199 protein-coding genes and 4 tRNA genes (1 of these 203 only partly in view) are annotated in these 228,815 nt (G+C 68.9%); 99 read left to right on the top strand and 104 right to left on the bottom strand.

Annotated features, from left to right (window positions below; translation table 11 throughout):
- On the bottom strand, positions 1-1,752 hold the 5' portion of the coding sequence (locus VGJ96_00670) for a TonB-dependent receptor (GenBank protein HEY3285613.1). 1,287 nt of this gene lie to the left of the window's left edge; 1,752 of the gene's 3,039 nt are visible here — the first part of the coding sequence; its start codon is at positions 1,750-1,752; its stop codon lies beyond the left edge, outside the window.
- Between the two features lie 253 nt (positions 1,753-2,005).
- Here VGJ96_00670 and VGJ96_00675 point away from each other — a divergent pair, with 253 nt between their 5' ends.
- Positions 2,006-4,030: a (Fe-S)-binding protein gene (locus VGJ96_00675; GenBank protein ID HEY3285614.1), complete on the top strand. Its 2,025-nt coding sequence runs from the start codon at positions 2,006-2,008 to the stop codon at positions 4,028-4,030.
- Positions 4,031-4,108: 78 nt separating this feature from the next.
- On the opposite strand, the gene VGJ96_00680 is transcribed toward VGJ96_00675, so the two are convergent.
- From VGJ96_00680 to gpmI, 11 genes are all read right to left on the bottom strand, one after another.
- Positions 4,109-4,942: a transporter gene (locus VGJ96_00680; GenBank protein ID HEY3285615.1), complete on the bottom strand. Its 834-nt coding sequence runs from the start codon at positions 4,940-4,942 to the stop codon at positions 4,109-4,111.
- A 104-nt stretch (positions 4,943-5,046) separates the two neighbouring features.
- Positions 5,047-5,583 (bottom strand): hypothetical protein, encoded by a 537-nt coding sequence (locus VGJ96_00685; protein HEY3285616.1) that lies wholly within the window; start codon positions 5,581-5,583, stop codon positions 5,047-5,049.
- Entirely contained in the window at positions 5,580-6,254 is a 675-nt protein-coding gene (locus VGJ96_00690; protein HEY3285617.1) for a methyltransferase domain-containing protein, read from the bottom strand. The genes VGJ96_00685 and VGJ96_00690 overlap by 4 nt, the downstream gene beginning before the upstream one ends.
- 34 nt (positions 6,255-6,288) lie before the next feature.
- The gene (gene glp, locus VGJ96_00695; protein HEY3285618.1) at positions 6,289-7,545 is read right to left on the bottom strand and encodes a gephyrin-like molybdotransferase Glp; all 1,257 of its coding nucleotides are present in this window, start codon (positions 7,543-7,545) and stop codon (positions 6,289-6,291) included.
- A gap of 7 nt (positions 7,546-7,552) precedes the next feature.
- Positions 7,553-9,046, bottom strand: a complete 1,494-nt coding sequence (gene dacB, locus VGJ96_00700) for a D-alanyl-D-alanine carboxypeptidase/D-alanyl-D-alanine-endopeptidase (protein HEY3285619.1) — start codon at positions 9,044-9,046, stop codon at positions 7,553-7,555.
- A 3-nt stretch (positions 9,047-9,049) separates the two neighbouring features.
- Entirely contained in the window at positions 9,050-9,580 is a 531-nt protein-coding gene (gene mobB / locus VGJ96_00705; GenBank protein HEY3285620.1) for a molybdopterin-guanine dinucleotide biosynthesis protein B, read from the bottom strand.
- On the bottom strand, positions 9,577-10,179 hold the full coding sequence (locus VGJ96_00710) for a molybdenum cofactor guanylyltransferase (GenBank protein ID HEY3285621.1): 603 nt from the start codon (positions 10,177-10,179) through the stop codon (positions 9,577-9,579). The genes mobB and VGJ96_00710 overlap by 4 nt, the downstream gene beginning before the upstream one ends.
- 13 nt (positions 10,180-10,192) lie before the next feature.
- Positions 10,193-10,909 (bottom strand): formate dehydrogenase accessory sulfurtransferase FdhD, encoded by a 717-nt coding sequence (locus VGJ96_00715; protein HEY3285622.1) that lies wholly within the window; start codon positions 10,907-10,909, stop codon positions 10,193-10,195.
- Positions 10,910-10,925: 16 nt separating this feature from the next.
- Positions 10,926-11,348: a 6-carboxytetrahydropterin synthase gene (locus tag VGJ96_00720; GenBank protein HEY3285623.1), complete on the bottom strand. Its 423-nt coding sequence runs from the start codon at positions 11,346-11,348 to the stop codon at positions 10,926-10,928.
- 4 nt (positions 11,349-11,352) lie between these two features.
- Complete coding sequence (locus VGJ96_00725; protein ID HEY3285624.1) at positions 11,353-12,042, bottom strand: hypothetical protein; 690 nt, start codon at positions 12,040-12,042, stop codon at positions 11,353-11,355.
- A 1-nt stretch (position 12,043) separates the two neighbouring features.
- Entirely contained in the window at positions 12,044-13,591 is a 1,548-nt protein-coding gene (gene gpmI / locus VGJ96_00730) for a 2,3-bisphosphoglycerate-independent phosphoglycerate mutase (protein ID HEY3285625.1), read from the bottom strand.
- A gap of 86 nt (positions 13,592-13,677) precedes the next feature.
- Between gpmI and VGJ96_00735 the strand changes: the two genes are divergently transcribed.
- From VGJ96_00735 to VGJ96_00805, 15 genes are all read left to right on the top strand, one after another.
- Positions 13,678-14,793 carry a hypothetical protein gene (locus tag VGJ96_00735; GenBank protein HEY3285626.1) on the top strand — a complete coding sequence of 372 codons (1,116 nt, stop codon included), beginning with the start codon at positions 13,678-13,680 and terminating at the stop codon, positions 14,791-14,793.
- Positions 14,794-14,843: 50 nt separating this feature from the next.
- Positions 14,844-15,377: a hypothetical protein gene (locus VGJ96_00740; protein HEY3285627.1), complete on the top strand. Its 534-nt coding sequence runs from the start codon at positions 14,844-14,846 to the stop codon at positions 15,375-15,377.
- Positions 15,378-15,379: 2 nt separating this feature from the next.
- Entirely contained in the window at positions 15,380-16,246 is an 867-nt protein-coding gene (locus VGJ96_00745) for a L,D-transpeptidase (protein ID HEY3285628.1), read from the top strand.
- A gap of 269 nt (positions 16,247-16,515) precedes the next feature.
- Complete coding sequence (locus tag VGJ96_00750; GenBank protein HEY3285629.1) at positions 16,516-17,421, top strand: DUF882 domain-containing protein; 906 nt, start codon at positions 16,516-16,518, stop codon at positions 17,419-17,421.
- Positions 17,422-17,423: 2 nt separating this feature from the next.
- The gene (locus tag VGJ96_00755; GenBank protein ID HEY3285630.1) at positions 17,424-18,437 is read left to right on the top strand and encodes a D-Ala-D-Ala carboxypeptidase family metallohydrolase; all 1,014 of its coding nucleotides are present in this window, start codon (positions 17,424-17,426) and stop codon (positions 18,435-18,437) included.
- Positions 18,438-18,569: 132 nt separating this feature from the next.
- Positions 18,570-19,067: a hypothetical protein gene (locus VGJ96_00760; GenBank protein HEY3285631.1), complete on the top strand. Its 498-nt coding sequence runs from the start codon at positions 18,570-18,572 to the stop codon at positions 19,065-19,067.
- A gap of 113 nt (positions 19,068-19,180) precedes the next feature.
- Positions 19,181-20,644, top strand: a complete 1,464-nt coding sequence (gene guaB / locus VGJ96_00765) for an IMP dehydrogenase (GenBank protein HEY3285632.1) — start codon at positions 19,181-19,183, stop codon at positions 20,642-20,644.
- Positions 20,645-20,892: 248 nt separating this feature from the next.
- A complete protein-coding gene (locus VGJ96_00770) occupies positions 20,893-22,359 on the top strand; it encodes an amino acid permease (protein HEY3285633.1) in 1,467 nt (488 codons plus the stop codon).
- A gap of 118 nt (positions 22,360-22,477) precedes the next feature.
- Positions 22,478-23,503: a DHH family phosphoesterase gene (locus VGJ96_00775; protein HEY3285634.1), complete on the top strand. Its 1,026-nt coding sequence runs from the start codon at positions 22,478-22,480 to the stop codon at positions 23,501-23,503.
- 55 nt (positions 23,504-23,558) lie between these two features.
- Positions 23,559-24,023, top strand: a complete 465-nt coding sequence (locus VGJ96_00780) for a type II secretion system protein (protein HEY3285635.1) — start codon at positions 23,559-23,561, stop codon at positions 24,021-24,023.
- Positions 24,020-24,463 carry a hypothetical protein gene (locus VGJ96_00785; GenBank protein ID HEY3285636.1) on the top strand — a complete coding sequence of 148 codons (444 nt, stop codon included), beginning with the start codon at positions 24,020-24,022 and terminating at the stop codon, positions 24,461-24,463. The genes VGJ96_00780 and VGJ96_00785 overlap by 4 nt, the downstream gene beginning before the upstream one ends.
- Positions 24,460-25,299 carry a type II secretion system protein gene (locus VGJ96_00790; GenBank protein ID HEY3285637.1) on the top strand — a complete coding sequence of 280 codons (840 nt, stop codon included), beginning with the start codon at positions 24,460-24,462 and terminating at the stop codon, positions 25,297-25,299. The genes VGJ96_00785 and VGJ96_00790 overlap by 4 nt, the downstream gene beginning before the upstream one ends.
- Positions 25,300-26,463: a hypothetical protein gene (locus tag VGJ96_00795; GenBank protein HEY3285638.1), complete on the top strand. Its 1,164-nt coding sequence runs from the start codon at positions 25,300-25,302 to the stop codon at positions 26,461-26,463. It begins immediately after the preceding gene.
- A gap of 188 nt (positions 26,464-26,651) precedes the next feature.
- Positions 26,652-27,749, top strand: coding sequence for an Mrp/NBP35 family ATP-binding protein (locus tag VGJ96_00800; GenBank protein HEY3285639.1), 1,098 nt, complete (start codon positions 26,652-26,654; stop codon positions 27,747-27,749).
- Between the two features lie 93 nt (positions 27,750-27,842).
- A complete protein-coding gene (locus VGJ96_00805) occupies positions 27,843-28,592 on the top strand; it encodes an SAM-dependent chlorinase/fluorinase (protein HEY3285640.1) in 750 nt (249 codons plus the stop codon).
- 24 nt (positions 28,593-28,616) lie between these two features.
- Here VGJ96_00805 and VGJ96_00810 read toward each other — a convergent pair whose 3' ends face one another.
- From VGJ96_00810 to VGJ96_00820, 3 genes are all read right to left on the bottom strand, one after another.
- Positions 28,617-29,756, bottom strand: a complete 1,140-nt coding sequence (locus tag VGJ96_00810; GenBank protein HEY3285641.1) for a polymer-forming cytoskeletal protein — start codon at positions 29,754-29,756, stop codon at positions 28,617-28,619.
- 2 nt (positions 29,757-29,758) lie between these two features.
- A complete protein-coding gene (locus VGJ96_00815) occupies positions 29,759-30,349 on the bottom strand; it encodes a hypothetical protein (GenBank protein ID HEY3285642.1) in 591 nt (196 codons plus the stop codon).
- A gap of 69 nt (positions 30,350-30,418) precedes the next feature.
- Complete coding sequence (locus tag VGJ96_00820) at positions 30,419-31,021, bottom strand: sigma-70 family RNA polymerase sigma factor (protein ID HEY3285643.1); 603 nt, start codon at positions 31,019-31,021, stop codon at positions 30,419-30,421.
- Between the two features lie 142 nt (positions 31,022-31,163).
- Here VGJ96_00820 and VGJ96_00825 point away from each other — a divergent pair, with 142 nt between their 5' ends.
- The 8 genes from VGJ96_00825 (at position 31,164) to VGJ96_00860 (ending at position 42,426) form a co-directional block, all read left to right on the top strand.
- Positions 31,164-31,949, top strand: a complete 786-nt coding sequence (locus VGJ96_00825; GenBank protein ID HEY3285644.1) for a class I SAM-dependent methyltransferase — start codon at positions 31,164-31,166, stop codon at positions 31,947-31,949.
- A gap of 2 nt (positions 31,950-31,951) precedes the next feature.
- Complete coding sequence (locus VGJ96_00830) at positions 31,952-33,430, top strand: menaquinone biosynthesis decarboxylase (protein ID HEY3285645.1); 1,479 nt, start codon at positions 31,952-31,954, stop codon at positions 33,428-33,430.
- Complete coding sequence (locus VGJ96_00835; GenBank protein ID HEY3285646.1) at positions 33,427-34,329, top strand: UbiA-like polyprenyltransferase; 903 nt, start codon at positions 33,427-33,429, stop codon at positions 34,327-34,329. The genes VGJ96_00830 and VGJ96_00835 overlap by 4 nt, the downstream gene beginning before the upstream one ends.
- Positions 34,326-34,922, top strand: a complete 597-nt coding sequence (locus VGJ96_00840; protein HEY3285647.1) for a flavin prenyltransferase UbiX — start codon at positions 34,326-34,328, stop codon at positions 34,920-34,922. The genes VGJ96_00835 and VGJ96_00840 overlap by 4 nt, the downstream gene beginning before the upstream one ends.
- Before the next feature lie 224 nt (positions 34,923-35,146).
- Positions 35,147-36,322 (top strand): MFS transporter, encoded by a 1,176-nt coding sequence (locus tag VGJ96_00845; GenBank protein HEY3285648.1) that lies wholly within the window; start codon positions 35,147-35,149, stop codon positions 36,320-36,322.
- The gene (locus VGJ96_00850) at positions 36,319-36,792 is read left to right on the top strand and encodes a metallophosphoesterase family protein (GenBank protein ID HEY3285649.1); all 474 of its coding nucleotides are present in this window, start codon (positions 36,319-36,321) and stop codon (positions 36,790-36,792) included. Before VGJ96_00845 ends, VGJ96_00850 begins: the two co-directional genes overlap by 4 nt.
- Positions 36,793-36,955: 163 nt before the next feature.
- Positions 36,956-39,604, top strand: coding sequence for a protein kinase (locus VGJ96_00855; protein ID HEY3285650.1), 2,649 nt, complete (start codon positions 36,956-36,958; stop codon positions 39,602-39,604).
- A 152-nt stretch (positions 39,605-39,756) separates the two neighbouring features.
- The gene (locus VGJ96_00860; protein HEY3285651.1) at positions 39,757-42,426 is read left to right on the top strand and encodes a hypothetical protein; all 2,670 of its coding nucleotides are present in this window, start codon (positions 39,757-39,759) and stop codon (positions 42,424-42,426) included.
- 111 nt (positions 42,427-42,537) lie between these two features.
- Here VGJ96_00860 and VGJ96_00865 read toward each other — a convergent pair whose 3' ends face one another.
- Genes VGJ96_00865 through VGJ96_00880 form a run of 4 tightly spaced genes read right to left on the bottom strand, consistent with a single transcriptional unit; the run spans position 42,538 to position 47,021 of the window.
- Entirely contained in the window at positions 42,538-44,199 is a 1,662-nt protein-coding gene (locus tag VGJ96_00865) for an FAD-dependent oxidoreductase (GenBank protein HEY3285652.1), read from the bottom strand.
- Positions 44,196-44,609, bottom strand: a complete 414-nt coding sequence (locus tag VGJ96_00870) for a cyclic nucleotide-binding domain-containing protein (protein HEY3285653.1) — start codon at positions 44,607-44,609, stop codon at positions 44,196-44,198. The genes VGJ96_00865 and VGJ96_00870 overlap by 4 nt, the downstream gene beginning before the upstream one ends.
- On the bottom strand, positions 44,599-46,017 hold the full coding sequence (locus tag VGJ96_00875; GenBank protein HEY3285654.1) for a hypothetical protein: 1,419 nt from the start codon (positions 46,015-46,017) through the stop codon (positions 44,599-44,601). The genes VGJ96_00870 and VGJ96_00875 overlap by 11 nt, the downstream gene beginning before the upstream one ends.
- Positions 46,014-47,021 (bottom strand): adenylate/guanylate cyclase domain-containing protein, encoded by a 1,008-nt coding sequence (locus VGJ96_00880; GenBank protein ID HEY3285655.1) that lies wholly within the window; start codon positions 47,019-47,021, stop codon positions 46,014-46,016. Before VGJ96_00880 ends, VGJ96_00875 begins: the two co-directional genes overlap by 4 nt.
- Positions 47,022-47,346: 325 nt before the next feature.
- Here VGJ96_00880 and VGJ96_00885 point away from each other — a divergent pair, with 325 nt between their 5' ends.
- On the top strand, positions 47,347-48,798 hold the full coding sequence (locus VGJ96_00885) for a DUF2867 domain-containing protein (GenBank protein ID HEY3285656.1): 1,452 nt from the start codon (positions 47,347-47,349) through the stop codon (positions 48,796-48,798).
- 29 nt (positions 48,799-48,827) lie between these two features.
- On the opposite strand, the gene VGJ96_00890 is transcribed toward VGJ96_00885, so the two are convergent.
- Both VGJ96_00890 and VGJ96_00895 read right to left on the bottom strand, forming a co-directional pair.
- Positions 48,828-49,457: a thiamine pyrophosphate-dependent enzyme gene (locus VGJ96_00890; protein HEY3285657.1), complete on the bottom strand. Its 630-nt coding sequence runs from the start codon at positions 49,455-49,457 to the stop codon at positions 48,828-48,830.
- On the bottom strand, positions 49,454-49,942 hold the full coding sequence (locus tag VGJ96_00895) for a hypothetical protein (protein ID HEY3285658.1): 489 nt from the start codon (positions 49,940-49,942) through the stop codon (positions 49,454-49,456). The genes VGJ96_00890 and VGJ96_00895 overlap by 4 nt, the downstream gene beginning before the upstream one ends.
- A 224-nt stretch (positions 49,943-50,166) precedes the next feature.
- On the opposite strand from VGJ96_00895, the gene VGJ96_00900 reads away from it, so the two are divergent.
- A complete protein-coding gene (locus tag VGJ96_00900; protein HEY3285659.1) occupies positions 50,167-51,006 on the top strand; it encodes a M48 family metallopeptidase in 840 nt (279 codons plus the stop codon).
- A gap of 65 nt (positions 51,007-51,071) precedes the next feature.
- On the opposite strand, the gene VGJ96_00905 is transcribed toward VGJ96_00900, so the two are convergent.
- The 6 genes from VGJ96_00905 to VGJ96_00930 form a co-directional block, all read right to left on the bottom strand.
- Complete coding sequence (locus VGJ96_00905) at positions 51,072-52,166, bottom strand: UvrB/UvrC motif-containing protein (protein ID HEY3285660.1); 1,095 nt, start codon at positions 52,164-52,166, stop codon at positions 51,072-51,074.
- 35 nt (positions 52,167-52,201) lie between these two features.
- Positions 52,202-53,062 carry a bifunctional DNA-formamidopyrimidine glycosylase/DNA-(apurinic or apyrimidinic site) lyase gene (gene mutM / locus VGJ96_00910; GenBank protein ID HEY3285661.1) on the bottom strand — a complete coding sequence of 287 codons (861 nt, stop codon included), beginning with the start codon at positions 53,060-53,062 and terminating at the stop codon, positions 52,202-52,204.
- Positions 53,046-54,332 carry a phosphoribosylamine--glycine ligase gene (gene purD / locus VGJ96_00915; protein HEY3285662.1) on the bottom strand — a complete coding sequence of 429 codons (1,287 nt, stop codon included), beginning with the start codon at positions 54,330-54,332 and terminating at the stop codon, positions 53,046-53,048. The genes mutM and purD overlap by 17 nt, the downstream gene beginning before the upstream one ends.
- Positions 54,329-55,312, bottom strand: a complete 984-nt coding sequence (locus VGJ96_00920) for a M48 family metallopeptidase (protein HEY3285663.1) — start codon at positions 55,310-55,312, stop codon at positions 54,329-54,331. The genes purD and VGJ96_00920 overlap by 4 nt, the downstream gene beginning before the upstream one ends.
- A gap of 69 nt (positions 55,313-55,381) precedes the next feature.
- Positions 55,382-56,551 (bottom strand): PLP-dependent aspartate aminotransferase family protein, encoded by a 1,170-nt coding sequence (locus VGJ96_00925; GenBank protein ID HEY3285664.1) that lies wholly within the window; start codon positions 56,549-56,551, stop codon positions 55,382-55,384.
- 45 nt (positions 56,552-56,596) lie between these two features.
- Positions 56,597-57,787 (bottom strand): AMP-binding protein, encoded by a 1,191-nt coding sequence (locus VGJ96_00930; protein HEY3285665.1) that lies wholly within the window; start codon positions 57,785-57,787, stop codon positions 56,597-56,599.
- A 131-nt stretch (positions 57,788-57,918) separates the two neighbouring features.
- On the opposite strand from VGJ96_00930, the gene glmM reads away from it, so the two are divergent.
- Positions 57,919-59,286, top strand: a complete 1,368-nt coding sequence (gene glmM, locus VGJ96_00935; protein HEY3285666.1) for a phosphoglucosamine mutase — start codon at positions 57,919-57,921, stop codon at positions 59,284-59,286.
- Positions 59,287-59,311: 25 nt separating this feature from the next.
- Entirely contained in the window at positions 59,312-61,138 is a 1,827-nt protein-coding gene (gene glmS / locus VGJ96_00940) for a glutamine--fructose-6-phosphate transaminase (isomerizing) (GenBank protein ID HEY3285667.1), read from the top strand.
- 15 nt (positions 61,139-61,153) lie between these two features.
- Here the strand turns inward: glmS and VGJ96_00945 are convergent, their stop codons facing one another.
- Positions 61,154-61,783: a hypothetical protein gene (locus VGJ96_00945; GenBank protein HEY3285668.1), complete on the bottom strand. Its 630-nt coding sequence runs from the start codon at positions 61,781-61,783 to the stop codon at positions 61,154-61,156.
- Positions 61,784-61,857: 74 nt separating this feature from the next.
- On the opposite strand from VGJ96_00945, the gene dtd reads away from it, so the two are divergent.
- On the top strand, positions 61,858-62,295 hold the full coding sequence (gene dtd / locus VGJ96_00950) for a D-aminoacyl-tRNA deacylase (GenBank protein HEY3285669.1): 438 nt from the start codon (positions 61,858-61,860) through the stop codon (positions 62,293-62,295).
- A 55-nt stretch (positions 62,296-62,350) separates the two neighbouring features.
- Here dtd and VGJ96_00955 read toward each other — a convergent pair whose 3' ends face one another.
- The gene (locus VGJ96_00955) at positions 62,351-63,532 is read right to left on the bottom strand and encodes an aminotransferase class I/II-fold pyridoxal phosphate-dependent enzyme (GenBank protein ID HEY3285670.1); all 1,182 of its coding nucleotides are present in this window, start codon (positions 63,530-63,532) and stop codon (positions 62,351-62,353) included.
- A 34-nt stretch (positions 63,533-63,566) separates the two neighbouring features.
- Here VGJ96_00955 and VGJ96_00960 point away from each other — a divergent pair, with 34 nt between their 5' ends.
- Entirely contained in the window at positions 63,567-64,187 is a 621-nt protein-coding gene (locus VGJ96_00960) for a Maf family protein (GenBank protein HEY3285671.1), read from the top strand.
- On the opposite strand, the gene VGJ96_00965 is transcribed toward VGJ96_00960, so the two are convergent.
- Positions 64,168-64,599, bottom strand: a complete 432-nt coding sequence (locus VGJ96_00965; GenBank protein ID HEY3285672.1) for an Rrf2 family transcriptional regulator — start codon at positions 64,597-64,599, stop codon at positions 64,168-64,170. The two genes, VGJ96_00960 and VGJ96_00965, sit on opposite strands and share 20 nt — an antisense overlap.
- A gap of 253 nt (positions 64,600-64,852) precedes the next feature.
- On the opposite strand from VGJ96_00965, the gene nosZ reads away from it, so the two are divergent.
- The 7 genes from nosZ to VGJ96_01000 all read left to right on the top strand — a co-directional run bounded on the left by nosZ (position 64,853) and on the right by VGJ96_01000 (position 71,319).
- A complete protein-coding gene (nosZ, locus tag VGJ96_00970; protein HEY3285673.1) occupies positions 64,853-66,865 on the top strand; it encodes a Sec-dependent nitrous-oxide reductase in 2,013 nt (670 codons plus the stop codon).
- Positions 66,866-66,947: 82 nt separating this feature from the next.
- On the top strand, positions 66,948-67,547 hold the full coding sequence (locus VGJ96_00975; GenBank protein HEY3285674.1) for a hypothetical protein: 600 nt from the start codon (positions 66,948-66,950) through the stop codon (positions 67,545-67,547).
- Positions 67,548-67,572: 25 nt separating this feature from the next.
- On the top strand, positions 67,573-68,034 hold the full coding sequence (locus VGJ96_00980) for a nitrous oxide reductase accessory protein NosL (GenBank protein HEY3285675.1): 462 nt from the start codon (positions 67,573-67,575) through the stop codon (positions 68,032-68,034).
- Positions 68,034-69,272: a nitrous oxide reductase family maturation protein NosD gene (locus tag VGJ96_00985; GenBank protein ID HEY3285676.1), complete on the top strand. Its 1,239-nt coding sequence runs from the start codon at positions 68,034-68,036 to the stop codon at positions 69,270-69,272. The genes VGJ96_00980 and VGJ96_00985 overlap by 1 nt, the downstream gene beginning before the upstream one ends.
- On the top strand, positions 69,269-70,054 hold the full coding sequence (locus VGJ96_00990) for an ABC transporter ATP-binding protein (GenBank protein HEY3285677.1): 786 nt from the start codon (positions 69,269-69,271) through the stop codon (positions 70,052-70,054). The genes VGJ96_00985 and VGJ96_00990 overlap by 4 nt, the downstream gene beginning before the upstream one ends.
- Positions 70,021-70,839, top strand: a complete 819-nt coding sequence (locus VGJ96_00995) for an ABC transporter permease subunit (protein HEY3285678.1) — start codon at positions 70,021-70,023, stop codon at positions 70,837-70,839. The genes VGJ96_00990 and VGJ96_00995 overlap by 34 nt, the downstream gene beginning before the upstream one ends.
- A 33-nt stretch (positions 70,840-70,872) precedes the next feature.
- Positions 70,873-71,319 carry a c-type cytochrome gene (locus VGJ96_01000; protein ID HEY3285679.1) on the top strand — a complete coding sequence of 149 codons (447 nt, stop codon included), beginning with the start codon at positions 70,873-70,875 and terminating at the stop codon, positions 71,317-71,319.
- Between the two features lie 104 nt (positions 71,320-71,423).
- Here the strand turns inward: VGJ96_01000 and VGJ96_01005 are convergent, their stop codons facing one another.
- From VGJ96_01005 to VGJ96_01020, 4 genes are read right to left on the bottom strand one after another with little or no spacing between them, the layout of a single operon-like run.
- Positions 71,424-72,476, bottom strand: a complete 1,053-nt coding sequence (locus VGJ96_01005) for a glycosyltransferase family 9 protein (protein ID HEY3285680.1) — start codon at positions 72,474-72,476, stop codon at positions 71,424-71,426.
- Positions 72,473-73,246, bottom strand: a complete 774-nt coding sequence (locus tag VGJ96_01010) for a lipopolysaccharide kinase InaA family protein (GenBank protein HEY3285681.1) — start codon at positions 73,244-73,246, stop codon at positions 72,473-72,475. Before VGJ96_01010 ends, VGJ96_01005 begins: the two co-directional genes overlap by 4 nt.
- Positions 73,243-74,817, bottom strand: coding sequence for an adenylate/guanylate cyclase domain-containing protein (locus tag VGJ96_01015; protein ID HEY3285682.1), 1,575 nt, complete (start codon positions 74,815-74,817; stop codon positions 73,243-73,245). The genes VGJ96_01010 and VGJ96_01015 overlap by 4 nt, the downstream gene beginning before the upstream one ends.
- A 32-nt stretch (positions 74,818-74,849) precedes the next feature.
- Entirely contained in the window at positions 74,850-76,376 is a 1,527-nt protein-coding gene (locus tag VGJ96_01020; protein HEY3285683.1) for a chorismate-binding protein, read from the bottom strand.
- A 93-nt stretch (positions 76,377-76,469) separates the two neighbouring features.
- Between VGJ96_01020 and VGJ96_01025 the strand changes: the two genes are divergently transcribed.
- The 3 genes from VGJ96_01025 (at position 76,470) to VGJ96_01035 (ending at position 81,513) form a co-directional block, all read left to right on the top strand.
- Positions 76,470-78,545 carry a hypothetical protein gene (locus VGJ96_01025; GenBank protein HEY3285684.1) on the top strand — a complete coding sequence of 692 codons (2,076 nt, stop codon included), beginning with the start codon at positions 76,470-76,472 and terminating at the stop codon, positions 78,543-78,545.
- 107 nt (positions 78,546-78,652) lie between these two features.
- The gene (locus VGJ96_01030) at positions 78,653-80,968 is read left to right on the top strand and encodes a type II/IV secretion system protein (GenBank protein HEY3285685.1); all 2,316 of its coding nucleotides are present in this window, start codon (positions 78,653-78,655) and stop codon (positions 80,966-80,968) included.
- Entirely contained in the window at positions 80,968-81,513 is a 546-nt protein-coding gene (locus VGJ96_01035; GenBank protein ID HEY3285686.1) for an NUDIX domain-containing protein, read from the top strand. The genes VGJ96_01030 and VGJ96_01035 overlap by 1 nt, the downstream gene beginning before the upstream one ends.
- 125 nt (positions 81,514-81,638) lie before the next feature.
- On the opposite strand, the gene VGJ96_01040 is transcribed toward VGJ96_01035, so the two are convergent.
- The 15 genes from VGJ96_01040 to VGJ96_01110 form a co-directional block, all read right to left on the bottom strand.
- The gene (locus tag VGJ96_01040) at positions 81,639-82,253 is read right to left on the bottom strand and encodes a hypothetical protein (GenBank protein HEY3285687.1); all 615 of its coding nucleotides are present in this window, start codon (positions 82,251-82,253) and stop codon (positions 81,639-81,641) included.
- Between the two features lie 2 nt (positions 82,254-82,255).
- Positions 82,256-82,966 (bottom strand): ribosome biogenesis GTP-binding protein YihA/YsxC, encoded by a 711-nt coding sequence (gene yihA / locus VGJ96_01045; protein HEY3285688.1) that lies wholly within the window; start codon positions 82,964-82,966, stop codon positions 82,256-82,258.
- A 16-nt stretch (positions 82,967-82,982) separates the two neighbouring features.
- The gene (gene lon, locus VGJ96_01050) at positions 82,983-85,412 is read right to left on the bottom strand and encodes an endopeptidase La (GenBank protein ID HEY3285689.1); all 2,430 of its coding nucleotides are present in this window, start codon (positions 85,410-85,412) and stop codon (positions 82,983-82,985) included.
- Positions 85,413-85,591: 179 nt separating this feature from the next.
- On the bottom strand, positions 85,592-86,845 hold the full coding sequence (clpX, locus tag VGJ96_01055) for an ATP-dependent Clp protease ATP-binding subunit ClpX (protein HEY3285690.1): 1,254 nt from the start codon (positions 86,843-86,845) through the stop codon (positions 85,592-85,594).
- A 147-nt stretch (positions 86,846-86,992) separates the two neighbouring features.
- Positions 86,993-87,631: an ATP-dependent Clp endopeptidase proteolytic subunit ClpP gene (clpP, locus tag VGJ96_01060; GenBank protein HEY3285691.1), complete on the bottom strand. Its 639-nt coding sequence runs from the start codon at positions 87,629-87,631 to the stop codon at positions 86,993-86,995.
- 86 nt (positions 87,632-87,717) lie between these two features.
- Complete coding sequence (gene tig, locus VGJ96_01065; GenBank protein ID HEY3285692.1) at positions 87,718-88,962, bottom strand: trigger factor; 1,245 nt, start codon at positions 88,960-88,962, stop codon at positions 87,718-87,720.
- Positions 88,963-89,264: 302 nt separating this feature from the next.
- A tRNA-Leu gene (locus tag VGJ96_01070) sits at positions 89,265-89,346 on the bottom strand.
- 119 nt (positions 89,347-89,465) lie between these two features.
- The gene (locus tag VGJ96_01075) at positions 89,466-91,010 is read right to left on the bottom strand and encodes a Do family serine endopeptidase (protein ID HEY3285693.1); all 1,545 of its coding nucleotides are present in this window, start codon (positions 91,008-91,010) and stop codon (positions 89,466-89,468) included.
- A gap of 170 nt (positions 91,011-91,180) precedes the next feature.
- The gene (dnaK, locus tag VGJ96_01080; protein ID HEY3285694.1) at positions 91,181-93,112 is read right to left on the bottom strand and encodes a molecular chaperone DnaK; all 1,932 of its coding nucleotides are present in this window, start codon (positions 93,110-93,112) and stop codon (positions 91,181-91,183) included.
- 260 nt (positions 93,113-93,372) lie between these two features.
- Entirely contained in the window at positions 93,373-94,170 is a 798-nt protein-coding gene (locus VGJ96_01085; GenBank protein ID HEY3285695.1) for a phosphate ABC transporter ATP-binding protein, read from the bottom strand.
- A gap of 34 nt (positions 94,171-94,204) precedes the next feature.
- A complete protein-coding gene (locus VGJ96_01090; GenBank protein HEY3285696.1) occupies positions 94,205-95,035 on the bottom strand; it encodes an ATP-binding cassette domain-containing protein in 831 nt (276 codons plus the stop codon).
- Positions 95,032-95,901 carry a phosphate ABC transporter permease PstA gene (gene pstA / locus VGJ96_01095; GenBank protein ID HEY3285697.1) on the bottom strand — a complete coding sequence of 290 codons (870 nt, stop codon included), beginning with the start codon at positions 95,899-95,901 and terminating at the stop codon, positions 95,032-95,034. The genes VGJ96_01090 and pstA (VGJ96_01095) overlap by 4 nt, the downstream gene beginning before the upstream one ends.
- Before the next feature lie 3 nt (positions 95,902-95,904).
- Entirely contained in the window at positions 95,905-96,876 is a 972-nt protein-coding gene (gene pstC / locus VGJ96_01100; GenBank protein ID HEY3285698.1) for a phosphate ABC transporter permease subunit PstC, read from the bottom strand.
- Positions 96,866-97,948 (bottom strand): PhoU domain-containing protein, encoded by a 1,083-nt coding sequence (locus VGJ96_01105; protein ID HEY3285699.1) that lies wholly within the window; start codon positions 97,946-97,948, stop codon positions 96,866-96,868. Before VGJ96_01105 ends, pstC (VGJ96_01100) begins: the two co-directional genes overlap by 11 nt.
- Before the next feature lie 48 nt (positions 97,949-97,996).
- Positions 97,997-98,887 (bottom strand): phosphate ABC transporter substrate-binding protein, encoded by an 891-nt coding sequence (locus tag VGJ96_01110; protein HEY3285700.1) that lies wholly within the window; start codon positions 98,885-98,887, stop codon positions 97,997-97,999.
- Positions 98,888-99,278: 391 nt separating this feature from the next.
- Between VGJ96_01110 and VGJ96_01115 the strand changes: the two genes are divergently transcribed.
- Together VGJ96_01115 and ppk1 are read left to right on the top strand one after the other, a co-directional pair.
- Positions 99,279-100,058 (top strand): rhomboid family intramembrane serine protease, encoded by a 780-nt coding sequence (locus VGJ96_01115; protein HEY3285701.1) that lies wholly within the window; start codon positions 99,279-99,281, stop codon positions 100,056-100,058.
- A 72-nt stretch (positions 100,059-100,130) separates the two neighbouring features.
- Entirely contained in the window at positions 100,131-102,254 is a 2,124-nt protein-coding gene (ppk1, locus tag VGJ96_01120; GenBank protein ID HEY3285702.1) for a polyphosphate kinase 1, read from the top strand.
- On the opposite strand, the gene VGJ96_01125 is transcribed toward ppk1, so the two are convergent.
- On the bottom strand, positions 102,251-103,459 hold the full coding sequence (locus tag VGJ96_01125) for a glycosyltransferase family 1 protein (GenBank protein HEY3285703.1): 1,209 nt from the start codon (positions 103,457-103,459) through the stop codon (positions 102,251-102,253). The two genes, ppk1 and VGJ96_01125, sit on opposite strands and share 4 nt — an antisense overlap.
- A gap of 176 nt (positions 103,460-103,635) precedes the next feature.
- Between VGJ96_01125 and VGJ96_01130 the strand changes: the two genes are divergently transcribed.
- From VGJ96_01130 to VGJ96_01140, 3 genes are read left to right on the top strand one after another with little or no spacing between them, the layout of a single operon-like run.
- A complete protein-coding gene (locus VGJ96_01130) occupies positions 103,636-104,481 on the top strand; it encodes an alkaline phosphatase family protein (GenBank protein ID HEY3285704.1) in 846 nt (281 codons plus the stop codon).
- Positions 104,481-105,008 carry a phosphatase PAP2 family protein gene (locus tag VGJ96_01135; GenBank protein ID HEY3285705.1) on the top strand — a complete coding sequence of 176 codons (528 nt, stop codon included), beginning with the start codon at positions 104,481-104,483 and terminating at the stop codon, positions 105,006-105,008. The genes VGJ96_01130 and VGJ96_01135 overlap by 1 nt, the downstream gene beginning before the upstream one ends.
- Position 105,009: 1 nt before the next feature.
- Positions 105,010-106,230, top strand: coding sequence for a glycosyltransferase family 1 protein (locus VGJ96_01140; protein HEY3285706.1), 1,221 nt, complete (start codon positions 105,010-105,012; stop codon positions 106,228-106,230).
- Between the two features lie 49 nt (positions 106,231-106,279).
- Here the strand turns inward: VGJ96_01140 and VGJ96_01145 are convergent, their stop codons facing one another.
- The 14 genes from VGJ96_01145 to udk all read right to left on the bottom strand — a co-directional run bounded on the left by VGJ96_01145 (position 106,280) and on the right by udk (position 123,281).
- Positions 106,280-107,902, bottom strand: coding sequence for a Ppx/GppA phosphatase family protein (locus VGJ96_01145; GenBank protein ID HEY3285707.1), 1,623 nt, complete (start codon positions 107,900-107,902; stop codon positions 106,280-106,282).
- A gap of 62 nt (positions 107,903-107,964) precedes the next feature.
- Positions 107,965-108,642 carry a hypothetical protein gene (locus VGJ96_01150; protein ID HEY3285708.1) on the bottom strand — a complete coding sequence of 226 codons (678 nt, stop codon included), beginning with the start codon at positions 108,640-108,642 and terminating at the stop codon, positions 107,965-107,967.
- Positions 108,643-108,725: 83 nt separating this feature from the next.
- Positions 108,726-110,468, bottom strand: a complete 1,743-nt coding sequence (locus VGJ96_01155) for a fibronectin type III domain-containing protein (GenBank protein ID HEY3285709.1) — start codon at positions 110,466-110,468, stop codon at positions 108,726-108,728.
- A gap of 181 nt (positions 110,469-110,649) precedes the next feature.
- Positions 110,650-113,436: a TonB-dependent receptor gene (locus tag VGJ96_01160; protein HEY3285710.1), complete on the bottom strand. Its 2,787-nt coding sequence runs from the start codon at positions 113,434-113,436 to the stop codon at positions 110,650-110,652.
- Between the two features lie 159 nt (positions 113,437-113,595).
- A complete protein-coding gene (phoU, locus tag VGJ96_01165; protein HEY3285711.1) occupies positions 113,596-114,285 on the bottom strand; it encodes a phosphate signaling complex protein PhoU in 690 nt (229 codons plus the stop codon).
- Entirely contained in the window at positions 114,282-115,088 is an 807-nt protein-coding gene (pstB, locus tag VGJ96_01170; protein HEY3285712.1) for a phosphate ABC transporter ATP-binding protein PstB, read from the bottom strand. Before pstB (VGJ96_01170) ends, phoU begins: the two co-directional genes overlap by 4 nt.
- Entirely contained in the window at positions 115,085-115,921 is an 837-nt protein-coding gene (gene pstB / locus VGJ96_01175) for a phosphate ABC transporter ATP-binding protein PstB (GenBank protein ID HEY3285713.1), read from the bottom strand. Before pstB (VGJ96_01175) ends, pstB (VGJ96_01170) begins: the two co-directional genes overlap by 4 nt.
- Positions 115,908-116,774 (bottom strand): phosphate ABC transporter permease PstA, encoded by an 867-nt coding sequence (gene pstA, locus VGJ96_01180; GenBank protein HEY3285714.1) that lies wholly within the window; start codon positions 116,772-116,774, stop codon positions 115,908-115,910. Before pstA (VGJ96_01180) ends, pstB (VGJ96_01175) begins: the two co-directional genes overlap by 14 nt.
- Positions 116,771-117,709, bottom strand: a complete 939-nt coding sequence (gene pstC / locus VGJ96_01185; GenBank protein ID HEY3285715.1) for a phosphate ABC transporter permease subunit PstC — start codon at positions 117,707-117,709, stop codon at positions 116,771-116,773. Before pstC (VGJ96_01185) ends, pstA (VGJ96_01180) begins: the two co-directional genes overlap by 4 nt.
- A 119-nt stretch (positions 117,710-117,828) precedes the next feature.
- Entirely contained in the window at positions 117,829-118,956 is a 1,128-nt protein-coding gene (locus tag VGJ96_01190; protein ID HEY3285716.1) for a hypothetical protein, read from the bottom strand.
- Positions 118,957-119,035: 79 nt separating this feature from the next.
- The gene (pstS, locus tag VGJ96_01195; GenBank protein HEY3285717.1) at positions 119,036-120,067 is read right to left on the bottom strand and encodes a phosphate ABC transporter substrate-binding protein PstS; all 1,032 of its coding nucleotides are present in this window, start codon (positions 120,065-120,067) and stop codon (positions 119,036-119,038) included.
- 177 nt (positions 120,068-120,244) lie between these two features.
- A complete protein-coding gene (locus VGJ96_01200; protein ID HEY3285718.1) occupies positions 120,245-121,957 on the bottom strand; it encodes an ATP-binding protein in 1,713 nt (570 codons plus the stop codon).
- On the bottom strand, positions 121,954-122,661 hold the full coding sequence (locus VGJ96_01205) for a response regulator (protein ID HEY3285719.1): 708 nt from the start codon (positions 122,659-122,661) through the stop codon (positions 121,954-121,956). Before VGJ96_01205 ends, VGJ96_01200 begins: the two co-directional genes overlap by 4 nt.
- Complete coding sequence (gene udk / locus VGJ96_01210) at positions 122,658-123,281, bottom strand: uridine kinase (GenBank protein ID HEY3285720.1); 624 nt, start codon at positions 123,279-123,281, stop codon at positions 122,658-122,660. Before udk ends, VGJ96_01205 begins: the two co-directional genes overlap by 4 nt.
- Positions 123,282-123,467: 186 nt before the next feature.
- Between udk and VGJ96_01215 the strand changes: the two genes are divergently transcribed.
- From VGJ96_01215 to VGJ96_01230, 4 genes are read left to right on the top strand one after another with little or no spacing between them, the layout of a single operon-like run.
- Positions 123,468-126,608: a 5'-nucleotidase C-terminal domain-containing protein gene (locus VGJ96_01215; GenBank protein HEY3285721.1), complete on the top strand. Its 3,141-nt coding sequence runs from the start codon at positions 123,468-123,470 to the stop codon at positions 126,606-126,608.
- The gene (locus VGJ96_01220) at positions 126,605-126,841 is read left to right on the top strand and encodes a hypothetical protein (GenBank protein ID HEY3285722.1); all 237 of its coding nucleotides are present in this window, start codon (positions 126,605-126,607) and stop codon (positions 126,839-126,841) included. The genes VGJ96_01215 and VGJ96_01220 overlap by 4 nt, the downstream gene beginning before the upstream one ends.
- Positions 126,838-127,884: an adenosine deaminase gene (add, locus tag VGJ96_01225; GenBank protein ID HEY3285723.1), complete on the top strand. Its 1,047-nt coding sequence runs from the start codon at positions 126,838-126,840 to the stop codon at positions 127,882-127,884. The genes VGJ96_01220 and add overlap by 4 nt, the downstream gene beginning before the upstream one ends.
- Positions 127,881-128,717 (top strand): purine-nucleoside phosphorylase, encoded by an 837-nt coding sequence (locus VGJ96_01230; GenBank protein ID HEY3285724.1) that lies wholly within the window; start codon positions 127,881-127,883, stop codon positions 128,715-128,717. The genes add and VGJ96_01230 overlap by 4 nt, the downstream gene beginning before the upstream one ends.
- 157 nt (positions 128,718-128,874) lie before the next feature.
- Here VGJ96_01230 and VGJ96_01235 read toward each other — a convergent pair whose 3' ends face one another.
- Positions 128,875-129,684: a M48 family metallopeptidase gene (locus tag VGJ96_01235; protein HEY3285725.1), complete on the bottom strand. Its 810-nt coding sequence runs from the start codon at positions 129,682-129,684 to the stop codon at positions 128,875-128,877.
- 12 nt (positions 129,685-129,696) lie between these two features.
- On the opposite strand from VGJ96_01235, the gene VGJ96_01240 reads away from it, so the two are divergent.
- From VGJ96_01240 to VGJ96_01255, 4 genes are read left to right on the top strand one after another with little or no spacing between them, the layout of a single operon-like run.
- Positions 129,697-130,458, top strand: a complete 762-nt coding sequence (locus tag VGJ96_01240; protein HEY3285726.1) for an RNA methyltransferase — start codon at positions 129,697-129,699, stop codon at positions 130,456-130,458.
- On the top strand, positions 130,455-131,291 hold the full coding sequence (locus VGJ96_01245; GenBank protein HEY3285727.1) for a prepilin peptidase: 837 nt from the start codon (positions 130,455-130,457) through the stop codon (positions 131,289-131,291). Before VGJ96_01240 ends, VGJ96_01245 begins: the two co-directional genes overlap by 4 nt.
- Positions 131,292-131,331: 40 nt before the next feature.
- Positions 131,332-132,603: a hypothetical protein gene (locus tag VGJ96_01250; GenBank protein ID HEY3285728.1), complete on the top strand. Its 1,272-nt coding sequence runs from the start codon at positions 131,332-131,334 to the stop codon at positions 132,601-132,603.
- Between the two features lie 22 nt (positions 132,604-132,625).
- Positions 132,626-133,483: a hypothetical protein gene (locus VGJ96_01255; protein HEY3285729.1), complete on the top strand. Its 858-nt coding sequence runs from the start codon at positions 132,626-132,628 to the stop codon at positions 133,481-133,483.
- Between the two features lie 121 nt (positions 133,484-133,604).
- Here VGJ96_01255 and VGJ96_01260 read toward each other — a convergent pair whose 3' ends face one another.
- The 3 genes from VGJ96_01260 to lon (VGJ96_01270) are packed head-to-tail and all read right to left on the bottom strand — an operon-like array spanning position 133,605 to position 137,941.
- The gene (locus tag VGJ96_01260) at positions 133,605-134,864 is read right to left on the bottom strand and encodes a DUF445 family protein (protein HEY3285730.1); all 1,260 of its coding nucleotides are present in this window, start codon (positions 134,862-134,864) and stop codon (positions 133,605-133,607) included.
- A 13-nt stretch (positions 134,865-134,877) separates the two neighbouring features.
- Entirely contained in the window at positions 134,878-135,432 is a 555-nt protein-coding gene (locus VGJ96_01265; protein ID HEY3285731.1) for an SET domain-containing protein-lysine N-methyltransferase, read from the bottom strand.
- A 34-nt stretch (positions 135,433-135,466) separates the two neighbouring features.
- A complete protein-coding gene (gene lon, locus VGJ96_01270; protein ID HEY3285732.1) occupies positions 135,467-137,941 on the bottom strand; it encodes an endopeptidase La in 2,475 nt (824 codons plus the stop codon).
- Positions 137,942-138,050: 109 nt separating this feature from the next.
- On the opposite strand from lon (VGJ96_01270), the gene ffh reads away from it, so the two are divergent.
- The 18 genes from ffh to VGJ96_01360 all read left to right on the top strand — a co-directional run bounded on the left by ffh (position 138,051) and on the right by VGJ96_01360 (position 158,590).
- Positions 138,051-139,370, top strand: coding sequence for a signal recognition particle protein (gene ffh / locus VGJ96_01275; protein ID HEY3285733.1), 1,320 nt, complete (start codon positions 138,051-138,053; stop codon positions 139,368-139,370).
- Positions 139,371-139,668: 298 nt separating this feature from the next.
- The gene (gene rpsP, locus VGJ96_01280) at positions 139,669-139,989 is read left to right on the top strand and encodes a 30S ribosomal protein S16 (GenBank protein HEY3285734.1); all 321 of its coding nucleotides are present in this window, start codon (positions 139,669-139,671) and stop codon (positions 139,987-139,989) included.
- Positions 139,986-140,531, top strand: a complete 546-nt coding sequence (gene rimM, locus VGJ96_01285; protein HEY3285735.1) for a ribosome maturation factor RimM — start codon at positions 139,986-139,988, stop codon at positions 140,529-140,531. Before rpsP ends, rimM begins: the two co-directional genes overlap by 4 nt.
- On the top strand, positions 140,528-141,196 hold the full coding sequence (trmD, locus tag VGJ96_01290) for a tRNA (guanosine(37)-N1)-methyltransferase TrmD (GenBank protein HEY3285736.1): 669 nt from the start codon (positions 140,528-140,530) through the stop codon (positions 141,194-141,196). The genes rimM and trmD overlap by 4 nt, the downstream gene beginning before the upstream one ends.
- A gap of 246 nt (positions 141,197-141,442) precedes the next feature.
- Entirely contained in the window at positions 141,443-142,618 is a 1,176-nt protein-coding gene (locus VGJ96_01295; protein ID HEY3285737.1) for a S8 family peptidase, read from the top strand.
- Positions 142,619-142,868: 250 nt separating this feature from the next.
- Entirely contained in the window at positions 142,869-143,249 is a 381-nt protein-coding gene (gene rplS, locus VGJ96_01300; GenBank protein ID HEY3285738.1) for a 50S ribosomal protein L19, read from the top strand.
- A 23-nt stretch (positions 143,250-143,272) separates the two neighbouring features.
- Positions 143,273-143,881 carry a ribonuclease HII gene (locus VGJ96_01305; protein HEY3285739.1) on the top strand — a complete coding sequence of 203 codons (609 nt, stop codon included), beginning with the start codon at positions 143,273-143,275 and terminating at the stop codon, positions 143,879-143,881.
- A 465-nt stretch (positions 143,882-144,346) separates the two neighbouring features.
- Positions 144,347-147,100, top strand: a complete 2,754-nt coding sequence (locus VGJ96_01310; protein ID HEY3285740.1) for an Ig-like domain-containing protein — start codon at positions 144,347-144,349, stop codon at positions 147,098-147,100.
- A 301-nt stretch (positions 147,101-147,401) separates the two neighbouring features.
- A complete protein-coding gene (locus VGJ96_01315; GenBank protein HEY3285741.1) occupies positions 147,402-148,565 on the top strand; it encodes a hypothetical protein in 1,164 nt (387 codons plus the stop codon).
- A gap of 17 nt (positions 148,566-148,582) precedes the next feature.
- Complete coding sequence (locus VGJ96_01320; protein HEY3285742.1) at positions 148,583-149,692, top strand: hypothetical protein; 1,110 nt, start codon at positions 148,583-148,585, stop codon at positions 149,690-149,692.
- Positions 149,693-149,771: 79 nt separating this feature from the next.
- The gene (locus VGJ96_01325) at positions 149,772-150,443 is read left to right on the top strand and encodes a hypothetical protein (GenBank protein HEY3285743.1); all 672 of its coding nucleotides are present in this window, start codon (positions 149,772-149,774) and stop codon (positions 150,441-150,443) included.
- A gap of 16 nt (positions 150,444-150,459) precedes the next feature.
- Positions 150,460-155,022 carry a tetratricopeptide repeat protein gene (locus VGJ96_01330; GenBank protein ID HEY3285744.1) on the top strand — a complete coding sequence of 1,521 codons (4,563 nt, stop codon included), beginning with the start codon at positions 150,460-150,462 and terminating at the stop codon, positions 155,020-155,022.
- Between the two features lie 78 nt (positions 155,023-155,100).
- Positions 155,101-155,460: a hypothetical protein gene (locus VGJ96_01335; protein ID HEY3285745.1), complete on the top strand. Its 360-nt coding sequence runs from the start codon at positions 155,101-155,103 to the stop codon at positions 155,458-155,460.
- On the top strand, positions 155,457-156,083 hold the full coding sequence (locus tag VGJ96_01340; GenBank protein HEY3285746.1) for a MotA/TolQ/ExbB proton channel family protein: 627 nt from the start codon (positions 155,457-155,459) through the stop codon (positions 156,081-156,083). Before VGJ96_01335 ends, VGJ96_01340 begins: the two co-directional genes overlap by 4 nt.
- Before the next feature lie 21 nt (positions 156,084-156,104).
- The gene (locus tag VGJ96_01345) at positions 156,105-156,650 is read left to right on the top strand and encodes a biopolymer transporter ExbD (GenBank protein ID HEY3285747.1); all 546 of its coding nucleotides are present in this window, start codon (positions 156,105-156,107) and stop codon (positions 156,648-156,650) included.
- A complete protein-coding gene (locus VGJ96_01350; protein HEY3285748.1) occupies positions 156,647-157,171 on the top strand; it encodes a biopolymer transporter ExbD in 525 nt (174 codons plus the stop codon). Before VGJ96_01345 ends, VGJ96_01350 begins: the two co-directional genes overlap by 4 nt.
- The gene (locus VGJ96_01355; GenBank protein HEY3285749.1) at positions 157,168-158,034 is read left to right on the top strand and encodes an AgmX/PglI C-terminal domain-containing protein; all 867 of its coding nucleotides are present in this window, start codon (positions 157,168-157,170) and stop codon (positions 158,032-158,034) included. Before VGJ96_01350 ends, VGJ96_01355 begins: the two co-directional genes overlap by 4 nt.
- A gap of 43 nt (positions 158,035-158,077) precedes the next feature.
- Complete coding sequence (locus tag VGJ96_01360; GenBank protein ID HEY3285750.1) at positions 158,078-158,590, top strand: hypothetical protein; 513 nt, start codon at positions 158,078-158,080, stop codon at positions 158,588-158,590.
- Here the strand turns inward: VGJ96_01360 and VGJ96_01365 are convergent.
- Positions 158,587-160,056 carry a glycosyltransferase family 39 protein gene (locus VGJ96_01365; protein HEY3285751.1) on the bottom strand — a complete coding sequence of 490 codons (1,470 nt, stop codon included), beginning with the start codon at positions 160,054-160,056 and terminating at the stop codon, positions 158,587-158,589. The two genes, VGJ96_01360 and VGJ96_01365, sit on opposite strands and share 4 nt — an antisense overlap.
- 137 nt (positions 160,057-160,193) lie before the next feature.
- Here VGJ96_01365 and VGJ96_01370 point away from each other — a divergent pair.
- From VGJ96_01370 to VGJ96_01380, 3 genes are all read left to right on the top strand, one after another.
- Positions 160,194-160,266, top strand: a tRNA-Lys gene (locus VGJ96_01370).
- 303 nt (positions 160,267-160,569) lie between these two features.
- Entirely contained in the window at positions 160,570-161,580 is a 1,011-nt protein-coding gene (locus VGJ96_01375; GenBank protein HEY3285752.1) for an ATP-binding protein, read from the top strand.
- The gene (locus VGJ96_01380; protein ID HEY3285753.1) at positions 161,577-162,242 is read left to right on the top strand and encodes a response regulator transcription factor; all 666 of its coding nucleotides are present in this window, start codon (positions 161,577-161,579) and stop codon (positions 162,240-162,242) included. The genes VGJ96_01375 and VGJ96_01380 overlap by 4 nt, the downstream gene beginning before the upstream one ends.
- 150 nt (positions 162,243-162,392) lie before the next feature.
- Here the strand turns inward: VGJ96_01380 and VGJ96_01385 are convergent, their stop codons facing one another.
- Positions 162,393-163,346 carry a universal stress protein gene (locus VGJ96_01385; GenBank protein HEY3285754.1) on the bottom strand — a complete coding sequence of 318 codons (954 nt, stop codon included), beginning with the start codon at positions 163,344-163,346 and terminating at the stop codon, positions 162,393-162,395.
- 206 nt (positions 163,347-163,552) lie between these two features.
- Between VGJ96_01385 and VGJ96_01390 the strand changes: the two genes are divergently transcribed.
- Positions 163,553-165,175 carry a PAS domain-containing sensor histidine kinase gene (locus VGJ96_01390; protein ID HEY3285755.1) on the top strand — a complete coding sequence of 541 codons (1,623 nt, stop codon included), beginning with the start codon at positions 163,553-163,555 and terminating at the stop codon, positions 165,173-165,175.
- A gap of 100 nt (positions 165,176-165,275) precedes the next feature.
- On the opposite strand, the gene VGJ96_01395 is transcribed toward VGJ96_01390, so the two are convergent.
- Positions 165,276-166,271, bottom strand: a complete 996-nt coding sequence (locus VGJ96_01395; GenBank protein ID HEY3285756.1) for a serine hydrolase — start codon at positions 166,269-166,271, stop codon at positions 165,276-165,278.
- A gap of 45 nt (positions 166,272-166,316) precedes the next feature.
- Between VGJ96_01395 and VGJ96_01400 the strand changes: the two genes are divergently transcribed.
- The gene (locus VGJ96_01400) at positions 166,317-168,020 is read left to right on the top strand and encodes a transglycosylase SLT domain-containing protein (GenBank protein ID HEY3285757.1); all 1,704 of its coding nucleotides are present in this window, start codon (positions 166,317-166,319) and stop codon (positions 168,018-168,020) included.
- 9 nt (positions 168,021-168,029) lie between these two features.
- On the opposite strand, the gene moaC is transcribed toward VGJ96_01400, so the two are convergent.
- Both moaC and VGJ96_01410 read right to left on the bottom strand, forming a co-directional pair.
- Positions 168,030-168,524: a cyclic pyranopterin monophosphate synthase MoaC gene (gene moaC / locus VGJ96_01405; protein ID HEY3285758.1), complete on the bottom strand. Its 495-nt coding sequence runs from the start codon at positions 168,522-168,524 to the stop codon at positions 168,030-168,032.
- Positions 168,521-169,579, bottom strand: a complete 1,059-nt coding sequence (locus VGJ96_01410) for a hypothetical protein (GenBank protein ID HEY3285759.1) — start codon at positions 169,577-169,579, stop codon at positions 168,521-168,523. The genes moaC and VGJ96_01410 overlap by 4 nt, the downstream gene beginning before the upstream one ends.
- Before the next feature lie 169 nt (positions 169,580-169,748).
- Here VGJ96_01410 and VGJ96_01415 point away from each other — a divergent pair, with 169 nt between their 5' ends.
- Complete coding sequence (locus tag VGJ96_01415; protein HEY3285760.1) at positions 169,749-170,873, top strand: P1 family peptidase; 1,125 nt, start codon at positions 169,749-169,751, stop codon at positions 170,871-170,873.
- 62 nt (positions 170,874-170,935) lie between these two features.
- Here VGJ96_01415 and VGJ96_01420 read toward each other — a convergent pair whose 3' ends face one another.
- Genes VGJ96_01420 through purE form a run of 3 tightly spaced genes read right to left on the bottom strand, consistent with a single transcriptional unit; the run spans position 170,936 to position 173,009 of the window.
- Complete coding sequence (locus VGJ96_01420; GenBank protein ID HEY3285761.1) at positions 170,936-171,373, bottom strand: pyridoxamine 5'-phosphate oxidase family protein; 438 nt, start codon at positions 171,371-171,373, stop codon at positions 170,936-170,938.
- The gene (gene purK / locus VGJ96_01425; GenBank protein ID HEY3285762.1) at positions 171,370-172,524 is read right to left on the bottom strand and encodes a 5-(carboxyamino)imidazole ribonucleotide synthase; all 1,155 of its coding nucleotides are present in this window, start codon (positions 172,522-172,524) and stop codon (positions 171,370-171,372) included. The genes VGJ96_01420 and purK overlap by 4 nt, the downstream gene beginning before the upstream one ends.
- Positions 172,521-173,009 carry a 5-(carboxyamino)imidazole ribonucleotide mutase gene (gene purE, locus VGJ96_01430; GenBank protein HEY3285763.1) on the bottom strand — a complete coding sequence of 163 codons (489 nt, stop codon included), beginning with the start codon at positions 173,007-173,009 and terminating at the stop codon, positions 172,521-172,523. The genes purK and purE overlap by 4 nt, the downstream gene beginning before the upstream one ends.
- Positions 173,010-173,201: 192 nt before the next feature.
- On the opposite strand from purE, the gene VGJ96_01435 reads away from it, so the two are divergent.
- Positions 173,202-173,804: a DsbA family protein gene (locus VGJ96_01435; GenBank protein ID HEY3285764.1), complete on the top strand. Its 603-nt coding sequence runs from the start codon at positions 173,202-173,204 to the stop codon at positions 173,802-173,804.
- A 61-nt stretch (positions 173,805-173,865) separates the two neighbouring features.
- Here the strand turns inward: VGJ96_01435 and VGJ96_01440 are convergent, their stop codons facing one another.
- From VGJ96_01440 to uvrA, 4 genes are all read right to left on the bottom strand, one after another.
- Positions 173,866-174,924 carry a glycosyltransferase family 4 protein gene (locus VGJ96_01440; protein ID HEY3285765.1) on the bottom strand — a complete coding sequence of 353 codons (1,059 nt, stop codon included), beginning with the start codon at positions 174,922-174,924 and terminating at the stop codon, positions 173,866-173,868.
- Between the two features lie 145 nt (positions 174,925-175,069).
- Entirely contained in the window at positions 175,070-175,612 is a 543-nt protein-coding gene (locus tag VGJ96_01445) for a fasciclin domain-containing protein (GenBank protein HEY3285766.1), read from the bottom strand.
- Between the two features lie 304 nt (positions 175,613-175,916).
- Positions 175,917-175,989 (bottom strand) — tRNA-Asn (locus VGJ96_01450).
- 113 nt (positions 175,990-176,102) lie between these two features.
- Positions 176,103-178,937 carry an excinuclease ABC subunit UvrA gene (gene uvrA / locus VGJ96_01455; GenBank protein ID HEY3285767.1) on the bottom strand — a complete coding sequence of 945 codons (2,835 nt, stop codon included), beginning with the start codon at positions 178,935-178,937 and terminating at the stop codon, positions 176,103-176,105.
- 162 nt (positions 178,938-179,099) lie between these two features.
- On the opposite strand from uvrA, the gene VGJ96_01460 reads away from it, so the two are divergent.
- Genes VGJ96_01460 through VGJ96_01480 form a run of 5 tightly spaced genes read left to right on the top strand, consistent with a single transcriptional unit; the run spans position 179,100 to position 184,280 of the window.
- Positions 179,100-180,998: an ABC transporter ATP-binding protein gene (locus tag VGJ96_01460; GenBank protein HEY3285768.1), complete on the top strand. Its 1,899-nt coding sequence runs from the start codon at positions 179,100-179,102 to the stop codon at positions 180,996-180,998.
- Positions 180,999-181,010: 12 nt separating this feature from the next.
- The gene (locus VGJ96_01465; GenBank protein HEY3285769.1) at positions 181,011-182,450 is read left to right on the top strand and encodes an FHA domain-containing protein; all 1,440 of its coding nucleotides are present in this window, start codon (positions 181,011-181,013) and stop codon (positions 182,448-182,450) included.
- A 39-nt stretch (positions 182,451-182,489) separates the two neighbouring features.
- A complete protein-coding gene (locus VGJ96_01470; GenBank protein HEY3285770.1) occupies positions 182,490-183,209 on the top strand; it encodes a Stp1/IreP family PP2C-type Ser/Thr phosphatase in 720 nt (239 codons plus the stop codon).
- Positions 183,210-183,222: 13 nt separating this feature from the next.
- On the top strand, positions 183,223-183,402 hold the full coding sequence (locus VGJ96_01475; GenBank protein HEY3285771.1) for a hypothetical protein: 180 nt from the start codon (positions 183,223-183,225) through the stop codon (positions 183,400-183,402).
- A complete protein-coding gene (locus VGJ96_01480) occupies positions 183,399-184,280 on the top strand; it encodes a hypothetical protein (protein ID HEY3285772.1) in 882 nt (293 codons plus the stop codon). The genes VGJ96_01475 and VGJ96_01480 overlap by 4 nt, the downstream gene beginning before the upstream one ends.
- Here the strand turns inward: VGJ96_01480 and VGJ96_01485 are convergent.
- Complete coding sequence (locus VGJ96_01485; GenBank protein HEY3285773.1) at positions 184,237-185,457, bottom strand: HD domain-containing protein; 1,221 nt, start codon at positions 185,455-185,457, stop codon at positions 184,237-184,239. The genes VGJ96_01480 and VGJ96_01485 overlap by 44 nt on opposite strands.
- Before the next feature lie 188 nt (positions 185,458-185,645).
- Here VGJ96_01485 and VGJ96_01490 point away from each other — a divergent pair, with 188 nt between their 5' ends.
- Positions 185,646-186,197, top strand: a complete 552-nt coding sequence (locus VGJ96_01490; protein HEY3285774.1) for a hypothetical protein — start codon at positions 185,646-185,648, stop codon at positions 186,195-186,197.
- Here VGJ96_01490 and pckA read toward each other — a convergent pair.
- The 3 genes from pckA to VGJ96_01505 form a co-directional block, all read right to left on the bottom strand.
- Complete coding sequence (gene pckA, locus VGJ96_01495; protein HEY3285775.1) at positions 186,194-187,813, bottom strand: phosphoenolpyruvate carboxykinase (ATP); 1,620 nt, start codon at positions 187,811-187,813, stop codon at positions 186,194-186,196. The genes VGJ96_01490 and pckA overlap by 4 nt on opposite strands.
- A gap of 72 nt (positions 187,814-187,885) precedes the next feature.
- Positions 187,886-190,135, bottom strand: a complete 2,250-nt coding sequence (locus tag VGJ96_01500; protein HEY3285776.1) for an NADP-dependent malic enzyme — start codon at positions 190,133-190,135, stop codon at positions 187,886-187,888.
- A 69-nt stretch (positions 190,136-190,204) separates the two neighbouring features.
- On the bottom strand, positions 190,205-190,858 hold the full coding sequence (locus VGJ96_01505; GenBank protein ID HEY3285777.1) for a hypothetical protein: 654 nt from the start codon (positions 190,856-190,858) through the stop codon (positions 190,205-190,207).
- 142 nt (positions 190,859-191,000) lie between these two features.
- Between VGJ96_01505 and VGJ96_01510 the strand changes: the two genes are divergently transcribed.
- From VGJ96_01510 to VGJ96_01525, 4 genes are all read left to right on the top strand, one after another.
- Entirely contained in the window at positions 191,001-191,357 is a 357-nt protein-coding gene (locus VGJ96_01510; GenBank protein ID HEY3285778.1) for a hypothetical protein, read from the top strand.
- Between the two features lie 89 nt (positions 191,358-191,446).
- A complete protein-coding gene (locus VGJ96_01515) occupies positions 191,447-192,760 on the top strand; it encodes a hypothetical protein (protein ID HEY3285779.1) in 1,314 nt (437 codons plus the stop codon).
- A 17-nt stretch (positions 192,761-192,777) separates the two neighbouring features.
- Entirely contained in the window at positions 192,778-193,710 is a 933-nt protein-coding gene (locus tag VGJ96_01520) for a metal ABC transporter substrate-binding protein (protein HEY3285780.1), read from the top strand.
- Positions 193,707-194,552 (top strand): metal ABC transporter permease, encoded by an 846-nt coding sequence (locus VGJ96_01525; protein HEY3285781.1) that lies wholly within the window; start codon positions 193,707-193,709, stop codon positions 194,550-194,552. Before VGJ96_01520 ends, VGJ96_01525 begins: the two co-directional genes overlap by 4 nt.
- A gap of 81 nt (positions 194,553-194,633) precedes the next feature.
- Here VGJ96_01525 and VGJ96_01530 read toward each other — a convergent pair whose 3' ends face one another.
- From VGJ96_01530 to lepA, 13 genes are all read right to left on the bottom strand, one after another.
- Positions 194,634-195,737 carry a deoxyribonuclease IV gene (locus VGJ96_01530; protein ID HEY3285782.1) on the bottom strand — a complete coding sequence of 368 codons (1,104 nt, stop codon included), beginning with the start codon at positions 195,735-195,737 and terminating at the stop codon, positions 194,634-194,636.
- 79 nt (positions 195,738-195,816) lie between these two features.
- On the bottom strand, positions 195,817-196,023 hold the full coding sequence (locus VGJ96_01535; protein HEY3285783.1) for a hypothetical protein: 207 nt from the start codon (positions 196,021-196,023) through the stop codon (positions 195,817-195,819).
- A complete protein-coding gene (locus tag VGJ96_01540; protein HEY3285784.1) occupies positions 196,020-197,267 on the bottom strand; it encodes a peptidoglycan DD-metalloendopeptidase family protein in 1,248 nt (415 codons plus the stop codon). Before VGJ96_01540 ends, VGJ96_01535 begins: the two co-directional genes overlap by 4 nt.
- 7 nt (positions 197,268-197,274) lie before the next feature.
- The gene (locus tag VGJ96_01545; GenBank protein ID HEY3285785.1) at positions 197,275-198,123 is read right to left on the bottom strand and encodes a permease-like cell division protein FtsX; all 849 of its coding nucleotides are present in this window, start codon (positions 198,121-198,123) and stop codon (positions 197,275-197,277) included.
- Positions 198,120-198,836, bottom strand: coding sequence for a cell division ATP-binding protein FtsE (ftsE, locus tag VGJ96_01550; GenBank protein HEY3285786.1), 717 nt, complete (start codon positions 198,834-198,836; stop codon positions 198,120-198,122). Before ftsE ends, VGJ96_01545 begins: the two co-directional genes overlap by 4 nt.
- A 3-nt stretch (positions 198,837-198,839) precedes the next feature.
- Positions 198,840-200,000 carry an aminotransferase class I/II-fold pyridoxal phosphate-dependent enzyme gene (locus VGJ96_01555; protein HEY3285787.1) on the bottom strand — a complete coding sequence of 387 codons (1,161 nt, stop codon included), beginning with the start codon at positions 199,998-200,000 and terminating at the stop codon, positions 198,840-198,842.
- A gap of 2 nt (positions 200,001-200,002) precedes the next feature.
- Complete coding sequence (locus VGJ96_01560) at positions 200,003-200,308, bottom strand: hypothetical protein (GenBank protein ID HEY3285788.1); 306 nt, start codon at positions 200,306-200,308, stop codon at positions 200,003-200,005.
- Complete coding sequence (locus VGJ96_01565) at positions 200,308-200,877, bottom strand: hypothetical protein (GenBank protein HEY3285789.1); 570 nt, start codon at positions 200,875-200,877, stop codon at positions 200,308-200,310. Before VGJ96_01565 ends, VGJ96_01560 begins: the two co-directional genes overlap by 1 nt.
- Entirely contained in the window at positions 200,874-201,755 is an 882-nt protein-coding gene (locus tag VGJ96_01570; GenBank protein ID HEY3285790.1) for a hypothetical protein, read from the bottom strand. The genes VGJ96_01565 and VGJ96_01570 overlap by 4 nt, the downstream gene beginning before the upstream one ends.
- Positions 201,752-202,732, bottom strand: a complete 981-nt coding sequence (locus tag VGJ96_01575; protein ID HEY3285791.1) for a carbohydrate kinase family protein — start codon at positions 202,730-202,732, stop codon at positions 201,752-201,754. Before VGJ96_01575 ends, VGJ96_01570 begins: the two co-directional genes overlap by 4 nt.
- Entirely contained in the window at positions 202,729-203,721 is a 993-nt protein-coding gene (locus VGJ96_01580) for an ROK family protein (protein ID HEY3285792.1), read from the bottom strand. The genes VGJ96_01575 and VGJ96_01580 overlap by 4 nt, the downstream gene beginning before the upstream one ends.
- Complete coding sequence (gene waaF / locus VGJ96_01585; protein HEY3285793.1) at positions 203,718-204,731, bottom strand: lipopolysaccharide heptosyltransferase II; 1,014 nt, start codon at positions 204,729-204,731, stop codon at positions 203,718-203,720. Before waaF ends, VGJ96_01580 begins: the two co-directional genes overlap by 4 nt.
- On the bottom strand, positions 204,732-206,528 hold the full coding sequence (gene lepA, locus VGJ96_01590) for a translation elongation factor 4 (GenBank protein HEY3285794.1): 1,797 nt from the start codon (positions 206,526-206,528) through the stop codon (positions 204,732-204,734).
- A 322-nt stretch (positions 206,529-206,850) separates the two neighbouring features.
- On the opposite strand from lepA, the gene VGJ96_01595 reads away from it, so the two are divergent.
- The 6 genes from VGJ96_01595 (at position 206,851) to pdxA (ending at position 216,739) form a co-directional block, all read left to right on the top strand.
- On the top strand, positions 206,851-207,768 hold the full coding sequence (locus tag VGJ96_01595; GenBank protein ID HEY3285795.1) for a DUF58 domain-containing protein: 918 nt from the start codon (positions 206,851-206,853) through the stop codon (positions 207,766-207,768).
- Complete coding sequence (locus tag VGJ96_01600; GenBank protein HEY3285796.1) at positions 207,765-209,570, top strand: BatA domain-containing protein; 1,806 nt, start codon at positions 207,765-207,767, stop codon at positions 209,568-209,570. Before VGJ96_01595 ends, VGJ96_01600 begins: the two co-directional genes overlap by 4 nt.
- A gap of 3 nt (positions 209,571-209,573) precedes the next feature.
- On the top strand, positions 209,574-212,966 hold the full coding sequence (gene mfd, locus VGJ96_01605) for a transcription-repair coupling factor (GenBank protein ID HEY3285797.1): 3,393 nt from the start codon (positions 209,574-209,576) through the stop codon (positions 212,964-212,966).
- Between the two features lie 75 nt (positions 212,967-213,041).
- The gene (locus VGJ96_01610; GenBank protein HEY3285798.1) at positions 213,042-214,535 is read left to right on the top strand and encodes a peptidylprolyl isomerase; all 1,494 of its coding nucleotides are present in this window, start codon (positions 213,042-213,044) and stop codon (positions 214,533-214,535) included.
- Complete coding sequence (locus VGJ96_01615) at positions 214,536-215,864, top strand: peptidylprolyl isomerase (protein ID HEY3285799.1); 1,329 nt, start codon at positions 214,536-214,538, stop codon at positions 215,862-215,864.
- Positions 215,861-216,739 (top strand): 4-hydroxythreonine-4-phosphate dehydrogenase PdxA, encoded by an 879-nt coding sequence (gene pdxA, locus VGJ96_01620; protein HEY3285800.1) that lies wholly within the window; start codon positions 215,861-215,863, stop codon positions 216,737-216,739. The genes VGJ96_01615 and pdxA overlap by 4 nt, the downstream gene beginning before the upstream one ends.
- Positions 216,740-216,752: 13 nt before the next feature.
- Here pdxA and VGJ96_01625 read toward each other — a convergent pair whose 3' ends face one another.
- On the bottom strand, positions 216,753-218,042 hold the full coding sequence (locus VGJ96_01625; protein ID HEY3285801.1) for a hemolysin family protein: 1,290 nt from the start codon (positions 218,040-218,042) through the stop codon (positions 216,753-216,755).
- Between the two features lie 51 nt (positions 218,043-218,093).
- Here VGJ96_01625 and VGJ96_01630 point away from each other — a divergent pair, with 51 nt between their 5' ends.
- Together VGJ96_01630 and VGJ96_01635 are read left to right on the top strand one after the other, a co-directional pair.
- Positions 218,094-219,056, top strand: coding sequence for a cation diffusion facilitator family transporter (locus VGJ96_01630; GenBank protein HEY3285802.1), 963 nt, complete (start codon positions 218,094-218,096; stop codon positions 219,054-219,056).
- A gap of 66 nt (positions 219,057-219,122) precedes the next feature.
- Positions 219,123-220,727 (top strand): type IV pilus twitching motility protein PilT, encoded by a 1,605-nt coding sequence (locus VGJ96_01635; protein HEY3285803.1) that lies wholly within the window; start codon positions 219,123-219,125, stop codon positions 220,725-220,727.
- A 20-nt stretch (positions 220,728-220,747) separates the two neighbouring features.
- Here the strand turns inward: VGJ96_01635 and VGJ96_01640 are convergent, their stop codons facing one another.
- Together VGJ96_01640 and VGJ96_01645 are read right to left on the bottom strand one after the other, a co-directional pair.
- Positions 220,748-221,611, bottom strand: a complete 864-nt coding sequence (locus VGJ96_01640) for a hypothetical protein (protein HEY3285804.1) — start codon at positions 221,609-221,611, stop codon at positions 220,748-220,750.
- Between the two features lie 97 nt (positions 221,612-221,708).
- Positions 221,709-222,515, bottom strand: coding sequence for a hypothetical protein (locus VGJ96_01645; GenBank protein ID HEY3285805.1), 807 nt, complete (start codon positions 222,513-222,515; stop codon positions 221,709-221,711).
- Between the two features lie 105 nt (positions 222,516-222,620).
- Here VGJ96_01645 and typA point away from each other — a divergent pair, with 105 nt between their 5' ends.
- The 3 genes from typA to VGJ96_01660 all read left to right on the top strand — a co-directional run bounded on the left by typA (position 222,621) and on the right by VGJ96_01660 (position 225,078).
- Complete coding sequence (typA, locus tag VGJ96_01650) at positions 222,621-224,456, top strand: translational GTPase TypA (protein ID HEY3285806.1); 1,836 nt, start codon at positions 222,621-222,623, stop codon at positions 224,454-224,456.
- Between the two features lie 31 nt (positions 224,457-224,487).
- Positions 224,488-224,862 (top strand): hypothetical protein, encoded by a 375-nt coding sequence (locus VGJ96_01655; protein HEY3285807.1) that lies wholly within the window; start codon positions 224,488-224,490, stop codon positions 224,860-224,862.
- A 142-nt stretch (positions 224,863-225,004) separates the two neighbouring features.
- Positions 225,005-225,078 (top strand) — tRNA-Ile (locus VGJ96_01660).
- 32 nt (positions 225,079-225,110) lie between these two features.
- On the opposite strand, the gene VGJ96_01665 is transcribed toward VGJ96_01660, so the two are convergent.
- The 4 genes from VGJ96_01665 to VGJ96_01680 all read right to left on the bottom strand — a co-directional run.
- Complete coding sequence (locus tag VGJ96_01665; GenBank protein HEY3285808.1) at positions 225,111-226,373, bottom strand: tyrosine-type recombinase/integrase; 1,263 nt, start codon at positions 226,371-226,373, stop codon at positions 225,111-225,113.
- A gap of 421 nt (positions 226,374-226,794) precedes the next feature.
- On the bottom strand, positions 226,795-227,709 hold the full coding sequence (locus tag VGJ96_01670; GenBank protein ID HEY3285809.1) for a helix-turn-helix domain-containing protein: 915 nt from the start codon (positions 227,707-227,709) through the stop codon (positions 226,795-226,797).
- 44 nt (positions 227,710-227,753) lie between these two features.
- Entirely contained in the window at positions 227,754-228,158 is a 405-nt protein-coding gene (locus VGJ96_01675; protein HEY3285810.1) for a single-stranded DNA-binding protein, read from the bottom strand.
- A gap of 129 nt (positions 228,159-228,287) precedes the next feature.
- The coding region (locus tag VGJ96_01680) for a hypothetical protein (GenBank protein ID HEY3285811.1) at positions 228,288-228,815 on the bottom strand (528 nt) is incomplete at its 5' end.

Genomic DNA, 228,815 nt, shown 5'->3' on the forward strand with positions numbered 1-228,815 from the left:
CATGTCGGTCTGCGGGATCTTCTGCGTGCCCGACTGTTCCACCGTGCGCCCGCCCACGCCCGCCTGCTGCAGGTACAGCAGCACCGGACCGGTAATGCTCGCGCCAGCCGGGCACGAACCGGAAGTGCTCGTGATGCCGCCGGTGCACTCCACGTAGCCGTTGCCGAACTTGGCGTAGTTGATGAAACCGTCCACGCTGCTGAAGATGAAGCGGCCGTTCGCGAAGCCGATGAAGGTCTGGTTGGAACTCACGGCGTTGATCTCGCCGCCGGCCTTGAACAGATGCTTGCCTCGCGCCCAGGTGACGTTGTTGAGGAGCTGGATGCGCGTGTCGTAGTACTCCACCGGAATGAAGAAGGGGCGGCCGATGCGGAACGCATTGCCGAAATCCATCGCGATGTCCGGGAAGTCTCGGCCGTTGGGGAGGGTGGGCGCGTCATAGTCGCGCGGGCGGTCCTCCCGGGCGAACTGGAAGCGGAATTCATTCGAGACGTTGTCCGAAATCTGCGTGGAGAGCTGCCCGCTGAAGGCGTTGGAAGACGCGTTCTCGATGGCATTGGCGCTCGCGCCCCACGTATCGACGTCGAACGTGCCGTTCACCTGCTTGGAATTGGTGTAGTTGTACTTCATGGAAAGCAGGTTCCGGGGGTTCACCGTCCAGTCGAGCTTCGCCAGGAACACCTGCGCGTCATTGGTGCGATCGATCGCGCGGAAGTCGTCCTTGAGGGCGCCGCCCCACTGCGTCGCCAGGAAGTTCCGCAATTTGGTGAACTCCGCGCTTGCGGGCCGGTTCTGTTGCTTCGTGTCCGAATACGCCTGCTGGTCGTAGGCGACGAAGTAGAACAGCTTGTCCTTCTTCAGCGGGCCGCCGACGGTAAACCCGAACTGGTGCTGACGAAAGTCGGGATCGAGCGTCACCCCGTTCCCCTTGAGCTGGCCGGACAGCGCCGAGCTCTTGCCGAAATAGTGCGCGGTGCCCTTGAGCTCGTTGGTGCCGCTCTTGGTGACCACGTTCACAAAACCGCCCGCCGAACGGCCGAACTCGGCATTGGCGCCCTGGCTCGTGACCACCATCTCCTGGACCGCGTCGAGGTTGAACGTGAACGCGGGACGCTGGCCGCCGCGTTGCTCACCGAAGAACGGGTTGTTGTAGTCGGCGCCGTCCACGGAGACGTTGTTCGAGATGCCCTTCTGACCGGCCACGGAGAGCACGTCGCCGTCTGGTCCCTGCGCCACGGCGACGCCCGGGGTGAGCAGGGTGAACACCAGGAAGTTGCGCCCGTTGTTCGGGAGTCCCTGCACCACCGCGTCGTTCAGCCGCGCCGAGGATTCGGTCTTGGCGACGTCCACCGGCGTGGCGGTCGCTCCAATCACGACCGCCGCCAGCTCCACGGTCTGGCGTTCGAGCTTGAAGACCTGTTCGGCCACCTGTCCGACGCGCACGGCGACGTTATTGCGCGCCACGGGCGCATGGCCGATGGCCCGCACGGTCACTTCGTACGGCCCGAGCGGCAGCAGGGTGCCAACGTAGACGCCCCTGCTGGATGTCTGGAGCACGCGCGTGAAGTTCGTCTGCTGATGGCGCAGTGTGACGGTGGCGCCGCTGATGGGCGCCCCAGCGGCGTCGCTGACGACGCCGCGGATGATGCCGGTGGTGGCCTGGGCCTGCGCTCCAAGCAGCGACGCCGTGGCAACAAGCACCACGGCGACCGTAGCAGCCAAGCTGGCAACGCGACGGACGTGAAATGCCATGAGTCGGTGACTCCGCATTGAGAGGTGGATTCGAGGACGTCGGCCTCGCCGGGAACGGAAAAGCGGCCGACGCGACGGCCGCGCCTAATTGACGACGTTCCGCGTGGGAATGCAATGCCGCGAAGTACCATCCGCACCGGCGCGACGACCTCGAGGTCGCCTTCGCATGTGCCGCGGTCGCTCGGCAATCCCGAACCGGGCCCTACACGCCGTGCGGCTGTTCCGGGCGTCGAAGCCGCGCTACCTTCTGCATATGACTGCATCGAACGGCCTCTTCGCCCTGATCGTCGCCGTTGCCGCCGGCTTCTTCGCGTACAACGTCCAGCGCCTCGTGGGCTACCTCCGCATCGGGCGGCTGGACGATTCGCGCTGGGATCATATCCCGCAGCGGCTCGCCAATCTGATCACCATCGGCGTCTTCCAGCGCAAGATCTTCCGTGACTGGATTGCCGGGCCGATGCACGCGGCGATTTTCTGGGGATTCTGCGTGCTGACGGTCGGCACCTCCGAGTTCATCGCCCGCGGCATCATGCCGGACTTCACGCTCGCGAAGTTCATGCCGCAGTGGGCGTACCGCTTCTACCAGAACAACCAGGACCTCTGGGGCGTGATCGTCATCGGCGCGGTCGTGTTCGCGCTCTGGCGCCGCCTGACGCACCGTGTGAAGCGGCTGCAGGGCGCCGAGACGCACGCCAACGACCCGCTGCTCATCCTGAGCTGGATTGGCCTGCTGATGGTCACGATGTTCCTGGCCGAGTCGTTCGAGATGGTGGCGTTCCCCCAGCACGCGTCGCCCGTCTACCGGCCCATCTCCTTCGCGCTGGCGAATGTCCTCTCGTTCGTGCCGCAGGACTGGGCCGCGTTCTTCCGCTCCCTCAACTGGTGGGCGCACGGCCTGCTGGTCCTCGGCTTCCTGAACTACCTGCCGTACTCCAAGCACCTGCACGTGGTCGCCTCGCTTCCCAACGTGCTGCTCTCGAACACGAGCGGACCGGGACAGGCCGGGGTCATGAAGTACATGGACCTGGAGGCCGACGTCGAGCAGTTCGGCGCGAAGGACGTCGAGCACCTGTCGTGGAAGAGCCTGATGGACGGTTTCGCCTGCACCGAGTGCGGTCGCTGCACCGCGGTCTGTCCGGCGAACACGACGGGGAAGCTGCTGTCACCGCGAAAGATCATCGTGAATGTCCGGGAACGCTTGGAGCAGAGGGCGCCCGGACTGCTGACGGGAGACGGAAGACGGGAGACGGGAGACGATCGGCCGCTGCTCGACGGGTTCATCACCGAGCAGGAACTGTGGGCGTGCACCACCTGCCGCGCCTGCGTGCAGGAGTGCCCGGTTTCCATCGACCAGCTGTCGGTCATCCTCGAGATGCGCCGCAACCTGGTGCTTGGCGAATCGCGCTTCCCCGAAGAGGTGATGCCGGCCTTCGAGAGCATGGAGCAGCGCGGGTCGCCGTGGGCGTTCGATCCGGGCGATCGCGGGAAGTGGGCCGAGGGGATGAATATCCCGACGATGGCCGAGCTGGCCGATCGCGGCGAGACCGCCGACGTCCTTTATTTCGTCGGATGCATGGGGTCGTTCGACGACCGCGCCAAGAAGACCACCGTGGCTTTCGCAAGGATCATGCAGGCGGCGGGCGTCAACTTTGCCATTCTCGGGCGCGAGGAGAAGTGCAACGGCGACCCGGCGCGACGCATGGGCAACGAGTACCTGTACCAGATGCTCGCCAAGGAGAACGTCGAGACCCTGGCCCGGTATCACGTGCGTACGATCGTCACCGCCTGCCCGCACTGCATGCATCAACTGGGCAACGAGTACCCGCAGTTCGGCGGCAACTACGACGTCATCCATCACTCGACGTTCATCGAGCACCTGATGGCGCAGGGGCGTGTGCCGCTGCGGCCGGACCTCCACGAGGCGGTGAGCACGTTCACGTACCACGATTCGTGCTACCTGGGACGCTACAACAAGATCTATGACGCACCGCGACAGACGCTCAAGCGGGCATTGCCGGTGGTGAATCTCGTGGAGATGCCGCGTTCGGGTGATCGGGGCCTGTGCTGCGGCGCCGGCGGCGGGCGGATGTGGATGGAAGAGAATGAAGGGAAGCGGATCAACGCCGAGCGCGCGGAGGAGGCACTGGCAACGGGCGCGCAGGCCGTGGCGGTGGCGTGCCCCTTCTGCATGACGATGATGCACGACTCCATCTCGTCGCGCGATGAGCACGTGAAGGTCTACGACATCGCCGAAGTCGTGGCTGACCGGCTCGCGTAGGTACGGGTGCACGATGACGCCCCGCCGCTGCCAAGCGTCGGGGCGTTCCTCGCTTCGGCAGCCGACCTGCCCAATCCGCTACTGCGGCCTCGCGTGCGCCGTGAACGGATGCTCGAAACTCAGGTAGAGGAAGAGCTGCCGGGTTCCCCGGCTGGGACCTACGCCAATGGGAAACGCGATCCCCGGCACGACTTGCAGGCCGCTCTTGAAGTCGTACCCCCAGCGAATACCGGGCGACACCAGCGCGGACTCCGTGCTGGTGGTGCCGCCATCGAATTGCGCCGTCGTGCGGCCCCAGGTCGCTTCCAGCATCACGTTGAAGCGCGGCGTCGCCAGCCAGATGAAGCTCTGGCCGAGCGCGACGGCGCGCAGACTGGTGGACGAGTCCCCGGCGCCGGGTGCCTTCGGAAACCAGGTGGCCCCGGCGTTGGTGTGAGAGACGAGTGAGGTGCCAATCGTCTTGCTCATCGGCAGGTTCGCCTGGACTCCGGTGCCCCCGACGCCGAGTCCTCTCTTGTAGTCACCGGTCGGCAGACTCAATGAAAGTCTCGGGGAGATGGCGAGCCCGCGGTCCTCGTCTTGGAGGACCTGTAACCGGTAGTTGATCATCACGTCGCCAAGCCCGGTCGTCACCCCATCGCTCGTCTGCGCGAGCGGGACGCTGTAGCTCAGCTGATGGCGTTGACCCCGGACAGGCCACTCCTGCGTGAACGAGTACGCCCACCCCTTCTGGTCCTTGGTGCGCACGAAACTGGAGATGTGCTGCACGACGCCCGCCTCCTGGTTGTACGCTTCCTCGAGCAAGAAGGAATTGTCGGCGAGCGGTTTCCTGGCGGCGGGTGCGACGTCTTGGGCGGCGAGCGGCGCCGCGCCGAGAGTGGAGAACAACAGGAGCGCGAAAGCCTTTGGCATGGGTGTGATGGGCGATGAAGAACGAATGCAGCAGAGCGAGAATGAAGGCCTGGACCGCGGGTATCGGTGCTTCGCACAATTCGGCGTGATCCGGCGCCGATGAGTCACAGCGAACGCAGAGGCCCCCGCGGGCTCGCGCGGTCCCTCGGCAGCACGGTGAGAAGAATGCGAGTCCCGTCGCTCCGCACCACAACCTTGGCGGCGCAGGTGTCGCACTGTCCGGTGATGGGCGGGGTGCTGGTGAAGCGCTCGATGCGGTAGCTGCACAGCGGGCAGTGGATCGGCGGGAGGTCGCCCGGGTTCAACGTGGTGCGCATGCTGGGCCCAGATAGCCGCTCGTCCGGATCGGCTGCCCGGCTGATGGCGCCGGCCATCGTGCTGAAGAGCAACCGGCGTTCCGTCTCAGTCATGCTCGCGAGCTGGGCCGGCGTCACCAGGCCGCGGGCCTGCAGCTCCCTCACGATTTGCGACGGCGCCCCGGAGTTCGGCGCCGGCGGTCCGGACACGCCGCTGCCGCCGTGCAGGCCCATGTCGGCGCGCAAGCGGCGGCCGATCAGCCAAATGGCGATCACGGCGCCCGCCAACACCACGATGGCGCCACCGACCAGTCGCAGGTCCATCTGCAGCAACGGCTGGTTCACCCGAGCCGCACCTCGTGAATGGTGATCGTGTGCTTCGTCACGCCTTCCTCATGCCGCGCCGCGCGCCGCTGTCGAACGACGGCACCCAACGCCGCGCACTCGGCGAGGCAGGCGTTGAGCGCCACGCGTCCCGGGTCGGCGATGAGTGCCACGCCATTCGGCGCCAGCGCGCCCACCACGGCCCGCGCCACGAGCGGCGCATACGGCCTCTCATAGAGTACGTCGGCGGCCAGCACGAGGTCAAAGGTGCCGACCGACTCGGGGAGTGCGCGCCAGTCCACCAGGCGGGTCGGCAGGTCGCGCCCGCAGTTGCGCAGGGCGTTGCGTCGCGCGAAGAGCAGGGCGTCCTCATAATAGTCCGTGACGGTGATGTCGAACCCCGCCGACACCGCGGCGAGCGACGGGAGTCCGAGTCCGGCGCCATACTCGATCGCCCGCTGACCCGCACCGTCGAGCGCCGCCACCTCGCCGGCGAGCACAATCGCCGATGGCCACAGATCGGCCCAGTAGGGCAGTCGTTCGTCCCGCTCAAAGTCCGCCTCGTTGATCAGGTCCTCGGCGCTGCGCGGCAGGTCGAGCGTCCACGTGCGGCCGGCGATGACGACGTCTCGGGTCTGGAGCACGAACCGATCGTCGAGCGCGGCAAGTTCGCGGGGCAGGGCGACGGTCATCGCGTCGCTGCGGCCATTCGGCGTGCCGGTGACGTCACAGCACGAACGTCTCGGCCATCTGCGCGGCTGGCGTGAGCAGCAACGCGGACAGCGTCTCGCCGGCGGCCACGGATGGTCGGTCCTCGGTGACCACGAGCAGGGCGTTGGCGCGCGCCATCGAGGTCAGGATCCCCGAGCCCTGGGGACCGGTGAGGCGCGCGGTGAGTGCGCCCGTCGGCTGCGTGGTCACGATCGCGCGCAGGAAGTGCGTGAGCTTCGCGCCGATCTTCACGGGCTCCTCGAGGGTCACCGGGACGGGGCGCCGAAACAGCCGCTTGTTCCCGAGCATCCGCTGGATCGCCGGGCGCGCGAAGAGTTCGAACGTCACCATCACGGACACGGGGTTGCCGGGCAGGCCAATCCACGGAATGCCGGCAATCGTGCCGAATCCGATGGGGGCGCCCGGACGCATCCGCACTTTCCAGAACTTGAGGTCGGCCCCGAGCCAGCCCAGGGCGTCGCGCGTGTAGTCGAACTCACCCACCGAGATACCGGCCGAGCTGATGATGAGGTCGGGCTTCGCCGCGACGGCGCGCTGAAAGATGTCACGCATCGACTCCGGCGTGTCGAGCGCATTGCCGAGCGGCACCGGCACGCCCCCCGCCATGGTCACCAGTGCCTGCAGCGTGTAGCTGTTCGACGCGATGATCCGCTCGCCGGCCACGACACGCTCGAACTGGTCGAGGTCCACCAGTTCGTCGCCCGAACCGAGGATCGCCACGCGCGGCGCCCGGTGCACCGGTACTTGTGCCATGCCGAGCGAGGCGAGGACGCCGATTTGCGCGGCCCCCACCGGCTCGCCCGCGCCAAGCACCACGTCGCCTTCGCGGAAATCCTCGCCGCGCGGCCGCACGTTCTTGCCGCAGTCGCGGTCGTGCAGGGCACGCACCACCTCGAGGCCCCCATCGGAGTCTTCGACGCGGAGCACGGAGTCGGCACCCATCGGCAGCGGCGCACCGGTCATGATCCGCGTCGCTTCGCCCGTTCCTATGGCGCGCGTCGGGAACTGCCCGGCAGCCACCGTCTCAACGACGCGGAAACTTCGTGGCGACTCGGCGTTCGCCCCGGCAAGATCTTCGGCGCGCACGGCATACCCATCCATCGCCGAGTTGTTGCACGCCGGGAGCGTGTAGCTCGCCCGGACGTCGGCGGCGAGCACACGGCCGAGCGCGTCGTTGAGCGCGACGAACTCGGCATCGAGCATCTCCACGTCACCGACGACGCGCGCCACGGCCTCCGCGACACTCAGCATACGCCGCCTACCTCGGAGCGCCGGGCGAAGCGAGCCGGACGAGAATGGCGTCCTGCACCCGCTCCACGTCGCGATTGGGCACGGTGAAATTGTTGCACAGGAAACTGAAAACGAGCATGCGGCCGCCGGGCGTCGTCACGTAACCCGAGAGACTGCGGGCCTTGTCCACGGTTCCGGTCTTGGCGTGCACGTTGCCCTGGGCCGGCGTGCCGCGCATCCGTGAGGCGATGGTGCCATCCACGCCGGCAATCGGGAGCGCCTCGTAGAACGCACTGAAGGCTGCGTGCTGCCGCATGGCGTTGAGCACCTTCACGATCGTCTCGGGCGTCACGTAGTCGTGGCGCGAGAGGCCGCTGCCGTCGCGCACCGCGTGACCCGCCGTGTCGGCGCCCCAGGCGGCGAGTTGGCGCTCGACCACGCGTCGTCCGCTGTCGGGAGTGCCGACGCCGCTCTTCTCGAGGCCGAGCGTCCGGAAGAGGATCTCGCCGATCTGGTTCTGCGACGGTTTCTCGAAGAGCGGCATCACGGTGCGGAGCGGCGGCGACGCGAGCGAAAAGAGCGGCGTCAGGCCGACGGTGTCCACGGCCGGTTCGCTGATCACGTTTCCGCGGAGCACGATGCCGCGCTCGGCCAACGACTCGGCGAACGCCTCCAGCCACGCCTGCGCCGGATTGCGGAGAGCGACCGTGACCGTGGCGCTGTCGCGCATCTTCACGAAGCCCGAAAGATTGAGCGCCGGGCGCGCCCCGCGCACATCCGTCTCCCAGCTGATGCGATTCGGCTGCCGCGCCTCGGGATCCATCATGCCGCCGGTCACCACCGACACCCGGCCGACCTTCGGCACCGTGCGCGCCGGCGCCGTTCGCACCGTCGCTGGTCCACCGACCGACTTGGCCGCGTACACGGTGACGTTCGCGATGCCTTCGTTGAAGAACAGTTCGTCCACGCCGGCGGAATAGCCGTAGTCGAGGTCGTCCCACGCCCAGCCGAAGCCGAGCGTGGAGTCCGGGAACGCGTCACCGCCGCGCACGAGCGCGCCGGCGATCTCCCGCACGCCGAGCGACCACAGCGAGTCGGCCGCCGCGCGCATCGGCCGCATGGCGTCGCCGAATGCCGCGTCGCTGAACGTCGGGTCGCCGCGCCCGATCACCACCAGGTCGCCGCGCAGCGAGCCGTTCACGAGCCGGCCGTTGGCCGCGAACTGGGTGCGGAAGCGGAAGTTCGGGCCGAGCTGCGCCAGCGCGGTGGCCCCCGTCAGGATCTTCTGATTCGACGCGGGCATGAAGAGCTTGCCTGCGTTGTGCGAGTAGAGCGTGTCGCCGCGCACCGGGTCCACCACCAGGATGCCCCAGTTCGCGTTGCGGAAGGCCGGCTGCGTGACCATCGAGTCGACGGCGCGCTGGAAGACGGCCCGCTCGCCCGAGGGCGATGGTTGCGACGGCCCGCCCCAGGTGGAGCAGGCAGCGATCAGGAGGATGCCGAGCACGATGACGCGGCGCATGGCTCAGGTCCGGCCAGGGAGGAAAGTGCCCTCAACCCAGTCGGCTAGCGCATCGAGCCAGCCGTCGTGGTCGAGCCGGAAGAGGGGGAAGGGGAGGCCATCGACCGCGTGGTCCGAGACCATCGCCCGCCAGGCGGCCGCGTTGCCGAGCGACGGGTCAAAGAGCGGCGCGTCGTGCGCGGCCCGGCGGAAGACCTCCACCTTGGGCAGGTCTGTCGCCTTGAACCCTTCGCAGAGCACGAGGTCGGCGTCCATCATGTGGCGCTCGACGACCTCCTGCGGCGTCAGCGGCTGCTCCCAGCGCGCGACGAGCGCGAACTTGTCGGGAGAGATCATCGCGACGCGCTCCGCCTGTCCCTCGTGGTAATGGCGGTACGTGTCGGTGTTGACCGGGTCCATGTTGAACGTGTGCGACCCGTGCTTGATGGTCATCACGCGCACGCCGCGCCGGGTGAGCGCATCGGCGAGTCGCACGACGAGGGTGGTCTTGCCGGAGTTCTTCTTCCCGGTGATCGAGAGGAGCGGTGGCGTCATGGGTTGGGCACGGTTGGAAGGTCGTCCGGCGTGTTCACGTTGAAGAAGATGTGCGCCGGTTCGCCCCACTGCGACACCTCGGCGGCGCTCAGCCGGGCGGTGCGCACGTCGTCGTGGAACGAGACCACGCGCCGATCCCCCGCGTCGAGCCGCCGTTCAATGGCGGGCAGGCAGGCCGGGCCGTACCAGGCGCAGAGCGGCTCGACGCCGCGTCCCGACGTCTCGCTCTCCGGGACCACCGCATCGAACCCCTGCTCGCCGCGCGCGCGCAGCGCGCGCAGCAAGCCCTCGCTGGCATACGGCATGTCCCACGCGACCACAAGCACGGCCGCGCCGCGCGCGTGCGCGAGCGACGCGTGGAGCCCGCCCAGCGCGCCTTCGCCACGTCGCACGTCAACCTCCGTGCGCACGCCGGGGAGCCAGAGGCGCGCGTCGGGCGCGTTGGCCACGAGCAGGAGTTCGTCGGTCACGGCCCGCAGCGCGGTGGCGACGCGATCGATCATCCGGACGCCATCCACGAGCTGCAGCCCCTTGGGCAGTCCGCCAAACCGGGTGGCTCCGCCACCCGCGAGAATCACGCCCACGCAGTGCGTGCTCATCGCGCGGGGGCCATCAGTCGTGCACCGACCAGACCTGTGGCTCGCCCGACACGGCGCGACCGACCAGCACCATCCCCGCGGCCTTGGCGATGTCCACCGCCAATGAACTCGGCACGCTGGGCGTCGCCACCACGGACAGCCGGGCGCGCGCCGCCTTGAACGCGAGCTCACCGGAGATGCGCCCCGTCACGAGCAGGATCAGGTCATCCGGGCGCGTGCCGGCCATGAGCAGCGCGCCGAGCACCTTGTCCACCGCATTGTGACGGCCGATGTCCTCGGCATGCGCCAGCAGCGTCTCGCCGTCGGTCAGCGCGGCGGCGTGGATGCCGCCCGTCTCGCTGTACCGCGCCCCCTTCGCGAAGAGCTCCTTGAAGAGCTTGCGGGTGTGCGCGAGGTCGGGAATCGCCGGCGTCGTCGTGCGGCGCGGCACGCTCGAGAGCGAGCCGAGGATGGTCGTGACGGCGCCGCACCCGCTGGCGAGCACGCGGCGCCGCTCCGTTCCCTCCACCGTCTCGTAGCGCTCGCGCGGCACCTGCGCCCAGAATCCGGGTTCGAACGCGCAGGGACGCAGCGAGAGCAGGTCGGCCCGCGTGTCGATGTACCCCTCGCCGAACAGCCAGCCGACCACCAGCTCGGGGAGCTGGTCGGGCGTGCACATCCACGTGACGGCACTCTCGCCGTTCACCTCGAGCCAGACCGGCGTCTCCTCCACCGCGTCGAGTCGCGTCATGGCGCGCGCTCCGTCGTCAGTCCCGCACCCATTCGGCCCACAGCGTCGGACTCTCGGAGAGCCAGACCCGCGTCACCTGGGCGCGTGCGCCGAGGGCTCCCTGCACGCGCTCGGCGATGAACGCGGCGAGATTCTCGCAGCTCGGCACCAGCCGTCCCTCGGCGAATTCCGGCACGTCCAGGTTGATGTTGCGATGATCGAACCGCTCCATCACCTCGCGCGCGAGAATGTCATCGAGGACGGCGAGATCCACGACGAACCCGGTGACCGGATCCACCGCGCCGCCGACGGAGACATCACACGTGTAGGTGTGGCCGTGCCACGGCAGGCGGGAACACTTGCCGAAGACCTCGAAGTTGCGCTCGTCGCTCCACTCCGGCCGCCGGTAGCGATGCGCGGCGGCGAACGTGACGCGGCGCGTCAGCGAGAGAGCCGGCACGGGGTCAGCGGAAGAGATGGTAGGCGAGTCCCAGCGACCAGAGATGGTTGCCCATCCACGGCGCCTTGCCGCCACTGACCAACGGTTTGCCGCCGTCCGACGGCTTCTCCCGGTACTCGGGCGGGTACTGCAGCTGCCAGATGTAGTTCGTGAAGTCGACACGCGGCTCCCAGCGCCCGTCGGTGTGGTACCGCACACCGAGGCCATACGTGAACATGAACCGCGTGCCGAAGCGGTAGCCGCCCACGTCCGGGGTGCCCCGGAAGTCACTGGCGACGCCGACACCGCCCGACACGACCGGGACCATCCGATGCCAGCTCTTCTGGCCCGTGATGTTCAGCGCGATGCCGAGATCGGCGGTGAGGAGCTGGCTGTTCTGGTCCCCGACGTAACGCGACGCCGCCGGGTTGAGCGGACGCAGGATCCGCCGTGAGGTGGGCGCCGAACCGAATCGCGCCACCAGCGCCACCGGTCCGCCGATGCGCAGGTCGTAGCGCACGCCGGCCAGCCATCCCGGCTGCGGACCCACGCCCGCTTCGTCCTTGCCCGTGTCGAAACCGCCGGTGAAGACGGCCAGCGACTGCTTCCACGGCAGGTCACGGTATGGGCTCTTGGCGGGTTCGTACCCCACCTGCGCGACCGCGGGGGCGGCCGCCAGCGTCAGCACAAACAACGCAGCGCGCAGTCGCATCACGTCAGGCTCCCTGGATTCGAAGGTCCTTGCCGGTCATTTCCGGCGGCTGCGGCACGCCCAGCATGCCCAGCACGGTCGGTCCCACATCACACAGCGCGCCGCCCGATCGCAGCGCCAGCTGGGTGTCGTCGTCAACGTATAGCAGCGGCACCGGATTGGTGGTGTGCGCCGTGTGCGGCCCGCCCGTTGCCGGGTCGAACATCATTTCGCAGTTCCCGTGATCTGCCGTGATCAGCAGGCGGGCCCCCGCCTTCGCCGCGCTCTGCACGACGCGCGTGAGCTGCTGGTCCACCACCTCGCAGGCCTTGATCGTCGCCTCGAGATTGCCGCTGTGTCCCACCATGTCGCCGTTGGCGTAGTTGCAGAGCGTGAACGGGTGGCGCTTCTCCTCGATGGCCGCGCAGAGCACGTCGGTGATGCCGGCAGCGCTCATCTCCGGCATCAGGTCGTAGGTCGCCACCTTCTGGCTCGGCACGAGGATGCGCTCCTCGCCCGCGTACGGCACTTCGTTGCCACCGTTGAAGAAATATGTCACGTGCGGGTATTTCTCGGTCTCCGCGGTGCGCAGCGTCGTCAGGCCATGCTCCTGCAGCACCTCCGCCACGATCTTCGCCATCGAGAATGGCTCGAATGCGATGGGAAGGCCGAAGGTCTGGTCGTACTGCGTCATGCACGCCACGTGCACCGGCGGCCGCTTCCCGGTTTCGAAGCCGGAGAACCCCTCGATCGCGATCGCACGGATGATCTGCCGCATGCGGTCGGAGCGGAAGTTCCACATGATCAGCGCATCGCCGTCGCGCATCGGCGCCACGGCGGCGCCGTCGGCGCCGAGCACCACGGCCGGTTCCATGAACTCGTCGGTCACGCCGCGGTCGTAGTTCGCCTGGATGAATGCCAGCGGATCGGTGGTCGACGGCCCCACGCCCTGCACGGCCGCGCGATACCACGGCTCGATGCGATGCCAGCGCTGGTCGCGATCCATGCCGTAGTAGCGGCCGCCGATGCTGGCGATCCGTGCCCGCCCCTCGGTGCGCGCCGCGAGGTCGCGCGTGAAGCCCAGCGCGCTCGTCGGCAGCGTGTCGCGTCCGTCGAGCAGGCAGTGCAGCGCCACGCGCCCCACGCCCTGGCGCGCCGCGAGGTCCACCAGCGCGATGGCATGTTCCTGATGCGCGTGCACGCCGCCGTCGCCCACCAGCCCCATGAGATGGAGCGTGCCGCCGCTGCGCCGCACCTGCGCGCAGGCGGCAAGGAAGGCGCTGTTCTTGAAGAACGTGCCATCCTCGATGGCCGCGGTGATCCGCACGAGATCCTGCATCACCACCCGGCCGGCGCCGAGATTCAGGTGGCCGACCTCACTGTTTCCCATCTGGCCGGTCGGGAGGCCCACCGCGCGGCCCGACGCCTCCAGCAGGGTGCGGGGCGCCTTCGCCCACAGCCGGTCCCAGGTAGGGGTGTGCGCGAGGCGGACGGCGTTCCCTTCGGTGCTCTCCCGGTAGCCCCATCCGTCGAGTACCACGAGAACGACCGGACGGTCTATGCGCGACGTCATCTTGGCTGAGCTCAGAGACGGGTGATATGTTCGGCAGTATGCGTGACCCAGGGAAAACTAGCCGCGGTCACGCCCCCCTACCAGCGATGCGACCTATTCGTTCCCTCCTGATTCTCCTCTGCGCGGCGCCGCTCTCGGCGCAGACCGCGCTCATCTCCGATGCCACCGTGCGTTCCGCGCCCGGCGGCAGCGTCATCGCGCTGCTCAAGGAGGGCGCGACCGTGACGGTCGGCCCCACGCGGAACGGCGCCGTGGCCGTGACGTTCACGGGCTGGATTGACGGCTCGCGCCTGGGTGGCGCGCGCGATTCGTTCCCGGCGCACCTCTCCGGCAACATCGCCATGCGCTTGCGCTCGGCGCCGTCGGTCAAGGGCGTGATCCTCGGCGAGGTGCGCCCCAACGCCGGCCTGTTCACCGAAGGCAAGCAGAAGTCGTGGGTGAACGTGCGGCGCAGCGGCTGGGTGGATGCGAAGGTCCTTCCGGCGGGCGCCGGGGCTAAACGGGACGCGCCCGCCGCGGGGCGAACCACCACACCGCCCGCGGCCAAGGCGCCTCCGCCCGCCAAGGGAACGACCGCGCGGGAGAAGGCGGCAGCAGCTCCCCCGAAGCCGGTGACGAAGGCGACCGCTCCCCCGCGAGCGCCCTCGCAGTCTGCGGCGCCGACCACGGAGGAGGCCCCGGCTATCGAGTTGCTTCCGGAGGGCGCGATGCGCGTGGCGCGCACCGCCATCGCGCGCAACGCGCCGAACGGCGCGGTGGTGGGTCAGATCGGCGGCGGCACCTACGTGGTCCCGCTGGCGCGGTCGCGCGGCTGGGTGCGCGTGCGCGCCGAAGTGTGGGTGCAGGAACGCGATGTGGTGCCGGCCGACTCGTCGTTCGGCTCGTCGCTGAGCGCCGCCGACCTGCGGGCCGATCCCGACGGCACCCGCGGCAAGACCGTGCGCTGGGAAGTGCAGGTGCTGGCTCTCCAGTATGCTGATCCGCTGCGCCGCGACCTCGCCGTCGACGAACCGTACTTCCTGGCGAAGGGCCCCGGCACCGAAGATCAGCTGCTCTACCTGGCCATTCCGCCGTCGCTGCTCGCCGAGGCGCGCTCCACGCAGGCGCTGACCCGACTGCTGATCACGGCGCGCGTACGCACCGGGCGGTCGCAGCCCGTCGGCATTCCCGTCCTCGACATTCTCTCGTTCGCGCGGCAGTGATTCCGGTCGAGACCGGCTGGCGGTCGTTGTGGCGTGAGCACCCGCGGCTTATGCGGCTCCTCTGGTGGACGTTTGCGGCGTCGCTGGCCGCGGCGGCGGTCTTCACGTGGCGGACGTCAGAATACCGGCGCGAGGTGCGTGCGCTGCGCGTGGGGATGAGTGGCATCGAGCAGGTGAAGACCGATCTCGCGCTGTCCTCCGACGCCAAGCGCCTGCAGGTGATGATGGCGCTCGCCGTCCGGCAGGCGCGCACCGCCGGCGATCTCCACATCGCCGTCTCGGTGGACAGCGGCATGCTCCACCTCGAACAGCACGGCGCGGTGCTGCGCAGCGCCGCTGTGGCCGTCGGAGCCGATGGCTGGGAGCGCGCGGCCGGCGACTCCATCCCCATCGCCTCGCCGCGGGGCGTGCGACGCGTGGAAGAGGTGCGCGGTGACTCGCTCGTCGTGCTCTCGGGCGGAGCGACCATCTATCGCGGCGATGCGTCGCGGCCGGCACGCGCCGGCAGCGTGCGCATCGGCGCCGCCGACCTGAAGTCGATCCTGCCCAACCTGAAGGCCGGTTTGCCGGTGTACTTCTACTGATGATGACCGAGCAGCGAGCGTCTCGCGGGTTCTTCGCCAGTGGAGGTCCGGTCGCCTGGTTGAGCGTGGCCGCTGCCATTGCAGCGGTCGTGCTCGCGGTCGCGCAGTTCGAGGAAGCGCGCGCGGCGAAGCGTGAACGCGACCTCACGCAGGCGGTCTACAACGACAACGCCGACATCCTCGCGACGGTGCGCGCACAGGCGGCTTCGGCCGGAGATTCACTCGACCGTGTGCTCGCGGCCTCCCCCGACTCACTCGGCGACCAGCCGTACATCGTGATCAGCATCTCCGAGAACCGGCTCTGGTACAAGCGCGGTCCGACGGTGCTGTTCAGCACGCGCGTCGCGACCGGGACCGGCAAGTACCTCGAGCGCGCCGGCGGGTCGCGGTGGAAGTTCGAGACGCCGCGCGGACGGCTGGTGGTGCTCCGCAAGGACGTGGATCCCGCGTGGGTCCCCCCCGACTGGCATTACATCGAGGCCGCGCGCAAGGCGGGCAAGCGGCTGCGCCGGCTGGAGCGCGGCCAGCAGATTTCCGCCGCCGGTGGCGCGGTGATCACCGTTACGGGCAATGACGTAGTCACGCGCTATCCCGACGGGCACGAAGTCCCCTTCGAGGTCATGGAGGGGAAGGAGATCGTCGTGGGTCGCGACCTGATCATCCCGCCAATGAACACCAACCAGCGCCGGTATGCCGGGGTGCTCGGGGTGAACCGTCTCTACCTCGGAGACGGATACGGCATCCATGGCACGGATGCGCCCGCGAGCATCGGACGCGGGGCGAGTCACGGCTGCGTGCGGGTGCGGAACGAGGACATCGAGACCCTTTTCCGGATCGTGCCGGTGGGGACGCCGGTGTACATCTACTAGCTCGGACAAGACGGAACGGGGAGGGGGTGGAGGCTCAGGGACGGGGTACGAGAGGCGGAACGAGGATGGAAATCACCGCGCCCCGCGCTCGTCCACTCTCGTTCCTGCACTCGTCCCCCCTCGCCAAGCCTCTACCCCCTCCCCGTTCCACAGCAGTTTCGGGAACCCATAGCCGTAGGGTCGGGTAGGGACTATTTTCCGGAGTCCCACGTCCCGCCGCAGGCGCCCCCCGCGCGCCGCGGCGCAGTCGTCTCCCGTCCCGAGCATCAGTGATCAGTCCGCGCCGCCTGCTTCCTGCCTCCCTCGTCGTTGCCTCGCTCCTGGCAACGGCGGGCGTGGCGTCGGGACAGATGGCCGGAGCGACTCCGCCAGCGACGGTAGAGGCGACCGCGGCCGACACGATCTTCGGCCGCAGCGGGCGCCTCCTGGCCCGGTTCTTCGCGCCGCCGCGCTCCATGGAAGTGGAGCCCATTGCCCGGCTGTTCGGCCGTCGCGAGCAGAAGAGCAGTTCGACGCTGGCCGTCACCGATTCCACCAGCGGCCGCAACCTGTCGCTCATCACGCTGCTCCCCTTCACGGAGAAGAAGAACGGCCGCGTGGGCGACTACCACATCGGCCGCTTCCCGCAGGAGAAGGGACGCCTCCGCTCGGCGTCGTACGTGAACCCCGATGGCTTCATCGAGGTCACGGCCGAGAACAAGGACACGCCGGTCTCCGAGCATTTCCGGCTGGGGGACTTCCTCACGCATGACCAGCAAAATGTCTGGCCCAAGTACCTCGTGCTGCGCGAGGATCTGGTGGACAAGCTGGAGCTCGTGCTGGTGGAGCTGCAGCGCCGCGGGGTTGATGCGCAGCACCTGCGCGTCATGAGCGGCTTCCGGTCGCCGCAGTACAACCGCCGCACGCGGGGGACCGCGCAGGACAGCCGGCATCAGTTCGGCGACGCCGCGGACATCCTGGTGGACAACGACGGCGACGGCCGTCTCGACGACCTCAATCACGATGGCCGCGTGAACTCCAAGGACATCCGCATCATGGCCGATGCGGTCGAGTCGGTCGAGCGCCAGTACCCAGAACTGGTCGGCGGACTCGGTGTCTATCGAGCGACGCGAGCGCGGCAGCCCTTCATCCATGTGGACACGCGCGGGGTGCGTGCGCGCTGGGGGCGGTTCTAGCAGTGACCACACCCGGCCAGTCCGCCGACGGCGGATTTCGGGCCGGATGGTGGGCGCTGCTGCTCGGGGCGCTGGCGCTCGTCGGTGCCATTGTCCTGATGCTCCATCCGCCGAACCTCCTGCTCGCCTCGCCGTTCGCTCGCGAGGAACGCGCGCCGTCGGTCTCGGCGTCGCCCGCCGTCTTCGGGCGCAGCGGGCAAGTGCGGGTGCAGCTCGTCCTTCCCAGCGAGCGCTTCGACTTTCCCCTCGAAGTCCGCGGCGATCCCGGCGGCCTCGGGTATAGCTGGGTACGGGCGCAGGACAGCGCCGTCGTCACGCCGTCGCAGCCGCTGTTCGGTGCCACCGTGGTCGCCCCCGGCTTCTCCGGCTTCTACCGGCTCGAGGTCGAGAGTGAGACCGGACACCGCATCGTGGACTCGGTCCTCGTCGCGGTGATGGTGCCGTACTCCGCCAAGATTGGGCAGGCGCTCAACGGCTACCGCATCGGCAACTATCGGTCAGGGATCGACGGCGACGCGCCGCCGCCCCCGCGCGGCTTCGTCGAGGTCACCCCGCAGTCGGTCGACCTCGCCGTGAGCAAGCACATGCGCCTGTCCGACTTCGTCACCCACGACGAGCAGCAGGACCAATGGCCCAAGTACGTGGCGCTCGATCCTCGCGTGCTCGACAAGGTGGAGCTCGTGATTGCCTATGTCGGGGCGTTCCGCGGCGGGCGCGACCAGAAGGTGAATGTCGACGTGCACTCCGGCTTCCGGTCGCCAGTCTACAATCGACGCGTGCCGCGCGCGGCGCGCGACAGCCGCCACCAATACGGCGATGCCGCTGACCTCGCCATCGACGCCGACGGCGATGGACGCGTCACCTGGCGCGATGGCATGTTGGTCTCGCTGCAGGTGGAGCAGGTCGAACGCGATTTCCCGCAGTACGTCGGCGGCCTCGGCCTCTACGGTAACCAGAATGGCGTGCCGTACGTACACATTGATGTGAGGGGGAAACGGGTGCGTTGGAAGCAGTGATGGCAGATGGCAGATGGCGGATGGCAGAAGTAGGAGGCCTCAAGCTGTCAGCCATTCGTCCCCTGCTGCACCGCCCGCCGTATCCGCCCTCCGCCATCTGCCCTCTGCCATCTCTATCCGCCACACCGATCCATGAACCCCTCCCTGCGCGACCGCATCGCTCGAAGACTCGACGCCCTCTCCGATGAGCGCGGCTACCAGATCCTCGACTACGTCGAATTCCTCGAGTCGAAGTACGCCGAGCGACAGGCGCCGCCGCCGAATGTCTTCACGCGCTTCGCCGAGGGGATTGAAGACACCATGCGCGCCGGTCGCGTCTCCACCACGGCCATTGCGCAGACCATGGATCTCATGAACAAGGCGATGGGGGTGCTCAGCGGCGTCACCGCGGCCGGTTCGTCGCTCGCCAATGATCTCGTGACTACGGCCACGCAGATCACCTCAAACCCGTTGCAGAAGCCGCTCGTGTCGCCCATCGCGCCGGGGAATGCAGCGGCGGGGGGGCCCTCGGCCAGCGAGCCCGCCGCGGCGGCCGGCCAGAACGCCGCCGCGTCGCCAGCACCCGCCGCGCCACCCGCCGCGCCACCCGCCGCGCCACCCGCCGCAACAGGGAACCAGCCCAAGCCCTAGACCACCGGGGGCGTGGACGCTACAATTCGCTATGGCAACCATGTTTGTCCCACCAACGGCCCGCACCGGAGCATTCCGGCTGCGGGCCGTCGCGCATTAGCAAGGCCCTCTCTATGACCAGTCCACGCATTCGGGACGATCAGGCCCTCACGTTCGACGACGTCCTGCTCTCGCCCGCCCATTCGCTCGCGCATCCCAAGCACGTCAACACCGCCTCACTCTTCACGCGGGGCATTCCCCTGAACGTGCCGCTCGTCTCGGCGGCCATGGATACCGTCACCGAAAGCGAGATGGCCATCGCGATGGCGCGGGCCGGCGGCATCGGGGTGCTGCACAAGAACATGTCCATCGACCGGCAGGCAGCCGAGGTGGATCGGGTGAAGCGATCGGAAAGCGGAATGATCCTGCATCCGATCACCCTGCAGCCCGACGCCAACCTGCGCGAAGCCGTCGCCCTGATGGCCAAGTTCCGCATCTCGGGCGTTCCGGTCGTGGATGCCAGTGGCACCTTGGTGGGCATCATCACCAACCGCGACTTGCAGTTCGAGCGCGAGCTCGACCGCCCGCTGCGCGAGGCGATGACCAGCGAGCGGCTCATCACGGCTCCGCAGGGGACAACGCTGGACGAAGCCGAGAAGATCATGGGCAAGCACCGCATCGAGAAGCTCCCGGTGGTCGACGCGGCCGGCAAGCTGATCGGGCTGATCACGGTCAAGGACATCCACAAGCGCCGCCAGTATCCGCATTCCAATAAGGACCAGCACGGGCGCCTGCGCGTCGCCGCCGCGATCGGCGCGGCCGGCGACTTCATGGACCGGGCACGGGCGCTGGTGGACGCGGGCGTGGACGTGCTGATCATCGACACGGCACACGGCCATTCGGAAGGGGTGCTGCAGGCCACCGCGCAGGTGCGTCAGGCGCTGCCGCAGGTGCAACTCGTGGCCGGCAACGTGGCCACGCGCCAAGCCACTGCCGCGCTCGTCGAGCGGGGCGTGGACGCGGTGAAGGTGGGCGTCGGCCCGGGCTCGATCTGTACCACCCGCGTGGTGGCTGGCGTTGGCGTCCCCCAGCTGACGGCGATCATGGACGCCGTTGCCGGGGCGGGGGACGTGCCGATCATCGCCGACGGAGGCATCAAGTATTCGGGCGACATCGTCAAGGCGCTCGCCGCCGGCGCGTCGTCGGTCATGATGGGTTCGATGCTGGCGGGAACCGAGGAGAGCCCGGGCGAGTCGTTCCTCCTCGAGGGCCGCCGCTTCAAGATGATCCGCGGCATGGGTTCGCTCTCCGCGATGCAGGACGGGAGCGCCGATCGCTACTTCCAGGACGGCGAACTCGGCGCCAAGAAGCTCGTCCCCGAGGGCATCGAGGGGCGCGTCCCGTACAAGGGACCCGTCGGCGATGTCCTCTTCCAGATGGTCGGCGGTCTGCGCAGCGGCATGGGATACGTGGGCTGCGAGAGCATCGCCGCGCTGCGCACGCGTCCGACGTTCGTTCGCATCACCACCGCTGGCCTGCGCGAGTCGCATCCGCATGACGTGACGATCACTCGGGAAGCTCCGAACTACAGCGTGTGAGCCGGGTGATGGCAGATGGCGGATGGCGGGTGGCAGAGGCGGGGCGACACCCACGGGTGCCGCCCCGCGCATTTTTCGGTTCGATGCCGCTTCGGCCCAGCGTCCAGGTTCCGTCGCGCGTACATTAACGTCCTACATCACGCATTGACGCAGGCCGATGCGTGACCACAGCTTGTTCCGGTTGCATTGTCGATTCCACCGCGGAGCCCAGTGGCATCCGCCGTGCCTTACTACCCACGGAGAACCGCATGGGCCTTCTCGTCAAGAAGCCGATGTCCATCCTGATGCAGGAAGCGAGCAGCGAGGGCGAAGATTCCCTCAAGCGCTCGCTCTCGGCACTCAACCTGACAGCCCTCGGCATCGGGGCGATCATCGGCGCGGGCATCTTCGTGCTGACCGGAACCGCGGCCGCGACGCACGCGGGCCCGGCCATCGTCCTTTCGTTCGTCTTCGCCGGCCTCGGCTGCGCCTTCGCGGGCCTGTGCTACGCCGAGTTCGCCTCGATGATCCCGATCGCCGGCTCCGCGTATACCTACGGGTATGCGACGCTGGGCGAGTTCTTCGCGTGGATCATCGGATGGGACCTGATCCTCGAGTACCTGTTCGCCGCGTCCACCGTGGCGGTGGGCTGGGCGGGCTACTTCTCGCGCATCATGAATGACCTCGGCTTCCCGATTCCGGCGGCGCTGGCCAACGCGCCGTACCGGGTGGAAGGGACGCACACGCTGGTTCGGACGGGCGCGATCATCAACCTGCCCGCGGTGGTGCTCGTGCTGGCGCTGACGGCGCTGCTGGTGGTCGGCATCAAGGAGTCGGCGCGGTTCAACAACTTCATCGTCGCGGTGAAGCTGGGGATCGTGCTGCTCGTGATCGGCTTCGGCTTCATGTTCGTGAACCAGGCCAACTGGCATCCGTTCATTCCGGCCAAGGAAGTCGTTGACGCCGCCACCGGCGCCACCCGCTTCGGCTGGTCCGGCATCTTTGCCGGCGCGGGCGTGATCTTCTTCGCGTATATCGGTTTCGATGCGGTCTCGACGGCCGCGCAGGAAGCCAAGAATCCCCAGCGCGACCTGCCCATCGGCATCATGGCGTCGCTGGTCATCTGCACCATTCTCTACATCCTGATGGCGCTCGTGATGACCGGCCTGACGCCGTTCAAGAACCTGGCGGTGCCGGATCCGGTGTACGTGGCGCTCGACGCCGCGGGGCCGGGGCTCGCCTGGCTCAAGTACCTCACGACCATCGGTGCGGTTGCCGGCCTGGCGTCGGTGGTGCTGGTGATGCTCATGGGCCAGCCGCGCATCTTCTTCGCGATGTCGCGCGACGGCCTGCTCCCGCAGCTGTTCGGCAAGGTGCATCCCAAGTTCCGCACGCCGTACCTCTCGACGATCATCACCGGCATCGTAGCCGCCGCGGTTGCCGGCGCCTTCCCGATCGGCCTGCTCGGCGAGCTCGTTTCGATCGGCACGCTGCTGGCGTTCGTCATCGTGTGCGCCGGCATCCTCGTGCTTCGGTACGTGCAGCCCGAGCTGCATCGTCCGTTCCGCACGCCGCTGGTGCCGTTCGTGCCGGTCGGTGGCGTGCTGGTCTGCGGCTGGCTGATGTGGAACCTCCCCCGCGACACGTGGGCCCGCCTGCTCATCTGGATGGGCCTCGGCCTGGTGATCTACTTCACCTACGGACGCAAGCATTCCAAGCTGCAACAGGCCCAGTAGGCGGCGGGATCGGTTATCTTTGCGGCGGCGCCCGGGACTCCGGGCGCCGCCGCGTCGCATCACGAGATGCCGGCGCCCCTGTCGTTCTCCGTCGTCTTCTGTCGTCCTCCGCCTCACCGTGCTCTCAGATCTCTTCAACGTACCCGCCGGCCGCCGCGCCGACATCGAGCGCCTGATCGCCGAGCTGGTGCCGGGCGAGGTCGTCGCGCTATCGACGCACATCAACGCCGATGGCGACGGCTGCGGCTCCGAGGCAGCGCTGGCCGGGCTGCTCGCGCAGCGCGGGATCACGGCGTATGTGGTGAACCCCACGCCGTGGCCGGCGATGTTCCGCTTCCTGCTGGAGGAGGGCGGCATCGAGGATCGCAGCGCGAAGGGGACCAAGGCAATTGCGGCCGCCGACCGGTTGATCGTGCTCGACATCAGCGACGTGAAGCGGCTGGGCGTCCTCGCGGACGCGGTGCGCGCCCTCGCCCGGCCGCCGCTGGTGATCGATCACCACCTGCCAGGCGATGAGCCGCCGGGGACACTGCACGTCACCGACATCAGCGCCTGCGCGACCGGCGAGATCGTCTACGACGTGGCCTGCGTGATGAACGCCGAGCTCACGCCGCCCATCGCCACGGCCATCTACACGGCCATGCTCACCGACACCGGCGGCTTCCGGTTCGCCAACACCTCGCCCCGCTGCCATGCCGTGGCGGCCGGATTGCTGGCCGCCGGGGTGGATCCCGAGAAGATGTACCAGCGCATCTACGCCTCGGTCCCCCGCGGGCGCCTCTCGCTCATCCGTGACGCGCTCGAGACGCTCGGCGTCGATGAAGGGTACGGATTGTCCTGGGTTGATGTGCACAATGGACTACTGGACCGTCACAATGTGACGGCCGAAGATCTTGACGGGGTGGCGGAGTACCCCCGATCTATAGAGGGTACACGGCTCGCGCTGCTCTTCCGTGACCTTGGCCACGGCAAGGTGAAGGTGTCCTTCCGCAGCGTGGGGGACGTGGACAGCAACGCCCTCGCCCGTCGCTTTGGCGGTGGGGGGCATGCGCGGGCGTCCGGCGCCCTCATCGCCGGGTCGCTCGATGAGGTGAAGGCGCGGGTGCTCGACGAGGCTCGTGCGTTCATCGGCCGTCGCAGCTGACGGCCGAGTCGGAAGGGCGGGCGGCCCGTTTCGCCCCGGGAAGCGGAGGCCACGAATGACTAGACTGACGATGCGTCGTCGCATCGCGCGCGATGGCTTCACGGCCATCGAAATGCTGATCGTGATGGTCATCATCGGCATCATGGCGGCCGCGGTGATGCCGCGCATCAGCCGCATCGTGGCGGAGGAACGCATCCGCAAGCTGCAGGCGGCCATCGCCACCGACTTCGAGCTGGCCTTCGCACTCTCCAGCCGGGAGCGCAAGCCGGTGACGGTCACGTACAACAGCAGCGCGAAGACCCTGGATATCACCGACCGCGGCACGAACACGGTCCTCAAGTCACGCTATCTGGGCCAGAACCAGGCCTTCTCGACCACGGCCGTCACGTTTTCGCCGTCTGGCGGGATCACGATCTTCCCGGCGGGGCTCGCCACGGCGGCGGTGACCGTGACGGTCAGCAATGGCAACTTCACGCGGACCGTCTCCGTGACGCGCGCCGGACAGGTGACCAAATCATGATTCGGCTGAACCTGCGACCCGTCATCGCGGCGCGCGCCGCCGGCGCGGCGCCACGTCGCACGCGTCGTCGCCGCGGCGCCGGCCTCGCGGAGATCCTGCTCGCCATGGTCATCTTCTCGCTCCTCGCCACCTCGTACGCGGCCGTGACGCTGCGCTACGCGACGCGCATGAGGACCATCAGCGCGGGCGCCGCGCGATCCGCCGCGCTGACCGAGTACATCAATCGCCTGATGGCGCTTCCGGTGGACTCGCTCCCCGGGCGCGCCGGCACGTTCACGACCACGACCGGGGCGTTCCCCAACACGCGCACGATCACCGTCAACGTCGTCGGCACCACCTACACCGTGCGGCTCGTTCTCACGCCCACCTTCACCGCCATCAAGCCGGACACCGTGACGCTGACGCGCATCAAGAAGTACGTCGGGAACCCACTCACATGACCAACGCCCGTGCGCCACGCCGCGCCCGCGGCGGCTTTTCGCTGGTGGAGCTCATCATCACGCTCGTCCTGGTCGCCATCATCGGCGCGGCGGCGGGACGGCTGCTGATGAGCCAGACGCGCTTCTATGCCCGGATCGCCAGCCAGAAGGACGCCCGTTCGGTGACGCGCGCGGCCCGCAATATCATCCAGACCGAACTGTCGATGGTCGAGGCGGGCGGCGGCGTGGTGGCGGCCTCCAACGACTCCATCCGGGTGCGCATGCCGATCGCGTGGGGTGTCTTCTGCTCGAGCAGCACGATCATGCGCCTGCCCGTGGACTCCGCCATGCGGGCGATGGCGACGTACGAGGGGTACGCCATCAAGGACACGACCGTCACCGGGACGTACACCTATACCACCGCGAGCAGTGCGCCGACGACGGGCTCGTCCTCCGATTGCACCAACGCGCCGATGAACATCACGGCGCCCCCCAACGGCGTCTACCTGCAGCTCTCGCCGACCGCGACCGCCACCACCGGGTCGCCGGTCTTCCTCTACCAGACCGTGACCTACCGGTTCGGCACGTCCGGCATCGTGCCCGGCAAACGCGGGCTCTTCCGCCGGATCGGCACGGGCACCGCCGAGGAACTGCTGGCCCCGTTCGACACGTCGGCGAAGTTCCGGTACTACCAGCTTTATAGCGACACGGCGCAGACCACGGTGCCGGCGCTGGCCAATATCCGCGGTGTCGAGCTCAAGCTCGACGCGCTGAGTCCCAACCGGGCGAGCGGCCAGGCGAACCCGGAATCGGTGCAGATCAAGACGGCGATCTTCTTCCGCAACAGGGTGGACTAAATGATCGGGCTCCCCAATCCGATGCAGTCCCGCGCGCGCCGTGGCATGGCGCTGCCGATGGTCATCGTGGTCCTGCTGGTCCTCACGGCGAGCTTCGCCGGCGGGGTGGCGCTGGCGCGCGGTGAACGCGCCCTCGACGACGCGGGGAAAGCGTCGGTGCTTGCCCAGACGTACGCCGAGTCGGGGCTGGAGCGCATCGCGTCGGACCGCACGGCGCTTGGTCTCTCGGGTCAGCCCGGGGCGTCCGATTCCACGCGCGTGACCTTTACGGGCGGGTACTACGATCTCATCACGACGCGCATCCGTCCGTCGAGCGGCACCACCATTCCGGCGCTCTACTACCTGCGGTCGCACGCGGTCGTGACGCGCGCAAGCGTGGCCGGAGCGCCGGCGGCGGAGTACACGGTCACAACGATCGCCACCTGGCTGAATGGCAGCATGACCGTGCAGAGCGCGCTGACCGGCTATAACGGCACCGACAAGGCCGGCGCGGCCGGCGCAATCAGTGGCGTGGACCAGTGCGCGGTCGTGGACGGCGGGACGGGCTCGACGCTGCCGGCGGTAGCCGTGCCGACGACGGCGTCCGACGGCGGTCCCGGCTACGACGGTTCGCTCGCTCCGCTGGAAGGTTCGCCGCTGGTGCAGAGCATCGGGGCCAATCCGTTTGCGGCGGCCGCGGCGTCACCCATCGACTGGCCCGCCATCTACAATGGCACGGCGATCATTCCCCAGTTCACCTCCGACTACCAGGGGAACGGCTTTCCGACGCAGGCCTGGTTCGACGCAAACCCGACGGTATTCCCGGTCATCTTCGTCGCGAACGGTCCGCCAAACAGCGGCCACGAGTTCATTCTCAACCACTTCGGGCGCGGCATGCTGATCGTGCAGGACGACATCCTCCTGAACGGCAACACCGCCGGCTGGGATGGCGTCCTCCTCGTGGGTGGCCGCATTCGCACCAACGGCTCCAACCGGGTGGCCGGTGCGACGGTGGCCGGGCTCAATACGCAGTTCGGCGTGACGCCGCAGCCGTCGGACATCAACGACCTCAACGGCACCAAGGCCTTCCTCTACAACTCGTGCACGGTCTCGCGCGCAGTCGCCGGGCTCGGCTCGATGCGCATCTACAAGAACACGTGGGCGAACAACTTCAAGACGTATTAGAGGAGCGGGGCGGAACGGGGAGGGGGTAGAGGCGTAGGGACGAGACTAGAGTGCAGGAACGGGGGGAGCCTAGGCGCTCCCCCTCTCTCGTTGCTGCGTCTTCCGTCTCCCGTCACTCGCCCACCCGCCTACCATCCGCCGCCCCCACTCAGGTATCCTTCAAGGTCCACTCTCCCGACCCAGCACCTATGTCGCAAGCCCTCACCGCGCGTGTCTCCGCCGCGCTGCAGCAGATCGTCAACCCGCGCACCGGCGAAGACCTGGTGTCGAGCGATCAGGTTGCCAACATCGGCGTCACGCTGGACGGCAAGGTCCGGCTTGAGCTGCGGCTCGCCGCCGCCGATGATGCCACGCTGGCCCGCACCGTTCGGCAGGCCGTCGAGCGGGTGGACGGCGTCACCGACGTCCGGGTGGACGTGCGCGACGCCATGCAGGTGGCCGTGACCGAGAACGCGCCGGCGGCTCGCGCCCCCAAGTCGCTCCCGGTGATGAGCCAGCCGGGGGCGCCGTCGCAGCCGTCGGCGCCGCAGCCGGTAGTCTATCCGCACCTGGGCCGCATCGTCGCGGTCTCGTCGGGCAAGGGTGGCGTCGGGAAGTCCACGGTCACCGTGAATCTCGCCGTCGCACTCGCGCAGCAGGGCAAGCGCGTGGGCATTCTCGACGCCGACATCTACGGTCCGAATCTCCCCATCATGCTCGGCGTCAACGCGCCGCCGATGGTGGAGAACGAGCAGATCATCCCGCTCGAGGCGCACGGCGTGAAGGTCATCTCGCTCGGCTTTCTCATCGAACGGGACCAGCCCGCCATCTGGCGCGGTCCCATCGTGATGAAGATCGTCACGCAGTTCCTGCGCGACGTCGCGTGGGGCCAGCTCGACTACCTCTTCGTGGACATGCCGCCGGGCACCGGTGACGCGCAGTTGTCGCTCGTCCAGGCCGCGAAGATCGAGGGCGCCGTCATCGTCACCACGCCGCAGGAAGTGGCGGTGGGTGATGCCCTGCGTGGCGCCAAGATGTTCGAGCGTGTCGGCGTGCCGGTGCTCGGCATCGTCGAGAACATGAGCTGGTTCGAGTCGCCGGAGACGGGCAAGCCGATGGCGATCTTCGGGTCGGGCGGCGGGCAGCGACTCGCCGACGAACTCGGCGTCGCGCTGCTCGGACAGGTGCCGCTGTATCCCCCCGTGGGCGAGGGCGGCGACAGCGGACAACCGATCGTCGTTGCCGATCCGCAGTGCAGCGCGGCGAAGACGCTCAACGCGGTGGCCACAAAGCTCGCCGCGCGCTGACGCGCGCGGTCCCCTCCGCAGCGGGGAGTCCAAAGGCACAGATGTTTGCCCGGCGGCCCTTGTGCAGGGGCCGCTCCGGCGCAATTTGCGCCCATGCCCCTCGTCACTCTCCTGACCGATTTCGGCACGGCGGACGGCTACGTCGCGGAAATGAAGGGCGTCCTGCTGACCGGGGCGCCCGCCGCACAGCTGGTGGATGTCTCGCACGACGTGCCCGCGCAGGATGTGGAGATCGCGCGCCTGACCTTTGCCCGGTACTGGCGGCGATTTCCGGTGGGGACGGTGCACGTGGTCGTCGTCGACCCCGATGTGGGGACGGCGCGCAAGGCGCTGGCGATCGAGAGTGACGGCCGTTTTGCCGTCGGGCCGGACAATGGCGTGCTCTCCCCCGCCATGCTCGTTCCCGGCGCGCGCGCCGTGGCGCTCGAGATTCCAATGGGCGCCGCGCCCACCTTCCACGGACGCGACGTGTTCGCTCCCGCGGCCGTGCGCCTGCTCAACGGCACGCCGCTCGACGAGCTGGGTACGGCGTACAGCGACGCGGCCCTTCGCCGCACGCCCGAGGCGCAGCGCCGTTTCGACGGCGGACAGGATGGACTGGTGCTGGGCGTGGACCGCTTCGGCAACCTCATCACCAACCTCACCGGGCGCGGCGAGGGGACGGTGGAGATTGCGGGCCGGCTGCTGCGCATCGTGCGCACCTACGGCGATGTCGGCGAAGGCGACTTGCTGGCGCTCGTCGGCTCACACGGGCTGATCGAAGTGGCGCTGCGCGGTGGCAACGCCGCGCGCACCCTCGGCATCGGCCGCGGCGAGCCAGTGACGCTGCGCCGCGAAGTCTAGCGTTCGCGGCGCAGCGACCTTCGCCTAGTGCGACGAGCCGGCGGGCGTTGACGGCGTCGCCGTCGGTCGGCGTGCCGCCACGATGCCGCCAATCGGCGTCGGCGTCTGCCAGCCCGCCGGCGAGACCTCGGCGCTGGCCACATGCACCTGCACGTGCCGCACGCCGCCGCGCGCCATCAGCGCCGCGCCGAGTCCGGCGGAGGCCGCCACCCAGGTGACCGCGATCGCGAGAATGCGCGCGAGCATGCCACCCCACGTGCTGTTCACCAGCAGCGCATTGGCGAGCCATGGCAGGAGCAATATCGACGTGCCGATCATCAGCGACCGCACTGCGCGCACGCGCACATTCGGCCCCTGGCCGACCAGCGCGTGCCCCGCGACCGACGCGGCCGCCAGGCCGCCCAGCGTCACGAGCCCGGCCGCGCCGAGAATGAAGGCGACGACGGCAAACGGGATGAGCAGGATGCCAACGAGGGTGAGCGTCAGCGCGAGACAGAGCAGCGCGAGCAGCGGGATCATGCCAATTTGCGCGGCAATGCCGAGGAAGAACGCCATCGTAAAGCGATTCTCGAGGGCCTGGACCACCGCCTCGAGTTGCGCGCCCGAGAAGATGATGACGCCAAGTCCGACGAGCAGGACGATGGCGAACCAGGCGGCGGTGATCTTGAGGGCATGCGCCACGGCGGCTGGGCCGGTCAGCGGCGGCGCACCCGCCGTCGCCGCGCCGAGGGGCGCCACGGCCTTCATGTCGCCGCCGACGTGCCCGCCGTTCACGATGACCTTGCCCTGCAGCGCGAGCGCGGAGCCCGTGATCTCGCCCCCCGAATGCACGACGACGTCGCCACCGATGGTGTAGACGTCGCCCTTCACCACTCCCCGCACATCCACCGTGCCCCGAGCTGCGGCCACGGGGCCGTCCACCGTCGCACCCGCCGGGATGCTCAGGTTCCCCCAGGCGAAGCGGTCGATGGACGGCAGCGTCCGCCCGGCGCTGGTGCGGCGGGCACTATCAAGCGTCTGCGCCACCGAGTCGCGCGCGGCGGGCGACGCGACCATGGCCGGCGCGGCGCCGGGGGCCGGGCTGGTGGCCTGCTGCGCTGCCAAACGAGTGGCGCCACCGATCGCGACAACGGTCGCGACGGCGGCCATTGTGAGGCCGCGCATGGTCAGCTCCCGCGCTGGCGGGAGACGGTGGCGAGGGCGCGGAATCCGAACGCCGCAGCGCCAACCGCCACCACCGAAGCCACGGCCGCGACGGCCAGCGTCACGGAACCGTTGGTTCGCATCGCCGCCGCCGCGCCTTCGCCGAAGACCGTCGCCAGGCCGGTCTGCACACTGCCGACGAGCGCCTCCCTCGCACGGCCGGCCAGAACGGTAGCCGAGCCGAAGGTCAGGTTGGCGCTCAGGGCAATCCAGACGGCGCTGGCGGAGAGCGTCACCGACGCCAGTCCCGCTCCGGCCAGCGCGAGCACGCGCAGCGGCCGCGACTCAGGGACGAAGCGCCGCGCGGTGCCGAGGGCGGCCACGTGCCACGGTTCGACGATCTGCACCTGGCTGAGCACGCGGTCGGTGAAACCGGTCCGCGGCGCAAAGTGCGGGAGGCGCTCCAACGCGTCGGCCACCACCCGCGCCTCATCGAGGCGGGTGCGGCAGTCGGCGCACTCATCGACATGCGCGTGCAACGGGGCGGCGCCGAAGCCGGCGTCGCCGTCGAGCAGCAGGTCGATTTCGTTGGGTAGCAGATGGCGGTGTTGCACTGGTCCTCCTGTCGTGCCTTACGGGGTCAACGCAATGCGGGTTTCAGGGGTGGGGTACCGGGGCGGAACTCACTCCCTGAGGTGCTCCAGGGCCTCCCGGAGCTGGTGCCGGGCGCGGTGGATGTACGTCTTGACGGTCCCCAGCGGGAGGTCGAGGGTGGCCGCGATCTCCTCGTAGGAACGCCCCTCCACGTGGCGCAGCATGATGCACGACCGGTACTCGGGGCGGAGGGAGCCGATGGCCTGTTCGATGGCCGACCCCAGCTCCTTGGCCTCCATCAGGTCCAGGGCTGACTCCGATCGGTCCGCGATGTCGAACGACGTCGCCTCGATGTCGGCCGCCGTGGCGGCATTGGGGGCGCCATCCATCGAGATGGTGTCCAGGTGCCGGCGCCGCAGGTGATCGATGGCGACGTTGTTCGCAATCTTGAACAGCCAGCTCGAGAACTTGAACTCGGGGCGGTATTTGTCGATGTGGTTCAGGACCTTGATGAACGTGTCCTGCGCCAGGTCCTCGGCGGTGGCGCTGTCGCGCACCATGCGGAAAACCAGCGAAAAGACCGGCCGTTCATAGCGGCGCACGAGCTCCCGGAAGGCCGCCTCGCGCCCTCGTTGGGCGAGTCGGGCGACGTCCGCGTCGGGAAGGTTGGGGAGATCGAGAGCCGGAGGCATGCGCAGGGGCGGAAAAGTAGCCGCCGCGCGCGCGAGCGACCAGCGCTCGCGGCCGCTGTTTGAGCGAAACTGAGGCGCTGATGCCTCCGTCGACACGGGTTCTGCGCTTGCTCCGGTGCTCCACCCCGGCGAGTTTTCAAGGGTGAATCAGACGACCGACCTCGAGGCGCGAGAGGCGAGCGCCGCGGCGGCCGGCGCCGCGGGGAAGCGCGCCTATGTCCAGCGGATGTTCTCGGACATCGCGCCCCGATACGACCTGCTCAACCGCGTGCTCAGCCTGGGCATCGATCGCTACTGGCGGCGGTTTGCACTCGCGAGGTTGGGCTGGGAGCGCGATCCGGCCGGCACCTTTCTCGATCTCTGCGCCGGCACGCTCGACGTCGCGTCGGCCTTGAGTGCGCGGACGGGCTTCCGGGGGCGGGTGGTCGGCGCTGATTTTGCGGAACCGATGTTGCGGGCGGGACGTTCGAAGCTGGCGGGGCGACCGATCACCCCGGTGGTGGCCGATGCGTTGGCACTTCCGATGGCCGGCAGCAGTCTCTCCGGGGCGATCGTGGCCTTCGGCATCCGCAACGTTGCCGACCTTGACGCCTGCCTGCGTGAAGTGCGGAGAGCGTTGAAACCCGGGGCGCGGTTCGTCATCCTCGAGTTCTCCACGCCGCGGGTCTCGCTGGTGCGGAGGGTCTATCATGCGTACTTCCACCACGTGCTCCCGAAGATCGGCGGACTGGTGAGCGGGCATCGCACCGCGTACACGTACCTGCCGGATTCGGTGAAGAACTTCCCGGAGACGACGGAACTGGCGGCCCGGATGGAAGCGGCGGGCTATGTGGACGTAAGGTGGCGGACACTAACGTTTGGAATTGCCGCAGTGCATGTCGGGACTAACCCGGCTGATGGCGGATGGCAGAAGGCGGAGGGCAGATAGGCATGGCGATTGACTCAGTAGCCGAATTCATTGAGGCCATCGACGGCATCGGGGAACTGGTGCGCGTGACGGAGCCGGTGTCGGTGCATCTCGAGATGTGCGAGATCGCCGACCGCGCGATGAAGCTCCCCGGCGGCGGGCCGGCCCTGCTCTTCGAGCATCCCGTGCTGCGCGACGGCACGCGTTCCGGCTATCCGGTTGCCATCAACCTGTTCGGTTCGATGAAACGGATGGCGCTCGCCCTCAACGTTGAATCACTCGACGAGCACGGCGCGCGCATCACGCAGCTGCTGGACCTCAAGGTCCCCGAGGGGCTGGTCGGCAAGCTCTCGCTCCTCCCGCGGCTGTTCGAGGTCTCCAAGTTCCCGCCGCGCATGAAGAGCGGCGCCGCGCCGTGCCAGGAGATTGTCTGGCAGGGCGACGAGGTGGATCTCGACAAGATCCCGGTGCTCACGACGTGGCCGGAGGATGGCGGACCGTTTTTCACGATGACCGCCGTCATCAGCAAGGACCCGGCGCGCGGCATCCGCAACGTCGGGATGTACCGCGTGCAGCAGATGGGGAAGCGCGAGGTGGCGATGCACTGGCAGCGCCACAAGACGGGGGCCGCGCACTGGCGCGAGATGGCCGAGCGCGGCGAGAAGATGCCGGTCTGCATCGTCATCGGTGCCGACCCGGCGTCGATGTACAGCGCGAGCGCGCCGCTGCCGCCGGGGATCGACGAGTTCATCTTCGCGGGCTTCCTGCGCCGTGATCCGGTGAAGCTGGTGAAGGCGGTGACGAACGACCTCGAGGTGCCGTGGGATGCGGATCTCGTCCTCGAGGGGTACATCGACCCGGCGGAGGACCTCGTCGTCGAGGGGCCGTTCGGCGATCACACGGGCTACTACTCCGAAGCCGACCTGTACCCCAAGGTGCACGTCACCGCCGTCACCATGCGGCGCGACATGACCTATGTGGCCACCATCGTCGGGCGCCCGCCGATGGAGGACTTCTACCTCGGCCATGCGACCGAGCGGATCTTCCTGCCGCTGATGAAGCTCACGACGCCGGAGATCGTCGACTACCACATGCCGGCCGAGGGCGGCTTCCACAATCTCGTCTTTGTTTCGATCAGGAAGAGTTACCCCGGACAGGCGTACAAGGTGATGAACGCACTGTGGGGGATGGGCCTGATGTCGCTCGCCAAGGTCCTCGTCGTGGTGGATGACTGGGTGAACGTGCGCAACACGCAGGAAGCGTGGTGGGTGGCGCTGAACAACATCGACCCCGAGCGCGACGTCCGTTTCACGCTGGGGCCGGTGGACGTGCTCGACCATTCGAGCCGCGCCTTCACGTTCGGGTCCAAGATGGGACTCGACGCGACGAAGAAGATGCCGGAGGAGGGCTTCACGCGATCATGGCCGAAGGTCATTGAGATGGACGAGGCGACGAAGGCCAGGATGGAGGCCGTCTGGTCTCGGCTGGGGCTTGGCCAGTGACCACGCCGGTGCGCGAAGGGCAGACCTACGGCGGCGCGTCGCGGTTCGTCCGCTACGTGAACTTCGTCAAGCTGCCGCACACCGTCTTCGCGCTCCCCTTCGCGCTGGTCGGGGTGACGCTGGCGAGCTGGCTGGCGCCGGTGACGCTGCCGACGGTTCTCTGGGTGGTGATCGCCTTCACCGCGGCGCGCTTTGCCGCGATGGGCTTCAACCGGATCGCCGACCGCCATTACGACGCGCTCAACCCGCGCACCGCGATGCGTGAACTGCCGATGGGCGCCATGAGCGTGGTGGAGGCGGCGACGAGCGTCGCCGTTGCCTCGCTGGTCTTCCTGTTCGCGGCGTGGCGCATCAACCCGCTCTGCCTGGCGCTCGCGCCGCTCGCGCTCGGTTGGGTGCTCTTCTACAGCTACACCAAGCGATTCACGCGCTGGGCGCACCTCGTGCTCGGGCTGGGACTCGGCATCGCGCCCGCCGGCGGGTATCTCGCCGTGACCGGGGCGTGGAGTGATCCATGGTGGCTGCTCCCCGCGCTGGCCGTGGCGGTGATGAGCTGGGTGGGGGGCTTCGACATCCTGTATGCGTTGCCCGACGCCGAGTTCGATCGCGCACAGGGACTCTATTCGATTCCCTCGACGATGGGGGTCACGACGGCGCTCCGCTTGGCACGTGCCCTGCACGCGCTCACCGTGGTTTCCCTGCTCGTGGCCGGCCTGGGGTCGGGCTCGGGCGCGCTCTATTTTGCCGGGGTCGTGGTGGCGGCGGGGATCCTCGGGTGGGAACATTCCCTGGTATCGTCCGATGACCTCTCGAAGCTCGACGCCGCGTTCTTCAGCGTGAACGGCGTGCTGAGCGTCACCTTCTTCCTCTTCGTGCTCGCCGAGCGGGTGTTCGCATGAGTGCACAACGCCCGATCATCATGGCCGTGACCGGCGCCTCGGGCGCGCCTTATGGCGTGCGGTTGCTGCAGGCGCTGGTGCAGGCCGAGCAGAAGGTGTCGCTGATCATAAGCGTTCACGGCTTGCGGCTGATCCAGACCGAGACGTCACTCGGCTCCATGGAAGGGCTGCGCGCGCATGTCGGCGCCGCGGCCTGGGACCGGTGGGTGACGGTCTACGACGATGGCGACCGCGGCGCCGGGCCGGCGAGCGGTTCGCACCGCGCGCGCGCGATGGTGGTCTGCCCGTGTTCGATGGGAACGCTGGCGGCGATTGCCGCGGGGACGAGCCGGTCGCTGGTGGAACGCGCCGCCGACGTGACGCTCAAGGAACGGCGCCCGCTGGTGCTCGTGACGCGCGAGACGCCGTTGTCGAGCATCCACCTGGAGAACATGTTGCGCGTCACCCAGGCGGGCGCGGTGGTGATGCCGGCGTCGCCGGGCTTCTACAACAAGCCATCCACAATTGATGAACTGGTGGATTTCGTCGTCGCGCGGGTGCTCGATCACTTGGGTGTGGAGAACGGGCTGGCGCCGAGGTGGGGAGAGGGCTGAGTGGTGGTGGCTAGCGATGGCGGATGGCGGATGGCAGATGGCGGATGGCAGATGGCGGATGGCGGATGGCGGACGGGGCCAGCGTGCGCTGGCCCTTTGTGTATTCGGGGGTCATCTTCGTGCGACTCGCGTGCGGACGCCGCTCTCGCCGTAATCGCCAATCGCCATCCTGATTCGCGATCCTGAATCGCAATCCGAATTCCAAGTCCTCAGTCGTCCCTTTCGTGAGCCATCCCTCCCTCTTCGGCATCCTCTACTTCCCGTACGGCCTGATGATCGGCGTGCCGGCGGTGATGCTGGGCTGGCTGGCGACGCGCTCGGGGCTGCCAGTGAGCGCTGCGGCGACGATCGTGGGAACGGCCTTCGCGCCGGCGGCCTTCAAGTTCCTGTGGGCGCCCATCGGCGACCTGACGCTGACGCGCAAGCGGTGGTACGTGATCGCCAACGCCATCTGCGCGGTCGTCTTCTTCGGGATGTGCACCATCCCGATGAGCGCGCGCACGCTCCCGCTGCTCACCGCCCTTGTCTTCACGGGGGCAGTCTCCGCCACCTTCATCGCCTTCTCCCTACAGGGGCTGCTGCTCTTCAACTGCGATCCGTCGCAGTTGGGGCGGGCGGCTGGCTTCTACCAGACCGGAAACATGCTGGGCCAGACGCTGGGCGGCGGCGTGGCGCTCTACCTCGTGCGGCACATGCCTTCGCCGTGGATGGGCGGCATCGCGCTCGCGCTCGTCGTGCTCTGCTGCAACGGGCCGCTGCTCGCGCTTCGCGAACCGCCGCGTGTGGGGACGGGAAGTCTCGGTGCGCGGGTGCGGGAAGTGTGGGGCGAACTGCGCGACATGATCGCAAAGGTGGACGGACGGCTCGCGCTCCTGCTCGCCTTCCTTCCCATCGGCACCGGCAACGCGCAATTCCTCTTCTCCGCCGTCGCGTCCGAGTGGAAGGCGTCGGCCGACTTCGTCTCGCTGGTGCTCGGCATCGTGGCGGGGATCGCCATCACCCTCGGGACGCTCGGGGGCGGCTGGTTCACGGATCGCGTGCCGCACCGCCGCGCCTACTTCTGGGCCTGTGCCGCGCAGGGCTTCCTGGCGCTGTTGCTGCTCTACTCGCCACGCGAACCGTGGGCCTTTGCCGTGCTCACCGCGACGTACACGGCAACCCTCGGCTCGTGCACGGCGGCGCTCACGGGGATGGCGCTTGCGCTCGCGAAGGGCGGCGCGGCCTCCACCAAGGTGAGCCTCTTCATCGCCTTCAACACGCTCGGATCGCTGGGACTCGTGAAAGGCGCCGGTTGGGCGCACGACCAGTGGGGCATGACGGGAATGCTCGGCGTCGAGATCGTCACTGTCGCCGTCGCGCTGATCGTCTTCACCGGCGTCTCACGGCGGGTGCTCGCGTGACCGAGATCGGGCTCATCTCCGACACGCACGGGATGCTGCGCAACGAGGTGCACGAGGCGCTCGCCGGGGTCTCGATGATCCTGCATGCCGGCGACGTGGGCGGCGAGACAATCCTGGGCGAACTCGCGCTGATTGCTCCGGTGCAGGCCGTGTACGGCAACTGCGACGCGCCCTGGGATGCGTCGCTCGCTCCGGAACGGATCGTCGAAGTCGACGGCGTGCGCATTCACGTCTCGCACGGACACGAGGTCGGCCGGCCAAGTGCGGAACGCCTGATCACGAAGTACCCCGGCTTCGATGTGCTGGTCTACGGCCACTCGCACATTCAGAAGGTCGAACGCGTGGGCTCGGTGCTCGTGGTGAATCCAGGGGCGGCGGGCCCACGCCGTTTTGACCTGCACGCGAGCGTGGCGCGCCTGACGATTCACGAAGGCGAGGCTTCCGTGGCGCTGGTGTCGTTGCCGGACTGACGCCCGGCCGTGCTTGACGGTCCCACCGTGCGGTCGCCATGTTCTGAAAACCTCAACAAGGGTCCCGCGCCTGTCGACGAATTGCAGGAACTGCGGCGCCGAGATTGCCGACGGATCCAATTTCTGCAATCACTGCGGCCTCAACCTGACGCAGGAGTACGCGGTGCACGCCACGCTGGCGGTGCCCGTCCCTGCGAACAACGGGGCTGCGCTGGCGCGCGCGTCGGGAGACGCGTTCCAGCGGCTGAGCGTGTCGCTCGGTGAACGCTATGCGGTCGAGCGCGAACTCGGCCGGGGCGGCATGGCGACGGTTTACCTGGCCCGCGACACCAAGCACGATCGCGAGGTCGCCATCAAGGTGCTCCTGCCCGAGCTGTCGGCATCGATCGGCGCCGAGCGGTTCGAGCGCGAGATCCGCATGGCGGCGAAGCTGCAGCATCCGCACATCCTCAGCCTCTACGACTCAGGTGAGGCGGATGGGCTGCTGTTCTACGTGATGCCCTTCGTGCGGGGCGAGTCGCTGCGCGACCGCATCGAGCGCGAGGGGATGCTCCCCATTGACGACGCGATTGGCATCACGCTCGAGGTCGCGGACGCGTTGGGGCATGCGCACGACCTCGGCATCGTGCACCGCGACATCAAGCCCGAGAACATCCTGCTGCAGGGCGGCCACGCCCTCGTGGCCGACTTCGGGATCGCGCGCGCGGTCAGCGAGGCCGGTGCGCAGAAGCTGACGCAGACGGGCATGGCCGTTGGCACGCCCGTGTACATGGCGCCGGAGCAGTCGCTCGGACAGAGCGTCGGCCCGACCGCCGATCTTTACAGTCTTGGCTGCGTGCTGTACGAGATGCTGGCGGGGGAACCGCCATTCACCGGCAAGAACGCCGCGCAGATCATGGCGCGGCACGCCATGGAGGCCGTGCCGAGCATCCGGATCGTGCGGAATACGGTGCCGGAGGAGATCGAGGAGGCGATCTTCCGCGTGCTCGCGAAGGTGCCCGCGGATCGCCCGCAGAACGCCGCGGCGTTCGCGGAGTCGCTCGGCGTGATGCTCGGTGCCACCGCATCCATGCGCGTGCTGACGGGCGCGACAGCGACGCGCCGTGCCATTGGGAGTGTGCCGACGAGCAGCGGGCGCCGCTCGCAGGAATCGCTCTTTGCGCTGGAGACCCGGCCGCCCACGCCGGCGTGGAAGCGACCGCGCGTGCTGGCGACTGCGCTCACGACTGTTGCCGTCGCGGCCGGCGCCTGGTGGTTCGGCCCGTTTCACGGTCCGCGGGTGACCGTGGGCGGACCCGATGCCCGCCGAATCGCCGTGCTGTACTTCCGCGATGTCAGCAAGGACTCGAGTCTCGGCCCACTGGCCGACGGCCTCACCGAAGGGCTCATTCGCACCCTCAATACGTCATCGAGCCTGACGGTCATCTCGCAGAACGGTGTCGAACGGTTTCGCGCGTCCACGGCGTCCGACGACAGCATCGCCCGCGCCTTGCGGGCGGGTTACCTGGTGCGCGGGGAGGTCGAACCGCAGGGCGAGCGCGTCAGCGTCAGCGTCAACCTCCTCGATGCCAGCGGTGCGCCGCTCAGTCGCGCCGCCTTCGCGATGCCGGCCGGGAATCCGCTGGCGATGCGCGACACGCTGACGGTGGTTGTGTCGGACCTGGTTCGGCAACAGATCGGCTCGGACCTGAAGCTCAGGGAACAGCGCGGAAGCACCAACTCCGAAGCGTGGCTGCTGCTCCAGCGCGGCGTGCAGCGGCAGAAGCGGGGTGACGTGCTCCACGCCAGCGGTGACGCGGAGGGGCGCGAACGGGAGTTCGCGGCCGCCGATTCGCTTTATGCGGAGGCGGAGAAAGCTGACCACGGGTGGTCGGAGCCGGCCGCACGGCAGGCGGCGCTCGCCTATCGCCGGTCACGCCTGGCGGGAAACGACGCGGCGGCGATCAGGAAATGGGTCGAGATCGGCATGGGACACGCCAACCGCGCGCTCGGGATCGACGCGAACGACGCGGATGCGTGGGAAGTGCGCGGCAATCTGCGCTACTTCCCACTCGTGATGTCGCTCGAGCCCGACGAGGCGCGGCGTCGCCAGGAGCTCGACTCGGCGCGCGCGGACCTGGAGCGCGCGACCACGATCAACACGAGACAGGCCGGCGCCTACGCCACGCTGTCGCATCTCTACTACCAGATCCCGTCGCTCACCGAGACCGACGTGTATCTCGCGGCGCAGAGCGCATTGAACGCCGATGAGTTTCTGGCGAACGCCAACCTGATCCTGTCACGGCTTTTCTACGCCTCCTACGACCTGGGCCAGTTTGACCGGGCGCAGCAGTGGTGCGACCAGGCGCGGCAGCGGTTCCCGGGTTTTCCGCGCGCCGAGAGCTGCCGGTTGTACATGCTGACCGCACCGGGTGCGACCCCCAACATCGACGAAGCCTGGCGGCTCGCCGACACCTCCGTGGCGCTGTATCCGCCGGCGGCGCGGCCCGCCGAGCGACTGGTGCACGACATGCTCGTGGCGGCCGTGATTGCGAAGGCCAGCCGGCAGCGGCCGGCGCTGGCTGACAGCGCGCGCCACGTTGCCAAGCGCTCCGAAGGAACCGCTGAGCTGCACAAGACGCGCGATCCTGCCTTCTACGGCGCCCGCGTCTACACGATCCTTGGGGACAAGGTCGAAGCGGTTCGCCTGCTCAAGGAGTACTTGGCGGCGAATCCCGGAAAGGATCAGGGCTTTCGCGAGAATGCCGGATGGTGGTTCCGCGAGATCGAAACCGATCCCGGCTTCCGCCGCGCCGTGGGCGCGACACGCTGACGCTTGCGAACTGCGTGGTGACGTAGGGGTTTCGCCGTGTCGGGCTTGATGAAACACCTTACGAAACTTGGTGGAAACACCTGCTAGACCGACTCTTGCACGCGAGGTCTGGAGGCGTGGAATTGAAAGATCTCCTTCGATAGGGTGTCGCCTTGCTACGCCCACGCAGTCTGTTGGTTGCCCTGACCTCAACGCTCGTCGTCGCGGTCGCCTGCACCGACCAGCCAGTTCCCACCGAGGGTAGTCGACTGCTATCGCGACACGCGAGCGCGGCGACCTACACGGAGATCACAGCGCAAATCATGGTGGTGTTCGGCACGACCGAAGTGAAGATGCCGAACACCAACTCCGCGCTGCAGAAGTTCGATCTCATCACCAAGAAGCTGCAGCGCAACACGGCCATCGACTCCGTCGACGCGCGGGTGCACACGTTCGATCTCATCGACTTCATTCGGGTGAAGGCCTACGAACTTGCCGATCAGACGCAAGTGCAGGCATTGATCGATGCCCTCGAGACCTTCGCCGGCATCACGAGTGACAGCTTCCTGGTATATCCGTCGGATCAACCGCAGACCCTCCTGACCGACAACGGCCATGCCGGGCTGCAGTTGCCCGTCAATCCCGTGACGTTTCCGACGCTGTTCACGATCACGCCGCTGGACAGCACGGTGCCTCCGCTCACGACGAAGCTCGACCAGTATCCGGGCTACATCGAAGTCGGCCAGCAGTCAGCTGATCCCGACGGCAATCCGCTCACGGGTCCGGTCACGGTGGCCGTTTGTGCGAAGACCGGCATTCCCGATTCCATTGCGACTCGTCTGCGGCTCGGGCATCAGACGCCCGCCGGCTTCGTGGTGACGCCGAACGCCGACGCCAGTTTCCTGCGCTGCCAGCAGCCCACCGGCGTCACAGGTATGCTCCCCAGCTGGATGCGTACCGTGGCAAGCTTTGTTCTGCCCAGATCGGCGTACGCTGACGTCGTGTTCAGCGGAGGCGTCGGCGGCACGGCCGAGGCGTTCAGTCCGTTCGCTCCCGTGGACCCGCTGCTGGCGCTCTCAGGCGGCGTGGGCGGGACGGCCGAGGCGTTCATTCGGACGTTGGCGCCGTCGGATGTCACGGCGACAAGGCCTTCTGGCAGCGAGGGAATATCGAAGCGCACGCCGCGGGCGAACACGGTGGAATCGGCAGTGCTCGTTTCGGGGTGCGATGCAGCCGTCATCGGATCGGCGCTGACGCCCGAATGCCGCCCGCGCGTGGAGCTTCGTACGGCGCTGGGCACGGTGCTCAAGAATGTCCCGGTTGGCTGGGCGATTGGAGCGGGTGATGGATCGACGGCGGCAGATGATCCCGTGACGCGCGCGTGCGGCACGTTTGGGACAACGGCCGAGACGACCACCAACGACCGCGGCAAGGCTGGTGCCTGCTGGACGCTCGGAATGACGGCGGGATCGAATACGCTGGTCGCCACGCCGCGTCCCGGGGGCGATGCACCAGCTGGGACGACGTTCTCGCCCTCGTCCTGGACGTTCACCGTGACGGCACTGAAGGCCGCGGCGACGGTGACGGTGGATTGCGGCGTCGGTCCGTTCGTCTACACGGGCGCGCCGCTGGCTCCGTGCACCGCCGTAGCCACTGGCATTGGCGGACTCTCGCAGCCGCTCACGCCCGTCTATCTCAACAACACGAATGCGGGAACCGCGGCCGTCGCCGCGACCTTCGCGGGTGATGCCAACCACACTGCCGCCACCGGCACGGCAAGCTTCACGATTGCGCCGGCGTCGTCCGTGGTCACGGTGTCGTGCGGCGGCTCCTACGTCTATACCGGCGCGCCGCTGACGCCTTGCACGGCGACCGCGACGGGTGTCGGCGGTCTCTCCCAGCCGCTCACGCCCGACTACAGCAGCAACACGGCGGTGGGGACGGCCGGCGTCATCGCGACGTTTGCGGGCGATGCCAACCACACCGCGTCCAGCAGCTCGACGACCTTCACCATCACGAAGGCGTCGTCTGCGATAGCCGTTGTTTGCGGCGGTCCGTACACGTACACCGGTGGGCCGCTGACGCCGTGCACGGCGTCGGCGACGGGAGCCGGTAGTTTGGTCGCGCCGCTCACCCCGGTCTATAGCGGCAATACCGACGCGGGAACGGCGACGGTCACTGCGAGCTTTGCGGGCGATGCCAATCACTTCAGCTCTAGTGGCGCGGGCAGCTTCATCATCAGTCCCGCGACACCGGTGCTCACGTGGGCAAGTCCGGCCCCGATTCAGCTTGGCACGCCACTCAGCGGCACGCAGTTGAACGCCTCGGCGAGCTACCCAAACATCAATCCGGTCGCCGGCGCTTTCGCCTACACGCCGCCCGCCGGGACCGTACTGCCGGCCGGCACCAGCACGCTGTCGGTGCTCTTCACGCCGACGAGTGCGAACTTCACGTCGACGTCCGCCATCGTAAGCTTGGCGGTGCGCTTCGTCCAGGTCGGCTGCTTCGCGTCCCCGGTGTACAGCGAGATGCCGATCACGAAGTCGTACCAGAGGAAAGGCTCGATTGTGCCGATCAAGTGCACGCTGACCAATGCCTTCGGAGCCGGCGTGCTGAATGCCAGGGGCGACCTGCGGGTCGACGACATGGGTATGGTCTTCGGTGCCGACGTGACGCCGATCACGGTCTTCTCGGGCGCCAACGTGTTCAAGGTGTCAGGCAGCGGCAATTACGCGTATGGCCTCGACACCTCGCCGTCCGGATTCCTGATCGGCCATTACTACCACGTGACCGCGACGTGGAGCGACGGATCGCGCACACTCGGATGGTTCTACGTCAAGTGATGCGACTGGGTGATCACGCAGCACGACGGGCCCCGGCATCCGCCGGGGCCCGTTGCGTTACGGCGCAAGGTACGCGGACCTTGCGGCAGGCCTGTCAGGTTGCCGTCTCGCTCACTCCGGCTCCAGGAACCCGCAGGGGCACAGGTCGATGCACTTGCCGCACGCCACGCACCGCTCCGCGGACAGCTCGAAGTACTGACCCCGCGCCGGATGATCGAGCCGCTGTAGCCCCGCGTTGTTGCAGTACATGAAGCATTGCTCGCAGCCGAAGCAGAGGCCGCACGAGAGGCAGCGCTCCGCTTCCGCAAGGAACTCCGCCTCCGTGATGGTCTGCGCCAACTCGAGATCGGGTTCGGCGCGCCACGCGTCGGGGCCGCGTCGAGACAGGGGGACTGGCGCGCGGCCGGCATAGAAGTCTGTCCGGACGGCGCGCTCGGCAAGCGGGGGACGAGCATCGGTGGGAGGAAGTGGGAGGCCGCGCAGGCGGGCATGCGCGAGTTCCGCCGCCTGTCGGCCCTGGCGAATCGCCCCTCCTGCCAAGCCGAGGCCACGCGAGTCGCCCCCCGCCCAGACATGGTCGGTCAGCGGATGGTCCGCGTTGGACTCGAGCCACGGCGTCGTCGGCGCGAGCGCCCCGAGTCCATCCCAGTCGGGCTGCTGGGACACGGCCGCGATGACGGAATCCACGGCGATCACTTGCTCGGAACCGGGAATTGCAATCGGTGAGCGGCGTCCCGAACGGTCGGGCTCGCCGAGTGCCATGCGCTGCACGACGAGGGAGCAGATCCGGGAGTTCTCGCGCACGATCTCAACGGGCGCCGTGAGGAACTCGATGCGCACGCCCTCGGCCAGCGCGTCGTCGACCTCGGCGTCGATTGCGGGCATCTCGTGCCGCGTGCGCCGGTAGAGCAGCGTCACGTCAGCGCCGGTGCGGCGGGCGCAGCGTGCCGCATCAATGGCGGTGTTGCCGCCGCCCACCACCGCGACGCGTCGTCCGAGCGCCACGCCGATGCCGCGATTCACTTGCGACAGGTAACCGGTTCCCGTCCACGTGCCGGATCCCTCCTCTCCGGGAATCCCCAGCGTGAGGCCGCGGTTGGCGCCGATGCCGAGGAAAAGCGTGCGATGACGGTCACGCAGCAGGTCCAGCGAGACGTCGCGCCCCACCGCGGTGCCGAGGTGCAGGGTGACCCCGAGATCGAGGATCCGACGCACCTCGGCCGCCAGCACGTCCTCGGGCAGGCGATACTGGGGAATGCCGAACTGCAGCATCCCGCCCGGCACCGATTCGCGCTCGTAAATGCTGACGGCATAACCGCGCCGGGCCATTTGGTATGCAAAGGAGAATCCGGCGGGGCCGGCGCCGATCACGCCGACAGACTCCGGCTGGCTTCCCGCCGCGGCGAGGCGCGGCAATGACAGTCCGCGGGCGAGCGCCCAGTCGCCAAGGAAACGTTCCAGCGCGTTGACGGCGACCGCGTCGTCCTTCTGCGCGCGGGTGCAATGGTCCTGACAGGGATGCGGGCAGACGCGTCCGAGCGTTGCCGGGAACGGATTCACCGCCGTCAGCATGTACCACGCGTTTTCGAGTGCCTCAGGAACGGACAACCCGAGCTTGCGGCGCTGGGCGACGATGCCGATCCACGCGCGCGCGTCGCCACCGCCGACGCAGTCCCCGCCGCAGGGGGCGCGTTTCTCCCTCCGGGAAGGGAAGAGCCGGGCCGCGGCCAGCGAGGTCGCGTCCGGCACCTGGTCCGAGGGCTTCGCTGTCACAGGCGCCGGCGCTCCGGGCCGTCGGTGCGCGGGCCCTGGGGGCCGACGCGCCGCTCCCCGACGCCCAAGGTGAGGTGGCGAATCCGCTGCGACATCATCTTCACGAGGGTGAACGCGAGCGTGGGATCTTCCTGGATGCGCCGCAGGAAGTTCTTCTTGTCGATGGTGAGCACGCGCGCCTCGCCAAGCGCGCGCACGGTGGCCGAGCGCACCTCGCGTTCGAAGATGGCCATCTCCCCGAAGATCGCCCCCTTCTCCATCACCGCGACCCGTTTCGGCGGACGGCCCGGCAGAGTGACCAGCACCTCCAGCCGGCCTTCCTGCAGCGTGAACATGCAGTCCCCGGCTTCACCCTGCGTGACAATGGTCTCGCCGTCGGCGTAGACGCGGCCGAGTGCGTTACTCGCCATGGTTTCTTCCTCTCCGCGAGGCGCCGCCGAACGGCAGGCTGCCCGCAATCACGTTCCATGCCAGCATGACGGGGAACTGCGGCCGCATGGTGCGCTTCAGGATGTCGCGGTACGGCGCGCTCCCCGTGAAGGTGTCCCACAGGACGCTGCTCATCTGGCCGTCGCTGCCCGCTTGCGCCTGCTCCCGTGCCGTCATGCGCACCACGCCCCGCCGCAGCACGCTGGAGTGCTGGATCAGGTGCGTGACGCCGAAGACGACCCTGGCGATCATGTTGTCGACGTCGAGCGCGCGGCACGCCGGCCAGAAGTGCCGGCGAAAATCCTCCGTCGAGACGCCCGAAAAGACGGCGGTCTTGGCGGCGGCCTTGGCGGTCCGGTAGGCCGAGCCGATGCCATCCTTGTACAGGCGCGCGACGCCGCTGTCGCCGATCCAGACGATCCGGTCACCGAACGGACGCGTCGCGGCCTCCACGTTGATGCGCGGATAGCAGTGACACGCCAGCGGCGGGATCGTGCCGCCCGGGAAGCACCGCTGCACTTCCGCCGACCGGAGAAAGTTCTCCACCAGCGTTTCGTCGAGGTCGTCACCGAGCAGGCAGAGCGTCACGAACTCTCCCTTCGGGACGATGGCGGCGAATCCGAGGCGCGGAATGTCAAGCAGGAAGACATGCATCGACGTGCCGAACGTCGCGCGCACGACGTCGGCGCCGAGCCGAAACTCGCAGATGAACGTGCGTTGCGTGGCCGGCGCCGCGAACCGGTGCGCGGCATCGCTGAACAGGTTCATCGCCTGGGAGTTGACGCCGGTCGCCACCACGAGCAGGTCGAAGTCGGTCGCCGATCCGTCGGGGCAGGTCACGCGCGGCCGGCCGTCGATCCACTCGACGGATTGCGCCATCTTCCGAACGACCCTGGCGCCCTGCGACGCCGAGAGGTCCAGCAGGTGGCGGTCGAAACCGGCGACCTCGACGGGTTCGGACTCCCGCGGTCCGTTGCCGCGATAGACTGCCGCGATGCGCTTCTCGTCGCGCGGCGACTGAATGCGCACGTCGCCCACATCGGTGTGCAGGATGTACGAATCGATGCCCTGCTGCACGACCGACGGCGGGAGATTGATGCCTTCCGCGGCGAGCATCTGCACGAGCGATTCGGAGACGATGCCGCCGCAGTGGTTGCAGCCCGCGGGGCCGCGGTGCGTGAAGAAGCGCGGCTCGAAGATGTCCACGCGCAGGTCAAGGCCGAGCGAGTCGGCCATTGCCAGCAGGAAGATGGTGAAGAACGAGCCGGCGGGTCCGCCTCCAATGACGCCAACGCGGGACCCGTCCTGGAGCGCAAGCGATCCGTCGCGGCGAGCGGCCCTGCCGCGGAGCCGGGCGAGTGGCCCAAGGAACGACGACGGGGCGGTCACGGGCCCTCCGGCAGCCGCAGGGCGAAGATCTTGTCGGGGCGATCGAAGCCCTTCGCTTGGTGGACACCCCGGTCGAGAAACTCCAGCGGCGCTCCCGGTGAGGCGCGCTGTGCCTGCTGCACCATCTGGCGCGTGCCAGGACAGGCCAGAATCCTGCCGATCTCGTCATTGGCGAACTTCTCGAGGCGGCATGCCAGCACGACGGGCTCGCCGACCATCGAGAGTCCGACCGGGGTGTCCCCGCCGAAGGAGTCGATGACCACGCCGCCGGAGGCGAGCGCCCAGTCCATCCTCAGCGGAAATCCTCGCAACGTCCAGATCGCGTTGTCCGTGGCCAGCTGCCGCGCGAGCGCGTCCAGCGCGATGGCGGCGTGGCAGGCGGCAACGGCCTGTGCACCGTCGATGCCGCCCTCCCAGAAGGCCAGCACGGCGTCGCCCGGAAACTCCTTCAGCGTGCCGCCGTGCGCCTCGACCATGGCGGTCAGGCGCTGGAAGACCCGGCTGACGCAACGCTGCAACTCCGCCGAGGGCGCTTCGCGCACCATCACCGTGTAGTCGCGAATGTCGCCCACCAGCACGGTCGCCAACGTCAGCTGCGTCTGGACGCTCGTACGCTTGCGCGGCGCGTCGACCGCCACCGGCGGTGCCACGTCGCCCTGCAGCTGGAGCAGCAGGCCGCTGCCGAGATCCAGCATCTGGCCGACCAGCAATTCCGCCTCAACGTTTGGCATCAGACGACGCCCATCCAGCCGAGTGCCGTTGCGGCTCACGTCGCGCACGAAGCAGCGGCCGTCGGCGTGCTGGGTGATGATGCAGTGGCGACTCGACACGTGCGCCGCGCGCACGAGGAGTTGTCCAGGAGTCACGGCACGACCGTCGTCGAGGCGACCGATCTCGAGTTGGTCGAAGAACTCGTACATGCCGTTCGGTTCGGCTCCGCCGACGAAGACGAGCCGCTTGGACGGCGGACCATTCGGGCGTGCCGCCTGGGGTTCGAACCGCACGACGTGCACCGCCGCGAGGGTGTCCTCACCCCGCGATTCCGATAAATGCGCGCCTGCGTCGGGCAGCGTCACACGAAACCCCCAAGATCGCCGGTGCCAGCTGACGGCCGCCGGCGATGGATCTTCGGAGACACAACAACACGAACATACAGCGGCAAGCGGCATCCGCCAGAGGAGAATCGCGCCGCGCGTGTGAGGCATCGAATAGTCACGCTTGCCCGCGCGCGCCCGGGCAGGGCGATCGATGGTTGACCGTTGGCCAACGGCGGCGTAAGGTCTCCGGCGTCGCACAGCACTGCGAACCACTCGCGCGTTTCCTATCACTATGAAGATTCTGGTCACTGGCGCAACTGGCTATGTCGGCGGGCGGCTCGTTCCCCGCCTGCTCGCGCTTGGCCATGACGTCCACTGCTTCGCGCGCGATCCCTCCCACCTCGCCGGACGTGGATGGCAGGGCGTCACCGTGCACCGCGGCGACGCCTTGAGCGCCGGCAGCTTCCTCCCGGTGATGGAGGGGGTAGATGTCGCCTACTACCTCATCCACTCCATGTCGCAGCCGGAGGGCCGGTTCGAGGATCATGACCGCTTCGCCGCCGAGCACTTTGGCATGACGGCGGCGGCGGCCGGCGTTCGGCGGATCATCTATCTGGGGGGGCTCGGCAAGGCCGACGAGCGGCTCTCGCCACATCTGGCCTCACGTCATGAGGTCGGCCACATCCTCCGCTCCTCCGGCGTACCGGTCACGGAATTCCGTGCGGCCGTCATCGTCGGTTCCGGGAGCATCTCGTTCGAGATCATCCGCTACCTGACGGAAGGACTTCCCGCGATGATGACGCCGCGCTGGATGTCCACCCGCTGCCAGCCGATCTCTATCGCCGACGTGCTGGACTACCTGGTGCAGGCCCTCGCCGAGCAGGCATCGGTCGGGCGCATCCTGGAGATCGGTGGTCCGGATGTCCTGACGTACCGCGAGATGATCCTGGGCTATGCCGCGGAACGGGCGCTGAAACGCGTCGTCGTGCCGATTCCACTCCTGACGCCGTGGCTGTCGTCACAGTTCCTGCACTGGCTCACCCCCATTCCGGCGTCGATCTCGCGCGCGCTCATCGATGGCATGCGCAACGAGGTCGTGGTCAACGATCACGCCGCCGAGCAGATGTTCAGCGTGCAGCACGTCCCGTATCGCGAGGCGGTGTGGCGGGCGCTGCGCCGCATTCAGTCCGGCAGCGTCGATACGTACTGGTCCGGGGCGGTGCAGGGGCTCAAGACCGGTACGTCGCTGACGGTCACGGAGGGCATGATCATCGATGACCGGCGGGTCGAGTCGGCGGCGACGCCGGATGCCGTGTTCCGGACCTTCGCCGGCATTGGCGGGGACCGGGGATGGTTCTACGGCGACTGGGGATGGCGGCTGCGCGGGGCGATGGACCGCGCGATCGGCGGCGTCGGGCTGCGGCGCGGCCGCCGCAATCCCAATGAGCTGCGCACTGGCGATGCCCTTGATTTCTGGCGAGTCGAGGAGGTGATCCCCGGCCGCCTAGTGCGATTGCGTGCCGAGATGAAGCTGCCCGGCCGGGCGTGGCTGCAGTTCGAGGTCGCCGAGATGCCCAACGGACGCTCGCTGCTCGTGCAACGGGCCTTCTTCGAGCCTCACGGCTTGGCCGGGCTGCTCTACTGGTATGGGTTGTACGCCATCCACGAGTTCTTCTTCGAAGGCATGTCGCGTGCCATCGCACGGCGGGCGGAAGCTCTGCCGCCCTCCGCGCAGGCCCGATAAGCCGTCGCGCCCGGCGGCACGAGCCAGCTTCAGCGAGGTCGCGGCTTGATGGGTTGCGCCAGGCGCCGCTGCAAGGCATGCGCCCGCGCCGCGGCCGGTCCTGGCGAACGCGGGCCAACGGCCCCCGGCACCGGCTGGACATCGAGCAGGACGAAGTTCGGCCCTTCCGTGGCCAGCACCCGCGTGATCTCGCGTGCCCACTGTTCCGCGTCGGTGAAGTGGAAGATCGAGCGGAAGCCGCACGCCCGCGCCATCCCGACGAAGTCCACGCTGCCCCCGTCGGCGCGGGCCGGGGCGGCGCCGGGCGTCGGCTGGGCGCCGGTCACCTCGTAAATGCCGTTGTCCTGCAGGATGAGCGTCAGGTTGGGCGGAGCGGCGGCGGTGATGGTCACCAGCGCGCCCAGGTGCATCAGCATCGCCCCGTCGCCATTGACGACGATCACGCGACGTTCGGGCTGCGCGAGCGCGACGCCGAGTGCAATCGACGGCGCGGTCCCCATGCTCGAGGGGACGAGCGGCAGGTCGAGCGGACCCGCGCCGAGCACCATCCACTCGCGGGCGGCTCCCATGCTGGTGATGATCACGTCTTCGGCACCGCGACCCCGGTGCAGGGGGAGGAGCGCCTCATGGAGTGTCATGCGCGGATCGTGGGTGGTCATGCCTTGCCCTCCGCGATCAGCGCGACGCCGGGCCGCATGGTGCGGTGGCACTCCTCGTAGTGCTCACGAATCTCCCCCAACTGCGCGGGTGACTTGATGAGCCGGAAGTCGAGGTTCCACGCGTCGAGCACCGGTTCGGTGAAGACCAGGCAGGTGTCGCCCGGCAGCGTGTCCTGGTTGAGGTAGCTGCGATACCCGATGACGGCGAAGATCGGCATTCGCCAATCGTGGAGGATGTTGCGCAGCGAGTCCCCCGACTCGAAGAGCCCCGTGCACTGGATCAGGACGAGCGGGGTGGCGCCGCCCAGGTAGAGGCCGCCGGCCACGGCCCACGCCTCGCCCTCGCGACAGACGCGCACCAGGCGAATCCCCGGTGCGGCCTCGATTTCGGGATGCCATCGGCCGATCGTGCTGTCCGCGACGGTCACCACGTGGGTGATGCCCATCGACGTGAACAGCGAGACGATCTCGACACCAGAAAACATCTTGGCTCCATCGCTAGCGCGGCGATGCCGCGCGGAATTACCGACGTTGCGCTCGCCCGGAATCTCGCTCTTGCGTCGCGGCCGCCGCAACGGTGGCCCAATGCGGCGGCGGGCTCACCCGGAAGCATTAGGCAATTCGGCCGAGTGCATTCTCGCCGGGAACGGCTAACGTGAGAGGAACTTGAGCGTCCGCTCGACGCGTCCTCTGTCACGGAAGCGCTGCCATGTCGTCATTTCCCGTTCTCCCCCCGCGTGCCGTTCGCATCGTAGCGCTCCTCAGCGTCACCGTCGCCAGCATCTCCTGTGCGATATCCCAGCAGCAGGAAGTGCAGCTCGGAGCGTCCTACGCCGCGCAGATCGACACGCAACTGCCGCTGATCCGCGATGCCCGCGTTGTCACGTACATCACGGCGCTCGGCAACCAGCTGGCCGCCGTCACCGACTCGCGCGGACTCACCTGGCACTTTGCGGTGGTGGACAGCAAGGAAGTGAACGCCTTTGCGGTACCGGGCGGTTGGGTCTACGTGAACCGGGGACTCATCGCGCGAGCGCCGACGATGAACCAGCTGGCGGGTGTGCTCGGACACGAGATTGGGCACGTGACGCGCCGTCACAGCGTGCAGCAGATGCAACAAGCGCAAGAGATGAAGGGTGGCTTGATGGCCCTCTGCACCCTCACCAAGGTCTGCGACAGTGGGGCCGGCCAGACCGCCATCAATCTCGGCGGGACCGCGCTGTTCGCGAAATTCAGCCGAGCGGATGAGGCGCAGGCGGATGAAGAGGGGGTGGCGACGCTGGTCAAGGCCGGCATCAACCCCAGCGGCATCCCGGAGATGTTCCGGATCCTGCTGGCTGAGCGCCGGTCCAATCCCTCTGCCGTGGACGCGTTCTTCGCCACGCACCCGCTGGAGGAGTCCCGCATCGTCTCGACCGAGCAGCAGATCGCGAGGTACTCACCCGCCCAGCTGCGAAACCTGCAGGTGGATTCGGACGCGTATCAGCAGATGCGGCGGCGGCTGAACGCATTGCCGCCCTCCCCGACGCCGAAGCCGCCGGCGAAGTAGCGCTCCGACAAGCGACGGCAGGCGGCGCGTGGGTCGCCGCGGCTTGGTGGCGCGGCGGTCCGCTGCTATGCCGTCCGCGAGATCGGTGACGGCGCGAGGGCGGTGGTGCGCTCCAGTTCTTTCGGGAAGCGCGTGAACCAGCTCGTGACCAGCAGCAGTTCGTCAATCTCGTGCGAGGGGACCGTGCCATCGGTGCGTTCGATGGGGGCAAAGATGCTCGTCACCTTGGCGTCGAAGGCGCGACGCTCGTCAGCGGATCGCGGCGCCGGCAGGGTGGCGCGCACCCGCCCGCGACGGATCACGTAGCTGATCTCGTCGCCGGTGAGGGCGGGCGGGGTGTAGACGAACGACAGCGACTCCACCGCAAACCGCAGCCGCGCGAACTGCGCGCGCAGCGACTCGAGCCGCGTGATCTTGTCGCGCAGCGCGGCGGCCCGCTCGAACTCCAGCCGGTCGCTCGCCGCCTCCATCGCGCCGCGCAGCGCCGCCACCGGCACGTCGTTTGCCCCTTCGAGAAAGGCCCGCGCCAGGGCGAAGCGCGCCGCGTACTCATCGCGCCGCACGGCGGCCACACACGGCCCGAGGCACTTCCCGATCTCGTGCCGGATGCATCCCGGCGTGCGGGGGGCGGGGAAGAGGTCGGGTTGGTCCGCGAAGTGCATCGGCGTGTCGAGCGCGCAGTCGCGCAGCCCCAGCGCGTCATTCAGCTCGCGCAGAGCTTCCGTGAGCTGGATGGCGCCGTGGAACGGCCCGAAGAAGATGCCGCCCTCATCGCTCCCCTCGCTGCGCACCACCCGGAACGACTCCGCGGCGCCGCGGGCGACGCGAATGAACGCGAAATGCCGGGCGTCTCGCTTGCCCGCGACATTGTGCCGCGGACGGTAGCGCTTGATGCGCTTCAGTTCCTCGAGCAACGAGGCGAACTCGCTGGGCACGTACTCCCACTGGATTTCCGCCGCCTCGCGCAAGATGCGCGCTCCCTTGTCGGCGGGGTATTCGGCGCGGAAGTAGCTCAGGAGGCGCGTGCGCAGTTTCTTCGACTTGCCCACATAGATGATCTCGCCGTCGGCCGATCGCATCTCGTAGACGCCTGGCAGGTCGCGCGCCTCCCCCTTCACGCGCGCCAGCATCTCGGCGGCGCTGGCCCTGGCGTCGGCCACGGAGGGGAGAAACGGCGCACGCGGCCGGCGCCGGCTCATCGCTGACACCCGCCACACCAGACGGTGGCGCGTCCATCAATGGCGTGGCTCGACTTCAGCGTGGCGCCGCAGCGCGAGCAGGGCTTCCCCGCGCGACCGTAGGCCTGCAGCTGCGCCGCAAACCCGCCGCGCGCACCGAAGGCATCGCGATAGTCGCGGAATGAGGTGCCGCGGGCGGCAACGGCGTCACGGAGGACGCCCGTCAGTTCGCCATGAAGCAGTGCCTTCTCGTGACGCGTCAGCGACGCGGCCCGCCGCGACGGGCGGATCCCCGCACGCCAGAGCGCCTCGTTGGCGTAAATGTTCCCCACACCTGCCAGCCGCGTCTGGTCCATGAGCACCGCTTTGATGGCCCGCTTCGAACCCCGAAGACACTCCGAGAATCGCTCGACGGTGAACGCCGGGTCAAGCGGTTCGGGGCCGAGGGCCTCGCTCCATTCGGCAAACGCTTCGGCCGAGAAAAAGGCAACGGTGCCCAACCGGCGCACGTCGGAGTAGCGCAGCTCTCGTCCATCGCCAAGTCGCAGGCGCACGCAGGCGTATGCATCCGGCGTGCCGGGGGCGTCGATGAGGAGGGCGCCGGTGAACCGCGGCGTGACCACGAGATGAGACTCGTTGTCGAGCGAAAGCACGACACTCTTCGCCCGGCGCCAGGCCCGCACGATGCTTCGGTTGCTAACGGAGCGCGCGAATGGAAGTTCGGCAGCTTCGGCGGGTCGGCCGCGGCCGGCTGCACCCAGGAACGTGAGTCCGCGCAACACGTCGGTGCGCAGGACTTTCACCGCCACGATGTTCGCGCCGGCGATCGCCGCGTCGAGGTCGCGGGCGATCGTCTCGGTCTCAGGAAGCTCCGGCACCGCGGGCAAGCTCGCGCCAGCCGATGTCGCGGCGCAGCTGCCGCCCCGCGAACTGCACGCTCGCGGCGAACTCGGCGCTCTTTTCGCGCGCGGCGGCAAGGGTACGAGCGAGCGCGGTCACGGCGAGCACCCGTCCGCCGGAGGTGACCAGGCGGCCGTCGGCGTCATGCTTCGTCCCCGCATGGAAGACGAGCACATCGGCGGGCACCGCGGGCACCGTAATGACGTCGCCGCTCTTTACCGTTCCCGGATAGCCGGCCGCGGCGACGACCGTGGTGATGGCGGCCTGCGTCTTCCACCGAAGCGGGGCGTGTCCCGCGAGCGACTCGCCACGCCCGATCGCGAGCATGGGCTCCAGCAACGATGAATCGAGCAGCGGAAGGATGGCCTGCGTCTCGGGATCGCCGAAGCGGCAGTTGAACTCCACCACCTTGATCCCCTGCGGCGTGAGCATCAGTCCCGCGTAGAGGAGTCCGGTGAACGGCCGTCCCGCCTCGCGCATCGCCCGCAGCGTGGGCTCGAACACCCGCGTGACGGTTTCGTCAATCAACGATGGAGGAGCGATGGAGACGGGGCAGTACGCCCCCATGCCGCCCGTGTTCGGGCCGGTGTCACCCTCGCCGATGCGCTTGTGGTCCTGCGCCGCGATCATCGGCAGCGCGACAGTACCATCCGTGAGGGCGAAGACCGACAGCTCCTCGCCCGTCATGAACTCCTCGACGAGCACTTCAGCTCCCGCGGCGCCGAATGCATTGTCCACCAGCATGCTGTCGACGGCCGCTTCGGCTTCGGCGATGGTCGGCGCAACAATCACACCCTTTCCTGCGGCGATTCCCGAGGCCTTCACCACGATCGGGGCGCCGAGCCGACGCACCTCGCCCTTTGCGGCCTCGGCGTCCGTGAAGGTGCGCGCCATCGCCGTCGGCACGCCGGCGGCGAGCATCAACTCCTTGGCGAAGCGCTTGCTGGTCTCAATCTCGGCGGCGGCTTTCGTCGGTCCGAAGGCGGGGATGCCGAGCGTGCGCAGGCGGTCCACGAGTCCCAGTTCGAGCGGCGCTTCCGGGCCCACGACCACGAGATCGGCGCGTTCACGCTGCGCAAGGGCGCAGATGCCATCGACGTCAGTGGCCGAGACCGGTTCGCAGCGTCCGAGCACGGCGATACCGGGATTGCCGGGGGCGGCGACCAGCTCGAGGCGCGGCTCGTCCTGCAGGAGCTTCCACGCCAGCGCATGCTCGCGTCCGCCGCCGCCGACAACCAGGACCTTCATCGCGAACCGGTCTTGAAGGCGTCCGTGAACGCGTTCTTGGCCCGGCCGAGAATCTCCGTCGCCTTGGCCGCCGCGGCCTTCGCCTGCTCGCCGTAGTACTCGCCGGCCGCGCGGAAGTCGGCGCCGACCTCCTGCGCCGACGGGCGCGCATCGCTGCGCTTCTCGTACTCGCCAGCCATCACCTTGTCATACCGGCCGGCGTCGATGTAGCGCTGCAGCTCGCCGGCGCGCACGGTGTTGAACGGATGCTCGCGGAAGGCGGTGTTGAGCACTTGCAGCACCTTGTCCCAGGCGTCGCCCTGCGTCTCGTATTCGGCGGCCTGTTCCATGAAGGCGTCGAGGTCGATGGTGTGCCCGTGCGCCGGGCCGCCCGCGACCTTGAGGAAGGTCATCATCACCGTGCGGCGGTCCTGCACGGCGAGCAGCGACGCGCGGTCCGACGACAGCTCGCTCTTCCGGTACCACTCGAGGAAGGCCATCTGGAACGGGAACATCACCGCCACCGCCACGAACGGCAGCGCCCCGAGGCCGAACGTCATGAGAATGGTGGCGACCGTGCGGTACAGCACGTGCCCGCTCATGATGTGCCCCACCTCGTGCGCAATGAGCACTTTCTGCTCGTCGCGCTCGAGGTGCTCGAGCGTCCCCGAGTTGATGACGATGAATGGCCTGTCGAAGCCGAGCGCCGCCGCGTTCACCATCGGCGACTGCGTGACGTACAGCTCGGGACGCTCCTTCCAGTCGAGCGCCTCCAGCACCTCGGTGAGCATCGCGTCCAGCTCGGGGCGCTGCTTCGGGCCGCATCGCACGGCGTTGGCCAGGAAGAGCTGCCGCAGGCCGCGCTCCCCAAAGAAGGCGGCAATCTTGCGCACCACCTGGTCGAAACCGGGAATGGCGCGCAGCGCGTTCAGTGCGGCGCGGTCGGCAGGGTGTTCCCACGTCGTGGGAGCGATGTCGGTCAGGATCACGCGGGTGGCCATGGGTTCTCCTCGATGTGCGGCGGGGATGACTGCCCTACCTACGGGTCCCCGCCGCGCGAAGTTCCGCTGCTACAGCCCCTTGAACGCCTGCTCGAGGTCGGCGATCAGGTCATCGCTGTCCTCGACGCCCGTCGAGAGGCGGATGAGTCCGTCCGTGATCCCCATCTCGTTGCGCCGTTCCGGCGGCACCGAGGCGTGCGTCATCGACGCGGGATGACTGATCAGGCTCTCGACGCCGCCCAGCGACTCGGCGAGCGAGTAGACGTGCGTGCGGCCCAGCACCGTCGCCGCCTTCTCCTTGCTCCCCATCTCGACGCTGATCATCCCGCCAAAGCCGGCCATCTGCTTATTGGCGAGGGCGTGCTGCGGATGCGACGGAAGCCCCGGATAGATCACCCGCTCGGCGCCCCAGCGGTTCGCCAGCCATTCCGACACGCGCTTGCCGTTGGCGTCGTGCGCCTTCATGCGCAGGGCCAGCGTCTTGGTGCCGCGCAGGGTGAGCCAGGCGTCCATCGGTCCCGGCACCGCTCCCGCCGCATTGGCGATGAACTGCAGCCGCTCGGCCAGGCCGTCGTCCACCGTGACGGCGATGCCGCCGACCATGTCCGAGTGGCCGTTCAGGTACTTGGTGCTCGAGTGGTAGACGATGTGCGCGCCGTGCTCGATGGGGCGCTGGAAGGCCGGCGTCGCGAAGGTGTTGTCGACGATGAACAGGATCCCGTGGCGCTTGGCGATCTGGCCAATCGCCGAGAGATCGGAGATCCACATCATCGGGTTCGTCGGCGTCTCCACCAGCACGGCCTTCGTCTTCGGCGTGATGGCGTCCTCGATGCGCTGCGGATCGCGCGTGTCCACGAAGGTGAACGTCATCCCCATCCGCCGCAGGATCTTGTCGAACAGCCGGAAGGTGCCGCCGTAGACGTTCTCGCCGCTGACGATGTGGTCGCCCGCGTCGAACAGCTTCATGATCGAGTCGAGGCAGCCCATCCCGCTCGAGAAGGCGAAGCCATGGCGGGCCCCCTCGAGGGCGGCCACGTTGCGCTCGAGCGCCTCGCGTGTGGGATTCTTGCCGCGGGCATACTCGTAGCCCTTGTTGACGCCGAGCGCTTCCTGTACGTAGGTGGACGTCTGGTAGATCGGCGGCATGATGGCGCCGGTCGTGGGATCAGGGCGCTGCCCCGCGTGAATGCTCCGCGTCGCAAAGCGCGCATTGAGGTCTTCGTCGAACACCCGCGTCATGCCATCTCCAAGGGCGAAGTGGATGCCGGGAAAGATAGCCGCGGGCTAGGTTGCCCGCTCGAAGGCTCCATCAGGACGCTCACGCACCTGCACCGCGGTCGGCAGCCAACCGTCAGCGCGGCGTGCGGCCGTCGCGGGAGCGTTCAAGTGCCAGCTGCACATCGGGTCGCCGCGCAGCCACAACTCACCGGCCTTCCCACTCGGCACAGGCTCGCCGTTCTGCGTATTTCGCACCGAAACCTGCATCCCAGGGAAGGGAACGCCCAAGGTGCCGCGCCGATTCGGGAAGTGCGGGGCATTGAAGCAGGCGAACGGCGCGTCGGGTGTGCCGAACGCGAATCGGAGTTCGATGCCGGTGCGACGGTGCCACTCGTCCTGCAGGGCGATGTCGACTTCGGCGCCGAGGCAGACGCAGACGCGCAGGGTCGGGGCGGCGAGCCCGTGGCCGCGCGTTTCGAGCGCCGCGGCCATCGCCGCGAACATTGCGGACTCGCCGACAAGGATGGTCACGCCGTGGCCTTCAATGGCCTGCAGTGCGGCCTGCGCGTCGAACCGGGGGAGCGTGATGACATGCGCGCCCGCGAGCAGCGGACCGGCGATGGTCAGCGCGAACCCCGCGAAATTGGCGGGCGGTAGCGCGGCGAGCACCACGTCGCCCTTGAGCAGTGAAACCGCATCCACCGCGCCGCGCGCCAGCGCCAACAGATTGCGGTGCGTGAAGACGGCGCCGATGGCCGGACTTGCGGGTGAGTCGCCGTAGCTGATCACGCACTCCTCATCGCGTCCCGCTTCTTCCTCGCCCTCCAGGTCGAGCCCGAAGTGCGAACCGAGGTCCACCACCGTCTCGGTGCCACGCGCGATCACCGTCGCGGCATGCGGCGCGTCGTCGAGCAGCACGACCGCGTGCCGCCCGACGGGCAGGTGCGCCGCCAGCGCGTGCGTGGTGAAGACCGCGCCGACGTCAGCATCCGCGAGCATGGACGCCATCGTCTGCTCGTCAGCGGACGGCGGCAGGAAGACGCAGCCTCGCCCGTCGCTCGCCGCGAGCGCCGTCATCACCGCCGCAGACGGCGGCAGGAGGACGGCGCTGCGGACGCCAGCCATCGCGCGCACCAGCGGCGCCGAACGCTGGAGCAGCGTGAAGCCCGCGGCGACCGCCCCGGTGGCCGGAAGGTCGTCCACGCGGCCGCCGCCGGCGGCGAGGGCGATGGGGAAGAGGCTGAGGGGGTTGGACAAGGAGACAGACGGGAGACGGAGGACGGACGGCAGCTGGTTGGCGCTTCGTGCGGACCGCCCGTCTCGCGCAAATTGAGAGCCGAACCTTCTCCCGTCTACCGTCCCCCGCCTCCCGTCTGCACTTTTCCCTCATGCCTGATCCAAGACTCATGATCTCCGTCTCCGGCATCCGGGGACGCGTGGGCTTCGGCCTGTCACCCGAAGTGGTCGCGCGCTACGCCGCCGCCTTCGGCGCCTGGGCGCTGCAGCAGGGACACGGCCGCACCGTCGTCCTCGGCCGCGACTCGCGCGTGTCGGGGCCGCTCTTCCATCAAGTGGCCCGCGCGACGCTCGAATCGGTGGGCGCGGACGTCATCGACCTCGGCATCACCACCACGCCCACGCTGCAGATGGCGGTCGAGCACCATCACGCGGCGGGCGGGCTCAACATCACGGCGAGCCACAATCCCATCGAATGGAACGCGCTGAAGTTCATCGGGCACGATGGCCTCTTCTTGAATGCCACCGCGAATGCGGCGATGCGCGCCCTCATCGACGACATCCCGTACGCCACCTACGACAAGCTCGGCGTCACGCGCTTTGACGGCGATGCGGTGGCGCGACACCTCGACGCGGTCCTCGCGCTGCCGATGATTGACGTCGCCGCGATCCGCGCGCGGCAGTTCCGCGTGGCGTACGACGCATGCCGTGGCGCGGGCGGGATCATCATTACGCGACTGCTCGACCTGCTCGGTTGCACCGTTGAGGCCATCGAGCTCGAGACCGACGGCCGCTTCCCGCGTCCGCCCGAGCCCGTGGCGGAAAACCTTGGCCCCCTGGGCGCCCTGGTGAAGAAGACCGGCGCCGACATCGGATTTGCCACGGACCCCGACGTGGACCGCCTGTCGCTGGTGGATGAGACCGGCCGCCCCATTGGCGAGGACTACACGCTCGCGCTCGCCTCGCGCGTGGTGCTCAAGCACCGCCGGGGCGTCGTGGTGACGAACCTGTCCACGAGCCTCGTCGTCGATGACCAGGCGATGGAGTTCGGCGCCGTGGTCACGCGCGCGCCGGTGGGTGAGGTGAACGTCGCACTCGCCATGCGCGCGGCTGGTGCCGTGGTTGGCGGTGAAGGCAACGGCGGGGTCATTCTCCCCGAGCTGCATCTCGGCCGCGACGCGCCGCTCGGCGTGGCGCTCATCCTCCAGATGCTCGTCAACGCCGACGAGCCGCTGTCGGCGATCGTCGCGCGCTATCCGCGCTACACGATCATCAAGGACAAGCTCGATCGCCCTGCCGCGCCGCTCGATGCCGTCTATGCCGCGCTCAAGGATGCCTTCCCGGACGCGGCCGCGGATACGCAGGACGGCTTGCGGCTCGGCTGGCCCGGGCGGTGGGTGCACATCAGGCCGTCGGGCACCGAGCCAATTGTGCGCGTCATCGCCGAAGCGAACTCGGCGGCTGAGGCGCGTGTACTGATTGACCGCGCGCGCGAACTGCTCGCGACGCTCGCGAAATAACTTCCAGGCCTGCAGGGAGCCCTCCATGTGCGGCATCATCGGCTACATCGGCGGCAAGGAAGCCGTTCCGTTCCTGCTGGAAGGGTTGAAGCGGATGGAGTACCGCGGCTACGACTCGGCCGGCGTTGCGGTGCTCAACGGCAGCGGTGTGGAGATTCGCCGCGCCGCGGGCAAGATTGCGCGGCTCGAGCAGGCGCTCAGCGCGGCGCCCGTCAACGGTCATTGCGGCGTCGGGCACACGCGCTGGGCGACGCACGGTCCGCCCACCGAGCGCAACGCGCACCCGCACCTGAGCGCGGACGGCACGGTGGCCGTGGTGCACAACGGCATCATCGAGAACGCCAATGCCCTGCGGGCGGCGCTCAAGGAATCGGGCTTCGAATTCCGCAGCGACACCGACACGGAAGTCGTGGCGCACCTCGTGCAGGCGGTCTTCAACGGCTCGCTCGAAGATGCCGTGCTGGCCGCGCTCGCCAAGATCGAGGGGACCTACGGCCTGGCCATCATCAGCAGCCGCGATCCCGGCAAGATCGTCGCGGCGCGCAAGGGCAGCCCGCTGCTCGTTGGCATTGGCAACGGCGAGCACTTCGTCGCCTCCGACGCCTCGGCCATTCTCGCCCACACGCGCCAGGTGGTCTACCTCGACGACGGGGACGTGGCGGTCGTCGAGGCCGGCGGCTACCGCGTGATCGACGCCAACTCCGCGCCGCTCTCGCGCACCGTCAACCGGATTGACTGGGACCTCGGCGCGATCGAGCGCGGCGGGTACCCGCACTTCATGCTCAAGGAGATCTTCGAGCAGCCGCAGACGGTGGAGAACACCATGCGCGGCCGCCTGATCGTCGAGGACGGCACGTCGAAGCTCGGCGGCCTCAACCTGTCGCACGAACAGCTGATGGCCATCGACAATGTCATCATCACCGCCTGCGGCACGTCGTGGCACTCGGCGCTGATCGGCGAGATGATGATCGAGGAGCTGTGCCGCATCCCGGTGGAGGTGGAGTACGCCTCCGAGTTCCGCTACCGGAACCCGATCATCACCGAGAACACGCTCTGCATCGTGATGTCGCAGTCAGGCGAGACGGCCGATACGCTGGCGGCGATGCGCGAGGCCAAACGGCGCGGCGCGCGCACGCTGGGGCTGGTGAACGTCGTCGGCTCGACCATCGCCCGCGAGGACGACGGCGGCATCTACCTGCACGCCGGTCCGGAGATTGGCGTCGCGTCAACGAAGGCGTTCACCAGCCAGGTGGTGGCGCTGGCGCTCTTCACGCTCAAGCTGGCCCGCAAGCGCGGGCTCAGCGTCACGCGCGGAATGGAAATCGCGCGGGCCCTGCACGCCCTCCCCGACCAGATCCGCGAGGTGCTGAGCCGGGCGGAGCAGGTGGAGCACATCGCTGAGGAGTTCAAGCGCGCGCCCAACTTCTTGTACCTCGGCCGCGGCGTGAACTTCCCGGTGGCGCTCGAGGGGGCGCTGAAGCTCAAGGAAATTTCGTACATCCACGCCGAGGGCTATCCCGCGGCGGAGATGAAGCACGGGCCGATTGCGCTCATCGACGAGATGATGCCGGTGGTCTTCGTGGCGCCGCACGACGCGGTGTTCGACAAGGTCGTGTCGAACGTGCAGGAGGTGAAGGCGCGCAAGGGGAACATCATCGCCATCACCTCGCGCGACGAGCCGGCGCTCAAGGGGCTGCTTGATTACGAGTTCCGCATCCCGGAGACGGTGGATCTGCTGATGCCGGTGCTCGCGTCCATCCCGCTGCAACTGCTCGCGTACTACATCGCGGTGAAGCGCGGGTCAAACGTGGACCAGCCGCGAAACCTCGCGAAGAGCGTGACGGTGGAGTAGCTAGTCGTCGTTGCGCTACGCCTGATGGGTCTTGATGCGCGCAATCGCCGCCCGCGCCCCGTCCGCCTCGCGCCCCTCGGGGAATAGCGTAATAAACCGGCGCAGCTCCACGAGCGCCCGCCCTTCGTCGCCGCCCGGGAGGAGGTGGATGTCGATGATCTTCTGCGACGCGTAGCGCACGTGCTCCTCGCGGATGCCGGGCATGCGGCGCACCTGCTCGTAAATCTCCAGCGCGGCCGCCGGTTCGTTGAGTTGGCGCAGCTTCAGGTCGGCGGCGCGTAGCAAGGGCGACGGGTTGCCGGGCCGCGCCGCCGCCACCTGCATCCAGGCGTCAAAAGCCTCGGCGTGCTTCTCCTGCACCTCGAGCGCCTGGATGTGCGAATATTGCGGAGCGTACGTCCCCTCGGCGTCGGGGAAGACGAGCTGTTTGGCGAGCTTCTCCCCGCCGCCAAAGAGCGCGCGCATCACCGCCCGGCCGCCAAAGAAACCGGCCGCGCCCCCGCCGATCGCTGCCAGCCAGACCGGGCCGCCGATCATCCCCGCGATGCGCAGCAGCACGCCAAAGCCGGCGCCGACCACGGCGATGTAGCTGGCCTGGACGTTGCCGCTGTGGATGGCCCGCAGGGAAGGGTTCTCATGCGTCATGGCGCAATCTTATCGTCCGCAAGGAGCGCGAACCAGCCGTGCCGCGCGCCGGGCAAGCCGCTAGTTTACCCGCCATGCGAGTGCTCCTGCAGCGGGTATCGCGCGCCGAGGTGCGCGTGGGTGAACGCATCACCGGTGCCATCGGCCGGGGACTCCTCCTCCTCGTCGGCTTCACACATGCCGACAGCGAGGCGAATGCCGCGTGGATGGCCGAGAAGGTGGCCGGCCTGCGGCTCTTTGGCGACGCCGAGGGGAAGATGAACCTCGGCCTCGACGACGTGAACGGCGCCGTCCTCGTCGTCAGCCAGTTCACGCTCTACGGCGACGCGCAGAAGGGACGCCGCCCGAGTTTCATCGACGCCGCGCGCCCCGATCAGGCCATTCCATTGTACGAGCGCTTCGTCGCGCTGCTGCGCGAGGGCGGCCTGCGGGTGGAGACCGGCGAGTTCGGCGCGATGATGGACGTGGAGCTCGTGAACGACGGACCCGTGACGCTCTGGCTGGAGCGTTAGCCGCGCCGGTACGCCGACGCGGCGCACGGTTGGCCGACGCCCGCGAGCCGCGCCGCTACGCCGAGGCGGCCAGCGCCTGCTCGATATCGCCGATGACGTCGTCGATGTGTTCCAGGCCCGCTGAGATGCGAACGAGGCCGGGCACGATGCCCACGGCCTGACGCTCCTCCTCCGTCAGCTTGGAATGCGTGGTCGACGTCGGATGTGTGACGATGGTGCGCGTATCGCCCAGGTTCGGCGAATGGGAACAGAGCTGCAGCGCATCGATGAACCGCCGACACCGCGCGTAGCCCCCGCTGAGCACCAGCACCACGATGCCGCCGCCCTGCGTCATCTGCCGGCGCGCGAGCGCGTGCCGCGGGTGCGACGGAAGGAACGGGTACCGCACCTCCTCGAGCGCGGCGTGCCCCTCGAAGTGCGTGGCCAGCGCCATGGCATTGGCGCAGTGCCGGTCCATGCGGACGGCGAGCGTCTCGAGGCTCTTGGAGAGCACCCACGCGTTGAATGGCGACAGCGCCGGCCCTGTGTGCCGCGCGAAGTACCGCGCCTCGGCCACCAGCGCGCGGTCGCCGACGATGGCGCCGCCCAGCGTACGCCCCTGGCCGTCAATCCACTTGGTGGCGGAGTGCACCACGAGCGAGGCGCCCATTGCCAGCGGGCGCTGCAGGTAGGGCGTCGCGAAGCAGTTGTCCACGATCAGGGGAATGCCGCGCGACTTGGCAAGGACGCCGAGCATCTCGAGGTCGAGCACATCGAGGCCCGGGTTCGACGGTGACTCCGCGAACAGCAGTCGCGTCTCCGGGCGAATCGCGGCCTGCCATCCCGCATCATCGCTCGCATCCACGTAGGTGAACGTGATGCCCCACCGGGGGAACAGCCGCGTGAGGATCTGGTGCGTCGAACCGAAGAGCGAACGCGCCGCGACCACATGGTCGCCGCTCTTCAGCAGGGCCGCCATCGCCACGTACACCGCCGCCATCCCCGACGCGGTGGCGATGCCGTCCTCGCCCCCTTCGAGCAGGCAGAGCTTGCGCACGAACTCGTCGGTGTTGGGATTCGAGTAGCGGCTGTAGACGGCGCCCTCGATCTCGTCGGCGAAGAGGGCGCGCGCCTGCTCGGCGTCGTCAAAGACGAACGACGAGGTGAGAAAGAGCGGCACCGAGTGTTCGCGGGCGGCCGACTGCGGCGCCTGCGTGCGGATGGCGGCCGTCTCGAAATGCGGGGGCTGGTTGGTCATGGGCGTGGGGAAGGGGCCACTATATTCTAGCGACATGAACTCCGCCCCGGTCGTCATCCTCGCCTCGCAATCGCCCCGCCGCCGCGACCTGCTCGACCTCATCGGCATCGCGCACGAGGTCCGGCCGGCCGACATCGACGAATCCGTGCTGCCGGCCGAGGCGCCCGCGCCGCACGCCGAGCGCCTCGCCCGCGCCAAGGCGCACGCGCTGGCGGAGGCGCACCCGCACGCGGTGGTCATCGCCGCCGACACCATCGTCGTGGTGGACGGCGACATCCTGGGCAAGCCGCGCGACGCCGCGCACGCCGCGCAGATGCTGCGCCGGCTCGCCGGGCGCGAGCACACCGTGTTCACGGCCATCGCCGTGGCGCGCGACGCGCGCACGGAGAGCGCGGTGGAGGACGTGCGCGTGACCTTTCGCGCGCTGACCGACGCGGAGATCCGCGCCTACATCGCCACCCGCGAGCCGATGGACAAGGCCGGGGCGTACGGCATCCAGGGGTACGGCGCGACCATCGTCGAGCGGGTCGACGGCGACTACTTCAGCGTGATGGGGCTCGGGCTGCGGCGGCTCGTCGAGCTGCTCGCCCGCGTCGGCGTGCACTACGCCTTCGCGGACGGCCTCATCGACGGCGCTACGCGATCAGGAGCTTGAGCAGCTTGCGCTGTGCCTTCGTGAAGTCGGCGAGCGTGTAGCGGTCGAGCACGTCGAGAAAGGCCTTGAGCGCCTCATCGAGCGCCGGGGCCATCCCGCACGACGGCGCGATGGGACAGGTGTTCTGCGCCGGATCGAAGCACTCGACGAGCCGGAAGTTCTCCTCGGTCTGCCGCACGACCGCCCCGATATTGATCTTGGCCGGTTCGACGATGAGGCGAACGCCGCCCCCGCGCCCGCGCATCGTCTCCACGTAGCCCAGGTGGGCGAGCCGCTGGACGACCTTCACGAGGTGGTCCTCGGACAGCGCCATGCGCCGCGCGATGGTGCCGACCGTCTCCGTCTCGCCCGGATGCAGGGCGAGATAGGTGAGGCAGCGCAGGGCGTTATCAGTGAACCGGGTCAGGTGCATGCGGTGCGGCCTCGCAACGTGCGGTGGAAAGACGCCGGAAGGATACCGGATTGCCCGCCGTGCTTGGATCGGACTTCTTCCTGACAAACCAGAAGGCGAATCCCGACACGATTTCAGTACCTTGCCTGACTTTTCAAGTGGAATCTAGTATACCACTTTACCACCGCAGCGTAAGATACACCACATTAGGCGGACAGGCTGTCCGCGGCCCCGGCAGCCCTGGTCTCCCCACCTGTTTCGAAGAGGCACCTCCATGGCAACGTTCCCGAAGTTCCGCACTCTCGCCGGCGCTGGCGTGATCGCGTCGGCGGCCCTGCTCGCCTTTGCCTGCGCCAAGCGGCCGTCCAGCGGCGGCCTCATCAGCGCGGACGCCGCCAAGGCGGTGTACGTGGCGCCGGGGCAGTATGACGAGTTCTACGCCTTCATGTCCGGCGGTTTCAACGGGCAGATCGGCGTCTACGGGCTCCCGTCCGGCCGGCGCCTCAAGACGATCCCCGTCTTCTCGCAGTACCCCGAGAACGGCTACGGCTACAGCGAAGAGACCAAGCCGATGCTCAACACGAGCTACGGCTTCGTGCCCTGGGACGACACGCACCACCCGGCGCTGTCGCAGACCAACGGCGAAGACGACGGACGCTGGCTCTTCATCAACGCCAACAACACCCCGCGCATCGCGCGCATCGACCTCACCCGCTTCGAGACCGAGGAGATCCTCGAGATCCCGAATGCCGGCGGCAACCACGGCTCGCCGTACATCACGCAGAACAGCGAGTATGTGATGTCGGCCACGCGCTTCAGCGTGCCGGTGCCGAACAGCGACGTCCCGATCAGCGACTTCAAGAAGCGCTTCAAGGGGCAGATCTCGTTCATCCGCGCCGACCAGCCGGGGAAGATGGCGATCGCGTTCCAGATGATCGTGCCGGGCTTCAACTATGACCTGGCGCGCGCCGGAAAGGGGCCGAGCAACGGCTGGGTCTTCTTCTCGATGTACAACACCGAGCAGGCCAACTCGCTGCTCGAGGTGAACGCCTCGCAGAACGACAAGGACTTCGTCGCCGCCGTCAACTGGAAGGCGATCGAGGGCTGCGCGAAGGCGGGCAAGACGAAGAACGTCGCCGCCAGCTACGTGCACAACTTCACCGACGAGTTCACGCGCGTGGCGAAGTCCGAGACCGTCACTTCGGTGCCGCAGTTCGAGGCCAAGGACTGCCCGGGCGCGATCTACTTCCTCCCGACGCCCAAGTCGCCGCACGGCGCCGACGTGGACCCGACGGGCGAGTACATCGTCGCCGGCGGCAAGCTGGCCTCCGTCATCCCGGTGCACTCGTTCTCCAAGATGATCAAGGCCATCGAGGCCAAGGCCTTCGAAGGCAACATTGATGGCATCCCGGTGCTGAAGTACGACGCGACGCTTGCCGGCGAGGTCAAGAACCCCGGCCTCGGCCCCCTGCACACCGAGTTCGACGGCAAGGGCTACGCGTACACCTCGTTCTTCATCTCGTCGGAAGTCGTGAAGTGGAAGCTCGGCACGTGGGAAGTCGTGGACCGCGTCCCGACGTACTACTCGGTGGGCCACCTGATGATTCCGGGCGGCGGCACGATGAAGCCGAACGCCAAGTACATGGTGGCGATGGACAAGATCACCAAGGACCGCTACCTGCCCACGGGTCCCGAGCTCACGCAGAGCGCGCAGCTCTATGACATCTCGGGCGACAAGATGAAGCTCCTGCTCGACTTCCCCACTGAGGGCGAGCCGCACTACGCCCAGGCCATCGAGGCGAAGAAGATCAAGGACAAGCAGATCAAGTTCTTCAAGCTGGCCGACAGCAAGGCGCCGCACGTCTCGCGCTCGGAGAAGGAGACGGGGATCAGCCGCGAAGGGAAGAAGGTGCACGTGCGCATGACCGCCATCCGCTCGCACTTCTCGCCGGACAACATCGAAGGGGTCCAGGTGGGTGACACGGTGCTGTTCCACGTCACCAACCTCGAGCAGGACTGGGACGTCCCGCATGGCTTCGCCGTGATGGGCGCCACCAACGGCGAGCTGCTCATCATGCCGGGTGAGACCCGCACGCTGCAGTGGACCCCGAAGAAGCCCGGCGTCTACCCGATGTATTGCACCGACTTCTGCTCGGCGCTGCACCAGGAAATGCAGGGGTACGTCCGCGTCTCGCCGGCCGGCAGTTCGGTGGCGCTGAGCGGTGTCACCTCCAGAGGTCCGCAGTCCCTGCCCAAGGCCGAGGCCGGCCCGAAGCAGCAGCAGTAGCAGGATCGGTCCGGGGGCGCGGCGGTCCCGTCGCCCGCCCCCTGGCCGCCCCCGCGTCTCCGTCTCCCCACGCGAGTCCACAGTGCCCAAGTCCGCCCGAATCCTCGTCGCCGTCGCCGCGTTGCTCATGTGCGCCGGCTTCGTCCTGCCGCTCTGGCGCGTCGATCTCGTCGCGCCGCAGTATCCCGAGGGGCTGGGAATGCTCATCCGCGTCAACACGGTTGTGGGCGTGAAGGAGCAGGACCTCAACAGCATCAACAACCTGAACCACTACATCGGGATGAAGCGCATCGAGCCGGATGCGATTCCCGAGCTGAAGTACATGCCGGCGATCCTCGGCGTGCTGGTCGTGTCCGCGCTCGGCGTGGCCGCGCTCGGCAAGCGCGGCGTGCTCTCCGCCTGGACGGCGGCGTTCGGTGCCGTGCTGGCCGCCGGGCTCTACGACTACTGGAAGTGGGGCTACGAGTACGGGCACGACCTCGACGTCGAGACGGCGATCATCAAGATCCCGGACATGACGTACCAGCCGCCGCTCATCGGCTCCAAGCAGTTGCTGAACTTCACGGCCACCTCCTGGCCCGCCTCTGGCGGGTGGCTCCTCGTGATCGCGACGGCGCTTGTCGCGGTCGCCGTCTGGCAATCGTACCGCCGGGCGCCGATTTCCCCCGACCGCGTCGCATAGCGCCGGTCACAGCTCCCAGACTCCCATGCGCCGACTCGTCCCCCCGTGTCGTCCCGCCCTCCTCGCGCTGGCGCTGCTCCTTGGCGCCTGCCGTGGACGCGAACCTGAACCCGTGGTTCTCAACGAGGACCAGTGCGGCTACTGCCGCATGACCATCTCCGACGCGCGTTTTGGCGGCGAAGCGGTGCTTCCCACCGGGCGCGTGCTCAAGTTCGACGCCGCCGAGTGCCTGCTGTCGTGGGCGCGCGCCACGCCCGCCGACCAGCGGGGCGACATCTACATCATCGACCTGCAGCACCCGGGAAGCTTCGTCCCGGTGACCGCCGCGGGCTTCCTGCAGGGTGGCATGCTGCAGGGTCCGATGGGTGGCTCCGTGGTCGGTTTTGCGAGCGCCGCGAAGGCCGAGGAGCAGCGCACGATGCTCGGCGGCCGCGTGACGACGTGGGCCGAGCTGCTCGCCGACACGGCGAGCATGGGGCAGCACTAATGCGTCGTCTGCTGCTCACGGCGTTGCTCACCGTCGGCCTGGTTCGCGTGGCGCACGCGACCGACCTCACCGTCGGCAAGGGCGGACAGTTCGCGACCATCACCGCCGCGCTGGCTGCGGCGCAGCCGGGTGATCGCGTGCTGGTCCGGGCCGGCACGTATCGTGAGCCGACCCTCGTCGTGCGCACGCCGCGCCTGCTCGTCGAAGGGCAGGGATGGCCGGTGCTCGATGGCCAGGGGGCGCGCGAGGTGCTCGTCATCGCGGCCGACGACGTCACGGTGCGCGGCCTCGTGGCGATGAACACCGGGATCTCGAACCTCGAGGACCGGGCGGGGATTCGCGCGCGCAACGTGCGCAACTGCGTCATCGAGGGGAACCGCCTGCGCAAGAACCTGTGGGGGATCTACCTGCAGCGTTCGGTGGACTGCATCGTGCGCGACAACGACCTCGAGGCCGAGGGGACGCGGCAGACGGAAAGCGGCAACGGCATCCACCTGTGGTACTCGCCCGGCGCGCGCGTCGAGCGCAACACGGTACGCGGGCACCGCGACGGCATCTACTTCGAATTTTCCGCGCACGGCATCACGCGCGACAACGTGAGCGAGCACAGCCAGCGCTATGGCCTGCACTTCATGTTCAGCGACTCGTGCGCGTACGAGCGCAACACGTTCCGCGACAACATGTCGGGCGTGGCGGTGATGTACAGCCGCGGCGTGCGCATCGCCGACAACCGGTTCGAGCGGTCGTGGGGGAGCGCCGCCTACGGCCTGCTGCTCAAGGACATCATGGGCGGCGAGATCTCGGGCAACACCTTCGACCGGAACTCCACCGGGCTGTTCGTCGAGGGCTCGTCCCGCCTGATGGTGAAGGGCAACGTGTTCACGCAGAACGGCTGGGCGGCCAAGGTGCTGGCCGACGCCGACGAGAACACGTTCACCGCGAACCGCTTCTCGGGGAACGCGTTCGACGTCACCACCAACTCGCGCAGCGCCAACTCGACCTTCGACGGCAACTGGTGGGACGAGTACGCCGGCTACGACCTCGATCGCGATGGCGTGGGCGACACGGCCTTTCACCCGGTGCGCCTGTTCGCCCTCGTCGTCGAGCAGCATCCGGCGGCGCTCCTGCTCCTGCGCAGCCCCCTGGTTTCGATTCTCGATGCGGCCGAGCGCGTCCTGCCGGTGCTGACGCCGGAGGCGCTCGTCGACCGCCGTCCCCTCATGCGTCCCCCCCAATGATCATCCTCGACACCATTCGCAAGCGTTACGGCACGCTCGACGTCCTGCAGGACGTCTCCATGACCGTGCGGCCCGGCGCCGTGACGGCGCTGGTGGGGCCCAACGGCTCCGGCAAGACGACGCTCATCAAGATCGTGCTCGGCCTCACGCGCGCCGACCACGGCGCGCTGCAGGTGGCTGGCCAGCCGGCCGACGAGGCGGGTTCGTACCGCCGCGCCATCGGCTACATGCCGCAGGCGGCGCACTTCCCCGTCAACCTGCGGGTCGGCGACGTGCTCGATCTCGTGTCGCAGCTGCGACCGGGCGAGGCCACCGACGACGACCTCGCGCGGGCCTACGACATGGACGGGATCCGCGGCAAGTTCGTGGGGACGCTGTCGGGCGGCACCAAGCAGAAGGTGAACGCGGTGATCGCGTTCATGTTCAAGCCGTCGCTGCTCATCCTCGACGAGCCGACGGCGGGGCTCGATCCGCTCTCGGCGAACGTGCTCAAGGAGAAGATCCGCGCGGTGCGCCGCGAGGGGCGCTCGGTGCTCATCACGTCGCACATCATGACTGAGCTCGAGTCGCTGGCCGACGACGTGGCCTTCCTGTGCGACGGACGCCTGCGCTTCTCGGGGTCGGTGGCCGCGCTGCTGGAACGCACCGGCGAGCGGTCGCTGGAGGATGCCATTGCGGGGCTGATGCGCGTGCAGCGCGCCGCGCCGCGGGCGAGCACCGCGTCGGAGGATTCGCGCGGGCTGGCGCCGTGGCTGGCGCCGCAGCCGAAGGGGGCCGTATGAACGTCGTGTCGCTCGTCCTGCACGCCGGACTGCGCGATCTGTCGCGCAACCGCTGGATCGTCGCGTACACGCTCGGCTTCCTCGCGATCGCCGAAGGGCTCTTCTGGTTCGGCGGCACCGGACCGCAGGTTCTGCTCAGCATGCTGAACCTCGTCCTGCTCGTGCTCCCGCTGGTGGCGCTCGTCTTCGGCACCATCCACGTCTACGCGTCACGCGAGTTCGTGGAACTCCTGCTCGCGCAGCCCGTGCCGCGCCGCGAGCTGTTCACCGGACTGTATCTTGGCCTGGCGCTCCCGCTCGCCGGCGCGTTCGTGGTGGGAGCGGGCGTGCCCTTCGCGATTCACGCCTCGGGCGGTGCGTCGATCGGCGGCGTGGTGGCGCTGCTCGGCGCCGGTGTGGGGCTTTCGTTCGCGTTTGCCGCCATCGCCACCTGGATCGCGCTGCACACTGACGACCGGCTGAAGGGCGTCGGGCTTGCCTTGGGCGCCTGGCTGGCCGCGACCGTCATCTACGACGGCCTCGTGCTGGGCGCGGCTGCCGCCTTCGGCAACTATCCGCTCGAGCGTCCGTTGCTCGCGCTGATGCTCGCCAATCCCGTGGACGTCGCGCGCGTGCTGGTGATCACGCAGCTCGACGTCTCCGCCCTGATGGGGTACACCGGGGCGCTGTTCCAGCACACGTTTGGCACTTCTCTCGGCATCGGCGTCGCCGCCGCTGCGCTGCTTGGCTGGTGGCTTGTGCCGCTCGGATTCGCCGGGCGCCGCTTCCTCCGCCGCGATTTCTAACCGCTTTCCCTCAGCCCCTCAGGAGCCGCTGTCATGCGTCACATGGTCCGCAGTTCGTTGGTTGCCCTCACACTCGTTGCCGCGGCCTGCGGTGGCGCCGCCGAATCCTCCGCCGACACGGCCGCCGCCGCCCCGGCGGCCAGCGTTGATCCGGCCACGCTGGACCCCAAATCGATCACGCCGCAGGAACTCGCGCTCGGCGACAGCCTGTTTCACGGGCTGATCGGGGCGACGTCCTGCCAGGCCTGCCACGGCCCCGATGCCAAGGGCGGCACGGTCGCGCCGAACCTCACCGACTCCACCTGGCTGCACAGCGACGGAAGCTTTGGTGCCATCTATCACCAGATCGAGACGGGCGTGCCGCAGCCCAAGCAGTACCTCGGCGTGATGCCGCCGTTCGGCGGCGCGCCGCTTACGCCCGAGAAGCACCGCGCCGTGGCCGCGTACGTGTACAGCTTGAGCCACAAGGTCGGTCAGTAAGCTCCGCTCTCGCGCCGAAAACTCGGCGCGGCACGCGAACAATCGCTGGTAGTTGGCCGGCGTTCGCCGTCAGATCCGGGGGGACACCTGGCGTCGGCGTCCGGTCAGCTACCAGCGTTCGCGTATCCGTCCTTCCAGCGCTGCACGCGTTCGAGGACGTCGGTCACCGTGATGCGCGCCATCCGGTCACGCCGGTTCTCCATCGAGATCGGATAGTCTTCGCCGGGATCGCCGTAGGCGTCGATCATCAGGTCACGGAACTTCCGGTAGGGTCCGACGCGCTTCGGGTTCGAGTAGCCGATGAGCGAGACCACGGGCCGGTCGAGCGCCACGCTGATGTGCAGCGGCCCGGTGTCGGGCGACAGGACGAGCGCCGCCGCGTCAAAGATGCCCACGAGTCCGCGCAGGCCCCCCTGTCCGAGGGCGCTCACGGGCTTGCTGCGCGCCTGCTCGAGGATCACGTGCTCCGCCCGCAGCTCGCGCGGCGAGCGCCCGCCCACCAGCACCGGCTGCAAGCCGAAATCGCCGGCGAGTGCATCGCACACCTGCGCCCAGCGCTCGGGGAGCCAGTCCTTCTGCGCCTTGCTCGTGGCGACCACAATGGGCGCGATGGGCCGGTCGAAGCGCGCCATGAACTCGCGCTGCCACGTGCGCTCGGCGTCGTTGAACGGGCCAAGTCCCCAGGTCACCGGCTCGTGCGGAATGCCCAGCCATTCCGTGAACTCGAAATACTGGTCCTGCACGTGCTGCATGGGCCGCGCATGCACGCGGTCGCTGGTGAAGAGCCAGTTGAAGTCGCGGGCGCGCGCAAAATCGAAGCCCAGCTTGACGGGGGCCTGCGTGAAGGCGGTGATGATGCCCGCCTTGAAGTAGACCTGGAGGTTCAGCACCACGTCGAACTGGCGTGCGCGCAACTGGTGGCGCACTTCCACGAAACCGGCGACGCCCTTGGTGCGATCGAACAGGATGATCTCGTCGACGAGCGGATGTCCACGGACCAGCGCGGCGGGCCCCGGCTGCAGCACCCACGTGATGTGGACGCCAGGATACTGGCGCTTGAGCGCGCTGATGACCGGCAGGACGTGCACCGCATCGCCCACCGCGCTCATCATCACGATGCAGACCCGCTGGAGCGGCGCGGCGATCGGCGGTCTCATGCATCCACCCAGGCGAGCGCGGCGAGCCGCACCAGCGCATCGTCACCGACGCCGAGCGACTGCTCGGCGTCCCACTTGCGGACGGATCGCGCGAGGCGCGCAAAGTTGCTCGCGGCCGCCTGCGCGTCCTCCGTGAACCGCACGCGGTCCACGTCGAGCACATAGGCCGTCACCGCACCGCCGTCGCCGGCGACGTAGATGTTCTTGCAGTTGAGGTCGGGGTGATGCGCCCCGGCCCGGGAGAGGGCGCGCAGCAGCGCGGCCACTGCGTCGATGATGGTCGCTCGCTCGGTCACGGACGAATGCGCCAGCCACGCCGCGGGAAAATCGCGGCCCGGCGGGAGGCGCCGGGTCATCACGTCGCTGCGCGCCAGCAGGCCGGCGACGGGATGCACGACGTACGCGATGACTTCGGGGGTTGGCACGCCCGCCGCGGTCAGGCGCGCGGACGCGACCAACTCGTTCGGGGCGCGTGTCGGGCGCGGAAATAGGTCGCCCGTGAGCGACGCCAGCACGCCGCCGTGCCGGGAGTGACGCACCACGACCGGTGTGCGCAGGTCGGCATCGGTGCCCGCCGGGAGCGTAGCGGCCCAGGCGACGCCGCGCCCGCGCAGGGCCTCGCGCCCCGACTGCGCCTCGGCCCAGCGGTAGAGCGTGCCGTGCGCCACGAGCGCGAAGGCCAGGGCGTCCGCGGCCCACGCGCGCGAGACCAGCTCTATCCCGTCGTGTGCGCTGCGGACGTAGCCCGCGGGGAGCGTATCGCCGCTCACCGCCGGACGCGGAACGCCGGCACCGGCTGGCTCTTGTTCTTGAGCACCAGCGGCTCCAACTCCTCGAGGGCCGGCAGCTTCGTGAGCTCTCTCCGATAATCGTCGGAGATGATGATCTCGCCGCCGGCGGCCTTGGAGCAGAGCCGGCTCGCCGTGTTGACGGTGTCGCCGATGACCGTGTACTCGAGGCGGCGTTCCGATCCGATGTTGCCGGCGAACGCGTCGCCGCAGTTGATGCCGATGCCGATCTTCAGTTCGGGGCGTCCTTCCGCGCGCCAGCGCGCGTTGAGGACGTCCAGCTCCTGCATCATGTCGAGCGCGGCCGCCATCGCCCGGTCGGCATCGTCCGGCTCGGCGATCGGCGCGCCCCACTGCGCCATCACGGCGTCGCCGATGAACTTGTCCAGCGTGCCGCCGTGGCGGAACACGCAGTCCACCATCTCGGTGAAGTACTCCGTGAGGTGCTTGGCCATCACGTCCGGGTTCATCGTCTCGGAGAGTGCCGTGAAGCCGCGGATGTCGCTGAACAGCACGGTGACCCGGCGCTTCTCGCCGCCGAGGCGGATGGCCTCGCCGGCGTTGGCGATGCGCGCCGCCAGCTGCGGCGTGAAGAACCGCTCGAAGTTGCTGCGCGTCAGCGCCTCGCGCCGGATGCGCTCGGCGAAGCTCGCGTTCTCGAGCGCGACCGCCACGATGCCGGCGAACGCGATCAGGAAGTCGAGGTCGTTCTCGCCAAAGCGCTTCGCGAGACTGAAGTTGTCGACGTAGAGCACGCCGAGCACCTGGTCCTCGCTGCTGACGAGCGGGGCGCAGATGGTGCTGCGCACCTGCTGCATGAGGATGGACTGGCCGCCGAAGCGGGTGTCCTCCCCCGCGTTGTCCGACAGCACTGCCACCTTGTCCCCGACCACGATGCTGACGATGGACTGCGGCACCTGGTACGCGACGGTCGCGCTGCGCTTGTCGCGCGCCACCTTCTGCACCATGTGGTCGCCTTCGTGCAGCAGGATCGCGCAGCGGTCCGCCTCGAGGATCTGGAAGACGTAGTCGGCGACCTTGGCGAGGAGGGCGTCGGTGTCGGCGACCTTGGTCAGCCCCTTTGACACTTCGAGCAGGATGGCGAGCTTCTGCCGGTCCTTCTCGGCCGGTTCCGCCGCGGCCATCGCGGCGTGCAGCTTGGCGCTCTCGTCGAGCCCTGCGGAGGGCGCACGCGGCGGCACCTGGCGCACGATCGTGCCGCCCGGGATCTGCGGCGTGGCGGGCGGGGGCGGCGGTGCGGGCGTCTCGGCCACGGCCTCAAGGCGGAAGGTCACCTTGCCGAACGTCACCTGGTCGCCCGCGGTCACGAGGGCCTGGTCGATCTTGACCCCGTTCAGGAACGTGCCGTTGCTCGACCCGACATCGCGCACCGTGACGCCGCCCTCGCCGACCTCGAGATCCGCGTGGTGACGCGACACCGTGGGGTCGATGATGGCGAGGTCGCTCGTGACCGCGCGCCCGCAAATGAGCGTCCCGGTGGGGGCGAGCTCAAAATGGTAGGCGCTCTCGGTGCCGATAAGCCGATACTTCATGGCGGGAATATGGTGCGTTCCGACGGCCGCGCCTAGACGTCAGGCACGCCGGCAGGGTTGGTCCGCACGCGACCGATGGCCGTCAGCATCGCGCGCGCCTTGTTCTCGGTCTCCTCCCACTCCATCACCGGATCCGAATCCGCGACGATGCCGCCCCCCGCCTGCACGTTCGCCTCGCCATTGGCGATGACGCACGTGCGGATGGTGATGGCGAGGTCCATGCGCTGGTCGCCCGCCGCGATGTATCCGACCGCGCCGGCGTACGGACCGCGCCGCTCGGGTTCGAGGTCGTCGATGATCTGCATGGCGCGCACCTTCGGCGCCCCGGTCATCGTGCCGGCGGGGAACGTCGCGCGCAGGACGTCCAGCGCCGACGTCCCCGTCGGGAGCGTGCCTTCCACCTGGCTCACGATGTGCAGCACGTGCGAGTACCGCTCCACCGTCATCAGGTCGGTGACCTGCACGCTGCCGTACTGCGACACGCGCCCGACGTCGTTGCGCCCGAGGTCGACGAGCATCACGTGCTCGGCACGCTCCTTCTCGTCGGCCAGCAGTTCTTCGGCGAGGCGGTCGTCCTCCTCGGGCGTCCCGGCGCGCCGTCGCGTTCCGGCGATGGGGCGGACCACCACTCGGCCGTCGGCCACGCGCACGAGCAGTTCGGGGGAACTGCCGACGAGTTCCACGCCGTCGAGCAGCAGGTGGTACATGTAGGGCGACGGGTTCAGCGCGCGGATGGCGCGATACAGGTCGGTGCCCTCGAAGTCGTGCGGGACGCTGATGCGCCGCGCGAGCAGGGCCTGGAAGACATCGCCGGCCACGATATGTTCCTTGATGCGCGCCACCCCCGCCATGAACGCGTCGCGGCTCATCGACGACCGTCCCACGGCCGGCGTGGCTTGCGGGTCGAGGTCGAGCGCGCGCAGCGACGGGCCGGCGCGCAACTGGGCGATGGTGCGCGCGACATCGGCCATGCCGGCGTCGTACGCCGCGCGGCGTGCCGCGGCATCGGCACCCGCCGCCACCGGCACGCCACAGACCACGCGGGCCTGCGCGCGCAGGTTGTCGATGATGACGACCGTGCGTGGGAACATGACGATCGCATCGGGCGCGTCGATCCCGCGCGGCGGGGCGGCAGGAAGACGCTCGAAGTGGCGCACGATGTCGTACGCGAAGTACCCCACGGCGCCCGCCCAGAAGGCGCCCACTTCGGGGGCCTCGGCCACCGGCATCTGTGCGAGGATGTCGCGCAGGTCGTCCATCGGGTCGGCCGGGGTGCGCGCCCCGTGCCAGCCGCGCTCCGCGGTCCAGTCTTCGACCACGCCGTCGCGCAGGCGCCACGCGGCGTGCGGCTCGCTGCCCATGAAGGTGTAGCGGGCCCACGTCTCGCCCCCCGCCGGGGCCGATTCGAGGAGGAAGGCGAACGGGCCGCGGCGCAGGCGCTGGAAGGCCGCCACGGGCGTGTCGGCGTCGAGCAGCACGTCGCGCCAGACGGGAACCAACCCGCCCGCCGTGGCCCGTGTGTCGAAAGTCTCGAAGCTGTCCGCCGCCGGCTTGCTCACGATGCACTCTCCTCGCTCGTCCCCACTCCCATCCCCCGTCCCCTCGCCTCCATCCCCGTTGCCTCGTTCCGTCGTTCCCCGCGATGTTACATCATGAGCCCCGTCCGCCTGGCCCTCGCGTGGTGCGTCCTTCCGCTGGCGCTCGCCGCCCAGCAGCGGACGGATTCGACGGCGTGGAACACAACGTCGACGATGCAGCTCGTCGATCGGGCGATCGCCCGCCGCACCGCCCAGCTCGCCGACACCGGCCTGGTCGACTACACGGCCCGTGCGCACGGCTATCTCACCTTCCTGGCGCAGGTCGGCGACGGCTTTCCCGATCCGCCCCGCGTCATGAAGACCGACGAATTGATGGTCGAAGTCTATTGGCGCGCGCCGGACCAGAGCAAGCAGCGGATCGTCGGCCGGCGCGACACGCTGCTGCTCCCCACCGACATCGAGTACCATCGCGACCATCTCGCCATCATCCAGAACAACTTCCCGTCGGTCATCCGCCTGGGCGACGGCGATGAGGTGCGCGACGTGCCGCACCCGTTGTCGCCGGCGGGGCGTGCCGCGTACGAGTTCGCGGTATCCGACTCGCTGACCATTCGCACGAACGACCGCGCCTTCGACGTGGTGATGGTGCGCGTCCGTCCGCGCGACGACCGCCTTCCGCGAGCGGTTGGCGCCGTCTACATCGATCGCGCCACGGCCACCGTCGTGCGGATGGCCTTCTCATTCACGCGCGCCGCGCTGCGCGACAAGTACCTCGAGGATGTCTCGGTGGTGCTCGAGAACGGGCTCGTGGATGGGCGTTTCTGGCTGCCGTATCGCCAGGAGATCGAGATTCGCCGCACCGGATCGTGGCTCGACTTTCCCTCGCGCGGCATCATTCGCGGGCGCTGGGATATCTGCTGCGTGCAGACCAATGTCGGGCTCACGGCGGGCGTCACCGCCGGACCCGAGGTGGTGCCCGCCATGACGCCCGAGGCGCTGCGCCGCTATCCGTTCATGGGCGCGATCCTCGATCGGCTCCCCTCTGACGTGACGCTGGCCACCGATGACGACGTGCGCGCCGTGCAGGAGGCGGCGCGCGAACTGGTGCGCGCCGAGGCGCTGGCGCGGGTGCGGTCCACCAACCCGGCCGCGCGGTCCATCAGCGACCTCGTGCGCGTGAACCGCGTCGAGGGCCTCGCCTTCGGCGCGGGGCTGCGACGCGCGCTGGGCGCGGGACTGCTGGCGTCAGCACGGGCCCGCTACGGCACGGCGAACCGGCGCGCCGCCGGGACGCTCGCCCTCGCCTGGCGCCGGGCCAACGGCGTCCACCTGACGCTGCAGGCACGCGACGACCTGGCGGATGCCGGCGACGTGCCGGAGGTGAGCGGCGTCCGCAATTCGATCGCCGCCCAGGAGTTTGGCGCGGACTACACCGATCCCTATCGCCAGCGGGCGGTGGGATTGACGCTGGGGTTTGCCCCCTCCGATGGCTGGCGCTGGTCGGCGTCCGTCGAACGGCGGGAAGAGACGGCCGTCGCCGTGCACGCCACGCCGGCCACCGGCGAGTACGAGCCGACGCTCAAGGCCGACTGGCTGCAGGCCTGGCGGTTCGGCATCGAGTTGCGCCATCCGTCGCTGGCCATCGGCCGGGCCAACTTCGCGGTGTGGACGGCCGTGACAGCAGAGCGTGATCGCTTCGACGCGGGCCTCAGGGTGGGCGAGGCCGGCTGGCTCGGCCGCGGCACGCTGTCGGTGGACGGCTCGATGAAGGCGGGGCGCTGGAGGCTCGTCTCGCGGAGCCTGGCCGCCGGCGTTGCCGGTGGATTTGCGCCACCGCTCCAGCGCCTCGTGCGCCTCGGCGGGCCCGTCACCGGGCCGGGGTACGCGTATCACCAGTTTGCCGGCCGACTGGGGCTCTCACAGCGCATCGAAGGGCAGCGGTCCATCCCCTTCGTCCCCCTGCGGCTCGGCCGCTTCGGGCGGGTGCCGAGCAGCGTGACCTTCGCGCCCTTCGCCACGGCGCTCTGGGTGAACGCGCCCGGTCAGTCCGGACATGGCTGGCATGGCGCGGTCGGCCTCGGAATTCTCTCGATCTTCGACCAGTTGCGTATCGACGTCGCGCGGGGCTTTCAGGGCGGGAAATGGATGTTTGGCGTCGATGTTTCGCCGTTGCTTTGGCCGATCCTGTAGTGTCGATTGGTGGGCACCAGTGGGCATTCCCGACGCGGCGTTCCGCGCGTTACCTTTCCCATCGTGGACACAGGCTTCTGCAACCGTAGAGCAGGGGAGGGTCTCCGTTGACCAACCCCGCCTTTGCCGCGCGCGACGAGTGGCTGCTCGTCACGCTTGAGGGCCTGCTCACGCCCGAGCACATGGAAGAGCTGCGCGGGCTGAAGGAGGAGTCGTACTGGGAGGCGGCGGTCCGGCGGAACTTCGTCTCGGACGATCAGATCCTGCAGGCGCTGTCGGCGCGCTTCCGGATGAAGGTGGCCAACACCCAGCAGGTGTCGCAGCAGGCCAAGGAACTGGTCCCGGAACAATTGGCGCGGAAGTACCGGGTCCTGCCGCTCGCCATCTCGGACACGCACCTCGACATCGCCACGGCCGATCCGCACGACCTCGACTGCGAGCGCACGCTCGCGTTTGCGCTCGGCCGCACCATCCGCATGGCGCTGGCCTCGCCGACCAAGATCGTGGAGCGCATCGAGGAGCTGTACCGCCCGGAGAATGTCGTCGAGAAGATCCTCGAGGGCGTTTCCACCGACTACGACGTCGAGGCGATCAGCGAGGAGTTCGAAGACGCCGAGATGGACATCGGTGGCGCGGAACGCGCCAGCGACCGCCCCGTCATCCGCCTCGTGGACCACATCGTGGCCGAGGGGATCCAGAGCCGCGCGTCGGACATCCACATCGAGCCAGAGGAAGCGGGCGTCGCCGTCCGCTACCGCATCGACGGGGTGCTCCGTCAGGTGATGATCCTCCCGCGCGCCGCCGGCATTCCGCTGGTGAGCCGCATCAAGATCATGGCCTCGCTCGACATCGCCGATCGCCTGCGCCCGCAGGACGGCCGGGCGCGCGTGGCGGTGAACGGCAGCCGGGTCGACCTTCGCGTCTCGACGCTCCCCGCGTCGCAGGGGGAGAAGGTCGTCATCCGCATTCTCGACCAGCGTTCGACTGTGCTGTCGCTCGACTCGCTCGGCCTGAATGCCGACGAGTCAGCGCGCATCAAGGGACTGCTCGACGTGCGCGAGGGCGTGGTGCTCGTCACCGGCCCCACGGGGTCGGGCAAGACGACGACGCTGTACTCGATGCTGCGTCTGGTGCAGTCGCGCGGCGTCAACATCATCACGGTCGAAGACCCGGTCGAGTATCGCCTCGCCGGGATCGTGCAGGTGCAGGTGAACGAGAAGGCCGGGCTCACCTTCGTCGCGGCGCTGCGCTCGATCCTGCGCCAGGATCCCGACGTCATCCTCGTCGGCGAGATCCGCGACCGGGAGACGGCGAACATCGCCGTGCAGGCTTCGCTGACCGGTCACCTGGTGCTGTCGACGCTGCACACGATCGACGCCCCCAGCTCGGTGGCCCGCCTGGTCGACATCGGCATCGAGCCGTACAAGATTGCCGCGGCCATCAAGGGGATCATTGCGCAGCGGCTGATGCGGCGCCTCTGCAACTCGTGCCGCGAATTGCACACCGGTCCCGTTCCCGACCGGCTCAAGCGGTGGTTCCCCGAGGGGATGACCACGCTGTATCGCGGCGTCGGCTGTCCTGACTGTTCGATGACCGGCTATCGCGGCCGGTTCTCGGTGACGGAAGTGCTGGTGACGTCACCCGAGTTCGAGCGCCGCGTGGCGGGGAACGAGCCGCTCGACAAGCTCGTGGAGGCGGCGCGCGAGAACGGGATGCTGTCGCTCTGGGAGAGCGGCATCGCGCACGTGCGCAACGGCGAGACGAGCATCGACGAGCTGCTGCGCGTGCTCGAGGCGCCGACCCCCGAGCAGCTGCGCACGCCGGGCACGCCGGTGCGGGCGGTCACCGACGGTCCGGCCACGGTGAGTGACACGCCGCCCGCCGAGCCGGATACCGCCCGCCCCGCCAGCGGCTCGCTCGACACGCTTGCGGCGCACGTCCTCCCCAAGGGCGCGGGCGTTCGCACGCACCTCCACGCCGTGCCGGCCTCACCGGTCGGCGGTGAGTTCCAGCTCGTGGACGAGATGGCGGGGGAAGGGCGCGCGGGCTCCAAGAAGGTGCTGCTGGTCGAGGACGAAGACGCACTGCGGCGCGTGATGAAGGACCTCCTGGAGCGCGAGGGCTTCACCTGCTTCGAGGCGGCCGATGGCGTGAAGGCGCTCGACGAGATCGATCGCGCCGCTCCCGACATCGTGGTGCTCGACCTCAACCTGCCGCGCCTCGACGGATATGGGGTGCTCAGCCATCTCCGGGCACGGCCGGCGACGGCGGAATTGCCGGTGATCGTCCTGACGGCCAAAGGCGACGAGGACAGCGAGGTGCGCGTCTTCGAATTCGGGGCGAGCGACTACCTCACGAAGCCGTTCCGCCCGCGCGCGCTCTCCGCGCGTCTCCACTCCCTGCTCGCGCGCCGGCGCAGCTGATGGCCCGGCGCCCCGCGCCGTCCAACCGCCCGCCTCGCGCCGGCCGCCGCCCCGCGGTGCGCCGCAACGACGTGCGCGAGACGATCGTGCGGGCCGGCGTGGTGGATGTCTTTGTGGTGCGCGCGGCCGGCCGCGGCTGGCAGCACCTCGCCCTGCGCCGCGCGGCCGGTGTGCGCTGTCCAGGAACCTGGGAGGCGGTGCACGGGCGCATCGAGCGCGGCGAGACGCCGCCACAGGCCGCTCGGCGCGAGGTGCGCGAGGAGACGGGACTCCCGATCGAACGCCTCTACGCCCTGACCGTCAATCCGTTCTTCATGAAATCGACGGGGACCGTGGAGCTGGCGGTTGCTTTCGTTGCGGTGGTCGGCGCCGGAGCGGTGGCGACGGGCGACGAGCACGATGCGCACCAGTGGCTCACTCGCGCCGCCGCCCGCCGTCGCTACCATTGGCCGCGAGAGCGCGAGGCGCTCGATCACATCGCGGTGCTGTTCAAGGGCGGGACGGCGGGGAAGGCGGAGGATGCGCTGTTGATCGACAGGCCCTAGTGGCGAGCGCGAGTGATGGCAGATGGCTGATGGCGGAACGCCGAGACGACACCCATCGGCTCCGCCATCTGCCATCTGCCATCTGCCATCTGCCATCACTGTCCGCGTGAGTCGCATCCGGCCCTTCAGCTTCCTGGCTTCGCGCTCGCCCGGCTCCGGATCAGCGTCCGCTCGCGGTCAACCTTCTTGAACAGCGTCTCCCACGCGGCGCTGCTCTGCGTCTCGAACGTCAGGGTCAGCGGCTGGTTGATGTCGATGGCCGGATCGAAGACGTAGAGCGCGGCCTGCACTTCGCGCTGCCGCAGGCGTTGCTCGCCGAAACCCGACGTGAGCGGCAGGACCTCGACCGGGCGGAAGTCGCGCCCCGCGGAATTGATCACCAGTTCCATCGGGCTGAAGCGCGCCTCGCCCGGTTCGAGATTGTAGAACTGCACATACCAGAGGCTGGCCCCCGGCATCGCCGTGCGGCGCAGCACGGCGTCCATCGCCGCGCGCTTGCTCTCGCGCAGTTCGTGCAGGGCGCGGTACGAATCGGGGGAGAGTGTCCGGATGACGCTCTCGTCGAGCGGCAGGACGCGCACCTGCAGGGCGTTGAACTGCACCTTCACGGCGATGTCGTCCTGCCGCAGCGTGCCGAAGCCGGCGGGAAGGGACGCCGAGTCCACGGCGGCCTGCTGCGCGCGCGCCGTCGGCGCGAGCAGGGCCGCCATTGCCATCCACGCCAGCGGTCTCCAGCGCATGGTCACTCGTCCGAAGGGGAAGTCTCGGGTGAATCGGGTGGCGCCGCGAGCAGCGCGGCCAGCGAGGCCGCGAGATCGTCGCGGCCCTCGCCGGTCACCGCGCTGCACAGGATCACCTGATCCTCTTCTACCCCGCATTGCGCCGCAAGGGCCGTGATGCGCTGGGCGCGCTGCGGCGCGGACAGCTTGTCGATCTTCGTCACGACCACGAGCGCCGGCACGCCAAGCTCGGCCAGGAGGTCGAACATCCGCAGGTCGTCCTCCGTCGGATCGTGCCGGGCGTCGAGCAGTTGCACCACGCCGCGCAGGTTCGGGTTGTCGCGAAGGTATCCGCCGATCAAGTGCACCCACTCGCCCTGCCGCTCCTTCGAGATGCGGGCGTAGCCATAGCCCGGCAGGTCGGCGAGCACGAACTCGCGGTTCACCCCGAAGAAGTTGATCTCGCGCGTGCGCCCCGGCGTCTTGCTCACGCGCGCGAACGCCTTGCGACGCACCAGGCGATTCAGCAGCGACGACTTGCCTACGTTGGAACGCCCGCTGAACGCCACCTCGGGGAGCCCCGCCGGCGGCCGCCACCCACCCACCGAGGCCATGCCGCCCAGGAACTCGAGGTGACGGATGACCAGCGGATCGTTCGTTGACGGCCGACCGCGATCGGCCGCGTCCGGCGCCGTCGCGGACGGTCCGCTCCCGGCCTTCTTCCGTTCCCTCACGTTGGTCGTCCTTGTGCTAATGAGTCACGTGCGGCGCGTCGGCCACCCGCGCGCCCGCGGCCTTGGCGGCGCTGCGGCGCTTGTCGGGTGCCGCCACGGGAATCGCGCGCAGCGCGAAGGCGAGCACTTCGTCCATCGTCTTCACCGCATGGAAGTGCACGCCCTGGCGCACCTCCTCCGGCAGTTCCTCGAGGTCGCGCTGGTTGCCGACCGGAATGATCACGTGTGCCACATGGTGCCGGTGGGCGGCCACCGCCTTCTCCTTGAGCCCCCCGATTGGCAGCACACGGCCGCGCAAGGTGATCTCGCCCGTCATCGCGACATCGCCGCGCAGGGGCGTGCCGGTGAGCGCGCTCACGATCGCCGCGGCCAGCGCGATGCCGGCCGACGGCCCGTCCTTGGGCGTGGCGCCCGCCGGCAGGTGCACGTGCACGTCACGCGTGCGCGCGAAGTCCAGCGGAACACCCAGCACTTCGGCGCGCGACCGGATGTAGCTGAGCGCCGCGCTCGCCGACTCCTTCATCACGTCGCCGAGCGTTCCCGTCAGCATCACGCGGCCGCGTCCCGGGACGACACTCACCTCGACCTCCAGCAGCTCGCCGCCCACCTGCGTGTACGCCAGCCCCTGCGCCACGCCGACGCGATCCTCGTGCGTCACCTCATCGGGATCGTACGGCGCCACGCCCAGGTGCGCCCGCAGGTCGGCGGCCGCGATGGTGTCGCGGGGCGTCGGATCGCCTGGATGCTCCGCCCGGCGGCGCGCCACCTTGCGCGCCAGGCGCGCGATGCGCCGCTCCAGTTCGCGCACGCCCGCCTCGCGCGTGTACTGCCGCAGGATCGCGGGGAGCGCGTCGGTCGCCCACGTCACCGACTCCGGCGCAATGCCGTGCTGCGTGAACTGGCGTGGAATCAGGTGACGCTGCGCGATGGCGATCTTCTCCTGGTCCAGGTAGCCCGGGAGCCGGATGATCTCCATCCGGTCGCGCAGCGGCTCGGGAATCCCGCCCAGCGAGTTGGCGGTGGTGATGAACAGCACCTGCGAAAGGTCGTAGTCGACCTCGAGGAAATGATCATTGAACGCGCGGTTCTGCTCGGGGTCGAGCACTTCCAGCAGCGCGGCCGACGGATCGCCGCGCCAGTCGCTCCCCAGCTTGTCCACCTCGTCGAGGAGGATCACCGGATTCACGCTCTCGGCGCGGCGCATCGCCTGCAGGATGCGCCCCGGGAGCGCGCCGATGTACGTGCGGCGGTGCCCGCGGATCTCGGCTTCGTCCCGCACGCCGCCCAGCGACATCCGCACGAACTTGCGCCCCAGCGCGCGGGCGACGCTGCGGCCGAGCGACGTCTTGCCCACGCCCGGCGGACCGACGAGGCAGAGGATCGGCCCCTCCAGCTTGCCGACCAGCGACAGCACCGCGATGTAGTCGACGATCCGCTCCTTCACCTCGGCGAGCCCGTGGTGGTCCTCGTCGAGGATGGCCCGGGCGCGCACGACGTCGAGCATGTCGTCGGTGCGCTCGCCCCAGGGGAGCGCGGCCAGCCACTCCACGTAGTTGCGCGCCACCGACGCCTCCGGCGACATCGGGGACATCCGGCGCAGGCGCCGCAGCTCGCGGTCGGCCCGCGCGCGCGCCTGTTCCGACAGGGCGCGGGCGTTCAGCTGCGCCTCGAGGTCGGCGAGGTCGTCGCCCTCGTCGTCGCCCAGTTCGCGGTGGATGGCGCGCAGCTGCTCCTGCAGGTAGAACTCGCGCTGGTTCTGGAAGAGCGACCCGCGCACGTCGTCCTCGATCTTGCGCTCGAGCCGCAGCAGCTCGGTCTCGCCGGCCGTCAGCTCGGTGAGCGCGCGGAAGAGGTCCACGAGGCGCGGGGCTTCGAGCAGCGTCTGTCGCGTTTCGTGGCGCACCGCCAGGTGCGCGGCGATGCCGCACCCCTGCCGTTCGAGGCTGCTCGCCGACTGCACGAGCGCCGTCACCTCCGGCGGGAGCCGGCGGTGGTGCGTGACGTACTCCTCGAAGAGGGCGAGCGCCTTGCGCGCCTCGTCCTGCACGCCGTCGCCCGGCACGACTGTGAACGGGTGCGGCCTGGCGATCGCGCGCAGCAGCTTGGCGCCGGCAACGAACTTCTCCACGCGCGCGCGCGCCAGCCCCTCGACCAGCACGCGGGCGGCGCCGTTCGGCAGCTTGGTGTACTGCAGCACGCGCGCCAGGGTCCCCACGCGATACAGGTCGGCCGCCGCCGGGTCCTGCACGCTGCTGTCGCGCTGCGTGAGGAGCAGGACCAGCTGGTCGCCCCCCTCCGCCGCCTCGAGCGCCGCCAGCGACCCCGCCCGCCCCACCAGCAGCGGCATTGCGACGTGGGGAAAGAGCACCACGTCGCGCAGCGGCAGCACGGGCAGGCGGTCGGCCGCTTCGATCGGTTCCGCGTCGCGGAAGAACATCTGGCTCATCTAGGAAAGATAGAGGATGTGGACCCAGGATTGCGACCGAGGATGTCGATTCGGGATCCCGATAAACGATAGGGCGGGGGACTCGCCCCCGCCCTCTGTGGTACTCTGTCGTACTCTGTCGTACTCTGTCGTACTCTGTCGTACTCTGTCGTACTCTGTCCGATTCTGTCGTACTCAGGTCACGCCTCTTTCTTCTGCCTCTTGGCACTCAACTCCAGCAACGGCGGCTGCTTGTTCGTGACCGTGGCTTCCGTCACCGTCACGCCCACCACGTCGTCGCGCCCCGGCAGGTCGAACATCGTGTCGAGCAGCAGCTCCTCCGCGATGGCGCGCAGGCCGCGCGCCCCCGTGCCGCGGTCGAGCGCCTTCTTGGCAATCGCCTTCAGCGCCCCCTCGTCGAACGTCAGCGTCACGTCCTCGAGTTCGAACAGCTTGGCGAACTGCTTGGTGATCGCATTCTTGGGCTCCTTCAGGATGCGCACCAGCGCCGTCTCGTCGAGCGACTCGAGCGGCACGGCCACCGGGAGGCGGCCCACCAGCTCGGGGATCAGCCCGAACCGCAGCAGGTCGTCGGGCTCGACGTACTTGAAGATGTGCGCGACGCTGCCGCCCTGCGCCGCCAGCTGATCCTCGGCGCTGAAGCCGATCTGCCGCTTGCCCAGCCGCGCCTCGATGATCTTCTCCAGCCCGTCAAAGGCGCCGCCGCACACGAACAGGATGTCCTTGGTGTTGATCTGGATGTATTCCTGCTGCGGATGCTTGCGCCCGCCCTGCGGCGGCACGCTCGCCACCGTTCCCTCGAGGATCTTGAGCAGCGCCTGCTGCACGCCCTCGCCCGACACGTCGCGCGTGATGCTCGGGTTCTCGCTCTTGCGCGCGATCTTGTCGAGCTCGTCGATGTACACGATGCCGCGCTCGCACTCGGCGACGTTGAAGTCGCCCGCCTGCAGCAGCCGCACGAGGATGTTCTCCACGTCCTCGCCCACGTACCCCGCCTCGGTCAGCGTCGTCGCGTCGGCGATCGTGAACGGCACGTCGAGGATGCGCGCCAGCGTCTGCGCCAGCAGCGTCTTGCCCACGCCCGTCGGGCCGATGAGCAGGATGTTCGACTTGTCCAGCTCGACGTCGCCGTCGCGCTTGGGGCTGTTGATGCGCTTGTAGTGGTTGTACACGGCCACGGCGAGCGCCTTCTTGGCCGCTTCCTGGCCGATCACGTACTGGTCGAGGACGTCCTTGATCTCCTGCGGCGCCGGCACGCGCGTCACCGCCTCGCCGACCTCCCGCTCTTCATCTTCGGCGAGGATCTCGTTGCACAGCGCGATGCACTCGTTGCAGATGTACACGGACGGCCCGGAAATGAATTTCCGGACCGCGTCCTTGGACTTGCCGCAGAACGAGCAGCGCAGGTGACGATCGTGGGACATCGAGTTCATCGGGCCTCAACCTTTGATGTGCCGCAGGGGTGCCGCCCCTTCGACGCACAGCTTCTCTTCTAGTAACACCCGGTCACGGCCGGGGGCAAGCAATTCGGGCCGGAAACAGTCGTCCTGCACTCCTTACCCTGTTCCCGGCCGTCCCGTTCACTTCGTGGCGGTCACCGACGCCACGGCGGCCACCACCTCGGCCTCGCGATCGCGCGGCGACACGACGTGGTCGATGATGCCGTAGGCCTTGGCTTCCTCGGCCGACATGTAGAAGTCCCGGTCGAAATCGCGCTCGATCTGCTCCACCGGGCGTCCCGTGTGCTTCGACATCAGTTCGTTCATCTGCGCGCGGAGGTAGAGGATCTCCTTCGCCTGGATCTCGATGTCCGCCGCCGTGCCCGACGACCCGCCCGACGGCTGGTGCATCATGATGCGCGCGTGCGGCAGCGCCGAACGCTTGCCCTTGTGGCCGCCGGCGAGCAGGAAGCACCCCATCGACGCCGCCATCCCCATGCAGATGGTGTTCACCGGCGACTTCAGCCACTGCATCGTGTCGTACATCGCCAGCCCGGCGCTCACGCTCCCGCCCGGCGAGTTGATGTACAGGTGGATGTCCCGGCCCGGGTTGTCCGCCTCGAGGAAGAGCAGCTGGGCGATCACCATGTTCGCCACGTCGTCATTGATCGGCGTGCCGAGGAAGATGATGCGGTCCATCAGCAGGCGCGAATACACGTCGTAGCTGCGCTCGCCGCGGCTCGACCGTTCGATCACGTACGGGTTGGGAATGATCGGCATGCGTTCAGGGTCCTCGTCGTGGGAAACCGGCCGCGAAGCGTCGTGGGCAAGCCCGTCCGGCCGGCGGTTCGTCATGTCCTGCGTCCTTACGCCTGTTCGACGGTGTTGCGCTCGAGCAGCCACGCAAACACGCGGTCTTCGGTGATACCCCGCTCGATCTCGCGCAGGCGCCCCGCCTTCTGCAGCTGCGCGTACACCTGGCCGGCGTTCGCGCCGCGCTTCTCCGCCATCTCCTGGATCTTCGCGTCCACGTCGGCCTCGCTCGCCGTCAGGCGCTCACGCTCGGCGATCGTCTCGATCACCAGGTCGCGGCGCACCTGCCGCTCCGCGGTGGCGCGGAACTCGGTGGTGAAACGCTCGGCCTCGGCCTCCGGCACCCCGTACGCCTGCGCGTACGACTGCACCAGCTGCGTGACCCACGATGGCGGCACGTCGAACGGGTTGGCGCCGATGATCTCGTCGAGCAGCAACCCGCGCACGGCGGCATCGGCCTCGCGCACCGCGCTCGCCTCGAGATCGCTGCGCACCACGGCGGTCAGCGCGTCGAGCGACTCGAAATCGCCCATCTCGCGCGCGAACGCGTCGTCGAGCGCCGGCACGTCCTTGCGCTTCACTTCCTTCAGCTCGGCGCGCACCGTCTTCGTCTTGCCGCGTTGCGACTCGTCGGGGAAGTCATCGGGCCAGCGTACCGGGCGCTCCACCGTCCCGCCCGGCGTCAGTTCCATCAGCAGCTCCTCGATGGCCGGGATGGCCTGGCCCGCGCCGAGCACCACCCGGTACTCCTTGCCCTCGGGGAGCGCGCCCGCTTCGTCGGCCATCGAGAGCATCACCACCACCATGTCGCCCTCGGCCGGCTTGTCCTCCACCGGCGTCCACGAGGCGCGCTGGTCGCGCAGCTGCTCGAGCTGCTCCTTCACCTGGTCGTTGGTGACCGTCGCGGCCGGCCGCTTCACCTGGAAGCCCGACACGTGCGCGAGGGCGACGTCCGGCTGCACCTCACAGTGCAGTTCGAAGGACAGCGCCTCGTCCTCGGCGAACTTCACGTCGTGCGCGTGCGGCTGCGTCACGAGCTTGAGCTTCTCCTGCTCGACGACCGCCTGATAGGCGTCGCGCATCACCTGCTCGAGCGCTTCCTGCTGGATGACGTCGGCGAACTTCTTCTCCACCATCGCCGCCGGCGCCTTGCCGATGCGGAAGCCCGGGAGGCGCACCTGCTGCGCCACACGCCGGGCCGCCCGCTTCTTGGCGTCCTTGACGGTCTCGCCCGGGACGGCGACCTGAATGCGGCGCTCGGCGCCCTCGGACTTCGTGTTGGTGATCTGGATATCCATTGCGTACAGCCGACCTTCGGCGAATTGGGCACAGGGAAAAATTCCCCGCCGCCTGCTAAGGCAGCGGGGCTACTATAGAACGGAAATTAGGGCTTGGAGGCCCTAATTGGAATGTCTCTGAGAAAAACAACAGAGAGACAACAGAGAAACAACAGAGAGACAACAGACGCATCGGGTCGGCGGCCATCTCGCTCCGCTCGCGACCCATCGCCGGAAGGCAACCCGTTGCCCCGCAACGACCTGCGTTCTCTGTTGTCTCTGTGTTGTTTGTCTGTTGTTTCTCTGTTCTCTCTCTGTCTCTATGCGAGAGGCGGGACTCGAACCCGCAAGGGTTACCCCACTGGATCCTAAGTCCAGCGCGTCTGCCAGTTTCGCCACTCTCGCGTCCCCAGCAAGGTAGAACACCCAGCCCGTCGCCGTCAAAGGCAGAGGCGCGGAGCCGTCCCGGCCCCGCGCCTCTGTCGTTCTCTCTCGTACTCTGTCGTACTCCATCGTACGCTGTGCTACTCTCCAACCTTGATATTGACGACTCTCGTCCCCGGTCCGGACTGGGTCTGCGCATACACCAGCAGGCTGATGTACTCGCCGTCCTTCAGGCGCGAGAGCACCTTCTGCAGGTCGGCCGCCGTGCGAATCGTCGCCGCCGGTTCCGGACGGATGACCCGCACGATCACGTCGTTCCGCGTCAGCTTGTCGGCCGCCGGACCGCCCGCCTCGACCGACACCACGCGCAGGCCGCGATACTGGTCGGCGATGTCGTTCGCCTTCGCGACTTCGGGGGTGATGGCCTCGACGCTGATGCCCAGCTTGGTGTTCGTCACGCCCTCTGTGCCGGCGGCCGGCTGGTCGTTGCTCGCCACCTGCGTGTTCTCGGTCGGCGCTTCCTGCAGCCGGATCTTCATGCTCTTCCGTTCGCCGTAGCGCACGATGTCCACGCTGATCGTCTCGCCCGGCTGGTGCATCCGCACCAGGCGCTGCAGCGTCGACACGCGGTCCACGTCGTGGCCGTCCACGCGCACGATGATGTCGCCCGGCTCGAGCCCCGCCTTCCGCGCCGGTGAATCGTCGCCGCTGAAGCCGCCCACCTTGGCGCCGGCGATCTGCTTCAGCCCGGCCACGGCGGCGTCTTCCGCGTTCACGTCGTTGATGGTGATGCCCAGGATGGCGCGGCGCACGCGGCCGTGCGACACGATGTCATCCATCACGGTCTTGGCCAGCGTGATCGGGATGGCAAAGCCGTAGCCCGAGTAGAACCCGGTCTGGCTGGCGATCGCCGAGTTGATGCCGATCACTTCGCCACGCGTGTTCATGAGCGGCCCGCCCGAGTTGCCCGGGTTGATGGCCGCGTCGGTCTGGATGAAGTCCGTGATGGCGTACTGGTCGCGGTTGAGTCCCGATAGTTCGTTGCCGCGCCCCTTGGCGCTGATGATGCCGGCGGTGACGGTGAAGTTCAGCCCCAGCGGATTGCCGATGGCCACTACCCACTCGCCGATGCGCAGCTTCTGGTCGTCGCCCAGCCCGACGGTCGGCAGGTTCGCCCCGTCGATCTTCAGCACGGCCACGTCGGTCTGCGGGTCGCGGCCGACGATCTTTGCCTTGAACTCGCGACGGTCGCTCATCAGCACCTTCACGCGGTCCGCGCCTTCGACCACGTGGTTGTTGGTGAGGATGTAGCCGTCCTTGCTGACGATGAAGCCCGACCCCGACGACTCGGACGGGCCCTGGTTGCGCGGGTCGAGCTGGTTGAAGAACTCCTCGAATCCCGGCGGCACGTTGCGTCGCTGCTGCTGCTGGTTAGGGCGCGCGCGTCGCGCGTCGCGCTCGGCCTGGATCGACACGACGGCCGGCGTCACGCGCTCGGCGATCGTGGCGAAGCCCTCGCCCGGGGCGCCCGCCGGCAACGGGGCGGCGATTTCGGTCTTGACCTTGCCGCCACCCTGCGCGAAGAGACCCTGCGTCCAGTCGAGGGAGGAGGCGAAGAAGACACCGCCGATGAAGGCGGAGGCGGCAATGGCCGCGATCTTGGAACGGGAGAAATGGAGGGACATAGTCGTACAGTAACGGTTTAGGGGGACGCTTGCTTAGACAGCTGGGGGGCGGGTTGAGTTCCCTAACGGCAGATGGCGGATGGCAGATGGCGGAGGGCAGAGGTGGGGATGGCGCCGTGGCACCGCCAAGCATCTGCCATCCGCCATCTGCCCTCCGCCATCGCTAACCCCTACGGCTTCTTCTCGTCGACGATCTCGTAATCCGCATCCGCCACGCCGTCATCCTTCTTCTCGGACGCCGGCGCCTCGGCCCCGGGCTGCTGGGCGTCAGGCGACGCCGCCTGCTGCTGCTCGTAGAACGAGCGCCCGGCCGCCTGGAACGCGGCGTTGAGTTCCTCGAGCGCGGCCTTCACCTCGTTGAAGTCCTCGCCGCGGTGCGCCTTGCGGGCGCGCTCCACGGCCTGGTCGAGGCGCGTCTTGAGGTCGGTCGGTACCTTGTCGCCCCATTCCTTGGCGTTCTTCTCGACTTCGTACGTCATCGAGTCGAGCCGGTTGCGCGTATCGATCTCCTCGCGACGCTTCTTGTCGTCGGCCGCGTTCTTCTCCGCGTCCTTCACCATGCGGTCGATCTCGGCGTCCGACAGGCCGCTCGAGGCCTCGATGCGGATCTTCTGCTCCTTGCCGGTCGCCTTGTCGCGCGCCGTCACGTGCAGGATGCCGTTCGCGTCGATGTCGAACGTCACCTCCACCTGCGGCGTGCCGCGCGGAGCCGGCGGGATGCCCGTCAACTGGAACTTGCCGATCGTCTTGTTGTGCAGCGCCAGTTCGCGCTCGCCCTGCAGCACGTGGATCTCCACCGTCGTCTGGTTGTCGTCGGCCGTGGAGAAGATCTCCGACTTCTTGGTCGGGATCGTCGTGTTGCGCGGGATCAGCACGGTGGTCACCCCGCCCAGCGTCTCGATGCCCAGCGACAGCGGCGTCACGTCGAGCAGCAGCACGTCCTTCTGCTCGCCGGTCAGCACCGCGCCCTGGATGGCCGCGCCGACGGCGACGACCTCGTCCGGGTTGACGCCCTTGTTGGGCTCCTTGCCGAAGAAGGTCTTCACGACCTCCTGCACCTTCGGGATGCGCGTCGAGCCGCCGACGAGGAGCACCTCGTCAATCTCGGTCGGCTGCATTCCGGCGTCCTTGAGCGCCTGCTTCATCGGCTCGAGCGTGCGCTGGATGAGGTCATCCACCAGCTGCTCGAACTTGGCGCGGGTCATCTGGTAGTTCAGGTGCTTGGGTCCCGACTGGTCGGCCGTGATGAACGGCAGGTTGATGTCGGTGCTCTGCGTCCCGGACAGCTCGATCTTGGCCTTCTCGGCCGCTTCCTTGAGGCGCTGGAGCGCCATCGGGTCCTTGGAGAGGTCAATCGCCTGGTCTTTCTTGAACTCGGCCACCAGCCACTCGATGATGCGCTGGTCGAAGTCGTCGCCGCCCAGGTGGGTGTCGCCGTTGGTGGACTTCACCTCGAACTGCTTGGAGCCGTCCACCTCGTAGAGCTCGAGCACCGAGATGTCGTAGGTGCCGCCGCCGAGGTCGAAGACGGCGACCTTCTCGTCCTTCTTCCCCTTCTTGTCGAGGCCGTAGGCCAGCGCGGCCGCGGTGGGCTCGTTGATGATGCGCAGCACGTCGAGACCAGCGATCTTGCCGGCATCCTTGGTGGCCTGGCGCTGCGAGTCGTTGAAGTAGGCCGGCACCGTGACGACCGCCTTCGAGACGCCCTGGCCCAGATAGTCCTCGGCGGTCTGCTTCATCTTCTGCAGGATCATCGCCGAGATCTCGGGGGGCGAATACGTCTTGCCCTGCACCTCGACCATCACGACGTCGTTGGCGCCGCGGATGACCTTGTAGGGGACGCGCTTCTGCTCCTCGGTCGCCTCCGACGTCTTGCGTCCCATGAAGCGCTTGATCGAGAAGACGGTGTTGGCCGGGTTGGTGACCGCCTGCCGCTTGGCGATCTGCCCCACGAGACGTTCGCCGTCCTTCGTGAAGCCGACCACCGACGGCGTGGTGCGTCCGCCTTCAGCGTTCGGGATGACGACCGGGTCGCCACCCTCCATCACGGCGACCACGGAGTTCGTGGTCCCCAGGTCGATGCCAATGACCTTGTCTGCCATCTGGTCCTCGTTTCGGTAAGAAGGTCGCACGGCCACCGCGCCGCAGAGGTCCCCAACGACGCGTCAGGGCGGCCGGTTTCGCCGGACTGCCCCAACTATCAGGCAAGGGTGGGGCCACAGAACCACTGCCGATTTGACTGGAATTGCCGTTCGATGCCCGTTACTAATGGCAGGACAACGACTTGCGGTGCGAGGAACCGCAGGAACGGCAGGGCTGCGATGGCTTTGAGCGCGTGGCGGCGTCGAGTGGTTTCGCCGGCTCAGCCGTATCGACCCTCGACGTAATCAGCCGTCTCAGGCCGCTGGGGTGACAGGAAGAGGTCCTCCGTTGCGCGGTGCTCCACCGCACGCCCCATGAGCATGAAGATCGTCTCTTCGCTGGCCCGACGGGCCTGAGCCATGTTGTGGGTCACGATGAGGATGGTGTACTCCCCCCGTAGATCCCACATCAACTCCTCCACAGCCTCGGTGCCGGCGGGATCCAGGGCCGAGCAGGGCTCGTCCATCAGGATCACCTTGGGCTTCACCGGCAAGAGGCGAGCGATGCAGAGTTTCTGCTGCTCCTCCAGCGTAAGCGAGAGGGCGTGATCCCCGAGACGGTCTTTCACCCGGTCCCACAGCAGCACTTCCTCGAGGGCTTTCTGCAAAATGGCATCTTCATCGCTCCGGCTCACCTGCTCCTTCCCGCGGTGAATGCGGTGGCTGAAGAGCACGTTGTCGCGGATGGAGAGGGGGAGGGGGTTGGGGCGCTGGAAGACCATCCCGACTTCCTTGCGGAGGCGGACTACCTCGACCTCCGGAGCAAGCACGTCCTGCCCGAGGACGCGCACGAGTCCGGTGGTTCGCACATATCCCAGCCGTTCGTTGATCCGGTTCACGGTTCGGAGGAACGTCGTCTTCCCGCAGCCGGACGGGCCAATGAGGGAGGTGATGATCCCCAGCTTGATCTGGAGACTCACGTCGATGAGAGCTTGGAAGTCGCCATACCAGAGGTTCAGCGCCTCCGTGGCGATGGCCAGCGAAGGCATCGGCAACGTCGGAACCTCGCCCGACGGCACGGACGTTGATGCCGCGGGAACTGTCGCGCCGGGCTCAGCCAAATTTCCCCTCCACGTATTCCCTGGTGCGACGGTCCTTCACCTCACCCGTGAAGAACTCCTCCGTTTCGCCAACCTCCACCACCTCACCGTTCATGAAGAAGGCCGTGCGATGCGCCAACCGCCTGGCCTGCTGCACCAGGTTGGTGACCATGATGATGGTCATCTCCTCGCGCAGGCCCTTGAGAATCTCCTCGATGCGCATCGTGGTGACCGGATCCACGGCGATCGAGAACTCGTCCAGGAGGAGCAGTTCGGGATCCTGTGAGAGGGCGCGCGCGATGGTGAGGCGCTGCTGCTGGCCGCCGCTCAACAGCGAACCCAGGGCGCCGAGGCGGTCCTTGACTTCGTCCCAAAGGGTCGCGCGCCGCAGGCACCGCTCCACGATCTCATCGAGCTCGCGCTTCAGCTTCACCCCCGCGAGCCGTGGGGCCAGGGCCACGTTGTCGTAGATGCTCAGCGGCAGTCCCACGGGCAGTGGGAACACCACCCCGATCCGGCGTCGCAGCGCATAGACGTTGGTGAAGGTGGTGACGTCCTCTCCGTCGAAGAGCACCTGTCCCTTGACCCACATCCCCGTCACCATCTCGTTCATCCGGTTCAGCGCGCGCAGGAAGCTGCTCTTCCCGCCGTTGCTGGGGCCGATGATCCCGAAGATCTCCTTCTCGCGAACCTGGAGGTTCACGCCCGAGAGCACGGTGGTTCCGGGATATCCCAGCGAGAGGTTCCGCACCTCGAGCTTGATCGGCGCCTCCGGCGACGCGACGCCGCTCGGCGCGTCGGGAGCGATACCCGAGGGGATCTCGCTGCGCCCGGCGTCGGTCACCACTTCTTCTTCCCCCTGAGGTAGACCCGGAATCCCACCGCCGCCGCGTTCATCGTGAGCACCATGGTGATCAGGGAGAGGGCGACGCCATAGGGAAGCTCTTCAGACACGCCGGGCACCTGCGTGGAGATGACGAACAGGTGCAGCGCCATGGCCATGGTTTCGTCGAAGATCCCCCGGGGCAGGAAGGGCGAGTAGAACACGGCGCCGGTGAACATGATGGGCGCCGTCTCGCCGGCCGCGCGCGAGACGGTCAGAATGACGCCCGTCAGAATGCCGGAAAGGGAGTTGGGCAGCACCACGCGGCGAATCGTCTGCCAGCGCGTGGCCCCGAGGCTCCAGCAGGCTTCTCGAAAGGCCCACGGGACCGACTGCAGCGATTCTCTCGTGGCCACGATGACCACGGGCAGGTTCATCACCGCCAGCGTGAGCGACGCCGCCAGAATGCTGGTTCCGAAGCGGAAGAACAGGACGAACGCGCCAAGCCCGAAAAGCGCGTGCACGATCGAGGGAACGCCGGCCAGGTTGATGATGGCCAGGTTGATGGTCCGGGTCAGCCAGTTGTCCGGCGCGTATTCGCTCAGGTAAATCGCCGCCGCGACGCCCAGCGGGACCGTTGCCAGCACCGAACCGCCCACCAGCCAGACGGTTCCCAGGAGGGCCGGAAAGATGCCCCCGGCCGTCATGCCTTGCGTGGGCATCCCCGTCAGGAAGTGCCAGGAGATGGCGGACGAACCCTTGAAGACGAGCACCCCGAGGATCATGGCCACGGGCACCACGAGCACCACGGTCATCAGGAAGAAGACGGCCGTCACGAGCCGCTCGACCTGACGGTTCCGCCGGTTCACGGATGTCGCCTCGAACATGCGCTACCTCCCTCTCCTCACGCCCCGCACGACGAGGTCGGCAGCGAGATTGATGACGAAGGTCACCGCAAAGAGCAGGATGCCCAGGGTGAAGAGCGCCTGGTAGTGATCGGAGCCCTGCGCGGTCTCCCCGAGTTCAGCCGCAATCGTGGCGGTCAGCGCCCGCACCGAATCGAAGATGCTGGTCGGGATGTTGATCGAGTGGCCGCTGGCCATCAGGACCGCCATCGTCTCGCCGAACGCCCGACCGATGCCGAGCAGCACCGCTCCCAGGAGACCGTTCTTCGCGGCCGGCAGCACGACCTTCACGACGATCTGCCAGCGCGTCGCGCCCATCGCCTCGGCCGCCTCGCGATACGTGTCGGGCACGGCCTTGAGGGCATCCTCGGCAATCGTGGTGATGACGGGCGCCGCCATCAGCGCGAGAATGATCCCGGCGTTGAGGATGTTGAGTCCCACGGGAACGTGGAAGATCCGGATGATCAAGCCGTTCATGATGGAGAGCCCGATGAAGCCCCAGACCACCGAGGGGATGGCAGCGAGCAGTTCCACCAGGATCTTCAGGCTCTCCCGGAGCTTGCCCTTGGCGAACTCGCCGATGAAGATGGCGGCGCCAAGCGAGAAGGGGACAGAGACCAGCATTGCCAGGCCGGTCACGGACGCCGTCCCGAGGATGAGGGCGAGGACTCCGTACGTGGGATGGCGCTCCGACGTCGGTCGCCACGCCGGCGACCCAAAGAACTCCTGGACGTTGACGGTGTGAACGATGAACCCCGTCCCCTCCTTCATGATGAACACGAAGATCGCCAGGATGAAGACGATGGCGGAGATCCCGCCGACGAAGACCACGGCCGCCACGCCCTTGTCCTGATACCACGCCCAGTCCCGACGGCGGAGTCCGCCGTGGCGCACGACGCGCCGGCGGGGAGGCGCGAGAACGTCGGTTGCGGCGGGAAGCGCTGCCTCAGGCGGCATCTACGCCCCGGAGGATCAGCATAAGTTCCCGCATGCGGGAGGCGATCTCCCGGTACAGCACGTCGGCGCGCTCCGAGCCTTCGTCACTGAAGGGACACGGGCCCACGTCCCAGTTCAGGAAGATCGTCTTGTAGGGCAGCTCTCCGACCTTCTCTCGCGACTCGCGGTCCAAGCCGATGATGAGGTGGAAGTGCCGCGGCTCTGCCATGAGTTCGGGGAGGCGTTTGGGATGGATACCCTCGAGCGGCAAGCCATGCCCCTCGAGGAACGCGACGGCCTCGGGGCGCATGGCGTCCGCGGGCTCCCACCCGGCGCTGGAGAACGCTCCACAGTCCGGGAACGCCTGCCTGGCGTACGCCTCCGCAAGCAGGCTCTTGCAGTCGTTGGCCCGGTCCACGAAGAGGATCCGGTAGACCTTGGGATTATGGGTCTCGCCGGTGACCGCGAAGAGCGTCTCCTGGGCGACGTTCTCGGCCTGGTCCGACACGCGCAGCAGGACGTAGAGCGCCTTCGCGTAGCCGAAGAGATCCCGGACCGGGACCTTGTGCCGCTCGCCGGTCGCAATCAGGTCCTCCGACGCCTTGTCGTGGGTGGAGTCCATGTTGTACGTGAGGCCCAGCGTCCGCCGTGCCATGTCGGCGTTCTCCTCTCGGAACGCGTGCAGGGCCTCGGCGAGACAGACGCGCGCCTGGTGGGACAGCAGCTCGAAGTCCCGGGCGATGAGGTCGGGGGGCGGCCCCGAGCCGCGGATCGTATGGCGGCTGACCGTCGCGGCGTAGTCTCCGATCCGCTCGAGCGCCACGCCCACGCGCTGCACCGCGGAGATGTACCGGAGATCGTGCCCAACCGGGAGATGCCGGACGATGAACCCGTGACAGAGACGATCGAGGTGGCGCGTGATCCGGTTGATGACGCGGTCCTTGAGGATCACCTGCGTGGCAAGCTCAAGGTCAAAGGTCAGGAGCGCCCTGACCGCGTCACCTACCTGCTCCTGCGCGAGCGTCGCCGCCGCGTCGACCTCGCTACGGATCTCCCGTAGGTCGACGTCCAGCCGCTCCTGATAGTGGCTCACGTTCGCAATCCTCCCGGCGGGCCCTCGGGGCCGTACGAGGGTGGTGGCTCAGCGGGCGCTGGTCGCGGGACAGGCCAGGTCGGCCTTCAATGGGGCGTACCCCGCCTTCATGAGGATGCACTGCCCCTCGTCGCTCAGGATCCAGTCGAGGTACGCCTTGGTGGCGCCCGTTGGCTCGCCTGTCGTGTACATGAAGAGCGGCCGCGAGATGGGGTAGCTCCGATCCTGCGCCGTCTTCTCGGTGGGCGTGACGCACGCCGATCCTTCACCCGCCGACACGCAGGGCATCTTCACGGCGGTGGTGGCGTAGCCGAGCCCGCTGTACCCGATGGCACACGGCGTGTTGGCGACCAGGTCCACGACGTCCTTGGAGCCATGCATGTCGCGAGAGCCGAGCTTGTACTCCTTGTCGCCCAGGACCCGCTCCTTGAAGTAGGAGTAGGTCCCGGAGTTGTTCTGGCGACTCACCCGGACGATCTCGCCCGAGGGACATCCGGGCACCGTCACCTTGAGGTCCGACCATTGGTTGGCAGTGCCGCCCTCGGCATAGATCGACGCCAGGGTTGCGAAGCTGATCGAGGTGATCGGGTTGTTGGCGTGCAGGAACACGGCCAGCGCGTCGTAGCCGACGATGAACTCCTTGGGAGCCTTGCCGCGCGCGTTGCGGACCGCGTCAATCTCGCTCTGCTTGATCTCCCGCGAGGCGTTGGCGATGTCCACGGTCCCGTTGATGAGGGCGCTGAAGCCGGTCCCGGACCCTCCGCCGGAGACGGCGACGGTCACTCCGGGAACCTTCGCGGCGTACGCCTCCGCCCAGGCCTGGGCGACGTTCACCATGGTGTCGGAGCCCTTGTTCTGGATGGCCTGCCGTTCTTCACCGGCCGGGCGCCCGCAGGAAAGGGAGAGAGCCACCGCCGCCATCACGATCGACCGTTTCACGATCACTCCTTCGAAATCGGAAAGAAAACCGTTGGGTTGCTTTGGGGGGCAGCATCAGAATTCTACCGGGCGGGGCACCGACCTTCAAGTTGAAGAACGCTCTGGCGACCGCTTGCGCGACCCGCCGACGTCGCTCACGACCACGTGGCGGTATGGGAGGCACGCCCCAATGGCGCGGGTTCGCTGATCGCCGGGGCCTCCCCATCCGGGACCCCTGCCGTCGTCGGCGGACGCGGAGTTCTTGCGAGCGAGAAGGACTCCTGCGCATGTTGCCGGACGCTTCCGCCGCCTATTGTTGGGGGCAATTCCTGCGCGCGGACACCGCGGTTCCGCCCAGTCGTTCGTCCCGGGTTGTGGACCGGCGATCGTTGCGCACAGACTTCTCGCGAACATGATCCCCATTGGCGACGATAATCACGCGGTTCGCGTTCCCGTGGCGACGATCTTCCTGCTCGTCACGATGCTCGCGTCGTGGGTCCTGGTGCAGGGGGCGGGCCTCGATGCGGAACTGCTGACGACGAGCGTCTGCAACCTCGGGCTCGTTCCCGGCGAGCTGACGCGCCTCGCGCCCCTCGGCGCCGGGGTGCCCATCGCCCCCGGCCTCATGTGCGTCGTCGACAACCAGCCGATCAACCTGCTGACGCCGGTCATCTCGATGTTCCTGCACGGCGGATGGGTACACCTCCTGGGCAATGCGCTGTTTCTCTGGATCTTCGGGAACAATGTCGAGGACGTGACGGGGCGGGTCCGGTTTCTCGTGTTCTACCTGCTTTGCGGACTGATTGCCGCGGCGACGCACATCGCGATCGACCCGCGTTCGCCGATTCCCACCGTCGGGGCCTCCGGGGCCATTTCGGGGGTCATGGGCGCGTATCTGGTGCTCTTCCCCCGGGTGCGGGTGCGGATGCTCTTCATCTTTGTCGTCTTCTTCAAGGTCTTTCGAATTCCGGCGTGGCTCGTGCTGCTCTACTGGTTCGGCCTGCAGTTGCTGAGCGGCTTGCCGCAGCTGCTGACACCCAGCCCCGAACTGAGCGGCGGTGTTGCGGTGTGGGCGCACGTTGGAGGGTTCGGTGCCGGGGTGCTGCTGGCGAAGCTGTTCGAGGATCCGGTGCTGACGCAGCGCCGACGCGCCATCCTCCTGTCCGGCAACGAGTTCGACTCGCTGGCCTGAGTGCGAGGCGGGGCGCGATGGATGCGCCAGATTTTGGCGCCGTGCCCTGTGGCAAGGTAGATTTCTTGTCCAATGGCGTCCAAGAGCCGGCCACACCTTCTGAACCGCGAGCTGTCCTGGCTCGCCTTCAATGCACGGGTGCTGCACGAGGCAGCGGACACGCGCACGCCGCTGCTCGAGCGGCTGAAGTTCCTGTCGATCGTCAGCACCAACCTCGACGAGTTCTACATGGTCCGCGTCGCCGGCGTGCGCCGGCAGGTCGCGGCCGGATTCGGCAAGGTGGGACGTGACGGCGTCTCGCCGGCCGAACTGCTCGACCGCATCGACGAGCGCGTGCGCGAGATGGTGGCGGAACAGACGCGCATCCTCGACGAAGAGGTGCTGCCGGAGCTCGCCGGACACGGCGTGCGGCTGCTGCAGATCTCCGATCTGGACGCGAACGAACGGCTGGCGGTGGACGCCTTCTTCGACGCGCAGGTCTTTCCGGTGCTCACGCCGCTGGCCGTCGACCCGGGGCACCCGTTCCCGTACATCTCCAACCTCTCGCTCTCGCTCGCGGTGGAACTGCGCGAGCCCGAGACGGGGATTGAGCACTTCGCGCGCGTGAAGGTGCCCAAGTCGCTGCCGCGCTGGGTGCCGGTGCGCTCGCTGCAGTACCTCCCGCTCGAGGACCTGATCGGCGCCCACCTGGGCCGGCTTTTCCCGGGGATGGAGATCACCGGGCACCACACGTTCCGCATCACGCGCTTCTCGGACCTGGAGATCGCGCCGACGGAGGAGCCCGAGGACCTGCTGGCGATGATCGAGGAGCAGGTCTTTCAGCGTCGCTTCGGCGAGGTGGTGCGGCTCGAGGTGCAGCGCGGAATGCCCGCGCAGCTGCGGACGCTGCTGCTCAGCGAACTGCGCGAGACCGAAGATCCCGAAATGGCGCCGCTCACCGAGCGCGAGGTCCACGAGCCGGGGCGCCTGCTCGACCTCGGCGACCTGATGGCTTTGGCCATGCTCGACCTGCCCGAGCTGCGCGACCCGCCGTTCGTGCCGGTGACGCCGGTGGAGCTGCGCGACGGACGGTCGATCTTCGACGTGCTGCGCGAACGCGACCTCATGGTGCACCATCCGTTCGACTCGTTCCCGGCGACGGTGGAGCGCTTCCTCGACGAAGCGGCGCGCGACGAGCACGTGCTGGCCATCAAGCTGACCCTCTATCGCACGTCGGGCGACACGGCGGTGGTGCGGGCGCTCACCGAGGCGGCGCAGGCGGGGAAGCAGGTGGCCGTGCTCGTGGAGCTGCAGGCGCGCTTCGACGAATCGAACAACATCACCTGGGCGCGCACCCTCGAGTCCTTCGGCGTGCACGTGGCGTATGGGATCCCGGGGATGAAGACGCACGCCAAGGTGGCGCTCGTCGTGCGGCGCGAGCCGGACGGCATCCGCCGCTACGTGCATATCGGCACCGGCAACTACAACTCGAAGACGGCGCGCACCTACACCGACTACGGCCTGCTCAGCGCGAACGAAGCGCTCGGCGCCGACGTGTCGGAGCTGTTCAACATGCTCACCGGCTTCTCGCGGCAGCGCGAGTATCGCGCCCTGCTCGTCGCCCCGGTGAACCTGCGCGAGCGGCTGCTCGAGCTCATTGCGCGCGAGGCGGACAACGCGCGCGACGGCAAGCCGGCGCGTATCGTCGCCAAGATGAACGCGCTCGTGGACAGTCAGGTGATGGACGCGCTGTGCGAGGCCTCGAACGCCGGCGTGGAGATGGACCTGCTCGTGCGCGGCATCTGCTGCCTGCGCCCGGGCGTGCCGGGCGAGTCGGAGCGGATTCGCATCGTGAGCGTCGTGGGACGCTTTCTCGAGCACTCGCGCCTGTGGCGCTTCGAGAACGGCGGTGACCCGGAGTTCTACCTCGGCTCCGCCGACTGGATGCCGCGCAACCTCGACCGGCGCGTGGAGGCGATGGTGCCGATCCTCGACAAGTCGCTTCACCCGCGACTCGAGGCGGTGCTGAACGTCTTCCTCACCGACAATCGCCAGGCGTGGGACCTGCACAGCGACGGTGCCTGGGTGCAGCGTCGCGCGACGGACGAAGCGGAACGCGCGTCGCACCGGCGATTGCTGCGCGAGTCGTGGGGGATGCCGCGCACGTCAGGGGCTGGGCGTGAGGTGCCCGCGGCGGCTGTCGCCACGCCGGGCTAGCTGACGGCGACCCGGGTGGCGGTCGAGCGGGAATCGTTCGGGCGATCCGGGTTTCCCGTACTGTTGCGGTCCAGCACCTCGCGGTAGCTGTCGGCCAGCCGGGCGAGTTCGGCGTCCCACCCGATCGCCACCGCCCATTCACGCGCGCCGACGCCAAGTCGCGCCCGAAGCGTCGGCTTGTCCGCCAGCTCAATGATGGCCGCGGCGAAGCTCTCCGCGCGTGCGGCGACTGCGATGCCGTTGTCGTACGAACGCAGATGATCCGCCACGCCGCCCGCGGATACCGCCGCCACGGGAAGGCCCGACGCCATCGCTTCGAGGATCACGAGGCCCAGCGTCTCGGTAGTCGAGGCGCAGAGAAAGGCGTCGGCGCTCGCGTACAGCGAGGGAAGCTCCCGTTGGCGGTCGATGAATCCGACAAAGTGGACGCCGGCCGGCGCGGCGCCCCGCATAGCGGCCGACGCCGGACCGTCTCCCGCGATGACCAGGCAGGCACGGTCGCCGAGGGCCTGCCGCGCCAACGCGAAGCCATCGAGCAGCAGCTGCACGTTCTTTTCGGCGGCCAGGCGGCCGACGTGCAGAAACAGCACCGCGTCGCCGACGCCGAGTCGCTCGCGCCAGGTCCTCGAATACCGGTTCGGATGGAACACGCGAGTATCCACCGCACGCCCCCACACCTCCGACTGCGTGAGGCCGTGGCGGCTCAGCCAGTCGGCGGTCACCGATGACGGGGTGTAGATGCGCCTCGCCCGGCGATGAAACCGCACGAGGGAGCGCGTGACGGTCGACCGCAGCCACGGCACGCCGTACGACTCCGTGTACTGGGCGAAGTCGGTATGGAACGACGTGACCAGCGGGATGCCGAGTCGCCGTGCGGTGCGCGCGCCAAGGCGTCCGACGACGAACTCGGTGTCGGCGTGGATCAGGTCCGGTGCGAACGCGCGTGCGAAGCGTTCCACCGCGCCGGCGTTCGGCCAGGCCAGTCGTACCCCGGGATAGGCCGGGAAATCGCAGGCCGGCAGGGCGCACGCGGCCGTCGGCGCCCGCATCTCGCCGAAGACGCTGGACGCGCACGCCGGGTATTCGGGGCGGATCAGCCCGACCTCGATGCCCTGGGCGAGCAGGCCATCGACAGCGAGTGCGGTGACGACGCTCACGCCGTTGACTTGCGGCGGATAGGTGTCGGTGCAGTGAAGAATGCGCATGCACCTGAAAACGGTGCGCGGCGTGTCTCGGCCGCGTGACGGCCCTGTCACGGACGCGCGACGGAAAGCGGTGCGATCGGGCCCCGAGTCGTGACGAAGCTGTAGCCGCAGCGATGCACGTCCATCACCGAAGCGGACGAACGTTCCTGCGTCCTCTCGGCGGAGTCTGTGACCTCATGCGCACGTTCTTCCCTCGCGTCCGTCGCGTCACCGTGGTGGTGCTGGACGGGCTGCGTCCCGATGCGATCGAGAAGTTCTCGCTCTACACGGTTGCGCGCCTGGCCGAGCAGGGCGCCTCGACGCTGCGGGGCCGCTCGGTGACGCCGAGTGTCACCGCGGCGGCGATGGCCACCCTGCTGACCGGCGCATCTCCCGAGCGGCACGGATTGCAATCCGACCGCTTCCAGCTGCCGCGTGCGCGCGGCCTGCTGCATCCGTGGCCGAAGATGCTAAGCGCGCACCAACTCGAGACCACGGTGCTGATGGCGCGCATTCCGTCACTGTTCATGCCGGTGGCGCGCGGCTTCGCCAGTCTGCTTGGCGTTTCCGAAACACGATTTGCCGGCGATCGATGTGGTGACATCGTGTCGGACGCCCTCGGCGTGCTCGAGCGGCAGCGCACGGGCGTCGTAATGCTGCACCTGCCGGACGCCGACCGCGCCGGGCATGCGCACGGCTGGATGAGTCCGGAGTACGCGGACGCCGCCGGGCGCATGGACAATGCCCTGGGGCGGCTGGTGCGGGCGATCGACCTGGATGATCCCGCCGAGTTGGTCATTGCCTGCGCCGATCACGGCGGTGGCGGCGCTCGGCCCACGGCGCACGATAGCGACCATCCCGCTGACACCACGGTGCCGGTGGTGCTCGCGGGAGGTGATGTCTTTCAGGGAGATCTCGGGCCCGATGTCGCCTTCGCCGATCTTCCGGCGACCGTGGTATGGAGCCTCGGGCTGCCGATTCCCGCGACGTACGCGGGACAGCCGCTCTGCCATGCGTTCCAGCGCTCGGAACTGGCGGCGTGATGCGCGGCCCGCTGCTGCTCCGCCTGGAGGCGCGTGACCGGGCACTGTACTCCCGGATGGCGCTTTCAGCGACCGCGCCGCTCTCCAGCACGCGACTCTGGATTGCCGTGACGCACCTCGGCGGTGCGACCAGCGCGATTCTGGCGGTTCTGTTGCCGTTGCTGTTCACCGAGGGTGCGGTCCGACAGGCGGCCGCGCTCGGCGCATGGTCGCTGCTCGTCTCGCATGTCGTGGTGCAGATCGTCAAGCGCAACGCCGGGCGGCCGCGACCCAAGCCGGCGCGGCAGGGACGCTCGCTCGTGGGCGTGCCCGACAAGTTCTCGTTTCCATCGGGCCATGCGTGCGCGGCGATGTCCGTGGCCTTCGCGTACGGCATGTGCATGCCCGCGTTCGCGGTGCCGCTCACGATCCTCGCCGTCATCGTCGGCATGTCGCGGGTTCGTCTAGGCGTGCACTATCCCGGGGATGTCCTCGTCGGCGAGATGATCGCGATCGCCACCGTGCTTGCCTTCTGGACGCTGGGCTAGGGTGCCGAATCGCATGCGGCTGGCGGTCTTCACGGACACCTACGCCCCTCAGGTCAATGGTGTCGCGCGAACGCTCGGGCGCCTGACGGAGAGTTTCCGCGAGCGGGGCGGCGACGCGACGGTGGTCACGGTGGAGGCTGGCGAACACGGGACAGTCCACGCCGGGCACGCCGGAGGCAAGCGAGAGCGCTTGGCTGAGGACGTGTTGCGCTGGCCGGCCATCCCGTTCTGGGCGTATCCCGAACTCCGCATCGCGACGCCCCGCGTGAGCGAGGCCCGTCGCTTGTTGCGCGAGCTGAAACCGGACCTGGTGCACGCCGCCACGCCATTCGGCATCGGACTTGCCGCCCGCGAAGCCGCCCGCGCCGAGGGCATACCGCTCGTGTCGTCGTTCCACACCGACTTTGCGGCGTACTTGCGCCACTACAACCTGCAGGCGCTCTCTGCCGTGGCGTGGCCGTATCTGCGCTGGTTTCACAACGGCGGCGCGCGCACCTTCGTGCCGACGGCGCGTGGGGCCGAGGATCTGCGGCGCCGCGGCTTCGATGGGGTGCGCGTGTGGGGTCGCGGCGTGGACGGCGCGCGATTCTCGCCACGGTACCGTTCGCGTGCCCTGCGATCCGCGCACGGAGTGCGCGATCATGATCTGCTCTTCATCAGCGTCGGTCGCCTTGCCTCGGAGAAGGGCATTGACCGCATCCTCGCGGCCGCGCATTCACTCCTTCCCCTCGGCGGCGGCCGGATACGGCTGGCGCTCGTCGGCGACGGACCGGCGGAGTCGCGATACCGTGCGTCCGCGCCACCCGGCACCATCTTCACCGGCCGACTGCTCGGCGACGCGCTCAGCGAGTTCTATGCCTCGGCCGACGGATTCGTCTTCGCCTCCACCACGGACACGTTCGGCAACGTGCTGCTCGAGGCGATGGCGTCGGGGCTGCCGGTGATCGCGCCTGACTCGGGTCCGACGCTGGACGTGGCGAACGAGGGCAATGCGCTGGTCGTCCCCGTGCGCGATCCGCAGGCGCTCGCCGGGGCGATGCAACGACTGGCCGGCGACGCCGCGCTGCGCATGAAGCTGCGCGTTCGCTCCCTGCAGAGCGCTGCGGAGCGGGATTGGAAGCGAGTCTGGGACGACCTGTTCGCTGAATACGCCGCGGTGCTCGAGGCGCGCCCCCTGGTGTCACCGGCGGCCCCCGCCCGAGCGATCATCACCGCGCTCTGAGCCGGGTGCGCAACGGGCGTCGTCACGCGACGCCCGTCGGTCAGCGCAATCACCCGCCGTCGGTGTCCTCGACGACCGAGCCGTCGGGCGCCACGATCTCCACCGGCGCGCCGGCCATTTCCTCGAGCAGTCCCTTCTTGCGCGCCGCGCCCCACAATTCCAGCCGCACCGACGGCGCCATGGCGCTCGGCTGCGCCGTGATGCGCAGGGCGCGCCGCAGCCAGCGCACCCGCAGTTTCTCGACGGCCGCGGAGTGGCCGCGGTCGAAGCCGTCGGCCACGCGCAGCAGGGCGGCGAGTCGCTGGATGCGCGCGCGCGTCGCGCGGTCGAGCGCGCCGTACTCGACATGCTTTACGCGATCCGGCGCCGAGCCGCGGTGGTAGCGCGCCACGTGCGCCATCACGGTCTGCTCGTCCGGCGTGATGCCCAGGAAATCGGCGTGCTGGATGAGATGGAACGAGTGCTTGTGGTGCTTCTGGTAGTTGATGTGATAGCCCACATCGTGCAGCAGTGCGGCGTCGGCAAGCACCTGCCGGTCGGCGGGCACGCAGCCGAGGCGCGCGCCCAGCGAATCGAAGAGCTGGAGCGCGAGGAGCTGCACCTGCCGCGCGTGGGGCTCCTCGTAGTGGCAGCGTTCGGCGAACTCGCGCACGGAACGCTCGCGCCCCTCGCCGGGGTCGCTGACCACCGGCGCCACCTTGGCGGTCTCCAGCAGCAGCCCCTCGCGGATGCCGTAGGCCGACGTCACGAGGCCGCGCGGCTCGATGCGTTCGCACACCTCCGCCGCGACGGCAAGCCCGGCCAGGATGATGTCGGCGCGCGCCGCGTTGAGTCCCGCCACGGCGAGACGCTCGGTGGGCGTGAGTTCCTGCAGCAATTCGAGGAGGTGCTCGATCTCGTGCCACGACACGCGCGTGCCGTGCACGGAATGGGCGACGCGGATTCCCTGCCGGTTGAGCACCATGCCGGCAAGGTTGGTGAAGGTGCCGCCCGATCCGATCAGTTCGGCGCCGCGCCAGTCGCGCACTGGGAGGACACGCCGGATGTCGTCGCGGATCGCCTTGCGCAGCTTCCTGACCCCCTTTGGGGCCGGACGATCGGTGAGGAACTCCTCCGTCAGGCGCACCGCGCCGAATGGCAGCGAGACATAGCGCTCGACGATCCCCTCGGCGGCCAGCGCGAACTCCACCGACCCGCCGCCGATGTCCATCACGACGGCCCGGCCGCGGCCGAGGTCGAAGTGTGCCAGCGCGCTGCGGAAGGCGAGGCGCGCCTCCTCCTCACCCGCCAGGATGCGCACGCGCAATCCGGCGGTCTCGCGCACCTGGCGCAGAAAGGCGGCGCCGTTGGTGGCGTTGCGAACGGCCGAGGTTGCGACCGCCTCGATGCGCTTGCAGCCCAGTTGTCGCGCCAGCGCCGCCATGCGGGTGAGCGACTCGACGGCCAGTCGCACCGGTTCCTCGCCCAGCGCGCCCGTCTCGTGCAGGCCGGCCTGCAGGCGCGGCGCGGCCTTCATTTCATCGATGACCCTGATCGCGCCGTTCGCCGAGACGTCGGCGACGATCTGGCGGATGGAATTCGAGCCGATGTCGATGGCGGCAATGCGCTGCGTCCCGTCCTCGCGCGCGGCGCGGGACGGCGGGGTGTGGAGGCGCAGCGGGGCAGAGGTCACGGGCGTCGGGGTGCGAGAGGCGGTGCCTCTACACTAACGCGAGTGCGCCACGCCCGAAACCATCAGTACATGTTGGCGTAGCTGACGAACTTGAACCGACCTTGGCGCTCGATGATGGTGCCGAAGAGCTGTCCCTCGCGGAGCGCCTCCTCGCCAGAGGCGAATCGCACCGTGCATTTGGCGTGCAGCCGGTTCGCGCCCTGCACCTCTGGGGGGACGGCGCACGCCAACCGCGCAACGCGGAAAGCGCGCCCCCCATGGCGCTCGAGCAGGCGACGCAGGCCGGTTTCGCTCGGCAGCTGCATCTGCGACCAGACAAGCCCGGGCGCCTGCCGGTACGGCGGCCTGGTGTACGGCGACTCCGGGTAGATCAGGTCGATGAACTCCCGGGGCGATACCGCGAGCCGATGCAGCGCGAGCGTGTCGCGGGTGGCCACCGCCGCTGCGAACAATTCGAGGAGCTGCGCGCGGGAGGTTGCGCCATGCTGCAGTCTGGCGGCCGGCTCACCGCCGACCGCCGCCCGAAAGCGGCGCACTTCCTCCTCAACCGGGAGGATGGAATCGACGATGTAGCCCGGCTGCGCGCGATTGATCGAGTCCTGGCGCGCACGGGCCAGGGAGTCGCGCGCGGCTGCGGCGATCGAGTCGCGCGTGCCAGTCGCGATGGCGCCCGCGCCATCGGACGCCGACGGCGCACAGGCGCCGAGCAACAGGAGGAGCGGCAGGGCCGCGAATCGCATGGGGCGAAAGGTGAGTGTGATGTGCGCCAGCGCGGAACGGCCGACGCCAGAACTGGCGCCGGCCGTTCCGCGACGCGCGCTGGCTAGTTGCGCACGTAGTTGGTCCATCCCTGCCACCACTTCGCGCCCGTCGGCGACGCGGCGCCCAGGTACGTCGTGCCCGTCACCAGCGTCCCGGCCTTCGTGGCCAGCTTGCCGGTGAATGTGGCGAGGCCGCCGGTCGCGATGGCCGAACCGGACGCCGGCGTGAAGTCGAACGCACTGGCGCCCGCGGGCACGGCACCCGTGGCCGGAAGCGCCGTGAAGAGCGAGGCTGCGGTGGTTGCCGAGCTGAGCGTGATGCTGTTCCCGGCGAGATCGAACAGGTTCTGCGTGGCTGACGCCGCCTGGAAGGCGTTCGGCGTCTCCGCGATGTAGACGTTCTTCACCGCGAGATCGGCGGTTGCCAGGTCCGGAATGGCGGTCGAACCCGCACGCGCGTACGTCGCGACGTCGCGGAGCGAGATGCCGGCCGCGGGATAGCGGGCAAGGACGCCGTTCACGTAGTAACCACCGGTGCCGCGGCGGAGCATCATGCCGTAGCCGCCGCCCGCGCCGTGGATGCTCTGCACGCCGGCGCCGATCAGGGTGAAGTTGGCGACGACCGGCGTGGTGAACGGCGCGGTATCGAAGCCAAGGTCGCAGCCCGAACCGTTGCAGCCGTCGTTCTCGATGCCCTGCATGTCCGACGCATAGGAACCGGCGCCGGTGCGGATGGCGATGTTGGTGGACTTGTACGAGATCAGGTACTGCATCGTCCCGCTCCAGCCCTCGGACATGTCGAACTGGTCGTCCTCGCCCTCGTAGGCGACGGCGTTGCGGAAGTCGAAGCCGCCGCCGAAGAACTCGAAGGAGTCGTCGAGGCCGTTGACGGCCTGCACGTACGAAACGCGGGTGCCCGAGCCGACGGCCGCGAACGTGAAGCTGTTGAGCTCATTGTTCAGCGACGGGGCGAAGCCGGCGAACTCGACGCGCACGTACTTCAGCTCGCCGCTGTTGTCGGTGGCGGTGGTGCCGCCCGAGTACAGGACCTGGTAGTTCTTGCCGCCGACCACGGCCTGGCCATCCGTGCCGGAGCCCTCGATTTCCACCGTGCCGCTGCGGTTGATGAGCGCGTTGCCCACGAGGATCAGGCCGCCCCAGTCACCGGCCTGCCGGCTGCCGACCGGACGCGACGACGTGAAGACGATCGGGGCGTCGGCCGTGCCGATCGCCTGGATCTTGGCGCCGCGCAGCACCATGAGCGACGAGCCGAGGATGGTGTAGTCGCCCTTGATCGTGGTGCCGGGCTGAATGGTCAGCGTGGCGCCATTGGCCACGTGAATGAAGCCCTTGAGCGTGTAGGTCGTATCGGCGAACAGCGTGCGGCTGGCGGTGATGTCGGTGGTGATGTCCGCCGCGGCATTGCCGAACGCCAGGGTCGTGACGCTGATCTCGGCCGACGGAATGCTCGTGCTGCCTCCACGCACCGTGATGACGCGATAGCGGTAGGCCGTCGACACCTTGAGGCCGGCGTCCGTGTAGCTCACCGGACCGGCCGACGACGGCGCGGCCACCGTGCCGACCTGCGCGAAGGCGCCCGCGGCGCCCTCGGCGCGCTCAATGTTGTATCCCGTGTCACCAGCCTTGCTGTTGAACGTCAGCTTGACCGCTGACGCGGACAGGGCCGAGGCCGAGGCACCAATGACGGGCGTGATCGTCGGCGCGGTGCTGCTGTCGGTGCCGCAGGCGGTCAGTGCGGCGGAGGCGGCGAAGGCAAACGCCGCGAGGCGGCGGAACTGGAACATGCGGAGGCTCCGTGTGGTCGTGAGAGGCGCGCGTCTCGCGCGCACGGAGTAAGAAGGCGCGCCTCGGTGTCGAAACGGCGAGCGTGCGGTCACGACGGCGTAACGAGCTCGGCACGCTGCCGCAACGAGAACGGGGACCGTTGCCGGTCCCCGCTCGTGCGGCCAGCTCCGGCCCCGCCGCCTACGGCCGCCAGGACAGTCCCGCCTGCACCACGCGACCGACCCGGTACGACTCGCGCGTCACCGTCCCCTGCGTCGTGCGGTACGGCGCATCCAGCAGGTTCTTGGCGTCCAGCCGTGCCGAGAGCGATCCGCTGATCGGAACGCGCAGCGAGAAGTCGAGCACGCGGCGCGCCCGCTCGATGACGTCCGGGAGCGGCGCGTCGCCCGCCGCGTCGATGCGGTCGCCCACGACGTTGAAGAGCACCGTCGCGCTGGCGGACCCGCTCTGGTTCACCCACGTCAGGCCCGAGTTCAGCACGTACGGCGCCTGTCCCACCATCCGCCGCTTGAGGTTGGTGGCGCTGGCCTGCGTGTTCGCCGCGAGCTCGATGCGGCTCTGCATGACCGTGAGGTTCGCAAAGGCCTGCAGTGAGCGCAGGACCTCCGCCATGAAGGCGAGCGACTTCCGGGCCTCGAGCTCGACGCCGAGGTTCTCGGCGCGGCGCGCGTTGGTGTAGAAGACCGTGCGCGTTCCCGAACCGGCGGCGCGGTAGACGCGCTCGATGGGCTGGTCGAACGTCTTGTGGAAGACCGCGACGCTCAGCACCTCGCTCGCGTGCGGATACCACTCCCACCGCGCGTCGAGGTTCACGACGCGGGTGCGCTCGAGCTGGTCGTTGCCCTGCACGTCATCGCCGTTGAGCACGTCGCGGCTCTTGATGGGCGAGAGTTCGCGGTATTCCGGCCGGGCCAGCGTGCGCGATGCGGACAGGCGAAGCTGCTGGTCGCGCGGCAGCGTCAGTGTGAGGGCCAGCGATGGCAGGAGGTCGTTCCACCGCTTGGCGGTGGCGATCGGGGCGCCGAGGGTGGACACCGCCTGCACGTCGAGGTGATCCCACTCTGCGCGCGCGCCGCCGATGACCTTGAGCCGGGCCGTGGCCGCCCACTCGCCCATCAGGTACGCGGCGGCCAGCCGGTCGCGGGCGCCGTACGATCCGCCCTGCGCGAGCGGGGCAATGTCGAAGACGCGTGACGCGGCCGTGGCGAACCGGCCGTCGAAGATCTGCTCCGGACGCAGTTCGCGCAGGGTATTGGAGGCGCCGGGGGCGCTGATGCTGTACGCGCGCGTGTCGGCGTCGCGGTCGGTCTGCCGCGTGAGGCCGCCGATCTTCACGCGATGCTGCGCGCCGGCGGGGCCGAACGTGAACTGATAGTTGGCGCGCGCCTCCCGGTTGGTCTCATCGAGGGCGGAGAAGGTGCGCACGGCGCCGCCGTTGCCCGTGCTCAGCCAGCGGAGCGTCTCGGGTGACGCCGGCGTGTCGCGCTCGATCTGCTGGACGAACTCCGAGCGATCCGGCTCGTCGCGGTTCACGCGGGAGTCGGTCACCGTCCAGTCCAGGATGTGCGCCTCGCCCATCGAGTGCTCGGCGCCCAGCTGGAGCGACCGGACCGCGCGCTCCACGTACTGCATGCGCTGGATGCGCGCGTCGATGCCCTCGTTCTCGAACGATCCGCGCTCGATGCGCGTGGTGTTGTCGGCCGACCGGTTGTAGATGGCGTTGAAGAGCAGGCGCGTGTGCCGGCCGGCCATCGTGCTCAAGTTCGCCAGGCCGCCCCACAGCACGCTCTGCGAGGTCGTCTCGCCGGAAAAGCGGTCGATCTCGTTGGTGCTCCCCTTGACCGTGCCCCGGTCGGCGAGCGCGCGCACCTGGTCGCTCTTGACGTCGAGGCCCTGCGAAAGCGTACCCGACACGAGGTAGCCGAGCCGGTGGCCAAAGAGGACCGGATCGTCGCCGCCGACGGCGAACGAGCCGCTGACGTTCGGCGCCCCGGTGGCCGCCTGGGGCGACCACGCATTGCGGAACTGGCTGACCAGCAGGTTCTTGTCGCCCTGCGACAGGTTCAGCCCCTGGAAGTTGCCGACCTCGCGCAGCAGGGGCGGCAGGGCCCGCTTCGATCCGACCAGGGCGAAGCGCTCGCCACCGACCGACTGGGCGAGGCTGAGCGCCCGGCCCGTGGCGCCGGCCGCATAGCCCGACCCGAACTGCGCGCTGTACGAGCGGGCCGCCGGGAACTCGCGTGTCTTGATGTCGACCTGCGCGCCGGAGAAGTCGCCCGACTGGTCAGGGGTGAACGTCTTGGTCGTCGTGATGGACTGGAGCAGGCCCGCCGGAAAGAGGTCGAGCGGGACGACGCGCTTTTCGGGCTCGGGACTCGGGACGCGCGACCCATTGAGCGAGCTCGTGGTGTAGCGTTCGCCGAGGCCGCGCACGAAGACGTACTTGCCGTCCTGCACCGTCACGCCGCTCACGCGCTGCACCGCCTGCGCGGCATTGCCGTCGGGGCTCTTCTGGATCTGCTCGGCGGTCACGGCGCTGACGACGCCGCTGCTGTTGCGCTGCTGGTCGAGCGCCTCGCTGACCGTGCCGCGCTCGGCGGCGGCCGTGACCACCTGCGCCGTGAGGCGGAACGACGCGGGCTCGAGCGAGATGTTCTGTTCGAGCGACTGTCCGCCCTCGAGCATCAGTCCGGTGACCGTCTTCGGCGTGAAGCCGATGCGGCGGAGGTGGATGGTGACGGTGCCGGCGTCGATGTTGGCGATCGCGAAGCGGCCGTCCACGCCGGTGGCCGTGCCCTGCATGGTGCCGACGATCTGCACCCCCACATCAGGGAGGCCGAGGCCGGTCGAGACATCGATCACGCGGCCGACGATGCGGCCGTGGCGCACCTGGGCGGAAAGCGCGAGCGGTGCCAGGAGAACGGCCGCGCCGGCGCAGGCAAGCAGGGAGCGAAGCAGACGGGTCATGGAAGGCGGGGTTGGGTCAGAAGGAACTCTGGACACCACGAATGCTCCCACGGGGCCGCCACGATCTGTTCACGGCTTCGCAACGGCCGTGTAACGACGCAGGCGCCGGATTCACGGGAATCCGGCGCCTGCCGTTCATTGGCGAGCTGCGCCCGTTGCCTATTCGTCGCGCTCGGCGTGGTGCTTGATCTGCTTGCCTTCCGCGAGGAAGACCGCGTCCTCGCCGATATTGGTGGCCAGGTCGGCCACGCGCTCGAGGTTGCGGCTGATCAGCAGCAGCTCGAGTCCCGGGTTGATGGTGCGCGGGTCGGCCATCATGTGCGTCAGCAGCACCCGGAAGAGGGCATCGTGCATGGCGTCGACGTCATCGTCGCGGCGGCAGACATCGCGCCCCAGCGCGCCGTCGGCGCGCACAAAGGCGTCGAGCGCGTCCGCCAGCATGGCGCGCGCCCGGCGGGCCATCTCCGCCATCGACGGCTCGGGGGCGACGCGCGTGGGGAGATCGTGCAGGCGCAGCGCGCTCTGCGCGATGTTCACGGCGTGGTCGCCGACGCGCTCGAGGTCGCTGGTGATCTTGATGGCGCTGATGAGGAAGCGCAGGTCGCGCGCCATCGGCTGCTGCAGCGCGAGCAGTTCGACCGTCAGCTGCTCGACTTCCAGCTCCATCCGGTCGATCTCGCGGTCGGCCTCGATGACGGCCTGCGCCTTGCCGGTGTCGCGCGTGAGCAGCGCGTCGACGGAGAGCTCCACGAGCTCCTCGGCGCGCGCCGACATGTCGAGCAGGCGCTGCTTGAGCGCGCCGAGCTGCTCGTGAAAATGCCGGAAGCCGGCAGTGGGTTCGGCGGTCATCCGAATCTCCCGGTGATGTACGCTTCGGTGCGCTCCTCGCGGGGCGCGGTGAACAGCTGGTCGGTCGGGCCGTGCTCGATGAGCTTGCCCAGATAGAAGAACGCCGTCCGGTCGGACACGCGCCCCGCCTGCTGCAGGTTGTGTGTCACGATGACGATAGTGAGTTCCTTCTTCAACTCCCAGAGGAGCTCTTCGATGCGCTGGGTGGCGATCGGATCGAGCGCGGAGGCCGGCTCGTCGAGGAGCAGCACCTCGGGCTCGTTCGCCAGGGCGCGCGCAATGCAGAGGCGCTGCTGCTGTCCGCCGGAAAGGCCGGTGGCGCTGGACCGCAGGCGGTCCTTCACCTCGTCCCACAGGGCGGCGCGGCGGAGCGCCTGCTCCACGACGTCGTCGAGCTCGGAGCGCGAGGGACTCCGGTTGAGCCGCGGCCCCCACGCCACGTTGTCGTAGATCGACTTCGGGAACGGATTGGAGCGCTGAAAGACCATCCCGATGCGCTGGCGCAGCTGCACCACGTCCATCGCGCGATCGAGGACGTTCTCGCCGTCGAGCAGGATCTCGCCGCGGCTCCGCGTGCCCGGCAGCAGGTCGTGCATGCGGTTGATGCTGCGCAGGAACGTGCTCTTCCCGCACCCCGACGGGCCGATCAGCGCCGTGACCGTCTGCGGGGTGATCGCCAGCGAAATGTCGAAGAGCGCCTGCTTCGGCCCGTACCAGAACGAGAAATCCCGCACCGACAGCGAGCCGGTGCCTGCGGCGCCGGCCGTACCGGCGCTCGGGTCCAAGGGCTGGATCGGGCTCATCCGAACCGCCCGGTGATGTAAGCCTCCGTCCGCTCGTCCGCCGGCGACGTGAAGAGGCGCGTCGTCGGCGCCACCTCCACCAGCTCGCCCATCAGCATGAACGCGGTGCGGTCGGAGACGCGCGCCGCTTGCTGCATGTTGTGCGTCACGATCACGATGGTGACGTCACCACGCAGCTCATACACCAGTTCCTCGACCTTCTGCGTGCTGAGCGGGTCGAGCGAGGCGGTGGGCTCGTCGAGCAGCAGGACGCGCGGCCGCGTGGCCAGCGCGCGGGCGATGCAAAGCCGCTGCTGCTGGCCGCCCGACAGCGCCACGGCGCTCTCGGTGAGCCGGTCCTTCACCTCCTCCCAGAGCGCCGCGCGGCGCAGCGCCCACTCGGCGATCTCGTGCTGTTCGGCGCGCGATGGCGCCGCGCGGCCGGCGGCGCGGAACCCGGCCGTCACGTTCTCGCGGATGGACATCGTCGGAAACGGCGTTGGCCGCTGGAAGACCATGCCGATGCGTCGGCGCACCTCGATGGGGTTCACCTCGCGGGCGTAGATGTCCTTGCCCTCGAGCCGCACCTCGCCTTCGGCGCGCGCGGTCGAGACGGTCTCGTGCATCCGGTTGAGGCAGCGCAGCAGCGTGCTCTTGCCACACCCCGACGGTCCGATGATCGCCGTGACCTGGCCCTCGAGGAAGTCGAGGTTCACGTCGCGCACCGCACGGTGGGCGCCGAAGTACGCGTCAAGCGCGCGCACCGACACGAGCGCCTTGGCCGGCGTCTCCAGCGAGGCTGGCGCCGTCGACGCGGGGCCACCGACGAAGACCCGCGCGTTAGTCGTGGCCATGGCCGAAGCGGGAGCGCGTGACGTAGCGGGCAATGAGGCTGATGACAAGGACGAGGGCGAGGAGGACGAGCGAACCGGCCCAGGCCAGCGCGTGCCACTCCTCGTACGGGCTGATGGCATACGAGAAGATCTGCAGCGGCAGCGCGCTGATCGGCTGGGTGAGCGACGTGGACCAGAACTGGTTGCCGAAGGCGGTGAAGAGCAGGGGGGCCGTTTCGCCGGCGATGCGCGCCACGGCCACCAGGGCGCCCGTCACGATGCCCGGGAGCGCCGTGCGCAGCACGACCGTGAGCGAGGTGCGCCAGCGCGGAAAGCCAAGCGCGAGCGCGGCTTCTCTGAGCGAATCGGGGACCAGCTTGATCATTTCTTCCGTGGCGCGCGTGACCAGCGGGACCATCATCACCGCCAGTGCGATGCCGCCGGCCAGCGCCGAGAACTGCTTCACCGGTCGCACGAGGAACTGCCAGGCGAAGATGCCGACGACAATCGAAGGGAGGCCGTTGAGCACGTCCGACAGGAACCGAACGACCCAGGCGACCCGGCCGTTCCGATGTTCGGCGAGATACAGCCCGGCGCCGATGCCGATCGGGAGGCCGATGGCCGATGCCACGAGGATCAGCATCATCGTGCCGACCATGGCGTTCGCCATGCCGCCGCCCGTCTCGCCGACCGGCTTGGGCATCTCGGTGAAGAACGCCCAGTTGAGGGAACTCGCCCCCTGCTTGATCAACAGCGCCAGGATGAAGATCAGCGGGAGCGTCGCGAGGATCGCCGCGAGGACGGTCAGGCCGACCATCACCGCGCTGCGGGCGCGGCGGGCCCGAATGGAGCGCCGGGGCGCCAGCGTCGTCATGAGCGCCCCTGCCGCTGGACGCGCCAGACGAGCCAGCGGGCGAGCATGTTCACGACCAGCGTGATGAGCAGCAGCACCGCGCCCACGGCCATCAGCGCCGACAGGTGCATGTCATTGGTCGCCTCGGAGAACTCGTTCGCGATCTGCGACGCCATCGTGTATCCGGGGGCGAAGAGCGACGCCGAGATCTCCGGCCGGTTGCCGATGACCATCGTGACGGCCATGGTCTCGCCCAGGGCGCGGCCAAGGCCGAGGATGACGCCGCCCAGCACGCCGGAACTGGCGTACGGAAGGACCGCGCCCCAGATCATCTCCCAGCGCGTCGCGCCCAGGGCCAGGGCCGCCTCGCGCTGCGACCGCGGCACGGCCATCAGCACCTCACGCGTCACGGAACTGATATAGGGCAGCACCATGATGGCCAGGATCAGGCCGGCGGCAAGCATCGAGGGACCGTAGGCCGGGCCCGAGAAGAGCGGGGTGTTGCCGAGGTGCAGGCGATCCGCGAGGAACGGCATCACATGCTCGCGCAGGAATGGCACCAGCACGAAGACACCCCAGAGGCCGTACACCACGCTCGGGATGGCGGCGAGCAGGTCGACGAGAAACGCCACCGGCTGCCGCAGCCAGGGTGGGGCGAATTCGGAGAGGAAGATCGCGACGCCGATCGCGAGTGGCGTTGCGATCAGGAGGGCGAGCGCCGACGACACGAGGGTCCCGTAGATCGCGGGGGCGGCACCGAAGACGCCGTCCACCACATTCCACTCGGCGGTGGTCAGAAAGGCGAGGTGAAACGCCCTGAGCGCCGGCCACGCCGCGGCGGCCACTTCAATGGCGAGCAGGAGCAGCAGGAGCGGTATGCTGAGCGCGAACGCGGTCGTCGCGACGCGATAGATGCGATCGCCGACCGAGGCGCCGTGAAGCGGAGTCGATGCCACGAGGGCCCAGTGAAGAAGTCGAGGGCGGCGAATGGCTTCGCCGCCCTCTTGAATCTTCTCACATCCGTGTCACTCCGCCGTGCCGTCTGTGTAACGGAATTGTCACGGAGGACGGCCGGCTAGAAGTTCGTGACCAGCCGGACCTGGAACATCTTGGACGGCGCGATCGTGGCCGCGGGCGCCGTGCCCAGCGTCTCCTGATAGTCCAGCGCGAGCTGTGTCCGCTTGTTCCGGGTCAGGTCGAAGATCAGGGAGCCTTCAAGCATGTGGTTCGAGGCCGACAGGTCGGTGTTGGGCTTGACCGCGTCGTAGCGCAGCATCACGCTGAGCGGCGACGTGGACGCGCTGTCCGCCAGCTGCATGGGGCGGACGAGCACCAGGCCGGTGATCAGGTCGCCGGTCACGTCCGTGACATGGCGCGGCGAGACCGCGGTATTGGCGCCGCTCTCCGTGCCGTCGACGCGCTGCGAGTAGCCGGCCGCGACGACGAGGCGCGGGTCCTTGATGCCGGTCCAGATGCCGAAGCGGTTCTTGGTGAGCCCCTCGCCAATGGCGCCGACCTGCCCCGTGCCACCCTGCACGAACTTGCTGGCCGCGGCGTTGATGTCGATCCACGGCGAGACGGCGAACGTCGTCAGAAGCCCGTGCTTCCCGCCGGCCAGCGGCGTCAGCGACAGCCGCGCTGCGTACGACTTGAAGCGGTCCGTCTCCGGGTTCGCGTAGCCGTTGCCGTTCGTCCAGACGGCGTAGAGCTCGCCACGCTTCTTCGGGAAGTTCAGCTGCGCGCCGACGCCGACGTCAGCCGACGAGAAATAGCCGAAACGCTCCGCGGCCGCCGTCCCCATCCAGCGGGGCCAGAAGGTCTCCATGTGCTCGAGCGCGACTGTTTGCAGCGACCCGGCGCGGACGAGGCCGCTCCAGCCGGCCTTGTTGGCCGGGCGGTCGTACTGCACGTAGGCGTACTTCGTGCGGAGCACGTAGCCGACGCCCGCCTGCTGCGGCGAGATGTCGGGCGTGTAGCGGAGGCTCCAGCGATCGGCGATCGGCGTCCGGAAGTTCAGGTAGACGCGCTCGAGGTCGAACTTGTTCGCGTTCTTCGCCTCGGGGTTCGTGCGGTAGCTGTAGGCGCCGAACAGGACGCCGGAGATGTCAATGCGGGGGGCGGATGCCGCCTGAGCAGAGAGCGCCGCGGGAAGAACGACGGCAGCAAACGTGGTCAGTCGGCGCAGGGAAGTGGCGAGCGACATGATGTGAGGGATTGAGGGAACGACGTCACCGTGGCAGCGCTCAGCGCCGCCACGGTGACTCTGGTGCGTTGCGCGCAGGCTACTTGGCGCTGGCGAGCGCAGCGACACGCTTCTCCAACTGCTTTGCAATGTTGCCCGGCAACGGGGCATAGTCGAGCGAGGCGGCCGACTTCTGCCCATCGTTGAGTGCGTACTTCAGGAAGTCCGCGAGCTTCTTGGCCTTCGCGGCATCGGTCATCTTCTCGTAAACGAGCAGCCAGGTGAACGACGAGATGGGATACGCCTTCTTCCCCGGCGCGTTCACGATCGAGACGCGATAGTCGGTGTCCTTCTCCAGCTTCTTCGCCGCGGCGGCGGCCGCTTCCGTGATCGCCTCGATGTTCGGGGCGACGAACGCACCGCTGGCGTTCTGCATCTCGGCGTAGGCGAGCTTGTTCTGGCGGGCATACGCGAGCTCGACGTAGCCGACCGAGCCGACGATCTGGCGCACCTGGCCGGCGACGCCCTCATTGCCCTTGCCGCCGAGGCCCACCGGCCAGCGCACTTCCTTCCCCTTGCCCGGGCCCGCGGCCCACGCCGGGCTCACCGCGGTGAGGTAGTCGGTGAAGATGAAGGACGTGCCGCTGCCGTCCGAACGGTGCACGACGAGGATGTCCTTCGCCGGGAGCTTCACGCCCGCGTTCAGCGCGGCGATGCGCGGGTCATTCCACTTCGTGATCTTGCCGAGGAAGATGTCGCCGAGCACCACGCCCGAAAGCTTGAGCGCCTTCGGCACCTCGGGGAGGTTGTACGTCACGACGACGGCGCCCAGGACCATCGGGAAGTGCAGCACCTTGCCGCCCTTCGCCTTGTCCAGCTCGGCGTCGCTCATCGGCGCATCGGACGCGCCGAAGTCCACCGTCTGCTCCGACAGCTGGCGGATGCCGCCGCCGGACCCGATGGACTGATAGTTGATGCGCACGCCGGTCTTGGCGGCGTAGTCGGAGAACCACTTGGAGTAAATCGGATACGGGAACGTCGCGCCCGCGCCGGTCAGGTCGACCGACTGGGCGGAGGCGGCCGCGGTGACGGCCGGAAGCGCAATGAGCGCGGCGAGAGTGCGAAGACGCACGGTGTACTCCGGATTGGTGTCGTCGGGATTCGCGGTCGCCCAATGCGGCCGCCCGACACCACGTACGATGCCCACGGCTCGTTGCGCCCGTGTCTCGGTCGTGTAACAATCGTGTTACAATGCCGGGAGGCAGATTGCCGCGGCGTTGCTGGCGCGTCCGGTCCCCCCGGGCGCGGCCTAGCTGTCGATGGACTGATCCGGGAACCAGGCGCTCACCGTCGTGCCGGCGCCGAGCGTGCTCTCGGCGCGCACCTTCCCGCGGTGCGCGTCCACCAGGTGCTTGACGACGGAAAGTCCGAGGCCGGTGCCCCCCTCTTCCCGCGAACGCGCCGGGTCCACACGGTAGAAGCGCTCGAAGATCCGCGGCAGGTGCGAGGCGTCGATGCCACAGCCGGTATCGCGAACGCTCACCGTCACGCCGTCGCCCGCGCGCTCGGTGCGCAGGGTGACCGTCCCTTCGGCCGTATGCCGCAGCGCATTCTCGAGGAGGTTGCCCAACACCTGGCGGAGGGCCGTCGGGTCCGCATAGACCGTCTGCGCGTCCGGGCCGATGGCGACCTGCACGGTGACGCCCTTGCGCGCGGCGGCCGCGCGCGCGGCCGCGAGGTCTTCTTCCAGCGTCGCGGCGACGTCCAGTCGTTGCGGTGCGGGCACCCATCCGCCCGACTCGATGCGGGACAGGTCGAGCAGGTCGTCCACGAGCCGCTGCATGCGCCGCGTGTGCCCGGCGATGCTGCGCGCAAACTGCCGTCGCGTCTCCGTCGGCGGATCGTCGTCGGCCAGCGTCTCGGCGAAGCCGCGCACCACCGTCAACGGCGTCTTCAGCTCGTGCGACACGTTGGCCACGAAGTCGCGGCGCACCGTCTCGAGCCGCCGCAGGCGCGTCACGTCGAGCAGCGCGAGCACGGCGCCGCCGTTTTCGAGCGGACGCGCCGTGATGTTGAGGATATGCCCGCCCAGCTGCGCCTCGATGTCGCGCACCGTCCGGCCGACCTGCGCCGCCGCCATCGCGTCGCGGAAGGCGCGATCGCGCGGCAACTGCTCGCCGCCAATCGGCAGCGAGGCCCGGATGCCGAGCAGCCGACGCGCGGTTTCGTTCATCCGCACCACCTGCTGCCGTGCGTCGAGTACCAGGATTCCCTCGTTGAGCGACTCCGCGAGTTCGCGAACGAGCGTCTCCTCGGCGCGCAGGGCGTCCACGCGTGCGCTGAGCTGCTCGGCGAGCCGGTTCAGCGCCACGGCAAGATCGCCCACCTCGCCCGGGGCGGCGCGCGCGGGACGCTGCGAGAAGTCGCCGGCCGCGAGCCCACGGGCGACGGCGGACAGTTCGACGACGGGACGAGAGACGCTCCGGGCGAAGACCCAGGAGAGCAGGATCGCGACGAGCGCGGCGATCACGCCGGACACCGCGACGTCGCGCCGTGCGGCGCGCACGATGGCGTTGAGTGATTCCGTCGGCAGCGACACGCGGGCGTAGCCGAGCGGGGTGCGCACCGCGACGTACAGCTCCTCATTGCCCGCGGACACGCTGTGCCGCCGCGCGGAGCCCGTCCCTTCCCGTCGCGCCGCGATGATCTCCGGGCGGTTCGCGTGGTTCTCGAGCTGGTCCAGTTCCGGCCGGTCGAACTCGGAGTCGCCGATGACCACGCCCGTCGAGTCCACCAGCGTGACGCGATGCGCCGACTCCTTTCCCAGTCGGTTGGCGAGCGCATCGGCGTCCACCCCCGGCGTCCACTGCCCGGCGACGAGCCGCGCCTCGGTCGTGAGCCGCGCGGTGGTCTCCTCGGTGAGGCGGTTCGACAGCTTGCGGTCCACCGAGATGATCATGAGAACGACCAGGACGCCAACCACGCCAAGCGCGCCAAAGAGCAGGCGATGGGCGAGCTTCATGCGTCCCTCGGCGCCTTGATTCGGTAGCCGAACCCGCGCACGGTGTCAACCAGGTCGCCCGCCGCCCCCAGTTTCGTCCGCAGCCGCTGCACATGCATGTCCACGGTCCGCGTCTGGATGTCGGGGGCCGCCTCCCACACATGCTCGAGCAGCTGCGCGCGTCCCTGCACGCGGCCGCGCCGTTCGGCGAGGAGGAGCAGCAGCTTGAACTCGGTCGGCGTGAGCTCCACGTCGTGTCCGCTCACGGTCACGGTATGCGCCGCGCGGTCAATGGCGATGGCGCCGATCGTCAGCACGTCGGCCGCCGCCGGCGCGGCCGCGCTGCGCCGGAGGATGGCCTTCACGCGCAGCACCAGCTCCTGCGGACTGAACGGCTTGGTGAGGTAGTCGTCGGCGCCGAGCGACAGCCCCTTGATGCGGTCCGGCTCCTCACGGCGCGCCGTGAGCATGAGCACGGCGATGCTGGCGGTCGACACGTCGGCGCGCAGCTGCTCGAGCACGTCGAAGCCGGAAAGCCCGGGGAGCATCAGGTCGAGCACGATCAGCGCCGGCCGCTCGCGCCGCGCCGTGGCCAGCGCTTCGCTGCCGCTGGAGGCCGACGAGACGCGGTACCCCTCTTTGGCGAGATGGTAGACGACGAGCGCGACGATGTCGGGCTCGTCGTCCACGACGAGAATGCGTTCGCGTAGCTTGGTCTCGGTCAAGTCGACTGGTCCTGCAGGCGGCGAAGGATGGTGGCGATGATCAGGTCGATGGCGACCGTATTGTGCCCGCCGCGCGGGATCACGAGGTCGGCGTAGCGCTTGCTGGGCTCGACGAACTGCAGGTGCATCGGCTGCACCGTGGTGAGGTACTGACTCAGGATCTCCTCCAACGGACGTCCGCGCACCTTGATGTCGCGCCGGATGCGGCGGATGAGCCGCTCGTCGGCATCGGTGTCCACGAACACCTTCACGTCGCAGCGATCGCGGACCCGCTCGTCCACGAAGAGCAGGATGCCGTCAATCACGATCACGTCGGCTGGCGCGACCGGCTTGCTCTCTTCCGAGCGCAGGTGGCGCACGAAATCGTAGATCGGCTTCTCGATCGGGATGCGCGCGCCGAGCTGGTCGAGATGCGTCACCAGCAGGTCGAGGTCGAACGCGTCCGGGTGATCCCAGTTGACCTGGCGGCGCTCGTCGATGGTGAGGTGCGTGAAATTCCGGTAGTACGCGTCCATGTCGAGGAACGCGACCGATGACGGCATCGCCTCGGCAATGCGCTTCGCCACCGTGGACTTGCCCGAGCCGGTGCCGCCCGCGATGCCAATGATGAGAGGCTTCATGCGAAAGTTGGATGTCGGGCTGCTGATGCAGGATGCATGCGCGACGGCAGGGAAGGTAGCGCCGAGGCTGTCACGGAATTGTATCGGTGAATGAATGGGGCGGCCACCGTCGGCGGGCAAACCGCCCGCACCATTCGACGCCGGTCGGCGCTCCCACCGGTGGCGATGACCCTATAGTTTTCTTCCATGTTGCCATCGCTTCGCGCGGCGCTCCTCGGGAGCGCCGTGCTCTTCGTGGCTCCCCCGGCCGTTCGCGCCCAGGGCATCCCGATCGACCTGGTCGTCGCGGCCACCTCCGACGTCCACGGACGCCTGCGGGCCTGGGACTACTTTGCCGACACGGCCGAAAGCACGCGCGGCCTGTCACGGCTGGCTACGGCGGTGGACTCGCTGCGCCGGGCGCACCCGGGCCGCGTCATCCTGCTCGATGGCGGCGACCTGCTGCAGGGCAACCCCATGACCTTCGTGGCGTCGCGCATGCCGGCGATGCCGCACCCGGCGATGGCGGCGATGAACGCGATGCAATACGACGCGGCCGCCGTCGGCAACCACGAGTTCAACTACGGCGTGCCGTTCCTCGAGCAGGCGGTGCGCCAGGCACGCTTCCCGCTCCTCGCCGCCAACGCGCGCCGCCCCGACGGCTCGCGCGCCTTCGCCGGCTTCACGCTCATCGAGCGCGCCGGCGTGAAGGTCGGCATCGTCGGCGTGACGAATCCGGGGGCGAACATCTGGGACCGCGCGAACCTGCGCGGCCGGGTGACCGTCACCGAGATCGTGCCAGCCGTCCGCTTTGCCGTGGACTCGGCGCGCGCGGCCGGCGCCGAACTTGTCGTGGCCATCGTGCACGCGGGGCTGGGCGGCGCCAGCAGTTATGACACCACCGCGAGCGGCGGCGAGAATGTTGCCGGCGACGTCGCCCGTCAGGTGGCGGGGATCGACCTCATCGTCTTTGGCCACTCGCATCGCGAGGTCGCCGACACGACGATCAACGGCGTGCTGCTGGTGCAGCCGCGGCAATGGGCGGGGAGCCTCGCCGTCGCAACGATACGCCTGCAGAACCGCGGCGCCACGTGGAGCGTCGTCGAGAAGCACGGCCAGCTGATCCGTGCGCGTGGACACGAGGAGTCGCCCGCCGTCGTGCAGGCCGTGGCTGCCGCGCATGACGCGGCGCGCGCGCAGACCAATCGCGCCATCGGCGCCACGCTCACCACGTGGCGCTCCGACTCGGCACGCACGCACGACACCCCGCTGGTGGACTGGGTGCTCGACGTCGAGCGGCGCGTATTCGGCGCCGACCTCGCGTCGACCGCGGCCTTCGATCTGGGCGCGACGCTCGGCCCGGACAAGATCACGGTGGCGCAGCTGGCGCGCCTCTATCCCTACGAGAACACGCTGCAGCTCGTGCAGGTCAGCGGCGCGGTGCTCCGCGCGTATCTCGAGCAGAGTGCCCGCTACTTCGTGGTGACGCCGGGCGATGAGCCGACGGTGACCACCGATCCGGAGATTCCGGGCTTCAACTTCGACATCGTCGGCGGCGCCGAGTACGCCATCGACCTGTCGCGCCCACCCGGCGATCGGATCACCGGCCTGCGGGTTCGCGGGCGCGACGTGGCCGCGGCCGACTCGTTCACGCTGGCGGTCAACAACTATCGAGCCGGCGGCGGCGGCGGTTACGGCATGCTCCGCGGTGCGCCGGTGCTGCGCGACACGCAGGTGGAGATTCGCGACCTGTTGATTGCGGAGGTCGAGCGCCGCCAGACACTCTCGGCCGCGGAGTTCACGGACCGGCACTGGCGCATCGAACCGGCCGCGTACGCGGCTGCGGCGTATCGTGCCGTGCACGGCGCGTCGACCCCGGCCACGCTGCGCCTCATCAGCATCAACGACTTCCACGGGGCGCTTGAATCGCGTCCCGACGGCAATCAGGGGAACCGCGGCGGCGCCGCCCAGGTGGCGCACGCGATCCGCAGCGCCCAGCAGGAGTGCGGCGCTTCCTGCGTCACCGTGCTGCTCGACGGCGGCGACATGTTCCAGGGGACGGCCGCCTCGAACCTCGCCTACGGCCGTCCGGTGACGCAGTTCTACAACGCGCTCGACTTCGCCGCCGGCGCGCTCGGCAACCACGATTTCGACTGGGGCCAGGACACGCTGCGCGCGAGGATGCGCGACCTCCATCACGCCGTGCTGGGCGCGAATGTCACGTATGCGGACGGACGCCGGGTGCCGTGGGTGCGCGGCGACACCATCGTCGTGCGCGGTGGCGTGCGCATCGGCATCGTCGGCGTGGCGTCGGAACTGACGCCGCGCGTCACGATGGCCAAGAATGTCGCCGACCTGCGCTTCGCGCCGCCGGCCCCGGTGATCAACGAGCGGGCGCGCGCGCTGCGCGCGCGCGGCGCCACCGTGGTGATTGCCGTGGCGCACGACGGCGGGTTCTGCGACACCCGCGGCGCGGCGCCGGCCTGCACTGGTGAAGTGGTGACGCTGGCGCAGGGAATCACGGAGAAGGTGGACGCGCTGGTCACCGGTCATACGCACTCCATGCTCAACACCGAGATGAACGGCATCCCGGTAGTGCAGGCCCGGTCGAGCGGGCGCGCCATCGCGGTGCTCGACCTGCCGCTGGGCCCGGACGGCCGCGTCGCGGGCCGTGCGCGCGGAACGGTGCGCAACGTGGAGAGCGATGCGACGCCGGCCGATGCCGACATCGCGCGCCTCGTGCAGGAGGCCACGGCGTCCATCGCGTCGCGCGTGAACCAGCGCGTGGGCGAACTGGCCGCGCCGATGCTCCGTCACGGCGAGGAGTATGCGCTGGGTCACCTCATCGCCGACGCGCAGCGCGCGGCGGGCAAGGCCGACTTTGCCGTGATGAACAACGGCGGCATTCGCGCCGACCTGCCGGCCGGAGCCGTGACCTACAGCGCGCTCTTCGAGGTGCAGCCGTTCGGCAACGTGCTGTATCGCGTCACCGCGCGCGGCGATGCGCTGCGCGCCTACTTCGAGCGCATGTACAACGGCCAGCGCCCGCCGCGGGTGCACGTCAGCGGCATCGCGCTGACGTGGGACAACTCCCGTCCCGCCGATCAGCGCCTCGTGCAGGCCACGCTGCCGAATGGGCAGCGCCTCGACGACGCGCACGAGTACACGCTGGTTCTCAGCGATTTCATGCTCACCGGCGGCGACGGACTGGGCCTTGGCGACGCGGCGCGCCGGGTGGAACCGCTCAACATCCAGGACCTCGACGCGCTCATTGCCTTCGTGCGCGCCATGCCGGGCGGCGTCATCGTCGCCGACGAGACGCCGCGCCTCACCTACCCCCGACCATGACCGACTCCCTGACCGTCTTCGTCAATGCGCACACCGTGCAGGTGCCGGCCGGCGCCACCGTCCTCGACGCCGTGCGCGCCTTTGACGCCGCCGAGGGCGATGCCGTTGCCGCCGGCACGCGCGGAATCACCGACAGCCGCGGCCTGCCCGTGGCGTTCGCCGCGCCGGTGCACGGTGGCGCCATCTTCCGCCTCGTCTCCGCTCGCGCCGGCCGCACTGGGGACGCCGAGTGACAGTCGCCACTGCTGACCTGCTGCGCCGCCTGCCCAAGACGGAACTGCACTGTCACCTCGACGGCTGCGTGCGCCCGTCCACGCTGCTCGAGCTGGCCGCCGAGTACGACAAGCCGATGCCGGCCGACGACGCGGAGCAGCTCGCGCGCTACATGCTCGTGGATGACGCGGAGAACCTCGAGGACTACCTCGAGCGCTTCTCGGTCACGCTCTCGGTGATGCAGACCAGCGAGGCCCTCGAGCGGATTGCGTACGAACTGGCGGAGGACGCGGCCCGCGAAGGGGTGCGCTACCTCGAGACGCGCTATGCGCCGGTGCTCAACGTGCGCGGGGGGCTCTCGCTGGAGGAATCGGTCGAGGCGCCGCTGCGCGGGCTCGCGCGGGCGCACCAGGAGTACGGCATCGTCGGGCGCGTGATCGTCTGCGCCATCCGCAACATGGCGCCCGAGGTGTCGCTCGAGCTCGCCAAGCTGGCCGTCGCCTTCAAGCATCGCGGGGTCGTGGGCTTCGACCTCGCCGGCGGCGAGGCCGGCAACCCCGGGCGACGCCACAAGGACGCCTTCGACTACGCGCGTGAGCACGACCTCCCGTGCACCTGCCATGCGGGGGAGGGTGACGGTCCCGATTCGGTGCGCGAGGCCGTGCACGGCCTCTGCGCCTGTCGCATCGGTCACGGCACGCGGCTCATCGAGGATGAGTCGCTCACCCAGTACATTGCCGACCGGCAGATCACCGTCGAGTGCTGCATCACCAGCAACGTCCAGACGCGCGCGGCGGCGTCGTTGGACGCGCATCCCCTGCGCGCGTTCTTCGATCGCGGGCTCAATGTCGCGCTCAGCACCGACAATCGGTTGATGAGCGGCGTCACGCTGGTGGATGAGTATCAGAAGGCCGCGCGGCACCTCGGCTTCACGTTCGAGGAGCTCTGCACCATTGCGCGAAACGGATTCCGGAGCGCCTTCCTGCACGAGGAGGAGCGACGCACCCTGCTGGCCACGGTCGATCGCGACATCGCGGCGCTGATGGCGGAGGTGACCAAGTGAGTCCTGTCGAAGCCACCCATGGCGCCGCCGCGGCGCGTGAGGCCGCGGCCGTCATCCGCCAACGGCTTGGCGTCGACGCGCCGGCCTGCGCCATCATCCTCGGCTCCGGGCTGGGCGGACTCGCCGACCGCATCGAGAATGCCCGGTGCCTGCCGTATGCCGAAATTCCGGGGTTCCACGCGACGCATGTCGTGGGGCACAAGGGACAGCTGATCGCGGGATCGCTGGGCGGCCGCGAAGTCGTCGCGTTGGCGGGCCGGTTTCACATGTACGAAGGGCATTCGCCACAGGTCAGCGCCTTTCCCGTGCGCGTCGTGCATGCGCTGGGGGCGAAGACGCTGTTCGTCTCGAATGCCTCGGGCGGCATTCGGCGCACCTTCAGCGCGGGCGACCTGATGGTGATCGAGGATCACCTGAACCTGCAGTTCGTGAACCCGCTCACCGGCCCGGTGGAGTCCACCGACGAACGGTTCCCCGACATGAGCGCCCCCTACTCGCCGCGACTCAAGGCCTTGCTGCGAGAGACGGCGCGCCGGCTCCACATCCCGCTGCAGGCCGGCGTCTACGTCGGCCTGCTGGGTCCGACGTATGAGACGCTCGCCGAGGTGCGGATGCTGGAGCGGCTCGGCGCCGACGCCACCGGGATGAGCACCGTCCCGGAGGTGATCCTGGCGAACGCGCTTGGGCTGGAGGTGGTCGGGGTGTCGCTGATCTCGAACCCCGCGGCCGGGCTGTCCCCCGAGAAGCTCAGCCACGCCGACGTGATGCGCGCGGCGGAGGCGGCGGGCGAGAAGTTCGCTAGCCTCGTCGCGGAGTTTGTCGCGAGTCTCTAGAGATGGCGGATGGCAGAGGGCGGATGGCCGATGGCCGATGGCCGATGGCCGATGGCCGATGGCAGATGGCAGATGGCGGAGGGCAGATGACTTGTGCGCATCCGCCTTCCGCCATCTGTCATCCGCCATCACTCTCTCCGCGACCTGCTCCCTCCCCTCACTTCTTGGGCGCCGGCAGGCTCAGCAGCCGTCGCTTGAACGTCTGGAACTCCTTCGAGTCCCGCGTGAGTCCCTGCAGCTGCGCCGCCGGATACCGCGCGATCATCGCCTTGGTGTCCGCGATGCGCGACTCCTCCATCGGATGTGACGCGAAGAAGCGGTCGACCTCCGTGGGCGTCGTCTTCCGCTCCTTCTGGAGGATCTCGAACATCTCGGGGATGCCGTTCGGATCGATCCCGGCCCGGATGACGTAGCGCACCCCCTCCTCGTCGGCCTCCGCCTCATCCGTCCGGCTGAACTTCGCGAAGGCGGCGCTGGCGCCAATCTGCATTGCCGCCTGCGTCAGCCCTGAGTTGCACGCCGAGGTCAGCGTGCAGAGCAGCGTGGCGCCGATGTTGGTGCCCTGGGCCTTCTGCATCTGTTTCACGCTGTGCCGCCGCGTGACGTGCCCAATCTCGTGGCCGATGACGCCGGCCACCTGCGACATGTTCGTGGCGCGCTCGATCAGCCCCCGGTTCACGTAGATGTAGCCGCCCGGGACCGCAAAGGCATTTACCTCGCGGCTATCGACAACGTAGAAGTGCCAGTCGAGATTTCGCTGGTCGGCAATGCGGGCCAGGGTGTCCCCGAGGTAGTTGACGTACCGCGTGATCTCGGGATCCTGGATGAGCGGCAGTTCCTTGGCGATCTGTGAGGCGTAGTTGGCGCCAATCTCGACCTCCTGCTGGGTCGAGACCGCACAGCCCGTGGTGCAGAGGCACAGGCCCAGAAGGGCGGCGCGTGCGGGGGGGACGATACGATTCATCATGGAGAGCAATTAGTGGTGAAATGGCTCACGACGGCAAGGGACCTGCGGCGCCGGAAGTCGCGGGAACGGAACGGCCTCTTCGTCGCCGAAGGCGTCCGGACGGTCGAGGAACTGGCGCGCTCGCCGCTCACGGTGGAGACGGTGCTCTTCACCGAGCGGGCCGTGGCCGACATGCGGGCCGGCATGGTGATCCGGGCGCTCGAAAGCCGCGGCGTGCCGATCGTGCCGGTCACCGACGTGGAGTTTGAGTCGGCGGCCGACACCGAGCACCCGCAGGGCCTGCTGGCCGTCGCGCGGCAGCCGCGCCATACCCTGGAGGCCCTCCCGGTGGGCGGGACGACGCGGCTGCTCGTGCTCGACGCCATCCAGGATCCCGGCAACGTGGGCACGCTGGTGCGGACGGCGGCAGCGCTTGGCGCGGACGGCGTCGTGGCCCTCCCCGGCACCGTCGATGTGTGGAATGCGAAGGTGATTCGCAGCGCGGTGGGCACGCACTTCCGCTTCCCAGTCGTGGAGGCATCGATCACGGCGCTCGGCGAGTTCCTCGATCGGCACGGTGTGGCGCTGTGGGGGACCGATGCCGGCGGCACGCCGATCGAGTCGGTGACCGCGGCGCCCCGCATCGCCGTTGCCGTCGGGAACGAGGGGGCGGGGCTGTCCGAGGCGTTGCGCGCGCGCTGCTCGACCGTCGTCTCGTTGCCGATGGCGCCCGACGTGGAATCGTTCAACGTCGCGGTGGCGGCCGGCATTGTCCTTTACGCACTCCGCCCGTGAGCGACTCCGCCTGGTTTGCCGCGTACGCCCCGCTGTTCGGCGCCATCGGCGCCGTCCTCGGGTCGTTCCTGAACGTCTGCATCGCGCGCTGGCCCAAGGACGAGTCGGTGGTGCGGCCGCGCTCCCGCTGCCCCGGCTGCGGCGGCGCCATCGCCTGGCATGACAACATTCCCGTCATCAGCTGGCTGGTGCTACGCGCCCGCTGTCGCTCCTGCGGGCAGCCCATCAGCTGGCAGTATCCACTCGTCGAGGCCACCACGGCCGCCATCTGGATCGGCGCGCTCTGGCTGCTCGGTCCCACGCTCGTGGGCGTGCGGCTTGCGCTGGTCACCACGATCCTCCTCGGCGTCGCCGTCACCGATGCGCAGAGCTACCTCATCCCCGACGGCTTCACGCTGAACGGGCTTGCCGTTGCCCTGGCGGGATCGCTCGCCGGAGTGATCATCGGGGAACAGCTCCCATTCGCCGGTCCGTGGGAGGCGCTGTTGGGCGCCTGCGTCGGCGCCGGAGCGATCACCATCGTCGGGTGGCTCGGCGAAGTGGCGATGAAGAAGGAAGCCATGGGCTATGGCGACGCGACGCTGATGGCCTTCGTCGGGGCGATGCTCGGCCCGCATCGCGCGCTCCTCTGCATTTTCGTAGGCGCGGCAATTGCCGCCGCCACCTTCCTGCTCGTGGTCTATCCGGTCGGGTGGCTGCGCGCACGGCGTGCCGGCACCGAGTTTGCCCCGCCGCTCGTGCCGTTTGGCGTCTTCCTTGCGCCTGCCGCGGTCGTCACGTTGCTTTTCGGAAATGGACTGATCAACTGGTACCTGGGACAAGCGTTCGGCTGAGCCGCGGTCGCGGACCGCGCCAACTATAGAGAGAGGCGAAATGCGTTTCATCACTCGTCGCGCGGCCATGCTGTGCTCCGCGGCACTGGTCGCGCTGGCGGCCTGCGGCGACCGTTCGGCCGCAAAGTACGGCGGCCCGTACGGCATGCTCGTCGGCAAGTTCGTGCCGCAGGTCGAGAAGGCCACCGGGCTCGCCTTCAAGACGCCACCGGTCGTCGAGCCGCGCAGCACGGAAGAAGTGCGCGCCTTCCTCGAGAAGGAGTTCAACGAGAACCTCCCCGCCCTCGAACTCGAGGGGGCGGCCCGCGCCTACAAGCTGCTGGGCTTCCTGCCCGACACGATGGACCTGCGCCGGTTCATGCTGCGCCTGCTCGGCGAGCAGGTCATCGGTTACTACGATCCGGCGGCGAAAGTCCTGTATGTGGTGCGCGACACCTCCGCCGGCCGCGCCGCGCTGGTGGAGGTGACGGTCGCGCACGAACTGGTGCACGCCCTGCAGGACCAGTACTTCAATCTCGACTCGTTGCAGAAGCAGCGGGATGACAACGATCAGCTGACCGCGGCGCAGGCGGTGATGGAAGGCCAGGCGACGTACGAGCAGATGTCCACGATGCTCGGCGGCGACCTGGGAGTGCGCATGCCCGGGGGATGGGACCGGGTGCGCGAGATGATTCGCGAGAACCAGACGGCGATGCCGGTTTTTGCCAGCGCGCCGATGCTGCTGCAGGAGACGCTCCTCTTTCCGTACCTGAGCGGCGCGGAGTTCATGCGGCGGTTCAAGGAGGCGAAGACCAGGCGGCCGCCCTGGCAGCCGCTGCCGGCCAGCACGGAGCAGGTGCTGCACTTCGAGAAGTACCTCGCCGGGGAGAAGCCGGTGCGGGTCGAACTGCCGCCGCTGCTCGCGGGAACGAAGGTGTACGAGAACGACCTCGGTGAGTTCGAGACGCGCCTGTTCCTGTATCAGGCGTTGCAGGACCTGGGCACGGCGGCGCGCTCCGCCGAAGGGTGGGGGGGCGACCGGTACGTGGTCGCCAACCTGGCGGGCGGGGCGGGCATCGTCTGGGTGTCGGTGTGGGATTCGCCCATTGATGCCGGCGAGTTCCGTGATGCGGCCCAGCGGGCGGCGCAGCGCCGCTTCGGCATGCCGGGGAAGGGAGGCGCGGAACTGAAGCGGTTCGAAGGGAAGGGGCGCGTGGTGGAAATCGCCGCGACGACCGTGCAGGGCAAGGCAGCGATCCTGTGGACCGACGTGCCGGCGGGGAGCGGCACGCGGCTCATCGATGCCGCGAAAGTGCGGCTGACGGAACGGTAGGGAGGAACGTCCGATGCGAAGCATGACCCCGAGACGCGTGATGCGGCGGTCGCTCGTGGCGCTGATGGCGCTGGCGACCGGCAGCTGCATCGAATGGAAACAGACGACCGCGGCGCCGGAGGAGTCGGTGAAGCGGTTCATTTCGCACGTGCAGACGCTTGATGGCACGCGCGTTGCCACGCTCGTGAGCCGCGCGGCGCCGAATGCGGGGAGCGGCGCGGTCGTGAGCGCGGTGCTCCCCAACCAGGTGCTGCGCGGCGGGACGGTCCAGACGACGGTCACTTCGGCGACGCCATTCAGCCGCGTGGTCTTCGACGTGCCGGGCAACACGGACCATTGGGAACTCGCCCTCGGGGCGCCCGTCAACAGCGTGACGGTGCTGATGGTGATCGCCGCGGAAATGCCCAAGACGCTCTTCACGCTCCGGATGGCGGGTGGCGGTGCCAGCAACACTGGCCCGTACCAGTCGTCGGACCTCGGCGTCATCTTCGTCGGCACCGGTGAGATCCAGACCAACGTCACGTGGGATACGAAGGCCGACGTGGACCTGCACCTCATCGATCCGACGGGCAAGGAGATCTACTACGCCGCGCGCAACGCGCCCTCCGGCGGACAACTCGACCTCGACTCCAACGCGGCCTGTGGCACCGATGGCCCGCGGGCGGAAAACATCTTCTGGGGTGACGGCATCGTCGTGCCGCACGGCGAGTACATCCTGCGCGTCGACTACTGGTCGAGCTGCGGCGCCGCTGCCACCAACTACGCCGTGACGGTCAACCTGCGCGGCCTCCCGCCGAAGATCTTCACCGGCACGCTGACCGGCGGCGGCTCGAATGGCGGCGCGGGGGCGGGGAAGACGATAGCGGTATTCACATACTGAAGAAGACGACAGAGTACGACGGAGTACGACAGAATACGGCAGGGGCCCGGCGGCGATTATCGCTTCCGGGCCCCACTGCCGTACTCTGTCCTACTCCGTGTTCTTCCGTCGTATTCGCTTGCTAGGGGAGCACCTTCGCCAGCGCGTGTAACCCGAGTCCTGCCAGTGCGCCGACCAGGGTGCCGTTGATCCGGATGTACTGCAGGTCGGGGCCCACCGCGAGTTCAAGGCGGGCGGCGGCAACGGACGGATCCCACGCCTGCACCGTGCGGGCGATGAGCGCGCCGACGTGGTCGCGATTCCGCTCGGCGGCGTCGGCCACCGCCTCGATGAGCGTCTCGTCGAGCTCGGCGAGCACCGCCTCGTTGGAGAGCAGCGCCGTGCCGGCCGCGGAGAGGCCGCGTACCAGCCCGGGCGCCGGCGCCTCGCCATCGGCGCCGTAGCGCAGGGCGGAGGCGCGCACCGAATCCCACACGCCGTCCACGATCCCCTCCACCACGTCCGCGTTCAGCAGCTGGCTCTTGATCTGCTCGGCCTTCGCACTCATGTCGGGCGAATGACGGAGTTTCTGCACGAGCGCCCGCAACTCGCTGTCCACCTTCACGCGCAGCGGATGCGCGGCATCGGCCCGGACGTCGGCGAGCGTCTTCTCCGTGGCGCGCAGCAACTGCTTGTAGATGGCGCTGTCCACCACGCCCGGCACGTACCACGGACTTTCCTTCCGGATCTGCGCCCGGATGGTCTCCCGATTGTCGGCGAGTGCCCGGAGCACGAGTTGCAGCGCCTGGTCGAGGAACTCGTGATGCCGGTCGTCGCTCGTCACCATCTCGAGCACGTCGCCGAGGATGGGCGCCACGAGGGTGCGTTCCACGCGCTCGACGGCCGAGCGCCGGATGAGCGCGCGGAATTCCTCGTCCGGCACCGCCTGCACCGTGCGTGCAAATCCGCTTTGGAGCAACGATGCCACGCGGGCACTGTTGTCGGGCGACGAGAGCCACCGCGCGAGGCGCTCCGACGGATGCAATCGCCGCAGCTCGGCCTCCACCACGTCGCGCGTCAGGAAATGCCGCTGCACGAAGTTGCCGAGCACGCGACCGATGCGGTCGCGCTGGGTCATGATGATGGCGGTGTGCGGAATCGGCAGGCCGAGCGGGCGCCGGAAGAGCGCGGTCACGGCGAACCAGTCGGCGAGTCCGCCCACCATCGCTGCTTCGGTGGCGGCGCGCACCCAGTCGAGCCAGGGATATGTCGGCGTGAAATGGCGCGACACGAGGAAGACCAGGGCGGCCGCCACGAGCAGCCCCGTGGCGCGCGCCCGCATCTTGTCGAGACGCGCCTGTCGCGCGGCGTCGTCGGGGCCGGGAAGCAGCTCGGGGGTCATCGGCGGCCGGTCCTCATGACAGGGCCCACCGCCGTCGTGCCGCGCGGATCAGCGGATGATGCGGCGCCCGCTTGGGCTTGAGCAGCGTGCCGCGGCAGGTGCGCGCCCCGCACCGGCACGGAAACCGCAGCTTGCGCGCTGGCGTGTGCGGGTCGTCCAGCTCGATGGCGTAGTCGTAGCCAAGTTCCTCGCCGGGGCGAATGCGTCGCAAGCTCACGATCCACATGTGGTCGCCGGCCGGCATCGGCTCGCAGTTCGGCGCGCACGAGTGGTTGATGAAGCGCGCGTCGTTGCCGCCGACATTGGCGTCAATCACCCGGTCTTCGTCGAGCTGCAGCAGGTACGTGTGCTCCGCCTCCTCGTGGCCGTCCGGCGCGGTGGGATACCGGCGCTCGCCCTCGGCATGCGAGATCAACTCGCCCGTGTACTCGATGATGCGCGTGCCAGCGGCAATCGGCTTCACGGCGTAGACGCCCAGCCCGTGACGCGCCGATGCGCGCCGGCGATACTGCGACGGCGACGCGAGCGGGAGCGCGGAAACGCGATGTGGGTGCGCGTGGCGCGGCATGGAGGGCCTAGCGGGGACGGCGTCGCATGGGCGGTTAGCGCGGACGATCCGCCGCAGCCCGCCCGTCCGCCGGCAGGTCCACGCTCTGCCGTCCGCCATCCGCCATCGGCCGTCCCTCATCGAACAACGGAAGGTCGTCAGCAAATCCAAGCGGCGGCGCTGCGAGGAGCATGCGCTCGATCGCCTCGTCCATCGTGTGCACGAACGTGAAGCGCACCTGCGCGCGCACCTCGTCGGGAAGCTCGCGCAGGTCCTTCTCGTTCGTCGCGGGGAGCATCACCTCGCGCAGGCCACTCCGGTACGCCGCCAGCACCTTTTCCTTCACGCCTCCGATCTCGAGCACCTTGCCGCGCAGCGTCACCTCGCCGGTGACCGCCACGTCGCGCCGCACCGCGCGGCGGCTCATCACGCTGGCGATCGCCAGCGTCACCGCCACGCCGGCGCTGGGCCCGTCCTTCGGCACCGATCCGGCCGGGAAATGAATGTGCAGGTCGGTGTGCTTCAGCTCGGGATCGCCCAGGCGCAGCGTGCGCGCGCGTGATCGTACATACGAGCAGGCCGCGTCCACGGATTCACGCATCACGTCGCCCAGCTGTCCGGTCACGAGCAGGCGGCCGCTCCCCGACATCAGCAGCGCCTCGATCGTCATCAGCTCGCCGCCCGCCGCGGTCCACGCGAGCCCGGTCACCGCGCCGATCTCGGCCGCCTGCTCGGCTTCCTCGGCCGCGTAGCGCGGCGGCCCAAGCACGTCCTCGATGCGCGACTGATCCACCACCCACGCCCCCACCTCGCCGTCGGCCTTGCGGCGCGCGCGCTTGCGCATGATCGACGCCAGGTTGCGCTCGAAGTTGCGCAGGCCCGCCTCGCGCGCGTAGCGGCTGGCGAGGAACCCCAGCGCCTCGTCGGTGAACTGCAGGTCCACGTCGGCGATGCCGTGCTCCTCGAGGAGGCGCGGCAGCAGGTACCGCCAGGCGATCTCCACCTTCTCCTCGATGGTGTACCCCGCAATGCGGATCACCTCGAGGCGGTCGCGCAGTGCCGGCGGGATGTCGAACAGGTTGTTGGCGGTCGCGATGAAGAGCACCGACGACAGGTCGACCGGCAGGTTCAGGAAGTGGTCGACGAACGTCGCGTTCTGCGACGGGTCGAGCACCTCGAGCATCGCGGCAGCGGGATCACCCACCGGTCCGCCCGCGGCCATCTTGTCGATCTCGTCGATCAGGAAGACCGGGTCGCTCACGCCCACGCGGCGCAGCGCCTGCACCAGCAGTCCCGGGAGCGAACCGACGTAGGTGCGCCGATGCCCGCGAATCTCGGCTTCGTCGCGCACGCCGCCCACGGAGATGCGATAGAACTTCCGCCCGATCGCGGCGGCGATCGCCTCGCCGAGCGAGGTCTTGCCGGTGCCCGGCGGCCCGACGAAGCAGAGGATCGGTCCCGGCGCGTGCCCGCCGCGCAGCTTGTGCACCGCGAGGTGCTCGAGGATGCGGTCCTTCGCCTCGCGCAGTCCCCAGTGCCGCTCATCGAGGGCGGCTTCCACCCGGTCGAGCGCGATGTCGGTGGGGCCGGCGCTGCGTCCCCAGGGCAGGGCGAGCACCCATTCGAGGTAGTTGCGCAGCACCTGGTACTCGCTCGACGCGCTCGAGAGGCCACGCAAACGCGTGACTTCGCGCCGCGCTTCGGTGGCGACCGTTGGCGGCAGCGGCGCCTCCTCGATCTGCCGCAGCAGTTCGCTCACTTCGTTGTCCTGCGGGTCCCCTTCGCCCAGCTCGGACTGGATCGCGCGCAGCTGCTGGCGCAGGTAGAACTCGCGATGGTGCCGCTCGATGTTCGCGTCGGTCTGCACGCGCACATCCTCGAGCACGGCCGAGCGCGTCAGTTCCTTCTCGAGCCGGGCCAGCACGAACGTCACGCGGTCGGAGACGTCGAGCCGCTGCAGCACCTCGTCCTTGTCGGCGGCGCGGAACGGACCGCGCGCCGCCACCAGGTCGGCGGCGTATCCCGGCGTGCCCGCGTGGAGGCGCACGAGGGCCGACAACTCCGGTGGCGTGGCGTCGCTCGACTCCACCAGGCGGTCCGCCGCATCGGCGAGCTGGACGAGGAGCAGACGCAGCCCCGGCACGTCCGCCGCGCTCTCGCTCACCGATTCGGCGCTCGCGTACGTCACGAGTTCCCGGCGCTCGAGTTCGGCGATGCGCACTCGCGCCGTCCCCTCGAGCGTGACCTGCAGCGTGTCGCCGGCCACCGCGGTGCGCGCCACCACGCGCGCGAGCACCCCGATGCGTCCCACCAGCCCGGCGGGATCGCCCGTGGCGTCGCGCACCGGTGCCACGGCGACGATCACTTCGAGATCGTGCTCCGGGTGCGCCTTGAGCAGCGCCACGTTCTCTGGCGCTCCCATCTGCACGGCCACCGTGCCGCGGGGGAAGACCGCCGTGGACCGCAGCAGGAGCAGCGGTCGCTGGATGCGGGCGAGATCGGAAGGGGAGGACGGCCCGGGCGCGGTCACGCGTACTAAGGTAGCAATTGCGCAATTCCGCGAAAGCCCATCGGCCATCGGCCATCTGCCATCTGCCATCTGCCATCCCTTCGCTTCATCTCCCAACTATCTTTCTCAGATGTTCCAGGAACTCTCCGACAAGCTCGAAGCCACCTTCGCCAAGCTCCGCGGGCGCGGCACGCTCAGCGAGGCCGACATCAAGGACGGCCTGCGCGAGGTGCGCCGCGTCCTCCTCGAGGCCGACGTCAACTTCCAGCTGACGCGCGAGTTTCTCGAGCGCGTCGAGAAAAAGGCCGTCGGCGTCTCGCAGATCCGCACGGTCTCGCCGGCGCAGCAGCTCGTCAAGATCGTCTACGACGAGCTCACCGCGATGCTCGGCGAGCGCAAGGAAGGGCTCAAGCTAAGCTCGGTGCCTCCGACGGTCGTGCTGATGGTCGGGCTGCAAGGTTCCGGCAAGACGACCACGGCCGCCAAGCTTGCGCGCCGGCTCAAGGGCGAGGGACGCCAGGTGCGGCTCATCGCCGCCGATGTCTACCGCCCGGCCGCCATCGACCAGCTGGAGTCGCTCGGCAAGGACCTCGACATCCCCGTCTACGCCGACCGCTCCACGGCCGACGTCGTGAAGATCGCACGCGCCGGACTCGACGTTGCGCGCCGCGAACGCGACCGCGTGGTGCTCATCGACACTGCCGGCCGCCTGCAGATCGACGAGGAGATGATGGACGAGCTGCGCCGCCTCAAGGAGGCGGTGCGCCCCGACGAGATCCTGCTGGTCGCCGACGGCATGACCGGCCAGGACGCGGTGAAGATCGCGCAGGGCTTCGACACCGCCCTCGGCGTCACCGGCATCATCCTGACGAAGATGGACGGCGACGCCCGCGGCGGCGCCGCGCTCAGCATCTACGGCATCACCAGGAAGCCCATCAAGTACATCGGCGTCGGCGAGAAGAGCGACGCGCTCGAGGAGTTCCACCCCGACCGCATGGCCGGGCGCATCCTCCAGCAGGGCGACGTCCTCACGCTCGTCGAGAAGGCGCAGGGCGCCATCGACGCCGAGGAGGCCAGGCGCCTCGACAAGAAGGTGCGCAAGGAAGGGATGGACCTCGGCGACTTCCTCGCGGCGATGAAGCAGATCCAGCGGCTCGGCCCCATGGAAGGCATCCTCAAGATGCTTCCCGGCGTCAACAGCAAGATGCTGAAGCAGGCGAACACCGATCCCAAGCGGATGAAGCACCTCGAGGCGATCATCCTCTCGATGACGGCCGAAGAGCGCAAGAAACCCGACCTGCTCAATGGCTCGCGCCGCGCGCGCATCGCCAAGGGGAGCGGCCGCCCGATCAGCGAAGTCAACAAGCTGCTCGAGCAGTTCCGCGGGATGCAGAAGATGATGAAGGCGATGAAGGGCGGGGGGAGGATGCAATTCCCGGGGATGAGATAGCTGGAACGGCGATTGAGGATCGGGAATCCGGATTTCGATTCAGGATGTCGATTCCGGATTGCGATTGGCGATGCGGCGCAAATCGCAAGTCGAAGTCCTCAATCTAGATCCTCAATCCAGTTCCGGATTCCAGATCCTCAATCACCCCCAGGACCTTGAGTCCCTCCCAAAGGCCAGCTATCTTACTAGGCTCGCTGCTCCAGCCGGTTCAACCACCGGCCCCGGGTGCGGACCGGACATCCCGGCCCCGCGATGAGCCCGCCGGCAGCGCCTGACCGCTTTCTCCAGAGTGCATCCGATGGCCGTTGCTATTCGTCTCCGCCGCGCGGGCCGCAAGAAGGCCCCCATGTACCGCATCGTCGTCGCCGACTCGCGCATGCCGCGTGACGGCAAGTTCACCGAAGTCATCGGCCAGTATCAGCCCCGCACGGGCGAGAAGGCGATCGCGCTGAACGCCGAGCGCGCCAACTACTGGCTCGACAACGGCGCGCAGCCGTCCGACACGGTGCGCTCGCTCCTCCGCAAGGCCGGCGTCCTCAAGGCGCGCCACGAGAAGCGCCTGGCCGCCAAGCTGAGCGCCGCCGCCGTCCCCGTCTCGGAGAGCAGCGAGGCGCAGTGACCATCGGCCCCACCGCGGTCGTCGGGCGCATTCGTCGCGCCCACGGCATCAAGGGCGAACTGGTGGTGGCACTCGAAACCGACGCGCCGGACGCGATCTTCGCGCCCGGCGCGCGCGTTATCGTGGGCACTCCCGACGGCGACCTCGCTCCCGATGCCCGCACGGGCCGACTGGTGGAGCTGGTCGTCCGCGCCGTGCGCGACTTCCAGGACGGCCTGCTGGTCTTCTTCGAGGGGATCGCCGACCGCACCGACGCCGAGAAGTGGCGCGGCCGGTCGCTGCTCGTCCCGATGAGCGAACTCGAACCGCCGGCCGACGACGAGTTGTGGGCGCACGAACTCCCCGGCATGCAGGCGCTCGATCCGCAGGGCGCCGTGATTGGCGAGGTGCAGAGCTACTACGAGCTGCCGCAGGGGCTCGTGCTCGAAATCGCCACGGCGCGCGGGCTGCGTGACGTGCCGTTCAACGACGCCTTTGTAGTCCGTTTCGACCGCGACAAGCGCCAGCTCACGCTCGACGCGCCCGAGGGACTGCTCGAGTGAAGATCAACATCGTCACCATCTTCCCCGAGTTCTTCGCGGGGCCGCTGTCCATCTCCATTCCCGACAAGGCGCGCGAGGCGGGGAGCGTCACCTACAACGTCGTGGACCTCCGCGACTACACGCACGACCGGCACCGCACGGTGGACGACTACCCGTACGGCGGCGGGGCGGGGATGGTGATGAAGCCGCAGCCGTTTTTCGAGTGCGTCGAGGCACTCGGCGCCAAGGCCCCCATCGTCCTGCTGTCGCCGCGCGGCAGGATCTTCTCGCACGCCGACGCCGAACGTTTCGCCGCGGGCGAGGAGCTGACGCTGCTCTGCGGACATTACAAGGATGTGGACCAGCGCGTCGCCGATCACCTCGCCACGGAGCAGCTGTCGGTGGGCGACTTCGTGCTCTCGGGCGGCGAACCCGCGGCGCTGTGCATCGTGGACGCCGTCGTGCGATTGCTCCCCGGGGCGATGAGCGATCACGACAGCGCGCGCGGCGACTCCTTCTACGGCCGCGGCCTCTCGGCGCCGAGCTACACCCGGCCGCCCGAGTACCGCGGATTCACGGTGCCGGACGTGCTGCTGAGCGGGCATCATGCGGAGATCGAGAAGTGGAGGAAAGCAGAGGGTGAGCGGCTGACCCGGCGGCGGAACGAGGACGGGGTAGAGGCGTAGGGACGAGGCGGGAGAGTCGGAACGAGGAGGGAGGTCTCTGGTGCGCCAGTGACCTCCCTCCTCGTTCCACACCCCGTGCCTCGTCCCTGAGCCTCTACCCCCTCCCCGTTCCGCGCCCAGTCCTATCTCTTGATCAGACCCCGTCCGACAGGCCATTCCCACTCTTGTGCGTCGCGGGTCTGGTTCCTATCGTGTGCTCCACAACTGACCCCGCTCTCCTCCCATTTCCTCCACTGGAGCCCCCCAATGCGGAGAATCGCCATGCTGGCCGTCGCGTTCGCGACGGCCGCCTGCGCCAACGACGCGGCCACGCCCACGGAATCCGCCGTCGCCCGCCCGAGCGTCGCGTCCGTCGCCGAGCGTGCCGATTACATCGTGGTCTTCCATGATGACGTCGCCGACCCGCGCGGCCGGGCGGTCGGGCTCGCGCAGCGATACGGCGGCACGGTGGCGCACACGTACGGCGCGGCGCTCAAGGGCTTCTCCGGCGCGTTCAGCGGCACGGCCATCGCCGACCTCGCCCGCGATCCGTCGGTGGCGTACGTCGAGCGCGACCAAGTGATGACGGCGTTCACCACGCAGACGGGCGCCACGTGGGGGCTCGACCGCATTGACCAGCGCGCTCGGCCGCTCGACGGCTCGTTCACCTACACGGCGACCGGCAGCGGCGTGCACGCGTACATCGTGGACACCGGCATTCGCATTACGCACGCCGAGTTCGGCGGCCGCGCCTCGGTGGGTTACGACGCCATCGGCGATGGCCAGAACGGCATCGACTGCAACGGACACGGCACGCACGTCTCCGGGACGGTGGGCGGCGCCACATATGGCGTGGCCAAGAGCGTGAGTCTGGTGGCCGTGCGCGTGCTCAACTGTTCGGGGAGCGGCACCACGTCGGGCGTGATCGCGGGCATCGACTGGGTGACGGCGAATGCCGTCAAGCCGGCGGTGGCCAACATGAGCCTCGGCGGCGGCGCCTCGTCGGCCCTCGATCAGGCCGTCTCGAACTCGATCGCGAGCGGCGTCGCGTACGCCGTCGCGGCGGGCAACGGCAATCAGGGCGGGATCGCGCAGGACGCGTGCAAGTACTCGCCGGCCCGCGTGCCGACGGCGATGACCATCGGCGCCACCGACAGCAATGACCGGAAGACGTCGTGGTCCAACTACGGAAACTGTGTCGACTGGTTCGCGCCCGGGCTGAGCATCACGTCCGCGTGGAACACCAGCGACGTGGCGACCAACACCATCAGCGGCACGTCGATGGCGACGCCGCACACGGCGGGCGTCGCGGCGCTCTACCTGCAGGGAAACCCAACGGCGACGGCGCAGCAGGTGCGCGACGCGCTGTACGCGGCGACGACCAAGGGGATCGTGACGAGCGCGAAGACGGCAAACAATCATCTGCTCTACACGGCATACTGAACTGAACGGAACGAGGAGGGGGTAGAGGCTTAGGGACGAGGTGGGAGACTCGGAACGAGGAGGGAGGTCATTGGTGCGCCAGGGACCTCCCTCCTCGTTCCGACTCCCCGACCGCCTCGCCTGGCCTCTACCCCCTCCCCGTTCCGTTCAGTCTTGTGTAACTCCAAGCAATTATTGCGCTTGACCTCTGGCGTCAGCCCAGATAGCTTACAAGGCTCGACAATCTCCAATCCCCTCGCTGGACAGCGCTATGCATCCCTTCATCGAAACGCAGAAAGAGTGGCTCAAGAACGTTCCTCCGTTCCGCGCGGGCGACACCGTGCGCGTGAACGTCAAGGTGAAGGAAGGTGACAAGGAGCGCCTCCAGGCGTTCGAGGGCGTCGTGATCGCGCGCAAGGGATCGGGTGTCAGCGCCACGTTCACCGTGCGGAAGATCAGCAACGGCGTGGGCGTCGAGCGCATCTTCCCGCTTCACTCGCCGATGCTCGAGAGCGTCAGCGTCGTGCGCCGCGGTCGCGTGCGTCGCGCGAAGCTCTTCTACCTGCGCGAGCTGACGGGGAAGGCGACCCGCATCAAGGAGAAGAAGGTGCGCGTCGCGGTTCCGGTGACCGGCTCGGCCGAAGAGGCGTAACGCGCGTGGCGCGGTGGAGCGCGGTGGAGCGCTCGCTGCGCGCCGACGGCGCCCGGCTCATCGCCGGAGTTGACGAAGTTGGACGGGGCCCGCTTGCGGGCCCCGTTTTTGCTTGCGCCGTGATCATGCCTCCGACGGCGCGCGCCATCGCCGGCGTGGAGGATTCCAAGAAGCTCAGCGCGGCCGAGCGCGAACGACTGGCGGTGAAGATCCGGGCGCGGGCCGTCGCCGTCGCCCTCGGCGCGGCCAGTGTGCGTGAGATCGCCGCGCTGAACATCTATCAGGCCACGGCGCTCGCGATGCGCCGGGCGTTGCGCCGCCTGGCCGAGCGGCCGGACGCGGTGCTGGTGGACGGCAAGCCCATCAAGACGCTGGGCGTTTCGCACCGCGCCTTCGTCGGCGGTGATTCCCGCATCTATTCAATTGCGTGCGCGAGCATCGTGGCGAAAGTCGCGCGCGATCGGCTGATGCGCGCGCTCGCGGTGCGCCACCCCGCGTACGGGTGGGAGGCGAACGCGGGCTACGGAACGCCGCGTCATATCGCGGCGCTGAGGGAGGTGGGGCTGAGTCCGCATCACAGGGGGAAGTTCTGTGAGGGGCTGCTACGGAACGGGGAGGGGGTAGAGGCGTAGCGAGGGGGGACGGGAGGTGGAACGAGGAGGGAGGTCACTCGCGCGCCGGGGACCTCCCTCCTCGTTCCGACCCTCTTCTCTCGTCCCTTAGCCTCTACCCCCTCCTCGTTCCGCCCCTAGTCCCCAGTTACCCCCCGTTCCTCCTGCTCGTCCAGAGGTGGCACAGAATCCCCTCGCCGTTGCTTGACGGGGGAAAAAGGGAGCCGTAGCTTCTGGGCTCCCGGTCCGATCACCACTATAAATGTGGCTGGCCGGTCTGGGCACGGAAAAATGGCTGGCGGAGCGGGCAAACTGCGACCCCAATTGGGGTTGCCTGTTGCCAGCCCCGTCGTCATATTCCACGAGATTGGCCAGCAGTGTGTTTTTCCTTGCCAGCGCGACTTACCGTGGATGGAGTCGTGGCATGCGAGCAAGGGCAGCGGATTCGCAGATCATTTTTGTAGTGCTACTTCCACTGGGGGTTCCATGAACTTCTCTCGTAAGACGATTCTCGTCGTTGGCGCTGCGCTGCTCGCGGCGTGCGGCGACAAGGTGACGGTGACGGACTACAAGCCGCCCGTCGCCACTCCGAAGGTGAACTCGGTCGAAGTGTCGCCGGCGACGGCCACGCTGAACGTCGGCCAGTCGATCACGCTGACGGCCGCGGTGAACGCGGACGCCGGCCTTGCCACGACCGTGACCTGGTCGTCGTCGGACGCCACCAAGGCGTCGGTGTCGACGGCTGGTGTGGTGACGGCCGTTGCCGCCACCCCGGGCGTCGCGATCTGCGCGGCCTCGACGGTTGACACGGGCAAGAAGGGTTGCGCCTCGATCGTCGTGACGGCTGCGCCGGCCACGATCCCGGCGACGGTGTCGATCAACTCCATTCAGATCACGGGTGCCCTCGGTGGCGCCACGGCGAACCCGGCCAATATCGTTGGCGGCATCGACGTGACGCTGAACGTCAACCCGGGCAACCAGACGATCACCAAGGTAGAACTGCTGGTCGGTGGCAAGGTTGCCGGCACGCAGACCTTCACGGCGGCCCAGTCGGCGGCGCTTCGCTATGCGGCGGATGAAGCCGTTGCGGCGCAGACGACGTTCCCGCAGGTGGTCTTCACGGTGAACACGGCCGCGTTCGATCCGATCACGGGCGCGCCGACGTGGCTGAACGGGACGCAGACGCTGCAGGGCAAGGTCTACACGTCGGCCGGGACGGCGACGGCGTCGGTCTCGCAGAACCTCACGTTCAACAACGCGAACACCTTCGCCGTCACGACGACGGTCGGTGGCACGACGGCGACCGCGAACAACGCGGCCGGCTATCGTTTCACCAAGGGTGACGTGATGACGAGCGTCATCCCGGTGTCGTACTCCGGCGTCGCGCTGGCCTCGGCGAATGTCTGGTTCGGCCTGGCCGCTTGCGACCTGTCCGGCACGGCGCAGCGCGCCAAGGCCCTGACGGCCCCGGCCGCTGGTGCGTACGCCTGGACGGCGACGTGGGCAAACTCCGGTACGACCGGTGCCACGAATGACCGCAATTACGAGTTCAACACGGCTTGCGCCTCGCTTGCCACCGGCGAGCAGGTCTCGATCCAGACCGCCCAGGACGCCAACGGCAACCCGTTCACGACGGCTGCTCTCCCGGCGAACTTTGGCGCTGGCTTCCGCATGGACAACCGCGCGCCGGCCGCTCCGGCCGTCTTCATCAACCCGAACGGCCGTCTGGCCGGCTGGGTGAATGATGCGGTTTCGTTCTCGACGATCCAGGCTGCTGGCAACCTGGAAGGCATGATCACCGCCGCCATCGTTGACGCTGGCGTGGGTGGTGTGACGTATGCCGCCCGCGCGGGCAGCTACGCCGCGGCCACGGTTGATGCCGCCATCGCCTCCGCTGACATCACGTCGCCGGCGACTTTGGCTGCTTCGCTGACGCCGACGAGCTACTGCCTCATCGTCTACTCGATCGACGCGCTGGGCAACCGCTCGTCCTCGCCGGCCGCTGGCTCGGCCTGCGCCGCGACGGTGCAGTCGACCACGATTGGTGTTGACCGTGCGGCTCCGACCATCGCCTTCTCGGGTGGCCTGGGCTCGAACGCTCGCATCAACACGGCCGCCGTTGGCGGCGAGTTCCAGGTGACGGTGAGTGACACCGGCGCCGTCGGCAACTCGGGCATGAACAGCGCCAACTCGGTGATGGGCACCGTGACGCTGCGCAACGCGACCGCCGCTGGCGCCGCGACCTGCGTGATCGGCGCGTGGGCTGCGCCGACCTGCTCGCCGGTTTCGGTCAACGCCGCGCCGGTGTTCCCGCTCGTTCCGACGACGACGATCGCCGCGAACGCGCTGCCGGGTTACTTCACGTACACCGCCCAGGCGCGTGACGCCGCGGGCAACCTCTCGGGCACGGTGACGCGCGTCGTCGCCCACGACGATGCGGCGACGCCGCCGGTCGTGGTCTTCGCCACGCCGTTCCTCCCGGGGACGCTGAATGCGAACTCGTTCTCGGTCACGAACGTCGTGAGCGACAACCTCGACATTCGCGACTTCCAGTACACGTTCACCTATGGCGCGACGATGGGCGGCCTGCCGATCGAGACGCCGCAGGTGGCGGTCAATGGCTACAACGCTAATCCGTTCATCAACGCGTCGTACAACGCGACCTACACCGGCTCGATGCTCCGTCAGATCCAGGAGTGGACGGCCGCGCCGTGGACCGTTGGCGCCGCAGTGGTGGCGAGCAGCGTGAACGTCATCGTTCGTGACCAGGGCGGCAGCGCCGGCACCACGCTGGCTACGCCGATCCCGGCTGGCACGATCATCATGACCGGTGCGACCGACTACGCCGCTGGTGCGAACGTCGGCACGAACTTCCTGGTCTCGAGCCCGGCTGCTGCGACGAACGTCTCGGATGGTGCGGCGGCAACGCCGGCCAACCCGACGAGCGTGACGCTGAACGCGGATGTGGAAGGCCTCATCTCCGTGTATCCGTCGCCGTTCACCCGCGTGGACTTCTACGCGCAGAACGCTGCAGCGACCCGTTGGGTCAAGATCGGCTCGGCGACCACGCCGGTGACGACGGACAACGGTGGTATCCGCCGGCATCGCTACACGATGTCGTGGACCCCGGGCACGGCGTTCGGCGTCGGCGCTCGTATCGTCCGTGCGGTTGGTGTGAACGCTGCCAACGACGGTCTGTCGACGGCGAACAACGCCAACATCACCATCACCAACCCGTAATCGGCTAGCAGTCAGAGCTGAACACGAGTTACCTGCTGGGGTCCGGTCGAAAGGCCGGGCCCCAGTTGGCTTTAAGGCGGAGAACGACGGAATACGACGGAGCATGACAGAGGACGGCAGGCCTGCCAGCTCGGTGCTGGCAAGACTGCCGTCCTCTGTCGTTCTCCGTTGTCCTCTGTCGTACTCCGAAAACGTGACTCCCGGCCCGCCCCGGCAGTCTGTATCGGAGGCATCGTAACTAGATTCCGGTGTCGGCAGCTGCCGTCGCCGGCCGCCGCGTTCCGTCCCCGAACCATCTCACATGCGCCTATCGCCCTGCCTGCATCGCGCGCTGGCGATTGCCCTCCTGCTTGCGCCGGCCGCCGGCCTGCCTGCGCAGGACGTCCCGGCGTCGCTAACCGCCTACACGCCCACGCTGACCTTCGGGACCGGGCTCATCAACGCACCGGTCGCCTGGGTCTCCCCCAATCACGGCGACATCTGGGTGGCCGCCTCGGCTCGCGGCTTCAACCAGGGATCCCTCACGCCGCGCCCCAACGGCTCCATCTGGGACCTGACGCTCACCACCGATGCGCACCTGTGGGGGCGCCTCTCGCTCGGCGGATCGCTCTACGGCACGACCAACCAGCAAGTGGGCGCCCATGCCGCCTTCCTGCTCTTTCGCCAGCAGCCCGACGTGAAGTGGCTGCCGAGCGTGGCGGTCGGCGTCCGCAATCTCGGTGCCTCGTCCAGGCAGGACCGCTACGTCACCGGCGACCGGCGCGTGGTGGACATCCTGCCGGCGGCCCAGCGGGCGGCGCACGCCACCATTGACGGCAGCCCATCGGTCTATGGGGTGGCCACGCGCGAATTCACCGGAGAGCGTGCCTCGCTGGGACTGACCGTGGGATACGGCACGGGACTGTTCAAGAACGACGGCGGCATGGACACGGTCTACAACAAGAGCGGGACCCTCGCGTCCGGGCTATTCCTGGGGTCCCGGCTTGCCCTGCCACTCTCGAAGACCAGCACCATGTCCATGATCGTCGAGAACGACGGCTGGGACTGGAATGCGGGGGTGGTGGTCACCGCCGGTCCGCTCACCGTCGGCCTGATGGCGACCGAGCTCGAGGAGACGAAGGGCATTCCGGACAACGAACCGCTGGCCAACTGGACCAAGACGAACCTGATCATCGGGTACACGGGGTCCATCCCGGAGATTGTCCGGGGCTCGCGTCATCGCGCGGAAGCGGTGGAACTGGAACTCGAGGCGCGCCGCTTGCGGCGCGAGGTGGCGCAGCGTGAAGTGCGCATGCGCGAGTTGAGCGAACAGATCGCCCGGGCCCGGCAGCGCGCCGATGTCGAAGCCAATGCGCAGCGCGCCGCGCTGGAAAAGGCGCTCGAGCAGGAGCGCGAAGCCGCGAAACGCGCGGCCGACCGCCTGCAGCAGGTGAAGCCGGGTACCAAGCCGCCGGAGATCTTCTGATGCGACGGACCCTAGTCATGTCGAGAGTCGCGCCGACCCTGCGCACGCTCTGCGCGCTCGCCGCGAGCCTGGTTGCCCTGACGGCGCAGGCGCAGCGCGCCACCTTCACGCCCACGCTGTACTGGGAAAGCGGCCTGATCGACACGCCGACGGCGTGGGCCTCACCGCTGGGGAGCGACCTGGCCCTGCACGCAACCCGCCTGCAGTTGGATTCCACCGCCATGCGCGGCCCCCGCGCTGGTCAGGGGGAGAGCTACAACTTCTCGATGGCCGCATCGCTGTGGGGGCGCGCCGAGGTGGGTGTCTCGATCTTCACGAGCAACCTGAAGGGCGGGCTGTTCGCCAAGGGCATTCTCTGGGATCAGATGGATGGCGCGTTCCGGAAGGGACTCGTGCACTGGATGCCGAGCGTGGCCGTGGGCATGCGCAATGTGGGCAACGAAAGCGGGCTGACGCGCTGGGCCGAGCCGGGAACGGCGGGGTTCAAGACGTCGCCGACACTGTATGCCGTGGCCACGCGCACGATGGCGCTCGGCGCCGCCGTCGAGCCGGGGACCCGCGCCAAGACGCAACTGACGCTGAATCTCGGCGTTGGCAACGGACTCTTTTCGGATGACGGTGGACTGGACACCCTCTACGCGAAGCACGCGACCGGTGGCCTGTTTGGTGGTGCCAAGCTGGATTTCGCCACCTCGCGCTTCTCCAACCTGGCGCTGATCGCCGAGCACAACGGCTGGGACTTCAACGTCGGCGCGGTATACGAGGTGCGGGGAATTCGCTTCGGGGCGTACCTGCTCGAGGCCGACGCCGGCAGCGCCACCGCGACCTCCTGGTCGTACCGCAAGGCGGCGCTCTCTGTCGGCTGGCAGACGAACCTGCTGGCGTTGGTGCGTGGCAACCGGATGGAAGCACGCGTGGTGCAGATGGAGCGCGAGCGCGAGCAGCTGTCGCGAGAGATCAAGGCCGGCGAGGCGCGGGTGCAGGCGCTCGAGGGGCAACTCCGGAGTGTCGAGGGTGCCACCGAGGCCGACCGTCGCGCCCAGCGCGAGTTGCTTGAACAGAAGCTGCGGGAAGAGCAGGAAGCGCTGCGTCGGCTGCAGGAGCGGTTGAATGCGAGGAAACCGTAGGGACGGACGGAAGACGGGTGACGGGAGACGGAAGACCGTAGCTGATAGACGTGACAGCGTGGCATCGGACAAGGAACGAGTGACTACACGGCATTTTCTCACGCGACTTCTGCTCGGCGCGGCGCTCTTGGCCGTGCCGCTGGGTGTGCCTGCGCAGGCAAAGCCGGCGGACCCGGCCAAGCAGCTCAAGTCGCTTCAAGAACAGCTGGATCTCACCCGCAAGCAACGCCTGGAACTTGAGGCGCGGCTGGAGCGCGAACTGGCGGCGGAGATTGCGGCACGCGCCCAGATGCTGGCAATGGGCGGTGAGATGGGAGCGCTGCAGCGCCTCGAGCAACTGCTGGACTCGGCGCAGGGACGCCTCTTGGTGCAGCGCGACCGCATCCGGCTGCTCGACGACGCGGCGCGCACGCCGGGCGCGAGCATCCTCGTGATCCTGCTGCGCATGGAACAGTCGCCTTCTGGCGAAGTGGGCACCTCGATGATGATCGACGGGCAGGCTGCCGGGACGCGCACCATCGGCGTGGAGCAGGTACGCACGCTGGCGGCGGGTGCGGCGGAGGAGCTCTATCGTGGCGAGGTTCCACCGTCGGGACACAAGGTGTTCCTGCAGGTGGCGGGGAAGGGACTGAATACCGGCGGCACGATCGACGTGCCGCCCGCGCCGAAGCAGATCACCTACGTGGAATTCACCGTGCGCAACGGGGCGCTTGTCACCGCGACGTGGACCAGCGGAGCTTCGGCGCCGTGAGGACGGCCCACCGGTGATGCTGCGAACGTTGGTCTGGCGGACGGCACTGGCCGTCTTGCCGGGGGTCTTGTCTGCGCAGCAGAGAGCGATCCAGCCGGACACGTCGCGTTCGCTGAACGCGGAGCGGCTGATCGCCATGCAGGAGCTGCAGGCGGGGCATCCGCTCACCGCCCTGACCCACCTGGAGCGCGCTCGCACGCTGATGGATGGCCTTGGGCGCGCCGATGCGAAGGTGCTCGGTCCCCTGGCCCTCGTGTATGCGCAGCTCGGGCAGACGGACGCCTTCGTGCTGACGGCGGATCGCGCGCTGCGCGCCGGTGCGACGGGAGCCGAAGCCGAGGCGATACGCGGTCGACTCGCACGCCTGCGGGCCGAGCAGGGAGAGCCGGCCGGCGAATCGGCGGCGCGCGCCCCGGCTGAGAGTGAGGCCATGGTGCTTGCTGATGCCTGGCAGGCGTATCGCGGAGGGCAACTGGACGCCGCGGCGCGCGCCTTCGGCCGCCTGGCATCACAGGCGGCGTCGCCGCTGCGGCGTGACGCCGCGCGCCTGATGCTGGGGCAGGTGCACCTCGAGGCGGGCCGGCCGGACAGTGCGCATCGCTGGTTCGTGATGGCGCGCGACAGCGCGCGGGGGCAGTCGGCCGCGGTGGACTCGACGTTTGACCGTGCGGTGTTCGAGCCCGCGCGCGCCATCGTGCGCGCCCGCGCGTTTGAGATGTTGCATGGGGACGCGGCGTCGCTGGGCCAGCTGCTGTTGGCCGAGCCCGATACCGCGCGCGGGCTTGCAGGGCCGCCGCCGTTGCGCGTCCTCTCGAACGCCGACCTGGCCGCGCGCGAGGGCGCGCTGGGGCGTCCGATGTCCGTCGCGGGGGTGCGCGCGGTGCTGCGCCTGCCGTTCACGGCGGAAGGGAGCGCGCGCCTGCGCGCGCTGGCCATCGCGCTGCGTGAAGCCGACGCACGCGTGGCGCGTGCGCAGGAGGCTCTCGAGCAGGCCCGCCTGGAACAGCGCAGCCGGCGCGCGGCCGCGGAGCAGCTGATTCTCTATGTGCAGGGGATGCGCGATTCGCTGCGCCTGACCGAGTCGTGGCTGCGCGCGCTCTCGGATTCCCTCGTGCACCGTGACTCGTCCATCGCGCGGACGGTGCGGCAGTATCGGGTGACGCTGCTGGGGAAGATTGCCGATGTGCGCGACCTGGCCTCGGCCAACGCCCGTCGCGTGGACAGTCTCGTGTCGGCGGCGCGGGCCATGCCGCCGGCGGCGCTGCAAGTGGCGCGCGATGAGATGACGACGGCCGCATCGTACCGGCAGATTGCGAGCGCCGCGGAGGCTGCGCTCGATTCGGGTTTGGTGCGCCAACCCGTGCTGGTGCGCCGCGACTCGCTGCACCAGCGGCTCGACGCGCTGTCTCGCGCGCTTGCGCTCGAGTGGACGCGCCAGGACAGCGCACGCGTGGCCGCGCTGGCGTTGCGGGACGGCGTGGCCGCCGCCTGGACGGCGCGCGAGCAAGGGCTGCTGGCGCTGCGCGCGGCGCAGGCCGCCACTCGCGACAGCGTGGAGAGCGTGGCCGCGGCCGTGGTCACGGGTGAACTGCGCGAGCGCGCCCGGCGCTGGCGCGTGACGCTCGCCCGCGACCTTGAGGCGGCGGAGTTCGGCGAGGCGACCGCGCGGTTCTTCTCCGTGATGGCGAGCGCGGCCACGGCAGTGACGGCGCGCGACCAGGCAATCGTGGCGCTGACCGCAGTGGCCGACCGCTATCCGCAGAGCGCGCTGCGGCCGCGCGCGGTGCTGCATTTGGCGGAACTGCTGGCACGGCTCGCGGATGCAGACTATGCGACGGCCCAGCGGGCCGGCACGAACATGGACCGACCCGATTATGCGGCGGCCATCGCGCGGCTCGATGAGTTTCTCCGGCTCTATCCTGCCGATCCCGAGGCGGACGCGGCGGCGTACACGGTTGGCTCGCTGAACTTCACGGCGCAGCGATGGGACGAGGCGGCGCGCGCGTGGGACCGCGTGATTGCCGACCCGAAGTCGCGATTCCGCTCCGAGGCATTCTACCGGCAGGGTGAGACGCGCTTCGAGCAGGCCATCCGCCTGGCCGGCGACGCGCGGCGGGCGCTGCTCGCCCAGGCGTCGGCAGCGTACGAGCAGGCGATCAACCTGTCGCCGCGCGATGGCGACATCTACTACCTCGCGATGTACAAGCTGGGGTGGTCGAGCTACGTGCAGGCCGAACGTCAGGCCTCGGAAGAGTACCGCCGTGCGGTGGACGTGTTCGCGCGCCTCGTGGCCGAGTACGACCGGCTCGCGCCGGAGCGTCAGGCGCGCCTCGCCCTGCGTCAGGAAGCCATCGACTACATGGCGATTGCGCTCACGCAGATTGGCGGCGCGAACGACGCCATTCAGTACCTGTCGTCGCTTCCCGACATGCAGACGCGGCTGCTCGTCCTGCGGCGCACGGCGCGCGCGCTGCGCGAGCAGGGTGAGTTTGCGAGCGCGGCGCTGGCCTTCCGCGCGGTGGCGGATCAGGCCCCGCTCGACACGCTGGCGCTGAACGCCCAGGTGGAGCTGGTGGACCTGTACCAGAATCGCATGCTCGAGCAGGAGCGCGCCCAGCAGGCGCGGCTGCACCTGGTCGAGACGTACGGTCCCGACACACCGTGGGGACGCGCCAACGCAAAGCACGCGACGGAGACGGCCGTGGTGCGCGAGCACATGCTGCGCGACGCGGCCCAGTACGAGCTGGCCAAGGCGCCGAAGAGCGGCCGCGCAGTCTTCGCGAGCGCGGCTGAACTGCTGGCACGCTACCAGCGCGAGTTCGCGGGCGCGGACAGCGCGCCGAACATGCTAGCGCTCTATGCCGAGGCGCTCTTCGGCGCCGGGGAATTCGCCAAGGCGGGCGCGGAGTACTCGCGCGCTGCCCTGCGTGGCGACACGACGATGGCCGCCGCCGCGCGCCGCAATGCGATTGTCGCCCTGGACTCGGCCTTCGCGCGCTCCCCCGCCGACCGCGCCGTGCAGGATTCGCTCTTCGCGGCGTCGGACCGGTTTGTGGCACGCGCGTCCGATGCCGATGCGCGCCAGGTCATGATCTCCAAGGGACGCCGTGCCGCGGAAGCGGGACGCTGGGAGGTGGTCGCGCAGTCGTTTGACGCCTTCGCGACGCGATGGCCCGCCGATCCGTTCGCCACGGATGCGCGCAAGCTGGTGGGCGATGCGCGCTTCAAGCTGGGGCAGTACCGGGAGGCGCAGGCGGAGTGGGGCAGGGCGCAGCGCGCCGCGGCCGACGCCGGGCGCCGCACGCTCGTCGATTCCATCGCCGGCGCGCGCATCGGCGCTGCCGCGCGCGTGGCCGACTCGCTCGTGAAGGCCGGCGAGTACGCGCGCACGGCCGACGAGGTGTTTGTGCCGCTGGCGCAGGACATCGGCGACCCGGTGCGGGCGGGAGATGCCCTGCGCAACGCGATCGAGATACAGCTCGCTGCGGACAGCACGCTGCGCCTCAAGGGCGACGCGGCGGGCGCGCTGGCCGCCAAGCGTCGCGCGGCTGACCTGATTGTCCTTCTGGCGCGGGAGTATCCGGCCTATCAGCACACATTCACGTACCGCACCGTGCGGGCGCGGCTGCTGTCGGACGTGGGCGACGGGACTGGCGCCGTGGCCGCCCTGCGCGAGTTGACGGCGTCGAACGCGACGTGGCCGGGACGCGCCGACGCGATGGTCCGCACGGCGGTGCTTCTCGATTCGCTGGGGCGGCGCGCCGAGGCGGCCGCCGCGTACGAGCAGGTGAGCGCGACGTATCCGACCGACCGCCGCGCGGCCGACGCGGCGTACAACGCGGCCGTGACGTACGGCGACGCCAGGGATCCCGCCAACGCGGCCCGTATGTTCGCGTCGTTCGCGCAGCGCTTCCCCCGTGATGCGCGCGTGCCGGAAGCGCAGCGCTCGCGGCTCGACCAGTTGATGCTGGCGGGCGATTCGACGACGGCGGCGAGCGAGCTCGCACGTCTCTGCGTGCGGCCGACGTCCGCGTTCGCCGACCGCTGTGCGGCACGCGCGGCCGAGGCGGCCTATCGCGACGGGATGGCCCTCTGGCCGCGATACGAGGCCATGCAACTCATCATCACCACGCGCGCCGAGCTGACCCGTGCCGGGGTGGAGAAGGCCGCGGCGCCCAAGCAGCAGCTGCTGCGCCAGCTGGGGCAGGTCTTCGGCCGCGCCATCGCCACGGGCGCCCCGCTCTGGCTCTCGGCGGCATCGTTCCAGACGGGCCTCGCGCAGTGGCATTATGGATTGTTCCTGCGCGACGTGAAGCTGCCGGCGGAACTCACCGAGGGGCAGCGGACGGCGGCGCAGCGCGGCTCGGCGCAGCAGGCGCAACAGTACTTCGATGCGGCGCGCGCCACGTGGCAGGCCCTGCTGGACAAGGCGGCGGCGGGCGGCTTCGACAATGCGTGGGTGGCGCGTGCGAAGGACGCGCTCGAGGGCAAGGGCGTGCCGCCGCGCGAGCTGCCGCCCGCACCGGCGGTGCCGCAACCCGCGGCGGACAGCGGGAAACCCGTGGTGCCGCCACGGTAGGTGTTGCGGCCGGCGGGCGTCCAGCGCGTCCGGCCCTCGTAGATGCACGCGTGCTCACGCTAGATTCCTAGGTTATCCATGACCTCACCTCGCACACCCATCCAGCTGGCTGCCGCGCTCTGTGTGCTCGTTGGCGCGCCCGCGGTGCTGCGCGCGCAAGTGCCGACGCCGCCAACGGTGACGCCGCCGGCGCCAGCCGCGTCGACGGCGCCGAAGGTTCGCCGCACGGTGGAGATTCGCGCGCAGGCGCCGGCGCCCGAAGTCATCACCGTGCGCCCGCGTGAGGTGCCGCAGTACACGCGACGCCTGCTGGTGCCGGCGCTGCTCACCCCTGCCGAGACCACGGGCGCTGTGCGCGCCAGCGTGGTAGTGCCAGCGCCCGCGAGTGACGCGGCGCGCGCGGCCGCGGCTCCCGACCGGAGGACACGCACGCCATGAGCACCCTGCTCGAGTACTACCGCAGCGGCGGGCCCGTCATGCACGCCATCCTGGCGACGGCCGTGCTGGGGCTCGCAGTCTTCTTCGAGCGCGTGTACGTGCTCGTGATGCGGTCCAAGGGAAACAAGCGAGAGTTCGTGGAGCGCGTGCTGAGGCTCGTCGAGACCGGCAAGACGACCGAGGCCGCCAAACTGTGCGGGGAGACGCCGGGTGCGGTGCCGCACATCGGGGAGTACGTGCTGAAGTCCGGAAGCCGCAGCGAATCGGACCTGCAGAACGTGGCCGACGCGGCGGGGCTCGCGGTGATTCCGGCGCTCACGCGCCGCCTGCATTACTTGCCGATGCTCGCCAATGTCGCCACGCTGCTCGGCCTGCTGGGCACCATTTTCGGCCTGCGCGAGGCGTTCTCGTCGGTGGCGATGGTCTCGGCGGCGGAGCGGTCGGGCCGTCTCGCCGCCGGCATCGCGATCGCGCTGAACGCCACCGGCTTCGGCCTGCTGACCGCGGTGCCGCTGTCGATGGCGCATGCGTGGCTTTCGAGCCAGGCGGAGACCATGATCGAGCACGTGGACGAGTTCTCCGTGCGCCTGATCAACGCGCTCACCGCCAAGCGCGGCGAGTAGGCACCCGGCAGCGGAGCGCCCGTGGCGTCCACCTACCTCCACCGCAGCCGCCTGCGCCGCGCCGAACGCGGCACGGGGATGGGCGGTCATGAGGGCGGACACCTCAATCTGGTGCCGCTGGTGGACATCCTCACGTCCATCGTCTTCTTCTCGCTGCTCACCTACACGGGAACCGCGCTGGCGGCGCTCACGAGCTTCGACCTCGTGCTGCCGCCGGTGGTCGTCACCAGCCCCGACCAGGTGAAGCAGCTCAAGAAGGAGGACGATGTGCTCAACCTCCTCCTGGCCGTGAGGGTCGCCAACGACCACCTCGAGGTGGAGCACTCCGCCGAGGGCGGTTTCCACACCCGCATCGACAGCCTGAACACCGCGTCGCTCGACTCGCTGCAGGCGCTGATGACGGAGATCCGGTCACGGTATCCGCAGAACCGGGACGTGGTCGTCATCCCCGCCGACGAGGTGGCCTACGACGACATCGTGCGCGTGCTCGAGCGGCTGAAGCGGGCGCGCTTCAGCGGCATCGCGCTGGGCACCAAGGCGCGCGCCACCCCGGTCACCGTGCCATGAGCCGCGCGCGCGACATGCGCGCCGCGCGGCGCGCCCAGCAATTCGGGAAGTTCAGGGTCACCCAGCTCAACCTCGTGCCGCTGGTGGATACGTTCGTGTCCATCGTCTTCTTCACGCTGACGACGACGACGGTGGGCGAGCTCGCGCCGGTGGTCCCGGGGGTGACGCTCCCCGAGACGACGGTGGGGACGCCCGCGCTCTCGCAACTGACGCTTGGCGTCGGCGCCACGGTGACGCTCGCCAACCGGCCGATCATGAACACCCTCGACGCCGCGGCGGAGCCGAGCAACGACGCGCGGCATCCGCTGAAGGTGCCGACGCTGTATCGTGCGATGAAGACGCTCGCCGACTCGCTGCGGCGCGCCAAGGGCCTGGGGGCCGAGGGCGAACTCAAGGTCGCCCTCGCGATCCAGGGCGACAAGACGATGCGGTACGACCTGCTGTCGCGCTTCATGGCAACCGCGAGGCTGGCGGGCTTTACGCACCTCTCGCTGCAGGTGCAGCGGGTTGCCGGGCCATGATCGCCTCAGAATCGAGGCCGCTTGCGGTTTCGCACGCGCTGGCGGTGGGCATTGGCGCGGGCTGGCTGGCACTCGTCTACCTGACCCCGGCGCCGCCGCCGACGATCGCGCTGCTGCGTCCGGAGGAGATGGCGGCCATCGAGGTGCAGTTCGACGATCCGCCGCCCCCGAAGCAGGAGGCGCCTCCGCCGGAGGAGGCATTGGCGATCAACAAGCCATCGCCGACGCCGGCCGAGAAGGAGCGGGAACGCGCGCAGAAGGAAGAAGCCGAGATTGGCGACGCGTTCGGCGGTGGGACCACGAACGCGTTGGTGGGCGACGTGACCAGCGCGCTGCGGGGCGTTGAAGTGGCCAAGGGCGATCAGGCCGGCGCGGGCGGCCGCAAGGCGGTGATCGGCTATGGCCAGGGCGGCGTTGGGGCACGAACGCCGGGCAAGGGCTTTGACGCGGCCGCCGCGGCGGCCGCCTCAGGGATTGGCAAGGTCAACGCCACTGGTGGCGTCGCCCGGGCGAACATTCGGGTGGCGGCGCCGCAGGTGGTGGCGCGGCCGGGTGAACGCGCCAGCCGTGACATGGCACAGCTTGGCACGTTCGTGCGGTCGCGGCAGGCGCAGCTGCAGTTCTGCTATCAGGAGCTGGGGTTGCTGATCAACCCGGCGTTGGCGGGCTCCATCAGCGTCGAAGTGACGCTGGCGCCGGGCGGCGCCGTGGCCGCGGCGCGCGTGGCCAATCGAACGTGGACCGGCGCCGGCGTGAACGAAGCGGAAGGCTGCATTCTCTCGCGCATCCGCAGCTGGGGATTCCCATCCTCGAGTGCCGCGGGCAACGAAACGTACGGGTTCTCGTTCGTGTTCAACAAATAGGCAATAGGAACCTCGCAGGGCGGACCTTTCCATCAACGTCAACATGCGCCTGACTGCCACGGTGATCCTGATGGTGCTCGCCGCCTGCGGCGACGCGAAATCCTCGTCCGCCAAGGCAGCCGCCGACGCGTTCGCGGTGCCGCTCGATACCCAGAAGGTCGACCTCGGCGCGGTGAAGACCAACATGCCGCCGGCGGTCAACGATTCCTTCATCGCGCCGCCGAAGACGCCGCGCCTGCGCATCGAGAACATCCCCGATGCCCCGGACGCGTTGATGGAGGCGGTGCAGCGCGAGGAAGGGATCTCGCGATTCTGTTATCAGGAGTTCGGCCAGAAGTCGGATCCGAAACTCGTCGGCGCCGTGGCGCTCGTCGTTGTCTTTGATGCCGGGAAGATCTGGTCGGCGCGGGTCGGCGCGGATGACTGGTCGTCGAAGGCGGGCAAGGCGGTCAACGAATGCCTGGTGGACAAGGCGCCGCAGGCGTGGAAGCTGCTGCCGGGCGCGAAGGTGGCGCCGGGGCGCTACGTGGTGCAGCTGAGATTCCGGCCGACCTAGGGCGCCGACCGCCGAATCCGCGTCGCCACGACGGCCTGTCCCATCGTCTCCGCCGAGAGCGACGTGACGGTGGCGAACCCCCGCGCCCGCAGGGCGTCGGCGGCCGTGCCCGAGGCGAACGAGGCGCGCCGGTACACGAGCCAGAAGTCACCGGAGGGGAGCGCGTCGAGTGAGGGCACCACACTCACGTGCACGCCCGCGGGCGCGTAGCGCTGCAGCGGCGCGCCGGTGAAGGCTTCGAGGGCGTAGATGTCGCGGGGGCTGCCCGCGCTGAGGTCGATGCGCCGCACGAGCCGTCGCCAGTCGAACTTCACGGGAGGCCGCTCAGGCAATGCCGCGCAGGCGACCGCCACCCACACGAAGCCGGCGATGGCCGTTACCCCCCAGCGGCGCGGGGGAAGCGCCACGATGCCAAGGGCCACCAGCAGGGCGACGGGTGCGGCGGCCCCGACGAGATAGCGTTGGACCCACACGGAATGCCCGCTGGCGAGTGAGAGCACCCAGATGGCTGCAGGGGACGCCAGGCCCGCGAGGGCCAGCAGGGTGAGGGCGCCTTCGACAGGGGCCGCCACCGGCTCCGTGGGGGCCTTCACGGCCTTGCGCCGTCGCACGGCGGCCACGGCGAGCCCAATCAGCCCGGCCGTGACCAACGCGAGCCAGGCGAGATCGACGGCGCCGACCCCGCTGCGTCCCGTCAGGTCGCGAAGCAGCCAGAGCGGATCGAGCCCGTCGGGCGGTGCGATCCACGCCACATTGCGGAACGGCGCCGGGTTGGCAAGGGCATGCGCTGCGACCGCGGCCACCCAGGGCACGAAGACGAGCAGCGTCAGGCCGGCACTGCGGGCCACGCGCCATGCGCCCTCTCGGGGCCACGCCACCATCGCCGCGACGAGCGTGGCGCCAATGGTCAACCATCCGAAGTAATGCGTGTGCACCAGCGCGATGTTGATCAGCGTCAGCAGGGCGAAGCTCTCGCGGGTGCGATGCGTGCGATCGTGCAGCGTGGCGGCGAGCGAGAGGCACGCGAGCAGCGCGAGGAGCGAGTAGGCGCGCACCTCGTTGGCGAGATCGACCGAGAGCGGACTGGCCGCCGCGAGCGCCACGGCCAGCAAGCCGGCCTTGCCGCCAGCGCGCACCTCGCGCGCCAGCCAGACGAGCCCCGCGCCGAGCAGCATCGCCAGCAGGCAGGGAAGCAGTCGCACCCAGCGGTCGCTGTCGCCGCCCAGTGCGATCCATCCCTTCAGCAGCAGATAGAACAGTGGCGGATTCGTGTGATCGGCGATGATGCGCCGCAGCGAATCACCGATGGGCAGCTCGGCCACCCCAAGAGAGAAAAGTTCGTCGTACCAGAGGGGACTGCGCGTGAGCTCGGGGAGCCGGAAGATGCCGAAGGCCAGCGTCGCCATGGCGGGGAGTGCCCAGCCGAGCCGGCGGTTGAGTTCCTCGACTGGCGGTCGGCTTGGCACGGAGGCGGCAGGCTGGGTCGCGGACAAGAAGTGGTTCTGGTGACGGATGCGCGGAGCCGCGCGGCCGCGCCGGAGGCCGTTCAGTCTTTGGCGTGGCGCATTATCTTGTTGCAGTGGCGCGCCACGCGCCACGGTCAGACCCGGTAGCTCAGTCGGTAGAGCATGCGGCTTTTAACCGCCAGGTCGTGGGTTCGATTCCCACCCGGGTCATTTAACGGCAGAAGACGACAGAGAACGACAGAGAACGACAGAGAACGACAGAGGACGGCGGAGGGGCGCGGCGCGTCCTTTCTGGCGTCCTCTGCCGATTTCGGCCGTCCTTGGTAACTCTATGTAGGGCAAAAGAGTAAGGGTGGTCGGGAAATCCCTCAGGGAAATTCCGACGCATCCTGATGGCTCGTGCGGGGCGTTTCCCGATAACCTAAGTACGCCATGGTACCGACTCGGGAAATCACCGACACCACCGCCCCGCAGACTGAGATGGCGGGGGGAGAAACGCGTGTTCCGCTCGGCGTGAGACATACACGTTGGGTGGACCGCGTCTTCAGGGTTCCGCTGTCGGGGAAGCTCCTTGGCGCCAACCTGCTCGTTGCGCTGATCGCGCTGGCATCGCTGTTCATTGCGCGGGCGACGGGCGAGAGCCTCACCGAGAGCCTGATCGTGTCGGTCTCGGCGGTGCTGTTCTCGATTGTCGCGAACATCGCGCTGGTCACCGTGGCACTTCGACCGCTGCGCGAGCTCGAGCGGACGGCGCAGCGGGTGTGGGCGGGCGATCTGTCCGTCCGCGCGCGTCCGACGCACACCGAGGATCCCGACCTGGGCCGGGTGCGGTCGGCGATCAACCTGCTGCTGGACGGCATGCACCACGATCGCGCGCGGATGCGCCGGCTGGCGCTGCATGCGATCACCGTTGGCGATCGCGAGCGGGCGCGCGTGGGACGCGAGCTGCACGAGTCGTCCGCGCAGTATCTGGCGGGCCTGACGCTCGAGCTCTCGGCGCTGGCGCGCGACGCGAAGGACGAAGAGGGACGCAGCCAGCTGCAGCGCATGCAGCAGATGGCGCAGCAGGTGATGGAGCAGGTGCGCACACTCTCGGAGACGCTGCATCCACGTGTGCTCGACGACCTCGGGCTGGCGCCGGCCCTGCAGCATCTGGCGCGCAAGACGACGGAGCGAGGCATCGAGACGACGGCCGAGACGGCTGGCGCGGACGCTCCGATCCCGTCGCCCGTGGCCAGCGTGCTGTATGACGTGGCCCGCGAAGCGGTGGCCAACGCGGCCCGCCACGCCGCGCCGGCACACATTGACCTGCACCTCACCACCGAACGGGGAAGAGCCCGGCTGGAAGTGCGGGACGACGGTCACGGGATGGACGTGGGCGAAGCGGAACGTGGCGGCTTTGGATTGTTCTCCATGCGCGAGCGCATGGCGTTGGTCAATGGGACTTTTGAACTGCAGAGTCGGCCGGGAGACGGCACACGCGTCGTCGCCCTGGTGGCTCTCGATGACGAGGACGGACGATGACCGGGGACCTGATTCGCGTGCTGCTGGTGGACGACCATGCCGTCGTTCGCGCTGGCGTCAAGGCGGTGCTGGGCGCCGCGAAGGATGTGCACGTCGTGGGCGAGGCGGGGTCGGGTGCGGAAGCCCTGGCCATGGCCGAACGGCTGAAGCCGGACGTCATGGTGATGGACATCTCGCTCGGCGACACCGACGGCATGGCCGTCACGCGCCAGCTGGTGGCCAAGGGGCTGCCGTCGCGCGTCCTCACGCTGACGATGCATGCGGAGGAGGATTACCTCGTCCCGATGCTCGAGGCGGGGGCGGCCGGCTACGTGCTCAAGACCGCCGCGGATCGCGAGCTGCTCGACGCCGTGCGCACGGTGGCCCGCGGCGAGGTCTACGTGCGTCCCGACGCCGCGCGCATCCTGGCCAAGGGCTACACCCGCAAGGATCCGCTGCACGAGGAGCGCACGCGCTTCGAGAAGCTGACGGAACGCGAGCGCGACGTGCTGCGCCTGACGGCGCAGGGATTCAGCGCCCCGGAGATCGGCGAGAAGCTGTTCATCAGCCCGAAGACGGTGGACACCTACAAGCAGCGCATCCAGGACAAGCTGGGGCTGTCGCACCGCCATGAGTACGTGCAGCTGGCGCTCAGGCTGGGGCTGCTGACGCCGGAAGCGTAACGACGATTGAGGATGTGGAATCCGGATGGGGATTCCGGATTTCGACAAAGGACCGCGACATACGGTTGAGGGGCGCCCGGAAGGGCGCCCCTCTGTCGCAAGTCAAAGTCCGGAATCGAAGTCCTCAATCCAGTTCCGGATTCCGAATCCTCAATCGTCTTCCGCCGGTGGCAGCACCAACACCGACAGCGTCGCCCGCCGCAGCAGCGACGTGGCGACGCTGCCGAGCACGGCATGGGCGATGGCGCTGCGGCGATGGCGGCCGACGGCGACGAAATCGGCCTTGGTCGCGATGGCGTAGTTCATGATGGCCTCGGCCGCCTCGCCGTCGCGGCGGTCGACCTCGACCGTAATGCCGGGGAAACTGGCGGCGATCGAGGCGCGCAGGCCGTCGAGGGCCGCGTGGACGCCGCTCGCGTAGGCCGTGTCGATGCCATCGTCGCTGGCGGCCGCGACGTCGAGGCGCGGGCGCGCATGCAGCAGCGTCAGCGTGCCGCCTTCGGCGAGCATGCCGGCCGCGGCGGCGGCCGCGCGCATCGCGGCCTTGGAGAAGTCGATCCCGACCACGGCCCGCCGCGGCTGCTGGGTGAGCGTGGGCGCCACCGCAAAGACCGGCCGGTCGGTGGCGCGGGTGACGCGGAGCGCCGTCTCGTCGCCCACCAGGCGGTCCATCAGCGAGTGAACGCGCAGGCCGGTGACGATGAGCCCCGGCTCCTCGTCGGCAGCCGCTTCGACGATGGCGCGCACCGGCGAGCCCTCGGCGCGTTCGACCGTGAGCGCCGGCTGGCCGGCGAAGCAGCGCGCCACCTGACGGTCGACGCGCGCGAAGAATTCGTCGCGCAGGGCGACGTCGCCCGACATCGTCGTCATGGCCGCGAGCGACGGATCGGCGCTGGGCACGGGCATGGGCGCCGGCTCGAAGACCGCGAGCACGCACACCGTGCTGCGTCCACGACGACGCAGCTCCGCGACGAGTGCCGCCGCGCCATCGGCGCTGGCCGTTCCGTCGGTCGCGAGCATCAGCTTCCCGTCCAGGAGGTGCTCGGGCAGAGGATGTCTCGCGGCGTAGGTGGTGGCGTCCTGCGTGTCAGCAATGACTGACATTGCGGCTCCCAAGGTTCTCATCATCAGCCTACGGCTCCACAATGCCATGGACAGTCGGGCAACGTTCCCAAAAAAGGTGCGGGAATTCCCCCGACCACGACCCCGGAAATGCCTTGCGTTGGGGCGTTCTCGGTGCATTTTCAGAGGGAGAGGACCCACACGCCTATATGGATCCCAGGCCCCCAACCGTCACCCGCGGAGACGATTTGCCCGAGGACGTAGCCGTCGCGACGATTGCGGCGCCTGACGCGCTGTTTGCGAGCATCCTCGATATCGCGGTTGACGCCATCATTGTGGTGTCCTCGTCCCAGCACATCCTGCACTTCAATCAGGGCGCGACCCAGGTCTTCGGCTACCTCCCCGAGGAGATGGTGGGACGGCCGCTCGCCGAGCTGATGCCGGATCGTTACCGCGGGGCGCACGGGGCGCACGTGCAGGAGTTCCGGGGGAGTGCGGAACGGGCGCGCCGCATGGCGGAGCGGCGCGAGATCTACGGCGTGCGCAAGGACGGGACGGAGTTCCCGGCCGAGGCGTCCATCTCCCGCCTCGAGACGCGGCACGGGCCCATCTACACGGTGGTGCTGCGCGACATCACCGAGCGCACGCTGCGCGAGCGCAACGAGCGCTTCCTCTCGGAGGCGGGCGGCCTGCTCGGCACGTCGCTCGACGTTGGGCGCACGCTGCAGGCGCTGGCGAGCGTCCCGGTGCCGTATCTCGCGGAGGCGTGCATCGTGGACGTCGTCGGCCCGGACGGCGGCTGGCAGCGGCAGGTGAGCCGCAGCGACGTGGCGGAACTGCACGACGCGCTCGACGCGGTGGGACGCCATACGCTCACGTGGGACAGCCCGTGGCGCGCCATCGACGCAATGCGCGCGCAGAAGCTGGAGGTGGTGAGCGCCATCACGGACGACTGGCTGGAGGGGCACACGGAGACCGCCTCGGAACTGGCGCGGTGGAAGGCGCTGAAGGCCAGGTCCGCGCTGTTCGTGCCGCTCATCGCCCGCGATCATGTGCTGGGCGCGCTCACACTGGTGCGCCTCAGCCACGCGCCGTTCACCCCGGAGCAGGTGGCGCTGGCGCAGGCGCTGGGCCGGCGCGCCGCCTACGCGATGGACAACGCGCGGCTGTACACGATGGCCCAGCGCGCCACGCGGGCGCGTGAGGACGTCCTGAGCGTCGTGTCGCACGACCTGGGGAATCCACTCGCCGCCATTCGCCTGTGCGCGGCGGCACTGCTCGAGGCGCCGCCGTCGGACGTCAAGGAGCAGCGGCACCTCATCCAGGCCATCGGCAACTCGGCGGACTGGATGTCGAAGCTGATCCAGGACCTGCTCGATGTCTCGACCATCGAGGTCGGCAAGCTCTCGGTCGAGCGCCGCACCGAACAGGTGGCGCCGATCCTCAAGCAAGCGCTGGCCATGGTGGCGCCGCAGGCGCAGCAGCGCGGCGTCGAGCTCAAGTACGCCCTGGGCATTGGCGTCCCGCCGGTGCATGGCGATGCGGCGCGCCTCATTCAGGTGCTCACCAACCTGCTCGGCAACAGCCTCAAGTACACGGATCGCGGTGGCGTCGTCTCCGTCTCCGCGGAGGCCCAGGCCGACGAGGTGCTGATCACCGTGCGCGACACGGGGAGCGGCATCCCGGCCGAACAGGTCCCGCGCATCTTCGAGCGCTACTACACGCGGAAGCGCGGCGCCAACAAGAGCGGCTCGGGGCTGGGACTCTCGATCGCGCGCGGCATCGTGGAAGCGCATGGCGGGCGCATCTGGGTGGAGAGCGTGCTGGGCGAAGGGTCCTCGTTCCACGTCGCGCTGCCGGCCGCGAAGTAACCGGCAGCGGGATACTGAACGCGAAAGCCCACGCCAGGATCATGAAGCAAATGGGCGCGAAGATGATCTTCGCGCCCGTTGCCGTCGGGTACCTGGCCAACTACCGCGTCAGCGTCGCCCACACATCCGACGAGATGCCAGCCATCAGTTGCTGCGCGATCGCGCGCTGGGGAATGGCGCGCGTGAGGACCACGAGCACGTAGGGCGTGCGTCCGGGCGGATAGACGATGGCGGCATCGTGCGTCGTGCCCGTGATCCATCCCGTCTTGTGCGCCACCGGCGTGCCCGCGGGGAGTCCGGCGGGAATCTCCAGGTTGAACTCCTGCCGCAGGAGAATGGAACGCATGGTTGCGCACGCGGCCGGCGAGGCGGCGCGATCCTGCGCGATGGCGGCCATCAGCATGCCAAGGTCGCGGGCGGAGGTGGTGTTGTTGAGGCCGGCGTTGAAGGCCTTGGTGTCCTCGACGCCGCGGCGGACCTGCATCGTGGACGCGCCGAGCGCGTGCGCCGTGGCATTGGCCGTGCGGGCGTCGAGCAGATCGATGACCGCATTGGTGGCGAGGTTGCTCGAGCGCGTGATCATCCGCTCATTCAGTTCGCGCAGGGTGACCCGCTGGCCGATCTTGGCGTACAGTGTGGAGTCGGAATCGTCGCCCGCGTCGAGGGAGAACGGCGACCCATCGACGATCGACGCGAAGCGGTTCGCGAGCGTGACGGCGCTGTCGAGCCGGAGCGCGCCGGTGTCGGCGCGTCGGAAGAGCTCGATCATCACCGGCACCTTCATGGTACTGGCCGCGTGAAAGGAGGCGCCGGCGTTGACGGCCAGGGTGTCGCCGGAGGCCAGGTCCTGCACCCAGATGCCGGCGGTCGCCCCGGGGACAGCGGCGATGCGACGTTCGATGCCAAGTCGGAGGGCGTCCCACGCAGCCGGTGCGATGACGCGATGGGGCGCGGTGACCGATGTCGTACGCGTCCCGGACGCGCGGGCCGACACGGGCGCCGGCGGCCGCGAAGGATTCTCGCGTGTGCGCAATCCGCAGCCGGCCGAGGCAACCACGGCGACGCCGAGGGCTGTCAGACAGGAAGTGCGATGCATGCCGCGAGTATATCCCACCACGGACCAGGTGGATAGGTTTCTACGATGCTCCGCCCTGTGAATCTCCTGGTGCTGACCAGTGCGCTCGCTGCTGCGTGCCTACGCGCTCCAACGACGACCTCGGTCACGCCGGTGAATGACGGTGGACGAGGTGCGCCGCGCGGCACGACGCCGGGGACGAGTGTCACCGCCGGCGTTGGCGGGTCGGTCGGAGCTGCCGCCGCCGGGGGAACGGCGGCCGGCGATACGTTGCGCCCACGAACCGCCGGGCGCGACACGCTGCGGACGAACGCTTCCCGTGGCACCGCCGCGCGTCCGGGCGCCGACAGCATCTCGACCGCGGACGTCACGGCGGAGACGGCGCGGCTGTTCGGCGCCGAGTCGCCGCCTCCCGCGACCGACACGATGGCCGCTCCCGGGGCGCCCGTCTGGGACATCGACGTGCGCTCGTACGAGACGCGCACGCGGGTCGAGGACTACGTGCGCATCTTCAGCGGCCGCGCCAGGAACATCTTTGCAGTCGCGCTGCAGCGGCAGACGCGGTACGGCCCGATGATTCGCGAGCGGCTGCGGCGGCGGGGTCTCCCCGAGGACCTTACCTACCTGGCGCTCGTCGAGAGCTGGTTCAATCCGCACGCGTATTCGCGGGCCGCCGCGGTCGGTGTCTGGCAGTTCATGGCGGGGACCGCACGCGGGATGGGACTGCGCGTGGACTGGTGGGTGGACGAGCGCCGCGATCCCGTGCGCTCCACGGAGGCGGCGGCACGGCTGCTGCTGGGCCTGCGCGACCAGTTCGGATCGCTCTACCTGGCCGCGGCGGCCTACAACGGCGGCTCGGGGCGCGTGTCGCGCGGGCTGGCGCGGTACGCCGATGCCCTCGATGGCGTGGAGGGAGAGGATCGCTTCTTCGCCCTCGCCGAGAAGAGCTACCTGCGGCCGGAGACGCGCGACTATGTACCGAAGATCATCGCGGCCGCGCTTGTGGGCGGCGAGCCTGCGCGGTATGGCGTGAAGGTCGAGTCGCTGCCGCCCTACTCGTACGACTCCGTGCGCGTGCACGGTGGGGTGCCCCTGGCCGCGGTCGCCAACGCGCTGACCCTCACCGGCGACGAGGTGGCGGAGCTCAACCCGCACCTGCTGCGCGGCATGACACCGCCCGGCGACTCGCTGTGGGTGCGCGTGCCGTCCGGGCGCGCGGAGGGTTTCGACGAGCGCTTCGCCGCGCTCGAGCCCGAGGAACGCATCGCCCTGCAACGGGTCGTGACCAGGAAGGGACAGACGATGGTCTCGATCGCCAAGCAGCACGGGCTCACGTCCAAGCAGCTCGCCTGGTTCAACCCCAAGGTGGCGAAGTTGAAGAGCGGCGCCCTGCGCAGCGGGCAGACCATCCTGGTGCCGAGGCGCGACGTGGTGGCGCTTGCGCGGGATGTGGCGAACCCGTCGATCGAGCGCTATCCGAAGCGGAGCGGCGGCGTCCGCCGCCATATCGTGAAGAGCGGCGAGACGCTGTCGGGCATCGCCAAGCGGTACGGCACCAGCGCCAAGACGCTGACCCGGTTGAACGGGCTCAAGAGCGCGAAGCTGATGCCGGGACAGTCGCTCGTGGTGTCGGGACGCGCGAGTTCGAGCGCGAGGACGAGCACGAAGAGCGGCGCGGCGAAGAGCGGTGCGGCGAAGAGCACGGTGAAAAAGAAGGCGCCGGCCAAGAAGTCCGGCGCCGCCAAGCCCGCTGCAAACGCAAAGAAGTAATCTCGTCCGTCACGGCGTGCCGGAATCTACCGGCGCCCGCCACACGCCTGACTTTCCGCCGCTCTTTTCAAGCAGGCGCACGCCCTCGATCGTCATGGCCTTGTCCACGCTCTTGGCCATGTCGTACACGGTGAGCAGCGCCACCGAGACGGCGGTGACCGCCTCCATCTCCACGCCCGTCGCGGCCACGGTGCGCGCCTCTGCCTCACAGCGTACGCCGGGGAGCGCGTCATCCAGGGTGAAGCGCACCTGCACGTCGGTCAGCGGCAGCGGATGACAGAGCGGAATCAACTCCGCCGTTCGCTTGGCGCCCTGGATGCCCGCGACGCGCGCCACGGCGAGCACATCGCCCTTGGCGAGCGCGTTGTCGCGGATGGCGCGCAGCGCCTCGGCGGACATGCGGATGCGCCCTTCGGCGCGCGCCATGCGCGCCGTGGCGGGCTTCGCCGAGACGTCCACCATGGACGCCTCGCCGGCGCGGTTCACGTGGGAGAGGTCGCTCATGAGCCGAGGTGCGAGAGTTCGCGCATCAGGCGCGCACTGAGAAGTTGCGGCGACACGTTCTGCTGGGCGGCGAGCTTGGCTTCCTCCACGGCGCGCATCGCGCGCGCCGCGGCGAGCGCGGCCGACTCGTGACCGGCCGCCGCGGCCGATCGCGAACGGTCGTGGAGGAGCACGCTCACCGCGTCGAGCACGTCGGAGAAGGCGCCACGGGCGCCCTTGCCGCCCTGCCCGAAGGCGGCGCGCAGCCAGCGCTCACGGCCGCCCTGGGCCGCGTCGAGAAAGGCGCGGGCCCGCGCGAAGACCGCCGCCTGCTCATCGTGCCCCAGCAGGCGCCCCGGCGCTCCGTCGCACAGGCGCACGCGTTCCTCGTCGTTCACATCGGCGCCGAGCGCGTCGCGCACGGCGGGTTCCGCGACGAACTGTCGCAGGTCGGCGTCGCCGAGGCGCGGCACGCGGAAGGCGACGACGCGCGACCGGATGGTCGGCAGCAGCGCCGAGGGTTCGCTGGACGTGAGAATGAAGGTGACGCTCGCCGGCGGTTCCTCGAGCAGCTTGAGGAAAGCGTTGGCGGCTTCGGGGCTCGACGCCTGCGGCACCATCCGCTCGGCGTCGCCGATGACGAAGACCTTCCGGCGCCCGAGTGCCGGTGAAAGCGCCGCCTGCTGGACGAGCATGCGCCCGACGTAGACGTAGATCCCCTCGGTGCCACCGGGACGCACGTAGAGCCCGTGCGCCTTCACGCGGTCGGCGATCGCCTGGTCCAGATCCTCCTTCACATCCTCCGGACCGGGATCGTCCCGGAGGCGCGGTCGCGGGAAGATCCAGTGCAGGTCGGGGTGCTGCATCTCGAGCGCATAGCGACACGCCTGGCACTCGCCGCACGGCGCCGAGTCTCCCGTGCACAGCATCATCTGACCAAGCCAGAGCGCGAGCCGCTGCTTGCCGACGCCTTCAGGTCCGTGCAGGAGGATGGACGCGGGGAGTCGACCGCTGCGCCACTGCGTGCTGAAACGATCACGCAGGGGCGAATGGCCGATCAGGGGAAGTAGTGGCACGCGCGGGATGGCGGATGGCGGATGGCAGATGGCGGAGGGCGGATGAACTGCCGCCCACCGATCCCTGACGATAGACGGTCGGCGGGGCTTGCACCAGTTTCAATGGCACGTTCCCTCGGTCCCGATCGCTCTGCGCCGGCTGCGCCGGCTTCTCCGACTCTGCCCCGCCATGCGCCCGATCGTCTTCGCCCTACTTTTCGCCGCCATGACCAGTCCGCTCTCCGCCCAGCGTGCGCGTGCGCGCGATCTGGGCGTCGCTCCCGGGATCTTCGCCCCCGGCGCCAACAATGCCATCACCGACGTGGCCGGTGTTCGCGTGGGACATGCCACCGTCATCGAGGGCGCCGGTATCCGCACCGGGGTCACCGCCATCCTTCCGCACGAGGGCAACGCCTATCTCGAGCGAGTCCCCGCCGCCATCTGGGTGGGGAACGGCTTCGGGAAGCTCATCGGCGCCACGCAGGCGAACGAGCTCGGCGAACTCGAGACACCCATCCTGCTCACCTGCACGCTGTGCGTGTGGAAGGCGGCCGATGCGCTGGCCGAGTGGATGCTCGAGAAGCCCGGCATGGAGCGTGTCCGCTCGATCAACCCAACGATTGGCGAAACCAACGACGGCGGCCTCAACGACATTCGCGCGCGTCCCGTCACCGCCGCGCACGTGCGCGCGGCGCTCGAGAGTGCGGCGGCCGGCCCGGTGGCCGAAGGAAGCGTCGGCGCGGGGCAGGGGACGGTGGCCTTCGGATGGAAGGGTGGGATTGGCACGTCATCGCGCGTCCTGCCGACGTCGCTGGGCGGCTACACCGTCGGCGTGCTGGTGCAGAGCAACTTCGGCGGCGTGCTGCAGGTGATGGGGGCGCCTGTCGGGCAGGAACTGGGCCAGTACTCGTTCAAGGACGCGATGTCGCGTGACGGCGGCGACGGTTCCATCATGATGATCGTGGCGACCGACGCGCCGCTGAGCGACCGCAACCTGAAGCGGGTGGCTTCGCGCGCGATCATGGGGTTGGGTCGCACGGGGTCGGCCGCGTCGAACGGCAGCGGCGACTACGTGATTGCCTTCTCGACGGCCCGGGAAGTGCGCCGGGCGTTCAACGCCCGGCGGCTCGAGACGGCGGAACTCGCCAACGAGGAGGTGTCGGGCGTGTTCGAGGCCGTGGTCGAGGCGACCGAGGAGGCCATCTACAACTCGCTCTTCCAGGCGACGAACGTCACGGGGAACGGCCGCACCGTCGAGGCGATTCCGCTCGACCGGGTGCGCGAGGTCCTGAAGAAGTACGGCCGCGGGAAGTAGCGGGCGCGAGAAGTAGCGGGCGCGAGAAGTAGCGGACGCGGGAAGTAGCGACGCGAGCGGCGCTACGGCGTCGCGGCGCGCCCGGTGATCGTTTCCGCGCGGATGCGGAAGACGTTCGTCCGCTCAGGCGTCGGGTCGTGCTCGGCGAAGGCCTCGGGGACGATGCGCCGCAGGAGCGCGACGGCGTGCGCCATCTCCGCCGGCGTCTCCTCCGCCGAGAGCAGGTCGAGCGTTCCCTTCACGACGACGCTGCGCCAGTCGTACATGGCGGCGACTTCATCGATCTCGAACGCGACCAGCCGATTGGCCGTGATCGCGCGCAGCTTGGTGCCGTCGCGCGTGCGTCCGTAGACGCTGCCCTGATCCCACACGTAATGAATGGGCTGGATGTCCACGCGGCCGTAGTAGCCAAAGGCAATACGACCGACGTGATGCGCCGCCAGCAGGGCGGCGCACGCGGTATCATCCAGGATCCGGAAGGTCGGCGTCGACGGGTTCACGGGAGGGCTCCTTCAGTGCCGGAGGCCATCCGGCGGTATGCATCGATTACGCGCTGCAGCGCTATTTCGCTTGAATCGCCGCACGCCGAGAGGTGGCCCATCTTGCGTCCCGGACGCGCTTCGCGCTTGCCATAGAGGTGCACGCGCACGCCCGGCAGGCCGAGCACGCCGCCGATATCGGGCGCCGTTGGACCGGACCACACCTCGCCGAGCAGGTTGTAGATCGCGGCCGGCCGCACCACATCGGTGTCGCCGAGGGGAAGCCCGCAGACGGCGCGCACCAGCTGCTCGAACTGGCTCGTGACGCAGGCGCGCTCCGAATGGTGGTACGTGTTGTGCGGCCGCGGCGCGAGCTCGTTGACGCAGAGCGTGCCGTCCTCGAGCAGGAAGAGCTCCACGGCAATGAGCCCCACCACGTCGAGCTGCTCGGCGATGCCGCACGCGATCTCGGTGGCGCGTGCCACGACGGCGTCGTCGAAGCCACCGGGTATCACCGACCAGGTAAGCACGCCGTGCGTGTGATGGTTGCGCGCGGGCGGGTAGGCGCGCAGCTCGCCGCGTGGTGAACGCGCGACCATCACGCTCAGCTCCGCGGCGAGCGGGAGAAACTTCTCCGCGACGCAGACCGGGGCGCCGATGCCGGTGAACGCCCCGGCGGCGCGTTCCACGTCGTGCACACGCGCCTGGCCGCGGCCGTCATAGCCGCCGTGCGTGGACTTCACGATGCAGGAACCGAAGCGCCTCACGGCGTCCGTGGTCTCGTCCGCGCTGCGCACGACGGCGAACGGACCCACCGGAAAGCCGTTATCGCGCAACCACTCCTTCTGGCGCGCGCGGTCCTGCACGATCCACAGCACCTGGGGCTTCGGGTGAATCGGCGCATGCCGCGCGGCCGCCTCGAGCGAGTGGAGCGGGATCTGCTCGATTTCCATCGTCACCACGTCGGCCCCTTCGGCCAGGCGCGCGGCGGCCTCGTCGTCCGACCACTTGGCGGTGATCGTCAGGGAGGCGAGCGGTCGGGCGGGGCAGTGCGCCTCGGGGTCGAGGACGTGCACGTCGTAGCCCATCGTCCGCGCGGCCATCGCGGCCATGCGTCCCAACTGGCCGCCGCCGAGGAAGCCGATGGTCGAGCCCGGGAGAATCACACTCACGGCAGCGACTGGGCTCGTACGGCCGCCGCGCGCTGTTCACGCCAGGCGCGGATGCGGTCGCGCACCTCCGGATGGCTTGTCCCGACGATCTCTGCCGCGAGGATGCCTGCGTTGGACGCCCCCGGCTTGCCGATGGCGAGCGTGCCGACCGGAATGCCGGCGGGCATCTGGACAATCGAGAGCAGGGCATCGACGCCGTTCAGCGCGGTGGCCGGCACGGGGACGCCGAGCACCGGAACCAGGGTCTTGGAGGCGACCATGCCCGGCAGGTGGGCGGCGCCGCCAGCGGCGGCAATGATGACCATCAGGCCACGCGCTTCGGCTCCGGCGGCATACTCGAACATCCAGTCCGGGGTGCGATGCGCCGAGACCACGGCCTTCTCGTACGGGACGCCGAACTGCTCGAGCATCTCACAGGCCGGGGCCAGATGCTCGTAGTCGCTCGCGCTCCCCATGATGACGCCAACCAAGGGTGGAGTGGGCATAGGCTAAAGATGCTGGCGGTGGGGCGTTTTTGGAATGCGGACGGGCCGGGCGCGACCGCGCCGGTAGATCGATCCCCCACGGCGTCGTACCTTTGAATGCTGGCGGACAGTTTGTCCCCTCCCGCTTCGCCTTGCATCACGGGCCGTCCCTGGTGCGTCGAGGCAGCCCGGTCCTGTCTCAAGCCGTCGCCCATGATCACCGCCACCCTCTACGCCGACCTCAATTGCCCGTACAGCTACGCGCTGACGGCGCGCCTTGAGGTGCTGGGCCTGATGCATCGGTGCGACTGGCGCGGGGTGCAGCACGATCCCGGGTTGCCGGTGCCGCCTCGGCTGGGCGATCGCCGCGCGATGCGCGCGCTCGAGGATGATGTGGATGCGGTGCGGCGCGCCGCGCCCGATGTGGCGCTCACGCCGCCGCCGGTGAAGCCGAACACGCGGCTCGCCATCGCGGCGGTGGCCGCGGTGCATCGCCTCCACGCCACACGCGCGTCCGCCTTCCGGCGTGCGCTGGGCGCCGCGCTCTGGGTGCGCGGGGACGACATCTCCGACGGGACCGTGATCAACTCGGTGGCGGTCTGGTCTGGCGTTCCCGGGTGGGTGGACCTCGACGGGCCGGCCGGACACCGTCTCGCCGATGAATGGGACATGGACTGGGTGACGCGACGGCTGGGCGGCGTGCCGCGGCTCGTGCGTCAGGATGGACGCGTATTGTGGGGGCTCGTGTCTGCCGACGAGATCACCGAGTTCTTCACGGCACCGCTGCGCACGTCGGGCGAGTTCCGGCAGCCGTAGCCGGCGTTGCGGGCACCGGCGCGGCGTCCAGCGCCAGCACGATCACGGGCGGGGCAGGGCGCTACGTGTCGAGCGCGTCGCGATAGACCGCGAGTGTTTCCTCGTGCTGCCGTTCGACGCGGAGCCAGTCGAGATTCTGCCGTGCGGCCGTCTGCCAGCGTGCCCGCTCGGCGGGATCGTCGAGCAGCCGGACCATCGCGGCGCAGAGCGCGGTAGGATCCTTCGCGGGTACGAGGAGCCCGGCGCGTCCGTCGTCCACGGCCTCGGGCGCCCCGTCCACCGCGGTGGCGATGATCGCACACCCGCAGTCGCGCGCCTCGGCGAGCACCAGCCCGAATGGCTCGGCGTGCGAGGCGAGGACGAAGAGGGTGGCGGCCCGCAGGTAGGCACGCGGTGCGGGCTGGAAGCCCTCGAAATGGATGCGGTCGCGTGCGGCGACCGCGCGGGCGAGCGCTTCGAAGCGGGGCCGGTCGGGACCCTCTCCCACGATGTACAGATGGGCGTGAGCGTGCCGTGCACCGAGTGCGTCGAACGCAGTGATGAGGTCGGCGATGCCCTTTCGTTCATACATCCCGGCCACGGTGACGACGGCCGGCGGCTGAAGCGTCAACTCGGCCTCGGGACTTTCCGCATAGCGCGGGCTGCCAATGGTGCTGTTGCGGACGACGCGCAGCCGGTGGCGCGGCATTCCGCGGGCCGCCAGTCGGCCGACCGCCTCCTCGCTGAGCACGATGATCCGATCGGCGCCGCGCATGAGGTTGGAACTGCGCTGCCATTCGTTGTGCACGCTGGCCACCAGGCGCCACGACGCGAACGGGCGCAGCGCGCGCGCGAGGACGTAGCCCGTGACCATATGCGCGTGCACGACCTCGATCTGCTCGCGCCGGATCAAGGCGCGCAGGGTGCGCAGGGCACGCCACAGCGTCAGCGGACGCCGGCCCTGATCGAGGTGGACATGATGCACGCCGTGCCGTGCGAGCAGCGCCTCGTACGCGCCGCCCTTCGATGCCACCCAGACGTCATGTCCCGCACGCGCCTGCAGGCACGCGAGGTCCACGGCAACGTTGACGATGCCGTTGCCGATGCGGTCGACGTGGTTGAGGAGATGAAGAATACGCACAGAAGAGAAACAACAGAGAGACAACAGAGAAACAACAGAGAGACAACAGAATAGTACGAAACAAAGAGGGGGCGCGCCGGAAGCTCGCCCCACCTCTGTTGTCTTTCTGTTGTTTCTCTGTTGTCTCTCTGTTGTCTCTCTGCGGTTAGGGCACTATCACCCCATCCACCACATGCACCATCCCATTGGAGCCGCGCACCGAGGCGAGGATCTTCGCGTCGATGATGAACGTGTCGGCGCCCTTCTTGTGGATGGTGGCGTTCGTGCCGTCGGCCATGGAGAGGACCTGTCCATCGCTGAACTGATCGACGTCGAGGGCGGAGGTCGTGACGTGGTGCTGGAGCACGAGGCGCAGCTTCTCCTTGTTCGCGGGCTTCAGCAGGTCGTCGACCGTGCCCTTGGGCAGCTTGTCGAACGCCGCGTTGGTCGGCGCGAAGACGGTGAACGGCCCGGCGTTGGCGAGCGCGTTGACGAGATCGCCAGCCTGCAGCGCGGCGACGAGCGTCGTGTGGTCCTTGGAGCCAACCGCGATCTTGACGACATCCTTCGCGGAGTCGTTGTCCTGCACATTGGCCTGGCCGGCCGCTGGCGCGGCATCGGCCGTGGCGCCGGACTCGGCGCCGCCGCCGCACCCGGCGAGCGTGAGGAGCGCGAGTAAGGCAGGAAGGGCGGTACGGGACGTGCGCATGGCGATCACCTCGTGCGTGGGGTGGCGGAAAGGAACGAAACACATGGTGGTCGCCCCGGCCGCCGGCGGCGTCGCGGGGTGGGGAACGCGGCGAAGCCGAGTTCGCCCGGCGCCGGGACCGCGGTCAGAATAGGGCTTCGGCGCGACGCCCGCAGTCGGGGGCTTCGGGGACACGGCGTCGGACAAAAGAGGACTAGTACATACCTCTATTGTGGTCGCCGGACAGCCCGAAAATGGGCGCCGGATGGCCCGGAAAACGCAAACGGGGTACCGGCCGGCGCCGATACCCCGCTGCAATGTTGAGCTCCCGAGGAGGGACTTGAACCCCCGACCCGACGATTAACAGTCGTCTGCTCTACCACCTGAGCTACTCGGGAAGAGACGCTAAAAATACCCGGGGTGGGCAGGCAATTCAAGCGCCTGAACGACGATTGGGGATCGGGAATCCGGATTGGGATTCAGGACTTCGATTGAGGATCACGACTGGCGATTACGGCAGAACGCTACGGAGCCAGCGACCGGTGTGGGAGCTTTCCACCTTGGCCACCTGCTCCGGGGTTCCGGTCGCGACGATCCGGCCACCGCCGTCGCCACCCTCGGGACCGAGATCCACGACCCAGTCGGCCAGCTTGATCACATCGAGGTTATGCTCGATGAGCACCACCGAATGGCCGGCCTCGACGAGTTGGTCGAGCACATACGCCAGCTTCCGGATGTCCTCGAGGTGCAGGCCGGTGGTGGGCTCGTCCAACAGATAGAGCTTTCGGCCGGACCGCTTGGAGGACATCGACAGCTCACGGGCGATCTTCAGGCGCTGGGCTTCGCCGCCGGAGAGCGTGGTGGCGGGCTGGCCGAGGCGGAGGTATCCGAGCCCGACCTGCTGCACGTGCCAGAGCGCCTGCCCGAGCTTCTCCTCGTAGGGGAAGAAGCGGATCGCTTCGTCCACCGTCATCTCCAGCACGTCCACGATGGAACGGCCGAAGTACTTCACGCCCAGCACGTCGGGCTTGAAGCGCTTTCCGTCGCACTCCTCGCAGGGGACGAAGACGTCGGCGAGGAAGACCATCTCGACGGCGATCGCGCCCGCCCCCTCGCACTTCTCGCACCGGCCGCCTTTCACGTTGAACGAGAACGTGCCCGGCGTGTAGCGGCGCGCCCGCGCCTCGGGCAGTGACGCAAAGATGCGGCGGATCTCGTCGTATGCCTTCACGTACGTCACGGGATTCGACCGCGGCGAACGCCCAATGGGCTCCTGGTCGATGAGCACGACCGCCTCGAGGGCCTCGGTGCCCGTGAGTCGCGTGAACTCGCCCACCGTCTCGCCGAGGTGCAGCGAAGCGCTGTGCTCACCGGTGAGCGCGGCCTCGAGGGCATGATAGAAGACATCGTGCACCAGCGTGCTCTTGCCCGAGCCGGAGACCCCGGTGACCGCGGTCAGCACGCCGAGCGGGAGCTTGAGGTCGACATCGCGCAGGTTGTGGGCCCGCGCCCCTTCCAGCGTGATCCATCGTCGTGGCGTCCGGCGTTTCTCGGGGAGCTTAATCGTGCGCGCGCCGGTCAGGTACTGCCCGGTCAGCGATCCGGCGCCCGCCGCGGCGGCGGGGCCGTTGTAGACCACGCGCCCCCCGTGCTCGCCGCTCTCGGGGCCGAGCTCGAGCATCCAGTCGGCAGCGCGCACCGCCTCGAGGTCGTGCTCCACCACGAGCACGGTGTTGCCGCCATCGCGCAGGCGTTTGAGGAGGCGGAGCAGGCGGTCCATGTCGCGCGGATGCAGCCCGATGCTCGGTTCGTCGAGCACGTACAGCGCATCGACGAGCTGCGAGCCAAGCGAGTTGGCCAGGCCGATGCGCTGGGCCTCGCCGCCCGAGAGCGTGCGCGTGGCGCGGTCGAGGGTGAGGTACGTCAGCCCCACGTCGCACAGGAAGCGCACCCGGTTGCGCGCCTCGCGCCAGATGTGCGCGGCGATGGCCTGCTCGCCGGGCGTGAGCACCAGCGCGTCGAGCCATGCGTTGAGCAGCTCGACCGGCATCGCCGTCACGTCGGCAATGTGACGGCCGTCGATGCGCACCTGCAGCGCCTCGGGCTGCAGCCGCGTGCCGTGGCACGCGCCGCAGGTCATCGCCGACTGATACTGCCGCAGGAAGACGCGGATGTACTGCTTGTACTTCTTCTCCTCGAGCCCCTTCAGGTGACGGAAGATGCCCTGAAAGCCCTTGGCCTTGCCGTGCAGGAGAAACTCGCGCTGCGCGTCACCCAGGTCGCGCCAGGCCCGGTCCATCGGGATGCCGTCGCGCTTGCACGCTTCGGCGAGCGCCCGCCGCTTGTTGTCATACCTCGGCTTGGTCCACGGGTCGATGGCGCCGTCGCGCAGCGTCCGCTCGGGATGCGGCACGATCAGCTTGAGGTCGTACTCGAGCGTGGCACCGAAGCCGTTGCAGGTGGGGCAGGCCCCGCGCGGATTGTTGAACGAGAAGAGCTGCGGCGTGGGATGCGGCGCGCGGGTGTGGTGGTCGGGGCACTCGAAGCGGGTCGTGAACCTGAGGCGCGGCGCGGGAGATGGCGGATGGCTGATGGCGGAGGGCAGAGGCGCGCCGGGTGGCGCGGGATCCACCACGACCACGCAATCGCCGTCGCCCTCGCGGAACGCGGTCTCGATGGCGTCGGTGAGGCGGGTGCGTGTCGCCGCATCCGCCGTGAGACGGTCGGTGACGACGAGTACCTCGTCGCATTTGGTGAGGTCGGGCTTGGCCCCCGCGAGGTCGTCCACCTGGTAGGTGACGCCGTTGGCCACCACGCGGACGAAGCCTTCCGCGCGCAGGTTCTCCACCGCGACGGCGTGCGACACGAGGTCGGAGAGCCGGAGCGGAAAGGTGACGAGCAGCCGCGTCCCTTCGGGCAGCGCGAGCACCTGATCCGCCGCCCCCTGCGGTGTGTCGGGTCGCAGTTCGCGCTGGCAGATGGGGCAAAGCGTGTGCCCGATGCGCGCCCAGAGCAGGCGCAGGTAGTCGTAGATCTCGGTGGCCGTCCCAACCGTGGAGCGCGAGGTGCGGACGGGGTTCCTCTGTTCGATCGCCACGGCGGGCGACAGGCCCTCGATGGAGTCGACCAGCGGCTTCTGCATGCGCTCGAGGAACTGTCGCGCGTATGCCGACAGCGATTCCACGTAGCGGCGCTGCCCTTCGGCGTAAATCGTGTCAAAGGCGAACGACGATTTGCCCGAGCCGGACGGCCCCGTCACGACCGTGATCGCGCGGCGAGGCAGGTCGACGCTGATCCCTTTCAGGTTGTGCTGACGGGCGTTGCGGACGCGGATGAAATCGGGCACGCCTGAAACTTAGGATCGGGAATCCCGAATTCGATACAGGATTGCGAGCCCGGAGGGGACCGGTGGATGCGTGCGTGGCGACCCCGGGAGCGTCGCGGGTGCAGGGGGCTCAGCGACGGCACCGCAGGGCGATACCGGGGGCGGCCCGTTAGTTTCCGAACAATGCCCGACGCTGTTCACGACGAGGAACGCCCCGCCCGCGTATTCGATGGCCGCCTCGCGAGGCGGCTGGCGGGTTACGTCCGGCCGCACCTCGCCCTGGCGCTCGGGGCGCTCGCCTTGCTGCTGGTTGAGGGCCTGCTGCAGCTGGTCGGCCCACTGCTCACGCGCCGGATCATCGATGTCGCGCTGCCGGCGCACGATTACGCCGAGGTGGCGCAGCTCTCGGGGCTGTTCGTGGCGGCGCTCGCGGTGCAGTTCGCCACCGACTACGGGCAGATGGTGCTCACGGCCCTGCTCGGCCAGCGGGCGATGCACGACCTGCGGTGCGCCCTGTTTGATCATCTGCAGAAATTGTCCATCGCCTTCTTCGACGCGACGCCGGTGGGCCGGCTCGTCACGCGGGTGACGTCGGATGTCGAGTCGCTGAACGAACTCTTCACCGCCGGGGTGATCGCCGCGGTGGGCGACCTGACCGCGCTGCTCGCCATCGGCGTCGTGATGTTCTCCATTGACTGGCGGCTCACGCTGGCGGCCTTCACCGTCGTGCCGGCCATCTACCTCGTCTCGCACGTCTTTCAATCGAGGGTGCGAGAGGCGTACCGCGACATTCGCGCGCGGGTGGCCCGCCTGAACGCGTTCCTGCAGGAGCGGCTGACCGGAATTCGCGTCGTGCAGCTGTTCGGACGCGAGGACGATGAGGCGCGGTCGTTTGCCTCGCTCAATGCGTCGCACCTCGGCGCCCAGCTCGCCTCGGTGCGCGTCTACGCGCTCTACTTTCCCGCCATCGAACTGCTGACCACCATCGCCCTCGCGATGCTCATCGTCACCGCCGTCTCGCGGGTGCACGCGGGGCTCGTGACGGTGGGGACTGTGGCCGCCTTCCTGCAGCTGTCGCGCCGCTTCTTCCAGCCGCTGCAGGACCTGTCGGACAAGTACAACATCCTGCAGCAGGCCATGGCATCCGCCGAGCGGGTCTTCGCCCTTCTCGATACGCGGCCGACCGTCCCGGATCAGGGGACCTCGCGGCCGATCCGCCGCGCGGGCGCGGGCGTGACGGTCGCCTTCGAGGGCGTGTGGTTCCGTTACCCTGAGCGCGGGACCGCAACGGCGGTGCGCGACTCGGCACGTGCAGAGCGCGAAACGCCGATGGCCGTCGACGCCGCCGAGTCGACCGACGTGCGGTGGGTGCTCCGCGACGTCTCGTTCCGCGTCGGGCCGGGCGAGACACTGGCGCTCATTGGCCACACCGGGGCGGGAAAGACGACCGTGGTGAACCTGCTGCTGCGGTTCTACGATCCGCAGCGCGGTCGCATCACCATCGACGGGACGGACATTCGGTCGCTCCCCGTGTCGGAGTTGCGGTCGCTCGTGGGCTACGTGCAGCAGGACATCTTCCTCTTCGCCGACGACATCGCGACCAACATCCGCCTTTCGGCGCCGCTGACGGACGCCGTGGTGGAGCAGGCGGCCAGGCGCGTGGGGGCCGACCGCATCATCGCGCGGCTTCCCGGCGGCTATGCCCACCGCCTCTCTGAACGCGGCGCATCGGTGTCGGTGGGCGAGCGCCAACTGCTCTCGTTTGCACGCGCGGTGGCGGCCGATCCGGCCCTCCTGGTGCTCGATGAGGCGACGAGCGCGGTGGACAGTCGCATCGAAGCCGACATCCAGCGGGCACTCCGGGAACTGATGGCTGGACGGACCACCATCGCCATTGCGCATCGGCTCAGCACCATCGTGGCGGCGACGGAAATTCTGGTCATGCACCACGGCGAAGTGCGGGAGCGGGGCACCCACCAGCAACTCCTGGAGGCGGGCGGACTTTATGCCCGACTTTCTCGGCTCGAACGCGCCGGATCGGGGGACGGAAACAGGGTTGCCACCCCTGTTTTCGGCGGGTAGCTTCACGGGGCAATGGCCTATCTCCAGTTCCACGGAACGCAGTATCCCGTCCCCGCCGAGGGACTGACCGTCGGGTGCCACGACGGCGCCGCGTTGCGGCTTCCCGGCGACGACTCCACCGTGCGGGCGGTCGTGACGGTGGCCGCAGACGGGAGCGCCGTGATCCGGCGCGACGCGGCGGACGCCGTGATACTGGTCAATGGCGTTCAACTGGGGCTGGAGCCCAGTCCGCTCCTCCACGGCGACAAGGTGGAGATGGCCGGCGAGGAACTGCGCTTTGGCGACGTCAAGGCGGGGGGGAGCACCCAGTTTGTCTCGGGCGCGCAGGTCGCCGAGATGGCACGCGCCAGGGCCGCCGGCGCGCCGGCCAAGCCGACGCTCGCGCGCGGCGGACGCCTCGTGTCGCTCACCGACGGCCGTGAGTACGTGGTGCCCGATGACGGCGTCACGATCGGTCGCGAGGTCGGGAACGACGTGGTGATTGCGTCTTCCGAGGTGTCGCGCAAGCACGCCGAGATCGTGCCGATGCCGGGTGGATATCACCTGAACGACCTGAGCACGAACGGCGTCTTCGTGAACGGCGTTCGCATCGAACAGAAGCAGGTGCTCGGCCGCGGCGACGTCATCAAGATTGGTCCGGAAGAGTTCCGGTTCTACGCGGACCAGGCCAAGGCCGCCACCGCCCCGCCGCCGCCGGCGCCGGCGCCTGTCATGGCACCGCCGGTGCCTCCGACGCCCGCGCCGACTCCGGTCGCCGCGCCGGTCGCCGCGGCTCCCGCGGCTCCGCCGAAGGTACCCGAGGTGGCTCTGGATCTGGAGTCCGCCATCGCGTCGGCGGCGGTTCCGACACCGCCCGTGCCGAGTGCGCATGCGCCGAGCGCGCCGACGCCGGTGGCTGCGACACCGGCCGCGCCGAAGGCGCCGGCCAGCGCCGCGCCGGCCGGTCGTGCGCCGCTGGCCACGCTCGAGATCGTCAATGAGGGGCCGCTGAAGGGCACGAAGTTCGAAATCCACTCTGCGCTGACCAATGTCGGTCGCGGGGCGCACAACGATATCGTCCTCAACGATGAGAGCGTCTCCGATTCTCACGCCAAGATCCAGCGGCGGGAGAACGGCTGGTTCATCGTCGACCAGGAATCCACGAACGGCACCTATGTCGGTGGCCGTCGTGTGCAGGGCGAGCATCGCGTAGAGGGGGCGCCGGATGTCCGCTTCGGCGGCATCAAGATGACGTTCCGTCCCGTTGCGGTTGCCGGCGACGAGGCGGGTGGTACGCGCGCCATCGCCGCCGTGTCGGTCGATCAGGCTCGCAAGTCGACGGTGGCCAAGCCGGCGGCGCCGGTTCCCGCCGAGTCGTCGAAGAAGGGATGCGGGGCAATGATTGCGTTCCTCATGACAGCGGCCGCCGCCGGGGCGTCGCTGCTCGCCATTCTGTTCTCCACGGGGCGCTAGCTCGTGCATCTCGCTGTTGCCGCCCGATCCGACGTCGGTATGGTCCGATCGGGCAACGAAGACTCATTCTTCGCCGAAGCGGACTCGCGACGCGGCGTATTCATGGTCGCCGACGGCATGGGCGGTCACGCCGCGGGCGAGGTGGCCAGCGAGATGGCGGTGCAGATCGTCGCCCGCGCGCTGCTGCAGCTCGAGAGCGTGATGCAGCGTGACGCCGCCGAGCGGACCGCGCAGTCCCTGCGCGACGCGAACCGCGCGATCTACGACCGCATGCTGGCCGAGACGGACAAGCAGGGGATGGGCACCACGGCCTCGGTGCTGCTGCTCTCGGACGGTCACTACCTCATCGGCCAGATCGGCGACTCGCGCATCTACATGCTGCGCGATGGCGCGCTCACGCAGCTCACCAAGGATCACTCCTACGTGCAGGAGCAGGTGGATGCGGGGCTCCTGACGCCGGAGCAGGCGCGGTACCATCCGTACAGCAACGTCATCACGCGCTGCGTGGGGGCGAGCGAGGCGGTCGAGCCGGACCTCTACGCGGGCGAAGCGAAGGTCGGAGACGTCTTCCTCGTGGCGTCGGATGGCCTGACCGGCATGGTGGACGACCGGCGGCTGCAGCAGATCCTGCTGGCGCGCTCGGGACCGGGGCGCATCGTCGACTCGCTGATCGCCGAGGCCAACGGGCGCGGCGGGCTCGACAACATCACGGCCATCGTCGTGCAGGTCGTGGGCGCCGACACCGCCAGCGACGGGTGAGTCGGGGCACGCGATGAGCGACCAGCCCGAGACCGTCGGTTCGGTGTCGGAACTTTACCTGGGCAACATCCTGTACGCCCTCGAGTCGTGCGCGCTGACGCTCGAGGGAGAGGGGAAGAGTGCCGACGCCGCCTTCTATCGCGGCATTGCGCGCAAGCTCGCCGAGGCGTACGGCCGCGCGAAGGGCGAGTGAACGCCCCTGACGGCAGCCCTCCGGGGCTGTGGCGTCTGTTCCTCGAGACGCTGACCGGCCGCCGGCCGGTGGAGACCAGCGGTCCACTCCTGAACGCGTTCCTCGGCATGCCGGGCCCGGTGCGCGACCTCGTGCGCTGGCTGCTGCGTCCCAGGCGACGCTTCCTGTTCGGCCGCCTGCGGGCGCTCGCCGATGACCGGGTGATGAGTGGCCCCTTCCGCGGGATGCGGCTGGCGGGCTACCCCGCCGCCCCCGAACTGCTGGGCTGCTACGAGCGGGAGCTCTTTCCGGTCGTGCAGGAACTCGCCAGCGGATCGTTTGACAGGGTCATCAACGTGGGCGCCCGATACGGATACTACGCCATCGGCTTTGCGCGACTGCTGCCCGCCGTGCCGGTGATCGCATTCGAGGCGGAGACGGAGGCGCGTCGCACTCTGGCGGGCGCTGCGGCAGCGAATGGAGTCGCCGATCGCGTGCGGGTACGCGGCTACTGCGATGTGGCGGACCTCATCGCGGCACTCGCCGAGGGCACCCGCCCGCTCCTCGTCTGCGACATCGAAGGGGGCGAGATGACGCTGCTCGATCCGGCGCGGGTGTCGGCGCTGCGCAACGCGACCATCCTCGTCGAGTGTCACGGATCCCCGGCATCGTCCACCGAACTGACGATGGCAGCGCGCTTCCTTCCGTCGCACCAGCTGCGCCGCGTCGCGACCGAGGGGCGCGTGCTCGCCCAGCTTCCGGAGGGCGTAGCCGAGCCGTGGCGGTCGCGGATGCCGCGCACGACCGAGGCCCTGATGCAGGAAAACCGGACCGTGCCGCAGTCGTGGCTGCTGCTTACACCCCGAGCATCTTCAGCACCGCATCCTTCGGCACCGTAACGCGGCGGACGGTGAAGACGCGCAGCCAGCGCGCCGAGCGATAGAGTTGGTCGGCGAGCACCGGGAGGTTGATGGCGCCGGCCATGCCCGCGCTGGTCAGCCGCTCCACATGCCCGTCGCGCGTGAGCACGGGCAGGTCGAGCCCGAGCATCTGCTCCTTCTGCGGATAGTCGATGAGCACTTCACCCGCGGCAAAGCCCAGCGCGTCCGCCATGGCATCCTCGGCGGCGCGCGCGCGGTCGTGGTTCTCGGCAATCCACTCGAGGTCGATGCCGTCGAGCTCCGCGGCCGGGCACTCCATGGCGCGCTTGTACAGGCGGCGCGACAGAATGGCCTCGAGCAGCGCGCTCGGCGTGCGCGCGCGCAGCGCGTGGAGCAGCCCCTCGTCGGTGTGCGCGACGAGTTCGTCGGCGCCCAGGGCGCCCGCGCGCAGCGCGTCGTCCACCAGGCGCTTGTACATCGCGGTCGGGCTGCGCACGGCGTGGTGCCAGTAGACGTTGCGGTACATCTGGTACTTGGCGAAGAGGAGCGACTCGAGGGCGCTGAGCGCCTTCTCGCGCACGCCGATGGCCGCGTGCCCGAGGCGCGGATCCTCCACGACCACGAGCGCGTGCAGGAGGCGGTCCACGTCGATTTCGCCGTAGGGGACGCCGCACATCAGGGCGTCGCGCTTCAGGTAGTCGGTCTTGTCGAGGTCGAGCGAGCCGCTGATGAGGCCCTGGAGCGGCGAGGCGCTCTCGCCGCGCATCAGGGCGAAGACGCGCTCCGGTGCGTCGGCGGCGATCTCGCTGCGCAGGATGTCGGCCACCGCGCCGGTGGTGATCATCGGTTCGGCCACCGCCTCGTGGTGCATGGCGCCGATCTCTTCCAGCGCATGCGAGAACGGATAATGGCCGACGTCGTGCAGCAGCGCGGCGGCGGCCACGACCTCGGGTTCCTCCGGGGCAACGTGATCGAGCATGCCGGCTTCGTCGAGCCGTGCCAGGGTCCGGTTGGTCAGGTGAAACGCCCCCAGCGCGTGCTCGAACCGCGAATGCGTGGCGCCGGGATAGACGAGGTGCGCCAGTCCCAGCTGCCGCACATAACGCAGGCGCTGCACCACCGGCGTGTCGGCGAGCCGGAGGAACGGCCCGTCGATGCGGATGTTGTTCCAGAGGGGATCTCTGATGAAGGGCATGGAGTGGCGGGCGAGGGACTAGGGCGGCGGATGATGGCAGATGGCAGATGGCGGACGGCAGATGATAAAGGTGGGGTCGCTCGCGGACATGGGCCAGCATCGCGCCGCTGCGTCGGGGGTCATCCGGTTGCGTCCGGCGGCGGGGGCGCCGCAGTATTCACGGAACGTCTGACCACCGGGCCGACTCCATGCACGCATCGCGGCTGCTCCGTGCCTCGCTCGTTGCCTGCGCCCTGCTGACGCTCGCCGCGTGCGCGCGCCGTCGGGCGACGCTCGCGCCCACCCCGCGCGCACCAGCCGAGCCGGTGCGCGTGATGGGCCCCGTCGGCGACGGGCCGTGCGCGGATTGCGGCCCGCGCGTGGCCGATGACGAAGTGATGCGTGCCGTCGCGACGCGCGTGGCCGACCTCAAGGCGCGCGGCGGATCATGTCAGGCGTACGCCGAGGTGCTCGCGGTATCGCTCGCCGCCCAGCGCATCGTGGTGCACCCCTTCATGTGGCGCGTGGGGCCGTTCCTCGCGTCGGCCCAGGCCAAGTCCACCGGCGAGATTGACGTCGCCCGCGAAGTGGACGCCCTGAACATCGGCCGCCGCTCCCTCGACGAGGTGGTGCACAGCGTGGAGCACGAGGCGGCGCATATCGCCTTCGCCATTCCGTCGGGCGCCCCGTTCAACGAGGCGCTGGTGGATGAACGAGTGCGCGAATGCCGCGGAACCGCGACGCGGGACGGGGCGGGTTAGCCCTTCGGGCCGGCGTCGGCGATCGGCGCCGCGACGGTGCCGAACTTCTCGAAGTTCTTGCGGAACATCTCGGCCAGCTTCTTCGCCTGCGCGTCGTAGGCGCCCGCGTCGGCCCACGTCTTGCGCGGCGTCAGCACCTCGGGCGGAACGCCCTTCACGTCGACAGGAACGTGCAGGCCGAACACGGGGTCAATCGCCGTGGGGATCTTGTGGAGGTGGCCTGACAGCAGCGCGTGGACCATGGCGCGCGTGTACGACAGCTTCATCCGCTTGCCCACGCCAAAGGGGCCGCCGCTCCAGCCGGTATTGAGCAGCCAGACCTGCGCCTTGTGCTGGTCGAGGAGGTGGCCGAGCATCTCGGCGTACTTCGTGGGATGCCAGACCAGGAAGACCGCGCCAAAGCAGGCGCTGAACGTGGCCTGCGGCTCGGTCACGCCCCGCTCGGTCCCCGCCACCTTGGCCGTGTACCCCGAGAGGAAGTAGTACATCGCCTGTTCCTTCGTCAGCTTGGCGATGGGCGGCAGCACGCCGAAGGCGTCAGCCGTGAGAAAGACCACGTTCTTGGGGTGTCCGCCGCGTCCGCTTGGCACATGGTTGCGGATGTAGTGCAGCGGATACGACGCGCGCGTATTCTCGGTGATGCTCTGGTTGGCGAACTCCACCTTCCGGCTGTTCGGCTCGAGCACGACGTTCTCGAGGATCGTGCCGAACATCTGCGTCGTCTGGTAGATGTCGGGCTCGCCTTCAGGCGACAGGTTGATGACCTTGGCGTAGCAGCCGCCCTCGAAGTTGAACGTGCCGTCGACGCTCCAGCCGTGCTCGTCGTCGCCAATGAGTTCGCGCTCCGGGTCGGCCGAGAGCGTGGTCTTGCCGGTCCCCGACAGCCCGAAGAAGAGCGCCGTGTCGCCCGCATCCCCGATGTTGGCGGAGCAGTGCATAGAGAGCACGCCGGCCTTCGGGAGCAGGTAGTTCATCACGGTGAACATCGACTTCTTGAGCTCGCCGGCGTAGCGCGTGCCGCCAATGACGATGGTGCGCGCCGCCAGGTTGAGCACGATGAACGTGCCGGTGCGCGTGCCGTGCCGCGCCGGGTCGGCCTGGAACTCCGGCGCATGGTACACGGTGAAGTTCGGCGCAAACCGCGCGAGGGTGTCCTGGTCGGGGCGGATGAACATGTTGCGCACGAACGCCGCATGCCACGCGTTCGGCAGGATGTAGCGCACGCTCAGCCGGTGCGTCGGGTCCGCGCCGCAGTACAGATCCTGCACGAAGAGTTCCGGCAGCCCGTTCAGGTACTGCTTGACGTCGGCGAGGAGCGTGTTGAAGTGCTCCAGCGAGATGGGCTGGTTGACCTTGCCCCAGTCCACATCCTGCTCGGAGCCCGGTTCCCTGACGACGAACTTGTCATTCGGGGACCGGCCGGTGTGCGGCGAGGTGACCGCGGCGAAGGGGCCGAGGTCCGCGAGGCGCCCTTCGCCGCGGCGGATGGCGGCCTCGATGAGTTCCGGCGCAACGAGGTTCCAATGGACGGTGCCGCCGGGCTGCAGGTCCTGGCCGGCCAGCCCGGAGGGACCGGACCGGACAATGACGGGGGTAGTCGGGACAGCGTCGGACATTGCGATTTCTCGGGTTGGGCGTGCGACGGGCTCCCGTGAGGGAGCCCGTCGGGGTGTAACCACTAAAGATAACTATCTGGAGCGATTCTGGGAGTCGATGACGGCCACGGCGGCCATATTGACGATGTCCTGGGTGTCGGCGCCCTGCTCGAGCACGTGGACGGGGTGGTTCATGCCCACCAGAATGGGGCCGATCGCCGTCGCTCCGCCGAGGCTCTTGAGGAGCTTGTACGACGTGTTGCCCGCGCTCAGCATCGGGAAGATGAGCACGTTGGCTGCCTGCTTGAGCCGGCTGAACGGATACCGCATGGCGAGCACGTTCTCATCGAAGGCCGTGTCGGCGTGCATCTCGCCGTCCACGATGAGGTCGGGCTCCACCGCGCGCAGGATCTTCACCGCCTCGGCCACCTTGGCCGCTTCGGGGTGCTTGACCGACCCGAAGTTGGAAAACGAGAGCATCGCCACACGCGGCTCGATGCCGAAGGTGCGCACGAGGCGCGCCGCCGACTGCGCGATCTTGGCGAGCTGCTCCGCCGTCGGATCGATGTTGACCGTGGTGTCGCCGAAGAAGATGGCGCGGTTGTTGATCACCATCATGTAGAGGCCGGCGACGAGACCCGTCTTGGGCTCGGCGCCAACGACTTCGAGCGCCGGGCGGATCGTCTCGGGATAGTGCTTGTTCAACCCGGCCACGACCGCGTCCGCATCGCCGCTGTTGACCATCTGGCTGGCGAAGTAGATGCCGCGGCCCATCACCGAGTAGGCCTCGTCGCGCGACATGCCGCGGCGCTTCCGGCGGTTCCACAGCTCTTCCGCGTAAAGTTCGCGTTCCGGCGCCGTGTTGGGGTCGATGACGCTGATGTCGCCGAGTTCGATCCCGAGTTCGCTGAGGCGCTGCTGCATCTGCGCCGGGCGGCCGAGGAGGATCGGCTTCGCGATCCCCTCCTCCTGCAGGATGTGCGCGGCGCGGATGACCTTGGGATCCTCGCCCTCGGGGAAGACGACGCGCTTCGGATTGCGGTGCGCGCGCATCTGGATGCCGCGCATCACACTGCGCGACTGGCCCAGCCGGCCCTCGAGCTGCTCGCGGTACGCCTCGACCTCGATGAACTCCTTGGCCACGCCGCTGCCGATTGCCGCCCACGCCACCGCCGGCGCCACGTAGAGCAGCACGCGCGGATCGAACGGGAAGGGGATGATGTAGTCGGGACCGTACTGGACCTTGGTCAGCCCGTAGAGGGCGGCCACCGACTCCGGCACCGGCTCGCGCGCGAGCTCGGCGAGCGCGCGGGTCGCGGCCATCTTCATCTCCTCGTTGATCGTCGTCGCGCGCACGTCGAGCGCGCCGCGGAAGATGAACGGGAAGCAGAGGACGTTGTTGATCTGGTTGGGATAGTCGCTGCGGCCCGTGGCGCAGATGGCCTCGGGGCGCACCGCCTTCACTTCGTCGGGCAGGATCTCCGGCGTCGGGTTGGCGAGGGCGAAGACGATCGGGCTCGGCCCCATCGACTTCACCATGTCCTGCGTGCAGGCGCCGGCGGCCGACAGGCCCACGAAGACATCGGCGCCCACCATCGCGTCGGCCAGCGTCCGGTTCTTCGTCTCGTGCGCGAACTTGGCCTTGTGCGGCTCCATGTCCTTCTCGCGGCCGGCATAGATGACGCCCTTGCGGTCGCACAGCGTCACATTGCGCCGGTCCACGCCGAGCCGGACGTAGTGCTCGGCCACCGAAATGGCCGAGGCGCCGGCGCCGCTGAAGACGACCTTCACCTGGTCGAGCTTCTTGCCGACGATCTCCACGGCGTTGAGCAGCGCGGCGCCCGAAATGATGGCGGTGCCATGCTGGTCGTCGTGAAAGACCGGGATCTTCATGGTCTCCTTCAGCTTCTCCTCGATGTAGAAGCACTCCGGAGCCTTGATGTCCTCGAGATTGATGCCGCCGAGCGTCGGCTCGACCAGCTGGCAGAACCGGATGATCTCCTCCGGGTCCTCCGAGGCGATCTCGAGGTCGAAGACGTCGATGTCGGCGAACTGCTTGAAGAGGTTGCCCTTGCCTTCCATCACCGGCTTGCCGGCGAGCGCCCCGATGTTGCCCAGGCCGAGCACGGCGGTGCCGTTGGAAATCACCGCCACCAGGTTGCCCTTCGCGGTGTAGCGGTAGGCGTCATCGGGATTCTTCTCGATGTCGAGGCAGGGCTCGGCGACGCCGGGAGAGTAGGCGAGCGCGAGGTCGCGCTGATTGGCGAGCGGCTTGGTGGCGACGACAGCGATCTTCCCGGGACGCCCACGGGAGTGGTATTCGAGAGCTTCTTCGCGTTTCATAGTGGCGTGAAAGATAGCGGCCGAGCGCTCGGGTCGGTCAGCGGCCCAGCCGAAATGCGGTGGATTCCCTTACAATCGAATCCCAACGGGTTGCCGCACTACCCAACGCAGGGTGGCAACGTCGCGTTGGCTCGGGATCGTGACCGCGGGCTGGGCAAACATCACGTCGAGAGCGTTGGTGCTATGCCCGCCGATTCCCACGGCATGCCCGAGTTCGTGCGTCACGAGCGCGCGCAGCGTGTTGATGGCGTTGGTCGCCGCCGGGTTGATGGAGATGTCAACCTTGACGCGCCCTGAGGCCGGTCCCCCGAGCAACGGCAGCGTCAGTGCGCTGTCGCGGGCGGGGCAGAAGAAGGTGACGCCTCCAGCGAATGCCGGCGGTTCACTGCACCCCGCGAGCGCCACCAGCCGCGGCGCCGAGCTGACGTGGATGATCACATCCGCGTCGGCGACCGATGCGGCGGTGCGGAAGCTGAATTGACTTCCTCCAAGGGCCGCCTTCCACGCCGACATTCCGGCCGCGGCTGCCCCGGCGAGATCCACGCTGGCGCCCACCGCGGTCGGATCGACGTAGACGGCAATGGACTGACCAGTCGGCCATCGGTAGACGGCGCCGCCCGACAACTGCGTGGGGTCGTACGCCGGCGGATCGAGGCGTGGGGCCGCGGCGTCGGTGCACGCGGCGGCGAGCAGGATGAGGGCGGTCAGGTGGCGGCGAGGCACGCCTCAAACTAGGACGGGTAGCCGCGAAGGCCAACACGGATCGCCAGGGGCCGTCCGGGGTAGGAAGGCGAGGCCCGACCGGCGCGGCCGACCGGCGCCTCGCCTAGCGCGGGGAGGTTGACGCCAGTAATCTCCGTCTGACATGCCCCCGCTCCCCACTCGTCCTCGTCCCTCGCTGCCGAACTGGCGCCGCGCGATCGCCACCGCGTTGCTGGCGTTGCAGGCCGTCGTGGCGTGGCTGCCGCTGGGTGAGCAGCGCGGCGCGGTGCGCTTCGACTCGCACGTCGAGGCGCCGGGGAGTCTCCATCTACCGCCGCACGATGACGCGACGTGCGCCGTCTGCGCGGCGCGCGCGCTGTGGGGGACGGCTCCACAAGCCAGTGCGGCCTCGCTGCTGCCGGTGCTGATGGAACAGGTGGACATCGACGTTCGCGCGATCGCGCCGGCCGTCGGCGTCAAGCCGGACAACCATTCGAGGGCGCCGCCGGTCGAGGGTTGAGTTCGCCGCGGTCATGCCGCGGCGGCGCCGCTCCCCCGTTCCGCAGTTCACTGCGGATCACGAATCCGGTTCACATCCGTCCCTCCCTTATGCGACCCATGTTCCGATTGGGCGTGCTGCTGTGCCTTGCCGGCACGGCCGGCGCCCAGCAGAGCCCAGACTCCACTGCGCGCCGGCAGCAGCGAATGCTCGATTCGCTGGCCGCCGCGCTGACCGCGGTGCAGGGCAAGCTCGACAGCATCTCGTCAGCGCCGCCGCCCGCCGCCCCGGCCCGCACGAGCGGCGCGTACATGAACGTCAGCTTCGTCGGCCTGACCGATTTTGCCTGGTCATCCGAGAAGGATCTTGGCGCCCTGCAAGTGGGCGACCATGAGCCGCACGTGCGCGGCTTCGCCATCCCGAATGCCGAGCTGGCCCTCGACGGCACGGTGGATCCCTACCTCAAGGCGTTCGTGAATATCGTGCACAAGCTGGACGCCAACGGCGAGACGGGCGTCGAGCTCGAGGAGATGTACTTCCTCACGACGTCGTTGCCGCACAACCTGCAGGTGAAGGGCGGGCAGTTCTTCGCCGAGTTCGGGCGCCAGAACCCGCAGCACCCGCATTCGTGGGCCTTTGCGGATCAGCCGCTCGCGCTCAATCGCATGTTCGGGCCGGAAGGGCTGCGCAGCCAGGGACTGCGCGTCTCGTGGCTCCTGCCGACATCGTTCTACACCGAGGCCACGGTGGCCGTGCTCAACAGCGCGGGGACGACGACGTGGAGTTTCCGCTCGGACGAATCGGCGCAGATCCATGCGGGTGCGCCGGTCGACCGCGCCGTACGTGGCGTCGGCGACATGCTGTACGTCCCGCGACTCGCCACGTCGGTGGACCTGTCGGAGACGCAGACGCTGCTGTTCGGCGTCTCCGGCGCGTTCGGCCCGAACAACTCGGGTGACGCGGCGAAGACGCGGGTCTACGGTGCCGACGTGTACTGGAAGTGGAAGTCGCCCACGGCGCGCAAGGGTTTCCCCTTTGTCGCGTTCCAGGGCGAAGGGCTCGTGCGCCGCTACGACGCTGCGTCCCGCACCGCCGTTGATGCGTTCCGCGTGGCGCTGCCCGCCGCGACCCTCAAGGATGACGGCGCCTACGCGCAGGTGCAGTGGGGCATCCGTCCCATGCTCGTGGCTGGGCTGCGCGCGGAGTACGCCACGGGCAACGGCGTCGTCGCGGAGACGCCGTTCACCACGGCGGAGCGCGCAAACCGCAACCGCTACTCGACCAACCTGACCTGGTTCCCGACGGAGTACTCGAAGTTCCGGATCCAGTACAACTACGATCATCGCGCCTGGGTCGGCAACGACCACACCGTGCTCCTGCAGTTCGAATTCCTGCTCGGCGCGCACGCGGCCCACAAGTTCTAAACCTCACCCGGACCAACATGACTACCCTGACACACCTCGTGCTCGCCTTCGCCGCGCTGCTCCCCACGGCGGGCGGCGTCGAGGCGCCCCCTCCGGCCAAGCTGCTCAATGTGGTGGCCACGACCCCGGATCTCGCGGCGCTGGCGCGGGCCATCGGCGGCGCTGCCGTGGACGTGAAAGCGCTCGCCAAGCCGACCGAAGACCCGCATTTCGTGGATGCGAAGCCGAGCCTGGTGGTGACACTCAACCGCGCGGACATGCTGATCGAGGGCGGCGCCGAACTCGAGATGGGATGGCTGCCGCCGCTGCTGGAGAGCGCGCGCAACGACCGGATCGCCGCCGGGTCCCCCGGCCGCGTGTCGGCGTCGACGGGAATTCGCATGCTCGAAGTGCCGACGTCGTTCGACCGTTCCAAGGGGGACGTCCATTCGATGGGCAATCCGCACTTCCTCCTGGATCCGGTCAACGTCCGGCTGGTCGTGACGCAGATCGCTCAGCATATGGCGCAGGTCGACCCCGCGTCGGCGGCGCTCTTCCGTGACAACCTCAAGAACTTCCTGGCAACGCTCGAGGTGAAGGCCGCCGCGTGGCAGAAGGAACTGGAGCCGTTTCGCGGCGCCAAGATCGTGACGTATCACAAGGACTTCGTCTACCTGGCCGAGCGGTACAAGCTGGAGGTCGCGGAGACACTCGAGCCGAAGCCGGGCATCGAGCCGTCTCCGATCCATCTGGCGGCAGTCATTGGAACCATGCGCGCGCAGAAGGTGCGCGTCATTCTCGTGCAGCCGTTCCAGAATCGGAAGACGGCGGAGACGGTGGCGCGTCAGACGGATGCGGTGGTGCTCGACATGCCGCAGCAACCGGGCGTCAAGCCCAATACCGCGACGTACTTCGACCTGATGGATTCGCTCGTGCACACGCTCGCCACCGCACTGCAGGAGAAGAAATGATGCATGTCGATTTCGACGTGGCCTGGCAGGTCATGAAGTGGCCGCTGGCGGCCTGTCTTGTCCTGCCGCCGCTGCTCGTCTACCTCGGGCTGCACGTGGTGAAGCGCGAGGTGATCTTCGTGGACCTGGCCCTCGCCCAGCTGGCGACGCTGGGCACCTGCGTCGCGCTGATCCTGGGGTACAGCTTCAGCGACCGCATTTCGTTCTGGATCTCACTGGCGGTCACTTTCGCCGGGGCAGCGCTGTTCAGCTGGTCGCGCAACAGCGAGCGGCAGCACGTGCCGCAGGAAGCGATCATCGGCATCACTTTCGTGGTGGCGGCCGCCGGCGTGATCCTCCTGCTCAGCCGGGTGGCTGGCGGCAAGGAGGAACTCGAGCACCTGCTGACGGGCGACATCCTGAACGTCACGGCCCGGGACGTGGGGCAGCGGGCGGCGATCTTCGTGGTGCTCGCCGGCTTCTTCGGCGCCTTCCATCGGCATTTCGCGCTGATCTCCGAGGATGCGAAGGCGGCCGCGGCGACCGGACTGCGCGTGCGGCTCTGGGACTTCCTGTTCTACGCGGCGTTCGCGGTGGTCGTCGTTTTCTTCGTGCGCGTCGCGGGCGTGCTGCTGACATTCGCGTACCTCATCGTGCCGGCGGTGTGCAGCGTGATGCTGGCCAGGACGTGGAAATCGCGGCTGCTGGTCGGCTGGGCGATTGCCGCGCTGTCCAGCCTGGTGGGACTGTACGCCTCCTTCGCCATGGACTTCCCGACGGGCGCCGCCATCGTCTGCGCCTGCGGACTCGCCCTCGTGCTCGTGACGATCGGCGTGAGCTTCAGGCAGGGCAAGCTGGTCTAGTCCGATGCCCTGAAGCCGAGCGGCGCTCGCGGGAAGGTCCCGCGGGCGCCGCTGTCCATTGTGGGCCACGGAGCGGCGACTTCACGTTCCGGCGGCGAACCCGCGGAGTTTCCGCAGCATCGCGCGGTCGTTGCTGACCATGTCGTCGCCCTTGGGCGTCTCGAGCACCTTCGCGATCGACGCGAGGCGCGGGTCGGTCATGATCCGCCGGAAGGGGCCGTCGCCAATGGCGCCGGCGCCGATCAATTCATGCCGGTCCTTCCTTGAGCCGAGCGGTGCCTTGGAGTCGTTCAAGTGGAGGAGGCCGAGGCGAGGCAGACCGAGGACGTCGGCGAAACGCGCGATGACGCCATCGAAATCGCCGACGAGGTCGTACCCGGCGGCGAAGACGTGCGCAGTGTCGAGGCAGACGCCGACTCTGGGCTGCAGGGCGGCGGGGAGGCGGCTGAGCAGGAGGGCCATCTCCTCGAACGACGATCCGATAACGGTCCCCTGGCCGGCCGTGAGCTCCATCAAGAGGCGTGTGGGGCCCGCGACACGTTCCAGCACTTCGGTGATCGCGTCGGCGTTGCGGGCGATGCCGCTCGCGCGGTCGTCCATGAAGTTGCCCGGATGCGAGACAACGGCGTCGAGGCCGAGCGCGTTGCTGCGGCGCATCTCGTGCTCGAACGAGTCGATGGACTTGGCGCGCAGTTCCGGGTTGGGTGAGGCGAGGTTGATGAGGTAGCTGTCGTGGGCGTTGGTGAAGGCCACTGGCGTGGCGGACCGCGCCTCTCGGAACGCAGCAACCTCGGCGTCGTCGAACAGCCGCTCCTTCCACTGGTTGGCCTGCTTGGTGAACAGCTGGATGGCCGTGGCGCCGATATCCACACCGCGCGGTGGGGCAGTAGCCGCGCCGCCGGAGGTGCTCACGTGCGCGCCGAGCGGTGCCCCGGTGTACGGAATGTCGTAGGGCGACGGTCCGGCAGCGGCGGGCACCGTTCCCGGCTTCGGCACGGTGACCGCGCGCGTGGACTTGGGGCGAACGCCGCGCGCGATGGGAGCGGGTTTCTGCGCGGCCGGCTTCTTGGTCGCCGGTTTCTTCGTTGCGGGCTTCTTCACCGCGGGCTTCTTCGCGGCCTGTTTCTTCGCGGCCGGTTTCTTTGCGCGCGAAATCGCGGTTGCGCGCCGTTTGCTAGGGGGCATCGTGCCTCGCTCCGTTCGTAAGTCGAAATCCGGAATCGCGATCCTGAATCCCGTTCCGAATTCCCAATCCTCAATCGTCTTACTCGAACTCCCCGTCACGCCCCCTGAGCCGTTTCCCGCACCGCGGACAATGCAGCAAGTCGCCCGCCTCGTGCAGCGCGAAGTCGTAGCTGCGTCCGCACGTGCAGTTGGCCTCGAGCGCTTCCGAACCGCAGACGATGCAGAAGCGATCGTCCTCTTCGTACGCGCGCAGTCGGCTGCACACCGCGCATCGCTTGGTGATCATCGCCGGCTCCTGAGCCATTCGAGCGGATCCACGGCGCGCCCCTTGGGACGCATCTCGAAGTGCAGGTGGGCCTCGAGGTCCGGATCGGTGCGGCCGACGGTGCCCACGCTCTGTCCCTTCTGGATGGACTGTCCCTTGCGCACGTCGAGGCGGGCGAGCGAGCCATACACCGAGAAGTCGCCGTCGCCGTGACTCACGATCACGGTCTGCCCGTACGTGCCGAACGCCTCCGCCAGCACCACCTGCCCGCCGGCGACCGCCTTCACCGCCGTCCCCGCCGCGGCGCCGATGCCGATGCCATTCCAGCGCGTGGTGGTGTTGTTGGGATTCACGACGCGGCCGAAGCGATACAGGATCGTTCCTTCCACCGGCCAGTCGAGGCGGCCAAGGTCGCTGGTGCGCAGCATGCTCGGGGCGGAGGGGACGTTGGGGCGCGCCGCGGCCGCGCGGCGGCGTTCGTTCTCGAACGTCACGAGCAGGTCGGCGAGGCGCCTCTCGTCGCGCTGCACCTGCGCCAGGCGCGCCTGCGTCTGCCGCGCCGACTGCTGGACGCGGGCGAGCGCCCGCCCGCGCTGGCTCTCGAGCTCGCGGAGGCGCCGCTCCTCCTCGCTCTTCTGCTCGCGGTTGAGTTCCATCTCGCCCCGCAGGCGCACCAACTGCGTGCGCGTGCCGGAGACCTGGTCGTTGAGCAGCTCGACGCGTCGCACGAGCGCGCGATCGCGCTGCGCGACCAGGTGCAGGTACTTGTACCGGGCGACGAGCGCGCCGAACGACTGCGCCGAGAGCAGCGCCTCGAGCGAATACAGCGGGCCGCGCTTGTAGATCTCGCGCACGCGGCGGCGGAGCATCGACCGCTTGATGACGAGCTCGTCCTGGGCAATCACGAGGCTCGCGGTCGCGTTGTCCACCTCGCCCTCGAGCGCGTTGATCTGGTAGTCGAGCGATCGCACGAGCCGCGCGGTGGCGTCGGCCTGCCGCTCGATGTTCGTGCGTTCCTCCCCGATGTCGTGCGCGGAACTCTGCAGCTCCCGCATGCGCTGCTCCAGCCGCTCGCGCTCGGCCCGCATCTTGTCGAGCTCTTCGCGGTTGGCGCGCGCGCGGTCGGCGGGGGTCTGGGGCTGCTGGGCAGGGATGGCGGAGGGCAGAAGGCAGATGGCGGACACGAAGCCCACGGACATCAGGCGGCGCGCGATGCGCCGTGCCCGGCCCAAGGCATCCGCCACCCGCCATCCGCCATCCGCCATCACGGTCTCACACCCTCTTGAGGTGTCGACCCACGGAAAGCGCCGACCCCGCCAGCCCGATGCAGGCGCCGGCGAGCACGCCGGCCGCGCCCATCCACGCCTCGAAGAACTCGGCACGCACGACGAAGCGGTTGATCACCGTCAGGGCGACCCAGGCGAGCACGAGCGCCAGCACGCCACCCAGGGTCCCCTTGAGGAAGCCCTCGATCAGGAACGGTGCACGCACGAAGCCGTTGGTGGCGCCCACCAGGCGCATGACGGCGATTTCACGGGAACGCGCCATGACCGCCATGCGGATCGTCGAGCCGATGATGATGATCGCAACCACCGCAAAGGTGAGTCCGAGCGCGAGTCCCGCGAGCGTGGCGATGTTGCGCAGGCGATGCAGCTTCTCCACCCACTCCTCGCCGAACCGGATGTCGTCGATGAAGTCGTACACCTCGATGCGCTTGGCGACCGCCTTGACCGTGGCGGGGTCGCGGAATCCGGGCTTGAGGCGCACCTCGATGGAAGCCGGGAGAATGCCTTCCTCGAAGACATCGCTGAACTCGCCGAGTTCGCGGCGCGCACGGTCGAGCGCCTGCTCCTGCGACACGAGCCGCACCGACGCGGCCTCGGGGAAGGCCCCGATGTCGCCCACGGCGGCGGCGGTCGCTTCACTGCCGGTGCCGTCGGCGATGAACGCGCGGATCTCCACGCGATCCTCGACCGTCTGCAGCGCATTGCGGATATTCAGCGCGACGAGTCCGAACAGCCCGAAGGCGAAGAGCGAGAAGGCGATGGTCGTCACCGACAGGGCGCTGAGCATCGGCGCGCGGCGGAAGGCGAGCAGGGCTTCGCGGAGGGCGAGTCTCACTCGGCGTCCTCCATGGACTCGACGGCCTCCGAGGGACGGAAGCCGCCGTCCGACGCCGAATCGAACACCACCTGACCGCGGTTGACCTCGATGGTGCGGCATCCGGCGCGCCGCACCAGGTCCAGGTCGTGCGTCGCCATCATCACCGCGGTGCCGCTCGCATTGATGTCCCGGAAGAGCTGGAAGATGCCGCGCGTGGCGCGCTCGTCGAGGTTGCCGGTCGGTTCGTCGGCGATGAGCGCGACCGGGTCGTTGGCGAGGGCGCGCGCGATGGCGACGCGCTGCTGCTCGCCGCCCGAGAGTTCCTGCGGGAGGGCCGTCGCCTTGGCCGCGAGGCCCACCTGCGCGAGCAGGCGCGAGACGCGCGGCCCGATCTGCGACGACGGCGTGCCGGTGACCTCGAGCGCGAAGGCGACATTCGCCTCCACGTTGCGGTCCTCGAGCAGGCGGAAGTCCTGGAAGACGACGCCGAGGCGCCGGCGCAGCCTGGGAATGTCGGCGGGGCGAAAGGCCGACGAACTCGTGCCGTAGACCTTCACCTCACCTTGCGAGGGCTGCTCCTCGAAGAAACAGAGCTTGAGGATCGTGCTCTTCCCGGCGCCGCTGGGCCCCGTGATGAACACGAACTCGCCCTTGTTCACCTGGAAGGAGACGTCCTGCAGCGCCGCGCCGGTGCGCGCGAACGTCTTGTGCACGTGGGAGAATCGAATCATGGGCTAGCGAAGCGCCTGCTCGAGGTCGGCGATGATGTCCGTCACGCTCTCCAGGCCCACGCTCAGGCGGATGAAGCCGTCCGGGATGCCGATCCGGGCGCGCTCGTCGGACGACAGGCGCGCATGCGACGAGAAGCGCGGTTCGCTGACCAGCGTGTCCACGCCGCCCAGGCTGGCCGCATACCGAATGAGCTTGAGCCGCTTGGCGAACTTGTCGGCGGCGCGGGCGCCGCCGGCGAGCTCGAACGAGAGCATGCCGCCGAAGCCGTCGAGCTGGTCCACGGCGACCGCATGATCGGGATGGCTGGCGAGGCCGGGATAATGGCAGCGCCGCACTTCCCTGCGGCCCTCCAGCCACTCCGCGATCTCCTGCGCCGACTGGTTCTGGCGCTGCACGCGCACGTCGAGCGTCTTCAGGCCGCGCTCCAGCAGCCAGCAGGCGAACGGGTCGGGCGTCTGGCCCCAGATGATCTCCTTCTGGCGCACCTCGTCGATGTACGGCGCGGTGCCGCAGACCACCCCGCCGAGCACGTCGTGGTGCCCATTGAGGAACTTCGTGGCCGAGTGGATGACGACGTCCGCCCCATGCTCGATGGGGCGGAAGTTCACGGGGCTCGCAAAGGTCGAGTCCACCACCAGCGCGATGCCGATCTCCTTGGTGAGCAGCGAGACGCCGCGCATGTCGAGGACGCGGCAGGTGGGGTTGACCGGCGACTCGATGAAGATGGCCCGCGTCTCCTTGCGCAGGCGCTTCCGCCAGGCGCGGGGCTCGAACGGCTCCACGAGCGTGACGTCGATCCCCATCTGGCGGAACTCCTCCATCAGCAGCCGGTGCGTGCCGCCGTAGAGGTACTGGCTGGCCAGCAGGTGGTCCCCCGGGCGCAGCAGCGCGAGCAGGCCGCAGGCCGTCGCGCCCATCCCGCTCGACAGCACGAGGGCCGCCTCGGCCCCTTCGAGCGCCGCGATGCGCTTCTGGATGCGGTCCGCGTTGGGCGTGTTGCCGTAGCGCGTGTACATCAGGTCGTCGCTGCCCGGCTCCTGCACGTAGTTCACCGACTGCACGAGCGGCGGCACCACCGGGTCGCCGGCGGCGTGCGGGCCTTCGCCGGCGTGCAGGACGAGCGTCGCGAGCGCGTGGGGGCGGGCGGTCTTCTTGGAGGCCATGGTCAGATCGGCTTGGGATTCAGCACGGGTCGGTCCGTGTCGACGCGCACGAGGCGGATGATCTCAGTCGGGGCAAGGCCGGCGACGTCACGCACGATGACTCCGCCGCGCGGCAGCGTGTCGTCGATGATCACCGCGGCCAGGTCATGGCGCCGCGGTCCGTAGATCCACACGATCTCGGCGTTCTCCACGCCGCGCAGCGTGGCGTCGTCGGGGCGCACGAGGACGGCGGGGCCGCGCTCGGCATCGCCGCGCCGCGTGGCGATGAAGCCGACGACCTGCAGGGGGGGATTGTACCCCGTGGTCATCACTGCACCTGCTCGGTCGCGTCGAGCGCGACGAACCCGCTGGTGCCGCGACGCAGGAGCCGTCGGCGCGAGAGTTCGTCAAGCACGCCCGCCACGAAGTCCTCGCCGAACCCGAACTCGTCGGCCAGGTCGGCGGGGCAGGCCGTGCCGCGTACCCGCACCATGTCCCAGGCGCGGCGCTCGGCCTCGCTCACGCGGCCGATGAGGCGCGGATTGCCGTCCTCGCAGAGGCAGACGAGCGCCAGCCCGTGGTGCTTGAGCACCGATTCCACGAGTTCCAGGTGATCCTCGCCGATGCCGCGGAATATCACGTAGCCGCCGCGCGTGAGGTCATCGTTCTGCAGGAGGACGAGCAGCTTGGCCACCACCTCGTCGGCGCACGAATAGTCCATCAGGCCTATGCTCGAGAAGTCGAGCGACGTGATGCCCCCCTCGCGGTTGGCCATCAGTTCGCGCTCGATCTGGTGACGGACGGCCATGCCCGTGTCACGCGTGAGCAGGTTGCCGTAGTTCTGGTTTACGGCGCTCCGCAGCACGGCGCAGACGTCGATGGTGTGCGGCATGGTCACCGATCGACCTCTTCCGGAATCATGATGAAGAGTTGCGTGCCCGGCATCGGCGCCAGGTGGTCACGTCGCACCACATCGTCGTCCCACGGCGGCACATCGGCCACGCGGGCCGTGCCGCTGCGCACGGCCAGCTTGCCCTTCCACTTCCGCAGGTATCCGCGAATCCCCTTGAAGCCCTGGCCGCGCCCGTGGTCGGGAAAGCGGCTCGTCCCCTGGATCACCGCCGACTCCAGCGCGACGCCGTCGTCCCAGCGGTCGGTGAGCGGACGGCGATTGCCGCTTTCCAGCGACTGCCGGATGCCAACGCCCGCATCGCAGACCGCGATCTGCACGACGTGCCGCCCCATCCGCTTGCGATAGTTGTAGTTCTGCACCGCCACCCAGCCGCCGCGCCCCGCGTGCTCGACGATGTTCTGGCAGGCCTCGGACAGCGCCATCGCAAAGCCCATGACGGCGCGCGACTCCAGGTGGAGGTTCTCGGTGAGGATGTGCGCGGCCTTGGCCTGGATGCGCTCGACGACCGTGTGCACGTCGTCGCTGCGCGAGACCGGGGTGATCTCCAGCAGGGTGCGCGAATCGCGCTCCGGGCGCTGGAACGGGACGCTCCCGACGATCTCGAACAGGTCCTCCGCATAGCGAAAGAAATTTGCCCGCGACCAGTACGACGAGGTGTCGTCCTTCACCGGGGGCATGAACTGCGGCTTTTCCGCGCGCGTCTGGGCGAGCGTCAGCAGTGCGGTCAGCCCGTACGGCGACGCCCAGGTCGTGTTGCGGGCGTCGATGAGAATGCGGGCGTCCGCTGGCAATGGCGCGAGCTGCTCGAGCACCTGCTCGAAGCTCTGGTCGTCCAGCGACGACGGCACGGTGATGACGTTCACGAGGGACTCAGCTCTCCACGGAGGAAATGCGCGAGCCCGGTGGCTCCGCGGTGCTCAACGTTGCGGGCCGCGGCGCCGATCGCCGCGCGCAGCGCATCCGTGATTATATCACCCGCGAGCAGTCGTGAGTAGAAGGTTGCGCCGAACACGTCGCCACACCCGGTGGGGTCCCCTTCGGTGTGCACCTGATGGGCGGCGGGCGCCAGCCGTTCGGTGCGCAGGGCGCCCGGGGCCGATCCCAGCGGCCGGCGCTCGGCCCGGCGGTCCGCTAGGCGGGCAAAATGCGACGGCGCAAAGTACACGCTCCCGCGCGGCCCCAGCGTGACCACCAGCGACTGGACCCCGGCCGCCAGGGCCGTGGCCGCCAGCGCCAGCCCGTCCGGCGCCATCATGGACAGCTCGTCCTCGTTCACCTGCAGCACGTCGAAACACCGGCACCAGTCGCCGACCCGCGGGAGCGGCTGCAGCGTGCGCAGCCCGGTGGGCTGCACCGCCAGCACCAGCGAGTGCAGGTCGCAGTAGATCGGGCCGCCGAAGTGCTGGCGGAGCAGGGTGAAGGTCTCGAGGTCAAGCTCGAAGCCCGAGATGAGGTTCACGTACAGCGCGTCGAGGTCCGCGACGAGCGGCTGCAACCCCTGCCAGGTCCACCCGGGCACGCCGCCGGTCAGCACTTCGCTGCGGCGCTCGGCGTCGACATAACGAAGCTCGACCCGATTGTTGGGATACGGCACCAGGACGGGCGCCGCATCCGCCGCGAGCCGGCGGAGCGTCGAGAGAAAGGTGCGCGCCTCGCGGGACAGATCGTCGCCGACTTTCATGATCGGCACGATCTCCCAGTCGTCGGGAAGGGCGGCGTCGAACCCCGCGAGCGCATAGGTGATGCCGCCCCACTCCTGCACGGGGGCCGTCCGCACGTCGCGACCGTAGATGACGTCCCAGACGAACGTGCCGAGGACGCCGACCCGGCGCTTCTTCACGCCACCGGGTGCTCAGCGAGGAAGGCGGCGACCGCGCCCACCATGCCGGCGCTGCCGTCGAGCGACCCCGGCACGATGCGACAGGCATCCACCGCCGGCTTGAACGCCCGGCGTCGCACTTCCGACCGCAGCGGAACGAACAACGAGTCCCCCGCCTTGGCCACGCCGCCGGCCAGCACCACCACGTCGGGGTTGAAGACGTTGAGCATGTTGGCAACGCCGATGCCGAGGAAGCGCGCCGTGTCCTTGACCACTTCCGACGCAATCGCATCGCCCTTGGCCGCCGCGTCGTAGACGATCGCGGCCGTCAGCTTGCCCAGGTCGCCCTGCACCAGTTCGGGGATGAGCGAGGGCTCGCTGCCGGCCAGCGCCTCGCGGGCGCGCATCGCGATGTTCGGGCCCGACGCATAGGCCTCGAGGCATCCGTAGTTGCCGCAGCCGCACCGCCGGCCGTTGGCCTCGATGGTCATGTGGCCGATCTCGCCCGCCACGTCGCTCGCGCCGTGCACCAGGCGTCCGTCCAGGATGAGGCCGCCGCCGATGCCCGTGCCGAGCGTGAAACCCACCACGTTCCTGGCGCCCTTCGCGGCGCCCAGCCACCACTCGCCGAGCGTCGCGCAATTCGCGTCGTTGTCGAGCACGGCCGGAAGCCCCACCGACGTGCTGACCAGGTCGCGGAGCGGGAAATCCTTCCAGCCGAGGTTGGGGGTCAGGATGACGAGTCCCTTCTCGCGGTCGAGCGGTCCGGGCGACCCGACGCCGACGCCCAGGAACTGTGCACGCGTCGCCCCGGTCTCGCGGATGACGGTCGCGATGGTCGTCTCGATCATCTCACGGATGCGCTCGATCACCGCGTCGGCGCCGAGCGCGGCGCGCGTGGGCAGCGAATGCACGCCGAGTTCTCGGCTTCCATCGGCCGGCATGGCGCCGACCACGAGGTTGGTGCCGCCGATATCGACGCCGATGACGTACTTGGAGGACGCGGTCATGAGGACGCGGGGAGTGATGAGAGCAAATTGCGCACGCGCGCCGCCACCCGCGAGGGCTCCAGCGTCTGCATGCAGGCAAAATGGCCGAGCGGGCATTCCTTGGGGCCGTGGGGATGGCACGGCCGGCAGGGGAGACCCTCGACGCCAAGCACCTCCGACCGCGGGGCGAGGGGGCCAAAGCCGAACGCCGGCACCGTGGGGCCGAAGATCGTGAGCGTGGGCGTGCCGATGCCGGAGGCCAGATGCGTCGGGGCCGAGTCGTTCGCCACCAGCACGGCGCAGCGGCCGATCATCTCGGCGCTCGCGAGCAGCGCCAGCCGGCCCGTCGCATCGAGCACGCGTCCCGGGGCGGCGGCGGCGACCGTCTCGGCAAGGGCGGAGTCTTCGTGGCTGCCGATGATGACGAACCGCACTTCATCGAGTGACGAGACGAGCGTGGCGACGTGCGGCCAGCGCTTGGTGCCCCAGATGCTCCCCGGCGCGACCGCGACGAGCGGGCCGCCATCCGGGAGTTCCTCGAGCAGCGTGTCGACGGCAGCGCGGTCCTCGGCCGACGGATACAGGTGCGGGCGGATGATTTCCGAAGCCGGCGCCGGCGCCGCGTCGCCGGCGGCGAGCCGCCACAGTCGCTCGGCGTGATGGGCGTCGCGGCGGTAGTGCACCCGTTCCGTGTACAGTGCGCGCCCCGCGGAGGTGTCGAAGCCCACCCGCCGCGGGATGCGCGCCGCGCGGGCCAGCACGGCGCTGCGCAACGAACCCTGCGCGAGGTAGACCGCGTCGTAGCGGCCCCGGAGGCGGTGCGCCAGCCGACGCAGGCCCAGCATGCCGGCGTCCGCCCCGCGCTTGTCGTAGACGAGGAGTTCGCGGACCGCGGGATTGCCGCGCAGCAGCGACGCGCCGTGGGGGGTGACGACGACGTCCACGGGGCCCCGCTCCGCCAGCGCCGCGATCAGCGGGGTCGACAGGACGGTGTCGCCGAGAAACGAGGTCTGAATGACGAGCGAGGCCACTCAGTCAACCTGCAGGACGGCGAGGAATGCCTCCTGCGGAATCTCCACCGAGCCGACGCTCTTCATGCGCTTCTTGCCTTCTTTCTGCTTCTCGAGGAGCTTGCGCTTGCGGCTGATGTCGCCGCCGTAGCACTTGGCGAGCACGTCCTTGCGCACCGGCTTCACGGTGGTGCGCGCGATCACGCGCTGCCCGATGGCGGCCTGAATGGCCACCTCGAACAACTGCCGCGGAATGAGCTCCTTGAGCTTCACCGCGATCTTGTGCCCCCAGTCGTACGCCTTGCTCTCGTGGATGATCACCGAGAAGGCGTCCACCGGGTCGCCGTTGATGAGCATCTCGAGCTTCACGAGGTCGCTGGCGCGATACTCGAGCATCTCGTAGTCGAGCGACGCGTAGCCGCGCGAGATCGACTTGAGCTTGTCGAAGAAATCGAGAATGATCTCGCCGAGCGGGAACTCCCAGGCAATCTCGACGCGCGTCGTGTCGACGTAGTGCATGCCCTTGTAGACACCCCGGCGCTCGGTGCCCAGCGTCATGATCGGCCCGATGTAGTCGGCCGGCGCCATGATGCGGGCGCGCACGAACGGCTCCTCGATGCGGTCGATCACGCCGGCGGCCGGCATCAGCGCGGGGTTCTCCACCAGCAGCATGTCGCCGTCGGTCTTGTAGACGTGGTACTCCACGCTCGGCACGGTCGTGACGAGGTCGAGGTCGAACTCGCGCTCGAGCCGCTCCTGCACGATCTCCATGTGCAGCAGCCCGAGGAAGCCGCAGCGGAAGCCGAAGCCGAGCGCCGTGGACGTCTCGGGGGTGTAGTGCAGCGACGCGTCGTTGAGCTGGAGCTTCTCGAGCGCGTCGCGGAGGTCCTCGTACTGCTGCGTGTCGGTGGGGTAGACGCCCGCGAAGACGAACGACTTCACCGCCTGATAGCCGGGGAGCGGCACTTCGGCGTGGTGGTCGGCGTCGAAGACGGTGTCGCCGGCGCGCGTCTCCTTCACCGAGCGCACGCTGGCGACCACATAGCCCACCTCGCCGGCGCTGAGCGCGTCCACCGGGACCTGGCGCAGCTGGTTGTAACCCACCTCGTCCACTTCGTAGACTGCGTCGTTGGCCCCGAAGGTGATGCGCATCCCCTTCTTCAGCGTGCCGTCCACGACGCGCACGCTCGGAATGGCGCCGCGATACTTGTCGTAGTACGAGTCGTAGACGAGGGCGCGCAGCGGCGCCGCCGGGTCGCCCTTGGGGGCCGGCACCTTGCGGACGACTTCCTCGAGCAGCTCAGGAATGCCCAGACCTTCCTTGGCGCTGACGAGGAGCACGTCCTCGGGCTGGCAGCCGAGCAGCCCCACCACTTCCTCGCGCCGCCTCTCCGGCTCGGCGCCGGGGAGGTCGATCTTGTTCAGGATCGGGATGATCTCGAGTCCCGCTTCCATGGCGAGGAAGAGATTCGAGAGCGTCTGCGCCTGGATCCCCTGCGAGGCGTCCACCACGAGGATGGCGCCCTCGCACGCCGCCAGCGACCGCGAGACTTCGTAGGTGAAGTCCACGTGCCCCGGCGTGTCGATGAGGTTGAGCTCGAACGTCTCGCCGCTGGCGGCCGTGTACGACATGCGCACGGCGTTGAGCTTGATGGTGATGCCGCGCTCGCGCTCGAGGTCCAGGGTGTCGAGCACCTGGGCCTTCATCTCGCGCTTCTGGAGCATGCCCGTGGCCTCGATCAGGCGGTCGGCGAGCGTCGACTTGCCGTGATCGATGTGCGCGACGATGCAGAAGTTGCGGATGCGGCTCTGGTCCACGACGGTGCGGTTCGGGTTAGCCTTGAAAGTTAGCCGATTGCGGGGCTGGGTCCAAGGTGAACGGGCCGGGATTGGCGTGGTACTCGTGCCTTTTTCACCTCGGAGGCACGGAGGACGACTAGAGGGCCACGGAGAACTACCACCAACTTGGGGGAACGACAGCGCGCTTCGCAGAGCTTCACGTGGCGCTCGCCGTAACCCCAAGGAGTCGTCGTTCTCCGTGGCCCTCAAGTTGTCCTCCGTGCCTCCGTGGTGAGAAAGTCATCGGAGCCGAGCCGAACCCCGCGTTTTGGTGCGCCACTGCGTACTATTAGGACGCGTCATGACAGGCCCCGCCAACACGCAGCGTCCCGAGCTCCTCGATCCCGCCCAGCTGAATGCGCTCGGCGGGCTGGAGATTCGTGCGCGTTGGGTCGTGGAAGGCTTCCTCACCGGGCTGCATCGGTCGCGCAAGAAGGGCTTCTCCGTCGAGTTTGCGGAGCACCGCCCGTACATGCCCGGCGACGACCTGCGGTACATGGACTGGAAGATGGCCGCCCGCGCCGACAAGTGGCTGATCAAGCTGTTTGAGGAGGAGACCAACCTCCGCGCGACGGTGGTGCTGGACGTCTCGAAATCCATGCACTGGTCGGGCTCGCCCGCGCGGCTCACCAAGATGCAGTACGCGGAGACGCTCGTCGCCGCCGTGTCGCTGCTCCTCCTGCGCCAGCGCGACGCCGTCGGCCTGATCCGCTTTGACGACGAGGTGCGCACCGTCCTCCCGCCGCGGTCGCGCGACCTGCATTTCCGGCGCATTCTCGCCGCGCTCAGCGACCCGGGGGCCGGCCTGGGGAGCGACGCACCGGGCGCGCTCATGCGGGCGGCCCGGTTGGTGCCGCGTCCGGGGATGGTGATCATCGTGAGCGACCTGCTCCTCGATGCGGCGGAGACCGTCAGGGCCGTGCAGGTGCTGCGCGGCGCGGGGCACCAGGTGACCGTGCTGCACCTGCTCGATCCCGCCGAGCACGACCTCTCGGTGGCGGGCGCCGAGCTGGTCTTCGTGGACCCCGAGACGGGGACGGAAGTCGAAGCCTCGGTTGGCGACGTGCGCGCGGCCTATCGCGCGACGGTGGACGAGGCGATCGCCGAGTGGCGGTCGCGCCTGGCGGGGGCCGGCGCGTCTTATGAGCCGATCTACACCGACGCGCCGTTCGTCGTGCCGGTGCGCCGCGCCTTCCTGTCACGCCGGCGCCTGCCGTGAGTTTCCTCGCGCCGTTCGCGCTGCTGCTGGGACTCGCCGCGGCGCTCCCGCTCTGGCTGCACCTCCGTCGCCGCAAGGTGGAGATGCGGCTCGACTTTCCCGCGGTGCGCTACCTGCTGCGCGCGGAGCAGGAGCACGCGCGCGAACTGAAGGTCCGCAACGTGCTGCTGATGGCGTTGCGCGTCGCCATCGTGCTGCTCCTCGCGCTCGCCGCCGCCCGGCCGTTGGCGCGCCTCGGCGTCGGTGGGCACGGGCCGACGGCGCTGGCCGTGGTGCTCGACAACTCGATGAGCACCGGCGCGGTCGTGGGGGGCCGGCCGGTGCTTGCCGGCCTCCAGGAGGCGGCGCATGCCGTGCTCGAGCGCGCGCGGTCCAGCGACCGCCTTTGGGTCGTGACGGCGGATGGCGCCGTGACGGGAGGGGCGGCGTCCGTGGTCGGCGCGGCGGTCGACCACATCACGAGCGGCGCGGGGGCCGGCGACCTGCCCGCCGCCGTGCGCACCGCCGCCGCGCTGGCGAGCGGGGCAGGGTTGCCCGCCGCACGCGTCGTCGTTGTCACCGATGGCCAGGCGAGCGCGTGGCCGGCGCAGCTGCCGCGTCCGTCGGCGCCGCTGCTCCTCTACGCGCCCGGCACGCCGCCGCCAGCGAATCGGGCGGTGACGCGCGCCGTTGCCGATCCGCCGCACTGGGCGCCGCGCGGCGTGGTGCGCGCCACCGTGCTGGCGCGCGACGCGGTGACGTGGCGCGCCGCGCTGGGCTCGACGACGCTCGCACGCGGCACCGTGGCCGGCGGCGGGACAATTGAAGCCGCCGCCGCGCCGGCCGCCCGCGGCTGGACGTCGGGTGTGATCGAGCTGCCGCCGGACGAGTTGCGCGCCGACGACGCGCGCCCCTTCGCGCTGCATGTCGGCCCGGCCCCCGCGGCGCGCGTCGATGCGTCCGCCGGGGCGTTCGCGCGCACGGCGCTGGCGGCGCTGGCCGCGGATGGTCGGGTGCGCGAAGGAAACGGCGTGACGGTTGCCGGCGCGGAGAGCGGCACGGCGTTGCCGGCGCTGCTGACCGCGCCCAGCGACCCGGCGCGCGTGGCGCTCGCCAATCGCGCGCTCGAGCGCGCGCGAATTCCGTGGCGCTTCGGTGAACGTCGTGCGGGACCCGTGCCGATGCGCGGGGACGGCCTCGACGGCGCGAGCGCCTTGCGCTACTACGCGCTCGAGCGGGTCGGCGCCGCGCCGTCTGACACGCTGGCCAGGGTGGGCGTCGAGCCGGTCATCGTCGCCGGGGAGGGGTGGGTGCTCACGGCCTTCGCGCTCGACCCGGCGGATACCGACCTGCCGGTGCGCGCGCCCTTTCTGCCGTGGCTCGATCGCACGATCGCGCGGCGCCTGGCCGCCGATGCCGGGCCGGTGATCGACACGTCGCCGCTCGCGTGGATTGCGCGCCCGGCGTGGGCGACGGGGCTCGAGGCGCCGGACGGCACCGTGCTCGCACTCGACGGCGCGCGGTTCCGCGCGAGCGCGGCCGGAGGGGTCTACTTCCTGCGACGCGGTGCGGAGCGGGCCGGCGCGGTGGTGGTGGCCGCCGAGAGCGGCGAGTCGGTGCTGGAGCGCGCGAGCGCGGCCTCCATCGCGTCGCGATTCGCCGGCGGTGAGGCGTCGGGGACGGACGACGTCGCGCGCATCGCCGCGCGGGCCTGGTCGGACAAGTCGCCGCGCCCGATCCTCGCCGCTCTGCTCCTCGCAGTCCTTGCGCTGCTGGCCCTCGAAACGTGGGTTTCGCGCCGCGATGCAGCGGAGACGGGCTAGCCGATGCCGCTCCCGCTCCTCCTCGATCGTTTCACGGCGCTGCCGCAGTTCCAGTCGCTGCGCGCCCAGATGCCGCGTCCGGGCGAGCCGCTGGCGGTCACGGGCCTCGCCGGCTCGGGTGATGCGCTGCTCGTCGCGGCGCTCGCGCACGACGCGCCCAACCGCCTGCACATCGTCATTGCCGATCAGGTGCCGGAGGCGGAACGCTGGCTCGCCGACCTCGAGGCGCTGCTCGGCGAGGGCATGGTGGCGCTGTACCCGTCGCGCGAGGGCTTCGGCGAGGTCGAGCCGCACGCCGAAGTTGCGGGCGAGCGGGTGGAAACGCTCGAACGACTCAACCGCGGCCAGGTGCGCATTCTGGTCACCACCCTGCGGGCCACGCAGGAGCGCACGCGCCTGCCGCAGGCGCTGGCCGAATCGCGGCTCGAACTCGCGCGCGGCGCGTCGTGGCGCCTCGAGGATCTCGCGGACCATCTCGCCCGCATCGGCTTCGAGCGCGTGGAGATGGTGGAGGACGTCGCGCAGTTCTCGGTGCGCGGTGGCATCGTCGACGCGTACGGCTTTGGCATGCCCGCCCCGGTGCGCCTCGAATTCTGGGGCGACGAGCTGGTAGAGTTGCGCGAATTCGACCTGTCGAGCCAGCGGACCACGCGGTCGGTGGAGCGCGCCGTCGTCCTGCCTGTCGACGTCGTGCCTGACGCCCGGCGGGATGCCGACGCTGAGCTCGATGCCGACGCCCGTCTCGATGCCCTGCCAGCATCCGCATCGACGCCACGCTCCGGCAAAGGCAGGCCGGCCGCGGAGTACGCACCCGCGCGTCACTCGATGGCTGACCTGTGGCCGCCCGATTCGCTGGTCATCGTGCCCGAAGGCGTGCACGTGGAGCCGGAGCTGCGGCGCACGTGGGACGAGGCGGCGCACCATCTCGAACTCGCGCGCCGGCGCGGCGAGGACGTGGCCGCGCGCGACGAGCTGTTGCAGCCGCCCGAAGTGGCCGCGGCGGCGCTGCGCCGTTTCGCGGCCCTGGCCATCGTGCCGCCCGAGGGGGACGCTGGCCTGGCCTTTCCGCTGCGGCCGCCCGAGCCGATCGAACGCGACATGGCGCGCCTGCGCGCGGTCGTGGCCGATGGCACGCCGACGGTCATCCTGTGCGACAACGCGGGGCAGGCGGAACGCCTTGAGGAATTGCTGGCGCCAAAGGGACGCGAGGCGCTCCCGGCCCTCTCGATCGGCGTGCTCGGCGGCGGCTTCGTCATACCGCCGCGGGGCGCGCCCGACGGCCTGCGCGTCCTTACCGACCACGAGATCTTCCGGCGCGACCGTCGCATACGCCGCGCCCGCAAGTACGCGGCCGGTACCGCGCTCGAACTCGTCGGCGCGCTCAAGCCCGGCGACTTCGTGGTGCACCTCGAGCACGGGGTCGGCATCTACCGCGGGATGGAGACGATCTTCGTCGGCGAGAGCACCATCGAGGTGATCGTCATCGAGTACGAGGGCGGCGACCGGCTGAACGTGCCGCTCTATCGCATCGACCAGGTGGAGCGCTTCCGGCACGCGACCGACCTGTCGGAGGACGCGCCGCCGCCGCGCCTCCACCGGCTGGGCGGCAAGAAGTGGGCGCAACAGCGCGACAAGACGCGCGCCGCTATTCATGAGATGACGCATGAGTTGCTTGAGCTCTACGCGCGGCGCCACGTGGCGCACCGTCCGCCGCACAACCCCGACGGCGCGTGGCAGAAGCAGCTGGAGAGTTCGTTCCTCTTCGAGGACACGCCCGATCAGCTGCGCGCCACGCAGGACGTGAAGCGCGACATGGAAGCGGCGCGCCCCATGGATCGCCTGCTGGTGGGCGATGTCGGGTACGGCAAGACCGAGATCGCCGTGCGGGCCGCCTTCAAGGCCGTGCAGAGCGGGCGGCAGGTGGCCGTGCTCGTCCCAACGACGATCCTCGCCGAGCAGCACGCGCGCACCTTCGGCGAGCGTCTCGCCGACTTTCCGGTGAAGATCGCGGTGCTCTCCCGTTTCCAGACCGTGAAGGCGCAGAAGGCCGAGCTCGCGGAGCTGAAGGCGGGCACGGTGGACATCGTCATCGGCACGCACCGCCTTCTCTCGCCCGATGTGGAGTTTCGCCAGCTCGGGCTCATCATCGTGGACGAGGAGCACCGCTTCGGGGTGAAGCACAAGGAGCGCCTGAAGCAGCTCAAGCTGGAGACCGACGTCCTGACGCTCACGGCGACGCCGATCCCGCGCACGCTGCACCAGGCGCTCGCCGGCCTGCGCGACCTCACGCTCATGCAGACGCCTCCCCGCGACCGCTCCCCGGTGCTGACCTTCCTCGAGCCGTGGGACGACGGGCTGCTGGAGGAAGGGATCGCGCGCGAGCTCGACCGCGGCGGGCAGGTGTTCGTGGTGCACAATCGCATCGAGACCATCGAAGCGGTGGCCGACCACCTGCGCCGCATCGTGCCCCGCGGCCGCATCGAGGTGGGGCACGGCCAGATGCGCGAGCGCGACCTCGAGCAGGTGATGGCGCGCTTCGTCCGCGGCGAGATCGACGTGCTGGTGAGCACGATGATCGTCGAGAGCGGCCTCGACGTGCCCAACGCGAACACGATGTTCGTCAGCCGCGCCGACCGGTTCGGCCTCGCCCAGCTGTACCAGCTGCGCGGCCGGGTGGGGCGGTCGCACCGTCGGGCCTACTGCTACCTGCTCGTCCCCGACACCCAGGTCGATCTCGACGCCGAGCGCCGGCTCAAGGTGCTGGAGCATCACACCGAGCTCGGCGCGGGCTATCATGTCGCCCTCAAGGACCTCGAACTGCGCGGCGCCGGCAATCTGCTCGGCCCGGAGCAGTCGGGGTTCGTGCACGCCGTGGGTTTCGACCTGTACCTGCGGATGCTCGAGGAGACGGTCCAGCGCCTGCAGCGCGGCGCCGCCGCCGCCCCGCCGCCCCCGGCCGATGTCTCCATGGACATCCCCTGCTTCCTCCCCGACGACTTCATCGCCTCGGCCGACGCGAAGCTCGACCTGTACCGGCGACTGGCCGCCGCGCCGACGGTGGAAGCCATTGAAACCATCCGGGACGAGGTGCGCGACCGGTTCGGGCCGCTCCCGGCGCCGGCGGTCGCCTACGTCGCCTCCGTCCAGTTGCGCTTGGTGGGCGGCCGGCTCGGCATTGAGGGCATCCTGGTGCGCGGCGGGGAGGCGCGTGTTAACTTTCGGGGCGATGCGTTGCCGCGCATGAAGCCCCTGGCCACCGCCTTCCGGGACGTCCAGTTCCAGGTGGATGTCCGGCGAGTGCAGCCCCTCTCGTTGAAGCTGACGCGTCTGGGCGTTGCCACGATGCTCGAGGGGCTGGTGCGCGCGCTGCGAACAATTACGACCGAGCCGAAGTAACACTTCCCTTACGGGACTGCCTGCCGCCGGCGCCTTCGCCGGGCGGCCGGGCAATGCCCGCCTTCCCATCTCTCGATGAAGCGCAACGTCATCCTCGCCACCACCCTGGCCGCTACCCTTGGCATCGCCGCGTGCGACGGGTTCAAGGAAGCGCTGACCGCCCACGTGGACGTGGTCGCCCGCGCCGGCACGCAGGAACTGTCGGTCAACCGCCTCGCCGACCTGCTCGGCAACGCCAAGGTTCCGCTGCGCAAGGATGTCGCCAACGCCGTGGCCGACATCTGGATCTCGTACCAGCTGCTCGGCTACGCCGCCGCGCACGACGACACGCTGCACGACGCGAAGGTCGCCGACGACGCCATGTGGTCGATGATCGCGCAGGAGAAGTCGAAGGCGTTCTACGACAAGATCTCCAAGGACTGGAACAAGGTCGACAGCGCCTCGCTGCCGGCCAAGTACGCGGCCGGCGAGATGTTCGCGGCGCGCCATATCCTGCTCATGTCGCCCCGCCAGGGCATGACCCAGAAGTCGCGCGACTCGGTGCGCGCGGAGCTCGAGAAGATCCGCAAGACGGTCACCGCGGCGAACTTCGCCGACGTGGCCAAGGCCAAGTCGCAGGACGGCTCCAAGGCCAACGGCGGCGCGCTCGGTGTCTTCCCGCCGGGGGCGATGGTGCCGGAGTTCGAGAACGCGGTGAAGGCGCTGAAGCCGGGCGAAGTGTCGGGCATCGTCGAATCGCAGTTCGGCTTCCACCTCATCAAGCGCCAGACCTACGACGAAGTGTCCAAGGAGTTCGCGCAGGCGTACGGCCAGATTGCCACGCAGAAGGCCGAGAGCGTCTACATGGCGGCAATGGAGAAGGGAGCCGACCTGCAGGTGAAGTCGGGGGCGTCGAAGACGGTGAAGGAAGTCGCGCAGGACGTGGATTCGCACCGCGAGGACAAGGCGACGCTGGTCACGTGGAAGGGCGGCAGCCTGACGGCCGCGCGCCTGGTGCAGTGGATGGCCGCGATGCCGCCGCAGGCCCGCATTCGGGAGCAGCTGATGTCGGCGCCCGACACGGCGATCCCGTACTTCCTCAAGCAGATCGCGCGCAACGAACTCGTGCTGCACGCCGCGGACAGCGCCAAGACGGTCCCGGATTCGGCCGCCGTGGGCAACATCCGCGGCATGTTCTTCGGGCAGGTGGCGGGCGCGATGTCGGAACTCAAGGTCTCGCCGTTCTTCCTGAAGGACTCGGCCAAGACCGTCTCGGAGAAGGAGCGGCTTGCCGCGTCGCGCATCGATGCGTACTTCGACCTCCTCCTCGCCGAGAAGGCGCAGTTCGTGAACGTGCCGGAGCCGGTGGCCTCGGCGCTGCGCAAGAAGTACGAGTCCCGCATCGTGGTGGCGGGGATCGAGCGCGCGCTCGAGCGTGCCGCGAAGATCCGCCAGGTGAGCGACTCGACCCGGGCCGCCCAGCAGCCGCCGTCGGCGGTGCCGATGCCCGGCGCCGAACCGGCTGCGCCCAAGCCGGCCGCGCCCACGCCGGCCGCGCCCAAGCCGGCTGAACCCGCCAAGAAGCCGTAAGTGAACCTCCGGGCTTTCTTTCAAGTGGCGCTGCTGGGTGGCGCCGTCGCCCTCCCCCTCCGGGGGCAGGGCGTCAGCGCCGCGCCGCGCGAGTTCCCTGTCGATCGCGTCGTCGCGGTGGTGGGCACCAAGCCCATCATGTGGAGCGAGGTGCAGGAGTTCATCAACTACCAGCGCCAGCAGGGGGCGCAGGTCCCCACCGACTCGGCATCGTTCGTCGCGTTCGCGCGCTCGATCATCAGCGACCTCGTGGACCAGGAAGTGCTGATCGCCACCGCCAAGGGATACAAGATCGCGGTGACGGACGCCGAGGTGCTGCAGCAGGTCGAAGGCGAGATGAAGAAGATCCGCGACCAGTTCAAGACCGAGCAGGAGTACCGCGACGCGCTGAAGGGCGAAGGGTTCGGTACGGTCGAGGAACTGCGCCGGATTCGCGTGGACCGTGCCAAGCGCGAGCTCTTCCAGCAGCGCGCCATCGACTCGCTGAAGGCCAAGGGGCGCATGCCGTCGGTCGCCATCTCCGAGGCCGAAATCACCGAGGCGTTCGCGCATGCCAAGGACCGCCTGCCCAAGCGGCCCGCCACGGTCACGTTCCGCCAGATCATCGTGAGTCCGAAGCCCTCGGCCGCCAGCCGCAAGGCGACGCTGGCGAAGATGGATTCGTTGCGGGCCGAGATCGCCAAGGGGACGGAGTTCGAGGTGGTCGCCAAGCGCGAGTCGCAGGATCCGGGCTCCAAGGAGCTGGGCGGCGACCTCGGCTGGGCGCGGCGCGGGATGATGGTGCCCGCCTTCGACCAGATGATGTTCTCCCTCAACCCGAACGTCGTCAGCCCGACGGTGGAGACGGTGTACGGCGCCCACATCATCCGCGTCGATCGCATACGGCCGGCCGAGGTGAAGGCGCGCCACATCCTGCTGCGCTGGAGCATGGACTCCAGTGACGTGGCGCGCGCGAAGCTCGAGGCCGATTCGGTGCTGGCCGCCTGGAGGAAAGGCGCGTCGTACGATTCGCTCGTCACCAAGCATCACGACGAGGCGGAGTTGCGCCTGATGGCCGATCCGTTCCCGCGCGACTCGCTGCTGCCGGAGTACCGCCAGGCGATGAAGGACAAAAAGGCCGGCGAATTCGTCGGACCGTTCCTGATCCCGAATCCGCAGAATGGCCTCAGCAAGGTGGTTGTGCTGCAGCTGACGTCGGCCGAGGACGGCGGTGAGATGAAGCTCACGGATGTGCGGGAGCGCATCCGCGCCCAGCTGGTGCAGGAGAAGACGGCGCGCCGCATTCTCGACCAGCTGCGCAAAGAGATGTACGTCTCCATCCGAATGTGACGCTGCCGACGCTGGCCATCACGCTGGGCGACCCGCGCGGTATCGGCGCGGAGATCGTGCGCAAGGCGCTCGCCGACCCCCGGGTGGCGGGCGCTTGCCGTTGGGTGGTGGTGGGGCCGTCAGGACTCGACTGCCCGGTCGATGACGTGATCGGCGAGTGGCATCCGCGGCAGAGCGACGCCAACGCCGGGCGGCTGGCGGGAAAGGCCATCGCGCGCGGCGTGGCGCTGTGCCAGGCGCGCGCAACGGATGCGCTGGTGACGGCGCCCATCGACAAACGCGCGCTGCTCGCCGGCGGCTATGCGTACCCCGGCCACACCGAGATGCTGGCCGCACTCACCGGGCGCGACGTGGCGATGATGCTGGCCAGCGATCGGCTGCGCGTGGTGCTCGCCACGACCCACGTGCCGCTGCGCGACGTTCCGTCGCTGCTGACGGCCGAGGTGATTGCGCGGACGGCGCGCGTGACGCGCGAGGGCTTGCGCTCGGCGTTCGGGATCGCGGCGCCGCGCATCGCGCTCTGCGCGCTGAACCCGCACGCCGGCGACGGCGGGCGCTTCGGCCGGGAGGACACCGACCTGCTGGGTCCGGCCGCGACGGCCAATGACCTGATGGGCCCGTTCCCCGCCGACACCGTCTTCGTCCGCGCGATGCGCGGTGAGTTCGACGCCGTGATCGCGCCGTACCACGATGTGGGGATGACGGCCATCAAGGTCGCCTCATTCGGGTCGGCGGTGAACGTCACGCTCGGGCTGCCGTTCCCGCGCACCTCGCCCGACCACGGCACCGCGCTCGACATCGCGGGGCAGGACAAGGCCGATCCGTCGTCGATGATCGAGGCCATCCTGCTCGCGGCGCGGCTCGCACGGCAGTAGCCGGCAAGCGCCGCTACTCGCGCGTCATCTCCAGGATCGCGATCCGCCGCCCGTCCATTTCGCGCACGGTCCACGTGGCGCCACCGCCGCTGACCTTGTCGCCCACCTGCGGCAGCCGCCCGAGCAGGCCGAAGACGAAGCCGCCCACCGTGGTGTAGTCGTCGTCCGGCACCTGCAGTCCGTGCTGCGCATTGACGTCGCCGATCTCCGCCTGCCCGGGCACCAGCGTCTCGCCCGACGCCGCGCGCTGCGTCGTCGCGATGCCCTCGTCGTGCTCGTCGAGGATCTCGCCCACCAGCTCCTCGAGCAGGTCCTCCATCGTCACGAGCCCCGCGGTGCCGCCGTACTCGTCGAGCACGATGGCCAGGTGCTCCTTGAGCCGCTTGAAGTCGGCGAGCACCTCCTCGACCTCGCGCGACCCCGGCACGGCGTGGACGTCGCGCATGACGCTCGCCAGCGAGAAGGTCGCGGGGCGGTGCCGCAGCACGGGAAGCAGGTCCTTGGCGTGCACCATCCCCACCACATTGTCGAGCGATCCCTCGAAGACCGGGTAGCGCGAGAATCCCGCCTCCTCGACCACCGCCAGCGCCTCGTCCAGTGTGGCCTCCGCGTCGAGCGCCACGATCGCCGTCCGCGGCGTCATCACCTCGCGGGCGTTCTTCTCCGAGAACTCGAACACGGCGCCGATGAGGTCGGCGTCCTGCTGCTCGATCTCTCCCTCGCGCTGGCTCTGCTCGACGATGACCTTGAGCTCGTCAGGCGAATGCACGCTGTCGTGCGTGGCATCCAGCCGGACGCCAAAGGGGCGCAGCACCGCGGACGCCGACAGGTTCAGGAGGGCGGTGAACGGCCGCACGAGCCAGGCGAAGGCGAGGAGCGGCGGCGACAGCCACTTGGCCCAGACTTCCGGGTGCTGCAGCGCCGCGGCGCGCGGCGTCAATTCGCCGAACACCACGTGCAGGTAGGTCACGGCCACCAGCGCGACGCCGGCGCCGAGGCTCACGCGCAACCCCGCCTCGATGGCGAAAGGCAGGGCGGCGAACCATCCCTCGAAGACGTGGCCGATGGACTCCTCGGCCACCCAGCCGAGGCCGAGGGAGGCGGCGGTGATGCCCAACTGGCTCGCCGAGAGTACACGCGCCAGATTGTCGGTGGCGCGCAGGGCGTAGCGGGCGATCAGGTCGCCCGCTCGGACCATGGCCTGCAGGCGCGTGCGGCGGGCGCGCACCAGCGCGAATTCCACCGCCACGAAGTACCCGTTCAGGAGCAGCAGCAGAGCGATGATGCCGAGGCGCGAGAGCATGCGACAAACGTACCGGGCGCGAGCCGCGCGACGCCAGCGCCGGGGCGCCCGGTGAGTCCGGCGGCCGCCAGGAACGACTGCGCGCCGCTGGCCAACGGCCGCGCCGGCGCGCCGCCGGTGGCGCACACGCACGCCGACGGAACGTCGCACCAGCCCGGGGCCGGCACGTCGGGGCTCAAGTGGGCCCTGATGCTCACCCTGGTCTTCTTCTTCGCCGAAGTCGTCGGCGGCTGGATGGCGAACTCGCTGGCCCTGCTCGCCGACGCCGGGCATATGCTCACCGACGTTGGCGCGCTGGGCCTGTCCCTCTTCGTCGCGTGGTTCAGCCGCCAGCCGAGCACCTCCAGCAAGACCTTCGGGTACCTGCGCTGGGAGATTCTCGCCGCGTTCATCAACGGCACGGTGCTCCTGCTCGTCTCCGTGGGGATCGTGTGGGAGGCCATCGGCCGGCTGCGCCACCCCGAGCCGCTGCAGAGCGGACTGATGCTGGTGGTGGCCGCCGGCGGACTCCTGGTGAACATCTTCGTTGCCCGGCTCCTGCATGCCGGGGCGTCGTCGTCGCTCAACGTGCGCGGCGCCTACCTGCACGTCCTCAGCGACCTGCTCGGCTCCGTCGCCGCCATCGTGGCCGGCCTCTGCGTGCGCTACCGGGGCTGGACGATCGCCGATCCGGTGGCGTCCATCGTGATGACGGTGTTGATCGTCCGCGGCGCCTGGCAGCTGGTGCGCGAGTCCGTGGATGTCCTGCTCGAGGCGGTGCCGCCGCACATCTCCCTCGACGCCGTGCGCACCGCCATCGCGGCCGTTCCCGGCGTCTGCTCGGTGCACGACCTCCACGTCTGGACGGTGACCAGCGGCATGGTCGCGATGAGCGCGCACGTCGTCGTGCCGACACCCGCGGAGCACCAGCAGGCGCTCGAACGCGTGCACGCCGCGATGTCGCGATTCGGCATCCATCACGTGACGGTGCAGATTGAAGGGCAGGAGCTCGCGGACTGCCTCCCCCATCGCTAGTCGCCGTCCGCATTCGTCATCGCCGATCGCAATCCGAATTCCCAATCCTCAATCGGTCTTCCCCGCATGGCTCAGCTCGACAAACTGCTCTCGGTGATGATCCAGAAGAGCGCCGAGGCGCTCTACCTGGACGAGGACCAGCCCTCGACGCTGAAGCTCGAGGGGAATGACACGCCGGTCACCAAGCCGCTGAACGGCGCGCAGGTCGTCGGCCTGCTCAAGGAGATCGCGCCGCCGGCGGCCTCCGCGAACCTCGACCAGAAGGCGCCGGTCAAGTTCCAGTACACCAACACCGAGGGCGTCTTCCTCGTTCGCGCGATGCTGCAGGCCAACAAGTGGCACTGCCAGCTCACCGTGGACGACAAGGGCGAGTTCGAGCGGCGCACGGGGATGTTTCGCGCGGTGGATCTCGAGACGGGCGTCGTCTCCAGCGGCGCGGCACCGGCGCCGGTGGCCGATGCCGCCGAGCTGAAGGACCCCGCCAAGGCCCGCGTCGAGATGGAACGGCTGCTGCGGCTCCTCGTCGAGACCGGCGGATCCGACCTGCACCTGCGCGTCACGGAACCGCCCATCCTGCGCAAGAGCGGCGAGATGGACCGCATCGAGGGTCCCAAGATGACGGACCCCCAGCTCACCGCGCTGCTGCAGTCCATCATGCCGGATCGCAACAAGAAGGAGTTCGCCGAGCACAACGACACCGACTTCGCGTACGAGATCGAGGGCGTGGCGCGCTTCCGCGCCAACGTGCTCAAGGACCGCAAGGGCATTGCCGCCGTCTTCCGCGTCATCCCGAGCAACATCGTGACGGCCGACCAGCTCGGGGTCACCCCCGAGGTGCAGAAGCTCTGCTACCTCACCAAGGGCCTCGTGCTCGTCACCGGCCCCACGGGATCGGGCAAGTCCACTACGCTCTGCGCGCTCATTGACCTGGTGAACCGGTCACGCTCCGACCACGTCATCACCATCGAGGACCCGATCGAGTTCGTGCACGAGAACAAGAGCTGCATCATCACGCAGCGGCAGGTGGGCGTGCACACCGACTCGTTCAAGAGCGCGCTGCGCGCCGCGCTGCGCGAGGATCCGGATATCATCCTCGTGGGCGAGCTGCGCGACCTCGAGACGGTGGCCATCGCCATCGAGACGGCGGAAACGGGCCACCTGGTGTTCGGCACGCTGCACACGACCACGGCGGCGAGCACCATCGACCGCCTCATCGACCAGTTCCCGGCCGACCGCCAGGAGCAGGTGCGCACCATGCTTTCGGAGTCGCTCAAGGGCGTGGTGTCGCAGGTGCTCTGCAAGAAGATCGGCGGCGGGCGCGTGGCCGCGCGGGAAATCCTGCTGGTCACCGGCGCCGTGTCCAACCTCATCCGCGAAGGCAAGACGTTCCAGATTCCGAGCATCATGCAGACGTCCAAGCGCATCGGCATGGTGACGATGAACGACACGCTGATGGACCTCGTCGAGCAGAAGCTCGTCGAGCCCAAGGAAGCGTGGATGAAGTCGGTGGAGAAGGCGGCGTTCGTGGCGTCGCTGAAGGTCAAGGGGCACGACACGTCGTTCGCCGAGACCGATCCGCAGACCGCGGGGGGAGCTGGCGGAACGCCGCCCGCGGGCCAGGGGGCGGCCGGTGGAACGCCACGTTCCGGCATGGCCGGCGTGAAGCGGTAGCCGCGCGCTCCGGACCGCCCTCAGCGGGCCGGGGTGTCGCTGGAGAGCACGGCGCCGTACGCGCTGGTGAGGCACGACGGGCAGAGAATCGCCGAGAACCCGACGTCGCCGCGCGAGGCGACGTAGGCCTCGAGTTGCTGCCACGCGTTGCGCTCATCGCGCACCTTGTGACACTGCGGGCAGATGGGGACGGCGCCGCGGAGCGCGCGCAACTCCGCCACCGTCTCCTGCAGGTGATCCCGGGCGCGCGCCATGGCGCGCCACGCCCGGTCCTCCGCTTCGGCCGTCGCCTGGCGATGATGGGCGACGAGCAGGCCGAGCGCGTTCGCCAGGGCGAAGCAGACGACGTGCGTCACGATCTGGGGGCCCGAGACGTCGTGGTGCCAGTACAGCACCAACGAGAGACTGGCCACCGAGAGGATGATGGCCGGCACCGCCTGCACTCGGGTGCGGCCCGGGATCATCAGGTAGTAGACCACCACGCTCAGCAGTTCGAAGCGCGTGATGAACAGCTGGTCCGGGCCGCGGCCGATATGCGAGGCGATGGCCAGCGCCACCCCCACCAGCTGGGCGATGAAAAGGAGTCGCTCGAAGCGCGTCCGGGTGGGCGCCGCCCTCAACCAGTGCCAGAGCGCGACCAGCGCGAGCAGGGTTGCCCCGCGCACGGACCAGAGAATGGCGAGACGGAGGCCCGACTTGGCGACCATCGCGTCGATGATGCCGAAGGCGGCGATGGGGAAGGCGAGGACGGCGACCACCCGCAGCGCCTGCACCCGGTCGCGTTCGAACCGGTGCTGCTCGAGCGCATCCGGCGTCATCTCCGGTGCGCTCGACGCACGCGGCGACGGCTCGTTCACCGGTCGCGACGATAGCAGGTCGGTCATCGCGGGGGGCACTGGGGGGAAGGCGGGGCCGGCGTCGGCCATGCGCCAAGCCAAACAATGTGGGTACAGTGCATCCGCGCGGCAAGCCGACCGGTGCTCACCGCGGGCCGGCGCTCGTCTCCATGTACTCCGGGAAATGCTCGCGAGCGCACCGCGGACACATGCCGTGCGAGAAGTCCGCGTCGCTGTGTGCCCGCACATACCGGTCGAGCCCCTCCCAGGCGCCCGCTTCGGTGCGCACCTGGTGGCAGTAGGCGCAGATCGGGATGATCCCCTCGAGTTTCCGCAGCTCGGCGACGGCCTGTTCGCGCGCCTCGATGGCGGCCTGTTCGCGCGCCAGTGACGCATCCAGGTCCTTGTCCAGCTGCGTGCGATTGCGGGCGATCAGCATGCCGAGCACGCCGGCGAGCACGATATTGAGGCCCGTGGCGACGCGCTCGTACGACGGCATCGTCACCCAGTGACTCCAGATGAGACCCGTGACGGAGACCAGCAGCGCCGCCCACGCCACCAACTGGAGCCGAAACGGGTACGGATAGACGACGAAGGTCCCGATCGAGACCAGCACCATGGTGCGCACTGGCATCCAGTTGTCGGCCGGGCGCAGGAGCGCGTTGCTCGTCAGGAAGGCGACAATGGCCAGGGCGAGGAGGAAGAGCACGCGACCGAGGGCCGCGCGCGACTCGGCCTTCCGGATCACCGCCACGCCAAGCGCCCACAGGAGCAGCTGCGAGGCGCGCAGCGCGTGGAGCACGGTCAGCGTCGTCCGGTTCGGCACGACACTGATGTCCACGTAGGCGAACAGGACGCCCGGCACGAGCAGGAGCGTGGTTGCCACGAGGGCCAGCCGCCGCTCGCTTTCGAGCCGCAAGGCCGCAACGTGTTGCAGGTGAGAGGTGGGCATTGGCGGGCCCCGTCGTCGGCGAGGGTGCGGTGTAGAAGGGGCGCGGTCCGGCTGGGGGGGCGCGACCTGTGAATTCTAGCCGGTGTTCGACTATCTTACGAGGCTATGGAAATCCGCAACATTGCCATCATCGCGCACGTTGACCACGGCAAGACCACGCTCGTGGACAAGATGCTCCGCCAGTCCGGGGCATTTCGCGAAAATCAGGTCGTCGCCGAGCGCGTGATGGATTCGAACCCGCTCGAGCGCGAGCGGGGGATCACCATCCTCGCCAAGAACACGTCCATCCACTGGAAGGACACCAAGATCAACGTGGTGGACACGCCGGGGCATGCCGACTTCGGCGGCGAGGTGGAGCGCATCCTCCGGATGGTGGACGGGGTGCTCCTCGTGGTGGACGCGTTCGACGGACCGATGCCGCAGACCCGCTTCGTGCTGCGCAAGGCGCTGGCGCTGGGCCGGCAGGTGATCGTCTGCATCAACAAGATCGACCGGCCGGGCGCCGACCCCATGCGCGTGCACGAGGAAGTGCTCGACCTGCTGATCGAGCTCGAGGCCAACGAGAACCAGCTCGACGCCCCCGTCGTCTACGCCTCGGCGCGCGAGGGGACGTCCACGATGGACATGGCCGTGCCGGCCGTGAACCTGACGCCGCTGTTCGACACCATCGTCAAGCACGTGCCGGCACCGCCACACGACGCGGCCGGGGCGTTCCAGATGCTCATCTCGACCATCGACTACTCGAACTACCTCGGCCGCATGGCCATCGGCCGGATCGAGCGCGGCACGGTGCACGTGGGCGACACCGTGCACCTGCTGTCCGTGGACCACGAGAAGAAGCCCATCGTGGGCCGGGTGACCAAGCTCTACGGCTTCGAGGGGCTGGAGCGCGTCGAAATGCCGCAGGCGTCGGCGGGCGAGATCGTCTGCCTGGCCGGCCTCGAGGGCGTGGAGATCGGCCTCACGATCACCGATCCCGAGCATCCCGAGCGGCTGGAGGGGATCGCGGTGGAGGAACCGACGATCTCGGTGGACTTCCTGGTCAACAACTCGCCGTTCGCGGGCCGCGACGGCAAGTATGTGACGTCGCGCCAGATCAAGGAGCGGCTGGAGAAGGAACTCGAGCGCAACGTGGCGCTGCGGGTGGAGGACACCGACGCCACCGATACGTGGACGGTGAGCGGGCGCGGCGAGCTGCACCTCTCCATCCTGATGGAGACGATGCGGCGCGAGGGGTACGAGTTCCAGGTGTCGCGGCCGCGGGTGATCACTCACCTTGGGCCCAACGGCGAGCGGCTGGAACCGTACGAGGAGCTGGCCATCGACGTCCCCGAGGAGTTCATGGGGACGGTCATCGAGAAGCTGGGACCCCGCAAGGCCGAAATGCTCGAGATGAAGAATCCCGGGCAGGGGATGGTGCGCCTGCTCTACAAGATCCCGGCGCGCGGGCTGTTCGGGTACCGGAGCGAGTTCCTGACGGACACGCGGGGCACCGGCATCATCCACCACCGCTTCCTGGAATACGGGGCGTGGGCGGGGGCGCTCGAGGGGCGCAGCCGCGGGGTGCTGGTGTCCATGGAGCACGGAACGATCGTCGCGTTCGCCCTGGGCAACCTGCAGGATCGCTCGACGCTGTTCGTGGCGCCCGGCGACGAGGTCTATGAAGGGATGGTGGTGGGCGAGAACTCCCGGCCGGGGGACATGGACGTCAACCCGACGAAGGAAAAGAAGCTGACGAACATGCGGTCGAAGTCGGCCGACGACGCCATCTCGCTGGAGCCGCCGCGGGTGTTGACGCTGGAAGGTGCGCTGGAGTATATCGAAGACGACGAGTTGATCGAGGTGACCCCGAAGTCGATTCGTCTGCGCAAGCGGAGCCTTCTCGCGACGGACCGCAAACGCAGTTCACGCGAAGCGAAGCGCGAACGCGCCTCGTCCTAACCCATCCAGGCAGCACACGGAGCGCAGCATCATGTCGGGCAAGTTGGCGTCGTCGCCGGTCGGCAAGGCTCTCGACGCGGACCTCATCACCCTCCTCGCGCTGCAGGCTGCGGCCCCCGAGGATGACGAAGCACTCTTCGACGACGACCTCGACGAAGACGACGAGTTCGATGACGAGGACGAGGACGACGACGACTCGGACGACGACCTCGAGGACGAGGAGGACGCCGTCGAGGACGAGGACGATCTCGACCTCGACGACGACGGCTTGCTGGATGACGAGGAGCTCGAGGCGCTGGACGACGACGAGCTCGACGAGTTGGACGACGACCTGATCGACCTGGACGACGAGTACGACAACCTCGAGGACGATGACGAGCCGCGGGGCGGGGCGTTCGACGGGTAGTGCCTGGGTGCGCGGGACCGGGCACGGTGTGGTGCAAGGGAAGGGGACGTGGTGGGAGGCGGGGATGTGCGAACTGCTTGTCCCGCCTTCGGTTGGCTGCCAGTTGACCCAGTCTCCGGAACTAGCGATACTTCAAGATTCTGGGCCATTAGCTCAGGTGGTTAGAGCGCACGCCTGATAAGCGTGAGGTCCGAGGTTCAACTCCTCGATGGCCCATTGGTACGACAACTCATTGCCCCGTTAGCGCTTCAGGCGCTGGCGGGGCGATGTGTTTTCTGGCCGATTGGCGGCGTGGTGTCCATTCGTGGTGTCCGTTCAACCGACACCAAACCGGCCGCGGTAAGGCTGCCGCGGCTCGCCAGCGCGGCGCGCAGCGTGACGTCATCGGCCCGCTGGTAACACTTGAGGATGGTTTGCGCTGATTTCCATCCGCCCAACTGGGCCAAGTCGCGCAACGGCGTGTTCTTCAGTTCCGTGGCGAACTTCCGCCGCAAGCTGTGCCATCCCCGGCCGGGCTCTGGCGCAATTCCTGACAGCGTTTCGAGCCGGTTCCACCAGGTACGTGCCCGATGCCGTGAAACAGGCTGCAGCGGGCGTTCTGGCGCCGGGAAGACCCATCCGTCGCCCAAGTGCGCGCGCTCGCGGCGCGCCTTCTTCAACCACTCAACGGCTTCGACCGACAGCGGCGTCTCGTGCGCCGAGCGCATTTTGTCGTGTTCCGCGCGCCAGCGCACGCGCGCATTGTCGAGCTCCAAGTCCGACCAGCGGAGCTGGAGTACTGCGCCGACCCGATGTCCTGTTTCATGCACGATCATCAGGAGCAACGGGCAGAGCGGCGACACGCGGGGTGCCACCGCCAACATCTTCTCGAACTCCTCGGCGACCAGTACCGGACGCCGCACGCTGGAGTCGGTAGGGAAGGGCAACTTGTCGAGCGGATTCCGCTCGACCAGCTGCTTGCCCGTTCCATCGCCGGCTTGGGTCGCCCAGTTGAGAACGGCCCGCATGAACTTGAGGTCCTGGACGATCACGCGGCTCCGGACCTCACGCTTCTCCGGCTTCTGGTCCTCCTTGGCGGCCTTCCGTGGCCGCAGGTCGCCGTGCTCACGCCGCCAACCGACAAAACGGTCCCAATCGCGGCGGGAGAGGGTCATGAGCTCGCGGTGGACACCCCAGCACTCGCTGAAGCGCTTGGCCGCGCGCCGGTCGTGACCCTGCGCACTCTTTCCCTTCTGTGGTGTGACTTCGCGCAGGTAGATGTCAAACAGCGCCCCGAGTCGGAGGGCGCCAGCGGGCACCGTGCGGTGCTCGCGCAACGCCGACGCCGCGTTCTCCGCCGCCGTCTTGGCGGCCTCGATGTCCCGATGCCCAAGGGCGATACGGGTGCGGCGTCCGGCCTCCCTGAACTCCAGGAACATCCGACCGGTCACGGGATGGGCGAATGCCCGGACCCGATTCCGGCCACGCTCGCCGGTGGTGAAGCTCCATTGCGTCGGTAGGTGTTCGTTCATCGTGAGGTTTCTCTGGAAACGTTCACGCTGGTACGAACAACCTGCTCAGCCTTCGCGCCTAGAAGATGCACGCCAGCTGCCGACGCTGCCACTTGGCGCGCCTTAACCGGCAGGCAACGCCGAGCGATCCGCCACGTGCGTCCACGCCCCGTCGCCGGAATGGCTCCCTCGCGTGCGAGGCGGCGAAGATGAGCCGGGCTATATCCCGACACAGTCGCGGCCTGTGCCAACGTGAGTGACTCATCCGGCGACTCGACGTCAATGCCGCAGAGGTCCGCGATGAACTGCTCGCACAGTGCGCAGCCCGACACGTGCGCCTCGACGGCGCGCAGCGCGTCCGCGGTCGCTCGCCATTTGGCGAGCAGTTCGGCGCGGCTCCGCGGTCGTGTTCGGTCTGGCGGACCACCGGCGGGCAGATGCATCACACCCATTCCGAGAGCACGTCGTCGACTTCCTGCTCGACGCGCCGCTCCGTCCAGTCTGGACATACGACTTCGTCCAATCTCCGCCGAATGGCCTCGCGCGCCTCCAGAGCCGCATAAGGGCCCCATAGCGCGGCGTCTCTTGTCTGCAACAGCGCATACGATCCGCCGTGCGAGAGCAGCTGGGAGCGCTGCACGCGTTGCCGAATCAATTCTGCAGCGGCCGCCGTCTTCGCCCGCTCCTCGGCCTTGCGCGTGGCGTGATGGCGATCGAGTATGGCGGCGCACTCCGCCTCGATCAGATGGAGCGGAACGCCGACCCGGGCATGCTCCGCCAAGTAGCGTTCTACCTCCGCACAGACCGCAGACGGCTCTCTGCTCATCCGGATGCGGATCATCGCCACACAGTTGTCGCGCGCCGCCTTCTCCCGCTGCGCTGCCTGCTCGCGTTCCGCTTCGGCTCTGGCCTCTGCGGCACGTGCCTGTGCTTCGGCCAGAGCAGCTGCCGCGCGGTCTCGTTCCAGTGCACGTGCAGCGTCCTCCCGCGAGCGCTGTTCCGCGAGATACTGCCGAACCTCCTGACGGCGTGCGATTTCAGCACGCGTCACATCGAGGTCCGCTTCGGCGTTCGCTCGTCGCGCCTCCCACGGCGGAACCGCCGCCGGGGCGGGCGGGGCCTGCTCGGTCTCCCGAGCAGGCGCCACCGCCGGATGATGCTGGTGCGACGCCACTTCAGCCTGCGTCGATGCACGTGCACGCAGTCGTTCGACGACGGACCGTCGGTACCGCCGCTGACCGCCCGGCGTTCGCTCCGCCACGAGTCGTCCCTGCGCCTCGTATCGGCGAACCGTTTCCGGTGCCACGCCGAGCTCGCGGGCCGCCTCGCTCACAGTGAGAAAGTCATCCTTAGACATTCTTCTCATCTCCACGGATCGCTAGAGATCCGGCGTTCCGTTTGTCAGAAGGGTGCGGATGCGGCCTGGGCTGGTACTGCCCGGTCGTCGGCTGCCTTTCTCGGTGACAGCAGCACCACCTCGCGCACATTCAGCTCCGCGACGTGATGCGTCCGGCCCTCCTTGTCGTCGTACTGCCGGTATTCAAGCCTTCCTTCGACAAACACTTTGTCCCCTTTCCGCGCGTAGCTTTCCATGATGTCGGCAAGTCCTGCACCCTCCGCCGACCGATTCCATGCGATGCACTTGTGCCAGTCTGTGCGCTCCTGGCGCTTGCCGTCAGGATCATTCCACTGGCGGCTCGTTGCGATCGAGAACTGCGCGACTTTCGTTCCGGTTGACGTGGTGCGGACTTCGGGGTCGGCACCAAGATTCCCAATCAACGACACCCTGTTCAGACTGCGGCTCATAACGGCTCCTGAGAGAGAGTTGACTTCGTTCGCATATCGGCGCACTTCGCCCGTCAAGTCGCGGGCGAAGTGCGCAGCCCGCCTCCTTCCCGCGCTCCGGTGCATGGCATCGCGGAGCGCGGCGGTTCTTCATGGGGGATGGCTGTCGATCGGTGAGAGGAGCGGGAGTGACGTCAGATCCGGAAACACCCCGCCTAGGTCGATCTCGCCACCCTTTGCCACGTACTTCGCGCAGTATCCACTCACGCAACCGATGGACCGCGGCGTCTCGAGCCGAGCGAATCCGCGACCGATTTCCAGCCATTCCGCCTCCCAGGCGCGGCGGTTTGCGCGGGCGAGGCGATCGTCGGCCCTTGCAAGCCGAGCCGCGCCTACGAGCGCGTGATAGTGGATGACGCCGCGCCGCTGCATTTCGAGAGCACGAATCCAGTAGACACCGCTTTGTCGCTTGTACCAGCGCGCGCCGTAGAGCGATCGGCTGAGCTTGCTCGCCCATACGCGGTAGCGTTTGTCGGCAGCCTCTGGATGCACTTCCCGAGCGAACGTGAACGTGCCGAACCACGACCACGGGTAACGCGACACAAACTCGCGCCATGCGTCGAGCAGCTTGTCGTTCCGGGTCTTGGCAGTGTCTTGGGGGGGGGGGGGGGGGGGGGG

It is taken from the genome of Gemmatimonadaceae bacterium (assembly GCA_036504815.1).
Classification (GTDB): Bacteria; Gemmatimonadota; Gemmatimonadetes; order Gemmatimonadales; family Gemmatimonadaceae; genus PNKL01.

What these genes read in the sequence shown, in the direction of transcription:
- VGJ96_00960 (HEY3285671.1), top strand. Translation starts at nt 63,567, where the DNA reads ATGAACTCCGCCCCGGTCGTCATCCTCGCCTCGCAATCGCCCCGCCGC.
- VGJ96_00800 (HEY3285639.1), top strand. Translation starts at nt 26,652, where the DNA reads ATGTCGCAAGCCCTCACCGCGCGTGTCTCCGCCGCGCTGCAGCAGATC.
- VGJ96_01260 (HEY3285730.1), bottom strand. Translation starts at nt 134,864, where the DNA reads ATGACCCCCGAGCTGCTTCCCGGCCCCGACGACGCCGCGCGACAGGCG.
- VGJ96_01435 (HEY3285764.1), top strand. Translation starts at nt 173,202, where the DNA reads ATGATCACCGCCACCCTCTACGCCGACCTCAATTGCCCGTACAGCTAC.
- VGJ96_00675 (HEY3285614.1), top strand. Translation starts at nt 2,006, where the DNA reads ATGACTGCATCGAACGGCCTCTTCGCCCTGATCGTCGCCGTTGCCGCC.
- VGJ96_01355 (HEY3285749.1), top strand. Translation starts at nt 157,168, where the DNA reads ATGATCGCCTCAGAATCGAGGCCGCTTGCGGTTTCGCACGCGCTGGCG.
- VGJ96_00840 (HEY3285647.1), top strand. Translation starts at nt 34,326, where the DNA reads ATGAGTGCACAACGCCCGATCATCATGGCCGTGACCGGCGCCTCGGGC.
- VGJ96_01560 (HEY3285788.1), bottom strand. Translation starts at nt 200,308, where the DNA reads ATGACCACGGGGTACAATCCCCCCCTGCAGGTCGTCGGCTTCATCGCC.
- VGJ96_01000 (HEY3285679.1), top strand. Translation starts at nt 70,873, where the DNA reads ATGCGTCACATGGTCCGCAGTTCGTTGGTTGCCCTCACACTCGTTGCC.
- VGJ96_01320 (HEY3285742.1), top strand. Translation starts at nt 148,583, where the DNA reads ATGTCGAGAGTCGCGCCGACCCTGCGCACGCTCTGCGCGCTCGCCGCG.
- VGJ96_01330 (HEY3285744.1), top strand. Translation starts at nt 150,460, where the DNA reads ATGCTGCGAACGTTGGTCTGGCGGACGGCACTGGCCGTCTTGCCGGGG.
- dnaK (HEY3285694.1), bottom strand. Translation starts at nt 93,112, where the DNA reads ATGGCAGACAAGGTCATTGGCATCGACCTGGGGACCACGAACTCCGTG.
- VGJ96_00715 (HEY3285622.1), bottom strand. Translation starts at nt 10,909, where the DNA reads ATGACGCGACTCGACGCGGTGGAGGAGACGCCGGTCTGGCTCGAGGTG.
- VGJ96_00955 (HEY3285670.1), bottom strand. Translation starts at nt 63,532, where the DNA reads ATGACCAACCAGCCCCCGCATTTCGAGACGGCCGCCATCCGCACGCAG.
- VGJ96_00805 (HEY3285640.1), top strand. Translation starts at nt 27,843, where the DNA reads ATGCCCCTCGTCACTCTCCTGACCGATTTCGGCACGGCGGACGGCTAC.
- VGJ96_01155 (HEY3285709.1), bottom strand. Translation starts at nt 110,468, where the DNA reads ATGTTCCAGTTCCGCCGCCTCGCGGCGTTTGCCTTCGCCGCCTCCGCC.
- VGJ96_00710 (HEY3285621.1), bottom strand. Translation starts at nt 10,179, where the DNA reads ATGAGCACGCACTGCGTGGGCGTGATTCTCGCGGGTGGCGGAGCCACC.
- VGJ96_01525 (HEY3285781.1), top strand. Translation starts at nt 193,707, where the DNA reads ATGATGCATGTCGATTTCGACGTGGCCTGGCAGGTCATGAAGTGGCCG.
- udk (HEY3285720.1), bottom strand. Translation starts at nt 123,281, where the DNA reads ATGAAGCCTCTCATCATTGGCATCGCGGGCGGCACCGGCTCGGGCAAG.
- dtd (HEY3285669.1), top strand. Translation starts at nt 61,858, where the DNA reads ATGCGAGTGCTCCTGCAGCGGGTATCGCGCGCCGAGGTGCGCGTGGGT.
- VGJ96_01635 (HEY3285803.1), top strand. Translation starts at nt 219,123, where the DNA reads ATGGCTCAGCTCGACAAACTGCTCTCGGTGATGATCCAGAAGAGCGCC.
- VGJ96_01310 (HEY3285740.1), top strand. Translation starts at nt 144,347, where the DNA reads ATGAACTTCTCTCGTAAGACGATTCTCGTCGTTGGCGCTGCGCTGCTC.
- VGJ96_01470 (HEY3285770.1), top strand. Translation starts at nt 182,490, where the DNA reads ATGGTCCGATCGGGCAACGAAGACTCATTCTTCGCCGAAGCGGACTCG.
- purE (HEY3285763.1), bottom strand. Translation starts at nt 173,009, where the DNA reads ATGCCCACTCCACCCTTGGTTGGCGTCATCATGGGGAGCGCGAGCGAC.
- VGJ96_01135 (HEY3285705.1), top strand. Translation starts at nt 104,481, where the DNA reads ATGCGCGGCCCGCTGCTGCTCCGCCTGGAGGCGCGTGACCGGGCACTG.
- clpP (HEY3285691.1), bottom strand. Translation starts at nt 87,631, where the DNA reads ATGCCGATCATTCCCAACCCGTACGTGATCGAACGGTCGAGCCGCGGC.
- rplS (HEY3285738.1), top strand. Translation starts at nt 142,869, where the DNA reads ATGCATCCCTTCATCGAAACGCAGAAAGAGTGGCTCAAGAACGTTCCT.
- typA (HEY3285806.1), top strand. Translation starts at nt 222,621, where the DNA reads ATGGAAATCCGCAACATTGCCATCATCGCGCACGTTGACCACGGCAAG.
- VGJ96_01540 (HEY3285784.1), bottom strand. Translation starts at nt 197,267, where the DNA reads ATGGCGGATGGCGGATGGCGGGTGGCGGATGCCTTGGGCCGGGCACGG.
- VGJ96_01130 (HEY3285704.1), top strand. Translation starts at nt 103,636, where the DNA reads ATGCGCACGTTCTTCCCTCGCGTCCGTCGCGTCACCGTGGTGGTGCTG.
- VGJ96_01595 (HEY3285795.1), top strand. Translation starts at nt 206,851, where the DNA reads ATGACAGGCCCCGCCAACACGCAGCGTCCCGAGCTCCTCGATCCCGCC.
- pstB (HEY3285712.1), bottom strand. Translation starts at nt 115,088, where the DNA reads ATGAGCCCGATCCAGCCCTTGGACCCGAGCGCCGGTACGGCCGGCGCC.
- VGJ96_01360 (HEY3285750.1), top strand. Translation starts at nt 158,078, where the DNA reads ATGCGCCTGACTGCCACGGTGATCCTGATGGTGCTCGCCGCCTGCGGC.
- VGJ96_01115 (HEY3285701.1), top strand. Translation starts at nt 99,279, where the DNA reads ATGATCCCCATTGGCGACGATAATCACGCGGTTCGCGTTCCCGTGGCG.
- pstA (HEY3285714.1), bottom strand. Translation starts at nt 116,774, where the DNA reads ATGACGACGCTGGCGCCCCGGCGCTCCATTCGGGCCCGCCGCGCCCGC.
- VGJ96_01335 (HEY3285745.1), top strand. Translation starts at nt 155,101, where the DNA reads ATGACCTCACCTCGCACACCCATCCAGCTGGCTGCCGCGCTCTGTGTG.
- VGJ96_01655 (HEY3285807.1), top strand. Translation starts at nt 224,488, where the DNA reads ATGTCGGGCAAGTTGGCGTCGTCGCCGGTCGGCAAGGCTCTCGACGCG.
- pstA (HEY3285697.1), bottom strand. Translation starts at nt 95,901, where the DNA reads ATGTTCGAGGCGACATCCGTGAACCGGCGGAACCGTCAGGTCGAGCGG.
- VGJ96_01075 (HEY3285693.1), bottom strand. Translation starts at nt 91,010, where the DNA reads ATGTCCCTCCATTTCTCCCGTTCCAAGATCGCGGCCATTGCCGCCTCC.
- lon (HEY3285689.1), bottom strand. Translation starts at nt 85,412, where the DNA reads ATGAGCCAGATGTTCTTCCGCGACGCGGAACCGATCGAAGCGGCCGAC.
- VGJ96_01125 (HEY3285703.1), bottom strand. Translation starts at nt 103,459, where the DNA reads ATGCGCATTCTTCACTGCACCGACACCTATCCGCCGCAAGTCAACGGC.
- VGJ96_01555 (HEY3285787.1), bottom strand. Translation starts at nt 200,000, where the DNA reads ATGGCCTCCAAGAAGACCGCCCGCCCCCACGCGCTCGCGACGCTCGTC.
- VGJ96_01250 (HEY3285728.1), top strand. Translation starts at nt 131,332, where the DNA reads ATGCGTTTCATCACTCGTCGCGCGGCCATGCTGTGCTCCGCGGCACTG.
- VGJ96_00810 (HEY3285641.1), bottom strand. Translation starts at nt 29,756, where the DNA reads ATGCGCGGCCTCACAATGGCCGCCGTCGCGACCGTTGTCGCGATCGGT.
- VGJ96_00820 (HEY3285643.1), bottom strand. Translation starts at nt 31,021, where the DNA reads ATGCCTCCGGCTCTCGATCTCCCCAACCTTCCCGACGCGGACGTCGCC.
- VGJ96_01015 (HEY3285682.1), bottom strand. Translation starts at nt 74,817, where the DNA reads ATGAAGTATCGGCTTATCGGCACCGAGAGCGCCTACCATTTTGAGCTC.
- glp (HEY3285618.1), bottom strand. Translation starts at nt 7,545, where the DNA reads ATGCTGAGTGTCGCGGAGGCCGTGGCGCGCGTCGTCGGTGACGTGGAG.
- VGJ96_01200 (HEY3285718.1), bottom strand. Translation starts at nt 121,957, where the DNA reads ATGAAGCTCGCCCATCGCCTGCTCTTTGGCGCGCTTGGCGTGGTTGGC.
- VGJ96_00830 (HEY3285645.1), top strand. Translation starts at nt 31,952, where the DNA reads ATGGCGATTGACTCAGTAGCCGAATTCATTGAGGCCATCGACGGCATC.
- VGJ96_01475 (HEY3285771.1), top strand. Translation starts at nt 183,223, where the DNA reads ATGAGCGACCAGCCCGAGACCGTCGGTTCGGTGTCGGAACTTTACCTG.
- VGJ96_00740 (HEY3285627.1), top strand. Translation starts at nt 14,844, where the DNA reads ATGCGGCTCCTCTGGTGGACGTTTGCGGCGTCGCTGGCCGCGGCGGCG.
- VGJ96_01215 (HEY3285721.1), top strand. Translation starts at nt 123,468, where the DNA reads ATGTTGCCATCGCTTCGCGCGGCGCTCCTCGGGAGCGCCGTGCTCTTC.
- VGJ96_01400 (HEY3285757.1), top strand. Translation starts at nt 166,317, where the DNA reads ATGCTCCGCCCTGTGAATCTCCTGGTGCTGACCAGTGCGCTCGCTGCT.
- VGJ96_01295 (HEY3285737.1), top strand. Translation starts at nt 141,443, where the DNA reads ATGCGGAGAATCGCCATGCTGGCCGTCGCGTTCGCGACGGCCGCCTGC.
- VGJ96_01035 (HEY3285686.1), top strand. Translation starts at nt 80,968, where the DNA reads ATGGCCCGGCGCCCCGCGCCGTCCAACCGCCCGCCTCGCGCCGGCCGC.
- ftsE (HEY3285786.1), bottom strand. Translation starts at nt 198,836, where the DNA reads ATGATTCGATTCTCCCACGTGCACAAGACGTTCGCGCGCACCGGCGCG.
- clpX (HEY3285690.1), bottom strand. Translation starts at nt 86,845, where the DNA reads ATGAACTCGATGTCCCACGATCGTCACCTGCGCTGCTCGTTCTGCGGC.
- VGJ96_01160 (HEY3285710.1), bottom strand. Translation starts at nt 113,436, where the DNA reads ATGACCCGTCTGCTTCGCTCCCTGCTTGCCTGCGCCGGCGCGGCCGTT.
- VGJ96_01220 (HEY3285722.1), top strand. Translation starts at nt 126,605, where the DNA reads ATGACCGACTCCCTGACCGTCTTCGTCAATGCGCACACCGTGCAGGTG.
- VGJ96_00690 (HEY3285617.1), bottom strand. Translation starts at nt 6,254, where the DNA reads ATGACCGTCGCCCTGCCCCGCGAACTTGCCGCGCTCGACGATCGGTTC.
- VGJ96_01460 (HEY3285768.1), top strand. Translation starts at nt 179,100, where the DNA reads ATGCCCGACGCTGTTCACGACGAGGAACGCCCCGCCCGCGTATTCGAT.
- VGJ96_01255 (HEY3285729.1), top strand. Translation starts at nt 132,626, where the DNA reads ATGACCCCGAGACGCGTGATGCGGCGGTCGCTCGTGGCGCTGATGGCG.
- VGJ96_01640 (HEY3285804.1), bottom strand. Translation starts at nt 221,611, where the DNA reads ATGACCGACCTGCTATCGTCGCGACCGGTGAACGAGCCGTCGCCGCGT.
- VGJ96_01340 (HEY3285746.1), top strand. Translation starts at nt 155,457, where the DNA reads ATGAGCACCCTGCTCGAGTACTACCGCAGCGGCGGGCCCGTCATGCAC.
- VGJ96_00870 (HEY3285653.1), bottom strand. Translation starts at nt 44,609, where the DNA reads ATGGCGAGTAACGCACTCGGCCGCGTCTACGCCGACGGCGAGACCATT.
- VGJ96_00920 (HEY3285663.1), bottom strand. Translation starts at nt 55,312, where the DNA reads ATGGCCACCCGCGTGATCCTGACCGACATCGCTCCCACGACGTGGGAA.
- mobB (HEY3285620.1), bottom strand. Translation starts at nt 9,580, where the DNA reads ATGACGCCACCGCTCCTCTCGATCACCGGGAAGAAGAACTCCGGCAAG.
- VGJ96_00735 (HEY3285626.1), top strand. Translation starts at nt 13,678, where the DNA reads ATGCGACCTATTCGTTCCCTCCTGATTCTCCTCTGCGCGGCGCCGCTC.
- VGJ96_00990 (HEY3285677.1), top strand. Translation starts at nt 69,269, where the DNA reads ATGATCATCCTCGACACCATTCGCAAGCGTTACGGCACGCTCGACGTC.
- VGJ96_00945 (HEY3285668.1), bottom strand. Translation starts at nt 61,783, where the DNA reads ATGACGCATGAGAACCCTTCCCTGCGGGCCATCCACAGCGGCAACGTC.
- VGJ96_01350 (HEY3285748.1), top strand. Translation starts at nt 156,647, where the DNA reads ATGAGCCGCGCGCGCGACATGCGCGCCGCGCGGCGCGCCCAGCAATTC.
- VGJ96_01515 (HEY3285779.1), top strand. Translation starts at nt 191,447, where the DNA reads ATGCGACCCATGTTCCGATTGGGCGTGCTGCTGTGCCTTGCCGGCACG.
- VGJ96_01665 (HEY3285808.1), bottom strand. Translation starts at nt 226,373, where the DNA reads ATGAACGAACACCTACCGACGCAATGGAGCTTCACCACCGGCGAGCGT.
- VGJ96_00965 (HEY3285672.1), bottom strand. Translation starts at nt 64,599, where the DNA reads ATGCACCTGACCCGGTTCACTGATAACGCCCTGCGCTGCCTCACCTAT.
- VGJ96_01510 (HEY3285778.1), top strand. Translation starts at nt 191,001, where the DNA reads ATGCCCCCGCTCCCCACTCGTCCTCGTCCCTCGCTGCCGAACTGGCGC.
- VGJ96_01580 (HEY3285792.1), bottom strand. Translation starts at nt 203,721, where the DNA reads ATGACCGCGTCCTCCAAGTACGTCATCGGCGTCGATATCGGCGGCACC.
- VGJ96_00680 (HEY3285615.1), bottom strand. Translation starts at nt 4,942, where the DNA reads ATGCCAAAGGCTTTCGCGCTCCTGTTGTTCTCCACTCTCGGCGCGGCG.
- VGJ96_01315 (HEY3285741.1), top strand. Translation starts at nt 147,402, where the DNA reads ATGCGCCTATCGCCCTGCCTGCATCGCGCGCTGGCGATTGCCCTCCTG.
- VGJ96_00925 (HEY3285664.1), bottom strand. Translation starts at nt 56,551, where the DNA reads ATGACGCGGGTGTTCGACGAAGACCTCAATGCGCGCTTTGCGACGCGG.
- moaC (HEY3285758.1), bottom strand. Translation starts at nt 168,524, where the DNA reads ATGAGCGACCTCTCCCACGTGAACCGCGCCGGCGAGGCGTCCATGGTG.
- guaB (HEY3285632.1), top strand. Translation starts at nt 19,181, where the DNA reads ATGACCAGTCCACGCATTCGGGACGATCAGGCCCTCACGTTCGACGAC.
- VGJ96_01005 (HEY3285680.1), bottom strand. Translation starts at nt 72,476, where the DNA reads ATGAGACCGCCGATCGCCGCGCCGCTCCAGCGGGTCTGCATCGTGATG.
- VGJ96_01025 (HEY3285684.1), top strand. Translation starts at nt 76,470, where the DNA reads ATGAGCCCCGTCCGCCTGGCCCTCGCGTGGTGCGTCCTTCCGCTGGCG.
- VGJ96_00985 (HEY3285676.1), top strand. Translation starts at nt 68,034, where the DNA reads ATGCGTCGTCTGCTGCTCACGGCGTTGCTCACCGTCGGCCTGGTTCGC.
- VGJ96_01235 (HEY3285725.1), bottom strand. Translation starts at nt 129,684, where the DNA reads ATGATGAATCGTATCGTCCCCCCCGCACGCGCCGCCCTTCTGGGCCTG.
- VGJ96_00890 (HEY3285657.1), bottom strand. Translation starts at nt 49,457, where the DNA reads ATGACCACCCACGATCCGCGCATGACACTCCATGAGGCGCTCCTCCCC.
- ppk1 (HEY3285702.1), top strand. Translation starts at nt 100,131, where the DNA reads ATGGCGTCCAAGAGCCGGCCACACCTTCTGAACCGCGAGCTGTCCTGG.
- VGJ96_01625 (HEY3285801.1), bottom strand. Translation starts at nt 218,042, where the DNA reads ATGCTCTCGCGCCTCGGCATCATCGCTCTGCTGCTGCTCCTGAACGGG.
- VGJ96_00785 (HEY3285636.1), top strand. Translation starts at nt 24,020, where the DNA reads ATGATTCGGCTGAACCTGCGACCCGTCATCGCGGCGCGCGCCGCCGGC.
- VGJ96_01520 (HEY3285780.1), top strand. Translation starts at nt 192,778, where the DNA reads ATGACTACCCTGACACACCTCGTGCTCGCCTTCGCCGCGCTGCTCCCC.
- VGJ96_01490 (HEY3285774.1), top strand. Translation starts at nt 185,646, where the DNA reads ATGCACGCATCGCGGCTGCTCCGTGCCTCGCTCGTTGCCTGCGCCCTG.
- VGJ96_00895 (HEY3285658.1), bottom strand. Translation starts at nt 49,942, where the DNA reads ATGTTTTCTGGTGTCGAGATCGTCTCGCTGTTCACGTCGATGGGCATC.
- nosZ (HEY3285673.1), top strand. Translation starts at nt 64,853, where the DNA reads ATGGCAACGTTCCCGAAGTTCCGCACTCTCGCCGGCGCTGGCGTGATC.
- rpsP (HEY3285734.1), top strand. Translation starts at nt 139,669, where the DNA reads ATGGCCGTTGCTATTCGTCTCCGCCGCGCGGGCCGCAAGAAGGCCCCC.
- VGJ96_01445 (HEY3285766.1), bottom strand. Translation starts at nt 175,612, where the DNA reads ATGCGCACGTCCCGTACCGCCCTTCCTGCCTTACTCGCGCTCCTCACG.
- VGJ96_01675 (HEY3285810.1), bottom strand. Translation starts at nt 228,158, where the DNA reads ATGAGCCGCAGTCTGAACAGGGTGTCGTTGATTGGGAATCTTGGTGCC.
- pstB (HEY3285713.1), bottom strand. Translation starts at nt 115,921, where the DNA reads ATGGCCACGACTAACGCGCGGGTCTTCGTCGGTGGCCCCGCGTCGACG.
- pstC (HEY3285698.1), bottom strand. Translation starts at nt 96,876, where the DNA reads ATGCCGCCTGAGGCAGCGCTTCCCGCCGCAACCGACGTTCTCGCGCCT.
- glmS (HEY3285667.1), top strand. Translation starts at nt 59,312, where the DNA reads ATGTGCGGCATCATCGGCTACATCGGCGGCAAGGAAGCCGTTCCGTTC.
- VGJ96_01040 (HEY3285687.1), bottom strand. Translation starts at nt 82,253, where the DNA reads ATGCGCTGGAGACCGCTGGCGTGGATGGCAATGGCGGCCCTGCTCGCG.
- VGJ96_00760 (HEY3285631.1), top strand. Translation starts at nt 18,570, where the DNA reads ATGAACCCCTCCCTGCGCGACCGCATCGCTCGAAGACTCGACGCCCTC.
- VGJ96_01265 (HEY3285731.1), bottom strand. Translation starts at nt 135,432, where the DNA reads ATGCCGCGCCACGCGCACCCACATCGCGTTTCCGCGCTCCCGCTCGCG.
- VGJ96_01385 (HEY3285754.1), bottom strand. Translation starts at nt 163,346, where the DNA reads ATGTCAGTCATTGCTGACACGCAGGACGCCACCACCTACGCCGCGAGA.
- VGJ96_01530 (HEY3285782.1), bottom strand. Translation starts at nt 195,737, where the DNA reads ATGCCCCCTAGCAAACGGCGCGCAACCGCGATTTCGCGCGCAAAGAAA.
- VGJ96_01535 (HEY3285783.1), bottom strand. Translation starts at nt 196,023, where the DNA reads ATGATCACCAAGCGATGCGCGGTGTGCAGCCGACTGCGCGCGTACGAA.
- VGJ96_01610 (HEY3285798.1), top strand. Translation starts at nt 213,042, where the DNA reads ATGAAGCGCAACGTCATCCTCGCCACCACCCTGGCCGCTACCCTTGGC.
- tig (HEY3285692.1), bottom strand. Translation starts at nt 88,962, where the DNA reads ATGGATATCCAGATCACCAACACGAAGTCCGAGGGCGCCGAGCGCCGC.
- VGJ96_00980 (HEY3285675.1), top strand. Translation starts at nt 67,573, where the DNA reads ATGCGCCGACTCGTCCCCCCGTGTCGTCCCGCCCTCCTCGCGCTGGCG.
- VGJ96_00795 (HEY3285638.1), top strand. Translation starts at nt 25,300, where the DNA reads ATGATCGGGCTCCCCAATCCGATGCAGTCCCGCGCGCGCCGTGGCATG.
- phoU (HEY3285711.1), bottom strand. Translation starts at nt 114,285, where the DNA reads ATGACCGCCGAACCCACTGCCGGCTTCCGGCATTTTCACGAGCAGCTC.
- mfd (HEY3285797.1), top strand. Translation starts at nt 209,574, where the DNA reads ATGCCGCTCCCGCTCCTCCTCGATCGTTTCACGGCGCTGCCGCAGTTC.
- VGJ96_00745 (HEY3285628.1), top strand. Translation starts at nt 15,380, where the DNA reads ATGACCGAGCAGCGAGCGTCTCGCGGGTTCTTCGCCAGTGGAGGTCCG.
- VGJ96_00790 (HEY3285637.1), top strand. Translation starts at nt 24,460, where the DNA reads ATGACCAACGCCCGTGCGCCACGCCGCGCCCGCGGCGGCTTTTCGCTG.
- dacB (HEY3285619.1), bottom strand. Translation starts at nt 9,046, where the DNA reads ATGCGCCGCGTCATCGTGCTCGGCATCCTCCTGATCGCTGCCTGCTCC.
- pckA (HEY3285775.1), bottom strand. Translation starts at nt 187,813, where the DNA reads ATGTCCGACGCTGTCCCGACTACCCCCGTCATTGTCCGGTCCGGTCCC.
- VGJ96_01150 (HEY3285708.1), bottom strand. Translation starts at nt 108,642, where the DNA reads ATGCGATTCGCGGCCCTGCCGCTCCTCCTGTTGCTCGGCGCCTGTGCG.
- purD (HEY3285662.1), bottom strand. Translation starts at nt 54,332, where the DNA reads ATGAAGGTCCTGGTTGTCGGCGGCGGCGGACGCGAGCATGCGCTGGCG.
- glmM (HEY3285666.1), top strand. Translation starts at nt 57,919, where the DNA reads ATGCCTGATCCAAGACTCATGATCTCCGTCTCCGGCATCCGGGGACGC.
- VGJ96_00900 (HEY3285659.1), top strand. Translation starts at nt 50,167, where the DNA reads ATGTCGTCATTTCCCGTTCTCCCCCCGCGTGCCGTTCGCATCGTAGCG.
- VGJ96_00885 (HEY3285656.1), top strand. Translation starts at nt 47,347, where the DNA reads ATGAAGATTCTGGTCACTGGCGCAACTGGCTATGTCGGCGGGCGGCTC.
- VGJ96_01415 (HEY3285760.1), top strand. Translation starts at nt 169,749, where the DNA reads ATGCGCCCGATCGTCTTCGCCCTACTTTTCGCCGCCATGACCAGTCCG.
- VGJ96_01485 (HEY3285773.1), bottom strand. Translation starts at nt 185,457, where the DNA reads ATGCCCTTCATCAGAGATCCCCTCTGGAACAACATCCGCATCGACGGG.
- gpmI (HEY3285625.1), bottom strand. Translation starts at nt 13,591, where the DNA reads ATGACGTCGCGCATAGACCGTCCGGTCGTTCTCGTGGTACTCGACGGA.
- VGJ96_01645 (HEY3285805.1), bottom strand. Translation starts at nt 222,515, where the DNA reads ATGCCCACCTCTCACCTGCAACACGTTGCGGCCTTGCGGCTCGAAAGC.
- VGJ96_00770 (HEY3285633.1), top strand. Translation starts at nt 20,893, where the DNA reads ATGGGCCTTCTCGTCAAGAAGCCGATGTCCATCCTGATGCAGGAAGCG.
- VGJ96_01465 (HEY3285769.1), top strand. Translation starts at nt 181,011, where the DNA reads ATGGCCTATCTCCAGTTCCACGGAACGCAGTATCCCGTCCCCGCCGAG.
- VGJ96_01670 (HEY3285809.1), bottom strand. Translation starts at nt 227,709, where the DNA reads ATGTCTAAGGATGACTTTCTCACTGTGAGCGAGGCGGCCCGCGAGCTC.
- VGJ96_01380 (HEY3285753.1), top strand. Translation starts at nt 161,577, where the DNA reads ATGACCGGGGACCTGATTCGCGTGCTGCTGGTGGACGACCATGCCGTC.
- VGJ96_01500 (HEY3285776.1), bottom strand. Translation starts at nt 190,135, where the DNA reads ATGAAACGCGAAGAAGCTCTCGAATACCACTCCCGTGGGCGTCCCGGG.
- VGJ96_01395 (HEY3285756.1), bottom strand. Translation starts at nt 166,271, where the DNA reads ATGCATCGCACTTCCTGTCTGACAGCCCTCGGCGTCGCCGTGGTTGCC.
- ffh (HEY3285733.1), top strand. Translation starts at nt 138,051, where the DNA reads ATGTTCCAGGAACTCTCCGACAAGCTCGAAGCCACCTTCGCCAAGCTC.
- VGJ96_00780 (HEY3285635.1), top strand. Translation starts at nt 23,559, where the DNA reads ATGACTAGACTGACGATGCGTCGTCGCATCGCGCGCGATGGCTTCACG.
- VGJ96_01190 (HEY3285716.1), bottom strand. Translation starts at nt 118,956, where the DNA reads ATGTCGCTCGCCACTTCCCTGCGCCGACTGACCACGTTTGCTGCCGTC.